Origin of the sequence: Conexibacter sp. CPCC 206217, from assembly GCF_030646165.1 — a bacterium.
Taxonomy (GTDB): domain Bacteria; phylum Actinomycetota; class Thermoleophilia; order Solirubrobacterales; family Solirubrobacteraceae; genus Conexibacter.
Genome location: NZ_JAUTDO010000003.1, coordinates 336,760 through 564,840, shown reverse-complemented (window position 1 = coordinate 564,840; position 228,081 = coordinate 336,760). Strand labels below are relative to the sequence as shown.

The 228,081-nt window shown below is 71.9% G+C and carries 203 protein-coding genes, 4 tRNA genes and 1 riboswitch; of the genes, 124 read left to right on the top strand and 83 right to left on the bottom strand.

What is annotated here, in order from left to right; genetic code table 11:
* The first annotated feature begins 58 nt into the window (after positions 1-58).
* The 11 genes from Q7L65_RS10935 to Q7L65_RS10885 all read left to right on the top strand — a co-directional run bounded on the left by Q7L65_RS10935 (position 59) and on the right by Q7L65_RS10885 (position 11,213).
* On the top strand, positions 59-1,753 hold the full coding sequence (locus Q7L65_RS10935) for an MFS transporter (protein ID WP_304721107.1): 1,695 nt from the start codon (positions 59-61) through the stop codon (positions 1,751-1,753).
* 76 nt (positions 1,754-1,829) lie between these two features.
* Positions 1,830-2,795, top strand: coding sequence for a hypothetical protein (locus tag Q7L65_RS10930; protein ID WP_304721106.1), 966 nt, complete (start codon positions 1,830-1,832; stop codon positions 2,793-2,795).
* 33 nt (positions 2,796-2,828) lie between these two features.
* A complete protein-coding gene (locus Q7L65_RS10925; protein ID WP_304721105.1) occupies positions 2,829-4,739 on the top strand; it encodes an amino acid permease in 1,911 nt (636 codons plus the stop codon).
* 16 nt (positions 4,740-4,755) lie between these two features.
* Entirely contained in the window at positions 4,756-4,947 is a 192-nt protein-coding gene (locus Q7L65_RS10920; RefSeq protein WP_304721104.1) for a hypothetical protein, read from the top strand.
* Complete coding sequence (locus tag Q7L65_RS10915) at positions 4,947-7,004, top strand: amino acid permease (protein ID WP_304721103.1); 2,058 nt, start codon at positions 4,947-4,949, stop codon at positions 7,002-7,004. Before Q7L65_RS10920 ends, Q7L65_RS10915 begins: the two co-directional genes overlap by 1 nt.
* Positions 7,005-7,014: 10 nt before the next feature.
* Complete coding sequence (locus Q7L65_RS10910; protein ID WP_304721102.1) at positions 7,015-7,443, top strand: TrkA family potassium uptake protein; 429 nt, start codon at positions 7,015-7,017, stop codon at positions 7,441-7,443.
* A complete protein-coding gene (locus tag Q7L65_RS10905) occupies positions 7,427-8,137 on the top strand; it encodes a TrkA family potassium uptake protein (protein ID WP_304721101.1) in 711 nt (236 codons plus the stop codon). Before Q7L65_RS10910 ends, Q7L65_RS10905 begins: the two co-directional genes overlap by 17 nt.
* Positions 8,137-9,387, top strand: a complete 1,251-nt coding sequence (locus Q7L65_RS10900) for an NAD(P)/FAD-dependent oxidoreductase (protein WP_304721099.1) — start codon at positions 8,137-8,139, stop codon at positions 9,385-9,387. Before Q7L65_RS10905 ends, Q7L65_RS10900 begins: the two co-directional genes overlap by 1 nt.
* Positions 9,388-9,667: 280 nt before the next feature.
* Entirely contained in the window at positions 9,668-10,171 is a 504-nt protein-coding gene (locus Q7L65_RS10895; RefSeq protein ID WP_304721098.1) for a hypothetical protein, read from the top strand.
* A 70-nt stretch (positions 10,172-10,241) separates the two neighbouring features.
* Positions 10,242-10,312 (top strand) — tRNA-Gln (locus Q7L65_RS10890).
* Between the two features lie 193 nt (positions 10,313-10,505).
* Positions 10,506-11,213, top strand: a complete 708-nt coding sequence (locus Q7L65_RS10885) for a hypothetical protein (RefSeq protein ID WP_304721097.1) — start codon at positions 10,506-10,508, stop codon at positions 11,211-11,213.
* Between the two features lie 63 nt (positions 11,214-11,276).
* On the opposite strand, the gene Q7L65_RS10880 is transcribed toward Q7L65_RS10885, so the two are convergent.
* Positions 11,277-13,100: an adenylate/guanylate cyclase domain-containing protein gene (locus tag Q7L65_RS10880; RefSeq protein ID WP_304721096.1), complete on the bottom strand. Its 1,824-nt coding sequence runs from the start codon at positions 13,098-13,100 to the stop codon at positions 11,277-11,279.
* A gap of 114 nt (positions 13,101-13,214) precedes the next feature.
* On the opposite strand from Q7L65_RS10880, the gene Q7L65_RS10875 reads away from it, so the two are divergent.
* Positions 13,215-14,978 (top strand): hypothetical protein, encoded by a 1,764-nt coding sequence (locus Q7L65_RS10875; protein WP_304721095.1) that lies wholly within the window; start codon positions 13,215-13,217, stop codon positions 14,976-14,978.
* 69 nt (positions 14,979-15,047) lie between these two features.
* On the opposite strand, the gene Q7L65_RS10870 is transcribed toward Q7L65_RS10875, so the two are convergent.
* From Q7L65_RS10870 to Q7L65_RS10855, 4 genes are all read right to left on the bottom strand, one after another.
* A complete protein-coding gene (locus Q7L65_RS10870) occupies positions 15,048-15,758 on the bottom strand; it encodes a Crp/Fnr family transcriptional regulator (RefSeq protein ID WP_304721093.1) in 711 nt (236 codons plus the stop codon).
* 94 nt (positions 15,759-15,852) lie between these two features.
* Positions 15,853-17,073, bottom strand: a complete 1,221-nt coding sequence (gene fdhA / locus Q7L65_RS10865; protein ID WP_304721092.1) for a formaldehyde dehydrogenase, glutathione-independent — start codon at positions 17,071-17,073, stop codon at positions 15,853-15,855.
* Between the two features lie 127 nt (positions 17,074-17,200).
* The gene (locus Q7L65_RS10860; protein ID WP_304721090.1) at positions 17,201-19,099 is read right to left on the bottom strand and encodes an ABC transporter ATP-binding protein; all 1,899 of its coding nucleotides are present in this window, start codon (positions 19,097-19,099) and stop codon (positions 17,201-17,203) included.
* Complete coding sequence (locus tag Q7L65_RS10855; protein ID WP_304721088.1) at positions 19,096-20,847, bottom strand: ABC transporter ATP-binding protein; 1,752 nt, start codon at positions 20,845-20,847, stop codon at positions 19,096-19,098. The genes Q7L65_RS10860 and Q7L65_RS10855 overlap by 4 nt, the downstream gene beginning before the upstream one ends.
* Positions 20,848-20,871: 24 nt before the next feature.
* Between Q7L65_RS10855 and Q7L65_RS10850 the strand changes: the two genes are divergently transcribed.
* Positions 20,872-21,078: a hypothetical protein gene (locus Q7L65_RS10850; RefSeq protein ID WP_304721087.1), complete on the top strand. Its 207-nt coding sequence runs from the start codon at positions 20,872-20,874 to the stop codon at positions 21,076-21,078.
* A gap of 27 nt (positions 21,079-21,105) precedes the next feature.
* Here Q7L65_RS10850 and Q7L65_RS10845 read toward each other — a convergent pair whose 3' ends face one another.
* The 4 genes from Q7L65_RS10845 to lon form a co-directional block, all read right to left on the bottom strand.
* Positions 21,106-22,323, bottom strand: coding sequence for a trypsin-like serine protease (locus Q7L65_RS10845; RefSeq protein ID WP_304721085.1), 1,218 nt, complete (start codon positions 22,321-22,323; stop codon positions 21,106-21,108).
* Between the two features lie 197 nt (positions 22,324-22,520).
* The gene (locus Q7L65_RS10840) at positions 22,521-23,912 is read right to left on the bottom strand and encodes a trypsin-like serine protease (protein ID WP_304721082.1); all 1,392 of its coding nucleotides are present in this window, start codon (positions 23,910-23,912) and stop codon (positions 22,521-22,523) included.
* 104 nt (positions 23,913-24,016) lie between these two features.
* Complete coding sequence (locus Q7L65_RS10835; RefSeq protein ID WP_304721081.1) at positions 24,017-25,489, bottom strand: NAD-dependent succinate-semialdehyde dehydrogenase; 1,473 nt, start codon at positions 25,487-25,489, stop codon at positions 24,017-24,019.
* A 198-nt stretch (positions 25,490-25,687) separates the two neighbouring features.
* Positions 25,688-28,051 carry an endopeptidase La gene (lon, locus tag Q7L65_RS10830; protein WP_304721079.1) on the bottom strand — a complete coding sequence of 788 codons (2,364 nt, stop codon included), beginning with the start codon at positions 28,049-28,051 and terminating at the stop codon, positions 25,688-25,690.
* 166 nt (positions 28,052-28,217) lie between these two features.
* On the opposite strand from lon, the gene Q7L65_RS10825 reads away from it, so the two are divergent.
* Complete coding sequence (locus Q7L65_RS10825; protein ID WP_304721077.1) at positions 28,218-28,634, top strand: hypothetical protein; 417 nt, start codon at positions 28,218-28,220, stop codon at positions 28,632-28,634.
* Positions 28,631-29,917: an amidohydrolase family protein gene (locus Q7L65_RS10820; protein WP_304721076.1), complete on the top strand. Its 1,287-nt coding sequence runs from the start codon at positions 28,631-28,633 to the stop codon at positions 29,915-29,917. Before Q7L65_RS10825 ends, Q7L65_RS10820 begins: the two co-directional genes overlap by 4 nt.
* Positions 29,918-29,926: 9 nt before the next feature.
* Here Q7L65_RS10820 and Q7L65_RS10815 read toward each other — a convergent pair whose 3' ends face one another.
* The 4 genes from Q7L65_RS10815 to Q7L65_RS10800 form a co-directional block, all read right to left on the bottom strand.
* Positions 29,927-32,944: a choice-of-anchor D domain-containing protein gene (locus Q7L65_RS10815; RefSeq protein ID WP_304721074.1), complete on the bottom strand. Its 3,018-nt coding sequence runs from the start codon at positions 32,942-32,944 to the stop codon at positions 29,927-29,929.
* A 205-nt stretch (positions 32,945-33,149) separates the two neighbouring features.
* Positions 33,150-33,326, bottom strand: coding sequence for a hypothetical protein (locus tag Q7L65_RS10810; protein WP_304721072.1), 177 nt, complete (start codon positions 33,324-33,326; stop codon positions 33,150-33,152).
* 129 nt (positions 33,327-33,455) lie between these two features.
* On the bottom strand, positions 33,456-34,325 hold the full coding sequence (locus Q7L65_RS10805; protein ID WP_304721071.1) for an SGNH/GDSL hydrolase family protein: 870 nt from the start codon (positions 34,323-34,325) through the stop codon (positions 33,456-33,458).
* 115 nt (positions 34,326-34,440) lie between these two features.
* Complete coding sequence (locus Q7L65_RS10800; RefSeq protein ID WP_304721069.1) at positions 34,441-34,968, bottom strand: MarR family winged helix-turn-helix transcriptional regulator; 528 nt, start codon at positions 34,966-34,968, stop codon at positions 34,441-34,443.
* Positions 34,969-35,059: 91 nt separating this feature from the next.
* Between Q7L65_RS10800 and Q7L65_RS10795 the strand changes: the two genes are divergently transcribed.
* Positions 35,060-35,605: a YceI family protein gene (locus Q7L65_RS10795; RefSeq protein WP_304721068.1), complete on the top strand. Its 546-nt coding sequence runs from the start codon at positions 35,060-35,062 to the stop codon at positions 35,603-35,605.
* A gap of 12 nt (positions 35,606-35,617) precedes the next feature.
* Here Q7L65_RS10795 and Q7L65_RS10790 read toward each other — a convergent pair whose 3' ends face one another.
* Positions 35,618-37,666, bottom strand: a complete 2,049-nt coding sequence (locus Q7L65_RS10790) for an HD domain-containing phosphohydrolase (protein ID WP_304721066.1) — start codon at positions 37,664-37,666, stop codon at positions 35,618-35,620.
* A 176-nt stretch (positions 37,667-37,842) separates the two neighbouring features.
* Between Q7L65_RS10790 and Q7L65_RS10785 the strand changes: the two genes are divergently transcribed.
* The 5 genes from Q7L65_RS10785 to Q7L65_RS10765 all read left to right on the top strand — a co-directional run bounded on the left by Q7L65_RS10785 (position 37,843) and on the right by Q7L65_RS10765 (position 43,937).
* On the top strand, positions 37,843-39,111 hold the full coding sequence (locus Q7L65_RS10785) for an ABC transporter ATP-binding protein (RefSeq protein ID WP_304721064.1): 1,269 nt from the start codon (positions 37,843-37,845) through the stop codon (positions 39,109-39,111).
* Entirely contained in the window at positions 39,108-40,457 is a 1,350-nt protein-coding gene (locus tag Q7L65_RS10780) for an ABC transporter substrate-binding protein (RefSeq protein ID WP_304721062.1), read from the top strand. Before Q7L65_RS10785 ends, Q7L65_RS10780 begins: the two co-directional genes overlap by 4 nt.
* Positions 40,458-40,460: 3 nt before the next feature.
* Positions 40,461-41,825 carry an ABC transporter permease subunit gene (locus Q7L65_RS10775; protein WP_304721061.1) on the top strand — a complete coding sequence of 455 codons (1,365 nt, stop codon included), beginning with the start codon at positions 40,461-40,463 and terminating at the stop codon, positions 41,823-41,825.
* Positions 41,826-42,665, top strand: coding sequence for a carbohydrate ABC transporter permease (locus tag Q7L65_RS10770; protein ID WP_304721060.1), 840 nt, complete (start codon positions 41,826-41,828; stop codon positions 42,663-42,665).
* A gap of 63 nt (positions 42,666-42,728) precedes the next feature.
* Positions 42,729-43,937 carry an MFS transporter gene (locus Q7L65_RS10765; protein WP_304721058.1) on the top strand — a complete coding sequence of 403 codons (1,209 nt, stop codon included), beginning with the start codon at positions 42,729-42,731 and terminating at the stop codon, positions 43,935-43,937.
* 41 nt (positions 43,938-43,978) lie between these two features.
* On the opposite strand, the gene Q7L65_RS10760 is transcribed toward Q7L65_RS10765, so the two are convergent.
* Positions 43,979-44,323: a DUF3817 domain-containing protein gene (locus Q7L65_RS10760; RefSeq protein ID WP_304721056.1), complete on the bottom strand. Its 345-nt coding sequence runs from the start codon at positions 44,321-44,323 to the stop codon at positions 43,979-43,981.
* Positions 44,324-44,376: 53 nt separating this feature from the next.
* Between Q7L65_RS10760 and Q7L65_RS10755 the strand changes: the two genes are divergently transcribed.
* Positions 44,377-45,078: a trans-aconitate 2-methyltransferase gene (locus tag Q7L65_RS10755; protein ID WP_304721055.1), complete on the top strand. Its 702-nt coding sequence runs from the start codon at positions 44,377-44,379 to the stop codon at positions 45,076-45,078.
* A gap of 142 nt (positions 45,079-45,220) precedes the next feature.
* On the opposite strand, the gene Q7L65_RS10750 is transcribed toward Q7L65_RS10755, so the two are convergent.
* The gene (locus Q7L65_RS10750) at positions 45,221-46,123 is read right to left on the bottom strand and encodes a DMT family transporter (protein ID WP_304721054.1); all 903 of its coding nucleotides are present in this window, start codon (positions 46,121-46,123) and stop codon (positions 45,221-45,223) included.
* A gap of 28 nt (positions 46,124-46,151) precedes the next feature.
* Here Q7L65_RS10750 and Q7L65_RS10745 point away from each other — a divergent pair, with 28 nt between their 5' ends.
* Entirely contained in the window at positions 46,152-47,075 is a 924-nt protein-coding gene (locus Q7L65_RS10745) for an aldo/keto reductase (protein WP_304721053.1), read from the top strand.
* 56 nt (positions 47,076-47,131) lie between these two features.
* Here the strand turns inward: Q7L65_RS10745 and Q7L65_RS10740 are convergent, their stop codons facing one another.
* Together Q7L65_RS10740 and Q7L65_RS10735 are read right to left on the bottom strand one after the other, a co-directional pair.
* Positions 47,132-50,437, bottom strand: a complete 3,306-nt coding sequence (locus Q7L65_RS10740; protein ID WP_304721051.1) for an AAA family ATPase — start codon at positions 50,435-50,437, stop codon at positions 47,132-47,134.
* A 192-nt stretch (positions 50,438-50,629) separates the two neighbouring features.
* Positions 50,630-51,811: an exonuclease SbcCD subunit D gene (locus tag Q7L65_RS10735; protein ID WP_304721049.1), complete on the bottom strand. Its 1,182-nt coding sequence runs from the start codon at positions 51,809-51,811 to the stop codon at positions 50,630-50,632.
* A 102-nt stretch (positions 51,812-51,913) separates the two neighbouring features.
* Here Q7L65_RS10735 and Q7L65_RS10730 point away from each other — a divergent pair, with 102 nt between their 5' ends.
* On the top strand, positions 51,914-55,177 hold the full coding sequence (locus Q7L65_RS10730; protein WP_304721047.1) for a DEAD/DEAH box helicase family protein: 3,264 nt from the start codon (positions 51,914-51,916) through the stop codon (positions 55,175-55,177).
* A 67-nt stretch (positions 55,178-55,244) separates the two neighbouring features.
* Here the strand turns inward: Q7L65_RS10730 and Q7L65_RS10725 are convergent, their stop codons facing one another.
* Entirely contained in the window at positions 55,245-55,469 is a 225-nt protein-coding gene (locus Q7L65_RS10725) for a hypothetical protein (protein ID WP_304721045.1), read from the bottom strand.
* A gap of 96 nt (positions 55,470-55,565) precedes the next feature.
* Here Q7L65_RS10725 and Q7L65_RS10720 point away from each other — a divergent pair, with 96 nt between their 5' ends.
* Positions 55,566-57,602, top strand: a complete 2,037-nt coding sequence (locus tag Q7L65_RS10720; RefSeq protein WP_304721043.1) for a phage holin family protein — start codon at positions 55,566-55,568, stop codon at positions 57,600-57,602.
* A gap of 91 nt (positions 57,603-57,693) precedes the next feature.
* Here Q7L65_RS10720 and Q7L65_RS10715 read toward each other — a convergent pair whose 3' ends face one another.
* The 6 genes from Q7L65_RS10715 to Q7L65_RS10690 all read right to left on the bottom strand — a co-directional run bounded on the left by Q7L65_RS10715 (position 57,694) and on the right by Q7L65_RS10690 (position 62,596).
* Positions 57,694-58,452 (bottom strand): MBL fold metallo-hydrolase, encoded by a 759-nt coding sequence (locus Q7L65_RS10715; RefSeq protein ID WP_304721041.1) that lies wholly within the window; start codon positions 58,450-58,452, stop codon positions 57,694-57,696.
* Positions 58,449-59,465, bottom strand: a complete 1,017-nt coding sequence (locus Q7L65_RS10710) for a spermidine synthase (protein ID WP_304721039.1) — start codon at positions 59,463-59,465, stop codon at positions 58,449-58,451. Before Q7L65_RS10710 ends, Q7L65_RS10715 begins: the two co-directional genes overlap by 4 nt.
* A 190-nt stretch (positions 59,466-59,655) precedes the next feature.
* Complete coding sequence (locus Q7L65_RS10705; RefSeq protein WP_304721038.1) at positions 59,656-60,183, bottom strand: ribonuclease H; 528 nt, start codon at positions 60,181-60,183, stop codon at positions 59,656-59,658.
* A 73-nt stretch (positions 60,184-60,256) separates the two neighbouring features.
* On the bottom strand, positions 60,257-61,033 hold the full coding sequence (locus Q7L65_RS10700; RefSeq protein ID WP_304721037.1) for a hypothetical protein: 777 nt from the start codon (positions 61,031-61,033) through the stop codon (positions 60,257-60,259).
* Positions 61,034-61,118: 85 nt separating this feature from the next.
* Positions 61,119-62,087: an LLM class F420-dependent oxidoreductase gene (locus Q7L65_RS10695; RefSeq protein WP_304721035.1), complete on the bottom strand. Its 969-nt coding sequence runs from the start codon at positions 62,085-62,087 to the stop codon at positions 61,119-61,121.
* Between the two features lie 35 nt (positions 62,088-62,122).
* Complete coding sequence (locus tag Q7L65_RS10690; RefSeq protein ID WP_304721034.1) at positions 62,123-62,596, bottom strand: metal-dependent transcriptional regulator; 474 nt, start codon at positions 62,594-62,596, stop codon at positions 62,123-62,125.
* Between the two features lie 228 nt (positions 62,597-62,824).
* Here Q7L65_RS10690 and Q7L65_RS10685 point away from each other — a divergent pair, with 228 nt between their 5' ends.
* Entirely contained in the window at positions 62,825-63,253 is a 429-nt protein-coding gene (locus Q7L65_RS10685) for a cupin domain-containing protein (protein ID WP_304721032.1), read from the top strand.
* Between the two features lie 75 nt (positions 63,254-63,328).
* Here the strand turns inward: Q7L65_RS10685 and Q7L65_RS10680 are convergent, their stop codons facing one another.
* Positions 63,329-66,640 (bottom strand): Ig-like domain repeat protein, encoded by a 3,312-nt coding sequence (locus Q7L65_RS10680; RefSeq protein WP_304721030.1) that lies wholly within the window; start codon positions 66,638-66,640, stop codon positions 63,329-63,331.
* Between the two features lie 255 nt (positions 66,641-66,895).
* Here Q7L65_RS10680 and Q7L65_RS10675 point away from each other — a divergent pair, with 255 nt between their 5' ends.
* Positions 66,896-68,095 carry an MFS transporter gene (locus tag Q7L65_RS10675; protein ID WP_304721029.1) on the top strand — a complete coding sequence of 400 codons (1,200 nt, stop codon included), beginning with the start codon at positions 66,896-66,898 and terminating at the stop codon, positions 68,093-68,095.
* Between the two features lie 84 nt (positions 68,096-68,179).
* Here Q7L65_RS10675 and Q7L65_RS10670 read toward each other — a convergent pair whose 3' ends face one another.
* Positions 68,180-68,917: an acetoacetate decarboxylase family protein gene (locus Q7L65_RS10670; RefSeq protein ID WP_304721027.1), complete on the bottom strand. Its 738-nt coding sequence runs from the start codon at positions 68,915-68,917 to the stop codon at positions 68,180-68,182.
* A 121-nt stretch (positions 68,918-69,038) separates the two neighbouring features.
* On the opposite strand from Q7L65_RS10670, the gene tmk reads away from it, so the two are divergent.
* Entirely contained in the window at positions 69,039-69,698 is a 660-nt protein-coding gene (gene tmk, locus Q7L65_RS10665) for a dTMP kinase (RefSeq protein ID WP_304721025.1), read from the top strand.
* Between the two features lie 22 nt (positions 69,699-69,720).
* Positions 69,721-70,329, top strand: a complete 609-nt coding sequence (locus Q7L65_RS10660) for a TetR/AcrR family transcriptional regulator (protein ID WP_304721023.1) — start codon at positions 69,721-69,723, stop codon at positions 70,327-70,329.
* On the opposite strand, the gene Q7L65_RS10655 is transcribed toward Q7L65_RS10660, so the two are convergent.
* Both Q7L65_RS10655 and rpsR read right to left on the bottom strand, forming a co-directional pair.
* Positions 70,310-71,032 carry an RNA methyltransferase gene (locus Q7L65_RS10655; RefSeq protein WP_304721021.1) on the bottom strand — a complete coding sequence of 241 codons (723 nt, stop codon included), beginning with the start codon at positions 71,030-71,032 and terminating at the stop codon, positions 70,310-70,312. The genes Q7L65_RS10660 and Q7L65_RS10655 overlap by 20 nt on opposite strands.
* 47 nt (positions 71,033-71,079) lie before the next feature.
* Positions 71,080-71,385, bottom strand: coding sequence for a 30S ribosomal protein S18 (gene rpsR, locus Q7L65_RS10650; RefSeq protein ID WP_304721019.1), 306 nt, complete (start codon positions 71,383-71,385; stop codon positions 71,080-71,082).
* Between the two features lie 54 nt (positions 71,386-71,439).
* Between rpsR and Q7L65_RS10645 the strand changes: the two genes are divergently transcribed.
* The gene (locus tag Q7L65_RS10645; protein ID WP_304721016.1) at positions 71,440-72,918 is read left to right on the top strand and encodes an amidase; all 1,479 of its coding nucleotides are present in this window, start codon (positions 71,440-71,442) and stop codon (positions 72,916-72,918) included.
* A 61-nt stretch (positions 72,919-72,979) separates the two neighbouring features.
* Here Q7L65_RS10645 and Q7L65_RS10640 read toward each other — a convergent pair whose 3' ends face one another.
* The 3 genes from Q7L65_RS10640 to Q7L65_RS10630 form a co-directional block, all read right to left on the bottom strand.
* Positions 72,980-73,852, bottom strand: coding sequence for a hypothetical protein (locus tag Q7L65_RS10640; protein ID WP_304721015.1), 873 nt, complete (start codon positions 73,850-73,852; stop codon positions 72,980-72,982).
* An 81-nt stretch (positions 73,853-73,933) separates the two neighbouring features.
* Positions 73,934-74,530, bottom strand: coding sequence for a TetR/AcrR family transcriptional regulator (locus Q7L65_RS10635; RefSeq protein ID WP_304721013.1), 597 nt, complete (start codon positions 74,528-74,530; stop codon positions 73,934-73,936).
* Between the two features lie 101 nt (positions 74,531-74,631).
* Positions 74,632-75,621, bottom strand: a complete 990-nt coding sequence (locus Q7L65_RS10630) for an LLM class flavin-dependent oxidoreductase (protein ID WP_304721012.1) — start codon at positions 75,619-75,621, stop codon at positions 74,632-74,634.
* 45 nt (positions 75,622-75,666) lie between these two features.
* Here Q7L65_RS10630 and Q7L65_RS10625 point away from each other — a divergent pair, with 45 nt between their 5' ends.
* Entirely contained in the window at positions 75,667-76,026 is a 360-nt protein-coding gene (locus Q7L65_RS10625) for an STAS domain-containing protein (protein WP_304721010.1), read from the top strand.
* Here the strand turns inward: Q7L65_RS10625 and Q7L65_RS10620 are convergent.
* Positions 75,913-76,929 carry a sigma-70 family RNA polymerase sigma factor gene (locus tag Q7L65_RS10620; RefSeq protein ID WP_304721009.1) on the bottom strand — a complete coding sequence of 339 codons (1,017 nt, stop codon included), beginning with the start codon at positions 76,927-76,929 and terminating at the stop codon, positions 75,913-75,915. The genes Q7L65_RS10625 and Q7L65_RS10620 overlap by 114 nt on opposite strands.
* 46 nt (positions 76,930-76,975) lie before the next feature.
* Positions 76,976-78,844 (bottom strand): hypothetical protein, encoded by a 1,869-nt coding sequence (locus Q7L65_RS10615; protein ID WP_304721007.1) that lies wholly within the window; start codon positions 78,842-78,844, stop codon positions 76,976-76,978.
* Positions 78,845-78,916: 72 nt separating this feature from the next.
* Here Q7L65_RS10615 and Q7L65_RS10610 point away from each other — a divergent pair, with 72 nt between their 5' ends.
* Positions 78,917-79,759 (top strand): PhzF family phenazine biosynthesis protein, encoded by an 843-nt coding sequence (locus Q7L65_RS10610; protein WP_304721006.1) that lies wholly within the window; start codon positions 78,917-78,919, stop codon positions 79,757-79,759.
* A 9-nt stretch (positions 79,760-79,768) separates the two neighbouring features.
* Here the strand turns inward: Q7L65_RS10610 and Q7L65_RS10605 are convergent, their stop codons facing one another.
* Together Q7L65_RS10605 and Q7L65_RS10600 are read right to left on the bottom strand one after the other, a co-directional pair.
* A complete protein-coding gene (locus Q7L65_RS10605; protein ID WP_304721004.1) occupies positions 79,769-80,740 on the bottom strand; it encodes an SDR family NAD(P)-dependent oxidoreductase in 972 nt (323 codons plus the stop codon).
* Positions 80,741-80,811: 71 nt separating this feature from the next.
* Positions 80,812-83,019 carry a PAS domain-containing methyl-accepting chemotaxis protein gene (locus Q7L65_RS10600; protein WP_304721003.1) on the bottom strand — a complete coding sequence of 736 codons (2,208 nt, stop codon included), beginning with the start codon at positions 83,017-83,019 and terminating at the stop codon, positions 80,812-80,814.
* Between the two features lie 166 nt (positions 83,020-83,185).
* Here Q7L65_RS10600 and Q7L65_RS10595 point away from each other — a divergent pair.
* From Q7L65_RS10595 to Q7L65_RS10585, 3 genes are all read left to right on the top strand, one after another.
* Positions 83,186-83,259: transfer RNA gene (locus Q7L65_RS10595), tRNA-Met, on the top strand.
* Between the two features lie 235 nt (positions 83,260-83,494).
* Entirely contained in the window at positions 83,495-86,539 is a 3,045-nt protein-coding gene (locus tag Q7L65_RS10590; RefSeq protein WP_304721002.1) for a response regulator, read from the top strand.
* 74 nt (positions 86,540-86,613) lie between these two features.
* Positions 86,614-87,207, top strand: a complete 594-nt coding sequence (locus Q7L65_RS10585) for a DNA-3-methyladenine glycosylase I (protein ID WP_304721001.1) — start codon at positions 86,614-86,616, stop codon at positions 87,205-87,207.
* 57 nt (positions 87,208-87,264) lie between these two features.
* Here the strand turns inward: Q7L65_RS10585 and Q7L65_RS10580 are convergent, their stop codons facing one another.
* Together Q7L65_RS10580 and Q7L65_RS10575 are read right to left on the bottom strand one after the other, a co-directional pair.
* Complete coding sequence (locus Q7L65_RS10580) at positions 87,265-88,470, bottom strand: trans-acting enoyl reductase family protein (protein ID WP_304721000.1); 1,206 nt, start codon at positions 88,468-88,470, stop codon at positions 87,265-87,267.
* Between the two features lie 93 nt (positions 88,471-88,563).
* On the bottom strand, positions 88,564-89,418 hold the full coding sequence (locus Q7L65_RS10575) for an aldo/keto reductase (protein ID WP_304720998.1): 855 nt from the start codon (positions 89,416-89,418) through the stop codon (positions 88,564-88,566).
* A 44-nt stretch (positions 89,419-89,462) separates the two neighbouring features.
* Between Q7L65_RS10575 and Q7L65_RS10570 the strand changes: the two genes are divergently transcribed.
* The 7 genes from Q7L65_RS10570 (at position 89,463) to aspS (ending at position 96,032) form a co-directional block, all read left to right on the top strand.
* Positions 89,463-90,407 (top strand): aminopeptidase, encoded by a 945-nt coding sequence (locus Q7L65_RS10570; RefSeq protein WP_304720996.1) that lies wholly within the window; start codon positions 89,463-89,465, stop codon positions 90,405-90,407.
* Positions 90,395-91,291, top strand: a complete 897-nt coding sequence (locus Q7L65_RS10565; protein ID WP_304720995.1) for a glutamate formiminotransferase — start codon at positions 90,395-90,397, stop codon at positions 91,289-91,291. The genes Q7L65_RS10570 and Q7L65_RS10565 overlap by 13 nt, the downstream gene beginning before the upstream one ends.
* Positions 91,292-91,361: 70 nt before the next feature.
* A complete protein-coding gene (locus Q7L65_RS10560) occupies positions 91,362-91,850 on the top strand; it encodes a hypothetical protein (protein WP_304720994.1) in 489 nt (162 codons plus the stop codon).
* A gap of 72 nt (positions 91,851-91,922) precedes the next feature.
* The gene (locus Q7L65_RS10555) at positions 91,923-92,333 is read left to right on the top strand and encodes a hypothetical protein (protein WP_304720993.1); all 411 of its coding nucleotides are present in this window, start codon (positions 91,923-91,925) and stop codon (positions 92,331-92,333) included.
* Positions 92,330-92,971: an MBL fold metallo-hydrolase gene (locus tag Q7L65_RS10550; protein ID WP_304720991.1), complete on the top strand. Its 642-nt coding sequence runs from the start codon at positions 92,330-92,332 to the stop codon at positions 92,969-92,971. Before Q7L65_RS10555 ends, Q7L65_RS10550 begins: the two co-directional genes overlap by 4 nt.
* Before the next feature lie 11 nt (positions 92,972-92,982).
* A complete protein-coding gene (gene hisS / locus Q7L65_RS10545) occupies positions 92,983-94,242 on the top strand; it encodes a histidine--tRNA ligase (RefSeq protein ID WP_304720990.1) in 1,260 nt (419 codons plus the stop codon).
* Positions 94,239-96,032 carry an aspartate--tRNA ligase gene (gene aspS, locus Q7L65_RS10540; RefSeq protein ID WP_304720989.1) on the top strand — a complete coding sequence of 598 codons (1,794 nt, stop codon included), beginning with the start codon at positions 94,239-94,241 and terminating at the stop codon, positions 96,030-96,032. Before hisS ends, aspS begins: the two co-directional genes overlap by 4 nt.
* A 69-nt stretch (positions 96,033-96,101) precedes the next feature.
* Here the strand turns inward: aspS and Q7L65_RS10535 are convergent, their stop codons facing one another.
* Positions 96,102-96,503, bottom strand: coding sequence for a hypothetical protein (locus Q7L65_RS10535; RefSeq protein ID WP_304720987.1), 402 nt, complete (start codon positions 96,501-96,503; stop codon positions 96,102-96,104).
* Positions 96,504-96,622: 119 nt separating this feature from the next.
* On the opposite strand from Q7L65_RS10535, the gene mnmA reads away from it, so the two are divergent.
* A complete protein-coding gene (gene mnmA, locus Q7L65_RS10530; protein WP_304720986.1) occupies positions 96,623-98,263 on the top strand; it encodes a tRNA 2-thiouridine(34) synthase MnmA in 1,641 nt (546 codons plus the stop codon).
* Between the two features lie 17 nt (positions 98,264-98,280).
* Here mnmA and Q7L65_RS10525 read toward each other — a convergent pair whose 3' ends face one another.
* A complete protein-coding gene (locus tag Q7L65_RS10525) occupies positions 98,281-100,071 on the bottom strand; it encodes a hypothetical protein (RefSeq protein ID WP_304720985.1) in 1,791 nt (596 codons plus the stop codon).
* A gap of 232 nt (positions 100,072-100,303) precedes the next feature.
* Between Q7L65_RS10525 and Q7L65_RS10520 the strand changes: the two genes are divergently transcribed.
* Complete coding sequence (locus Q7L65_RS10520) at positions 100,304-103,855, top strand: hypothetical protein (RefSeq protein WP_304720983.1); 3,552 nt, start codon at positions 100,304-100,306, stop codon at positions 103,853-103,855.
* A 112-nt stretch (positions 103,856-103,967) separates the two neighbouring features.
* Here Q7L65_RS10520 and Q7L65_RS10515 read toward each other — a convergent pair whose 3' ends face one another.
* Positions 103,968-104,885, bottom strand: a complete 918-nt coding sequence (locus Q7L65_RS10515) for a D-isomer specific 2-hydroxyacid dehydrogenase family protein (protein ID WP_304720982.1) — start codon at positions 104,883-104,885, stop codon at positions 103,968-103,970.
* Between the two features lie 193 nt (positions 104,886-105,078).
* Between Q7L65_RS10515 and alaS the strand changes: the two genes are divergently transcribed.
* The 4 genes from alaS (at position 105,079) to Q7L65_RS10495 (ending at position 110,870) form a co-directional block, all read left to right on the top strand.
* Positions 105,079-107,742: an alanine--tRNA ligase gene (gene alaS, locus Q7L65_RS10510; protein WP_304720980.1), complete on the top strand. Its 2,664-nt coding sequence runs from the start codon at positions 105,079-105,081 to the stop codon at positions 107,740-107,742.
* On the top strand, positions 107,742-108,179 hold the full coding sequence (gene ruvX / locus Q7L65_RS10505) for a Holliday junction resolvase RuvX (RefSeq protein ID WP_304720979.1): 438 nt from the start codon (positions 107,742-107,744) through the stop codon (positions 108,177-108,179). The genes alaS and ruvX overlap by 1 nt, the downstream gene beginning before the upstream one ends.
* On the top strand, positions 108,176-109,945 hold the full coding sequence (gene mltG / locus Q7L65_RS10500) for an endolytic transglycosylase MltG (protein WP_304720978.1): 1,770 nt from the start codon (positions 108,176-108,178) through the stop codon (positions 109,943-109,945). The genes ruvX and mltG overlap by 4 nt, the downstream gene beginning before the upstream one ends.
* Before the next feature lie 67 nt (positions 109,946-110,012).
* A complete protein-coding gene (locus Q7L65_RS10495; protein WP_304720976.1) occupies positions 110,013-110,870 on the top strand; it encodes a shikimate dehydrogenase in 858 nt (285 codons plus the stop codon).
* Positions 110,871-110,896: 26 nt separating this feature from the next.
* Here Q7L65_RS10495 and Q7L65_RS10490 read toward each other — a convergent pair whose 3' ends face one another.
* Positions 110,897-111,553, bottom strand: a complete 657-nt coding sequence (locus Q7L65_RS10490) for a hypothetical protein (RefSeq protein WP_304720974.1) — start codon at positions 111,551-111,553, stop codon at positions 110,897-110,899.
* Between the two features lie 274 nt (positions 111,554-111,827).
* On the opposite strand from Q7L65_RS10490, the gene Q7L65_RS10485 reads away from it, so the two are divergent.
* The 3 genes from Q7L65_RS10485 to Q7L65_RS10475 all read left to right on the top strand — a co-directional run bounded on the left by Q7L65_RS10485 (position 111,828) and on the right by Q7L65_RS10475 (position 113,494).
* Entirely contained in the window at positions 111,828-112,022 is a 195-nt protein-coding gene (locus Q7L65_RS10485; protein ID WP_304720972.1) for a hypothetical protein, read from the top strand.
* Positions 112,023-112,114: 92 nt separating this feature from the next.
* On the top strand, positions 112,115-112,825 hold the full coding sequence (locus Q7L65_RS10480) for a hypothetical protein (RefSeq protein WP_304720970.1): 711 nt from the start codon (positions 112,115-112,117) through the stop codon (positions 112,823-112,825).
* A gap of 3 nt (positions 112,826-112,828) precedes the next feature.
* Positions 112,829-113,494: an RES family NAD+ phosphorylase gene (locus tag Q7L65_RS10475; RefSeq protein ID WP_304720969.1), complete on the top strand. Its 666-nt coding sequence runs from the start codon at positions 112,829-112,831 to the stop codon at positions 113,492-113,494.
* A gap of 6 nt (positions 113,495-113,500) precedes the next feature.
* Here Q7L65_RS10475 and Q7L65_RS10470 read toward each other — a convergent pair whose 3' ends face one another.
* From Q7L65_RS10470 to Q7L65_RS10460, 3 genes are read right to left on the bottom strand one after another with little or no spacing between them, the layout of a single operon-like run.
* On the bottom strand, positions 113,501-115,774 hold the full coding sequence (locus Q7L65_RS10470; RefSeq protein ID WP_304720967.1) for a cation-translocating P-type ATPase: 2,274 nt from the start codon (positions 115,772-115,774) through the stop codon (positions 113,501-113,503).
* Entirely contained in the window at positions 115,771-116,724 is a 954-nt protein-coding gene (locus tag Q7L65_RS10465; RefSeq protein ID WP_304720965.1) for a hypothetical protein, read from the bottom strand. The genes Q7L65_RS10470 and Q7L65_RS10465 overlap by 4 nt, the downstream gene beginning before the upstream one ends.
* On the bottom strand, positions 116,721-116,960 hold the full coding sequence (locus tag Q7L65_RS10460) for a heavy-metal-associated domain-containing protein (protein WP_304720964.1): 240 nt from the start codon (positions 116,958-116,960) through the stop codon (positions 116,721-116,723). Before Q7L65_RS10460 ends, Q7L65_RS10465 begins: the two co-directional genes overlap by 4 nt.
* Positions 116,961-117,083: 123 nt before the next feature.
* Here Q7L65_RS10460 and Q7L65_RS10455 point away from each other — a divergent pair, with 123 nt between their 5' ends.
* The 4 genes from Q7L65_RS10455 to Q7L65_RS10440 all read left to right on the top strand — a co-directional run bounded on the left by Q7L65_RS10455 (position 117,084) and on the right by Q7L65_RS10440 (position 119,325).
* Positions 117,084-117,383, top strand: a complete 300-nt coding sequence (locus tag Q7L65_RS10455) for a metal-sensitive transcriptional regulator (RefSeq protein WP_370552548.1) — start codon at positions 117,084-117,086, stop codon at positions 117,381-117,383.
* A gap of 348 nt (positions 117,384-117,731) precedes the next feature.
* Positions 117,732-118,370 (top strand): O-methyltransferase, encoded by a 639-nt coding sequence (locus tag Q7L65_RS10450; RefSeq protein WP_304720962.1) that lies wholly within the window; start codon positions 117,732-117,734, stop codon positions 118,368-118,370.
* A gap of 37 nt (positions 118,371-118,407) precedes the next feature.
* On the top strand, positions 118,408-118,611 hold the full coding sequence (locus tag Q7L65_RS10445; RefSeq protein ID WP_304720960.1) for a hypothetical protein: 204 nt from the start codon (positions 118,408-118,410) through the stop codon (positions 118,609-118,611).
* Between the two features lie 162 nt (positions 118,612-118,773).
* Entirely contained in the window at positions 118,774-119,325 is a 552-nt protein-coding gene (locus Q7L65_RS10440; RefSeq protein WP_304720959.1) for a prepilin peptidase, read from the top strand.
* An 18-nt stretch (positions 119,326-119,343) separates the two neighbouring features.
* Here Q7L65_RS10440 and Q7L65_RS10435 read toward each other — a convergent pair whose 3' ends face one another.
* On the bottom strand, positions 119,344-119,910 hold the full coding sequence (locus tag Q7L65_RS10435) for a DJ-1/PfpI family protein (protein WP_304720958.1): 567 nt from the start codon (positions 119,908-119,910) through the stop codon (positions 119,344-119,346).
* Between the two features lie 139 nt (positions 119,911-120,049).
* Here Q7L65_RS10435 and Q7L65_RS10430 point away from each other — a divergent pair, with 139 nt between their 5' ends.
* The 6 genes from Q7L65_RS10430 (at position 120,050) to Q7L65_RS10405 (ending at position 126,667) form a co-directional block, all read left to right on the top strand.
* Positions 120,050-120,907: a FadR/GntR family transcriptional regulator gene (locus Q7L65_RS10430; protein WP_304720957.1), complete on the top strand. Its 858-nt coding sequence runs from the start codon at positions 120,050-120,052 to the stop codon at positions 120,905-120,907.
* Positions 120,904-122,277 (top strand): FAD-binding oxidoreductase, encoded by a 1,374-nt coding sequence (locus Q7L65_RS10425; RefSeq protein WP_304720956.1) that lies wholly within the window; start codon positions 120,904-120,906, stop codon positions 122,275-122,277. Before Q7L65_RS10430 ends, Q7L65_RS10425 begins: the two co-directional genes overlap by 4 nt.
* 112 nt (positions 122,278-122,389) lie before the next feature.
* On the top strand, positions 122,390-123,556 hold the full coding sequence (gene aroC / locus Q7L65_RS10420) for a chorismate synthase (RefSeq protein WP_304720955.1): 1,167 nt from the start codon (positions 122,390-122,392) through the stop codon (positions 123,554-123,556).
* The gene (locus tag Q7L65_RS10415) at positions 123,544-125,136 is read left to right on the top strand and encodes a bifunctional shikimate kinase/3-dehydroquinate synthase (protein ID WP_304720954.1); all 1,593 of its coding nucleotides are present in this window, start codon (positions 123,544-123,546) and stop codon (positions 125,134-125,136) included. Before aroC ends, Q7L65_RS10415 begins: the two co-directional genes overlap by 13 nt.
* Entirely contained in the window at positions 125,133-125,573 is a 441-nt protein-coding gene (locus Q7L65_RS10410) for a type II 3-dehydroquinate dehydratase (protein WP_304720953.1), read from the top strand. Before Q7L65_RS10415 ends, Q7L65_RS10410 begins: the two co-directional genes overlap by 4 nt.
* Complete coding sequence (locus tag Q7L65_RS10405) at positions 125,570-126,667, top strand: Xaa-Pro peptidase family protein (RefSeq protein ID WP_304720952.1); 1,098 nt, start codon at positions 125,570-125,572, stop codon at positions 126,665-126,667. The genes Q7L65_RS10410 and Q7L65_RS10405 overlap by 4 nt, the downstream gene beginning before the upstream one ends.
* Here Q7L65_RS10405 and Q7L65_RS10400 read toward each other — a convergent pair.
* The 3 genes from Q7L65_RS10400 to Q7L65_RS10390 all read right to left on the bottom strand — a co-directional run bounded on the left by Q7L65_RS10400 (position 126,657) and on the right by Q7L65_RS10390 (position 129,611).
* Entirely contained in the window at positions 126,657-127,898 is a 1,242-nt protein-coding gene (locus Q7L65_RS10400; protein ID WP_304720950.1) for an MFS transporter, read from the bottom strand. The genes Q7L65_RS10405 and Q7L65_RS10400 overlap by 11 nt on opposite strands.
* Before the next feature lie 118 nt (positions 127,899-128,016).
* Positions 128,017-128,913 (bottom strand): phosphatase PAP2 family protein, encoded by an 897-nt coding sequence (locus Q7L65_RS10395; RefSeq protein WP_304720948.1) that lies wholly within the window; start codon positions 128,911-128,913, stop codon positions 128,017-128,019.
* Positions 128,914-128,945: 32 nt separating this feature from the next.
* A complete protein-coding gene (locus Q7L65_RS10390) occupies positions 128,946-129,611 on the bottom strand; it encodes a trimeric intracellular cation channel family protein (RefSeq protein WP_304720946.1) in 666 nt (221 codons plus the stop codon).
* An 80-nt stretch (positions 129,612-129,691) separates the two neighbouring features.
* Between Q7L65_RS10390 and Q7L65_RS10385 the strand changes: the two genes are divergently transcribed.
* Genes Q7L65_RS10385 through dxs form a run of 6 tightly spaced genes read left to right on the top strand, consistent with a single transcriptional unit; the run spans position 129,692 to position 134,691 of the window.
* Positions 129,692-130,567, top strand: a complete 876-nt coding sequence (locus Q7L65_RS10385) for a formylglycine-generating enzyme family protein (protein ID WP_370552547.1) — start codon at positions 129,692-129,694, stop codon at positions 130,565-130,567.
* Between the two features lie 56 nt (positions 130,568-130,623).
* Positions 130,624-131,184 (top strand): elongation factor P, encoded by a 561-nt coding sequence (gene efp, locus Q7L65_RS10380; protein ID WP_304720943.1) that lies wholly within the window; start codon positions 130,624-130,626, stop codon positions 131,182-131,184.
* A 9-nt stretch (positions 131,185-131,193) separates the two neighbouring features.
* Positions 131,194-131,640 carry a transcription antitermination factor NusB gene (locus tag Q7L65_RS10375; protein ID WP_304720941.1) on the top strand — a complete coding sequence of 149 codons (447 nt, stop codon included), beginning with the start codon at positions 131,194-131,196 and terminating at the stop codon, positions 131,638-131,640.
* Positions 131,637-131,855, top strand: a complete 219-nt coding sequence (locus Q7L65_RS10370) for a hypothetical protein (protein ID WP_304720939.1) — start codon at positions 131,637-131,639, stop codon at positions 131,853-131,855. The genes Q7L65_RS10375 and Q7L65_RS10370 overlap by 4 nt, the downstream gene beginning before the upstream one ends.
* Positions 131,852-132,742, top strand: a complete 891-nt coding sequence (locus Q7L65_RS10365) for a polyprenyl synthetase family protein (protein WP_304720937.1) — start codon at positions 131,852-131,854, stop codon at positions 132,740-132,742. The genes Q7L65_RS10370 and Q7L65_RS10365 overlap by 4 nt, the downstream gene beginning before the upstream one ends.
* The gene (gene dxs / locus Q7L65_RS10360) at positions 132,739-134,691 is read left to right on the top strand and encodes a 1-deoxy-D-xylulose-5-phosphate synthase (RefSeq protein WP_304720935.1); all 1,953 of its coding nucleotides are present in this window, start codon (positions 132,739-132,741) and stop codon (positions 134,689-134,691) included. Before Q7L65_RS10365 ends, dxs begins: the two co-directional genes overlap by 4 nt.
* Here the strand turns inward: dxs and Q7L65_RS10355 are convergent, their stop codons facing one another.
* The 3 genes from Q7L65_RS10355 to Q7L65_RS10345 all read right to left on the bottom strand — a co-directional run bounded on the left by Q7L65_RS10355 (position 134,692) and on the right by Q7L65_RS10345 (position 138,214).
* A complete protein-coding gene (locus Q7L65_RS10355) occupies positions 134,692-136,089 on the bottom strand; it encodes a glycoside hydrolase family 6 protein (RefSeq protein ID WP_304720933.1) in 1,398 nt (465 codons plus the stop codon).
* Between the two features lie 198 nt (positions 136,090-136,287).
* A complete protein-coding gene (locus Q7L65_RS10350) occupies positions 136,288-137,703 on the bottom strand; it encodes a glycoside hydrolase family 6 protein (protein ID WP_304720932.1) in 1,416 nt (471 codons plus the stop codon).
* 166 nt (positions 137,704-137,869) lie between these two features.
* Entirely contained in the window at positions 137,870-138,214 is a 345-nt protein-coding gene (locus Q7L65_RS10345) for a hypothetical protein (protein ID WP_304720931.1), read from the bottom strand.
* Positions 138,215-138,352: 138 nt separating this feature from the next.
* On the opposite strand from Q7L65_RS10345, the gene Q7L65_RS10340 reads away from it, so the two are divergent.
* The 12 genes from Q7L65_RS10340 (at position 138,353) to Q7L65_RS10285 (ending at position 151,566) form a co-directional block, all read left to right on the top strand.
* Complete coding sequence (locus Q7L65_RS10340; RefSeq protein ID WP_304720930.1) at positions 138,353-139,150, top strand: TlyA family RNA methyltransferase; 798 nt, start codon at positions 138,353-138,355, stop codon at positions 139,148-139,150.
* Entirely contained in the window at positions 139,143-140,009 is an 867-nt protein-coding gene (locus Q7L65_RS10335) for an NAD(+)/NADH kinase (RefSeq protein ID WP_304720929.1), read from the top strand. Before Q7L65_RS10340 ends, Q7L65_RS10335 begins: the two co-directional genes overlap by 8 nt.
* A 92-nt stretch (positions 140,010-140,101) precedes the next feature.
* Positions 140,102-141,772 carry a DNA repair protein RecN gene (gene recN / locus Q7L65_RS10330; protein ID WP_304720928.1) on the top strand — a complete coding sequence of 557 codons (1,671 nt, stop codon included), beginning with the start codon at positions 140,102-140,104 and terminating at the stop codon, positions 141,770-141,772.
* Between the two features lie 79 nt (positions 141,773-141,851).
* A complete protein-coding gene (gene steA, locus Q7L65_RS10325; RefSeq protein ID WP_304720926.1) occupies positions 141,852-143,024 on the top strand; it encodes a putative cytokinetic ring protein SteA in 1,173 nt (390 codons plus the stop codon).
* 129 nt (positions 143,025-143,153) lie between these two features.
* Entirely contained in the window at positions 143,154-144,011 is an 858-nt protein-coding gene (locus Q7L65_RS10320; protein ID WP_304720925.1) for a copper transporter, read from the top strand.
* A gap of 38 nt (positions 144,012-144,049) precedes the next feature.
* On the top strand, positions 144,050-144,883 hold the full coding sequence (locus tag Q7L65_RS10315) for a hypothetical protein (protein WP_304720923.1): 834 nt from the start codon (positions 144,050-144,052) through the stop codon (positions 144,881-144,883).
* The gene (locus tag Q7L65_RS10310) at positions 144,876-146,615 is read left to right on the top strand and encodes a CTP synthase (protein ID WP_304720921.1); all 1,740 of its coding nucleotides are present in this window, start codon (positions 144,876-144,878) and stop codon (positions 146,613-146,615) included. Before Q7L65_RS10315 ends, Q7L65_RS10310 begins: the two co-directional genes overlap by 8 nt.
* The gene (locus tag Q7L65_RS10305; protein WP_304720918.1) at positions 146,612-147,766 is read left to right on the top strand and encodes a M20/M25/M40 family metallo-hydrolase; all 1,155 of its coding nucleotides are present in this window, start codon (positions 146,612-146,614) and stop codon (positions 147,764-147,766) included. The genes Q7L65_RS10310 and Q7L65_RS10305 overlap by 4 nt, the downstream gene beginning before the upstream one ends.
* Complete coding sequence (locus Q7L65_RS10300; RefSeq protein WP_304720916.1) at positions 147,760-148,779, top strand: DUF3866 family protein; 1,020 nt, start codon at positions 147,760-147,762, stop codon at positions 148,777-148,779. Before Q7L65_RS10305 ends, Q7L65_RS10300 begins: the two co-directional genes overlap by 7 nt.
* Positions 148,776-149,312, top strand: coding sequence for an NUDIX domain-containing protein (locus Q7L65_RS10295; RefSeq protein WP_304720914.1), 537 nt, complete (start codon positions 148,776-148,778; stop codon positions 149,310-149,312). The genes Q7L65_RS10300 and Q7L65_RS10295 overlap by 4 nt, the downstream gene beginning before the upstream one ends.
* A 137-nt stretch (positions 149,313-149,449) precedes the next feature.
* Positions 149,450-150,412 (top strand): site-specific tyrosine recombinase XerD, encoded by a 963-nt coding sequence (gene xerD, locus Q7L65_RS10290; protein ID WP_304720913.1) that lies wholly within the window; start codon positions 149,450-149,452, stop codon positions 150,410-150,412.
* On the top strand, positions 150,412-151,566 hold the full coding sequence (locus Q7L65_RS10285; protein ID WP_304720912.1) for a phosphopentomutase: 1,155 nt from the start codon (positions 150,412-150,414) through the stop codon (positions 151,564-151,566). Before xerD ends, Q7L65_RS10285 begins: the two co-directional genes overlap by 1 nt.
* A 1-nt stretch (position 151,567) precedes the next feature.
* Here Q7L65_RS10285 and Q7L65_RS10280 read toward each other — a convergent pair whose 3' ends face one another.
* Positions 151,568-151,924, bottom strand: a complete 357-nt coding sequence (locus Q7L65_RS10280) for an MmcQ/YjbR family DNA-binding protein (RefSeq protein ID WP_304720910.1) — start codon at positions 151,922-151,924, stop codon at positions 151,568-151,570.
* A 41-nt stretch (positions 151,925-151,965) separates the two neighbouring features.
* Here Q7L65_RS10280 and Q7L65_RS10275 point away from each other — a divergent pair, with 41 nt between their 5' ends.
* The 5 genes from Q7L65_RS10275 (at position 151,966) to Q7L65_RS10255 (ending at position 156,070) form a co-directional block, all read left to right on the top strand.
* Complete coding sequence (locus tag Q7L65_RS10275) at positions 151,966-152,463, top strand: hypothetical protein (protein WP_304720909.1); 498 nt, start codon at positions 151,966-151,968, stop codon at positions 152,461-152,463.
* 28 nt (positions 152,464-152,491) lie between these two features.
* Entirely contained in the window at positions 152,492-153,346 is an 855-nt protein-coding gene (gene mutM, locus Q7L65_RS10270; protein ID WP_304720907.1) for a bifunctional DNA-formamidopyrimidine glycosylase/DNA-(apurinic or apyrimidinic site) lyase, read from the top strand.
* Between the two features lie 115 nt (positions 153,347-153,461).
* A complete protein-coding gene (locus Q7L65_RS10265; RefSeq protein WP_304720906.1) occupies positions 153,462-154,355 on the top strand; it encodes an ABC transporter substrate-binding protein in 894 nt (297 codons plus the stop codon).
* Positions 154,356-154,439: 84 nt separating this feature from the next.
* Positions 154,440-155,303 carry an amino acid ABC transporter permease gene (locus Q7L65_RS10260; protein WP_304720904.1) on the top strand — a complete coding sequence of 288 codons (864 nt, stop codon included), beginning with the start codon at positions 154,440-154,442 and terminating at the stop codon, positions 155,301-155,303.
* Entirely contained in the window at positions 155,300-156,070 is a 771-nt protein-coding gene (locus Q7L65_RS10255) for an amino acid ABC transporter ATP-binding protein (RefSeq protein ID WP_304720903.1), read from the top strand. The genes Q7L65_RS10260 and Q7L65_RS10255 overlap by 4 nt, the downstream gene beginning before the upstream one ends.
* 27 nt (positions 156,071-156,097) lie before the next feature.
* Here the strand turns inward: Q7L65_RS10255 and Q7L65_RS10250 are convergent, their stop codons facing one another.
* On the bottom strand, positions 156,098-156,355 hold the full coding sequence (locus Q7L65_RS10250) for a glutaredoxin domain-containing protein (RefSeq protein WP_304720901.1): 258 nt from the start codon (positions 156,353-156,355) through the stop codon (positions 156,098-156,100).
* Positions 156,356-156,392: 37 nt separating this feature from the next.
* On the opposite strand from Q7L65_RS10250, the gene recO reads away from it, so the two are divergent.
* The 5 genes from recO (at position 156,393) to Q7L65_RS10225 (ending at position 163,015) form a co-directional block, all read left to right on the top strand.
* Positions 156,393-157,157 carry a DNA repair protein RecO gene (recO, locus tag Q7L65_RS10245; protein ID WP_304720899.1) on the top strand — a complete coding sequence of 255 codons (765 nt, stop codon included), beginning with the start codon at positions 156,393-156,395 and terminating at the stop codon, positions 157,155-157,157.
* Positions 157,154-159,853 (top strand): pyruvate, phosphate dikinase, encoded by a 2,700-nt coding sequence (gene ppdK, locus Q7L65_RS10240; protein WP_304720897.1) that lies wholly within the window; start codon positions 157,154-157,156, stop codon positions 159,851-159,853. Before recO ends, ppdK begins: the two co-directional genes overlap by 4 nt.
* A gap of 83 nt (positions 159,854-159,936) precedes the next feature.
* Positions 159,937-161,001, top strand: a complete 1,065-nt coding sequence (locus tag Q7L65_RS10235) for a deoxyguanosinetriphosphate triphosphohydrolase (protein WP_304720895.1) — start codon at positions 159,937-159,939, stop codon at positions 160,999-161,001.
* A complete protein-coding gene (dnaG, locus tag Q7L65_RS10230; RefSeq protein ID WP_304720894.1) occupies positions 160,998-162,890 on the top strand; it encodes a DNA primase in 1,893 nt (630 codons plus the stop codon). Before Q7L65_RS10235 ends, dnaG begins: the two co-directional genes overlap by 4 nt.
* A 52-nt stretch (positions 162,891-162,942) precedes the next feature.
* Positions 162,943-163,015: transfer RNA gene (locus Q7L65_RS10225), tRNA-Asn, on the top strand.
* A 201-nt stretch (positions 163,016-163,216) separates the two neighbouring features.
* On the opposite strand, the gene Q7L65_RS10220 is transcribed toward Q7L65_RS10225, so the two are convergent.
* Positions 163,217-163,711: a hypothetical protein gene (locus Q7L65_RS10220; protein ID WP_304720892.1), complete on the bottom strand. Its 495-nt coding sequence runs from the start codon at positions 163,709-163,711 to the stop codon at positions 163,217-163,219.
* A 63-nt stretch (positions 163,712-163,774) separates the two neighbouring features.
* On the opposite strand from Q7L65_RS10220, the gene Q7L65_RS10215 reads away from it, so the two are divergent.
* Positions 163,775-164,260: a hypothetical protein gene (locus tag Q7L65_RS10215; protein WP_304720891.1), complete on the top strand. Its 486-nt coding sequence runs from the start codon at positions 163,775-163,777 to the stop codon at positions 164,258-164,260.
* 43 nt (positions 164,261-164,303) lie between these two features.
* Here the strand turns inward: Q7L65_RS10215 and Q7L65_RS10210 are convergent, their stop codons facing one another.
* The gene (locus tag Q7L65_RS10210) at positions 164,304-164,957 is read right to left on the bottom strand and encodes a GntR family transcriptional regulator (protein ID WP_304720889.1); all 654 of its coding nucleotides are present in this window, start codon (positions 164,955-164,957) and stop codon (positions 164,304-164,306) included.
* Between the two features lie 31 nt (positions 164,958-164,988).
* Here Q7L65_RS10210 and Q7L65_RS10205 point away from each other — a divergent pair, with 31 nt between their 5' ends.
* Genes Q7L65_RS10205 through Q7L65_RS10190 form a run of 4 tightly spaced genes read left to right on the top strand, consistent with a single transcriptional unit; the run spans position 164,989 to position 167,292 of the window.
* The gene (locus Q7L65_RS10205; protein ID WP_304720888.1) at positions 164,989-166,302 is read left to right on the top strand and encodes an MFS transporter; all 1,314 of its coding nucleotides are present in this window, start codon (positions 164,989-164,991) and stop codon (positions 166,300-166,302) included.
* A 37-nt stretch (positions 166,303-166,339) separates the two neighbouring features.
* Positions 166,340-166,579, top strand: a complete 240-nt coding sequence (locus Q7L65_RS10200; protein WP_304720886.1) for a type II toxin-antitoxin system HicA family toxin — start codon at positions 166,340-166,342, stop codon at positions 166,577-166,579.
* Positions 166,579-166,872, top strand: a complete 294-nt coding sequence (locus Q7L65_RS10195; protein WP_304720885.1) for a type II toxin-antitoxin system HicB family antitoxin — start codon at positions 166,579-166,581, stop codon at positions 166,870-166,872. The genes Q7L65_RS10200 and Q7L65_RS10195 overlap by 1 nt, the downstream gene beginning before the upstream one ends.
* 3 nt (positions 166,873-166,875) lie before the next feature.
* The gene (locus tag Q7L65_RS10190) at positions 166,876-167,292 is read left to right on the top strand and encodes a hypothetical protein (RefSeq protein WP_304720883.1); all 417 of its coding nucleotides are present in this window, start codon (positions 166,876-166,878) and stop codon (positions 167,290-167,292) included.
* A gap of 6 nt (positions 167,293-167,298) precedes the next feature.
* Here the strand turns inward: Q7L65_RS10190 and Q7L65_RS10185 are convergent, their stop codons facing one another.
* On the bottom strand, positions 167,299-168,438 hold the full coding sequence (locus tag Q7L65_RS10185; protein WP_304720881.1) for a glycosyltransferase: 1,140 nt from the start codon (positions 168,436-168,438) through the stop codon (positions 167,299-167,301).
* 196 nt (positions 168,439-168,634) lie between these two features.
* Between Q7L65_RS10185 and Q7L65_RS10180 the strand changes: the two genes are divergently transcribed.
* Positions 168,635-170,587 (top strand): diguanylate cyclase, encoded by a 1,953-nt coding sequence (locus tag Q7L65_RS10180; protein WP_304720880.1) that lies wholly within the window; start codon positions 168,635-168,637, stop codon positions 170,585-170,587.
* A 65-nt stretch (positions 170,588-170,652) separates the two neighbouring features.
* Here the strand turns inward: Q7L65_RS10180 and Q7L65_RS10175 are convergent, their stop codons facing one another.
* Both Q7L65_RS10175 and Q7L65_RS10170 read right to left on the bottom strand, forming a co-directional pair.
* On the bottom strand, positions 170,653-171,687 hold the full coding sequence (locus Q7L65_RS10175; protein ID WP_304720878.1) for an LLM class F420-dependent oxidoreductase: 1,035 nt from the start codon (positions 171,685-171,687) through the stop codon (positions 170,653-170,655).
* Entirely contained in the window at positions 171,687-172,409 is a 723-nt protein-coding gene (locus Q7L65_RS10170; RefSeq protein ID WP_304720876.1) for an SDR family oxidoreductase, read from the bottom strand. Before Q7L65_RS10170 ends, Q7L65_RS10175 begins: the two co-directional genes overlap by 1 nt.
* A gap of 111 nt (positions 172,410-172,520) precedes the next feature.
* On the opposite strand from Q7L65_RS10170, the gene Q7L65_RS10165 reads away from it, so the two are divergent.
* Positions 172,521-173,912 carry a hypothetical protein gene (locus tag Q7L65_RS10165; protein WP_304720875.1) on the top strand — a complete coding sequence of 464 codons (1,392 nt, stop codon included), beginning with the start codon at positions 172,521-172,523 and terminating at the stop codon, positions 173,910-173,912.
* On the opposite strand, the gene Q7L65_RS10160 is transcribed toward Q7L65_RS10165, so the two are convergent.
* From Q7L65_RS10160 to Q7L65_RS10140, 5 genes are all read right to left on the bottom strand, one after another.
* Positions 173,836-175,218 (bottom strand): hypothetical protein, encoded by a 1,383-nt coding sequence (locus tag Q7L65_RS10160; RefSeq protein WP_304720873.1) that lies wholly within the window; start codon positions 175,216-175,218, stop codon positions 173,836-173,838. The genes Q7L65_RS10165 and Q7L65_RS10160 overlap by 77 nt on opposite strands.
* Positions 175,219-175,248: 30 nt before the next feature.
* Positions 175,249-176,658 carry an FAD/NAD(P)-binding protein gene (locus tag Q7L65_RS10155; RefSeq protein ID WP_304720871.1) on the bottom strand — a complete coding sequence of 470 codons (1,410 nt, stop codon included), beginning with the start codon at positions 176,656-176,658 and terminating at the stop codon, positions 175,249-175,251.
* 246 nt (positions 176,659-176,904) lie between these two features.
* Positions 176,905-178,593, bottom strand: coding sequence for an ABC-F family ATP-binding cassette domain-containing protein (locus Q7L65_RS10150; RefSeq protein ID WP_304720869.1), 1,689 nt, complete (start codon positions 178,591-178,593; stop codon positions 176,905-176,907).
* 350 nt (positions 178,594-178,943) lie between these two features.
* Positions 178,944-179,603, bottom strand: a complete 660-nt coding sequence (locus Q7L65_RS10145; RefSeq protein WP_304720867.1) for a response regulator transcription factor — start codon at positions 179,601-179,603, stop codon at positions 178,944-178,946.
* Positions 179,600-180,568 carry a sensor histidine kinase gene (locus tag Q7L65_RS10140; protein WP_304720866.1) on the bottom strand — a complete coding sequence of 323 codons (969 nt, stop codon included), beginning with the start codon at positions 180,566-180,568 and terminating at the stop codon, positions 179,600-179,602. Before Q7L65_RS10140 ends, Q7L65_RS10145 begins: the two co-directional genes overlap by 4 nt.
* Before the next feature lie 173 nt (positions 180,569-180,741).
* On the opposite strand from Q7L65_RS10140, the gene Q7L65_RS10135 reads away from it, so the two are divergent.
* The 5 genes from Q7L65_RS10135 (at position 180,742) to Q7L65_RS27715 (ending at position 188,406) form a co-directional block, all read left to right on the top strand.
* The gene (locus tag Q7L65_RS10135) at positions 180,742-181,989 is read left to right on the top strand and encodes an SLC13 family permease (protein WP_370552539.1); all 1,248 of its coding nucleotides are present in this window, start codon (positions 180,742-180,744) and stop codon (positions 181,987-181,989) included.
* A complete protein-coding gene (locus Q7L65_RS10130) occupies positions 181,989-182,426 on the top strand; it encodes an HPP family protein (protein ID WP_304720863.1) in 438 nt (145 codons plus the stop codon). The genes Q7L65_RS10135 and Q7L65_RS10130 overlap by 1 nt, the downstream gene beginning before the upstream one ends.
* A 551-nt stretch (positions 182,427-182,977) precedes the next feature.
* Positions 182,978-187,057: a hypothetical protein gene (locus tag Q7L65_RS10125; protein WP_304720862.1), complete on the top strand. Its 4,080-nt coding sequence runs from the start codon at positions 182,978-182,980 to the stop codon at positions 187,055-187,057.
* Between the two features lie 8 nt (positions 187,058-187,065).
* Positions 187,066-187,602, top strand: coding sequence for a hypothetical protein (locus Q7L65_RS10120; protein ID WP_304720860.1), 537 nt, complete (start codon positions 187,066-187,068; stop codon positions 187,600-187,602).
* A gap of 402 nt (positions 187,603-188,004) precedes the next feature.
* On the top strand, positions 188,005-188,406 hold the full coding sequence (locus tag Q7L65_RS27715; RefSeq protein ID WP_370552538.1) for an IS3 family transposase: 402 nt from the start codon (positions 188,005-188,007) through the stop codon (positions 188,404-188,406).
* A gap of 791 nt (positions 188,407-189,197) precedes the next feature.
* Here the strand turns inward: Q7L65_RS27715 and Q7L65_RS10110 are convergent.
* The 5 genes from Q7L65_RS10110 to Q7L65_RS10090 all read right to left on the bottom strand — a co-directional run bounded on the left by Q7L65_RS10110 (position 189,198) and on the right by Q7L65_RS10090 (position 192,739).
* A tRNA-Ile gene (locus tag Q7L65_RS10110) sits at positions 189,198-189,271 on the bottom strand.
* A 43-nt stretch (positions 189,272-189,314) separates the two neighbouring features.
* Positions 189,315-190,013 (bottom strand): TetR/AcrR family transcriptional regulator, encoded by a 699-nt coding sequence (locus tag Q7L65_RS10105; RefSeq protein ID WP_304720859.1) that lies wholly within the window; start codon positions 190,011-190,013, stop codon positions 189,315-189,317.
* A 30-nt stretch (positions 190,014-190,043) separates the two neighbouring features.
* Positions 190,044-190,760, bottom strand: a complete 717-nt coding sequence (locus Q7L65_RS10100; RefSeq protein WP_304720857.1) for a TetR/AcrR family transcriptional regulator — start codon at positions 190,758-190,760, stop codon at positions 190,044-190,046.
* Between the two features lie 267 nt (positions 190,761-191,027).
* Positions 191,028-191,441 carry a cyclic nucleotide-binding/CBS domain-containing protein gene (locus tag Q7L65_RS10095; protein ID WP_304720856.1) on the bottom strand — a complete coding sequence of 138 codons (414 nt, stop codon included), beginning with the start codon at positions 191,439-191,441 and terminating at the stop codon, positions 191,028-191,030.
* Positions 191,442-191,689: 248 nt separating this feature from the next.
* Positions 191,690-192,739: a discoidin domain-containing protein gene (locus Q7L65_RS10090; protein WP_304720855.1), complete on the bottom strand. Its 1,050-nt coding sequence runs from the start codon at positions 192,737-192,739 to the stop codon at positions 191,690-191,692.
* 112 nt (positions 192,740-192,851) lie between these two features.
* Between Q7L65_RS10090 and Q7L65_RS10085 the strand changes: the two genes are divergently transcribed.
* The gene (locus Q7L65_RS10085; RefSeq protein WP_304720853.1) at positions 192,852-193,004 is read left to right on the top strand and encodes a hypothetical protein; all 153 of its coding nucleotides are present in this window, start codon (positions 192,852-192,854) and stop codon (positions 193,002-193,004) included.
* A gap of 52 nt (positions 193,005-193,056) precedes the next feature.
* Here Q7L65_RS10085 and rfbC read toward each other — a convergent pair whose 3' ends face one another.
* On the bottom strand, positions 193,057-193,605 hold the full coding sequence (gene rfbC, locus Q7L65_RS10080) for a dTDP-4-dehydrorhamnose 3,5-epimerase (protein WP_304720852.1): 549 nt from the start codon (positions 193,603-193,605) through the stop codon (positions 193,057-193,059).
* 108 nt (positions 193,606-193,713) lie between these two features.
* Here rfbC and Q7L65_RS10075 point away from each other — a divergent pair, with 108 nt between their 5' ends.
* From Q7L65_RS10075 to pdxT, 3 genes are all read left to right on the top strand, one after another.
* Positions 193,714-194,601: a MurR/RpiR family transcriptional regulator gene (locus Q7L65_RS10075; RefSeq protein ID WP_304720851.1), complete on the top strand. Its 888-nt coding sequence runs from the start codon at positions 193,714-193,716 to the stop codon at positions 194,599-194,601.
* 124 nt (positions 194,602-194,725) lie between these two features.
* Positions 194,726-195,610, top strand: a complete 885-nt coding sequence (gene pdxS, locus Q7L65_RS10070) for a pyridoxal 5'-phosphate synthase lyase subunit PdxS (protein WP_304720850.1) — start codon at positions 194,726-194,728, stop codon at positions 195,608-195,610.
* 7 nt (positions 195,611-195,617) lie between these two features.
* Entirely contained in the window at positions 195,618-196,193 is a 576-nt protein-coding gene (gene pdxT, locus Q7L65_RS10065) for a pyridoxal 5'-phosphate synthase glutaminase subunit PdxT (protein ID WP_304720849.1), read from the top strand.
* 47 nt (positions 196,194-196,240) lie between these two features.
* On the opposite strand, the gene Q7L65_RS10060 is transcribed toward pdxT, so the two are convergent.
* The 4 genes from Q7L65_RS10060 to Q7L65_RS10045 all read right to left on the bottom strand — a co-directional run bounded on the left by Q7L65_RS10060 (position 196,241) and on the right by Q7L65_RS10045 (position 199,244).
* On the bottom strand, positions 196,241-196,633 hold the full coding sequence (locus Q7L65_RS10060; RefSeq protein WP_304720848.1) for a hypothetical protein: 393 nt from the start codon (positions 196,631-196,633) through the stop codon (positions 196,241-196,243).
* A 67-nt stretch (positions 196,634-196,700) separates the two neighbouring features.
* Positions 196,701-197,861, bottom strand: a complete 1,161-nt coding sequence (locus Q7L65_RS10055; protein WP_304720847.1) for a hypothetical protein — start codon at positions 197,859-197,861, stop codon at positions 196,701-196,703.
* Positions 197,862-197,942: 81 nt separating this feature from the next.
* A complete protein-coding gene (locus Q7L65_RS10050; protein WP_304720846.1) occupies positions 197,943-198,602 on the bottom strand; it encodes a TetR/AcrR family transcriptional regulator in 660 nt (219 codons plus the stop codon).
* A 99-nt stretch (positions 198,603-198,701) separates the two neighbouring features.
* Complete coding sequence (locus tag Q7L65_RS10045) at positions 198,702-199,244, bottom strand: TetR/AcrR family transcriptional regulator (RefSeq protein ID WP_304720844.1); 543 nt, start codon at positions 199,242-199,244, stop codon at positions 198,702-198,704.
* Between Q7L65_RS10045 and Q7L65_RS10040 the strand changes: the two genes are divergently transcribed.
* The 4 genes from Q7L65_RS10040 to Q7L65_RS10025 all read left to right on the top strand — a co-directional run bounded on the left by Q7L65_RS10040 (position 199,243) and on the right by Q7L65_RS10025 (position 201,917).
* Entirely contained in the window at positions 199,243-199,644 is a 402-nt protein-coding gene (locus Q7L65_RS10040; protein ID WP_304720842.1) for a hypothetical protein, read from the top strand. The genes Q7L65_RS10045 and Q7L65_RS10040 overlap by 2 nt on opposite strands.
* Complete coding sequence (locus Q7L65_RS10035; protein ID WP_370552537.1) at positions 199,574-200,338, top strand: winged helix-turn-helix transcriptional regulator; 765 nt, start codon at positions 199,574-199,576, stop codon at positions 200,336-200,338. The genes Q7L65_RS10040 and Q7L65_RS10035 overlap by 71 nt, the downstream gene beginning before the upstream one ends.
* Before the next feature lie 92 nt (positions 200,339-200,430).
* Complete coding sequence (locus tag Q7L65_RS10030) at positions 200,431-201,225, top strand: ATP-binding protein (RefSeq protein ID WP_304720841.1); 795 nt, start codon at positions 200,431-200,433, stop codon at positions 201,223-201,225.
* Entirely contained in the window at positions 201,213-201,917 is a 705-nt protein-coding gene (locus Q7L65_RS10025) for a TIGR00730 family Rossman fold protein (protein ID WP_304720839.1), read from the top strand. The genes Q7L65_RS10030 and Q7L65_RS10025 overlap by 13 nt, the downstream gene beginning before the upstream one ends.
* A gap of 79 nt (positions 201,918-201,996) precedes the next feature.
* Here the strand turns inward: Q7L65_RS10025 and Q7L65_RS10020 are convergent, their stop codons facing one another.
* From Q7L65_RS10020 to Q7L65_RS10010, 3 genes are read right to left on the bottom strand one after another with little or no spacing between them, the layout of a single operon-like run.
* Positions 201,997-202,740 carry a class I SAM-dependent methyltransferase gene (locus tag Q7L65_RS10020; protein WP_304720838.1) on the bottom strand — a complete coding sequence of 248 codons (744 nt, stop codon included), beginning with the start codon at positions 202,738-202,740 and terminating at the stop codon, positions 201,997-201,999.
* Positions 202,741-202,750: 10 nt separating this feature from the next.
* Positions 202,751-203,824: an MBL fold metallo-hydrolase gene (locus Q7L65_RS10015; RefSeq protein ID WP_304720837.1), complete on the bottom strand. Its 1,074-nt coding sequence runs from the start codon at positions 203,822-203,824 to the stop codon at positions 202,751-202,753.
* Between the two features lie 8 nt (positions 203,825-203,832).
* Positions 203,833-205,203, bottom strand: a complete 1,371-nt coding sequence (locus Q7L65_RS10010; RefSeq protein WP_304720836.1) for a phosphomannomutase/phosphoglucomutase — start codon at positions 205,201-205,203, stop codon at positions 203,833-203,835.
* Positions 205,204-205,260: 57 nt separating this feature from the next.
* Between Q7L65_RS10010 and Q7L65_RS10005 the strand changes: the two genes are divergently transcribed.
* On the top strand, positions 205,261-206,013 hold the full coding sequence (locus Q7L65_RS10005) for a sugar phosphate nucleotidyltransferase (RefSeq protein ID WP_304720835.1): 753 nt from the start codon (positions 205,261-205,263) through the stop codon (positions 206,011-206,013).
* Complete coding sequence (locus Q7L65_RS10000) at positions 205,986-206,981, top strand: NAD-dependent epimerase/dehydratase family protein (protein WP_304720834.1); 996 nt, start codon at positions 205,986-205,988, stop codon at positions 206,979-206,981. The genes Q7L65_RS10005 and Q7L65_RS10000 overlap by 28 nt, the downstream gene beginning before the upstream one ends.
* Here Q7L65_RS10000 and Q7L65_RS09995 read toward each other — a convergent pair.
* Positions 206,974-207,369, bottom strand: a complete 396-nt coding sequence (locus tag Q7L65_RS09995; protein ID WP_304720832.1) for a plastocyanin/azurin family copper-binding protein — start codon at positions 207,367-207,369, stop codon at positions 206,974-206,976. The two genes, Q7L65_RS10000 and Q7L65_RS09995, sit on opposite strands and share 8 nt — an antisense overlap.
* 40 nt (positions 207,370-207,409) lie before the next feature.
* On the opposite strand from Q7L65_RS09995, the gene Q7L65_RS09990 reads away from it, so the two are divergent.
* The 7 genes from Q7L65_RS09990 to Q7L65_RS09960 all read left to right on the top strand — a co-directional run bounded on the left by Q7L65_RS09990 (position 207,410) and on the right by Q7L65_RS09960 (position 214,182).
* On the top strand, positions 207,410-208,159 hold the full coding sequence (locus tag Q7L65_RS09990; RefSeq protein ID WP_304720830.1) for a YebC/PmpR family DNA-binding transcriptional regulator: 750 nt from the start codon (positions 207,410-207,412) through the stop codon (positions 208,157-208,159).
* 65 nt (positions 208,160-208,224) lie between these two features.
* The gene (gene ruvC / locus Q7L65_RS09985) at positions 208,225-208,719 is read left to right on the top strand and encodes a crossover junction endodeoxyribonuclease RuvC (protein WP_304720829.1); all 495 of its coding nucleotides are present in this window, start codon (positions 208,225-208,227) and stop codon (positions 208,717-208,719) included.
* Complete coding sequence (ruvA, locus tag Q7L65_RS09980; RefSeq protein ID WP_304720827.1) at positions 208,716-209,309, top strand: Holliday junction branch migration protein RuvA; 594 nt, start codon at positions 208,716-208,718, stop codon at positions 209,307-209,309. Before ruvC ends, ruvA begins: the two co-directional genes overlap by 4 nt.
* Positions 209,306-210,328, top strand: a complete 1,023-nt coding sequence (gene ruvB, locus Q7L65_RS09975) for a Holliday junction branch migration DNA helicase RuvB (protein ID WP_304720824.1) — start codon at positions 209,306-209,308, stop codon at positions 210,326-210,328. The genes ruvA and ruvB overlap by 4 nt, the downstream gene beginning before the upstream one ends.
* Positions 210,329-210,467: 139 nt before the next feature.
* Positions 210,468-210,917: a PAS domain-containing protein gene (locus tag Q7L65_RS09970; protein WP_304720822.1), complete on the top strand. Its 450-nt coding sequence runs from the start codon at positions 210,468-210,470 to the stop codon at positions 210,915-210,917.
* A gap of 12 nt (positions 210,918-210,929) precedes the next feature.
* Positions 210,930-213,896, top strand: coding sequence for a protein translocase subunit SecD (gene secD / locus Q7L65_RS09965; RefSeq protein WP_304720820.1), 2,967 nt, complete (start codon positions 210,930-210,932; stop codon positions 213,894-213,896).
* A 22-nt stretch (positions 213,897-213,918) separates the two neighbouring features.
* Positions 213,919-214,182, top strand: a complete 264-nt coding sequence (locus Q7L65_RS09960; protein WP_304720818.1) for a hypothetical protein — start codon at positions 213,919-213,921, stop codon at positions 214,180-214,182.
* 55 nt (positions 214,183-214,237) lie between these two features.
* Here the strand turns inward: Q7L65_RS09960 and Q7L65_RS09955 are convergent, their stop codons facing one another.
* Positions 214,238-215,569, bottom strand: a complete 1,332-nt coding sequence (locus tag Q7L65_RS09955; RefSeq protein WP_304720816.1) for a GNAT family N-acetyltransferase — start codon at positions 215,567-215,569, stop codon at positions 214,238-214,240.
* A gap of 166 nt (positions 215,570-215,735) precedes the next feature.
* On the opposite strand from Q7L65_RS09955, the gene recJ reads away from it, so the two are divergent.
* Positions 215,736-218,363 carry a single-stranded-DNA-specific exonuclease RecJ gene (gene recJ / locus Q7L65_RS09950; RefSeq protein WP_304720814.1) on the top strand — a complete coding sequence of 876 codons (2,628 nt, stop codon included), beginning with the start codon at positions 215,736-215,738 and terminating at the stop codon, positions 218,361-218,363.
* Positions 218,364-218,401: 38 nt separating this feature from the next.
* Complete coding sequence (locus Q7L65_RS09945) at positions 218,402-220,708, top strand: bifunctional (p)ppGpp synthetase/guanosine-3',5'-bis(diphosphate) 3'-pyrophosphohydrolase (protein WP_304720812.1); 2,307 nt, start codon at positions 218,402-218,404, stop codon at positions 220,706-220,708.
* On the opposite strand, the gene Q7L65_RS09940 is transcribed toward Q7L65_RS09945, so the two are convergent.
* The 3 genes from Q7L65_RS09940 to corA all read right to left on the bottom strand — a co-directional run bounded on the left by Q7L65_RS09940 (position 220,678) and on the right by corA (position 223,766).
* Positions 220,678-221,622, bottom strand: coding sequence for a hypothetical protein (locus Q7L65_RS09940; protein ID WP_304720810.1), 945 nt, complete (start codon positions 221,620-221,622; stop codon positions 220,678-220,680). The genes Q7L65_RS09945 and Q7L65_RS09940 overlap by 31 nt on opposite strands.
* Before the next feature lie 86 nt (positions 221,623-221,708).
* The gene (locus Q7L65_RS09935) at positions 221,709-222,695 is read right to left on the bottom strand and encodes a diacylglycerol kinase family protein (protein WP_304720809.1); all 987 of its coding nucleotides are present in this window, start codon (positions 222,693-222,695) and stop codon (positions 221,709-221,711) included.
* A gap of 72 nt (positions 222,696-222,767) precedes the next feature.
* Positions 222,768-223,766, bottom strand: a complete 999-nt coding sequence (corA, locus tag Q7L65_RS09930; RefSeq protein WP_304720808.1) for a magnesium/cobalt transporter CorA — start codon at positions 223,764-223,766, stop codon at positions 222,768-222,770.
* A 139-nt stretch (positions 223,767-223,905) separates the two neighbouring features.
* Positions 223,906-224,013, top strand: a riboswitch (SAM riboswitch).
* 53 nt (positions 224,014-224,066) lie between these two features.
* Here corA and thrC point away from each other — a divergent pair.
* The 4 genes from thrC (at position 224,067) to Q7L65_RS09910 (ending at position 227,629) form a co-directional block, all read left to right on the top strand.
* Positions 224,067-225,311: a threonine synthase gene (gene thrC / locus Q7L65_RS09925; RefSeq protein WP_304720807.1), complete on the top strand. Its 1,245-nt coding sequence runs from the start codon at positions 224,067-224,069 to the stop codon at positions 225,309-225,311.
* Positions 225,311-225,583 (top strand): ubiquitin-like small modifier protein 1, encoded by a 273-nt coding sequence (locus Q7L65_RS09920; protein WP_304720805.1) that lies wholly within the window; start codon positions 225,311-225,313, stop codon positions 225,581-225,583. The genes thrC and Q7L65_RS09920 overlap by 1 nt, the downstream gene beginning before the upstream one ends.
* A gap of 260 nt (positions 225,584-225,843) precedes the next feature.
* Positions 225,844-227,106 carry a hypothetical protein gene (locus tag Q7L65_RS09915; RefSeq protein ID WP_304720804.1) on the top strand — a complete coding sequence of 421 codons (1,263 nt, stop codon included), beginning with the start codon at positions 225,844-225,846 and terminating at the stop codon, positions 227,104-227,106.
* A 148-nt stretch (positions 227,107-227,254) separates the two neighbouring features.
* Positions 227,255-227,629 carry a hypothetical protein gene (locus Q7L65_RS09910; RefSeq protein ID WP_304720803.1) on the top strand — a complete coding sequence of 125 codons (375 nt, stop codon included), beginning with the start codon at positions 227,255-227,257 and terminating at the stop codon, positions 227,627-227,629.
* An 89-nt stretch (positions 227,630-227,718) separates the two neighbouring features.
* On the opposite strand, the gene Q7L65_RS09905 is transcribed toward Q7L65_RS09910, so the two are convergent.
* Complete coding sequence (locus tag Q7L65_RS09905; protein WP_304720801.1) at positions 227,719-227,943, bottom strand: hypothetical protein; 225 nt, start codon at positions 227,941-227,943, stop codon at positions 227,719-227,721.
* Positions 227,944-228,081: the final 138 nt, after the last annotated feature.

Genomic DNA, 228,081 nt, shown 5'->3' with positions numbered 1-228,081 from the left:
GCGTTTCGGGGGCTACCAGGGGTAGGCGCCGGAGCGCTCTTCGAGTAGACATCACGTCATGAAGCTGCGTCTCTGGTTGGTGACCGCTGCGGCGGGGCTCGTGCTCGCGGACGCGTCGATCGTGACGCTCGCACTGCCCGAGCTGCTGAACGCGCTCGACACGACGGTCGAGGGCGTCGCGGCCGTGATCGCGGTCTACACGCTCGTGCTCGCGGTCGCGCTGCTGCCGGCGGAGCGCCTGATGCGCCGCGTCGGGCCGCGCGCGCTGGGGACGGTCGGCTTCGTCGTCTTCGGGCTGGCGTCGGCGGTCTGCGCGAGCGCGGACTCGCTCACCCCGCTGCTGATCGCGCGCGGCGTGCAGGCGATCGGCGGAGCGGCGGGCCTCGTCGCGGCCTTTGCGCTGATCGACGGCGGCGCCGCCGCGGGCCGTCGCCACTGGCTCGGCGCCGCGGTGCTCTCCAGCGCGGTCGGCCCGGCCCTGGGCGGCGCGCTGACGGAGGCGTTCGACTGGCGCGCGATCTTCATCGTGCAGGTGCCGCTGGCGGCCGTGGCGGCGCTGGCGGCGCTGAGCGGGCGGGCGAGGGTTGCCGTCGGCCCGCACGGGACCGTCGTGCACGAGACCGTCGTCGACGACGCGCATGTGACAGCGCCGATCCGCGTGCTCCCCGCGATCGCGCTGGCGCTGCTGTCGGCGGCGCTGACGGCGGTGCTGTTCCTGCTCGTGCTGCTGCTCGTCGCGGGCTGGGCGATCTCGCCGCTGGCCGCCGCCGCGACGGTGACGGTGCTGCCGTTGGCGGCGATCGCGGGAAGCCGGCTCGGCGGGCCGCCGCGGTTGCGGGCGGCCGCGGGCTCGGTCCTCGTCGGCGGAGGCGTGTTGGCGCTCGCCTGGCTGCCGGACGCAAACGTCGCCTGGACGTTCGTCCCGCAGGCGCTCGCCGGCATCGGCATGGGGATGGCGCTGCCGGCGTTCGCCGGGGAGCTGCTGCCCGAGCGCACCCCGCATGACGCCGCCTGGCTGCTGACGATCCGCCACGCGGGCATCGCGATCGTGCTGATCGCGGTGGCGCCGCTGATCGCCCACCAGCTCGACACGACGACGGAGCGCGCGCAGGAGCGCGGCGTCGCGCTCGTGCTGGACGCGAAGCTGCCGCCGCAGGACAAGCTGGAGCTGGCGCCGAAGCTGCTCTCGGGCGTCGATGCGGAGCAGCCGCGCGCCGGGCTCGACAAGGCCCTGGACGAGAACCGCGACCAGTTCGAAGGCGACGACGCGGCCGTCTACGACCAGCTCGCGGAGCGCGCCGACGAGACGATCGTGACCGCCGTCGGCGAAGCGTTCCGCCCCGCCTTCATCATCGCGGGGGCACTGGCTCTGCTCGCCGCCGTCGCGCTGTTGTTCACGCGTGTGCCATCCACCCAAGGGAAGCGAGGGGGGAGCCCCGCGCTCCTGCTCGCCGTGCTCGCGCTCGTCGCCCCGCCCGTCTACGCGCTCCTGCACGCCAGCATCGCGCCGGAGCCGGTGACGATCGCCGACCCGTGCAAGGACCGCGACCTGCCGAACTCCGGCGGGATCACCGGGTTCCTGCAGGACCGCGTGCTGGAGGCGGTCGACGCGGGCGCATGCCGGCTCAAGGTCAGCCGCGAGGAGCTGGTGCTGGCGCTCGCCGACGAAGCGTCGGCGAGACGGTTCAAGGAGCGCCACGGCGTCGACCCGCGCTCGGTCACGAGCCTGCTGGGCGGCCTGCTGAACCCGTGAGCAGCGGCGCGACGCGCGCGCAGCGGGCACCGCACGCCCACGGCGCCGCGCGCAGCGCTACGCTGCCCAGCCGCCCGTGAGCCTCTCCGTACAACTCGGCCTCCTGCTCTCGCTCGCCACCGCGCTGGCGAGCGTGCTCGGCTTCCTCTACAAGCACCGCGGCGCGCAGCTGGCGCCGGAGGTCGACTGGAGGCGGCCGCTGCACAGCACGTTCGTGCTGTTCCGCTCCGGCTGGTACACGATCGGGATCCTCGTCGCGCTCGGCGGCTGGTTCTTCCACGTCGGCGCGCTCGCGCTGGCGCCGATCACGCTCGTGCAGTCCGTGATCGCAGGCGGGCTCGTCTTCCTGACGGTGCTCGCCGACAAGCTGTTCGGTCAGCGCGTCTCGCGCCGCGAGTGGATCGGCGTCGCGCTGATGGCGGCCGGCCTCGCGTTCCTCGCCGCGACGATGGAGGGCGCCGGCGACGAAGCCCACTCCGACTACACGACCGCCACGCTGCTGATCTACGTCGGCGGGCTGTCGGTCGCGGCGACGCTGGCGGCGGTCGTCGCGGGCTGGGGCGGCGACGACGCGCCGAGCGAGCCCGCGGCGGATCCGCTTCCCGCGATCGCGCCACGGCTGAAGCCGCGGCGCGCCAGCGGCTACGCCCTCTCCGCCGGCCTCTTCTGGGCCGCCTCCGACACCTCGATCAAGGCGCTCAGCAGCCATCTCGACGGCGACGGCTTCCTCGCGACGGTCTTCCATCCGCTCTCGCTGGTGATCCTGATCGCGTCGCTGGTCGGGCTGCTGGTGTCGGCGAAGTCGCTGCAGCTCGGCGACGCGGTGCCCGTGATCGCGGTCACCAGCGCGGCCGCCAACCTGACCACGATCGCCGCCGGCCCGATCGTCTTCGGCGAGCCGATGCCCGACAGCGCCGCGGGCGTCGCGATCCGCCTGCTGGCGTTCGCGCTCGTGATCGCCGCCGCCGCGCTGACGCCGCCTCCCGCGATGCCCGAGGAGTCTTCACAGGGGACCGCCACGGAGTCCCGCGCCCGCGTCTAACCTCACCCGGGCAGGGAACGCACACCAACGCGAATGGCACAACGTCGCCTCCACGGCCTCGAGCGGGTGCTCGGGGTCAACGCTCTCTTCTCGACCGCCTACGGCAACGTCGGTTCGTCGATCTACTACGCGCTGGGCCTCGTCGCGTCGTTCGCGCTCGGCCTGACGCCGGTCGTGTTCGTGATCGCGGGCGTGATCTTCTTCCTGACCGCCTCGACCTACGCCGAGGCGACCGCGATGTACCCGGAGGCGGGCGGCTCCTCCAGCTTCGCGCGCCGTGCCTTCAACGAGTTCTGGTCCTTCTTCGCGGCATGGGGCCAGATGCTCAACTACACGATCACGATCTCGATCTCGGCGTTCTTCGTGCCGCACTACGTCGGCTCGCTGTTCTGGGAGCCGCTGCGCCACGCGCCGGGCGACGTGATCGGCGGCTGCATCGTCGTCGCGCTGCTGGCGGCGCTGAACGTCTTCGGCGCGAAGGAGACCGCCGGCCTCAACATCACGCTCGCGGTCGTCGACTTCGCGACGCAGCTGCTGCTGGTCGCGCTCGGCCTCGTGCTCGTCTTCAGCCCCGACACGCTGATCGACAACGTGCAGTGGGGGATCGCCCCGACGTGGAGCAACTTCATCGTCGCGATCCCGGTCGCGATGATCGCCTACACCGGCATCGAGACGATCTCGAACATGGCCGAGGAGGCGAAGGACGAGACCAGATCGATCCCGAAGGCGATCAACCGCGTCGTGATCGCGGTCTTCGCGATCTACGCGCTGCTGCCGGCGATCGCGCTGTCGGCGCTGCCGGTCGAATGCGACGCGGCGGGGGAGTGCAAGACGCTGCTGGGCCTGCCCGAGGACCAGGGCGGCTTCGCGGGCGACCCGGTGCTCGGCATCGTCGAGCACCTCCACCTCGGGCCCCTGCAGCATGCGGGCGAGATCTACGTCGGCCTGCTGGCCGCGACGATCCTGCTGCTGGCGACCAATGCCGGCATCATCGGCGTCTCGCGCCTGACCTACTCGATGGGCGTGCACCGCCAGCTGCCAGACAAGCTGCGCGAGCTGCACCCGAAGTTCCGCACGCCGTGGATCGGGATCATCCTCTTCTCGATCGTCGCCTGCCTGGCGATGATCCCCGGCCAGGCCGGCTTCCTCGGCAACCTGTACGCGTTCGGCGCGATGCTGTCGTTCACGATCGCGCACGCGTCCGTGGTGCGATTGCGGTTGAAGCATCCCGACGCCAGACGGCCCTATCGCGGCCCCTTCAACCTCAGATGGCGCGGCAAGGACCTGCCGCTGTTCGCGATCGTCGGCGGCATCTTCACGGCGCTGTCGTGGTGCGTCGTGACCGCGCTCTACATCGGCGTCGCGATCACCGGCATCACGTGGCTGGTGATCGGCATCGGCGTCTTCGTCCTCTTCCGCCGCCACCAGGGGCTCGACCTCACGACGACGACGCGCGTCGCGGTCCCGAAGCCGGTGATCGACCACGAGGCCGAGTACGAGTCCGTGCTGGTCGCCTTCGACGAGCGCGAGTACGTGCCCGACGTGCTGGCGACCGCGATCAAGCTGGCCGCCCGCCGTCACCGCGGCATCCATGTGATCGTCACGATCACGGTCCCGTCGATGAGCCCGATCCACGCCTCGATGCCCGAGCAGGAGCTGGCCGCGCAGACGATCATCGAGCAGGCCAAGCTGCAGGGCGGCCGGCGCGTGACCGGGCATTGGGAGAAGGTCCGCCCGGGTCAGGCCGGGCGCCGGATCGTCGACGAGGCGAAGGTGATCCAGGCGCGCGCGATCGTGATGCCGCTGCCCGTCCGCACCGGCGGCGGGTCGATCTTCGGACGGACGCTGGAGACCGTGCTGGCGGAACGCCCCTGCCGCGTCATCATCGAGTCAGGCCGCGGCAAGCGGCGCGCGGCGCCGCGCGCGGCTGCCGAGGTCGCCTGACCCCCAGAGCCCGCCCATGCCCGCCCCGCGCGACATCCACAACTCCACGACCCAGCTGCTGTCGGTCGTGATGTTCGTGATCGGGATCGCGCTGCTGGTGCGCACCTTCACGGCGGGCGGCGGTGTGCTGTCGCTCGGCGTGCTGCTGGGCGTGCTGTTCCTCGCCGCCGGCGCCGGGCGCTTCATGATCGCGCGGAGGCGGCGCTGATGCCGCTGCTGGGCGACCACTCGCGCGCGCCGGACGCCGTGCCGCGCCCGCTCAGCTCGCGCGCGCTGTTCGCGCTCGTCTACACGACCTCGGTCAGCTCCGTCTACTTCGCGCTCGGCGTCGTCGCGCACCGCGCGCTGGGGCTGACGCCCGTCGTCTTCCTCGTCGCCGGCCTCTTCTTCGCGCTCTCGTCGATGACGTACGTCGAAGGGGCCGCGCTGCACCGCGAGCGCGGCGGCTCGTCCGTCTTCGCGCGCTACGCCTTCAACGAGCTGGTCAGCTTCGTCGCCGGCTGGTCGATCCTGCTCGACTACTCGATCCTGATCGCCGTCACCGCGTTCACGACGACGAACTACATGGCGCAGTTCTGGGATCCGATCGGCTCCGGCGTCCCCGAGGTGCTGGTCGCGATCTCGATCATCGTCGCGGTCGCGATCTGGAACATCCGCGGCGTCACGATCCGCCAGCTGCAGCGGCAGGTCGCGATCGCCGTCGCCGACCTCGGCGTGCAGGTGATCGTGATCGTGCTCGGCCTGATCATCGTGTTCGACCCGACCGCCGCGATCGACTCGATCCACTTCGGCAGCTCGCCCGCCTGGGACGACGTCGTCTTCGCCCTCACGATCGCGACGATCGCCTTCACGGGCCTGGAGGCCGCCTCCAGCCTCGCCGGCGAGGCGAGCGCCAGCCGCAGGGCGCTGAAGCAGCTGGTCGGGCCCGGTTCGGCCTCGATCGTGATCGTCTACTTCGGGATCTCGATCGTCGCTGTCAGCGCGCTGCCGGTGTCCGAGGGCGCGGGCGCGTTCACGACGCAGGACGTCGAGGCGCCGCTGCTGGGGATCGCCGACGCGTTCGATCCCGTCTGGCTCGTCGACGTGCTGAAGCCGATCGTCGCGCTCGCCGCAGTCACCGCCCTGGTCGCCGCCTGCAACGGCGCGATGCTCGGTACCTCGCGGCTCTCCTACGCGCTCGCGACCAACCGCCAGATCCCCAGCCGGCTGGGACGGCTGCACTCGAGGTTCGGCACGCCGTACGTGCTGATCGCGCTCGCCGCGCTCGTCGCCGCGGCGCTCGTCGTGCCCGCCGACCTCGACTTCCTCGTCGGGATCTACGCGGTCGGCGCGCTGCTCGCGTTCACGATCGCGCACCTGTCGATCATCGCGCTGCGCTTCAGAGAGCCCGACCGGCCGCGGCCGTACAGCGTCCCGCTCAACTTCCGCTGGGCCGGGCGGCCGGTGCCGCTGCCGGCGGTGATCGGCGCGCTGCTGTCGGCCGCCGGCTGGGTCAGCGTGCTGATCCTGCACACGGGCGCCCGCTACGTCGGGCTGGCATGGCTGATCGGCGGGATGCTGCTGTACGTGATCTACCGCCGCATCGACGGCAATCCGCTGCTGAAGCGGGTGATGGTGCCGGAGAAGGCGCTGATGCACGAGCGCCGCGACCAGGAGAGCTTCGGCTCGATCCTCGTGCCGATCTTCGGCAAGCCGCTCGACGACGACATCGTCCAGACGGCCGGGCGGCTCGCCGGCACCGTCAGCGACGACGTCGACGAGGAGGGTGCCGTGATCGAGGCGATCTGGGTCTTCGAGATCCCGATGGCGCTGCCGATCGACGCGCGCCTGCCGGACGCGCAGATCAAGCGCGCGCAGGAGGCGCTGCGGCGCGCGAAGGCGGTCGGCGAGGAGTACGAGGGCGTGATCGTGCAGACCGCGATGATCCGCGCGCGGCGCGCCGGGCAGGGGATCGTCAACGAGGCGAAGCGACGCGGGGTGGAGGCGATCGTGCTCGCCGCCGAGGAGCCCTCGCGCGTGCGCGGCGGCGCCCTGATGGGCGGCTCCGGCGGGCCGCTCGACAACTTCGTCGGCGAGGCGACCAAGTACGTGCTGCGCAAGGCCGACTGCCGCGTGATCCTGACCGCGCCCGCGGCCGAGCAGCCGCTGAAGCTGCCGCCGGCGCCGGCGGTGCCGCCGGTCGACCCCGCGCCCGCGGCCGGTGGTGGCGACAGCGCAGACGGCGCATCCGCGACGGCGGACCAGCCGGGCGAGGCGCAGCGCTAATGTTCCGCTCATGCTGATCCTGATCGTCGGAGCGGGGCGCGTCGGCTCCGCCGTCGCCAAACAGGCACTGGAGGCGGGTCACGAGGTCTCGGTGCTCGACCAGGACCCGCTGTCGCACGAGCAGCTCGACAAGGACCTCGTCGACACGTGGGAGGACGCCGGTGGGCGCTTCACGGTCGGCACGGCACTCGAGGTCGACGCGCTCGTGGAGGCCGGGATCGAGCAGGCGGACGTCTTCATCGCCTCCACCCGCGGCGACAACACCAACCTCGTCGTCGCCCAGATCGCGCAGAAGCGCTTCAACGTCCCGCGCGTCGTCGTGCGCGTCGCGGACCCGGCCCGCGCGGCCTGGTACGCCGAGCAGGGACTGCACACGATCTGCCCGACGCAGCAGGCGATCGACCTCGTGAAGGAGGCAGCTCTTGCCCCGGTGGCCTGAGCACGGCAGCGCCCGCACCGGCATGTACGTGATCATCGCCGGAGCCGGCAAGGTCGGCTGGAACCTCGCGCGCGAGCTGCTCGCGAAGGACCACGAGGTGACGCTGATCGAGGACGATCGCCGCCGCTACCTCGTCGTCGAGCAGGAGCTCGAGCACGCCGTCCAGTACGGCGACGCGACTGAGCTGTGGGTGCTCGAGCGGGCCGGGATCCAGCGCGCCGACCTCGTGATCGCCGTCACCGGCGACGACGAGGACAACATGCTGATCTGCCAGGTCGCGAAGGAGAAGTACCTGACGCAGCGGATCGTCGCGCGCGTCAACAACCCTCGCAACCTGCAGCACTTCAAGCTGCTCGGGATCCAGCCGGCGGTCTCCGCGACCGACCTGATCCTGCGCCTGATCGAGCACGAGGTGCCGCAGTACGGCCTTGTGCAGTTGCTGGCGCTCGAGGGCGAGCGGCTGGAGATCATCGAACTGGAGGTCGTGCAGGGGGCACCGGCCGCGGGCATGCGCGTGGAAGAGGTCCCGCTGCCCGAGGGCGCGCTGATCATCTCGGTGCTGCGCGACGGGGGCGGCTTCGTGCCGAAGTCGGACACTGTCATCGAAGCGGGAGACGAAGTGCTGTTGATCCTCGACCCGGGCCTCGAGTCCGCGATCACGCCCCAGTTCACGCAGAGCGCAGCGGCCGCCTGATGGCCGACCGTCACGTGGCGCACCTGCTGATCGGCGGCGGTCTGGCGAGCGCCTCGTGCGCGCGCTGGCTGCGCGAAGGCGGCGCCGAGGGCGACATCCTGCTGGTCGGCCGCGAGCCGGACCTGCCGTACGAGCGCCCGCCGCTGTCGAAGGAGTACCTCGCCGGCTCCTCGGCTCGCGAGGACGCCTTCTACAGACCGCTCTCGTGGTACGAGGAGCAGCGGATCGAGGTGCTGCAGCGCACGTCGGTCATGAAGCTCGATGTCGAAGCGCGCGAGGCGAGACTGTCGACGAAGGAGGTCGTCTCGTTCGACACCGCCCTGGTGGCCACGGGCGCGAACGTGCGCCGGCTGCCGGTCGACGGCGCCCAGTTGGAGGGGATCTCCTACCTGCGCGCGTTCGGCAACGCCGAGCAGATCCGCGCCGAGGCGGCCGGCAGACGCGTCGTGCTGATCGGCGGCTCCTACATCGGCTGCGAGGTCGCGGCGACGCTGACGCAGCTCGGCGCGCAGTGCACGATCGTGATGCAGGAGGACGTCGCGCTGTCGCGTACGTTCGGTCTCGATGCCGGGCGCTTCTTCCAGTCGCGCCTGGAGGAGCACGGGATCCGTCTTGTCGCCGGCGTCTCGTTGGAGCGCTTCGAGGGCGACGGCGAGCAGGTGCAACGGGTCGTCACGTCGTCCGGCGAGGTGCTCGACGCCGACGCCGTCGTGATCGGCGCGGGCGTGGCGCCGGATGTGATGCTGGCGCGCTCGGCCGGGCTCGCGTTGGACGAGGAGCTGGGCGGGATCGCCTGCGACGAGCGTCTGCGGACCTCCGCGCGCGGGATATGGGCGGCCGGCGACGTGGCCGCGTACGACAGCGTCGTCAACGGCCGTCGCGTGCGCGCCGAGCACTGGGACGTCGCGCTGCAGCACGGCAAGACCGTCGCGCGCTCGATGCTCGGCGAGGACGTCGTGCACGACGTCGTGCCGTACTTCTTCTCCGACCTCGCCGACTGGGCGTCGCTGGAGTACGTCGGGCCGGCGCGCAGATGGGACCGCGAGGTCGTGCGCGGCTCGTTCGAGTCGGGCGAGTTCAGCGTCTGGTACGTCGACGAGGGCCGCGTCGAGGGCGCGCTGTCGGTCGGCCGCTCCGACGACCTCGACCATGCCCGCCGCCTGATCGCCTCTCGCGAGGCGCTCGACGACGTATCCGTCGCGAGACTCGGAGATGCGGCGACGGATCTCGCCCAGATCGGCGCGCGGTAAGGCCGCGCGGCGGGGGTTCGGTGAAGGCGCCCGCCGCCTTCACCGACCCGGCCACCACGGGCCCGGCGCCTGGCCTCCGTCCGGAGGCGGCGACGATCGCTGGTCGGCGCTGCTGGGAGACGTCGACGACCGCCGCTGGACGGCACGGCCGGCGGGGGAGGGGCCGCGGGGCGCTGGCGAGGCCGGCGCCGCGGGCGACGGTCCGCGCGTTGGACCGGGGAGCGGCTTTCGCCGCCTGCCGACGACCGCGGCCGACCTCGCCCGCTCGCGGATAGCGACGATGGCGGTGACGCTGCGCGCGTTCACGCGTGCAGCGGGGGCGGAGGCGGCGATACTGCTGCTGGACCGCGGCGACGGCGGCCAGCCGTTCGTCGTCGAGTGCCCGTTCGAGGGCCTCGCCCTGCTGGCCGAGGGCGAGCACACGGTCCACCTGGACCCGGACCGCCTCTCTGCGGATTCGCTGCCGCTGCCGCCGCTGAACGCCGCAGGCCCGTTCGAACTGGAAGCGGTTCGCGAGCAGATCGACGCGCCGCTTGGTCCCGGTGTTCGGCACGGGATCTCGTCCGAGGCTCGCGGACAAGCGGTCGCGCCCGACGAGATCGAGCAGCTCGCGCGCGCCCTGCGCCAGCTGACCTCGCGCTTCCCCGAGCGCAGCGTCCTCAGCGCGACCTTCCCGACGACAGACCCCGACGTCCCGCTCCACATCGCCGCCCGCACCGGCGACCCCCTGGTTCTCGCCCTCGGCGACGACCAGTTCGAAATGCCGCCGGATTGGCCGGCGTAGCGCGGTACGAGATACAGACGCCACGAGGCATCTCGCGCGCGAAGCGTCTATTCTCATGCCTCGCACGCGTTGCGGGATCGTCTAATGGCAAGACACTCGGCTCTGGACCGGGTAATCGGGGTTCGAATCCCTGTCCCGCAGTGAAGAAGGCCCCGTTCAGCGGGGCTTTCGTCGTTCTGGGGCGAATCGGCGGGAGTGCGCCGTCGGGCCTGTGTCGCGCACTTGACAGAAGGGGTGTCGGCGGGCGAGCGGAGGGCGGGGGCGATCCGCGGGAGTCTGGATCCATCGAAACGGCGGGCACCGGGCTCGCCTCGAAGATCCAGGAGGAAGTCCCATGCGCTCCATCGCCATCACCCGTCCCGCCGCCGCTCTCGCGATCGCCTCGATCACCTTCGCCGGCGCCGCCAGCAGCGCGCAGGCCGCCACGCCGTTCAGCGGTTCTGCCGTCAAGAAGAGCAGCCTGCCGGGCAACCGCGTCAAGGCCAACTCGCTCACCGGCGTGCAGATCAACGAGTCGCGCCTCGGCCTCGTCCCGGCCGCGAAGCTGGCGAACTTCGCCGAGTACGCGAGAGCGGCCGACGCCGCCAAGATCGCCGACGTCGCGAAGACCGCCGGCAGCGCCAACACGGCTGAGACGGCCAGAACGGCCGAGACCGCCAGAAACGCCGAGACCGCCAGAACGGCTGACGTCGCGAAGGACGCGCAGAAGCTCGACGGGCGCGACCACACCGCGTTCATGGCGAACAGCGTCCGCACCGTCTTCCTCACGAGCGCGCAGATCGGCGGCGCGGGCGGCTCTACGACGGTCACCGCATCCTGCAACCCCGACGAGAAGGCGACTGGGGGCGGCGGCGGCTGGCTCCAGGTCGCTGGGAACGCCACAACCGAACTGGACGTCCAGGTGACTGCGTCGGTGCCGTCGCCGCTGGCGCCGGGCGTCAACGCGATGACCGGCTGGACCGTCTCCGGCCGCAACAACAGCGCCTCCGGCCGGATCCTGCGCGCGTACGCGATCTGCGTCCCGAAGGTGGCGCAGCCCTGAGATCGTGGGCGCGGGCTGCCGGGTCCGGCGAATTCCCGGCCGCCCGCGCCCGCGTGGGGCTGCTCAGCGTCCGAACCAGACGGTGACCGGTTCGCGGCGTCCCTTCAGGAACACCTCACCATGCAACTCCAAGCGCTCGGCGGCCAAACGGTCGCCGAGCGCTTCGGCCGTTGCGGCGGCGACGAACAGGCGCGCCGGCGGATCGAAATCGCGCCCGAGCGCCTGCAGCCGGGCCGCGACGTTCGTCGCGTCGCCGATCGCCGCGTACTCGACCCGTCGCTCGGATCCGATCACGCCGGCCATCACCGGCCCCGTGTTGACGCCGATGCCGGCGCTCAACGCTGGTTCGGGGTCGAACGGGCTGCGCTCGGTGGCGAGGTCGGGGTGGGGAGCTGCCGCGCCGGCGAGCGGATCCCGCCCCGCGGAGTCGCCGGCGGGCGTCGCGGCGTCCCCACCCAGCAGCCCCCGCTCCGCCGCCCAGCGGTTGAAGCGCGGCAGCGCGTCGTCGAGGATCGCGCGGGCCGCCGCGAGCGCGCGGGCGGCGTGGTCGGGCTGCGGGAGCGGCGCGCCGAAGACGGCCATCACGCCGTCGCCCTGGTAGGAGAGGACGGTCCCGCCGGCGTCGAGGACCGCCTCGGAGACCAGCTCCAGGTAGCGGTTCAGCAGTCTGATCACCTGCTCCGCGTCGAGCCGCTCGGCGAGCGTCGTGAACCCGCGCAGGTCGCAGAAGAGGACGGTCGCCTCGACGCGATGGCTCTCCAGCGGCTGGTCGCGCGTCAGCAGCTCGCTCGCGACCGCCGGCGCGACGAACCGCTCCAGCTCGACCCGCATCCGCTGCCGCGCGCGCACCTCGACCGTGTACGTCAACGCGACCGCGCCCGCGGTCCCGAGCAGCAGCGCCAGCAACGGCGGCGCGACCGGCACGATCGTCCCGTTGTCGAAGCTCAGCTGCGCGACGCCGTACAGCAGCACCACGCCGGCCGCGCCGGCCGCCAGCGCCAGCAGCAGCGCGCGGCTCGGCGGTCCGCGCACGAGCGTGGCGAGCGGCGCCAGCAGCGCGAAGATCATGACGAGCAGGACCGCGGCTGCGGTCGACGCGTCGTTCAGCGGATAGCCGTCGAGGATCGTCTGGATCGCGTTCGCGTTGATCTCCGGGCCGGACATCAGGTGCCCCGCGGCGACCGCGTGGTAGTCCTGCAGGTTCTCGGCGGTTGCGCCGACGACGACGATCTTGTCGCGCACCTCGTTCCGGTCGAAGCTGTCGTTCAGCACGTCCTCGAACGGGATCTCGGGAACGGTGCCGGCGGGCCCGGCGAAGTCGATCGGGTGGGAGGAGGCGCTCTTCGCGCCGGCGCCCGACGCGAGCACGGCGAGGTGCGGGACGCCGTCGACGCGCGGGTCGAGCTGGCGCATCACGCCATCCGGGTCGACGGGGAAGAGCGCGTAGCCGACGCGGGCGGCGGCACGGCGGCGCAGCAGCGCCGGCAGTACCGCGGGCTGGCCCGTGCGCGTCAGCTCCGAGGTCCCGAGCACGACGCGCGGGTCGGCGGCCGCGACCAGCAGTGCGCGGTCCTCGGCGGGGTCGGACGGTTCGGAGAACTGCACGTCGTAGGCGACCGCTCTGGCGCCCGCGTCCAGCAGCGCGTCGATCGCCTGTGCGTGCAGACGACGGGGGAAGGGCCACTGCCGTCTCAGCTTCGCGAACGTGCTGTCGCCGATGCCGACCACGACCACGTCGCCGGGCGCTCCCTGCGAGCCGCGCACGTCGAAGCGGGCGTCGACCGAGATCCGCTCCAGGCCGTCGAGCACGCCGGTGGCGTAGACCGCTCCCGTCAGCGCGCAGGCGAGCAGGCCGACGATCAGGACGCGCACCGGACGGCTGAGCATCGCGTGAGTGTCGCGCATTCGACACAAGCTCGGCCAGGTCTGCGACAGTCCGCTCTGTCGCTCCGCGCCAAGATTCGGTTCGTGACCCGCTCCCATCGCGCATCTGCTCTCTCCTTGATCGCCGCCGTCGCGCTCGGCGCCGCCGCGGCGCCCGCGTCCTCCGCCGATCGCATCGACACGGTCGCCGGCAGCGGGACCGGCGGCTTCTCCGGCGACGGCGGTTTCGCGATCAGAGCGCTGCTGACCTCGCCGTCGGACGTGTCGCCGTTCACCAGCAGCGAGGGTTATCTGATCGCCGACACCTCCAACAACCGCATCCGCCGGGTCGACGCGGCCGGCGTGATCGCGACGGTCGCGGGCGCAGGGCCGTGCTGTGGGACGATCGAGCCGTACGCCGGCAACGGCATCGCGGCGACCGATCCGACTGTGCGGCTGAACCAGCCGCGCGGGGTCGCTGCGCTGCCTGACGGGGGCTTCCTGATCGCCGACACGGGCAACAACCGCATCCGCCGCGTCAGCGCGGGCGGGATCATCACGAACGTCGCCGGCAACGGCATCGCCGGCTACGGCTCGGGCGACAATGCGACGACGGTCAGCCTCAACGCCCCGCAGGGCGTCGCGGCGCTGGCCGACGGGGGCTTCCTGATCGCCGACTCCGGCAACAACCGGATCGCGCGGGTGCTCCCCGGCGGCGGGCTGCTGGTGACCGTCGCGGGGCTCCCGTCCAACACGCTGCTCGGGGACGGCGGCCCGGCGACCGCGGCCGGGCTCAGAGCGCCGGCCCGCGTCGTGCCGCTCGACGGCGGCGGTTACCTGATCGCCGACACCGGCAACAACCGCATCCGCCGCGTCGGCGCCGACGGCGTCATCACGACCGTCGCGGGCTCGTCGGGCGTGGCTCCGTTCAGCGGCGACGACGGATCCGCGACCGCCGCGACGCTCAACCAGCCCGAGGGCGTAGCGGTGCGCCCCGACGGCTCGATCGCGATCGCCGACACCGGCAACGAGCGCATCCGCGAGGTCAGCGCCGCCGGGATCATCCGCACGATCGCGGGCACCGGGGCGCTCGGCTTCAGCGGCGACGGCGGGCTGTCGACCGTCGCGCAGCTCTCGCACCCGCGCGCGGTCGCGGCAGACGGCACGCGGCTGCGGATCGCCGACTCCTTCAACCACCGCGTGCGCGCGATCGTGCCCGTCCCCGACGCGACGACGGACCCGCCGCCGGGCACGAGCACGCCGACGCCGACGAGACAGGTGCCGCCGGGCGTCGCGCCGCCGGTGCGCGGCAGCACGACCGTCGTCGCGCCCGTCTCCGGCACGATCCTCGTGCGTCTGCCCGGCACGCGCCGCTTCGTCGCGCTCGACAGCGTCAGAGGGATCCCGCTCGGCAGCGAGCTGGACGCCCGCAACGGCCGCGTCCGGCTGCTGTTCACGACGACCAGCGCAGGCCGCAGGGCGAGCGCCGTGGTCGGCGGCGGGCGCTTCATCGTGCGCCAGACCGGCGCGCTGGACCGCGGTCAGCTGCCCGGGACGCTGGTGCTGTCGGGGCCGTTGGAGGGATGCGCTCCAGCCAGCCCCCGGCCGCGCGCGAGCGTCGCGAAGAAGCGCAAGAAGGGGCGCAAGGGACGACGGGTCGACGTCGATGCGGACGGGCGGATCCGGACGCAGGGGAGATACGGCGCGGCGATCGTGCGCGGGACGCGCTGGACGATCGTCGACCGCTGCCCGCGCGATCCACGGCCCGGCACGTTCGTGAAGGTGACGCGCGGCAAGGTCGCCGTGACCGCCTTCGTCCTGCGCCGCACCGTGCTCGTGCGCGCCGGCAGAAGCTTCCTGGCGCCGCCGAGAAGACCGGCGCGAGCGCGCAGAGCGCCGTAGCGCCGGAGCCCGCGGCCGAGCGCGACGGCCCAGCGCGACGGCCAGCGCGACTGCCGGGCGGCGCGGCCCCTAACCGAACCCGCGCGCCCGGCGCTCCAGCGCCGCCGCGTCGAGCAGCGTGGTGCGGCCGCGGGCGAGTTCGAGCGTGCCGTGCTCCTGCTCCTCGCGCAGGACCTTGTTGACGGTCGCGCGCGAGGTGCCGGCGAGGCTGGCCAGCTCCTCCTGGGTCAGCGGGACGCGGGCACCGGCGAGGTTCGCGGAGGCGTCGGACTCGGCGCTTGCGCCGCCGGCACCGTCGCCATACGCGCGCGCCACATCGAGCAGCCGCCGCCGGACACGCGTCTCGGCCGGCAGGTAGAGCGCGTCTACGAGCTGCTCGGAGAGCCTCCGGACGCGGGCGGCGAGCAGCTGGGTCAGCAGCACGTCGGTCTGCGGGCGCTCTCTGCGCAGGCGGCGGAAGTCGATCTCGTGGACGGACAGCGTCTCCGCTCTCTCGAGCGCCGCGACCGTCGCGCTGCGGGGCGCGTCCGGGGTCAGCAGCGACAGCTCGCCGAACGCGTCGCCGGGGCCGACGACGTTGAGCGTCGCGACGTCGCCGAACTCGGTCGTGATCCGCACCGCGAAGCGCCCGGCGCGCACGAAGTGGATGCAGTCGGCGGGGTCGCCCGCGTGGAAGACGACCTCGCCGGCGGAGAAGTGGCGGCGGCGGCCGTGCGACAGCAGCTCCTGCACCTGCTCCGGCGGGGCGCCCGCCAGCAGTGTGAACTCGTCGCGTGCCACGGCTGAACCGTACCGCGCGCTCGGGCGGCATCGGCGCGGCGGCCTCTGCTGACGAGGCCCGCCGCGCCTGGCCGCCCACCGCCCCTTCGACGTACTACGCGGCGATCAGCCCGTGCGGGTCGAGCACGAACTTCTCCGCGGCGCCTCTGTCGAAGTCTCTGTAGCCCTGCGGGGCGTCTTCGAGCGTGATGACCGTCGCGTTGACCGCTCTCGCGATCTGGCAGCGGTCGTTGAGGATCGCTTCCATCAGGCCGCGGTGGTAGCTCATCACCGGGCACTGGCCGGTCGAGAACGTGTGCGACTTGGCCCAGCCGAGGCCGATCCGGATCGACAGCGAGCCCTCCTGCGCGGCCGCGTCGCTGGCGCCCGGGTCGCCGGTCACGTAGAGGCCGGGGATGCCGAGCGCGCCGCCGGCGCGCGTCAGCGTCATCAGCGAGTTGAGCACCGTCGCGGGCGCTTCTCTGCCCGCGTCGGAGCCGTGGCCGTGCGCCTCGAAGCCGACCGCGTCGACACCGCAGTCGACCTCGGGCGAGCCGAGGATCTCCGCGATCTGGTCGCCCGGGTCGCCCTTGGAGACGTCGATCGTCTCGCAGCCGAAGCTGCGCGCCTGCGCGAGCCGCTCCGGCTGCAGGTCGCCGACGATCACGACGCCGGCGCCGAGCAGCTGCGCGGCGTGGGCGGCCGCGAGGCCGACCGGGCCGGCACCGGCGACGTAGACGCTCGAACCGGTCGTGACGCCCGCGGTGACGGCGCCGTGGTAGCCGGTCGGGAAGATGTCCGACAGCATCGTCAGGTCGAGGATCTTCTCCATCGCCTGTTCCTTGTCGGGGAATCTGAGCAGGTTGAAGTCCGCGTACGGGACCATCACGTACCTCGCCTGCCCGCCCGGCCAACCGCCCATGTCGACGTAGCCGTACGCCGCGCCCGGCCGCGCCGGGTTGGTGTTGAGGCAGATGCCGGTCTTGCGCTCCTTGCAGTTGACGCAGCGGCCGCAGGCGATGTTGAACGGCGTCGAGACGAGGTCGCCGACTCTGATGAACTCGACGTCCGGCCCGGCCTCGATCACCTCGCCGGTGATCTCGTGACCGAGGATCAGGCCCTCGGGCGCGGTCGTGCGACCGCGCACCATGTGCTGGTCGCTGCCGCAGATGTTCGTCGAGACGATCCTGAGGATGACACCGTGCCGGCACTCGCGGCCGATGCTGTCGGGGTGCACGCCGGGGCCGTCTCTGAGCGTGAACGTGGGGTAGGGGATCTCCTGCACCTCGACGGTGCCGGGGCCCATGTAGACCACGCCGCTATTGCTGTCCGCCATCTCTCCACTCCTCAGATCGTGCCTGGCCGTACAGGATGGAGCTGCCCGCTCCGGAGTCTCCCAACCCTCTTTAACAGACGATCGGTGAGGCAAATCCTATAGGACCTCAGAGAAGGATTGGAAGGCGCTACGCGGCGGCGTGCTCGGCCCAGTCGCGGTACAGCGACCAGTAGCGCCCGCCCGCGGCGAGCAGCTCGTCGTGCGTGCCCTGCTCGACGATGCGGCCGTGCTCCAGCACGACGATCAGGCCGGCGTGCTGGATCGTCGAGAGCCGGTGCGCGACGACGATCGCGGTGCGGCCGGCGAGCAGCCGCCGCATGCCCTGCTCGATCCGCGTCTCGGTGTGGATGTCGACGTTGGAGGTCGCCTCGTCGAGCACGAGGATGCGCGGGTCGGCGATCAGCGCGCGGGCGAACGCGATCAGCTGGCGCTGGCCGGCGGACAGCTGCGCGCCGCGCTCCCCGACCTCCGTGTCGTAGCCGTTGTCGAGCTGCTCGACGAAGACGTCGGCGCCGACCGCGTGGGCCGCCGCCTCGACCTCCTCGTCGGTCGCGTCGGGCCGGCCGAAGGCGATGTTCTCCGCAATCGTCCCGCTGAACAGGAAGCCCTCCTGCGGCACGATCCCCATCTGCGAGCGCAGCGAGTGCGCGGTCACGTCGCGCAGGTCGTTGCCGTCGACCGTCACGCGCCCCTCGGTCGGGTCGTAGAAGCGCGCGGCGAGCTTCGCGAAGGTCGACTTGCCGGCGCCGGTCTCGCCCACGAGCGCGACCGTCTGGCCCGGCGGTATCCGCAGCCGGACGTCTCTCAGCGCCCACGCGCCGTCCTCGTCGTCGGCGCCGCCGTAGCGGAACGAGACGCCGTCGAACAGCAGCTCGCCGCGGATCGGGCCCAGCTCCCTCGCGCCGGGCTTGTCGGTCAGCTCCGGCTCCTCGTCGAGCAGCTCGAAGATCTTGTCGAGCGCGGCCATGCCGGACTGGTAGGTCGTGTACAGCTGCGACAGCTGCTGGATCGGGTCGAAGAAGTTGTTCAGCGCGGCGATGAAGCCGAACACGACGCCGGTCGAGGTGTTGCCGTTGATCACCTCGATGCCGCCGATCACGAGGATCGCGACCGTCACCATCGCCGACAGCAGCTCGACCGCCGGGAAGTAGGCGGCGTTGAGGTAGACCGTCGTCATGTTCGCTCTGCGGTTGGCCTCGTTGAGGTCGGCGAAGCGGCTGAGGTGGCGCTTCTCCTGACCGAACGAGCGCACGACGCGGATCCCCGACAGCGTCTCCTGCAGGTAGCCGGTGATCGCCGCGATCCGCTCGCGCGTGCGGCGGAAGGCGTCGGCGGATGCGATCCGGAAGGCCAGCGCCCCGAGCGCCAGCAGCGGGATCGCGAGGAACGTGTAGAGCGCCAGCTCGACGTCGAAGATCAGCAGCGTGACGATCACGCCGAGCAGCATCAGCGTCGACTGGAACAACGTCGTGACGCCGTCGGTGACGAGCTGGTCGAGCGCCTGCACGTCGTTGGTCATGCGCGAGATCACGACGCCGGCGCGGTTGCGCGAGTAGAAGCCCAGCGACAGCGACTGGATGTGCTGGAACAGCTGGATCCGCAGGTCCTGCAGGGCACGCTGCCCGACCCATCCGGTCATGTACGTCTGCAGGTAGGTCGCGGCCCAGTAGATCAGCGCGGAGGCGACGAAGCCGACGACGATCCAGTCGAGCGCGGCGACGTCCTTCTGGCGGATCCCCTCGTCGATCGCGAGCTTCGCCAGCGGCGCGGGGGCGAGCGCGGCGCCGGTCGCGAGCAAGAGGCCGAGGAACATCAGCGCGACGCGGCCGCGGTAGGGCCGCAGCAGCACCAGCAGCCCGCGCAGCTTGCGCCCGCGGCCGGAGGTCTGGCGCAGGCGGCGGCGCAGGTCCGCGAGTCGGTCGGCCTCGCTGCCGGCGGTCGTCTCGGGACCGATCGCGCCGGTCGAGAGCGCGCTCGCGCCCTCGCTGAAGCGGCGCGCGTCGACTCTTCTGTCCTGATCGCTCATTGGCCGACGGCCTCCTGGGTCGGAACCAGGTCCGGCAGCCCCTTCTGCGCGATCTCGGCATACAGCTCGTCGCTCTCGACCAGCTCGTCATGGCTGCCGCGCGCGACGATGCGGCCGCGCTCCAGCACGACGATCTCGTCGGCGAGCGAGATCGTGGAGAGGCGGTGGGCGATCACGAACGTCGTGCGGCCGGCCATCACCTCGCGCAGCGCGGCCTTGATCTCGCGCTCGGTCGAGGCGTCGACCGCGGAGGTCGCGTCGTCGAGCACGAGGATGCGCGGGTTCGCGAGCAGCGCGCGGGCGATCGCGACGCGCTGGCGCTGGCCGCCGGAGAGCGTCAGGCCGCGCTCGCCGATCATCGTGTCGTAGCCGTCGGGCAGCTCCTGCACGAAGCCGTCGGCGCGGGCGCGGCGGGCGGCCAGTTCGACCTCCTCGCGGGTCGCGTCCGGCCGCGCGTAGGCGATGTTGTCGTGGACGGTGGCGGAGAACAGGAACGGGTCGTCGGTGACGACGGCGATCTCGCTGCGCAGCGCGCGCGGGTCGACCTGGCGCACGTCGGCGCCGTCGATCAGGACCTCGCCCTCGGTCACGTCGTAGAGCCGCGGCAGCAGCGACACGAGCGCGGTCTTGCCGGCGCCGGTCGCGCCGACGAGCGCGATCGTCGTGCCGGCCTCGACGACGAGGTCGACGTCGGACAGCGCGCGCTGCCGCGCGCCCTCGAAGGCGAGCGAGACGCCGCGCAGCTCGACGCGCCCGTCGCCCGGCGGCAGCGGCCCGGCGTCGTCGGGCACGCTCATCGCGGGCGCGCGGTCCAGCAGCTGGAAGATGCGCGCGCCGGAGGCGGCCGCGCGCTGGGAGGCGCCGAGCAGGTAGCCGAGCGTGCGCATCGGCGAGATCAGCAGCAGCAGGTAGGCGTAGAAGGCGGTGAACTCGCCGACGGTGAGCGTCCCGTCGATCACCTGGCGGCCGCCGACGAAGAGGATCGCGGCGAGCCCGAGGTTCGGCAGGAAGCCGATGAACGGGGCGTAGAAGGCCTGCAGACGGGTGGCGATCATCGACTGCTCGAAGACGCGCGCGACGCGGTGGTCGAAGCGCTCCTGCTGGCGCTGCTCGCGCGCGAACGCCTTCACGACGCGCACGCCTGAGACGTTCTCCTCGGCCTCGGCGGTCAGCTCCGCGATCCGCTGCTGGACCTCCTGGTTGGCCGGGCGCGAACGGTGGCCGAAGCGGAACGCGATCAGCACGACGAACGGGACCGGCGCGAGCGCGATCGCGGCCAGCCCGGGCTGCAGCAGGAACATCGCGATCCCGGCGAGGATGATCGTGAAGAGCGCCTGGCCGATGAAGATCAGGCCGTAGCCGAGGAAGAAGCGGACCGCCTGCAGGTCGACGGTCACGCGCGACATCAGCTGGCCGGTCTGCTGGTGGTCGAAGAAGCCCAGCTCGAGCGACTGCAGGTGGCCGTAGAGCTGCTCGCGCAGGTCGTACTCGACCGCGAGCGAGACGCGCCCTGCGACGAGCCGACGCGCGACGCTGAGCGCGAGCCGCAGCAGGCCGGCGACGCCGACGCCGACCGCGAGCCAGATCAGCTCGGTGCGGTCGCCGCTGTGCGTCGAGTCGATCGCGCGGCCGGTCAGCCACGGGATCGCGACGGTCGCGACCATCGCCGCGGCGGCAAAGGCGAACGACACGAAGACGGCCCGTCGATAGGGCCGCAGGAATCCGAGAAGTCGCCTGAACCTCAGCATGCTTCAGAAAGTATAGTGGCGCCCATGGGCTCGGCTCCCGCGATCGGACTGTGCGTCAAGTGCCTCCATCAGAGAGTCGTACGGAACACCCGCGGCTCCGTCTTCTCGCTCTGCAGACGCGCGAGAGACGATCCCGCCTACCCACGGTACCCGCGCCTGCCCGTGCTCGTGTGCGGCGGCTTCGAGGAGGGCGCGGAAGTGAGGGTGGACGAGCACGACGCAGAAGGCTAGGCCCTCAAGCGTGCTTGAAGTCAAGCGCTAGCGGCGCGCGGAGTACTTCACGACGCCGCTGTCGCAGCGGACGCCGCCGCGCTCGCGCCAGTTGACGCGAACCGTGCCGCTGAGGCGGCCCCTGCGGGTGAAGGCGCCGCGCACGCGGACCTGGCGGCCGTGGCCGTCGGCGCGCAGCGTCGTGAAGGCGCCGCCGCTGGAGCGCGTCGCGATCGGCAGGCGCGTGCCGGCCGCGGAGCGGAACGTGCCGGCGCGCCAGCTGCGGCCGCAGCGCGCGCGGTAGCCGAACTCGACCGCCGCGACCCTGCGTCCGCCGGCGGCGACGCGCAGCGCGATCGCGCGGTGCTGGCGCGTGCTGCCGCGGTAGCGGGCGGCGGCGATCGCGACGGACGATCCGCGCCCCCCGACCGCGCCGCCCCCGGCCACGACGGTGTCGCGTGCGGGCGTGGCCGCGCTGCTCACCGTCGGCGGGATCGCCGGCGCCGCCGCGACGCCCTCCGCGATCCAGCCGCCGACTGCGCTGACGCGCGTGAACGCCTGCGGCACGCGCGGGTCGCAGCCGAGGCTGCCCCAACTCGTGATGCCGGCCTGCACCCAGCTGCCGTCGGCGCGCCGCAGCAGCAGCGGGCCGCCGGAGTCGCCGTGGCAGGTGGAGCTGGCGAAGCTGCCCGCGTCGACCGCGCAGAGCGTCACCGCGGGGTCGAAGTCGTCGCCCAGCAGGCGCCCGCAGGCGGTGTCCTCCAGCAGCGTCGTCGTGGTGCTCAGCAGTTGCGGCGAGGGTTGGTCGGAGCTGCCGATCGTCGCCCCCCAACCGGCGAACGCGACGCGCGTGCCGGGGGCGGCGAGCGCGGCCTCGCCAGCGCTCAGCAGCGGCATCGGCGCGACGGCGGCCGGGGCGGTGAGGAAGATCAGCGCGGCGTCGTTGCGGATCGTGGCCGGGTCGAACAGCGGGTCGACGAGCACGCGCGTGGCGCCGAGATCCTGCCCGCTGCCCGCCTGCGCGGTCACGAGCCGCCCGCTCGTGACCGCGATCCCGCGCGCCGGGCGCGGGCTGCCGGTGCGGGCGTCGACGACGCAGTGCGCCGCGGTCAGCACGACGGTCGGGGCGATCACGGTGCCGCCGCAGGCCATCGCCGAGTCGGCGCTGGTCTGCGAGGTGACGAAGACGATCGAGGAGAGCACGCCCGGCTGAGCCTGCGTGCCGCCGACGACGCTGACGCCGGCCTTCGGACCATTCGATGCCAAGACCGGTGCGCTCGTGCCGACGACGAGGAGGAGAAGCGCGGTCGCGAGCGCGGCGGCGACGCGGTAGGCAGGGCTGCGAGGTCGGGTACCGGAGGCCGGCATGACCTGTTCAATCGGCAGCTGTGCGAAAAACCGCTAAATCTTCTGCACTCCTGTCACGTTCGAGCGGATCGGTCGGCCCACGTGCGCCGAGCGCGTCAGCGCCGCACGCTGTACCGGACCGCGCCGGTGTCGCAGCCCGCGCGGCGGGCGACGACGCGCAGCGTCCCGGCCACGCGTCTGGGGGCGGTGAGGCGGCCGCTCAGGCGCAGGCGGGCGGTGCCGCTCGTGCGTCTGGCCGAGAACGCGCCGCGGGCGTCCACGCGCGCCGCGAGGTTGGTGACGCGCAGGCGGGCGACGCGCGTGCTCTCGCTGCCGCAGCGCAGGCGGTAGCGCAGGTCGAGCGCGCCGATCGCGCTGCCGTCGCGGGCGACGCGCAGGACGATCGCGCGGTGCTGCGCGGTCGTGCCGTGCAGACGCGCGCCGGCCAGCGCGGCGAGCGGGGCGCGGGCGGTCGGCCTGCCGCGGTCGTCCGCCGCAGGCGCGTCGTCGTCGAGGACACCGTCGTCGATCGCGTCGTCGTCGGGCAGCCCGTCGTCGCCGTCAGCGTCGTCGGTGCCGAGATCGGCGTCGGGCCCGTCGGCCCCGTCAGGCGCGTCGGCGCCGTCATCGCCCGTGCTCGGATCCGGCACGACCGGATCGGGGACTGCCGGCGGGGGCGGCGTCAGCGACGGCAGCAGCCGCGCGACCCAGTCCGAGATCGCGCTGACGCGGGCGAACGCCTGCGGCTGACGCGGGCTGCAGGTGCTGCTGCCCCAGCTGGTGATCCCGGCCTGCACCCAGCTGCCGTCGGCCGACGCGACGACGAGCGGTCCGCCGCTGTCGCCGCGGCAGACGGAGCTGGTCGTGCGCGTGTCGGTCGCGCACAGCATCGTCGCCGCGTCGAAGCCGGTGAGGCGACGGCGGCAGGTCGTGTCGCTCTGCAGCGTCGTCGTCGCGGTCTGCAGCATGGACGGCGTCTGCGTGCCGCTGCCGGACGTCGTTCCCCAGCCGGCGAACGCGGCCGCGGTGCCGGCGCCGGTCAACGCGTCGTCGGCGGGCGCGACGAGCGCGATGGACGGGGCGGGGGAGGCGGTCGCGAGCGCCAGCAGCGCGGCGTCGTCGCGGCGGCTCTCCACGTCGTAGCCGGGATGGACGTGCACCGCGAGCACGTCGTGGATCGTCCCGCTGGAGGCGTCGCCGAGGTCGCGACGGCCGGTTACCGCCATCACGGCATCCGGCGCGACGACCGCGCCGCTGTCCTGGTCCACGACGCAGTGCGCGGCGGTCAGGATCGCGCCCGGCCCGACGACGGAGCCGGTGCAGGCGTGCGCGCCGTCGGAGAAGTCCGCGAGGACGTATGCGGCGAACGGCCAGCTGCCCGGGGCGGCGTCGGTGCCGCCGACGACGTTCGGGCTGGGCGTGGCCGCTCGCTCACCCGCCGCGCCCGCACTCGAGGAGAGGGTGAGTGCGAGCGCGACGAGCAGCGAGAGGAAGGCGGCGGGACGCATACAGCGGTATCGACCCGCTCGCCGGGTTTCGTAAGCGCGAACTTCGGCCGCTCGTCAGCCGCCGAAGACAGGAACCGGCGGAGATGACGAGCTCTGATCAGCCTTTAGAGGTTGATCGCGACGTACTTCGTGTCGAGGTACTCCTCGATCCCCTCGCGCCCGCCCTCGCGGCCGAAGCCCGAGTGCTTGACGCCGCCGAACGGCGCCGCGGCGTTGGAGACGATGCCCTGGTTGAGACCGACCATGCCGGTCTCCAGGCCCTCGACGACGCGCAGCGCGCGTCTCAGGTCCTTCGTGAAGACGTAGGCGACGAGGCCGTACTGCGTGTTGTTGGCGGCGGCGACGGCCGCCTCCTCCTCGTCGAACGAGATCACCGGCGCGACCGGGCCGAAGATCTCGTCTCTCAGCAGCTGCGCGTCGGCAGTCACGCCAGAGAGGACCGTCGGCTTGTAGAAGTAGCCGGCGCCGTCGACGTCGGTGCCGCCGACCACCGCGGTCGCGCCCTTGGAGATCGCGTCGTCGACGAGCCCGCGGACGGTGTCGCGCTGGCCGCCGTCGACGAGCGGGCCGACCTGGACGCCGTCGCCGGTGCCGCGGCCGATCTTCAGCGCGCCGATCCGCTCGGCGAGCTTGGTCGTGAACTCGTCGGAGACCTTCTCGCTGATGTGGAAGCGGTTGGCGGCCGTGCAGGCCTCGCCCATGTTGCGCATCTTGGCGAGCATCGCGCCCTCGACGGCCTCGTCCACGTCGGCGTCGTCGAAGACGAGGAACGGCGCGTTGCCGCCCAGCTCCATCGAGACGCGCAGCAACTGCTCGGAGGCCTGCTGCATCAGCTTCTGGCCGACCTCGGTCGAGCCGGTGAAGGAGAGCTTGCGGGAGCGCGGGTCGGAGATCAGCGGCGCCATCAGCGAGCCCGATCTCGACGAGGTGACGACGTTCAGCACGCCGGCCGGCAGCCCGGCCTCCTCGAGGATCTGCGCCAGCGCCAGCATCGACAGCGGCGTCTGCTGCGCGGGCTTGACGACCATCGTGCAGCCGGCGGCGATCGCGGGGCCGATCTTGCGCGTGCCCATCGCGAGCGGGAAGTTCCACGGCGTGATGAAGAGGCACGGGCCGACCGGCGACTTCATCGTCAGCATCCGGCCTCTGCCGGTCGGAGAGATGCCGTAGCGGCCGTCGATCCGCACGGCCTCCTCGGAGTACCAGCGGAAGAACTCGTTGGCGTAGCCGATCTCGGCCTTCGCCTCGACGATCGGCTTGCCCATCTCGAGCGTCATCAGGATCGCCAGCTCGTCGGTGCGCTGCTGGATCAGCTCGAAGGCGCGGCGCAGGATCTCGCCCCGCTCGCGCGGCGGGTGCGCGGCCCACGACGCCTGCGTGTCGTGCGCGGCGGTCAGCGCGGCGAGCGCGTCGTCCGGCGTGCCGTCGGCGATCTCGGTCAGCGTCGTTCTGTTCGACGGGTCCTCGACGCCGAGCGTCTTGCCGCCGGTGGCGTCGCGCCACTCGCCGCCGATGTAGAGGCCCTTGCGGACCTGATCGATGACGGCCTGCTCCTGCGAGGGGGTGATCGTGCTCACGGCTGCTCCAGCTGGTCGCGGTCTGCCTGTCAAGTGGGACTCGACGCTGGAAGCTATCGCGAGCGGCCCCGACGAAACGTCCAGGGTCCCCCGCCAGCGGTGCGCCAGGACGGCGAACGAGGGGCGCGGAACCGGAAGCTCCCCCCTTCCGCCGCGCGGCTGAGCGCGACGGAGGGGAGCTTCCAAGCCGAAGGCCGCTTACGCAGCCGCTCCGGCGCGGCTCGGCTCGAGCGCGACGGCGAGCACTTCGTCGACGGTCATCGCGAAGTGGAACGTCATCTGCTCGCGCACGTCCTCGGGCACGTCGTCGAGGTCGCCGCGGTTGCGCTCCGGAAGGATCACGTCGGTCAGGCCGGCCGCGTGGGCCGCGAGCACCTTCTGCTTGACGCCGCCGATCGGCAGCACCCGGCCCTGCAGCGTGACCTCGCCGGTCATCGCGACCGTGTGCTTCACCGGGCGGCCGGTCAGCAGCGAGGTGAACGCGGTCACCATCGTCACGCCGGCGCTCGGGCCGTCCTTCGGGATCGCGCCAGCGGGCACGTGCACGTGGAACTCGCCGTGCTCGTCGAACGTGTGCTCGTCGATCCCCAGCTCGCTCGTGTGGCCGCGCACGTAGGAGAGCGCGATTCGCGCCGACTCCTTCATCACGTCACCGAGCTGGCCGGTCAGCACGAGTCCGTTTCTGCCGGGCATCTTGACCGCCTCGACGAACAGCACGTCGCCGCCGGTGCCGGTCACGGCGAGGCCGGTCGCGACGCCGGGGACGGCGGTGCGGATCGCCGCCTCCTGGAAGAAGCGCTGGCGGCCGAGCGCGTCGCGCACGGTGTCCAGCTCGATCTTCACGGGCGCGGTCGCGGTGCCGGAGGCGATCCGCGTCGCGGTCTTGCGCAGGACCGTGCCGAGCGTGCGCTCGAGCTGGCGGACGCCGGCCTCACGCGTGTACTCGGTCGCGATCTGCTGCAGCAGCGCGTCGTCGATCTCGACCTCGTCGGGCCGCAGGCCATTGCGCTCGAGCTGTCGCTTCCACAGGTAGCCACGTGCGATCGCGGTCTTCTCCGCGGTTGTGTAGCCGTCGAAGCGGATCACCTCCATGCGGTCCAGCAGCGGGCCGGGGATCGTGTCCGCGACGTTCGCGGTCGCGAGGAACAGCACGCCGGAGAGGTCCAGCTCGAGGTCGAGGTAGTGGTCGCGGAACGAGTGGTTCTGCGCCGGGTCGAGGACCTCCAGCAGCGCTGCGCTGGGATCGCCGCGCCAGTCGGCGCCGACCTTGTCGACCTCGTCGAGCATGATCACCGGGTTCATCGTGCCGGCGTCGCGCAGGGCGCGCACGAGGCGGCCCGGGAGCGCGCCGACATACGTGCGGCGGTGACCGCGGATCTCGGCCTCGTCGCGCACGCCGCCGAGCGACATGCGCACGAACTCGCGGCCGGTCGCTCTCGCGATCGACTCGCCGATCGAGGTCTTGCCGGTGCCGGGGGGACCGATCAGCGTGAGGATCGCGCCCGCTGCGGCGACGTCGCGCGTAGGCCGGCGCTCGCCGACCGCGTCGCCGTCGGCGTCGGCGGTGTCGGAAGCGCGACGGCCGGAGCGCGAAACGTCCATCCCGCGCTCCTGCCGCAGCTTGCGCACGGCGAGGTACTCGGTGATCCGCTCCTTGACGTCGTCGAGGCCCTCGTGGTCGGCGTCGAGCACGGCGCGCGCGGCGACCGGATCGAGCTTCTCCTCGGATCTCTTGCTCCACGGGATCGCGACGAGCCAGTCGAGGTAGCTGCGGATCGTGCCGGCCTCACCGGACTGCTCGCCCATGCGCTCCAGGCGGCCCAGCTCCTTCTCGGCCTGCTCGCGCGCGTGGTCGGGCATGCCGGCCTCGGCGATCTTTCTGCGGTACTCGTCGACGACGTTGGCGTCGTCCTCGCCGAGCTCCTTGCGGATCGACTCCATCTGTCTGCGCAGGAAGTACTCGCGCTGCTGTCTCTCGGCGCCGTTCTGGACGTCGTCGCGGATGCGCGTGCGCACCTGCAGCTCGGCGAGGCGCTCCTTCTGCAGCGCGACGCCCAGCTCGAGCCGCTCGGTCACGTCGAGCGTTTCCAGCAGCCTGACCTTCTGCTCGAAGGAGATGTCGGGCGAGTAGCCGGAGGTGTCGGCGAGCGTGCCGGGGTCGGTGATCGCGCGCACGAAGGCCTGGATGCGGCCGTCGTCTCCGCGCAGCTCCAGCAGCTCCTCCACGACGGCGCGGTACTCGCGCTCGAGCGTGCGGGTGCGGCCGTCGACGGGCTCGGCGTCGGGGCGCTCTTCGACCTCGACGTAGAGCTTGCCGTCGGGGGCGGTCTGGGCGGCGCCGGCGACGCCGCGGTAGAGGCCGTTGAGGGTGACGGCGCGGGCGCCGCCGGGCAGTCGGACGTGCTCGACGACGTCGGCGACGGTGCCGACGCTCGCGAACTCGTTCTCGTGCTTGGGAACGAGCAGGACGCGCTCCTCGTCGCCGACGTCGACGGCGAGGGACAGCGTCATGTTGGGGAAGACGACGGCGTCTTCCAATGGGACGAGCAGAAGTCGGCTCATGTCGCTGCGTCACTTCCTGTCGAAGGACTTACCATGGGTAAGCGAGTATAGCCACACGTTGATGATGTGAGTCCCTGCCGCTCAAGTTTTGCACGAACGGCCGTGTAGGGGCGAATTTGCGAGAACCCATGGTTCCCGGGTCAGATATCTGGAAAGATTGGTCAGGATGAGCGACAGCGAGCCGAACAAGAGACCCGCGAAGCCGGCGAAGAGACCGGTCGAGCCGGCGACGCCCGCGAAGCCGGGCGCGCGTGAGGAGCCGCACGACGTGCTGGCGGCCGACGAGTTCCCCGGGCCCTCGCCCGAGGCCGCGATCCACGAGCAGGGCCCCGTCGAGCTGCCCGCCGACCCGCAGGGCGAGCAGCCGCACGACGTGCTCGCCGCGGAGGAGTTCGCGATGCCCGCGCCGCGCCATCACGCCGACACGAGCGTCGAGATCGCCGCGCCCGAGCCGTCGTCGAAGAAGACGCCTCTGCTGGTGGGATTGGCCGCGACCGCGCTCGGTGCCGTCGCGTTCGCGTTGAAGCGACGCTCCCGCAGGCGCAGCAAGGCCGCGCAGCTGCGCGACCGCCTGCCGCTGTGAGCGCGCAGGATGCGGACGGCGGCGCCGCGGCCGAGGCGCTCGCGGGCGGACCGGTCGCGTCCGATGGTGGCGTCGCTGCCGGCGCGCGGATGGCTGAGGTCGCTGCGACGTTCGGCCGCCCCGATCTCGACGTCGCCACCGGGGTGCTCGACTGGTACACCGCTGAGCGCGCGGCGCTCGGAGGCGGCGACCCGTCCTCGGTCGCGATCGTCGACGCGCACACGCACGTCGGCGAGCACGACCCGGACACGATGCGCTGCTCGCCCGACGAGCTGATCGCTCACCTCGTCCAGGCCGACGCGCACGGCGTCGTCTTCCCGCTCAGAGAGCCGGGCGGCTACCCGGGCCCCAACGACGCCGTGATCGCCGCCGCGGCCGCCTCCGGCGGACGGCTGACCGCGTTCGGCCGCGTCGATCCGGCGGTCGAGCCCGCGCACGAGGCGCGCCGCACGCTCGACGCCGGCGCGCGCGGCCTCAAGCTGCACCCGCGCGGCGAGGAGTTCCAGCTCGACGACGCGCGCCTGGAGGACACCTGGGCGCTCGCGCACGAGCGCCGCGTGCCCGTGCTCGTGCACGCCGGCCGCGGGATCCCGTCGCTCGGCGCGCACGCCGTCCAGGTCGCGACGCGCTACCCCGGCGTGCGGCTGATCCTCGCGCACGCGGGCATCAGCGACCTCGCCTGGATCGGCCGCCAGGCGCAGGAGCTGCCGAACCTCTACTTCGACACCTCGTGGTGGGCGCCGGCCGATCTGCTGACGCTGTTCGCGACGGTGCCCGCCGGCCAGATCCTGTTCGCCAGCGACGCGCCGTACGGCCGCACGCCGATAACGGCGCTGGAGATCATCCGGATCGCGCGCCAGTCGGGGATCGACGACGAGCGGATCAAGATGGTGCTCGGCGCGCAGATGCAGCGGCTGCTCGCGGGCGAGGAGCCGCTCGACGGCGGCCAGCCGTCGGGCGCGACGAAGGTCGACGTGGACGTGCTGCTGGATCGCGTCGCGACCTATCTGACGGCCGGCTTCGGCCAGCTCGTCGCAAGGATCCCGAGCACCGAGATGTTCGCGCTCGCACGGCTCTCCTGCGCCGTCCCCGCCGACTCCCCGCAGGCCGCCCACTGCCGCGTGATCGTCGACCTGCTCGACGCCTACGAGCGCTCGCTCGCGCTGGAGATGGCGAAGGAGGTCCCGGGCGTCCTGCCCGGCGCCGTCCACCTGCTGGCCCTCGCCCTCAACGTCGCCCGCACCCCGGACGTGCCGGTGCCGACGGAGCTCGAGTTGGAATAGGGCGGCCGCCTACTTGGGCGGCAGCAGCGTCAGCGCGGCGTGCACGGCTCTGTGCGCGCCGCGCGGGAGCAGTTGCGCGGTCCCACGCAGGGCGCGGCCGTTCGCGAGCTGTCTGCGCGCCGCGCGCGTGAGCCTGACCGTGATCGACTGCGTCCGCCCCGCCGGGATCGCGTAGCTCGCGCTGCCGAGCGCGGCGGAGTGTGCGCCGTGGGCGCTCGTGCGGCCGAGCAGGCTCAGTCTGCCACGGCAGGTCGTGGGGCTCGCCCGCGGGCAGCTCACTCTCACCCGGACGCTCGATCGCGCGCGGATGCGCAGCGATCTGATCGCGAAGACGGGGGAGAGCGCGTTTCTACCGGCGATCTCGCCTCTGGGTCTCGGCGCCGGCGCTGGTGGAATCGGGGTCGGTGGGACTGGCTCGGGCCCAGCCGGCGGACCGTTGGGAGGTGTCTGGCCGCCGCCTCCGCCTCCACCGTCATCCGGCGGCGTCGGCGTCACGCCTGTCCCGCTGATGCCGACCTCGCGCACCCCGCCACCGTCGTCGGTCGCGTTCAGCACCCACGTGTCGCTCAGCGCGCCGACCGCGGTCGGCGAGAAGCGGACGGAGACCGTGATCGAGCCGTCGCCGGGGATCACGGTGCCCTCGGGGATCGGGTTGCCGTCGGGGGCGCCCGGGGTTGCGGGGACGAAGCGGTCGAGCGTCGGCGGCTTGGACTTCGTCAGCGTCAGCGCCGCGCCGCCGCTGTTGTGCAGCACGAAGCTGCGCGTCTGCTGCGTGCCGACGGCGACCGCGCCGAAGTCGAGCGCCGGCGGCGTGATCTGCAGGTGTGCGGCCGTCACCGACGTGCCGGTCAGGCCGAGGACGAGGGGAGCCGCGGCCGCGCCCTGGTCGATCACCAGCTCCGTCTCGTAGGATCCCGTCGTCGTCGGCGCGAACGTGAACGTGATCGTCACCTTGCCGCCGTGGGGCAGCGACAGCGGCAGCGGCTCGTCGAGGCTGAACGGCGCCTGCGGCAGCGTCGTCGCTCTGAGCACGACCGGTGTCGCGCCGACGTTCGTGAGCGTCGCGGCGCTGGTCGATCTGCCGCCCGGCAGGACGCCGCCGAAGCGCACGACCGGCGTGCTGGCGACCAGCAGCCCTTCGGCCGCCTCGGCCGTGCCGGCGAGCCCGACGTCGACCGGGCCCTCGCTCGTCTCCAGCGACAGCGTCCCGCCGGTGGCGCCCCACGTCGTCGGTCTGAATCTGACCGGGATCGTGACCTGGTCGCCGACCGCGAGTCTCTGCGGGAAGCTGCCGAACGTCGCCGCGAACGGGCCGCCGACGGTCCCTCTAGTGATCGTCAGCGCTCTCGTCGCCGTCAGCGTCACGTTGATCGGCGCGCTGGTGGTGTCGACGATCGTCGTCGGGAAGGTCGCGCTGCTGCCGACCAGCGGCGCGTTCGCCGGCACGCCGTAGCCCTGCACGAAGCCGTCGCGGGTGCCGACGAAGACGCGCCCGTCGGCGATCCCCGGCGACGCGAACTTCGACGAGCGGCCGAGCGGGAAGCTGCGACGCAGCTGCAGGATGCCGCCGACGGGGATCGGGTCGTAGGCGCGCAGCTCGGCGCCGTAGCCCTCGCCGTTGGGGGCGTAGACGATCCACAGCAGCGCGCTGCCGGAGAGATCGTCGACCGATGTGACGACCGGCGCGCCGGAGCCGAAGCCGAACGGGTCATCCGATCTGCCCGAGAGGCTGAAGCGCGGGTTGCCGTCGGCGTCGGTGCCGAATTCGAGTGCCTGCAGCTTGCCCTCGCTGCCGCTCGCCGAGCTGCCGTTGGAGGCGGTCGGATAGTAGATCCAGCCGCCGTCGCCGGGCCAGACCGCGAAGCGCGACCACGTCCCGCCGAGCGAGCTGAGCTCCTGCAGCACGTCGTCGCCGCCGGCTTGCCCCTGCATCATGCCGCCGAGGCGATCGGCGTCGAAGAGGTAGAAGTTGCCCGCCTTGCCGCCGGCGACCGCGAGTCTTCTGTTGCCGAACCACGGCCGCGGCAGCACCGTCGGCGCGGTCGAGCCGAAGTCGGCGTCCCAGGTGTCGAGGTCCTCCGCGTCGTAGGGGGCGAAGAAGTCGACGGGTCTGAGACTGCCGTCGTCGCGCACGTCGAGCCGCACGATCGCCTCGCCGAGCCCGTCGGGCGGGGACGTGCCCGGCAGCGGTCTCGTCGGCGCCTGCCCGTTGCCGGTCGTGACCAGGATTCTGCCGGGTCCGTCTGAGACGAGCCCGCCGCCGGACTGCCAGATGCCGGCGCCGTCGACGCCGTTGGAGTTGGCGATCCAGCGGGCCGTGATCGCGCCGGTGTCGGCTCTGACGCCGAAGATCCAGCCCTTCCACGGGTTTCTGTCGCAGTGCCCGGCGAAGCCCGCGTAGACGACCCCGTCGAGCAGCAGCAGGCCGGGTCGTTGCAGCTGGTATCTCGCGTTGAACGGGATCTGGGTGTTGTTGTCGGCGTGGCCCGTCAGCGGCACCGGGAAGCCGGGCGCCTCGACGCCGGTCGCGACGTTGATCGCGTGCAGGTCGTAGCGCGGCGCGCCGGTGCCGCCGTCGTAGGACTTCGCGGTGAAGTACGCGCGGCCGGTGTCGGGGTCGATCGTCGGCGTGCCGGTGATCCCGACGTGCGGCGAGAGGTCCGCGCAGCCGACGTCGTCGGCGTTGAACGGCACGCCGTAGTTTCTCGGCGTCCAGCGCTGCGCGCCGGTGGCGGGATCGAGCCCGTAGACGTTGTTGTCCTCGGTCGCGATCAGCAGCGTGTTCTGGAAGACGAGCGGCTGGGCGTAGACCTGGCCGTCGACCGGGACCTTGAAGAGGCGGCCGAACTGCGAGCTGCTGACGGTCGCAGGGGCGAGACCGGGCTGGTTCGGATACCAGCCGGTGCGCAGCGCGTCGGCGGCGTTCGTCGGCAGCGGCGCGGGCGCGGTGAGCGCAGTCGCGGCGGACGCGGTGCAGAGCGCCAGCCCGAGGCACGCGATCCCTACCAAGAGCTGACGAAAGCTCACAAACTTGACGGTAGTGAGCCGACGGCGCGATCACAAGCGGCAACCGCTGTGACGTGCGGTCGTCGTCGGACCGCCGCACCGCGGGCGACGCGCGACGACCGGGGATGCAGAAGAGAAGCGTCCCCGGCGACCCCGCCGCTCCGACCGAGGGTGTGCGGAGCGGCGCGGACGCCGGGGAACGCGGTGTACCGCGGTGAGTCTGGGGCTACGCGGCGCGGGCAGCCTGCGGCTGCGGCTGCGGCGCTGTCACCGGCGCGGCCGGCGTCTCGCGCTGGGCGGAAGCGACACGCTCCATGCTCCAGCGGGAGGACGCCGTGCCGTGATCGCGATGACGAACGATCACGTAGCGGCGGATGGGTGAAGTGGTCTGCATGGAGAGCATGATGCGCTCACGGGGGCGAATTTCCGTGGGCCACGAGTCCAACGTTCTGTACAGGCTCTTTCGCCGTATGGAACAACAGTACGGCGGCCCCCGGCCGAGGCCGCCGCACCGATTCCTGGTAGCCGGCTTCTAGTATCCGGCTCTGAGGATCGCGGCGAGCACGACCGCGCCGGTGTTTCTCATCCCGTTCGCGTTCGGGTGCACGGGGGCGGCGGTGTTGACCGGTATCAGCCCCTCGACCCACTTGACGCTCGCGCTCTTGCAGACGTCATGGCCGACGCTGGAGGTCGCCGTGTCGACGAAGATCGCTCTCGCGGCGGCCGCCGCGGAGGCGAGCATCGCGTTCAGCTCGGCGGTCTTCGCGCGCAGGTAGGCGGTGTCGGTCGGGCCGATCGGGACGGTCGGCCAGCAGCCGGAGCCGGTCGCGGGCAGGATCGTCGGGTAGCCGACGACGAACACCTTCGCGCTCGGCCCGCGTCTGTGGATCTCGGCGATGACGGCCTCGACATCCGGCCGCGTCGCGGCGATTCTGTCGGAGATCTGGTCTCTGCCGCCGGAGACGTAGTCGTCGCGGCACGGGTCGAACGGGTTCAGCCGCGCGCAGTTCGTGACGATGTCGGTGAAGCCGATGTCGTTGCCGCCGATCCCGAGCGTGACGACGCGCGCGTCGCTGCCGACGCTGTCGAGCTGCGGCGGGTTCGGGCCGGGCGTGACGCCCTGCGTGTTGAACATGTCGTCGGTCGTCGCGCCCGAGCAGCTCGGGTCGGCGAAGGTGGCGACGTCGGTCAGACCGGGCCTGACGACGTGGGGATAGTTGCTGTCGGAGCGCAGGCAGCCGAGCGGCGACAGGCTCTGGTTCGGGATCAGCGGACCGGCGGTGTACGAGTCGCCGAGCGAGACGTATGCGCCCGAGGCGGCGAGTGACGGCGCGGCGGCGCAGGCGAGCGCGACGAGCAGCGTCGCGAACGCGGCGACGAGCGCGGACAGGCGTGACGGCATTGACTTCTCTCCCCTTGAACAGATGCGGTGAATCCGGCCCCGCATCCATCAGAACGGAAAGAGGTGCCGGTTGTCAACCGACAACCGGCTGGCTGGCCAGCCTGGCCGCCCTGGCTCAACCGGCGAGGCGGCCGAACTGCTCGGCCAGGACCTGCAGCTCCGCGGGGGAGAAGCGCTCGAGGAAGCGCCGGCGCACGCCCGCGAGGTGGGTCGCGGAGGCCGCGTGGACGAGCAGGCGCCCGGCGTCGGTGATGCGCGCCTCGGTGCCGCGCGCGTCGTCCTCGCAGGGGCGGCGCTCGATCAGCCCGATCCGTTCGAGCCGTTCGACGAGCCGCGTCAGCCCGCTGCGCGTCAGCCGCACGGGCTTGGCGAGGTCGTGCATCCGCAGTTGGCCGCCGGGCGCCTTCTCGAGCGCGAGCAGCGCGAAGTAGTCGCTGAAGGAGAGCTGGTGGGCGGTCTGCAGCTCGTGCTCGAGCTCGACCTGGATCTCCGCATGCGCCTGCAGGAAGCCGTGCCAGGCGTTGGTCTCATGCTCGGACAGGCGGGCCCAGTCGTCCGCGCCGCAGGTCGATCCGCCGTGCTCGTCCAGCCCGACGTCCGCCGGGGCGGGGAGAGGGGAGATGGGTGAGAGGTGGATTGCCATGTGAAAGAGGATAACAGTTGCGTGCGCAATCACTTGGTGCTACCTTGTTGCTCACGCAATCAGTTCACCCGTCCTTGGAAGGAAAGCATCAATGTCCGCCACTGTCACCTCCGTCCCCACCGGTACCTGGAACGTCGATCCTGCGCACTCGGAAGTCGGCTTCCAGGTCAAGCACATGGGCATCGCCACGGTGAAGGGGAAGTTCAAGGAATTCGCCGGCAGCCTCACGATCGCCGAGGACGGCACGGCGACCGCCAGCGGCACCGTCCAGGTCGCCTCGGTCGACACCAACGAGGCGCAGCGCGACGAGCACCTGCGCTCGCCCGACTTCTTCGACGCCGCCACGCACGAGCAGATCACGTTCACCTCGACCGCGATAACGCCCGTCGACGACGAGACGTTCAAGATCACCGGGGACATCACGATCCACGGCATCACGAAGTCGATCACGCTCGAGGCCGTCTTCGAGGGCTCCGACACCGATCCGTGGGGCAACGACCGCGTCGGCCTCTCGGTCACCGGTCAGATCAACCGCAGCGACTTCGAGATGAAGTTCAACCAGGCGCTCGGCTCCGGCAACATGCTGGTCAGCGACAAGGTCAAGCTCACGCTCGACATCTCCGCCGTCAAGGCGTAGCGCCCGCCTGGATCAGGAACTGCTGACGCCGTCGGCGGCCTGCTCGGCCGCCGACGGCGTTTGTGCGTCCGGGGCCCGCTCCGCCTCCGCCGCGACCGCGCAGAACGCCTCGACGACGACCGGGTCGAACTGCGAGCCGGCACAGCGGCGCAGCTCCGCGAGCGCGTCGGCGCGCAGCACTCTGCCCTTGTAGGGACGCTCGCTCGTCATCGCGTCGAACGCGTCGCAGACCGCGACGATCCGCGCGCCGAGCGGAATCCGCTCGCCGACCAGCCCGTCCGGGTAGCCGCCGCCGTCGTAGCGCTCGTGGCTGGAGCGGACGATCGCCGCGACCGGCCGCATCGCCGGCGCCGCGCCGAGGATCCGGTCGCCGACGACGGTGTGCTCGCGCATCAGCCGCCACTCGTCGGCGTCGAGCGGGCCCGGCTTGTGCAGGATCGCGTCGGGGATCGCGATCTTGCCGATGTCGTGCAGCTCGGCCGCGCGCGCGACCTCGTCGACCTGCTCGGCGCTGAGGCCCATCCGTCGCGCGACGCCGACGACGAGCGCCGCGACGCCCTCGAGGTGGTCGCGCAGCTCCGGCTCGCGCTCGCGCAGCACCTGCAGCAGCACGTCGCTGGTCTGGCGCCGGCTCGACTGGCGCGAGTCGTCCTTGGCCGCGTACATGCGCTGGTCGGCGAGCTGCAGCGCGTGCGTGGCCGACTCGGCCTCGGCCGGTATCTCGACGAGCCCGTAGGAGGCGCCGACGCGGAAGCCCTCGCCCTGCTCGCGCAGTGCGTCGACGGCCGCCTGCACGATCGCGTCGTCGGGTCTGGCGGCCTCGTCGAGCAGGATGCAGAACTCGTCGCCGCCGAGCCGGTAGGCGCGGCCGTGGCCGACGACGACCTCGGCGAGGCGGCCCGCGAGGCGGTCCAGCAGCATGTCGCCGGCGGCGTGGCCGAAGCCGTCGTTGTAGCCCTTGAAGCCGTCGAGGTCGAAGAACGCGAGCGTCTGGCGGTGGCGCCCGCGCGCGTCGGCGAGGCACAGCGCGACGGCACGCTCGAGGTCGTGCATCAGGCGGCGGCGGTTGGGCAGGCCGGTGAGCCCGTCGGTCATCGCCTCCGCGCGCGTCGTGCGCAGCAGCCGCGTGTACTCCATGAAGGTCCAGCCGGCGCGCAGCGTCGCGACGACGAGCGCGCCGGTCGCCAGCAGCACCGCGGCGGTCGCGACGTCGGCGAACTGGCCGTAGCAGAGCAGCGCGACCGCAAAGCCGGCGAAGACCGACGGCATCACGAACGCCTGGAAGCCGAAGCTGCTGTCGGCGCGGCGCGGGCGCCACGGCTGCCACGCCGCCCAGCCCCACAGCACCAGCGCGGTCGGCCACAGCGCCGAGACGATCGAGTCGTCGTCGAAGATGCCGGCGGAGGTCTGGTAGGCGAACAGCGTGTCGGCGACGGTGAAGATCGTCATCCCGAGCCCGAGCAGCACCCACACGCCGCCGGGCCGCCACGCCTGCGACGCGAACGCGGTCAGCACGATTCCGACCAGCACGAGGTCCGCAAGCGGGTAGGCGAGGTGCAGCGCCGTCTGCGTCGAGCTCGTCGTGCTGGCGGTGACGATCGGCTCGTAGGCGAACGCGACCGCGTAGGCGCCGACCACCAGGCCGCCGATCAGGCCGTCGATCCAGAGGCGCGTGGCGACGCGGTCGCGTCCGTCGGCCAGCAGCAGCGCCAGTCCAGCGAGGCAGAGCGGGTAGAAGAGCAGGTAGGCCGCGTCCGCTCCCCACGGCGTCGCGCCGCGGCCGGTCGCGATCCCCCAGACGGCGTCGCCGAGCGCGTAGACGAGGATCGCGAGGCCGATGCAGATCCACGCGGGACGGCGGTCGCGCACGAGCACGGCGCGCACCAGGCAGGCGATCGCGCCTCCGAGCTCCAGCGCGAGGTAGATCCCGTCGTCGATCAACGCGTCGGAGACGCGCCCGCCGACGTCGATCAGCGCGTACGCGAGCAGAAGCCCTATGCCGATCGTCGTCAGCGCCGCCAACATCCGCCGCAGCGGCGCCCCCGAGATGATTTGCTGCAAATCAGTCCTTCCTCGATGGTCGCTGAGCGGGTCATCGGCCAAAGCGGGCTGGTGCTTGAGTTTGGCCGTCCGTCTGTGCGGGGTAGCTGAATGGTCAAGGAGGAGGAGGGGGTGTTGCTGGCGCGAGCCGCCCGTCTCGAGCGTTTCCCTGTGCGAGCGGAAAGGGACGGTTCACCGTGGCCGAGGTGCGGTTCGATCGCGTCAGCAAGATCTATCCCGACGGGACCCGCGCGGTCTCCTCGGTCGAGCTGGAGATCGGCGACCAGGAGTTCATGGTGCTGGTCGGGCCGTCGGGCTGCGGCAAGACGACGGCGCTGCGGATGGTCGCGGGGCTGGAGGAGATCAGCGAGGGCGAGCTGCTGATCGGCGACCGCGTCGTCAACGACGTGCCCTCGCGCGATCGCGACATCGCGATGGTGTTCCAGAGCTACGCGCTCTACCCGCACCTGTCGGTCTACGAGAACATCGCGTTCGGGCTGCGCCTGAAGAAGGTCCCCAAGGACGAGATCGACCGGCGTGTGAGAGAGGCCGCTCACGTGCTCGACCTGACCGAGTGGCTCAAGCGCAAGCCGCGCAACCTCTCCGGCGGCCAGCGCCAGCGCGTCGCGATGGGCCGCGCGATCGTGCGCGAGCCGCAGGCGTTCCTGATGGACGAGCCGCTGTCCAACCTCGACGCGAAGCTGCGCGTGCAGATGCGCGCGGAGATCGCGCGGCTGCAGGACTCGCTCGGCGTCACGACGATCTACGTCACGCACGACCAGGTCGAGGCGATGACGATGGGCGACCGCGTCGCGGTGATGCGGCGCGGCGAGCTGCAGCAGGTCGCCACGCCGCAGGAGCTGTACGACCACCCGGTCAACGTCTTCGTCGGCGGCTTCATCGGGTCGCCCGCGATGAACCTGGTCGAGGCGCGGCTGGAGCGCGACGACGGCGGTGACGATGGCGATGGCGCGCGGACGCGCGCGGGCGGCAGCGAATACGTCGTCCAACTCGGCGAGCAGCGGCTGACGCTGCCCGAGGAGCTGGTCGCGGCGCGGCCGGCGCTGGCGCAGTGGGTCGGGCGCCAGCTGGTGCTCGGGATCCGGCCCGAGGCGCTGGAGGACGCGAGCGTCGGCGGCGACGCGCCGGCCGAGCGCCGGCTGCGCGCGCAGGTCACGCTGCGCGAGGCGCTCGGCTCCGAGGTCGACGTCCACGCCACGATCGCGGCACGCGCCGCACAGACCGACGAGGTGCGCGAGCTGGCCGAGGACAAGGGCCTCGAATCGCTCGACGCCAGAGCGGACCAGGCGACGGTCGTCGGTCGCCTCTCACCGAAGTCGCGCGTCGCCGAGGGCGACGCGGTCGAGCTGGCCGTCGACACGAGCGGCCTGCACTTCTTCGATCCCGACACCGGGCTCGGCATCTACGACGCCGTGCCCCAGACGGAAGGAGCGATCACCTCATGACACGGCACCGCATCGCGACGGCGGCAGCGCTGCTCGCGCTCGCGCCCGTACTGCTCGCGGCAGGCTGCGGCAGCGACGACGACAGCGGCAGCACCAGCGGCTCCAGCACGTCCGGCGGCGGCGCCACGACGACCGCCGCCGACGTCAGAGGGTCGGTCTCCGTGATCGGCATCTGGACCGGCGACGAGCAGAGATCGTTCCAGGCCGTCATCGACAAGTTCAACGAGCAGTATCCGGACGTCACCGTCAGATACACCTCCGCGGGTGACAACCTGCCGACGGTCGTCGGCACCGCGGTGCAGGGCGGCAACCCGCCGGACATCGCGACGATCGCCCAGCCCGGCCTGATCAGAGAGTTCCAGAGACAGGGCGCGCTGAGACCGATCGACTACGCGAAGGACACCGTCAGCGCCAATTATGCGCCGGACTTCGTCAAGCTCGGCACGATCGGCGGGAGACTGTTCAGCTTCGTCTACAAGGGCGCCAACAAGTCGACCGTCTGGTACAACGTCGCAGCGGCCAGAAACGCAGGTGTGACGGACCCGGCGACGTGGGACGACTTCCTCGCGAACGCGAGAACGTACAGAGCCTCCGGCGTGCCGGCCTACTCGATCGGCGGGGCCGACGGCTGGACCCTCACCGACCTGTTCGAGAACATCTACCTGCGCGAGGCCGGTCCCGACAAGTACGACCAGCTGAGCGAGCACAGAATCCCCTGGACCGACCCGTCGGTCAGATCCGCGCTGAGAACGATGGCGCAGGTGCTGGGCGACAGATCGAACATCGTCGGCGGCACGCAGGGCGCGCTGCAGACGGAGTTCCCGGCCTCGGTCGAGAACGTCTTCCAGGATCCGCCCAGAGGCGCCCAGGTCATAGAGGGCGACTTCGTCCCCGGCGTCGTCGCGGAGTCGACGAGATTGAGAGCGGAGAGCGGCTACAACGTCTATCCGTTCCCGAACATCGGCGACAGCGAGGACGCGGTCGTCGGCGGCGGCGACTCGATCGCGACCTTCCGCGACACGCCGGCGGTGAGAGCGTTCGTCGAGTTCCTCGCCTCGCCCGACGGCGCCAGCACGTGGGCCGAGCGCGGCGGCTTCTCCTCGCCGAACAGAAGCGTCGGCGAGGACGTCTACCCGGACGAGATCACGAAGACGGTCGCGACCGCGATCGCCAACGCGAGAACGTTCCGCTTCGACATGTCCGACCTCGCGCCGGCCGCGTTCGGTGGCACGCCGGGCCAGGGCGAGTGGAAGATCCTGCAGGACTTCCTCGCGAACCCCAGCGACATAGACGGCACCGCGCAGGCGCTGGAGACGTCGGCGGCGAGAGCGTTCAGAGCGGGCTGAGGCGTGGGCGCGTCGGCGACAGTCGGGGGAAGAGGGGCGGGCCGCGCGGCGGGCGGCGCCCCCGGCGGGCGGCGCGGCGGCGGCGGGCGCGGGCGTGCGGCGCTCGTGCCGCTGCTGTTCCTCGCGCCGGCGCTGATCTTCCTCGTCGTCTGGATCGTCTATCCGACGATCTGGACCATCGTGCGCAGCTTCTTCGACCGCGACGGCGGCAACTTCGTCGCGTTCGACAACTACAAGGACATCTTCACGACCGACACGCTCCAGACGGCGATCAAGAACAACGTCATCTGGGTCGCCGTCGTGCCGGCGCTGGTGACCGCGATCGGGCTCGTCTTCGCCGTCCTGACCGAGCGGATCCGCTGGTCGACCGGTTTCAAGACCGCCGTCTTCATGCCGATGGCGATCTCGCTCTTCGCGGCCGGCGTGATCTGGCACATCATGGACCAGAAGGACCCGTCGCAGGGCACGATAAACGCGGCGCTGAAGGTCGTCCACGACACGTTCGGAGAGAGCGGGGTGCTGACGACGGGGCAGGGCTCGTCGCCGACGATCGCGGGCTCTCCGGCGACCGGGTTCGTGCTGAGAGCACCGGTGAGAGCGGGCGACACCGCGGTGCTCGGGCTGACCGCGATCCCGCCGGCCGACATGCCGGCCGGCGCCAGACAGGCGGTCGCGCCGAGAGCGGCCGACGGTGAGATCACCGGCACCGTCTGGCGCGACTTCAAGCCCGGCGGCGGCAGAGCGGGCGTCGTCGAGCCCGGCGAGCTGGGGCTCCCCGGCGCGACGGTCGAGCTGCGTGACTCCAGCGGCGGCGTCGTGCAGACCGCGACGAGCGCCGACGACGGTGCGTTCGTCTTCAGAGACGTCGGTGCGGGTGCGACCTACAGAGTCGCGGTCGGCTCGCAGACGTTCGCGGCGCCGTTTCAGGGCGTCTCGTGGCTGGGGCCGAAGCTGATCACGCCCGCGGTGATGATCGCCTACATCTGGGTCTGGGCGGGCTTCGCGATGGTGATCATCGCCGCCGGCCTGGCTTCGATCTCGCGCGAGGTGCTGGAGGCCGCGCGGACCGACGGCGCGACCGAGTGGCAGGTCTTCCGGCGCGTCACCGTGCCGATGCTGGCGCCGGTCCTGTCGGTCGTCTTCATCACGATGATCATCAACGTCCTGAAGGTCTTCGACATCATCCTGTCAGTCGCGCCGCAGTCCTCGCAGGACGACGCGAACGTGATCGCGCTGGCGATGTGGCGCACCTCGTTCGGCGGCGTCAACGACTTCGGGCTCGGCTCGGCGATCGCCGTCTTCCTCTTCATCCTGGTGATCCCCGTGCTGGCGCTCAACATCCGGCGCTTCAAGCGAGAGGAGGCGTAGATGGCTGCGCGAATCGGGCGCGCCGTCGCGCGCGGACCGCTGAACCTGCTGCTGATCGTCGTCGCGGCGATGTGGCTGGTGCCGACGTTCGGGCTGTTCCTGACCTCGCTGCTGCCGGCGAGCGAGATCAGCGCGACGGGCTGGTGGAAGGTCGTCGCGCAGCCGAGCATCGCGACGTTCGACAACTACAGCGCGCTGTTCGACAACAGAGACATCATGAGCGCGCTGTGGGTGACGGTGCAGATCGCCGTCGGCAACACGATCCTGCTCGTGATCGTCGCCTCGCTGGCCGGCTACGCGTTCGCGTGGCTGAGATTCCCCGCCCGCGACTGGCTGTTCGTCGTCGTGATCGGGCTGCTGGTGGTGCCGCTGCAGGTCGCGCTGATCCCGATCTTCTCGCTCTACAACGACACCGGCCTGTTCGACACCGTGCTCGGCCTCGTGCTGTTCCACGTCGCGTTCGGCCTGCCGTTCGGGATCTTCCTGATGCGCAACTTCTTCGCCGGGATCCCGAGAGACATCCTCGAGTCGGCGCGGATCGACGGTGCGTCGGAGCTGAAGATCTTCGTGCGCCTGATCCTCCCGCTGGGTCTGCCGGCGATCGCATCGCTTGCGATCTTCCAGTTCCTGTGGACCTGGAACGACCTGATCGTCGCGCTGACGTTCGGCCGCGACACCCAGCCGCTGACGGTCGCGATCTTCTCCCAGACGCGCCAGTTCGGCTCCAACATCGACCTGATCGCCCCGGCCTCGTTCCTCTCCCTGGCGATCCCGCTGTGCGTCTTCCTCGCGTTCCAGCGCTACTTCGTGCAGGGGATGCTGGCGGGGTCTGTGAAGTAGGCGGGCGGTGCATGACGCCGGGTGGGCGGGCCGGCGCCGGGCGGGTGTGCCAGGCTGAGTGCGATGGCCCTCCAGCGCCCCCGCTTTGCGACGGCGGCGATGTTCTTCGTCAGCGGCGCCGCGATCGGCACGTGGGCGGCGAACGTGCCGTTCGTGCGCGACCGGCTCGACATCTCGACGACGACGATCGGCCTCTGCCTGCTCGCGATGGCGGCGGGATCTGTGCTGGCGATGCCGCTCACGGGTCGCGAGCTGCAGCGGCGCCCGAGCGCTCAGCTGACGCGCCTGGGCGCGCTGATCGTGCCGCTCGGGGGGGTGCTGCCGCTGCTGGCGCCGTCGGTCGCGACGCTCGCGCTGGCGTTGTTCGCGCTGGGCATCGTGATCGGCGTGCTCGACGTCTCGATGAACGCCCACGGCGTCGCGGTCGAAAGGGCCTCCTCGCGCCCGGTCATGTCGTCGCTGCATGCGGGCTGGAGCCTCGGAGGCCTGGCCGGCGCCGGCGGCGTCGCGCTCGGCCACGCTGTGGGAGCGGATCCGCGTGCGGCGGCAGCCGTCGCGATGGCGTTGATGCTGGTTCTCGGACTCGTGGCCGGGCCGCACCTGGGGGATGTGTCGGCGGACAGGCATGGGGTGGAGGAGGACGACGACGGGCACGAGCGTGCGGCCGATGCGGACCAGCGCCGTGGCCGTGGGGTGGGCGCAGGCGAGCGGCGCGGCGCGCGGTTCGTGCGTCCCTCGCGCACCGCGACGCTGATCGGCGCGCTCGTGTTCGCGCTGTTCATGGCCGAGGGGGCGATGACCGACTGGTCGGCGCTCTACCTCGACCGTGACCTCGCGACGGGCGCGTCGCTGGCGGCGATCGGCTACGGCGTCTTCTCGGGCGGGATGGCGCTGGGGCGGATCTTCGGCGACCGGCTCAACCGCATCCTCGGCGCCGAGCGGCTGCTGCGCGGCGGCGCGCTGCTGGCGGCCGCGGCGGCGCTGGCGATGGTGATCGTCGGCGAGCCGCTCGTCGCGATCCCGTGCCTGCTGCTGTTCGGCCTCGGCGTCGCCAACGGCGTCCCGCTGCTGTTCAGCGCCGCCGGCCGCGTGCGCGACATGGCGCCCGGCCCCGCGATCGCCGCGGTCTCGACGATGGGCTACTTCGGCCTGCTGGCCGGCCCGCCGCTGCTCGGCTTCGTCGCCGACGCCACCTCACTCGCCCTCGCCCTGGCGATCACGGCGCTGCTGACCGCAACGGTCGCGGCCTTCGCGCGGCGGGCGGAGAGCTAGGCGCGAAGGGCCACCGGGGCTGGTGGCCTGGTGGCGCTTGCTCAGGCGGCCTGCGGGTGGTCGGCGAGCTGCTTGCGGAGGATCAGGTCGCCGATGATCGAGCCGGGAGGGCCGGTCGTTATCAGCGTGATGGCCGGGAACCACCAGCCCCAGCGGCCGTCGACGGCACCCTTGGCGGTGAGGCCGAGGAGGGCGAGGAAGCCGATGCCGTGGATCGGGCCGATGATGCTGACGAGCGAGTCGTTGCGGTCCACGACCGCGACGTACATCAGGACGATGAAGAGCACGAGATCGACGATGCCGATCGCGAGCACGATGTTCAGCAGCCTTCTCGTGGTGGCGAGGTCCGGCGCTGCGGCGGTGGCGGAAGGGGAGGCAGGAGGCATGCGCGGACGATATCCCTTGGCGATCCGTTTGTGATCCTGTACGATTGTACGCTATGCAAGACAACGCCAGCGCCGTGTTCGAGGCGCACGCCACCCGTTACGCCGACGACCTCCGGCGTCAGCTGATCCCGCCCTTCGACGCCTTCTACGGCACGGCGGTCGCCGCGCTCGCCGACGCCGGCGCGCCGTTGGCCCGGGTCCTGGATCTGGGCGCCGGCACCGGCCTGCTCGCGGGCACGGTCGCCGCCGCGTACCCGGCCGCACACGTCGTCTTGGTCGACGGCGCGCCCGCGATGCTGGAGCAGGCGCGGCAGCGGTTGGGCGGGGCGGTCGGATCGGCCGAGTTTCACGTCGCCGACCTGCGCGATCCCTTCCCGACCGCTCCCGACGGCACCCCGTACGACGCGATCGTCTCCGCATTGGCGATTCACCATCTCGACGACGGCGGCAAGCGCGACCTGTTCGCACGCGCGTTCGCGGCGTTGCGGCCGGGCGGCGTGTTCGTCAACGCGGAGCAGGTGATCGGCCGCACGGACGCGATCACCGCCCGCTACCGCGCCTGGCACGAGTCGACGAGCAAATCGCTCGGCGTCACCGACGAGCAGTGGGAGGCGGCCGAGGAGCGGATGAGCCACGACCGCTGCGCGACCGTCGAGGACCAGTTGGAGTGGCTGGCGCGCGCAGGCTTCGACGACCCCGACGCCCCGATGCGCGACCACCGCTTCGCCGTCATCGTCGCACGCAAGCCGACCTGACAGCCGAGGAGCGGTCCGTTGCTGGTCCATACGACCAGCGATCGACCGCTCCTCGGCGGCGGCGCTGGTCGAGGCCGGCGACGAGGTCGTCGGGCCGCACGTCCGCCGACGATCTCGCGCACCCGCACGCCGGCAGCGCGCGCTACCGCTCTGCCGCCGCCAACCGCCGCTCGACCACCCGCGGCAAGCGCCCGTCGGTCGACAGCCACGAGCCGATCAGGATCAGGATCAGGCCGAGCAGCGCGCCCGCGCCCGGTTGCTCGCCCAGCAGCGCGACGCCGAGCGCGAGCGCGACGACCGGGTTGACGTAGGTGATGATCACCGAGCGGCTCGGGCCGGCGAGTCGGATCAGCTCGGCGAAGGCGACGAACGCGGCCGCGGTGCAGACGAGGCCGAGCACGACGATCGCCGCGATCGCGCCCACCGGCGGGACCTCCGTCGGCGGGTCGAGCGCCGCGACCGGGGTCAGCACGACCGTCGCGAGCAGCAGGCTGACGCCCATCGTCGCGCGGCCGTCGAGGCCGTTCAGCCCGCGCGAGACGATCAGCGGGCCGCATGCGTAGCCGGCCGCCGCGATCACGATCGCACCGATCCCGAGCAGCTCGTCGGCGCTGCCGGCCACGTCGATCCCGACCAGTGCTGCGACGCCCGCGAAGCCGAGCAGCATCCCGATCAGCCGGCGGCCCGTCAGCCGTTCACCGGGGGCGAAGCGCAGCGCCAGCAGCGACGCGATCAGCGGCACCGTCGCGATCGCGATCGCTGTCGTGGAGGAGGAGACGTGCGTCTCGCCAAACGCGATCAGCGGGAACGGGATCGAGATCTCGATCACCGCGTAGGCGAGCAGCCAGCGCCCGCGGCCGCGCAGCGCGCCGAGCGTTCTCGCGTGCCAGGCGAGCGGCAGCAGGACGCACGCGGCCATCAGCACGCGCACCCAGGCGACGAACGCGGGCGGCACGCCGTCGTCGACCGCGACCTTGATGAACAGGTACGGGATCCCCCACAGGATCGACATCGTGGCGAATGCCGCCCATGCGCGAGAGCTCATTGTGTCCAGGGTATGCAAGTGTGCAGGGATGCCGCAGATCGGTCTCGGCCTCGCCGCCATCGGGCGGCCGGCCTACATCAACCTTGGACGTGACGAGGACCTCGGAGCGGACCGCTCCGTCGAGACCTTGCGCGCAGAAGCGCACACCGTGCTCGACGCCGCGCGCGACGCCGGCGTCGGCTGGATCGACACCGCCCGCTCCTACGGCCGCGCCGAGGAGTTCCTCGGCGACTGGCTGCACGAGCGCGAGATCACGCCCGACGCGCTGACGATCTCGTCGAAGTGGGGCTACGCCTACGTCGGGCAGTGGCGGATGGACGCCGAGGTGCACGAGCGCAAGCAGCTCGACGCCAACCAGCTGCGCAGACAGCTCGCGCAGACGCGCTCGCTGCTCGGCGACCAGCTCGACGTCTACGCGATCCACTCCGCGACGATCGAGAGCGGCGTGCTGGAGGACGCGGAGGTGCTCGGCCTGCTGGCGGAGCTGAGACGCAGCGGCGTGCGCGTCGGGCTCTCCACGACCGGTCCCGCGCAGGCCGCGACGATCGACCGCGCCGTCGAGCTGGAGCGCTTCGACGTCGTGCAGGCGACCTGGAACCTCTACGAACGCAGCGCCGGCGACGCGCTCGCGCGCGCCAAGGAGGCCGGTCTGACGGTGATGGTGAAGGAGGGCGTCGCGAACGGCCGCCTGACCGCGCACGCCGCGCCGCCGGAACTGGCCGCCGCCGCGCAGGAGCTCGACACGACCCCGGACGCGATCGCGCTCGCCGCGATCCTCGCGCGGCCGTGGGTCGACGTCGTGCTCAGCGGCGCGGTCACCCCCGCGATGCTGCGCAGCAACCTCGCCGCCACCGACGTCGTCTGGACCGACGCGCTCGAGGGCCGCCTGGCGCCGCTGGCGCGCGATCCCGAGACGTATTGGGGGGAGCGCTCGGCGCTGCCCTGGGGGTGAGGGAGCGCGCCGTCAGGTATGGGACGGCGATCGCGGACGTGGTGGCGGGTTGAAGATCAGCCGGCCGGCGTGCCGGCGGACTGCTCGACATGGGAGCCGTTGCGGCCCTTGATCACGTGCAGCTTGGCCGGGACGCGCTGGCGCAGTTCGGCGACGTGGGAGACGATCCCGACGGCGCGACCGCCCTCGCGCAGGGTGTCGAGCACGTCGAGCACCTCGTCGAGCGTGCGCTCGTCGAGCGAGCCGAAGCCCTCGTCGATGAAGAGCGTCTCCAGGCGGCTGCCGCCGGCGTCGGCGGCGACGACGTCGGCGAGCCCGAGCGCGAGCGCGAGGCTGGCGAGGAAGGTCTCGCCGCCCGACAGCGTCGAGGGCGGGCGCTCGCGGCCGGTCCAGCCGTCGACGATCCTCAGGTCGAGCCCGCCGCGGCGACGGCCGCGCGCGCCGTCGTCGGCGTGGATCAGCGCGTACCGCCCGTTCGACATCCGCTCCAACCGGATCGTCGCAGCCGCCGCGACCTCCTCCAGTCGCGCCGCGAGCACGTACGCCGAGAGCCGCATTCTGAGCCTGTTCGCGGCCGATCCGCCGTCCACGAGCGCCGCCAGCTCACGGATCGTGCGCTCGCGCTCGGCGACCGGCGCGAGCGCGGTGAGCGCGTCGTCGAGCGCGCCCGTCAGGCTCGTCACCTCCGCGAGACGGCGCTGCTGCACCGTGTGCCGTCCTTGACTCGCCTCGTCCTGCGCTGCCACCTGCCGGGCCGCCGCGGTCAGTGCCGGAAGATCGGGCGCGTCGGCCGCCGCGGCCGCCTTCAGGGTCGGGTCCTGCACGAGCGCGGTTCGGCTCGCGACGCCTTCGTCGTAGGCGCGCAGGCGCTGCTCCAGTTGGGCGAGCGCGGTGGCGTCGCGGACGGCGGCTGCGGCGCGTTCGATCGCGATGCGGGCGCGGGCGGCGGCGAGCAGCTCCTCATCGCTCGGGGCGAAGCCGGCGTTGATCGCGGCGGTCGCTGCGGCCGCGTGCGCCTCGGCGCGGGCGGCTGTGGCGCGGGCGGCCCGTTCCAGCGCTACGGCGGCGTGCTCGGCCGCGTCGGTGCGCGCGTGCAGGGTCTCGATCCGCTGCGCGATCGTCGCCGCGCCGCCGCGCGCGTCCCGGACGCGGGTGCGGTCGGCGTCGAGCGCGGTCGAGCGCTCGGCGTGGGCGGAGCGGGCGGCGGCGGCGACCTGCTCGGCGTCACGGCGCTGCTGCTCGTGCGCGGCGGTCGCGGTGGCGAGCGCGCGCAACGCCCGCTCCGCGCCCGCGAGCCCGCCGGCCTCCGCGCGCACACCCGTGACCTGTTCGGCGAGCTGCGCTGCAAGCCCCCGCAGTTCCTCGGCGGATGCGTCGCCCGCGACCGCACGCGCGGCCGCCAGCGCCGTCGCGTTCGCGGCCGCCTCGCGCTCCAGCGCGGCGCGCTCCTCGGCGCATGCGGCGTGTGCTTCCTGCGCGGTCTCTTCTCGTTCGGCGAGGGGGATGTCGGGAGGGCGCGCTGCTTTGGCGGCAGCGGCACGGTCGATCGCCGAGGGCTCGTCGGCCGCCGCAGTGGTGATGTCGGTCGCGAGGTGGGCCGGCGCCGGATGCTCGGTCGAGCCGCAGACGGTGCACGGCTCGCCGGGCGCCAGGTTCGCGGCCAGTTCGGCGGCCATTCCGGCGAGGCGGCGCTCGCGGAGGTCGAGCCAGACGGTGCGGGCGGACTGCTCGGCGTCGACGGCGGCGCGGACGCGATCGTCGAAGCTCGTCTGCGCGGCGGACAGCCGGTCGCGGTCCGCGGCGCGCTCGGCGCGCTCCTGTGCGGTGCTCGCCTCCGCCGCCAGCGCTTCGAGCCGGTCGGCGGCGCGGCGGGCCGACTGCGCGACGCCGTCGAGCCGGACGCGCTCCTGCTCGGCGTCGGCGAGCGCCTGGGTGGCGGTCGCCGCCCTTGCGGTGGCGGCATCGGCCTGGCCGAGCAGCTCCGTGAGTGACCGCTCGTCCTGCTCCAACCGCTCCTCGACCGCGACGAGCGCGCCCAGCGCGCCGGCACGCGTGCGCAGCTCGGCGGCGTGAGCGCGCAGCGGGGCGGCGGCGGGGGCTACGGGCGGGTCGGGCTGCGGCTCGGAAGCCGGCTCCGCCCCGAACAACGGCGCATCGAAGAGCGTCGGAGCCGCCGGCGGATCGAAAAGCGTCGGTTCTTCGGGAGGAACGACAGTTTGCTGCTGCTCTACCGCAGTGATCCTTCGATCCTCGGGCTCCGGCGCTCGGGCGGCCGCTTCCGACGCGCGCTCGCCCTGCAGCGCGGCGGCGCGCGCCTCTTCGTCGAGTCGGTTCCAGGCCTCATCCGCCGCCTGCTGCGCCTCCTCGGCCTCGATCGCGCGGGCTTCGGCGGCGGCGAGGAGCGGGGCGATCGGGGCGGCGGCGCGGGCGCTCAGCAGCTCGCGCTCGGCATCGTCGCGGGTCGTCTGGCGTGAGCGCCAGCTTTCCAGCTCGGCGGCTGCGGTGGCGTGGCGGGTGCGGCGTTCGGCAAGCTCGGTCGCTTCGGTGAGCGCGCGCTCGGCGCTTGCACGCGCGCTGCGGGCGCCGACCGCGGCCTCCTGTGCCGTGACCGCGTTGGCCTGCGCGGTGACGTTGAGGCCGCCGGCCCACTCGCGCACGCTCGCGGGATCGAGCTCCCATTGCTCGGGGGCCGGCTCGTCCGCGGCCTGCGACAGGCGCGAGACGACGTCGCGCACGGTGCCGAGCTGGTCGTACAGCTCACCGCGTGCCATCCGCGCGCGATCTCTCAGCCACCACTCGACCTGGGCGAAGCGCTCGGTGCCGAAGAGCCGCTCCAGCAGCACGCGGCGGTCGTCGCTGCCGGCGCGCAGGAAGGCGGCGAACTCGCCCTGGGGCAGCAGCACCACTTGACAGAACTGGTCGACCGACATCCCGAGCGGGTCAGCCAGCTCGCTTCTCGCCTCCTCGGGGCGGGCGGCGAGCGTCGTCCACTCGCCGTCACGCAACTCCTGGACCGTGCAGGCGTGACCTTCCTCGGTGACGCCGTCGCCGCGCAGCTTCGGTCGCTCCTGCTTCGGCCGCCGCACGATTCTGAAACGGCGGTCGCGCAGGGTGACCTCCAGCTCGACCTCGGTTCTGACGTCGGCCGCGGCGTGATCGGAGCGCAGGCGGGCGTCGCGGGCGCGCGCGCCGGGGACCTCGCCGTAGAGGGCGAAGCAGACCGCGTCGAGCAACGTCGTCTTGCCGGCGCCGGTGTCGCCGTGAAAGAGGAAGAGGCCGGCCGCGCCGAGCGCGTCGAAGTCGACCTGCTCGGTGCCCGCGAACGCCTGGAAGGCGGTCACACGAAGGCGGTGCAGGCGCATCCGCTCAGCCTAGTGCCGTTTCAGGCGACGTTCGCTCCGTCGGGCTCGTCCTCGCCGCGCCTGGCGGCGTCCTCGACCACTCGAAAGACCTCCGGTCTTCCTTCGGGTCTGCGTCCTTGCCAGCCACGACGATCACTTCGCCGGACAGGGCACACGTCACCAGACACGGCACCGGTCGCAGGACACCGCCGCCTATGCGACGGCCTCGGCGACGCGGCGGGCCGTCAGCGCGTCGCGCAGGAGGCTCAGCTCGTCGTCGTCGGCGCCGCTGCCGCGCACGTCGGCGACGAAGCGGCGCAGCAGCTCGTCGTCGTCGAGCCCGCGCAGGCGCTGGTACGAGTCGCGGGCCGAGCCGGCGTCGCCCTGCGGATCGAACGCGAGCACGACGGCATGCGGGAAGCGCGCCCGCAGCCGCTCCATCGCGTCGCTGGGACGGACCGGATCGGTCAGCGTCGCCTGGACCCAGTCGGCCTCGCGGTCGCGCAACCGCGGATCGGCCAGCAGCTCGTCGAGCGTGCCGCGCAGCGAGGCGAGCTTGCGGGGGACCGGGACGGGGAGCAGCTCGACGCCGACAGCGCCCTCACCGACCTCCACGATCGCGACCGACTTCCTCTGCGTCGCCTCGCTGAACGAGAACGCGAGCGGGGAGCCGGCGTAGCGTCCGGTGCCGGCGCCGACCGTCTGCGGTCCGTGCAGATGACCGAGCGCGACGTAGTCGGCACCCGCGAACGCGCCAGGCGGCACGTGCGCCGCGCCGCCGACCGCCAGGTCGCGCTCGCTCTCGGAGCCAGCCGCACCGGAGACGAAGGCGTGGGCCATCACGATCACCGGCGTCGCACCCGTGTCACCGGGCGCGCGCGTCGTGGTCGCCGCGTCGGCGTGCAAGCCGCGCGCCGCCAGATCCCCCCGCACGCGCGCCATCGCGGCGCCGATCACGGCGGCGTGGGAGCGCTCCTCGACGCCGAGCGGCGCGCGCACGAGGTCGGGCTCGAGATAGGGAAGGGGGTAGACGAGCGTGCCGGCGATGCTGACCGGCATCCCGATCGCGGCCGGATCGGTCGCGACGTGGACGCGGGCGCGCGCGAACAGTTCGGCGCCGAAGCCGAGCCGCGCGGCCGAGTCGTGGTTGCCTGAGATCACGACGACCGGCGCAACCTCGGACAGCCGCGCGAGCGCCTCGGAGGCGAGCCGGACGGCATCGACCGGCGGCAGCGCGCGGTCGTACACGTCGCCCGCCAGCAGGATCCCGTCCACCGCTTGCGCGCGGGCGACATCGACGACGAAGTCGACGAACGCCGCCTGCTCCCGCAGCAGGTCCTCGCCGTGGAAGGCGCGGCCGAGATGCCAGTCAGCGGTGTGGAGGAAACGCGCCATCGGCCGACCAACGATGGCGCTCGTGCCGGACGGAACCGCGGCGGCGGGCCTGGCGGCTTCCCGCCTATCCGGATCGCCTCCCGCCGGTTACCGTCCACCGCCATGCAGCAGACCGACGACGGCTGGGCCGGGCTTGCGTTCACGCCGGAGTGGCGGCACTACCAGCGGCTCGCGCTCGCTGCCTTCGACGCCGATCGGGCCGCGAGGCGGCGCAACACGCACATCGTCGCACCGCCCGGCTCGGGCAAGACCGTGATCGGGCTGGAGATCGCGCGGCAGCTCGGCCGGCCCGCGCTGGTCCTGTGCCCGACCGCCGCGATCCAGCAGCAGTGGGGCGGCGCGCTGCGGCTGTTCGGAGGGGACGACACGACGCCGCTGCACGCCCTCACCTACCAGGCGATCTGCCAGACGGCCGATCCCGGCGGCGTGCTGGAAGAGGCCGCGCTGCAGCGGCTCGCGGTCGAGCGGGCGCGGGACACGGCGACCACGGTCGAGGTCGCCCGCGCGGAGCAGGACGGGTACGAGGGCACCGCGCGCAGACGACTGCAGCGCGACGCCGCGACCGTCGTCGCGACGCTCAAGCGGGAGATCGCGCGCGGGGAGCGTCTGGACCTGGCGGCGCACGACCTGCTCGGGCCGGGCGCGGCCGCGCGACTCGCTGAGCTGCAGGCGAGCGGCGTGCGGACCGTCCTGCTCGACGAATGCCACCATCTCGTCTCGACCTGGGGCTACCTCGTGCGGGCGGTGATCGCCGCGCTCGGCGACGACGTCCACGTCGTCGGGCTGACCGCGACCAGCCCGCTCGACCTCAGCGGCGAGGAGGCGGCGCTGTACGCGGACCTGCTCGGCGAGGTCGACTTCGAGATCGCGACGCCGGCGGTCGTGAAGGAGGGGTATCTCGCGCCCTACCAGGAGCTGGCGCTGTTCACGACGCCGCTCGACTCCGAGCGCGCCTGGCTCGACGAGCACCACGCGCGCTTCCAGGAACTGCTCGCCCGCATCCACGAACCAGCGCCGCCCGGCTCCGACGAGGAGGAGCTGTCGTTCGGCAGCTGGGTGATCGGGCGGATCCGCCATCGGGATGCGCAGACAGGTGAGGGAACGCTCTCCTTCGCCGCCTTCGCGAAGCGCCAGCCGAGGCTCGCGCGCGCCGGGATCCGCTACCTCCGCAGCGCCGGGCTGGAGCTGCCGCCGGACGCGCCGCGCGGGGAGGGGGCGAGCGCGCCGCTGGACGTCGACGACTGGCTCGTGCTGCTGGACGACTGGGCGCTGCGCTGCCTGCGGGCGCATCCCGGTGCTGCGGCGGAGCGGTTGTGGGAGCAGCTCGCGGGCGGGCTCGCCGACATCGGCTACACGCTCACCCGCCGCGGGATCCGCCCCGGCCGCGACGACCTCGACCGCGTCCTGGTCCACTCCGCCGCGAAGGCGCTGCTGGTCGCCGACGCGCTCGACGCCGAGCATGCGATTCGCGGCGCCCGGCTGCGCGGCGTCGTGCTGTGCGACAGCGAGCGCCCCGCCCGCGCGCCCGAGGACACCGCCCTGACGCTCGGTGGCGGCCTCGCGTTGCTGCGTGCGCTCGTCGCCGACGACCGCACGGCGATGCTGCGCCCGCTGCTGCTGACCGGCACGACCGTCGCGTGTGCGCCGGACGACGCCGACGCCTGGCGGGCGGCGATCGCGGCAGAACTGCCGGCGGAGCTGGCGAGCACGCTGCGATGCGAGCCGCTGGAGGGCAGCGTCGGCGACGGGTCGCTGACCCGGATCACCGCCGACCACCCCGGCTGGACGACCGCGGCGTACGTCGGGGCGGTGACGCGGGCATTTGCGGCTGCCACGGGCGCGGCGGCGCCCGCTGGCGCCGCCACTGCGACCAGCGCGTTCGCCGCCACCGGCGCGGCGAACGAGAGCCCCACCGAGCACCGACAGTTCTTGGTCGCTGAGCGACCAAGAACTGTCGGTGCTCCGGCGGCGAGCGTCGGCGCGCGGCCGACCGGCTGCGTCCTGATCGGCACCCGCGCGCTGCTCGGCGAGGGGTGGGACTGTCCTGCGGTCAACGTGCTCGTCGACTGCACCTCGGTCGCGGCTTCGGTGTCGGTGCGGCAGATGCGGGGGCGGTCGCTGCGGCTGGATCCGGGGGACGGCGAGAAGATCGCGTCGAACTGGGACGTCGTCTGCGTCGTGCCGGAACTGGAGCGCGGCAGCGCCGACTACGCCCGCTTCGTGCGCCGCCACACGCACCTGCACGCGCCCTGCGAGGACGGGTCGATCGAGTCCGGCGTCTCGCACGTCCACCCGGAGCTGTCTCCGTACGCTCCGCCGCCCGCGGATCGCTTCACCGCCCTCAACATCGCCGCGCTCGACCGCGCCGCGGACCTCGCTGCGGCACAGGAGCGCTGGCGCGTCGGCGAGCCGTACCGCGGGCAGGAGCTGCCGGTGCTGCTGGTGCGGCGCGCGGGGGCCGGCGGCGCGTGGGACGGAGCCGCGGGTCCGGCTGGCTCAGCTCTGGCCGGACCCGCCGGCGCGGCTCTCGCCGGCGCGGCTGGACCCGCCGGCGCGGCCGGACCGGCCGGCGCGGCCGGACCCGCCGGCCCGGCCCTCGCCGGCGCGGCCGGACCCGCCGGCCCGGCCGGACCGGCACGAGCCGGGAGCACCGCTGACCTCCCGCTCCCGTACCACCTCGTCACCTCCGCAAGACCGCTCCCGACAACCGGCCGCATCGCCGCAACCGCCGCGCTCGCAGCCCTGCTCGCAGCAGCCGCCGCCGCAGCCGCGGGCTCGCTCGCGGTCGGCGTCATCGCCTTTGCGGCAGCGCTCGCGCTGATTGCGACGGGACTGTTCCAAGCGCATGCCCGCGGGCGCACACCCTTCGCCCCGGTCGCGCTCGAACGCGCGGCGCGCGCAGTGCTCGACGCGTATGGGGAGCTGGGGGAGATCCGACCGCAAGCTGTCGTCAGCCTGCAGTTCGCGCCACGGCTGGGCGGGCGGATCCGCTGTGCGCTCGCGGACGGCAGCGCGGCGGAGAACCGGATCTTCGCGAACGCGCTGGAGGAGGCGCTCGGCGCCGCCGCCGGGCACCGCTACCTCGTCAGCCGCGCGCTCGTGCAGCCCGGCGTGAATCCGGTGACGCGGCTGGCCCGCGCCACGCTCGGCAAGGAGCGGCCGCAGCTCGCCTGGCATCCGGTCCCGAGCGACCTCGGGCGCAACCGCAGACGCGCGGACGCGTACCTGCGCGCGTGGCAGCGCTCGGTCTCACCGGAGGCGACGCTCACGTACACCGTCGGCAGCGAGCACGGTCAGCGCCTCCTGCTGCAGGCGTCGAGTGACGCGGCCGGCTACGTCGCCAGCCACCGCACGCTCTGGGTCTGAGCAAGCGGGCGCAGCAAGAGGAGCGCCGCTCAGCCGAGCGGACGCCACGGGTCGAGCGCGCCGCGACTCAGGCCGTCCGCGGCCCGGGCGGGTCCGTCGGGCGCAGGCGGCGGCGGGCCTCGTCGGCGGCGAGCCGCGCGACGCGGCGCTGTGCGAGCTCGTCGACCGGCGCGGCCTTCGGCGCCTTTCCCGCGCGCACCTCGCGCGCCCGCTCGATCGCCGCGGTGATCTCGGCCGAGCGTCCGCGAGCGTTCTTGTCCCAGCTCTCCGGCATGTCGCTGTCCGTGGGCATGGGGCTGAGATCGGCAGCAACGGCCAATTCCTTGAATCTGGGCATTTCATCCGGAACGGAGGTCGACCACGCCGCCGGATGCGAGATGCTTGCGCGATGACCATCCATCGTCTCGGCCGGCTCGCCTGCGTCGTCGTGCTCGACGCGGTGCTGCTGCTCCTGCTCGCCGCGATCCTGCCCGGCTTCAGCACGGACGACTTCGCCGCCGCGCTCGCGCTCGCGATCCTGCTCGGGCTCGCGAACGCGCTCGTGTGGCCGCTGATGATCCGCTTCGCGCTGCCGTTCACGGTCGCGACGCTCGGCCTCGGCGCGCTGCTGCTCAACGGCGTGGTGCTGCTGGCGATCGCCGAGATCGACCAGGGTGTCCACGTCAGAGGGATCTGGACCGCCGTCATCGTCACGCTCGCCCTGACGGTCCTGTCCGCCGTCTCCAACGCCGTCCTCGCGCTCGACTCCGGCGACCTCTGGTACCGCCACGTCGTGCGCAGACAGCTGAAGCGGACGAAGCTCGCGGTCGAGAGCGAGGTGCCGGGGATCCTCTTCCTCGAGATCGACGGGCTCGCGCACGAGATCCTCCAGCGCGCCCTGCGCGACGGCAACGCGCCGACGCTCGCGCGCTGGATCCATCGCGGCGATCACAGGCTGGAGCGGTGGGAGACCGACTGGTCGTCGCAGACCGGCGCCTGCCAGGCGGGCATCCTGCACGGCGACAACCACGACATGCCGGCGTTCCGCTGGTGGGAGAAGGATCGCGGCAAGGCGATCGTCACCAACCACCCGCGCGACGCGGAGGAACTGGAGCGGCGCCACTCCGACGGCCGCGGCCTGCTGCACGCCGACGGCGCCAGCCGCGCGAACATCCTCTCCGGCGACGCGCCGCACTCGATGCTGACGATGAGCACGGTGCTGGACCGCAGACGCCAGGGCCGCATCGGGCAGGACTACTTCGCCTACTTCGCGAGCCCGTACGGGGTCGCGCTCACGTTCATGCGCTGTCTCGGCGAGATCGTCATCGAACGCGCCGCGGCGATCCAGCAGAAGCGGCGCGACGTGCTGCCGCGGATCCACCGCGGCGGCTCCTACCCGCTCGTGCGGGCGTTCGGCACGGTGATCCAGCTCGACCTGCAGGTCGCGGCCGTGACCGCCGACGTGCTCGCCGGACGCCCCGTCGTCTACACGACCTTCCTCGCCTACGACGAGGTCGCGCACCACTCGGGCGTCGAGCGTCCGGACACGCTTGCTGTGCTGCGCCGCGTCGACCGCGCGATCGCGAGGATCGCCAGCGCCGTCGAGCACGCCCCGCGCCGGTACGAGCTGGTCGTGCTCGCCGACCACGGCCAGAGCCAGGGCGCGACCTTCCTGCAGCGCTACGGCGAGTCGCTGGAGCAGCTCGTCAGACGCGTCGTCGAGGGCGGCGAGGGCAAGGTCGAGGCGTCGACCGCGGAGTCCGACGAAGGCCGCGGCCAGCTCAAGGCGGGCATCACGGAGCTGGGGACCCGACCCGGCGTGACCGGTCGCGCGGCGAAGGCGATCTCCGACAGACAGGAGCAGAAGCAGGCGCTCCCGGCCGGCGAGCAGCCGCCGGAGATCGCCGTGATGGCGTCCGGCAACCTCGGGTTGATCTCGTTCCCGCGCGAGGAGGGTCGCGTCACGCTGGAGCAGATCGAGCAGCGCCGCCCCGGCCTGCTCGACGCGCTGCGCGCGCACGAGGGGATCGGCTTCGTGCTCGTCAGGTCCGAGCGCGACGGAGCGGTCGCGCTGGGGGCGAACGGCCACCACCTGCTCGACACCGGCGTCGTCGAGGGGGAGGATCCGCTGGCGCCGTTCGGGCCCAACGCGGCCGACCACGTGCGCCGCACCGACGCCTTCCCGCACTGCCCGGACATCCTCGTCAACAGCCGCTACTGGAGCGATGTCGACGAGGTCGCCGCGTTCGAGGAGCTGGTCGGCTCGCACGGCGGGCTCGGCGGCGCGCAGGCGCTGCCGTTCGTGCTGCGGCCGACGCGGCTGCCGTGGCCCGAGGGAGACCAGGTCGTCGGTTCCGGCACGATCCACCGGATCTTCTGCGGCTGGCTGCACGAGCTGGGCCAGGACGGCTACGACCCGTTCGTGCCGGAGGCCGCGCGCGCCTGAGCGGCAACCCGCTCGCCGCGGGCTGGGCGCGGAGCGATCAAGAGCGTGCTCGACCGAGGGAGCGCGCGTCGGGCGCCGCGGCGCGCCCGTGCTAGTCGTCGATCTCGACCGACCCGCCGGGCGCCAGCAGCTCCACCCGCACGCCGGGAGCGAACTCCGCGACGTGGCGCGCGAACTGCGGGCCCGGGTCGTGCAGGACGTGGCCGTAGCGCCGCAGCATGCCGATCGGCAGGTAGGTGCCCCAGTGGATCGGTACGACGACGCGCGGCTGGACCATCGCGATCGCTCTCGCCGCGCTCTCCGGGTCGACGTGGCCGGGGCCGAGCGACGGTCCCCAGCCCCAGATCGGCATCAGCGCGACGTCGACCGTGCCGCGCAGCTGCGCCATCTGGTCGTCGACGTCGGTGTCGCCAGCGAACCAGACGCCGTCGACGACGTAGCCGACCGCCTCGACCTCGTGCGAGAACGGCAGCGGGCTGCGCTTCGCGGCGTGCCAGGCGGGGACGGCGAGCACGTCGGTCCCGGCGAGGTCCGCGTGCGCGCCGCTCGTCAGCTCGCGCACACCGCCGAACGACAGTCCGTTGACGATCCCGCCCGCTCCCGGCGGCACGACGATCGTCGTGCGCGGTCCCGCGAGCCCTCTCAGCGTCGGGCGGTCGAGGTGGTCCTGGTGAACGTGCGAGATCAGCACCGCGTCGAGCCCGTCGAGCGCGCCGGGCGGCGCCGTCGGCACATGCCGCCGCAGATGCGCCACGCGCGTGCGCAGGATCGGGTCGGTCAGCAGCCGCGCCCCGTCACGGGTCTCGATCAGAACGGTGGCGTGCCCATACCAGGTGATCCGTCGCATCATCCGGGGAGCTTGTCAGGCGGCGGGACGGGAGCGGCGGGCGGCCGCGCTGTCGACGCGGCCGGCGGTCCGTCCGCGGGCGGAGCCTCTTGCGCGGGCGCCACCGGATCCCGCAGCGCCCGCGCGCCGCCCAGCCAGCGCGTCAGCTCCTCGCCGCTCACCACCAGCTCGGGCACGCCGCCGCGCAGCGCGCGGCGGCTCAGCTCGGCGAGCGGGAGCGGGCCGCCGGCGCTCGCCAGCACGACGATGTTGCCGCCCTGGCGGCCTCTGATCACTTTGCGCGTCGCCACCACCGCGACCGCGTCGAACAGCTCCTGCGCGCCGGCCGCCAGCGCCCGCGCCAGCTGCGGCGGCGGGCTGTCGATCACGTTCGCGGCGAACGCGCCGCCGGGGCGCAGGCCGCGCCGCGCCGCGCGCAGGAACTCGACCGTCGTCAGATGCTCCGGCACCGACGTGCCGTGGAACGCGTCGAGCACGACGAGGTCCGCCGAGGCCGGTGCGCGGCGCTCCATCACCGCGCGCGCGTCGGCGACGCGCACCCGCAGCGCGCGGTCCGTTCTGAGCCCCAGCTGTTCGCGCGCCAGCTCGACCAGCTCCGGATCGATCTCCGCGATCTCGCTGCGTGAGCCGGGGCGCGTCGCGGCGACGTAGCGCGGCAGCGTGAAGCCGCCGCCGCCGAGGTGGACGACGTCCAGCGGCGCGCCGGGCGGGGCCACCACGTCGGCGAGGTCGGCGAAGCGGCGCACGTAGGCGAAGTCGATCGCGGTCGGGTCGCGCAGGTCGACGTGCGAGCAGTCCTCGCCGTCGAGCCGCAGCAGCCGTCGCCACGGCCGCTCCGGCTCCGGGACGACCTCCGCCAGCGCGAACGGCGTCTGGCGCTCGACCCGCTCGCTGGACCAGCGCGCGTCGTCGCGGCGGCCGACGGCACGGCCGCCCGCGCGGGACCCGCCGCCGCGTCTGCCGCTGCCGCCACCGCCACCGCGCGAGCGCGACCCCGATCCAGAGCGAGAAGCCATCCGCCACAGCATGCCCGACCACCCCGACGCACGGTCGCGCCGCTCCCCGGCGGCACGGCGTCGAGGGGCGGGGCGGGCACCCCGAGGGGTCGGTGCTGCCGGCCGCGGCGATCGACGCCTGGGTCGCGCATGCCGGTCCCGGCTCCGGCTCGCCGCTGGTCGTCCGCGAGCTGCGCCGGCTGGGCGGGCGCTACGCGACGGCTGCCGCCGCGGCGACGGCGAGGCGGTCGGCGCGGTCGTTCAGCGCCTTGTGGGCGTGGTCGGCACCGGTCTCGTGACCGCGGACCCAGTGCCAGCGGACGCTCTCGTGGCGGGCGATCTCGGCCTCGAGCGCCTGCACGAGGTCCTGGTTCTTGACCGGGTCGCCGCTGGCCGTCTTCCAGCCCTTGCGCTTCCAGCCCGCGAGCCATCTCGTCATCGAGTTCAGCATCAGCTGCGAGTCGGTGACGATGCAGGCGCGGCTGCCGCCCGGCAATGAGCGCAGGCCTTCGAGCGCGGCCGTGTACTCCATCCGGTTGTTCGTCGTCGCACGATCGCCGCCCGAGTACTCCAGCGGCGCGCCGCCGTCGGCGGGCACGACGACCGCGGCCCAGCCACCCGGGCCCGGATTGCCCTTGCAGGCACCGTCGGTCCACACGAGCGCCTCCCCGAGCAGCTGCTCGACGGGGGTCTCGACGATTCTGGCGCGTCTGGCGCGGCGGCGGGGAGCTGGTGACATCGGCGCGGAAGGGTAGCCGGACCGGCGGCGGCAACGCCGCGCGGTCCGGCTCCCGTCCCCGTGCCGGTCCTCCTCAGCTCCAGGTGGAGCCGACGGTTGCGCCGTCCCAGCTGCCCGGCTGGGTCGAGGAGCCCTGCTCGCCGTCTCCGCCGTCTCGGTCCGGGGCGGGGGCGGGTCTGGCGGGAGCCGCTCTGTCCGGGGCGGCGGCTCTGCCCGTTCTGTCGCCCGGCGCCGGCGGTCTGCAGTCGCCGCCGCGCGGGCCGCCCGGCCCGAAGGAGCGCCGCTCGAATCTGCCCGCTCTGCCGGCCGCCGGCGGGGGCGGCGGCGTTCTCGCGACAAGGTCGGCGACATGCTCTCTGAGCCGCGTCAGGATCTCGTCGCGCGCTCTGGCGCCGAGCCAGCCGTCGTCGACCGCTCTGTCGAGCTGCGTCTTCGTCGCCGCGACGATCGCGTCCTCCAGGCCGTCGACCGTCTTGCCCTGCGCTCTGGCGACGTCGGCGAGCGATCTGCCGTCGGCGAGCTGGTCTCTGAGCGCTCTCTCGGTCAGGCCGAGGTAGTCGGCGACCGCTCTGCCGACCTCGCCGCCGCCTGGGCCGAAGCCGAGACCGAAGCCGGCGATGCCGGGTCCGCCGCCAGGGCCGCCGTGGTGGAACCCGAAGCGCGGCCCGCCGGGCCCGCCCGGCCCGAAGCCATCTCTGCCGGGACCAGCTCTGCCGGTGCCGTCACGCGTCGTCGTTCTGCTCTGCGTCGTGGTGGTGTCGCCGCTGGCCGCGTAGGCGACCCCACCGCCCGCGAGCGCGAGGACCGTCGCGGCGCCGGCGATCGTGCGACTGGTGAGACGTGGATTCACTGCGGACTCCTCCGTTGCTTGGAGTCCATGGCACCAACGCCACCTGAGAGACGACTAAGAACCGGCTCGGGGCGGGGCGCGGCTGTCAGCCGCGGCCGCCGAGCGCCAGCACCGGCGCCAGCTCGCTCAGCTGGACAAGCTGACCGTCGAGCGTCGTCGACAGCGGCTGGATCGCGACATGGTCCGCGCCCGCCTGATGGTGGGCGCGGATCTTCTGCGCGACCGTCTCGGCGTCGCCCCAGGCGATGAGCGCGTCGACCAGCCTGTCGCTGCCGCCGTCGGCGACGTCCTGCTCGTCGAAGCCGAGCTTCAGCAGGTTGCGCGTGTAGTTCGGCAGCGCGAGGTACGCGGCGAGGAACGCACGCCCGGCGGCGCGCGCCCGCTCCGGCTCCGGATCGACGACGACGGTCTGCTCCGGTGCCAGCAGCGGCTGCGGCCCGAGCAGCTCGCGCGCCTGCGCGGTGTGCTCCGGGGTCGTCAGGTAGGGATGCGCGCCGGCGCTGCGGTCGCGCGACAGCTCCAGCATCTTCGGCCGCAGCGCGGCCAGCACGCGCGGGACCGCCGGATCGGGGCGCGGCGCCGCGTAGGGCGCGGCGTCGAGCCCGTCGAGGTAGGCGCGCATCGCGCTCAGCGGTCTGCCGTAGTCGTGGCCGCGCACGTCGACGAGCGGCGCGTGGCTGACGCCGAGGCCGAGCAGGAAGCGCCCGGGATGGTCCTCGCCGAGCGCCTCCGCCGCGGCGTTGGCGGCGTACGCGTCACGCGCCCAGATGTTCGCGATCCCGGTCGCGACGACGATCGCCTCGGTCGCGGCCAGCAACTGCCCGGCGTGCACGAACGCCTCCTTGCCGACGGGCGTTTCGCCGAACCACAGCGCGCCGTAGCCGAGCCGCTCGATCTCGACGGCCGCGGCAGCACCGTCGCGCGCGGAGGCGATCGCGAGCGATCCCAGCCAGACGCCGGCGGCGCCGATCCGCTCACGCGTCGGCGCGGCGAGGCTCGTCGGGTCGACGGTCGAGGCCGTACCGGTCCATCTGGTGTTGTCGGAGTCGCTCATGCGACCCAGTGTAATTCGACTGTGGTCGAACTACATCAGCGCGCCGCGCGCGGGCGGCGCGGGGCGGCGGGGCGCGTCGGCGTGGTGCGGACGCGGTCGCCCACGGGGCTGGCGTCGCACGGGCGCTCGCCTGTCCAACTGGCGAGGCGAAGGTGCTGCTCCAGCTTCGGGGAGATCGCGGCCAGCAGGTGGTCGGCCTCCTCGGCGATCTCCTCGCTGGGGATCGTCGTCTGCGTGCGCAGGAAGCGCTCCACGACGGAGCGGCGGCGTCGCACCGCGGCGGCCTCATGGCGTCCGGTGGCGGTCAGCTGCCAGCCGCGCGCTGCGGCTCTCTCGATATAGCCGTCGCGCGAGAGACGACGGAGCATCTCGTGGACGGTCGGGGCCGACAGGTCCAGCGAACGAGCGACCGCGGCGGCGGCGACGCTGTGCCGATCGCCGCCAAGCGTGGCGATCGTCTCGAGGTAACGCGCCTCTGCGCGGCTGGGGGAGGTCATCGGCTCCGTCATGGGCTGAAAGGATAACGCAAGGCGCTAAAGATAGCCAGCCGCTAAAAAGACCGAGTCACGGGGTCGGAATTGGCGGCGACGTGCTCCTTCTGCGAGAGGGATGAACCGGCATGCGCCGATCCCCCCGCCGCACCGTCCCCCGGACCATCGGGGGAAACCCCATCCGGCTCCGGGAAGCCCCGCAACGGCGCGGGATACGGCGTGCCGAAGCGCCGCTACGCTGCGGCGATGAGCTACAGAGTCCTGCCGGCCGCGGAGGCGTTCTGGCGGCCCTCGAACATGATGGGCGTTGACAACACAGACCTCGCCAAGCAGCTCGGCTCGACCGTGTTCGGCGCGCGGCTGTGGCGCTTGAAGCCCGGCGAGGCGTCGACCTGGCACCGCCACGCGACGCAGCACGAACTGTACGTCGTGCTGGAGGGAACCGGCCGCGTGCGGATCGGCGAGGAGGAGCGCCTGACGCTGGCGCCGCTGTCGACGTTGCTGGTCGAGCCGCGCACCCTGCGCCAGCTCTTCAACGACACCGACGCGGACGCCCTCTGGCTCGTCGTCGGCGCCCCGCTGGAGGCGGCGAACACGCTGGAGATGACCCCCGAGACCCTCGCCGACCTCTACCCGGACGGCCCGAGAGCGCTGCCGCCGGAGGTGGGTGGCTGAAGCCTTTGCGCGGGCGCGACATGGCGGCCGCGGGTGGGAATCCGTTCCCGTCCGCGGCCGCCGGGCGCATCGCCTCTACTTCACGAGGAACGAGCTGCGGCTGGCCAGCTTGGTGCCGAACGCGCGGGTGCGCAGGATCAGCTTGCCGGTGCCGGTCGGCGCTCTCACGCGCATCGTGTAGACGCCGGTGCGGCGGTTCACGAGCGGCGTGGCGACCGGTCTCAGCTGCGCCGATCTTCTGCAGGCCGCCGCGCCGGCGCCGCCATAGGCGCGCAGGCGCTTCAGCCTGCCGAGGCGCGTCACGTCGACGCGGCCGCGGATCGTGAGCGTCGTGCCGCGCACGGTCACGTCGGTCAGCACGTTCGCGCGTCGCACCTTCACGACGCGCGAACGGGCTCCGCCGACGACCGCGCGGTAGCCGCCCGCCAGCCGCGCTCTCGCTGCGCGCGGCGCGGTGACGGCGGCGCTGAAGCGGCCGCTGGCGTCGGTGACAGCGCTGCCGGCTCTTTGGCCGGCGAGATCGACGATCGTGACCGTCGTGCCCGGCGCGTAGCGCGTCAGGCCTGCGACGCTCACACGTGCCCCGCGCAGCGTCACGTCGGTCAGCACGACATCGCCGCCGAAGCACTGACTCAGGGCCGTCCCGAACTGGCCGGGATCGGTGATCGGCAGGGCGCCGGCGCCGGCGCCGCCCGTTCCGCCACCGCCTCCGCCACCTGCGCCGCCGCCCGTGCCGCCGGTCCCGCCTCTGCCGCCCCCGTCGCCGCCACCGTCATCTCCTCTGGTCGGCGGTATCGCCGCAGCGCGCCTGACAGTCGCGATCGGCGTCGTCGCGCTGTTGCCCGCGGCATCGGTCTGCACGACGCGGATCGTGTAGTCGCCCGCCACGTCGGGCAGGTCGACGGTGCCGGTGTCACCCGTCGGGACGGGGATCGTCACGATCGCTCTGCCGCTGGCGTCGAGCACCTCGATCGTCGCGGTCGCCGCGTCCGGTGCGCGTCTGAACGTGACCGTCAGCGCGTCGGGCGCGCCGGTGACGACCGGCGCGGGGCCGGCGTCGGGCGGTGCGGTGTCGAGCGTGACGGTCGTCAGCGGGGTCACCGAGGCGATCCCGAATCTGTTCTCCTGCCGCACACGGACGCGGTAGTCGCCGTCGAGCGCGGGCAGCGTCACACCGGCGTCGTCGCCGCTGGGGACCTGCACCGTCGCGACGACGTCGCCGCTGGCGTCGAGCACCTCGATCGTCGCCTGCGTCGTCTCCGGGGCGCGCGTGAACGCGACGGTCCGGTCGCGGCTGCTGACGGGGCCGGTGACGGTGGGCGCCGGGCCGGGCACCGGGGCGCCGCGATCGAGCGTCACCGTCGTCGCGGGCGTTACCGCGCTGTTGCCGGTCGCGTCGGTCTGTCTGACCCGCACGCTGTAGCTGCCGTCGGTGTCCGGCAAACTGACCGTCGCGCTGCCGCCGGAGGCGACCGGGATGCTCAGGACGAGGATTCCGTTCGCGTCGAACACCTCGATCACGGCCGTCGCGGCGTCGCCGGCACGCGTGAACGTGACGTCGCGGTCGAGCGACGGATCGAGCCCTCTCACGGTCGGCGCCGGGCCGGGATCCGGAGCCGCGCGGTCGAGCACGATCGCAGTCGGCGGCGTCGTCGCCGCGTTGCCGCTCGCGTCGGTCTGCACGACGACGACGGTGTAGTCGCCGTCGAGGTCGGGCAGCGTGATTCTGCCGTCGCCGAGCCCGACCGCAACCGCCGCGTCGACGACGACTCTGCCGTCTCTGTCGAGGACCTCGATCGTCGCGACCAAGGTGGTCAGGTCGCGGTCGAATCTGACGTCGCGGTCGCGGCTGTTGCCGGGGCCGGTGACGGTCGGGGCGCCGCCGGCGGTGGGCGCGGTCGCGTCGAGCGTGACCGGGTCGCTGACCACGATCGCGGCGTTGCCGGCCGCGTCGAGCAGCGTCAGCCGCACTCGGTAGTCGCCGTCGGCCGTGCCGAGCTGGACGACCGCGGTGCCGCCGATCGCGGCGACCGGCGCGCCGACGTCTCTGCCGCCGGCGTCGATCACCTGGGCGGTCGCGGACATCGCGTCGCCGGGCATCACGAAGCTGCCCGTGCGCCGCCTGTCGGAGGAGACGGCCGGCGTGACTCTGAGGTCGACGAGGGCGGTGCTCGGCGCGATGCGATCGAGCGCCGCGGGGACCGTCGCGCTCGTCGATCTGACGCCGCTGGCGTTCTCGCGCACGACACGCACGCCGTAGGTGCCATCGGCGTCCGGCAGCACGATCGCGACGGAGCCGTCGGCGTCCGCGTCGTCGATCGTGTCGATCACGCTGCCGTCTCTGTCGAGCACCTCGACGCTTGCGGAGGTCACGTCACCGGGGTAGCCGAACGTCGCCGTGCGGTTGCGGCTGTTGCCGGAGCCGGTCACCAACGGCGGTGAATTCGTCGGCGACGTGGGGGCGAGGAAGGTCGCGTCCGTCGTCTGGGCCGTGCCGTCCGCGTTGGTCGCGGTGACGCGGTAGTGATAGGTCGCGCCGGGCGTGAGACCGCCGAGCCCGACGGAGAACGGCTGCGCGCCACTGCCGCTGACGACGACCGGCGAACTGGTCGTGCCGTAGGCGGCGGTGAGGCCGTAGTCGACGGTCACCGACGTGCTCTGGCCAACGGGATCGACGAAGCCGTCGATGCTCGGGCCGCTGCTCTGGAAGGAGGCGGCGAGGCCGGTCGGCGGCTCGAGGTCGGTCAGTCTGAGGACGACGTCGTCGAGGTCGACCGTGCCGCTGGTGACGGCCGAGACCGACGTCGTGAGCGCGGTGTCGAGCTGCACTCTGTACGTGCGCCCGGCGACGACGGCGCTTGGCGGCACCGTCACCTGGACGGGCCCGAAGCTGGACGACGCGGTCGTGATCGGGACGCTCGCGACGAGCGTCGATCTGGTGCCGTCGGCGACGTCGACGATGCGCATGTCGAGTCTGGCCGAGCCGATCGCCAGGAGGCTCGCGATCTGCGGTCGCACGTTGACCGACAGCGTCGCCGCATCGGTCCCCGTGGGGGCGACGAAGCTGGGCGAGGACCACGCGATCGTCGTCGTGGAGAGCACGCCGAGCAACGTGGCGAAGCTGTTGCGCAGGTAGCCGTCTCTGGCGCCGCCGGTGCCGTTGGCGGCCTGGTGGCTGGGCGTCGCCGACGGGCAGGTGACGCCCGGTATGCAGACGAGGCCGTTGTAGTCGACGGCGCTGCTCCAGCCGCCGTCGGTGGTGCTGAACGTGCGCGCTTCAGCCGGCGACGGCTGAACCGTCACCTGCGCGGCGGGGGCCGCGCTGGCGTAGATGGCGATCAGCGCAAGCGCGAGCAGCGCGACGCGGACCGCATGCCTCCCGGACATCGGTTCTCCTCGAAGTGGTGGTACCCCTGTCGAGCGCGGCTCCGTGCACACGCTCCGAACCCAACATCGACCGGATTCCCACCTGCATGAACCGAAAACAAGTTCCTGTGCGCCAGTTTTACTAATCAATGAAACCCTGGAAGACCAACCATGCCGAAAGCTCGTTAAACCTCCCGCTGCGCCTCGGACGTGATGACGGAAAACGGACGAATGGTCGGGCGGGGCCGCGCGACGGCGCGGCGCTAGGTTTGAACGGTGCCGAAACAACACCTCGACCGCCGCCTCGTGCTGCTGCTGGCGTTCGCGACCGGCACGACGGTCGCGAACCTCTACTACGCGCAGCCGCTGCTGGACGTGATCGCCGACAAGCTCGGCACCAGCGTCGGCCTTGCCGGGCTGATCGTCACGTTCTCGCAGGTCGGCTACGCCGCCGGACTGCTGCTGCTGGTCCCGCTCGGCGACCTCGTCGAGCGGCGCACGCTGATCGTGCGGATGCTGCTGATCTGCGCCGCCGCGCTCGCCGCGGCAGCGCTGGCACCGGGGATCGGCCCGCTGCTGCTGGCGATAACGGTCGTCGGCGTGACCTCCGTCGTGACGCAGATCTTCGTGCCGTTCGCCGGCGACCTCGCCGCCGACGAGGAGCGCGGCAAGGTCGTCGGCACCGTCATGAGCGGCCTGCTGATCGGCATCCTGCTCGCCCGCACCGTCAGCGGCTTCGTCGCCGAACTGGCTGGCTGGCGCTCGATCTACGCGCTCGCCGCGGTCCTGATGGTCGTGCTGGCGGGAGCGCTGTGGCGGGCGCTGCCCGTGCTCGGCCCACGCGCCGACACGCCCTACAGGGAGCTGCTGCGCTCGCTCGTCACGCTCGTGCGCGAGGAGCCGGCGCTGCGGCTGCGGATGGGCTACGGCGCGCTCGGGATGCTGACGTTCACGCTGCTGTGGACCTCGTTGACGTTCCTGCTGAGCGGCGATCCCTACAACTACTCGGAGGGGACGATCGGCCTGTTCGGGCTCGCGGGCCTGGTGGGAGCGCTGACCGCCCAGGGCGCCGGCCGGCTCGCCGACCGCGGCCTCGCGCGCGCGGCGACCGCCTGCTTCTGGCTCGCGATCTGCGCGGGATGGATCCTCTTGGACCTCGGCGGCAGCTCGGTCGTGCCGCTGATCGCCGGCCTGCTCGTGCTCGACCTCGGCGTCCAGGGCCAGCACATCACCAACCAGTCGGTCATCTATGCGCTGCGCCCGGAGGCGCGCAGCCGCCTGACGACGGCGTACATGACCGGCAACTTCATCGCCGCCGCGCTCGGCTCCGGCCTCGCGTCCGCGCTGTGGGACTTCGGCGGCTGGGACGCCGTCAGCGCGGTCGGCGTCGCAACGACCGTGATCGCGCTCGGCCTGTGGCTGCTGGAGCGGCGCCTGAGCGCCCGGCGCAGCGCGGTGGTCGCCGCGGAGGGGTGAGGGGACGCAGCAGCGCACGTTCGCTGCTGCTGCACGACAGCAATCCTTCGGTCCTCGGTCGGAACGAGGCGCTGGCCGCCCGCTTCAGCGCGGCGCGCCGAAGGTCATGCGGGCCTGCGGCAGGACGATCGCCCGGTGTCGGCCGGCGAGCAGCCAGGATGGGAGCGACGGGCCGTCGCTGCGGATCGCGACGGTCGCGAGCTGCCCGCGGCCGGCGACTGCGATCGGGATGTCCAGCTCGCGCCCGTCCGGCGTCAGCTGCACGTCGCGCAGGGGGAAGCGGACCGGCAGCCGCCGGCGGCGAGGGGAGACCGCGGCGTCGACCGACCACGCGAGCGAGCCGTGCGTGCCCTTGCCGTGGACCGAGAAGGCGGTCCGGCCGAGCTGGTCGGGCGTGGCGGTCCATTCGAACGCCGCGAGCGTCTTCGGCAGCGCCCAGTTCGCGCGGCCGCCGTGGATCGAGGCGAGCGAGTCGACCGCGATGAACGGCACGACGGCGGCCGGCAGCGGGGCGCGCGCCAGCAGCAGCGGCGACGCCAGCACCTCGCTGTAGGCGCCGACGGGCGTGTCGAGGTAGCGGATGAACGCGCCGATCGTCAGCGGCACCGTCCGCTCCCCGCGCAAACGCGGCGGCAGCTGGTCCAGCGCGGCCGTCCCGGCTGGGTGAAACCACATCACGGCCTGCACCCGCGTCTGCCATGGCGCCGCCGCCGAGCGATCCGGCAGCCGCGCGGCGAGCGCATCGCTCAGCGCGCACTCCGGCACGCCGTCCACGCGTTGCAGCGGATGGGTCGTCGGCGGGCTGCTCGGGGCTGCGGCCATGATGCAGTGTCGCACGAGCGGGAGACGCGGCGGGGCGGTTGGGGCGCGCGGCGGACGGAGCCGGGTCCGCTCGCGCCGTCGCCACGCGCGCACGTCCCACCTCGCCGCTAGGGTCCCGCGCATGTCGGAGTCCGACGCCAGCACGCCCCCCGCACCGCCGCCGGGCCGCTTCATCGTGATCGAGGGGCTCGACGGGGCTGGGACGACGACGCAGGCGGAGCTGCTCGCCGCGGCGCTGCGCGAACGGCGCGCGGTCGCGGTGGAGCTGACGCGGGAGCCGACCAACGGGCCGCTGGGAGCGGTCCTGCGGCAGGCGATCGAGGGGCGGCTGCGGCTCGACCCGGTCGCGCTCGCGCTCGCCTTCGCGGCCGACCGCGCGGACCATCTCTTCAACCCGGTCAACGGCGTCGCCGCGGCGTTGGCGACCGGTGGCTGGGTCGTCAGCGATCGCTACGTGCTGTCCTCGCTCGCCTACAACGGCGGCGACGGCGAGATCTCGCGCGAGTGGGTCGCGCAGCTGAACCGCCACGCGCTCGCGCCGGATCTGACGATCTTCCTCGACGTCGACCCGGAGACCTGCCTGCAGCGGATCGGCGCGCGCAGCTCCGCCGACGAGCTGTTCCACTCGCGTGCGCAGCTCGCCGCGGTCGACCGCGGCTACCGCGAGACGATCGCCGCGGGCCTCGTCGAAGGACCGCTCGCGCGGGTCGACGGCAGCGGCGCGATCGACCAGGTCGCGGACGCGATCTGGGCCGCGATCGAGCAGTCACCGGCTCGCTAGGCGCGCAAGTACACTCGCGCGGATGAGCGTCCAGACCAGCACCGGGACGGCGGCCGCGGCCGGCGCGACCGCGCCGTCGAGACCCAGACGCGCGCCCCGCGGTCCCAACGATCCCGGCCGGCGCGACCGGATCGCTGCGGCCGCGCTGAGAGTCGCGCTGGAGCAGGGCGTCGGCTCGGTCTCGCACCGCAACGTCGCGGCGGCCGCGGGCGTTCCGCTCGGCTCGACGACGTACCACTTCAGAGGTCTCGACGACCTGCTCGGCGCCGCGATGGAGTTGTGCGCCGCGTCGTACGCGGAGCTGCTCGTCGTCTGGTCGGAGAGCGTGCCGCAGGGCGCCGACATCGCGGACGCGCTCTGCGACCTGCTCGTCGCTCGGCTCGACGGCGATCGCGAGCGTGTCGTGGCGGAGTACGAACTGCAGCTCGTCGCGCTGCGCCGGCCCGACCTGCAGTCGGTCAGCCGCGCCTGGTCGGAGCTGCTGACGCTGGTGCTGGCGCAGCACGTCGACCAGGTCACCGCGCGCGAGCTGACGACCGTCGCCGACGGCGTGATGGTCAACGCCCTCGCAGGCGGATCGACCCCGCGCCGCCCCGACCTCTACGAACTGCTCAGCCGCCTGACCCGCTGAGCCGCTCCGCGAACAGCACCGCGGCGACCGCGGTCGCGAGGTTCAGGCTCGACACACCCGCGCGCATCGGGATCCGCAGGCGCTGGTCGGCGCGTGCGCGCAGCGCGTCGCTGAGGCCATGCCGCTCGCTGCCGAACGCCAGCACCGCGCCGGGCGGCAGCGCGCCGGCGCGCAGCGGCTCGCCGTCAGGGTCGAGCGCGATCAACGGCCGCGGGCCAGGATCGAACACGCCGTCGCCGGCATGGCCGACCGGAAGTGCGAAGTGCAGCCCGGCTGAGCCGCGCAGCGCGGCGGGATCCCACGGGTCGCGCTCGCCGGTCGTCACGACCGCTGCCGCATCGGCTCCGGCCGCCACGCGCACGACGGCGCCGACGTTCCCGAGGTGTCGCGGATCTTCGAGCAGGACGACGGGACGGCGCGCGGCGTCGACGCGGTCCGCCGCGGCACGATCCAACACCTGCTCCAACGAGAACTCCGGCCGCCGGGCGATCGCGACGACGCCGGTGTGCGGCGGCTGCGTGAAGCCGAGTGCGCGAAGTTGCTTGCGCGAAACCGGCTGGACGAGTGAATTCAGCGACGCGGCGAGGTCCGGGGCCAGCGCAGCCGCAAGCGAGGCGAGCACGTCGGGATCGCTCGTCAGCGCAAGGTCGATCTCAGCCCCGAAGCGGAGCGCGTGCTTCAGCGCGTGGAAGCCTTCGAGCACGGCTCGCGACGGGTCGTCGCGAGCCGATGCGAAAGCTGCGGTGCTGCTCAGCGCTCGCGCGGGCCGCCGCGGCCGCGGCGCTCGCTGCGCTCACCGGCGCCGGCCGGCGCGACGTACGGCAGCAGCGCCAGCTCACGGGCGCGCTTGACCTGTCTGGCGAGCAGTGACTGGTCGCGGCGCGAGAGGCCGGTCATGCGACGGCCCTTGATCTTGCCGCGCTCCGTCAGGAACTGTCTGAGGCTCTCCGGGTTCTTGTAGTCGATCGCCGCAGCGACGTCCTTGTGGACGGAGCGGCGCTTGCGGGAGGCGTCCGCAGGCGGCTTGCGGCGGCGGCTCTTCTGTGGCGCGGGCATCCCCAGATGATCGCATGCGGCGTGAAAACCCGCACGTTGCGCGAGGATGGTGGCATGGATCCTGCCGACTACGCGACCCGCGACGGCCTCGAACTGGCCGCGCTCGTCGCATCCAGAGAGGTCACGCCGGCCGAGCTGCTCGCCGCCGCGCAGACCCGTTCGCGCGCCGTCAACCCAAGAATCAACGCGATCGTCCGCACGCTCGACGGGATCGCCGACGAGCGCGCCGCACAGCCGCTCGACGGCCCCTTCGCCGGCGTCCCGTTCCTGCTGAAGGACCTCGGACAGGAGTACGCCGGCCTCGCCTCGGCCGGCGGCTGCCGCGCGCTCGCCTGGACGCCCGCCGCCCAGCACGCGACCGTCGTGCAGCGCTGGCTCGACGCCGGCCTGGTGATCTTCGGCAAGACCAACACGCCGGAGTTCGGTGCCAAGGGGGTGACGGAGGCGGAGCTGTACGGGCCCGCGCGCAACCCGTGGGACCTCGGCCGCACGCCCGGCGGCTCGTCCGGCGGCGCGGCGGCCGCGGTCGCAGCGGGGATCCTGCCGGTCGCCGGCGCCAGCGACGGCGGCGGCTCGATCCGCATCCCGGCCGCCTGCTGCGGCCTCTTCGGTCTCAAGGCCGGCCGCGGGCTGGTGCCGTCCGGCCCTGAGGCGAGCGAGCGGCTCGGCGGCGCCTCGACCGACGGCGTGATCTCGCGCAGCGTGCGCGACAGCGCGGCGATGCTCGACCTGCTCGCCGGCGCCGACCCGACGAGCGCCTACGCACCCGCGGCGCTGGAGCGGCCGCTGCTGGAGGAGGTCGGGCGGGAGCCCGGCAGACTGCGGATCGGCTTCGTCAGCAGCTCCGTCGTCAACCCGAGCCCGCATCCCGAGGCGATCGCCGCGGTCGCCGACGCGGCGCGGCTGCTGGAGCAGCTCGGGCACGAGGTCGAGCCGGTCGCAACCCCGTACGACGACGCCGCGCTCGCGCGCGACTTCCTCACGATCTGGTTCGTCAACGTCGCCTACATGGTGCGCGAGGTCAAGCGGCAGACCGGCAGCGGCGACGACGGCTTCGAGCAGGACACGCTGATCATGGCCGCGCTCGGGCGCAGAATCAGCGGCGTCGAGCACTGCGCGGCGATGGAGCGCCGGCACGAGCAGATCGCCGCGATGGCCCGCTTCCACGAGCGCTTCGACCTGCTGCTGACGCCGACGCTCGCGACCCCGCCGCCGAGAATCGGCCAGTTCGACCCCCCGCGCGCGCTGCGTCCGCTCGCGGCGGGGCTGTTGAAGACCGGCACGGCGAGCGTGCTGTCACGCGTCGGCGTGGTCGACAGAATGATCTCCGAGAACCTCGGCTGGGTCCCGTTCACGCAGCTTGCGAACCTGACCGGCCGCCCGGCGATGAGCGTCCCGCTGCACTGGACGGCGGCGAACCTCCCGCTCGGCGTTCAGTTCGTCGCCCCGCTCGGCGGCGAGGCGACGCTCGTGCGGCTCGCCGCCCAGCTGGAGCAGGCGCGGCCGTGGGCGCAGCGGCGGCCGCTGTTGTAGGCGGCTGCGGCGGTCGCGGTCGCGTGGTCCGGCGCGCCGCGACTCGCGCGCGCCCCCGCGCTCAGCGCCGTCTCCCTCTCGCTCTGCCGCTGCGCGGTCTTCTCGGCGTGTTGCCCTCGCGCTGCTGTCGCTCGTATCTCTCGTAGTCCGCCGCATCCATCAGCGTCAGCGTCCAGGTGACTCTCGCGGAGGTCGTCAGCTGGCTGCTGCCCTGCGGGATCGAGTCGCTGGAGCTGTCGGTGCCGGTGATTCTGACCGTGCCGCGTCCGCTCAGCAGCCGCTCGCGTGCCGCGGTCGCGGGCGGCTGCTTGAAGCTGCCGGGGACGTAGCGCGGCGGGGTGTTCAGCAGACACGACTGGTAGGTCGTCTGCCCGTTCTCCTTGTGGGTGCTGAACTCGAGTCTGCTGCCCTCGTGGATGAAGGAGACGCCGTAGGCGGGCAGGCGAGCGCCGCAGTCGCGCTCCGGCGGATCGTCGACGACGGCCTCGCCGCCGCATCTGCCGGGATTCGAACCGGAGCTGCTGAACGACGAGCGCTGGATCATGCTGCCGGCGTCGATCCCCATTCTGGTCTGCTCGAGCATCGACCAGGTGCCGTAGCGGAACGTCAGCGGGCTGTCGGGCGCGCCGATCACGTACATCTTCGTGGGCGCGCGCGAGCTGATCTGCCAGACCTCCTGGCCGTTGCCCTCCAGCCAGCGAACGTGGTAGCAATCGGTCAGCGTGACGGAGCGCGGCAGCTTCCAGGCGACCGTCTGTCTCGCCTCGAAGACCGCCATCCATCTGGCGCCCTTGACGCCTCTCGCGAGCGGCGGATCCGGCAGCGGCGGGCGTCTGGCGGCGGAGGCGATGCCGGTTGTGAGCAAGGTTGCGGCGAGGGCGAGCAGGACGAGCGTCTGCGGCATGGTCACGGCACGGGCGAGCAGCATTCTCATGCCCGCGAAGGTAGGTCGGCCAAGGCCTCGCGCACCTCTCCCGATCGGCCCGCCGGCCTCCGACGAAAGGCAGAAGCCGGCCTAGTGGTGGTGGCGCAGGACGCTCTTGAAGACGTCGCTGGCGACGGGCAGCAGCCGGGCCTGGTCGCCTCCGCTCTCGACGACGTAGACGAGCAGCTCGCGCAGGCCGCCGACGAGCATCAGCGCCGTCTCCAGCGTGACCGGCTCGACGCCGCCGCGCCGCATCTCGCCGGTGTCCACGAGCCGCATCACGAGCACCGCGAAGCTCTCCAGCACCGCGCGCTGGCGGGCGCTGCCGACCTCGCCGAGCGCCGGCAGTTCGCGCACGAAGCTGACGGTCAGCTGCGGCTCGGCGGCGATCGCGTCGAGGTAGGCGCCGAGCGCGCGGTCGACCTGCTCCTCCCACGGCGCGGACGGGTCGACGGTCGCGGCGACGTGCGCGATCAGCAGCTCGTGGAGCGCGTCGAAGAGCGCGAGGAAGCAGGCGTCGCGGTCCTCGAACTGCTCGTAGAAGGAGCGCCGCGACGTGCGGGCGTGCCGCACGACGTCGGTGATCGTCGTCGCGCGATAGCCGCGCTCGCGGATCGACGCGGCGAGACCCGCGATCAAGCGGTCGCGGTGGCTGGGCCCGTCGGGGAGTCTGGGGGCAGCGGTCATGTCGGCGCCGCCGTCAACCCGGCGTGGTCGGCGACCGACGCCGGCGCGCGCGCCTGAACTGCCCGAATCGCTCCCCGGCTCGCTCATCCGAGCCGCGAACGCTACTGGCTGGCCCAGACCTCCGAGGTGATCTCGTAGGAGCGCTTGCGCGCTTCGTGGTCGTAGATCGCGGCGACGACCATCAGCTCGTCGGCATCGGTCTGCTCGACGACCTGCGCGATCCCGTCGCGGACGGTCTCGGGACCACCGACGACGGAGTACGCGAGCATCCGTGACGCCTGCGCCTTTTCGGCCGGCGTCCAAAACGCCTCGATGTCGTCGATCGGCGGCTGGTACAGACCGGGCGTGCCGCGGAAGAGGTTCGCGAATGCCTGCTGCTGGCTGGTGAAGAGCCGCCGCGCCTCGGCGTCGGTGTCGGCCGCGACGACGTTGAGGCCGATCATCGCGCGCGGTCTGTCGAGCTGCGCCGACGGTCGGAACGTGTTGCGGTAGGTGTCGAGCGCGGGCATCAGGTCGTCGGGCGCGAAGTGCGAGGCGAACGCGTACGGGAGGCCCAGCAGCGCCGCCAGCTGCGCGCCGAACGTGCTCGAGCCGAGGATCCACAGCGGCACCTCGGTGCCGGTCCCGGGCACCGCCTGGACGCGCTGGCCGGGCTGCAGCGGACCGAGCAGCGCCTGCAGCTCCTGGACGTCCTGCGGGAACTCGGCGGCGCGCGCGGGATCGCGGCGCAGCGCGCGGACGGTCAGCTGGTCGGTGCCGGGGGCGCGGCCGAGGCCGAGGTCGATGCGGCCCGGGTACAGCTCCGCGAGCGTGCCGAACTGCTCGGCGATCACCAGCGGCGAGTGGTTGGGCAGCATGATCCCGCCGGAGCCGACGCGGATCCTCTCCGTGCCGCCGGCGATGTGCCCGATCACGACGGCGGTCGCGGCGCTCGCGATCCCGGCCATGTTGTGGTGCTCGGCGACCCAGTAGCGCAGGTAGCCCAGCTTTTCGGCGTGGCGCGCGAGGTCGAGGCTGTTGAGCAGTGCCTCGCGCGGCGTCGAGCCGGCTGTGACGGGGGCGAGGTCGAGTACGGAGAGCGGGGGCGTCATCGCTGCCTTGGTTCGATGGGGATCGAAGCTCAGCGTAGCCGACCGATGAGTTTCGCCGCGCTGGTGCGTCTTGGCTGCATTCGAAGTGAGAGGCCCGTGCCCGGAGCGAACGACAAGCGGACGACGATCGTGATGGTCGTCGAGGGAGGGATCGAGGTCGTCGTGGCGCGCGTGGACGCGTCCGGCCCCGACCTCGCGCTCGTCGACACGCTGATGCGGCTGCGGTTGGAGGCGCGCCGCCGCGGGTGGCGGCTGGAGCTGCGCGACGCGCCGGCGCAGCTGTTCGCGCTGTTACGCCTGGTCGGACTGGCCGACGCCATGGCGTTCGAGCTGCGGCGGCAGCCCGAACTCGGCGAACAGCTCGGTGAAGAGGAAGTGGTGCAGCGCGGAGATCCGCCCGCCTGACATCTCGACCACGACGATCGCCCACGGCTCGAAGTGGCCCTCGGGCGTCGGGTGGTAGATCCCGACGGCCGGTCCGCCGTTGGCCTGCGTGACGAGCAGTCTGGAGCCGCGGCAGTGGGCGCCGGGGCCGAGCATGAAGGGGCCGACCTGCTCGCGGTCGTGCAGCCACAGCGGCAGCGGCGGCATCGAGAAGGTCGCGTCCTCCTGCAGCAGCGCGACGAGCGAGCCGATGTCGTAGCGCTCGAACGCGTCGACGTAGCGGCTCAGCAGCTCCTGCTGCTCGGCGTCGATGTCCGCGGACGGGGCGGCCGCGGTCCCGTCGCGGTCGAGGTCGAGCGACTGCAGCGTCGTGCGCGCCCGCTGCAACGCGCTGTTGACCGACGCGACGGAGGTGTCGAGCAGCTCGGCGACCTCGGTCGCCTGCCAGCGCAGCACCTCGCGCAGGATCAGCACGGCGCGCTGTCTGGCCGGCAGGTGCTGCAGCGCGGCGACGAACGCGAGGCGCAGCGTCTCGCGCGCGTCGGCGACGTCGGCGGGGTCGGCCTCGACCGGGAGGATCCGCGCGTCCGCGATCGGCTGCACCCAGGCGGTCTCGGGCAGCGGCGCGCCGAGCGGGCCGTCGGCGGTCGACGAGGGGCCGAGGTCCATCGGCTGCGCGCGCCGCTGCGCGCTCTGCAGGATGTCGAAGCAGACGTTGCTCGCGATCCGGTACAGCCACGACTTCAGCGCCGCGCGCGCCTCGAGTCGGTCGGCGGCCTTCCAGGCGCGCACCATCGTCTCCTGCACCGCGTCCTCGGCCTCCGAGCCCGAGCCGAGCATCCGGTAGCAATAGCCGGTGAGGGCGCGGCGGTGAGACTCGAGCTCGCGCTCGATCGGGGCGCTTGCGTCAGGGCTGCTCAGCACAGGAGTGGATCGTACCCCGCCCGCCCGGACGCTGACACGTATCCGGCTAGCCGAGCTTGACCGCCACCTTCGCGCCGCCCGCAACCGCGCCCGCGGCGGTCAGTCTCGCCGACAGCGTCGCGCTCACCGGTCTGCTCAGCCTGGCGATCCGCGTCAGCGTTCTGCTCGCCGGCTTCAGCGTCACCGTGACGCCCTTCGCCTTCGTGCAGCGGCCGCCGGCGCGCGTCACGGCCGGGTCTTTGCCGCTCAATCCGAGCTGTCTGCCGATCGCTCTCGTCACGGTGAACGTCACCGTCGCGGTCGCGTCCTGGGAGCAGGCGAGTCTCACCTTCACGCCGGCTCTGAGCGCTCTCACCGTGAAGCGGGTGTTGCGCTTGAGCTTCAGCGCCGCGACGAGTTGGGGTCTGGGCGTGGGCGCCGGGCCGCCTCTGGGCGGGATCGGCGTCGGGCCGGGTGACGGTGGGACGACGGGCGGGGACGGGGTTGCGCTGTCTCCGGGCGGCGGCGTGCCGCCGTCGGTCGGCGGGGCCGTCCCGCCGCCTCCGAGCGGGCAGCCGTCGATCATGCCGGGCGCGGCCGCGGCCGGGCATCTGTCCTGATCGCCGAAGACGCCGTCGCCGTCGGGATCGGGCGGCGCGGAGGGCAGGCAGCCGTCGGCGCCGGTCCCTCTCACCGCCGGGCAGGCGTCCCTGATGTCGGCGACTCCGTCGGCATCGCTGTCCGGTCCCGCGAGCGTGCGGAACGACTGGCTGCCGGTCACCGGGCTGCCGCTCGTCGGCGCGAATCTCCACGTGATCGTCATCGGCGTGTCCCACTCGCCGTTGGGGAACGGGTTGCCGTTCTGGCCCGGCTTGTCCCACGCGAACGGGGCGTAGCCGCCATTCGGTCCTCTCGCGTCCGCGGCGGGAACGATCTGGATCAGGTCCTGCCCCGCCGCGACGGTGCCGTTGAAGCCGGCGGCTGGGCTGCTGCTGTCGATCACCGGCGTCGGCGACGGCGTGTCGGTGCGGTTGATCTGGAACGAGACCGTGCCGGGTCTGCCCGCGACGTAGAAGTTGGCGAAGAACTCGGTGCGATTGCGCAGGTCCAGCGGCGCCGACGGCGCGTCGTCCTTCCAGAACGGGATCGCCGACTGCTCGCGCGCGAAGTAGACGAACGGCTGGTCGCCGCTGCTGTTGAAGACGTTCGCGAAGACGCGGCTGAGGCCCGGGTTGGCGTACACGCCGGTCGCGTCGGTGAGCCAGCTGAAGAGATCCGGTCCACCGGCGCCGAGCAGCGTCGAGGTCGATCTGACCGGCACGAAGATCTCCAGCATCGCGCCGCTGGCGAGCGGACGGAAGCCGACGTTGAACGCGCCCTGGTGGTAGGCGGACGGACTTGCCTGCGCCGGGCAGATCTGCCCGCTGGAGCCGAACGCGCTCCACGTCTGCCCGGTCACCTCGACGAACGCGTCGGTGTTCGCGTTGCGTGGCAGGTAAAAGCAGCGGATCTGCCGCGAGCCGTCGATCTCCGTGTTGCGCGGCAGGATCAGATCGGTCGAGATCCCCGACGAGCCGACCCCGCACGGGTTGCCGGGCACCGCGACGAGCAGCGAGGTCCAGTACTGGTCGCCGACCTTGATCACGCCCTGGCGCCCGCCGTAGGAGCCGATCCCGCTGACCATGATCTCCGTCCCCGGGCTGCCGAGCACGATGCAGTTCTGCCCCGGCTGCTGGATCAGCGACCCCGAGAACCATCTCGACCCGACCCCGCCCACCGCGTTCTGCGGCACGATCGCGCCGGCCGGGGCGGCAACCACTGCGCCGCAGGCGCCGGCCAGCGCGACGACCGCCACCGCCGCACCGACCGCCCGCCGCACGCAACCCCGCCACAGCCCACGCCGCGACTCGCCACCATCTCCCCGCACGAAGTCCATCGGGCGATCGTCGCGCGGCGCCGCTGGACGCGCATCAGGGAAAGCACGGAACCGAGGGCATACGATCCCTCGATGGCGAAGACACGCAGGTTCGTGCAGGTCGACGTGTTCGGGACGGGGCCGCAGAGTGGCAATCCGGTTGCCGTGGTGCTCGACGCCGAGGGGCTCGACACGGCGCAGATGCAGCGCTTCGCGCACTGGACGAACCTGTCGGAGACGACGTTCGTGCTGCCGCCGACGACCGACGCCACCGCCGACTACCGCGTACGGATCTTCACGCCGGTGGCGGAGTTGCCGTTCGCCGGGCATCCGACGCTGGGGACGTGCCATGCGTGGCTGGAGGCGGCGACTGCCGCCGTCCGCGACGAGCGGATCGTCCAGGAGTGCGGCGCCGGCCTCGTCGAGATCCGGCGCACGCCCGACGGGCTCGCCTTCGCCGGGCCCCCGCTGCTCCGCTCCGGTCCGCTCGACGACGCGGCGCTGCTCTCCGACGTGGTCGCGGCGCTTGGGATCGAGCGCGGCGACGTGCTTGCGGCCGAATGGGTCGACAACGGCCCCGGCTGGATCGCGATCCTGCTCGGCTCGGCGCAGCAGGTGCTGGATCTGAAGCCGTCCTTCATCGACCTCGACGTCGGCGTCGTCGGCCCGCACGCGCCGGGCGCGCCCGCCGCGATCGAGGTCCGCGCCTTCTTCCCAAAGGACGGCAGCCTCGTCGAGGACCCGGTGACCGGCAGCCTCAACGCCTCGCTCGCCGACTGGCTGCTGCGCACCGATCGCCTCCAGGCCCCCTACGCCGCCCGCCAGGGCACCGCCCTCGGCCGCGCCGGCCGCGTCCACATCACCCAGGACGAGGCCGGGACCGTCTGGGTCGCGGGGCAGACGGTGTCGGTGGTCGAGGGGGTCGTGCGGCTCTGACGCGGCGCCCTACGCCCCCGCGAACGCGTTGACGCCCGTCAGCTCCGCCGACACGGCCCACAGTCTCGCCGCCGCGTCGGGGTCGATCGCGTGGGGGTCGACGCCCTCTATGCGGGCTGTGGGGGAGTCGGGGTCGGTGGGGGCGGCGATGTTGCAGTTCTCGCAGTAGACGCCGCCCATGCCGTCGAGCGTGGGGGAGGTCGCGGCCCAGGTCGCCGTGGAGGCGCCCTGCTCAGGGGTCTTGAAGCGCTCGTTGACGTTGCCCTCCTCGTCCACCCAGCCGGAGGCGATCATCTCCTCGCGCGGGAGGTGGCGCTGCAGCGGGGTCATGATGCCGCCCGGGTGCGCCGCGAAGGCGCGCACGCCGGCATCCTTGCCGAGCAGGTCGAGCTGAACGGCGAAGAGGCTGTCGGCGGTCTTCGACTGGCCGTAGGCCTGCCACTTGTCGTAGCCGGTCTCGAACTGGAGGTCGTCCCAGCGGATGCCCGACAGCTTGTGGCCGGTCGAGGAGAGCGCCACGACGCGCGCGCCGCGGCCGTCCGCCAGCGCCGGCCAGATGCGGTTCGCGAGCGCGAAGTGGCCGAGGTGGTTGGTCGCGAACTGCGCCTCCCAGCCCGGGCCGACGCGCGTCTCCGGGGACGCCATCACGGCGGCGTTGTCGATCAGGATGTCGACGCTGCGACCGGAGTCGAGCACCCGCTGCGCGAACGCTTGCACGCTGTCGAGGTCGCCGAGGTCCAGTTCGTCGACGTCGACGCGCGCGATCCCGGCGAGCTCCTCGCGCGCGTGCACCGGCCGGCGGGCCGGGACGATCACCTGCGCGCCGGCGCCGCTCAGCGCCTTCACCGTCTCGATGCCGAGCCCGGAGTAGCCGCCGGTGACGATCGCGAGTCTGCCGGCGAGGTCGATGCCGTCGACCACTTCCGCGGCCGTGCTGCGGTAGCCGAAGCCTGAGTCGAGCGGCTGCTGTGGAGTCGTCATGCCATCCAGGCTAGTGGCGTGTCACCGGTGCCGCGCAAAGCGACGGCACAGGACACGGGATGCACCCCCGCTCAGCCGGCGACCGCCGCCTCGCTTCTGCTGAGATCGCCGACGAGTCCGACGATCACCTGCTGGGAGCCGTCGATCGCGCTGATCACGCGCTGGATCTCGGCCGCGGCGGAGATCGCCTGCTGGACGTCTTGGCGGCTCGCGGCGACGCGGGCGGAGACGTCCTTGGTCGAGGCGGCGGTGCGGGTCGCCAACTCGCCGACCTCCTTCGCGACCACGTCGAAGCCGCGTCCGGCGTCGCCTGCCCGCGCGGCCTCGATCGTCGCGTTCAGCGCCAGCAGATTCGTCTGCCCGGCGACGTCGGCGATCAGGCCGACGACCGTCTCGATCTGTCTGTAGCCGGCCTCGAGCCGCTCCATCGTCTCGACCGTCTCGGCCGACGCGCCGACGGCGTCGCGGGTCGTCTTCTGCATGTCGTTGCCGACCTCGCTGAGCGAGTCGGCAGCGCTGCGCAGGCGGATCGCGTCCGCGTCGATGCGCTGCTGCGCCTCCTTCTCCGCGTGTATGTCGTTGAGGCCGCCGACGACGCGCAGCGGGGTGCCGTCGTCGGAGCGCAGGGTCTCCCCGGTCGCGCGGAACCAGCGGTAGGAGCCGTCCTTCAACATCACCTGGTAGTCGACGTCGTACGGCGTGCGGCCGCTTCTGTCGACGAGGTGCGCGGCAAACGCTTCCAGCACCGCGTCCTTCTGGTCCGGGTGCAGCCGCGACGCCCACGCGTCGAGCACGTTCGGGAAGTCGTTCTCGTCCGTGAAGCCGAGCATCGCCCGAAATTCCGGCGACCAGCGGAACGCGTTCGCGGGATTGACGGGGTCGCCGGCGACGACCTCCATGTCCCACAGCGCCATCCCGGACGCCGCCAGCACGAGGTCGAGGCGCATCTGCGCGTCGCGTGTGCGCTCGCGCGCCTCCTTCTCAGCGTGGATCGCGTGCAGGCCGCCGACGACACGCAGCGGGGTGCCGTCGTCGGAGCGCAGCGTCTCGCCCGTGGCGCGGAACCAGCGGTACGTGCCGTCCTTCAACGCGAGCAGGTACTCGATGTCGTAGGGCGTGCGGCCCGATCTGTCGACGAGGTGCGCGGCGAACGCGGCCAGCACGTCGTCCTTGTGGTCGGGGTGCAGCCGCGACGCCCAGGCGTCCAGCACGTCGGGGAAGTCGTTTTCGTCGCGGAAGCCGAGCATCGCCCGAAACTCCGGCGACCAACGGAACGCGTTGTCCGGGTTGACCGGATCGCCCGCGACCACGTCCATGTCCCACAGCGCCATGCCGGAGGCGGCCAACGTCAGGTCGAGGCGCATCTGCGCGTCGGCCATCCTGCCGTCGGCCTCCTTTCTCGCATGGATGTCGTTGAGCCCGCCGACCACGCGCAGGGGCGTGCCGTCGTCGGAGCGCAGCGTCTCCCCGGTCGCGCGGAACCAGCGGTACGAGCCGTCCTTCAACGCGAGCTGGTACTCGACGTCGTAGGGCGTGCGGCCCGATCTGTCGGTCAGATGAGCGGCGAACGCGGCCAGCACGTCGTCCTTGTGGTCGGGATGCAGCCGCGACGCCCAGGCGTCCAGCACGTCGGGGAAGTCGTTCTCGTCCGTGAAGCCGAGCATCGCCCGAAACTCCGGCGACCAGCGGAACGCGTTCGCGGGATTGACGGGGTCGCCGGCGACGACCTCCATGTCCCACAACGCCATGCCGGAGGCCGCCAGCATCAACTCCAGGCGCATCTGCGCGTCGGCCATCTGGCCGCCGGCCTCCTTCTCAGCCTGGATGTCGTGCAGGCCGCCGACGACGCGCAGCGGCGTGCCGTCGTCGGAGCGCAGCGTCTCGCCCGTGGCGCGGAACCAGCGGTACGAGCCGTCCTTGAGCGCAAGCTGGTACTCGACGTCGTAGGGCGTGCGGCCCGATCTGTCGGTCAGATGAGCGGCGAACGCGGCCAGCACGTCGTCCTTGTGATCCGGGTGCAGCCGCGAAGCCCACGCGTCGAGCACGTCAGGAAAGTCGCGCTCGTCCGTGAAGCCGAGCATCGCCCGAAACTCCGGCGACCAACGGAACGCGTTGTCCGGGTTGACCGGATCGCCCGCGACGACCTCCATGTCCCACAACGCCATCCCGGACGCCGCCAGCACGAGCTCGAGGCGCATCTGCGCATCGACGCTCGCCGCATCGGGCTTCACCTGCGTTGTCTCGCCGACCTGCTCGTGGCGTCTCGCGCGACCCAGCATCACATCCTCGTCCACTCGTCTCGTGCAGAGCCTCCTAGGCATCGGTGATCGGCACCCACATGACGCACTTGACGAGGCGGCGACGCCGCACTGACGTGCTTGGCACATAGCCGTTGCAGCGGCGCCCTGGCTCGCGCTGCGCCGTTCGCTATCCTTCGCCGCCCGCGCCTGGGTAGCTCAGCTGGTTAGAGCGCAGCACTCATAATGCTGAGGTCGGGAGTTCGAGTCTCCCCCCAGGTATCTAGCGCCAGCTCCGAACGGGCTGGCGCTTTTTCGTCCAGCACGCGGCGCAGCACCTCGCGCGGCGGAACCTGCACGAAAATGGAGGTTTGGTGCCGACTCCGGCCCGCGAGCATCCAACCTTTGCCGACTTCCGTTTGACGGATCAATGGAAGCGGGAGACAACGTGCACTTGCCCGTGCGGGCGGGCGAGAACGCCGCGACGACCACGTCGGGAGGCAGGGTGACGTCAGAGGTGCCGGACGACAATGTCGCGCGCAGGGCGCCTCGCGGTCGATTCCGCTTCGGCTTCGACCCGACGGTTGCCGGAATCCTGCTGCTCGGCGCCGTCACGCTCGCGATCGTCCTGTTCGTGTTCGGCTCGACGCTCGCCGCCGAGCGCGACCACACCCGTTCCGTGCTCGTCGCCCAGCACGTCGGGCGCGAGCTGTCGGGCGCCTCGATGGCGCTGCACGCCGCGGCCGACGGTTCGCCGGCGGCCCTCGACGCGAACGCGACCGCCGAGCGCATCGCGAGCGCGCAGGCGCAACTGCGCGGCGCGCTCGGCCGGCGCGGCGGCGACAACACCTTCGGCCAGATCGAGGACGCGTCGGTGCGGCGGGAGATGGCGCAGGTCGCCGACGAGGTCGCCGCCTTCCGCGATCGGCTCGGCCCGGCGCTCTCGTCCGCGACGACCACCGCGCAGCTCGCGGCCGTCGCCGCCTCCGCCGACAGACTGCGCACGCGCAACGCCGAGGTCGTCGACCTCGTCAGCCGACGCGCCGCCGACGACAGGCAGCGCGCGGACCTGCTGAAGCTCGGGATCGCCGCGATATTCCTGCTGCTGTTCGGCGGCCTCGCATGGTCGGTCGCGCACAACCGCCGCTCGCTGCGGCGCTCCAACGAGCTGCTGCGCGAGCGCGTCGAGGAGCGCACCGCGCAGCTCGCCGCCAGCGAGGCGCGCATCCGCGTCGTGATCGAGTCGTCGCTGGACGCGCTCGTCGTGATGGACGGCGACGGGATCGTGCGCGAGTGGAACCCACGCGCGGAGCAGCTGCTGGGAATCTCCAGCGCCGCGACGGTCGGCGCCGTCTCGCCGCAGGATCGCGTGCCGCCGAAGGTGTGGGAGGCGCAGGAGGCGGCGTTCGCGCGCTACCGCGAGAGCGGCGATCCGTCCGTCTTCCACGCGCGGATCGAGGACGTCGCGACCCATCCCGACGGGCGGCGGATACCGGTCGAGGTGACCGTCTCGGCGGCGCTGATCGGCGACGAGCTGATGATCAGCCGCGTGATCCGCGACATCACCGAGCATCAGCGCGCGCAGGCGGAGATCGAGCACGCGCGCGACGAGGCGCAGCGCGCGGCGCACGCCAAGTCGGCGTTCCTGGCGACGATGAGCCACGAGATCCGCACCCCGATGAACGCGATCGTCGGCATGACGAGCCTGCTGCGCGACAGTCCGCTCGACGCCGAGCAGCGCCGCTTCGTCGAGACGGTGCGGATGAGCGGCGACCAGCTGCTGGCGATCATCAACGACATCCTCGACTTCTCCAAGATCGAAGCAGGCATGCTGGAGCTGGAATCGCATCCGTTCGCGCTGCGCGAGGTGATCGAGTCGTCGCTGGACCTGCTCGCGCCGCAGGCCGCGGCGAAGGAACTGGACCTCGGCTACCTGCTCGAGACCGACGGCTCCACGCGCCTGGTCGGCGACTCCACGCGCCTGCGCCAGATCCTCATCAACTTCCTCTCCAACGCGGTCAAATTCACCAGCCGCGGGTCGGTCACCATCCACGGCCGCCTGAACTTCGCCGGGATCGACGGCGAGGAGCGGGCGCGACTGCGGCTGGAGGTGCGCGACACCGGCATCGGGATCCCGCCCGACAGGCTCGGCTCGCTGTTCCAGTCGTTCACCCAGGTCGACGCGTCGATCACGCGCAAGTACGGCGGGACCGGCCTCGGACTCGCGATCACGAAGCGGCTGACCGAGGCGATGGGCGGTGAGATCACCGTCCACAGCACGCCCGGCAAGGGGTCGACGTTCGCGATCGAGCTGATGTTGCCGCGCCTGCCCGGCCCCGATCCGGTCGACGCCGACGTGCCCGAGCTGCTGCACGGCTGCCGCGCGCTGGTGGTCGACGACAACGCCGTCAACCGCGAGCTGCTGCAGGCGCAACTGGCCGGCTGGGGCATCGAGGTGACGAGCTTCGAGCGGCCGACCGACGCGCTCTCGCTCGTGCGCGCGGGCGACTGGTTCGACATCGCGGTCCTCGACATGGCGATGCCGGAGATGGACGGCCTGCGCCTCGCCGACGCGCTCGCCGAGGCGACCGGCTACACGCTCCCGATCGTCCTCCTCAGCTCGATCGGAGGCGTCGACCCCGCGCTCGCGCGCGGCCGGCTCGCCGCGACGCTGTCCAAGCCCGTCAAGCCGGCGATCCTGCGCCACGCGCTCGCGACCGCGATCGCCGGCGACGCCGTCTCGCCCGCCGCGGTCGACGCCACGACGCATCCGCCTGCGCTCAGCGCTCCGCTGCACATCCTCGTCGCGGAGGACAACCTCGTGAACCAGCAGGTCGCGGTCGCGACGCTGGAGCGGCTGGGCCACCGCGTCGACGTCGCGGGGGACGGGGTGGAGGCGGTGGACGCGGTCCATCGCCAGGACTACGACCTCGTGCTGATGGACGTGCAGATGCCGAACCTCGACGGGCTGGAGGCGACGCGGCAGATCCGGCGCGAACTGGACGCCGAGCACCAGCCGCGGATCGTCGCGATGACGGCGAACGCGGCGACCGACGACCGCGACGCCTGCCTCGCCGCGGGGATGGACGACTTCCTCACCAAGCCGGTCGCGCGCGAGGACATGGTGCGCGTGCTCGACAGCACCCCGGGGGGTGCCGGGCGGCGCGTCGTCGGGCAGCACGGCGGGCCCGACGGCAGCGGCGGCGGCCACGAGCCCGACGCGCCGATCGTGGACGCTCAGCGGCTCGTCGAGGCGACCCATGGCGACGACCAGCTCGCGGAGCTGCTGATCGACCTGCACGAGGAGGAGGGGACGACGCTGCTCGCGAGGCTGCGACTGGCCGTCGAGACCGCGGACCTGGAGCTACTGCGCGGCACCGCGCACACGCTCAAGAGCGCCAGCGCGAGCATCGGCGCGATGCGGCTGGCGCAGGCGAGCGCGGACCTGGAGCAGGAGGCGCGCGACGGCGGCGTCGAGGATCCGGGTGGGCGCGTCGACGAGATCGTCGACCTGTTCGGCCACACGCAGGTCGTGCTGGACCGGTTCCGTTCGCAGCACTGAGGACGGCTCGCTCACCCGATCGCGCCCCGTCCGCGACGCGGCGTCGGTCATGCCGAGCTGCCACGATCTTCGCCATGCGCTGCTTCGGTGACGGGAACGAGCTGTACGAGCACTACCACGACGAGGAGTGGGGCTTCCCCGTCGTGCAGGAGCGCGCCGTCTACGAGCGGATCTGCCTGGAGGCGTTCCAGTCCGGCCTTGCCTGGATCACGATCCTGCGCAAGCGCGACAACTTCCGCGCGGCGTTCGCCGGCTTCGATCCCGAGCAGGTCGCGCAGTTCGGCGACGACGACGTCGCGCGCCTGATGCAGGACGCCGGGATCGTCCGCAACCGCGCGAAGATCGAGGCGACGATCGCGAACGCCCGTGCGGTATTGGAACTGCGAGACGCCGGCACCGACGTCGCCAGACTGCTGTGGTCCTTCGCACCGGCCGCTCCAGCGCCCGCCGCTGAGTCGCTGAGCGGCCTCCCCGCGACGACGCCGGAGTCCAGAGCGCTCGCGAAGGCCCTGAAGAGACGCGGCTTCCGCTTCGTCGGCCCGACGACCGCCTACGCCGCGATGCAGGCCTGCGGCATCGTCAACGACCACGTCGATGGCTGCGACACCCGCCCGCTGGTGGCAAGAGCGCGCGCTGGCGCGCTCGCGTCGATGAGCGCAACCAGCTGAGTCAGCGCTTCAACGACGGGGCATGCGTGATCGGGCAGCGCGGCAGGACGCCAAGCGCTAGCCGACGACGCTGAACGTGATCCCGGCGCGCTGCAGCCGTTGCCGCAGCGCGCCGCCCATCGCGACCGCGGTCGTCAACTGCCCGCTCAGCTGCGGGAGGTCGTCATGGGCGAGGCAGAGGGCCGACTCGCCGAGCATCTTGGCCGTCTCGGTGTAGCCGGGATCGCCGCCGGCGACCTCGGTCACGACGCGGACCGGGCCGCCGCCGTCGCCAGCGCCGGGCGCGCCCGCGCCGTCGCCGCCCGCGACGCCCTCGAAGCGCACCTTGAACCAGCTCTTCTGGCGCCGCTGCTCGTCCGGGCCGGTGCCGGGTTTGGCGACGCGGTCGACGAGCGCCTTGCGCAGCGGCGGCACCTGCGCGGCGAGCACGAGCGACGGGAGCGCGATGCCCGAGGCGACCGCGACCGGCAGCTTCTTGATCGCCGCCCAGTGGCCGTAGGTGAAGTCCGGGCCGTAGCGCTCCAGCGCGCGGGCGGAGCGCAGCACGATCTGCGGGTCGATCGTCGGCAGCGGCAGCGCCCAGCCGACCGCGCCGCCGACGCGCCTGGGGACGCCGCGGGCGCCGTGGACGCGGCGGCCGTCGGGGCGGCCCTCCAGCTTGCGCCGCTGCGAGGCGACCTGGGCCGAGCCGCGCATCCGCGAGAACGCCGTCAGCGCGGAGTCGAGCGTGCCGCCGGAGAACTGCGCGCCGGCGCGCACGTAGCCGTCGATCGTCAGCGGCACGCCCTCGGGCAGCTGCTCGACGGTGAACTGCGCGCCGAGGTCGTGCGGGATCGAGTCGAAGCCGCAGCAGTGCACCAGCCGCGCGCCGTGCTCGACCGCGGTCGCGTGGTGGCGGACGTACATCTCGTCGACGAACTCGGGCTCGCCGGTGATGTCGGCGTAGTCGGTCCCGGCCGCCGCGCACGCGGCGACGAGCGGCTCACCGTGGCGGATGAACGGGCCGACGGTCGAGGCGACGACGCGCGTCGACTCGGCCAGCGCGCGCAGCGACGACGGATCGTCCAGGTCGGCGTGCAGCAGCGGCACCTCCGCCCCGATCCGCTCGGTGACCGCCGCGAGCTTGTCGCGATTGCGACCGGCGAGCGCGATCCGGGCCGCGCCGCCGTTGTCGACCAGATACTGGGCCGTCAGCGCGCCCGTGAACCCCGTCGCACCGATCAGGACGACGTCGTATGGGCGCTCCGATGTGGTGTTGGCCATGCAGCCAACCCTACGCCGCGGACATCCCCGCGCGCGCCGGCTCGGCGGGCGCGCGAAGCCGCAAGGCCGCGCGCCGTGCCGCGCCGTCGCTCCCTATGCAGCCGCCTGCAGCCGCGCCACCTCGTCCTCGCTCAGTCTCAGCTCGGCCGCGGCGACGTTCTCGTCCAGGTGCTGCACCGTGCTGGTGCCCGGGATCGGCAGCATCACGGGGCTGCGCGCGAGCAGCCACGCGAGCGCGACCTGGCCGGTCGTGGCGCCGTGCGCGGCGGCGATCTCAGCGGCGGCGCCACCCGGCTTCGCGAGGTCGCCGGCGGCGAGCGGGAACCACGGGATGAAGCCGATCCCCTCGCGCGTGCAGTAGTCGAGCACGTCCTCGGAGGTGCGATCGGCGAGGTTGAATCTGTTCTGCACGGTCGTGACCGCGAACACGCTGCGCGCCGCCTCGATCTCCTCGACGGTGACCTCGGAGAGGCCGAGGTGGCGGACGAGCCCCTCGTCCTGGAACGTCTTCAGCTCGGCGAACTGCGCCTCGCGGTCCTCGTTGGGATCGATGCGGTGCAGCTGGTAGAGGTCGATCGTCTCGACGCCGAGCCGCCGCCGGCTCATCTCGACGCTCTGGCGCAGGTACGCCGGCCGCCCGACCGGCGACCACTGGTTCGGTCCCTGGCGCGTGAAGCCGCCCTTGGTCGCGACGACGGTCTTGCCGTACGGATGCAGCGCCTCGCGGATCAGGTCCTCGGAGATGAACGGGCCGTAGGCGTCCGCGGTGTCGATCAGGTCGACGCCCAGCTCGGGCAGGCGGCGCAGCACGCGCAGCACCTCGTCGCGGTCCTTCGGCTCGCCCCAGACGCCGGCGCCGAGGATCCGCATCGCGCCGTAGCCGAGGCGTGTGACCTCGAGGTCTCCGCCGATCTTGAACGTTCCTGAGGCAGCCGCAGTCGTGGTCATGAGCTCGAACATACCCATCCCCGGACGAGTGCTAGTTTGCGGCCATGTCCGACGACCTTGAACGCGCGCTGATCACCGTCATGGAGCGCTGCCTCGACATCAGACACGGTGAGAACGTGCTCGTGATCGGCGACCCCAGATCGCGTGAGCTGGCCGAGGCGATGCGCGACATGGCGGCGCGCCACGGCGCGGACGCGGTACTGGCGCTGATGGACGAGCGCGAGAACGACGGCACCGAGCCGCCGCCGCCGATCGCCGCGGCGCTGCTGGCGTGCGACGTCTACCTCGCGCCGACCTCGCGCTCGCTGTCGCACACGAGAGCGCGCAAGGCCTCCAACGACAACGGCTCGCGCGGCGCGACGCTGCCGGGCGCGACGCTCGACATGATCGCCCGCGTGATGTCGGTCGACTTCGCGAAGATGAAGGAGCGCACGCTCGCGGTCACCGAGCTGCTGAGCGCCGCCGACGAGGCGCACGTCACCTGCCCGCGCGGGTCGGACCTGCGGGTCGACCTCAGAGGCCGCCGCGGCATGGCCGACATCGGCGAGATGACGAAGCCCGGCACGTTCGGCAACCTGCCGGCCGGCGAGGGCTTCATCGCGCCGCTGAGCGGCGGCGGCGAGCTGGTCGCCTCCTCGCTGGCGCCGATGGGGATCTCGCCCGAGCCGGTCATCCTGACCGTCGAGAACGGTCACCTGACGGCCGCCAACGGTCCGTTCGGCCCAGAGTTCTTCGAGCGCCTGGCAAAGCACGGCCCCAACGGCACGAACGTCGCGGAGCTGGGGATCGGCACCAACGACGCGGCGACGCTGACCGGCAACATCCTCGAGGACGAGAAGATCCTCGGCACGATCCACGTCGCGTTCGGCGCGAGCATGGGCATCGGCGGAACCGTCTCCGTCCCGATCCACCTCGACGTGGTCGTGCTGGAGCCGACGCTGGAGATCGGCGGCACGCGCGTGCTCGACGCCGGCCGATGGGTGCTCTGAGCGAGGAGGGGCCAACCCTCCTCGCGGTCCCCAACGTCTCCGAGGGCCGCGACGACGCGGCGATCGACGCGATCGCGGCGGCGTTCGCGGGCGGCGGCGGGAGCGGCGTGCGGCTGCTCGACGTCCACCGCGACCCCGACCACAACCGCACCGTCGTCACGCTCGCCGGCACGCCCGGGACGCTCGCGCCCGCGCTGGCGGCCGGCGCGCGCGAGGCGCTGGAGCGGATCGACCTGCGCGCCAACGACGGCGTCCACCCGCACGTCGGCGCGCTCGACGTCGCGCCGGTCGTCTTCCTGCGCGACGAGGATCGCGGCGCCGCCTGCGCGGAGGCGCTCGTCGCAGCGGACCTGATCGGCCGCCTCGGCGTGCCGGTGCTGATGTACGGCGCGCTCGCCGACCACCGCACGCGCGCGCAGATCCGCCGCGGCGGGCCGGTGAAGCTGGCGCGGCGGTTGCGCGAGGGCGACCTGAGAACTGACTTCGGCCCGACGGCCCCGCACCCGACCGCCGGCACGACGCTCGTCGCCGCGCGCCCGCCGCTGGTCGCCTTCAACGTCACGCTGCGCCCGCCCGCGACGGTCGCGCGGGCACGCGAGATCGCCGCCGCGATCCGCGAGGGCGGCACGCACGGCCTGCCGGGCCTGCGCGCGATCGGCCTCCCGCTGGAGCGCGCCGACGAGGTCCAGATCTCGATGAACGTCGAGCGCCCCGACCTGACCCCGCTGCGCGTCGTGATCGCCGCAATCGCCGCCCACGCCCCGCTGCAAGCCGCCGAACTGGTCGCGCTCGCGCCGGAGGCCGCCTTCGAGGGCTTCCCGCCAGACCTCCCGATCCCCGGCTTCGACCCCGAACGGCACCTGATCGAGCGGGCGCTGGGCTGAGCACCGATCGGGCGGATCGGAACCCGCGTTCTGATCCAGCGCCTTGCCCACGGGCGTAGCGTCTCGTGAGATGACGAAGCGGATCGTTCACATCGCCGGGCTGGTGGTCGCGACGTTCGTGGCCGTCCTGGCGGTGACCGGGTGCGGGTCCTCCGGCACCAGCAAACCGCCGCCGAGACGGATGGCGACGCAGGAGGCGTACGACGCGATCAAGGCGGACATGGGGGAGCAGCGGATCGACATCCAGTTTCTGCTGCTGCACGCGCGGCTCAACACGCCCGCCGAGTTGTCGCAGCAGCTCGGCAGGCTGGCGGACGCGAGTCGGGAGCAGGAGGCGGTGCTGGCCGCGATCGATCCGCCCACGTCGATCGCCTTGCTGGTCGGCACGCTGCACAGCGCCGTCGCCGCGCAGACCGCCACGCTGCGCCAGGTCGCGCGCGCCTCGCGCAGCGAGGGACCGCCGGCCGCGAGAGCTGCCGCAGCGCGACTGCTGCGGCAGTCCGCGCGGATCGTCGCGGCGCGCCAGCGGCTGGAGAACTCGTTCCTGATCGGCTTCTGAACGCCGCCCGCGAACCCCGGCGCGCGTGAGCGGGCGCAAACGTGCCTGCAGGCACTAATCTCCTTGAGACCGATGGCACAGACCAAGAAGAAGCGGCAGACCAAGCACCGCGGCAACGCCGCCGGCCAAGTCGAGGCGCGCGGCCGCACGGGTCGCAGACTGAGCGAGGACGAGCGCGGCGCCAAGGGCGGCGGCAGACTCGACGCGCGCGCCAGACGCCTGCAGCGGCTCGACACGCCGCCGACGTGGAGAGGTGCACTGCAGCGCGCGGGCATCGCGACGGTCTTCTTCCTGCTGCTGCTGATCGTCTTCTTCAGAGACCAGCCGATCGCCGGCAAACTGTTCATCGCCGTCTTCATGCTGGTCGTGTACGTGCCGATGGGCTACTACACCGACCTCTTCATCTACAGACGGCGTCAGGCGAAGAAGCTGCAGGCGCGCGCCGACGCCGCGAAGCCGGCGAAGAGAGAAGCGGCGGAGTGATCGAAGTCGCCGCCTTCACGGTCGGTCCGGTCCAGGAGAACAGCTACCTGGTGCGGGCGCAGGGTGCCGACAGCGCGGTGATCTTCGATCCGGGCGACGAGCCGGAGCGGCTGCTGGCGGGGATCGAGCAGCTCGGCGTCAGACTCGACGCGATCCTGCTGACGCACACGCACTTCGACCACATCGGCGCGGTCGCCCCGCTTGCACGCGCGACCGGCGCACCGGTCTGGTGCCCGGCGATCGAGCGCGACGTGCTGCTCGACGTCAACAGATACGTGCCGTGGCCCGGCTTCGGACCGTTCGAGAACCACACGCCCGAGCACCTCGTCGAGGGCGGTGAGCAGATCAGCGTCGCCGGCCTCGACTTCGACGTGATCTTCACGCCCGGCCACAGCCCCGGCCACATGACGTGGTCGCTGCCTGCCGAGCAGGCGCTGTTCTCCGGCGACGTGCTGTTCCAGGGCTCGATCGGCCGCACCGACCTGCCGTTCGGCGATCACCAGACGCTGCTGCGCTCGATCGCTGGCCTGCTCGACGCGTTCCCCGACGAGACGGTCGTCCATCCCGGGCACATGGGGATCACGACGCTCGGCGCCGAGCGGGCCACGAACCCGTTCCTCCAAGACCTCGTCGCGTAGTCTCCGCGCCGATGGCCCAGAAGCTCCAAGCCCCCCGCGGCACGTACGACGTGCTGCCCGACGACGCCGCCCGCCGCGACGAGGTCGAGCGCACCGCTCGCCGCGTCCTCGGCGCCGCCGGCTACCGTCGCATCGAGACCCCGACGTTCGAGGCGACCGAGCTGTTCGCGCGCGGCGTCGGCGCCTCCACCGACATCGTCCAGAAGGAGATGTACACCTTCAAGGACGGCGGCGACCGCTCCGTCACGCTGCGCCCCGAGGGCACCGCGCCGGTCGCGCGCGCCTACCTCGAGCACGGGATGCAGAAGCTCCCGCAGCCCGTGAAGCTGTGGTACCTGTCGAGCTTCTTCCGCTACGAGCGCGCGCAGGCCGGCCGCTTCCGCCAGTTCTGGCAGGTCGGCGCCGAGGCGATCGGCTCGGCCGACCCGGCCGTCGACGCCGAGTGCATCCTGCTGCTGGCCGAACTGCTCGACGCGCTCGGCGTGCAGGGCGTGCGCCTGCGGCTCGGCTCGCTCGGCACGCCGCAGACGCGCGCGGCCTACAGAGAAGAGCTGCAGGCCTACCTGCGCGCGCACGAGGACCAGCTGTCGGACGAGGTCCGCGGCCGGATCGAGCTCAACCCGCTGCGCGCGTTCGACGCCGACCACCCCGGGACGCGCGAGGTCATGAGAGGCGCCCCGCTGCTGCTGGACCGCCTCACCGGCGAGGACGCCGAGCACTTCGCGGAGGTCCGCTCGCTGCTCGCCGCCGCCGACCTCGAGTACGAGGTCGATCCGACGCTCGTGCGCGGCCTCGACTACTACGCGCGGACGCTGTTCGAGTTCACCAGCGACGCGCTCGGCGCGCAGTCCGGCGTCGCCGGCGGCGGCCGCTACGACGGCCTGATCGAGCAGCTCGGCGGCGCGCCGACGCCCGGGATCGGCTGGGCGGCCGGGATCGAGCGGATCCTGCTGGCAGGCCACGAGCACCCGACCCCGCCGCCGCTCGTCGACCTGTTCGTCGCCTACACCGACGCCGCGGGCCGCAAGGCCGCCTTCGAGCTGGCGTTGGAGGCGCGTCGCGCCGGGCTCTCGGCCCAGCTGGAGCTGGCGGGGCGCTCGCTCAAGGGCCAGCTCAAGCAGGCGTCGCGGATCGGCGCGCGGTCGCTGGCGATCGTCGGCGAGCACGGCGTCGGCGCGACGGTGAAGGACCTCGAGACCGGTGACCAAGAAGAGATCGAACTCGGCCGGGTGATCCCGGTCGTGCTGAAGAGGGGAAAGACGCTGGCATGAAGACTCCGCGCTCCAACGGCTATCGCGATGCCTGGGCCGGTGAGCTGACGGCCGCCCGCGCGGACCAGCCAGCGCGGGTCGCCGGCTGGGTCCACCGCCGCCGCGACCACGGCGGGCTGATCTTCATCGACCTGCGCGACCGCTCCGGGATCGTGCAGCTGACGTTCCACCCGGACCGCTCGCCGGAGGCGCACAAGCTCGCGCACGGGCTGCGCTCCGAGCACGTCCTCAGCGCCGTCGGCACGCTCACGCGCCGCGACCCCGAGAACGTCAACCCGAACATCCCGACGGGCGAGGTCGAGCTGACCGTCGACGAGCTGACCGTGCTCGCATCGGCCGACACGCCTCCGTTCCCGATCGACGAGGACGGCCCCGTCGACGAGCTGCTGCGCCTGCGCCACCGCACGCTGGACCTGCGCCGCACGCCGCTGCAGGAGGCGCTGAAGCTGCGCCACCAGGTCGTGCACACGATGCGCAACGTGCTGACCGAGCGCGACTTCCTCGAGATCGAGACGCCGGTGCTGACGCGCTCCACGCCCGAGGGCGCGCGCGACTACCTCGTGCCCGCGCGGATAGAGCCCGGCGCGTTCTACGCGCTGCCGCAGTCGCCGCAGCTGTTCAAGCAGCTGCTGATGATCGGCGGCTACGAGCGCTACTACCAGATCGCGCGCTGCTTCCGCGACGAGGACACGCGCTCGGACCGCCAGCCGGAGTTCACGCAGCTCGACCTCGAGCTGTCGTTCGTCGAAGAGGACGACGTGATCGAGACGATGGAGGCCGTGATGGGCGCGATCTTCGCGTCGACCGACTTCCAGGTCGCGCCGCCCGCCTGGCCGCGGATGACCTACGCCGAGGCGATGCTGCGGTTCGGCTCCGACCGTCCGGACACGCGCTTCGGCCTTGAGATCAGCGAGCTGGGCGCGCTCTTCGAGGGGACCGAGTTCAAGGTCTTCGCGGGCGCGCTGGCCGGCGGCGGCGTGATCCGCGGACTGAACGCGGGCGCGCGCGAACTGCCGCGCAGAGAGCTGGACATCCTCACCGAGCTGGCGAGACAGAACGGCGCCAAGGGCCTCGTGTGGGCGTTCGTGCAGGAGGACGGCACGTGGCGCTCGCCGGTCGCGAAGGCGTTGAGCGCGGACGAGATCGCCGCCGTCACGGGCGCGCTCGACGGCAAGCCCGGCGACCTGCTGCTGATCGTCGCCGACAGAGCGTCGGTCGCCGCGCAGTCGCTCGGCGCGCTGCGGCTCGACCTGGCCGCGCGCTTCTCGCTCGTCCCCGAGGGCCGCCACGACATCCTCTGGATCGTCGACTTCCCGATGTTCGAGGAGGTCGAGCCCGGCGTCTGGACCGCGCTGCACCATCCCTTCACGGCGCCGACCGGCGACCTCGACGGCGACCCCGGCGCGCTGAAGTCGCGCGCGTACGACCTCGTGCTCGACGGCTCCGAGATCGGCGGCGGCTCGATCCGCATCAACACGCCCGAGGTCCAGCAGAAGGTGCTCGACCTGCTCGGGATCGACGCCGAGCAGGCGCAGGTGCGCTTCGGCTTCCTGCTCGACGCGCTCAGATTCGGCGCCCCGCCGCACGGCGGCATCGCGATGGGCGTCGACCGGATCGTCACCCTGCTCGCCGGCCGCGACTCGATCCGCGACGTGATCGCCTTCCCGAAGGCCGCCAGCGGCAGCGACCCGCTGACCGGCGCGCCGGCCCCGGTCGACGACGGCCAGCTGAGAGATCTCGGGCTGAGAGTGACGGCGTTCAGAGCGCCGACGGCGGCGCCGGCGAGCTAGACGGCGTGTCCGGTGGACGTTGCCTGACACGCCATGGGGCGCTCGCGCCAGACCGGCAGTGCCGACGGGTCAGGCGACCGCGCCGGGCCGCTGCGCCCGTGCACGTCGGTCGTCGCGGTCGACCTCCGCCAGCAGCGCGAGCGAGATCGCCATCAATGGCAAGGCGACGATCCACTGCGGGAGCGGCACGATCGTGATCGCGATCGAGCTGACGCAGGACGGCATCACGACCGCGCCGGCGACGTCGCCGCGGCGGTGGGTGCGCACGAGCGCGTAGAGCACGAGCAGCACCGGCACGACGAAGCCGGCGATCTGCGCCGCCGCCGTCCCACCGATCGCGCCGGCGATCACGACGGCGGCGATGCCGGCGCAGTAGAGCGGCAGCGCCGGCAGCCGCCGCACGCGGCAGACGGCCGGCAGCCTGCCCGCGCGGTCGAGCGCGAACGCGAGCTCCTGCTGGACTCGTTCCATGCCGCGGATCGTTCCCGATCGCGGCGCGGCGGGCGCTAAGGAGACGTGAACGCGGACGAAGGGCCGGCCGCTGGCGCGCAGCGGCGGCACGCGGATGGCGCGCTCTACACTCGACTGCCGTGGATCCCGAGCTGTTCGAGCACCACCTCTCCTCCGCGCACGGCCGCGGGCGCGAGCCCGTGGGCGGCGCGGTCGGCGTCGCCGGGACGAGACTGTGCGGCGACGTCGTGCGCATCACGCTCGCGCTCGACGCGAGCGGCGCGCGGGTGGGGCAGGTCGGCTGGGACGCGGACGCGTGCGGCGCGACGATCGCGTCGCTGAGCGCCGTCGCCGAACTGGTCAGCGGGATGGCGGTGCTGGACGTCGCGCGGATCGGCGCGCACGACGTCGCCGACGCGCTCGGCGGCCTCTCCGCCGGCAAGTTCCACGCCGCCGAGCTGGTCGCCGACGCACTCGCACGGGCACTGGGGCTGGCGGTGCGCGAGCGCGGAGCGGTGCCGGCGCCGGGCCCGACGGTCGCGCGCGACGGCGACCGTGCCGCGGCCGGGGCGAGCGATGGCGCCGCTCCGCCGGCCGGGGGGCGCGACGACGACGCTGCGCAGGACGGTGCGGCCGGCGCCAGAACCCGCACCCTCGTCGCGATGTCCGGCGGCGTCGACAGCGCCGTCGTCGCGCTGCTCGCCGGGCGTGACGGCGGCGACGCGGTCGCGGTCACGCTGGAGCTGTGGGCCGACGAGGCCAACGACGGCGAGCGCTCCTGCTGCTCCGCCCAGGCGGTCCGTTTCGCGCGCGCGCTGGCGCACCGGATGGGAATGCCGCACCTGACGCTCGACCTGCGCGACGAGTTCCGCGCCGGCGTCGTGACGCCGTTCCTGGAGGACCACAGAGCCGGCCTGACGCCGAACCCGTGCGTCCGCTGCAACGGCGACGTCCGCCTCGACGCGATGCTCGACTTCGCCGACCGCCTCGGGGCCGAGACGCTCGCGACGGGGCACTATGCGCGGGTGGAGTGGGAGGGAGGCGATCCGCTCCTGCGCGTCGCCCGCGACGCCTGGAAGGACCAGACCTACATGCTCGCGGCGCTCGCTCCCGCCTCGCTCGCGCGGCTGTGCTTTCCGCTGGGCGAGCTGACGAAGCCCGAGGTGCGCGCGCTCGCGGCCGAGGCCGAGCTGCCCGTCGCGTCCAAGCCGGAGTCGCAGGACCTCTGCTTCATGGCCGGCACCAGCCGCTCCGCCTTCCTCGCGCGCCACGCCGGGATCGAGGAGCAGACGGGGGAGATCGTTGACAGCGGCGGCCGCGTGCTCGGCCGCCATCGCGGACATCACGCCTTCACGGTCGGCCAGCGCAGAGGGCTCGGCGTCGCCGCCGAGGAGCCGCTCTACGTGCTGCGAACCGAGCCCGCCCGCAACCGCGTCGTCGCCGGCCCGCGCGAGGAGCTGCAGACGACCTCCGTCGCGCTGCGCGGTGCGCGCCTGCACCGCGACGGCGCGCGCGTCGACCGCGTCAAGCTGCGCTACCGCGCCAAGCCGCTCGCCGCGAGACTCGTCGGCGAGCCAGCGGCGGGTTCTCACCGCCGCCTGGAGGTCGCACTGCAGCAGCCGGTCGACGGCGCCGCCCCCGGCCAGCTGGCCTGCCTCATGGACGGCGACGTCGTGATCGGCTGGGCGACGATCGACCGACCGCGCGCCGAGCGCGACACGGCGGTGGCCGCCGCCGAGCGGTCTGCGACCGCAGCGGCCGGCGAGCCCGCCGCGGTCTAGCCCTGCCGCGCCGTCGCTCAGTCGTCGTCCTCCCTGTAGAAGTTCGTCTCGCCGACCACGAGGCCCTCGTTGACCGGGTCGTCGACGCCGTTTCTGTCGTGGACGACGCCGATCGACTTCACCTTCACGGTCCCGTCGAGGTAGCTGAAGCGGATCTGGCCGTTGGCGAGGACCTCGTACGTGCCGGTCTGGTTGGGCGGGTAGTTGCCGGCGTAGACGAACGGGGTGCTGGAGCCGTCGCCGAGCGTGGAAGCCGAGCTGTGGCCGTCGACGAAGTGGCCGTCGGCCGTCAGCGTGAGGTAGTCGACCCAGGTCGTGCAGCCGGTGATCAGGCCGCAGAGGCCGCTGAAGCCGCGGTTGAGCAGCTCGACGGCATAGCGCGAGCCGGCTCTGGGAATCGTCAGCGACTCCATCGAGATCTGATTCAGCGTCAGCGACCCGTCTCTGTACGTGCCGCTCAGGTCCCCGACCGTCAGCGCCCCGGTGGCGGGATCGTAGGTGTACGGTCTGCAGCCGTCGTCGGTCGGTCTGCCCTTGTCGTCGAGCACCGTCGTCGGCGCCGTGCAGGTCGGTCTGCCGCTCGGCGGGAAGCCGTAGTACGCCCATCTGCCGTCGACGAACCAGACGGCGTAGTTGTCCCAGGCGTACGTCGCGCTGTTCTTGAAGCCCCAGAAGTAGCGGTCGGCGAGCGGGCCGAGGTCGGGCGCTCTGGCGGTCGGTCTTCTCGCTCTGGCGGCGGGTCTTCTGGCTCTCCCCGCGGGTCGTCTTGCTCTGGCTCTCGGCTTCCCGCTTCTCGCGGCGCCGGCGAGCTTCAGCGTGACGGTCGCGCGGGCGCTCAATCTGCCGGCACCGCTCGCGACGAACGTGACCGTGCCGGCGCGCGTCGCGCGGACCCGCACCGTCACCGTGCTCGCCGCGCCGGGCTTCAGCGTCTTCAACGACCGCTCGCCCGGGTGTCTGCGCCTCGCCCCGGCGACCTTCACGCTGAGGCCGCGCCCGGGGCGAACCGTCAGCTTCGCTGCGCGCGCCCGCGCGCTCCCGGCGTTCGCGACCCGCACCTTCAGCGTCGTCCAGCGCCCGCGCGCGACCGTGCGCGTGGCCGCGCCGGAGACGCGTGCGCTCAGCACCGCTCTCTTCGCCGGCGCTCTCGTCGATCTCGATCTCGATCTCGGCGTCGCCGTCGGCGCGTTGCCGGGCGGCGCGGGCGCCGGGACTGACGGCGCGGGCGGCGCCGGAGTCGCCGGCGGCGCCTCGGGCGGCGGGGGCGCAGCCGACGCGCTGAGCACGAAGCCGGGCACGGTCTCGACCGTCGAGCCGCCGGGCGTGGCGATCCGCACCGACTCGACGCAGTCGAGGCCCTGCGCCGCAAAGCCGGGCTTGGCGACGACGTAGGTGACGGCCGCGCCGTTCTGCGCCCGCGTTCCGTCTCTGCCCTCGTCGACCTGGGCGCCGCCGGCGTCGAAGCGAGTCCAGGCGGCCCACGTGACGGAACCCCCCGTCGCGCCGCCGACGATCCCCGCCGGAAAGTTGCACTGGCCCGCGCTGTCGCGCTTGCCGATCGCCGCCACGAGCACGTCGGCATCGATCGGCGCCTCGCGGAAGGTCACCTGCAGCACGAGCGCCCCGACCGCGTCCTCGTATCCCGCCTCGACGTGGACGACGTCCTGCCCGCCGGGAAGCGCCATATTCGCGGGATCGTCGGCGGCGCCCGTGAACTGCGTCGCGCCCGCTGAGGACGCCAACGCCGCGAGCAGCAGCGCGACGAGCGCGAGCGTGCGAGCGCCCGCCGGCGCGATGGACAGCGGCACCCGCCGACCGCGGCTGCGGCGGCTCGGGACGGACGTGGGAACGGGGCGCAAGGCTGGACCTCCGGGGGACGACGAATGCCAGGAAGGCGCGTTGCCCGGTGTGTATCGCATCGGAGCGCCGCGATGACGTGACGCGTCGGCGCTTTGTCAGCACACCCACATGCGTCAGATCTACGCGTTTCGCCCACCAAGAAGATGGACATCGGCGCCCCGCTATGGCAGGGTCGCGACCATGCGGACCTGGGCCCCGACATTCCTCACCGCGCTCGCCTGCGCGCTCCTCCTGCTGCCCGCGGCGGCAGACGCGAAGCTCCCGACCTATCGCACGCCCGGCTACAGAGGCGTGACGCGGGTACCGAGAACGAGACCGACGCCAGGCCTGGCCGCCGCCCCGGTCGCGCTGTCGCCGGCCGGGATCTTCCCCGACGTGCACGTCGACGCGGCCGGCACCTCGCACATCGTCTGGAACGAGGACGACGGCGGCAACGCCGACGTGCTGCGCTACTGCCGCCTCAGACGCGGTGCCACCACCTGCGACAACCCCGCGGCAACGCAGCGGCTCGTGCCGGCGAAGGAGTACGGACCGGGCGACGATCCGGCGTTCAACGTCGATCAGAGCGGTCCGAGAGTGCTCGCGATCGGCAACCAGCTGATTCTGCTCAGCTACCGCTACCCGACCGGCTGGGAGAAGCCCGACGGCTCCGATCCCTCCAGAACGCTGCTCGCCTGGGTCAGCGACGACGGCGGCAACAGCTTCACCGGGCCGGCGATCGTCGGCGACGCCGAGATCAACGGCGGCGTCGTCGCGTTCGGGGCGGAGAACGACCCGACGATCCTCGCGATCGACCAGACGAGCGCGTGCGGCTCCTGCGTTCAGGCGATCCGCCCCGGCGCCTTCACGAGCGCGAAGGCGGCGCTCGGCGCGCCCAGCGCCAACCAGGCCTACTACGGCTCGCTCGCCGTCGACGGCGGTCTGCCCGTCGCGGCCTTCGCGGACCTCAACCGCACGTCGGTCGTGCGGCGCTGGAGCGGCACCGGCTCGCCCGGCGACGCCGCGACGTGGGGCCCGCCGCAGACGATCCCCGGCGACGAGCCGAAGCTCGCGAGCGGCCCGTCCGGCCTGTTCATGCTGAACCAGCCGAGATTCGCGGGCGCGTGGTCGGTCCGCAGACTCGCGGGCAGCGCCGTCGGCAGCCCGACGACGATCTCCGACACCGACGACGCCGTCCTGCCGGACCTGTTCCAGGATCCGGGCGGGCGCTTGTTCGCGGCGTGGGAGTCGCGCGGCGGCGACGAGCCCGGCGTGCGCCTGCGCAGCTCCGTCGGCGGCGGCAGCTGGACGCCCGCGGCGCTGCTGGCCAGAGGCACCGGCAACGGACAGCTGGCGCTCGGCGCGACCACCGACGGCGGCGGCGTGCTCGCCTTCAACAGCAGCGGCGGGATCAACCAGATCGGCCCGATCGCGGCGATCCCGCTCGGCCCGCGCACGCCGACCGGCCTGCCCGGCCTCGGCAACATCCCCGGCGGCGGCGACCCGAACGCCAGAAGCGGCTGCAGAGAGATCACGTTCGGCGCCGTGAAGATCAAGACCGCCGACGAGTTCAGCTGCTTCTTCAAGGGCACCGGCAGAGACGCGAACGTCAGCGTCAGCAACGGCGAGGTCGACTTCAACGGACTGAAGATCGCTCCCGACGAGGGTACGCGGATCCTCATAGACGCCGCCAGACACACGCTCGACACGACCGGGCCGGTGCGCGCGCTGGTGCGCGGGGCGAGCGTCGGCGAGATAGTGCTGTGGCACGGGCCGCTGCACGTCGAGCTGCCGACGGCCGCCTCCGGCGTCCCGTTCTCGTTCCCGATGAACCAGTTCCACGCCGACCTCAAGGGCTTCGGGATCGTCGGCAAGATCGACGTCTTCCTGACGCCGCAGGGCGTGCGGATACCGGTCTCGCTGAAGCTGCCGCCATACCTCGGCGGCGTCACCGGCAGCGCCGAGCTGGTCGCCGACAGCAAGACCGGGCTGCATCTCAATTCACTCGTGATCGACGTCAAGGAGGCGCCGATCGGGCCGCTGCTGATCCGCGGGCTGCACATCGAGTACAGAGGTGACGCCGAGCGCTGGGACGGCGCCGCCTCGCTGCTGTTCCCGCCGCCCGGCGCAGGCGCGCAGATAGACGCGAAAGTCGTCTTCGTCGGCGGCGACTTCGAGTCCGGGGAGGTCGTCGTGACGCCGCCGTTCCCGCCCGGGATCGCGGTCGGGCCTGGCGTCTTCCTGTCGAAGATCGGCGGCGCCGTGAGACTGAACCCGCTCGAGCTGTCGCTGATCGGGCAGTTCGGCGCCGTGCCGTTGACGCCGAGAGGGCCGTTCACCGCGACCGTCGACGGCCGAGCGACCGTCAGCTTCGGTGACCCGATCACGTTCACGTTCGACGGCACCGGCTCGATCCTCGACATCGCGCTCGCCCAGGAGCACTTCGTCGTCAACACCGACGGCTACGCGAGCCTCACCGCGGGCACCAGATTCGACCTCGGGATCGTCAGCGGCGAGGGCAACGGCGAAGCGACGATCGACGGGCCCAGAGGGCAGTTCCTGGTGGACATCAACGGGAACATCGAGATCGCCGGGCAGTCGTTCGGCGGCGTCGAGGCGCTCGCGTCGAGCGAGGGCCTGGCCGGCTGCTACGAGCTGCTGATCGCCTCGCTCGGCTTCGGCTACCGCTGGGGCGACTCGCTGCCGAGCGTGATGTTCCCCTCGTGCGACCTGTCGTCGTACAAGCCGGTCCCCGGGGCTCCGCCGGCCGGCAGCCCCGCGCTGACCGCCGGCTCGTCGTTCGACGTCAGAGCGGGCACCCCGGCGGTCAGCATCCAGGTCGACGGCGACGGCGGGCTGCCGCAGGTCGTGCTGGTCGACCCCGACGGCGAGCGGATCTCGCCGCTGCTGCTGCAGGGCGCCGGCTCGCTGCCGACCGACCCGGAGATCATCAGCCTGCTGAGAGTGATGGCGCTGCCGGTCTCGCCGACGCGGGTCACGATCGGGATCGTCAAGCCGAAGGCCGGCACGTGGAAGATCGAGCCGGCGGCGGGGGCGGCGCGGGCGAGCGGCGCGGGCGGCGGCGCCAGAGGCAGCGGCTCGCGGCCGGTTGCGCGCGCCGCCGCGATCAGCGGCCTGCAGATCGCGACCGGGCTGCCGGCGCCGACCGTCTCGGCGAGACTGAGCGGCAGAGGCCGGCAGCGGACGCTCACGTACAACGCGACGCAGCGCGCCGGCCTGACGGTCACGTTCGTCGAGCGCGGCCGCGGCGGGACGCGCACGCTGGTCGCCTCACGCGCCGGCGGGAGAGGGAGAGTGACCTTCTCGACCGGCAACCTGCCCGGCGGCAGACGGACCGTGATCGCCGTCGTGCAGCAGGACGACGCACCGCGGCTGCAGAGAGTCGTCGCCTCCTACGTCGCTCCGGCGCCCCCGCGCCCGGCGCGCGTGAGCGGCGTCACGGTGAAGCGCGCCGGCGGCGCGGTCGTCGTGCGCTGGAGACGCGCGAGCGCCGCGACCGGCTACCTCGTGCGCGTGACGATCGGCGACGGCCGCAGACTCGCGCGCGTGCTCGGCGCCGGCGCGCGCTCCCTGCGGATCCCGAGAGTGGCGGCGAGATACGCGGCCAGCGCAACGGTCGCCGGCCGCACGAACGCGGGCAAACTCGGCCCAGCGGGCAGAGCGGTGAGCAGAGCCGCCGCGCAGAGAAGAGCGGCGAGAGCGAGAAAGACGAGAGGGAGAAGGGGGCGCTGAGCAGGCGGCGTCGAGGCGCCCGCGCTGCTGTCGAGCGGGCCGACGTGCGGAGCACCGGCAGTTTCTGCCCCGCTATTGGGCAGAAACTGCCGGTGCTCCTGGCCGACGAGGCTCAGTACCCGCGCTCCCGCTCGACCACCCCGAGCAGCTCGTCGCCCGCGATCCGGCGGGCGACGTTGTCGCGGACGCGGTCGGCGAGCGCGGCGCTGCGCGGGCCGATCGGGTTGGCGGAATGCGGCGTGATCAGCGCGCGCGGCTCGTGCCAGAGAGGGTGGTCGTCGGGCAGCGGCTCGGGGTCGGTCACGTCGAGCGCGGCGCCGCCGATCTGCTCGGCCGCAAGCGCGTGCACGAGCGCGTCGGTGTCGATCAGCGAGCCGCGTCCGACGTTGACGATCCAGGCGTCGGTGGGCAGCGCGGCGAGCACAGCTCTGTCGACGAGCTGTTGGGTGGCGCCGGTCGCGGGCGCGGCGAGGACGACGGCGTCGGCGCGCGGCCAGACCTCGGCGACGCGTGACGCCGGCAGCGTCTCGTCCGCGCCGGGCACCGGCTCGCCGCGCCGCGTGACCGCCAGCACGTGCGCGCCGAACGGCTGCAGCATCGCGATCAGCGCCCGCCCGATCCCGCCCGCGCCGACGATCGCGACCGTCGCGCCGCGCAGCGTGCGGCCGGAGACCGTGTGATCCCACGTGGCCGCCCGTGCCGACTGCGGCAGCCGCCGGAAGCCGGCCAGCAGCAGTGCGAGCGCGTGCTCGGCGACGATGCCGGAGTAGGCGCCGGTCGCGGAGGTCCAGACCCGCTGCGGGTCGGCATCCATCAGCCCGCTCGCGAGCCACCGCTCGACCCCGGCGCTGGGCAGCTGCACCCAGCGCACGCGCTCGCTCAGCAGCGGCGCGAGCTGCTGCGGATCGCCACGCCAGACGATCGCGTCGGCGACGGCGGGATCGCCGACGACCGTCCCGCCGCCGTCGCGCACGGCGGCCTCCATCTGCGGACGCGGATCCGGCCCGACAAACACGTTGAGCTTCGACATCAACCGAACGGTACCCACCGTCGCGCACCGCCCACGGCGAGGACCGCAGGATTACTACCGCTCAACAGCAGTAATCCTTCGGTCCTCGGGGATTCAGGGGTCCGGGAGGGGGTCGACGCCGGCCGGCAGGGCGGTGCGGGCGGCGGCCAGGAAGTCGCGGCTCGGCGGCGTGGCGCTCTAGACTCATCGGCCCATGCCGATGACCTCCGACGAGATCCGCGAGACGTACCTGTCGTTCTTCGAGCAGCGCGGGCACCAGCGCCTGCGCTCGGCGCCGCTGGTGCCGACGACGCACGACCCGTCCGTGCTGCTGACGACGGCGGGGATGCATCCGCTGAAGCCGTATTTCCAGGGCATCGAGCAGCCGCCGCACACGCGGCTGACGAGCTGTCAGAAGTGCTTCCGCGCGACCGACATCGAGAACGTCGGCAACACGCTGCGCCACCTGACGTTCTTCGAGATGCTCGGTAACTTCTCGATCGGCGACTACTTCAAGGAAGAGGTCATCGGCTTCGCCTGGGAGCTCGCCACGAGCGGGTTCGGCTTCAGGGAGGACGACGTCTGGGTGACCGTCTTCGGCGGCGACGAGGAGCTGGGTCTCGGCGCCGACGAGGAGGCGATCGAACTGTGGTTGAAGGCCGGCGTCCCGCGTGAGCGGATCGTCGAGTGCCCGCGCTCGGAGAACTTCTGGCAGGCCGGGCCGACCGGTCCCTGCGGCCCGTGCTCGGAGCTCTACCTCGACCGCGGCCTCGACTTCGGCAAGGCCGACGACCTGCCCGGCGGCGAGAACGAGCGCTTCCTCGAGTTCTGGAACCTCGTCTTCATGCAGTTCGACCAGAACCCGGTCAACACGCTCACGCCGCTGCCCGCGAAGAACATCGACACCGGCCTCGGGCTGAACCGTTTCGCGGCGATCCTGCAGGGCAAGGAGTCGGTCTTCGAGACGGACCAGTTCTGGCCGCTGATCGAGCTGGGCCAGCAGCTGTCAGGCCGCAGCTACGGCCAGGACGAGGAGACCACGCGCGCGCTGCGGATCCTCGCCGACCACTCGCGCGCGATGACGTTCCTCGTCGCCGACGGCGTCGTGCCGTCCAACGAGGACCGCGGCTACATCCTGCGCCGCGTGATGCGCCGCGCGATCCAGCACGGCCGCCGGATCGGCATCGAGCCCGGCTTCCTGCCGAGGTTCGCGGCCGTCGTCGAGCAGCTGATGGGCGCCGCCTACCCCGAGATCGTCGAGCACAGAGCGTCGATCCAGAAGTGGCTCGTGGCGGAGGAGGAGGGCTTCGGCCGCACGCTCGAGCAGGGCACGAGAATGCTCGACGAGCTGATCGCGCAGGCGAAGGCCAACGGCGAGGAGGGCCTCGGCGCCGACGACGTCTTCAGGCTGCACGACACGTTCGGCTTCCCGATCGACATCACGCGCGAGATCGCGGCCGAGCACGACCTCGGCGTCGACGAGTCCGGCTTCGAGGCGCTGATGGACCAGCAGCGCGCGAACTCGCGCGCCGGCGGCGGCCGCTCGACCGGCGCCCAGGACCACCTGCGCGCCCGCGCCCAGGAGCTGGCCGGCACGGCCGCCTTCACCAGTGAATTCACCGGCTACGTCACGACGGAGCAGTCGACGACCGTCGGCGCGCTGGAGGCGGAGACCGACGGTCACGTGCTCGTCAAGCTCGTCGAGTCGCCGTTCTACGCGGCCGGCGGCGGCCAGGTCTCCGACCACGGCTGGCTGACGTGTGAGGACGGCGACTGCAGAGCGCGCGTCGTCGACGTGCTGCGCGTCGCCGGCGGCGCCGACCAGGTCGTCGTCGTCGAGAACGAGAAGGGCACGCTGAAGCCCGGCGAGCACGTCCACGCGGTCGTCGACCGCGGCGCGCGCCACGCGACCGAGGCCAACCACACCGCGACGCACCTGCTGCACGCGGCGCTGCGCAGACGCCTCGGCGACCACGTCCGCCAGGCCGGCTCCGCCGTCCAGCCCGACAAGCTGCGCTTCGACTTCACGCACGGCGCCGCGCTCTCGTCCGACGAACTGCGCGACGTCGAGGACGAGGTCAACGAGCGGATCCTCGCGAACCTGCCGGTGCGCGCGCTGACGACGACCCTGGACGAGGCGAAGAAGCTCGGGGCGATGGCGCTGTTCGGCGAGAAGTACGGCGACGTCGTGCGGATGGTCGAGGTCGGCGACGGCTCCTTCTCGCGCGAGCTGTGCGGCGGCACGCACGTCCGCTCGACCGCCGAGATCGGCCTCTTCCGCGTGCTCGCGGAGACCTCCAGCGCCGCCAACGTGCGCCGCATCGAGGCGATCACCGGGCCGGTCGCGGTCACGCTGCTGCGGGAGCACGACACGGCGCTGCGCGAGGCGGCGGTGGAGCTGCGCGCCACCCCCGAGCAGGTCCCGGCCGAGGTCGGCAAGCTGCGCGGGCGGATCAAGCAGCTGGAGAAGGCCGCCAAGAGCGGCGGCCGCCCCGACGGCGCGCTCGACGTCGAGGCGCTCGTCGCCTCCGCGACCGAGCACGACGGCGGCGCGCGCGTGCTGACCGCAGTGATCGAGTCGAGCGATCCGAAGGCGCTCCCGGACGTGGCGGACAGGCTCAAGGGCCGGCTCGGCGACGCCGCGATCGTGCTCGGCGCGGTCGCCGACGGGAGAGTCCACCTCGTCGCGAGCGTCGCGCCGGCGCTCGTCGCACGCGGCGTGAGAGCGGGCGCGATCGTCAAGGTCGCGGCCGAGGTGACCGGCGGCGGCGGGGGCGGCCGCGACACGATGGCGCGCGCGGGAGGCCGCGACCCAGAGAAGCTGCCCGAGGCGATCGACGCCGCCCGCGCGGCGATCGAGACCGCTCTCGCAGGTTGATGGCGGCGGGCTCTAAGCTGATGCGCGTGCTCGCGCTCGACTACGGCAGCGCCCGCTGCGGCTGCGCACTCAGCGATCCGACGGGCACGCTCGCGACCCCGATCGCCCACGTGGAGCGGCCCGGGACGCGCAAGGGCATGGCGCGCCTGGCCGCGGTCGTGCGCCAGCGCGAGGTCGATCGGATCGTCGTCGGGCTGCCGCTCGGCCTCTCCGGCAGCGACACGGCGCAGACGCGGGAGGTCCGCGAGTTCGTCGTCAGACTCCGCGAGCTGCTGGGTGAGAAGCTCCCGATCGACCTCTACGACGAGCGTTTCACGACCGTCATCGCGGCCAGCGTCGGCGGGCGCGAGAGCGAGGACTCGCGCGCCGCGGCCGTGCTGCTCGAAGGCTGGCTGACGCGCAACCGCGCGCTGTTCGAGAACGGAGCCGAGGCATGAGCCCGCGCGGCGGCGGCGAGCGCACCCCCGAGGAGCGCGAGGCGGCGCGACGCGCACGCGAGCGGCGCCGCTACGAGCGCTCCGGCGAGCCGATACCGGACGAGCTGCTGGAGCCGCACGAGCGGGCCGCGACCGCGCCTGAGCCGGCTGCGCCCGAGCCCGAGCCGTTCGTGCCGCTCGAGCCGCAGCCGCGGGCGCCGCAACCGAGGGCCGGCGAGCCGGAGCCGCCCGCGCAGAGCACGCAGCCGCCCGCGCGCGAGCCGGAGCCGCCCGCTTCCAGACCGGCCGCTCCCGCGCCGCAGGAGTCTGCCGATTCCTCACAGGAGACCCAGCAGTGGGACGTCAACGAGGCATGGGTCGACGAGCAGCACCAGGCGCACCCTGCAGCTGAGCCGACGCCCGCGGCGCATGACCCGCAGGCCACCCAGCTGCACGACGTGACGAGCGACTGGACCGACGAGCATCCCGTCGCCGACGGGCCGCCGCTCGATCCCGCCGCGTCGACGCCTCCGCCCGCGTCGCCGTCGCCGGCCGATCCCGGGACCGGGGAGCACGAGGAGCCGCTCGGCACCAGAAGAGTCAGCCGCGCGCACCTGCCGAACATCCACCGGCCGACGGGCAGCGGCAATCGCCGCAGCGACATCCCGCGCAGAGGCCGCCGGGTGCGTGTCAAGCGGCCCGGCGAGGTCGCCGCGGGCGGCGCGCGCAAGCGCCGCAGCGCCGGCCCGCGGATCGCCGCGTTCGTCGTCGTGCTGCTGGTGCTGATCTTCCTCTGGTTCGTCAACTCGACCTTCCAGCCGTTCGGCGGCGGCGACGGATCGGGCCAGATCGTCGTGACGATCCCGAGAGGGGCGAGCGCGGGCGACATCGGCGACCTGTTGGCCGACAGAGGCGTGATTTCGTCGAGCTTCTTCTTCGGGCTGCGCGCGTCGGTCTCCGGCAAGCGCTCCGACCTCAAGTCCGGCACGTACAGACTCAGAAGAGACATGGGCTACGGCGCCGCGCTCGACGCGCTGACGGAAATCAGAGAGGCGCCGCAGGTGCCGGTCGTCAAGGTCGCGATCCCGGAGGGGCGCAGCCGCAAGGAGACGGTCGCGATCGCCAGAAGAGCGGGGCTCAGAGGCGACTATCTGACCGCCTCGCGCAGATCTGCGCGCCTGAACCCGGCCAGATACGGCGCGCCCAGAGACGCGACGCTGGAGGGCTTCCTGTTCCCGGCGACGTATGACGTGAAGAAGGGCGGCAGCGTCAGAACGCTCGTCGACGACCAGCTGAGAGCGTTCCAGCAGAACTTCGCGACGGTCAACCTCGGCTACGCCAAGAGCAAGAGACTGACGGCGTTCGACGTGTTGACGATCGCCGCGATGGTCGAGCGCGAGGTCAGCATCCCGCGCGAGCGCCCGCTTGTCGCCGCGGTCATCTACAACCGCCTGCGCGACGGGATCCCGCTCGGCATCGACGCGACGTTGCGGTTCGAGCAGAACGACTGGGTCAACCCGCTGAAGCAGTCGGTCCTCGACGCCGACACGCCGTACAACACGCGCACGAAGCAGGGCCTGCCACCGGGCCCGATCGGCAGCCCGGGTCTCGCGTCGATCAGAGCCGCCGCGCACCCCGCCAACAGCAGAGCGCTCTACTACGTCGTCAAGCCGGGCGTCTGCGGCGAGCACGCCTTCTCCGACACGTTCGAGAGATTCCAGGCCGACGTGGCGACGTACAACCAGGCACGCGCGGCAGCCGGCGGCAAGTCGCCGCAGAGATGCTGAGCAGGGCGGGGGCGGCGCGCGGCGGCCACTGCGGCCGCGGCAGCCGCGGGCGCGCCGGAGGCCGCTGATGGGCGGCCGCTGCGGAGTGCTCGGCTGGCCGGTGCGTCACAGCCGCTCGCCGGCGATGCACGAGGCGGCCTACGCGGCGCTCGGCCTGGAGGGGTGGACCTATCAGCTGCTGCCGGTCCCGCCGGAGCTGCTGGAGGAGACGGTGCGCGGCCTGGAGGGCGCGGGCTTCACCGGCGCCAACGCGACGATCCCGCACAAGCACGCGGTGCTCGCACTGGCCGACTCGGCGACCGACCGCGCCCGTGCGATCGGCGCCGCGAACACGCTGACGTTCGACGGCGGCCGCATCCATGCCGACAACACCGACGCGCCCGCGGTCGTCGAGGCGCTCCCGTTCGACGTCGCCGGTGCGACGGCGCTCGTGCTCGGCGCGGGCGGCACGGCCCGATCGGCGGTGTGGGCGCTGCTCGACGCGGGCGCCGCGGACGTGCTCGTCTGGAACCGCACGCGCGAGCGCGCCGAGCGGCTGACGGCGGAGCTGGGAGGACGGGTCGTGGACGGCGAGGCCGTCACCGCGTTGCTGGGCCCGATCGACGATGTCGCGCCGCGCGGCGGCGGAGCCGATCGTGTCGCTCCGATCGACCTGCTCCTCAACACGACCGCCGTCGGCCTCGCCACGGAGCAGACCCAGTTCGACCACCTCCCGCTCAGCGCCGCCGACGTCAGCGCGTTCCGCTGCGTCGTCGACTTCGTCTACGGCGCGCAGCCGACCGACCTGATCGCCGCCGCCCGCGCGGCCGGCGTGGAGACCGTCGACGGCCTCGAGATCCTCGTCCGCCAGGGCGCGATCGGCTTCGAGCACTGGACCGGCAAGCCTGCTCCGCTCGACGTGATGCGCACCGCCGCGCGCGGCTGAAGCTCGTCGCCGCGCCGCGCCGCCGCTCAGCCGGTCGCGCGCCGGTCCGTCGCGTCGTCGCCCCGCGGCAGCGCCCGCTCGGCCTCGTCGAGTGCGCGCTCCGCGACCGCCAGCTCGGCCAGCACGCGCTCGCGCTCGGCGCGGTCGCTCGACTGCTCGGCGAGGCGTGCGTGGAGCCGGTCGAGGCGGGCGCGCAGCTGCGCGGGGGCGTCGAGGTCCAGCTCGTAGACCCCGGAGACCGTCGTGCGGCGCACGACCGGTGAGCGCGAGATCTGCGTGAGGAAGACCGCGAGCGGGTCCTTGCCGGCGACGCGGTGCCCGGCCGCCTCCAGCTCGCGGAACCAGTCCTTGTAGTGGATCGGCTCGGCCGGACCGGCCGGACGTGCGAGCAGCACGCCGATCGCGGCACGCCGGATCGCCGAGCCCTTCAGCCCGTCGCCTGCCCCACCGCCGCCACCCCGCGCCGGCAGCGGATGGACGTTGGCGGCCTCCGGCACGAGCCTGTCGATCAGCTCCAGCCGCTCCTCGACGTCGGACAGCTGGTCCTCTATCCCCGCCAACTGGGCGGCTGCGGCGTCGCGCCTGCGCGTCAGCTTGTCGCGCTCGCGCAGCAGCGCCATGCGCTCCGCACCGGCGGCACGGGCGAGTCGGGAGGAGCTGCTGCGAGAGGCGTTGGTCGGCACCGCCAGATTCCTATCGCGTCCGGCCCGACCCGCGCGTGGCGGCCCTGTTCACAACTCCTACAGCGATCGCTTCTACATGCCGAACCGTGTGCGTCGCCGCACCCGGCGCTGTGCACAAGCTGTGGAAAACTTTCGCGCTTTCCCCAAATAGCGGGGAAAACGCGGCGACGCGATCTGTTGACAAGCGATACGCCGATCGTCGGACCGCGGTTCCGTCCGACGCCCGCGAGATCCTGCACGTCCTACATTGCCGCCTGAAGGAGCGCTACAGCCCATGTTGTATGAGAACAACCCGCGGTTCCCGAGCCAGCGCAACGACGATTCAGCGCTCGACCTGAGCCAACTCGCAGACGACATCGAGGCGCTCGTGGAGGCCGGGCTCGTGGTCCGACTGCTCGGGCGCGACGGCGAGGTCCGGGTCACGCCCGCGGTCGCGCTCGCTCGCGATATCGAGGCGCCCGCGTCCTGATCGGCGCGAGCCCGCCGTCCGGGTGAGACGTCGACCCCACGGGTCCGCTAGACTTCGCACTCGATTAGAAGTCCCGTGAACCAGAGGTCCGGATGAGCGCGCTGGCAGACACACCCCAGCTGGGAATGCTCCGCCACAAGGCGGAGCATGTGCGTGAGCTGATCGGACCCGTTCGCACGCCGCCCGCGCCGGTCTTCGTCGAGGACGACCGCGAAACGCTGCGGGCCTGGCGGCAGGATTGCTACAAGCGCTTGGAAGATGCCGTCCTCGGCCTCTCGGTCGCGCTGCCGCAGGGCACCGAGGACTACGACGCGCGCAAGCTGTTCGAGTTCCTCGTCGGCCTGCGCCGCGCGATCGACGCGGACCCGGACGTGCGCGACGCCGACGGCGAGATCGAGCTGCACGAGATGATGATGCGCGACGTGCTCGCGCGGATCGAGCGGCGGCTGCTGCACGACCAGCTCGACGACCCGCGCGCCGCCGTCGACTACGTGCTCGCGACGCTGGAGCGGATCCCGGCCGGCGACCTGGCGCGCCTCTTCGGCGTCTCGACGAAGACGATCGGCGCCTGGCGCGCCGGCCGCCCCGTGACGCGCAACGGCGAGCGCGCCGTCGTGCTGGCCCAGCTGATCAGCTACCTGCAGCCGTCGCTGACGCCGCTCGGGATCGTGCTGTGGTTCGACGCCGAACGCGACCAGCTCGACGGCCGCACGCCGCTGCAACTGCTGGAGCGCGACGTCGCCAGCGCCCACGCGCCGCTGGTCGCGCTGGCGCGCGGCTCGCGCGGGCAGCTCGCGGGCTGAGGCGTGAGCCCCAGCTGGAAGCTCGCGCCGGAGCGGATCTCGGGCGGCTGGCACTGCTTCCGCCAGGTCGCGCCCGACTGGCCGCCGCTCTACCACGCGGCCGGAGAGCCGACGCCGTCGCAGCGTTCGGCACGTTGGCACCGGCTCGGCGAGGGCTACGCGCAGTACCTGGCGCTGGAGCCGATGGGCGCGTGGGCGGAGCTGGTCCGCTTCGAGCGGATCCGCGGCGGCACGCGCGCGGCGCAGTACCGGCGGCGGCTGTGGCTCGCGTTCGTGCGCGAGACGGAGATCGCGGACCTGTCGACGTTCGACCGCTGGGCCGCGTGCGGCCTGAACCCGCGCACGGCGGTCGGCGACCACGGCGCCTGCCAGAAGATCGGCGACGACCTGCGCGCCGCCGGCTACCGCGGCGTCCTCTCGCCGAGCGCCGCGCTCGACGGCGCGACCAACCTGACGCTCTTCGGCGCCCGCTACGAGAAGGTCCTGCTCGGCGGTCTGGAACGGTGGGAGAACCCCAACCCGGAGCTGCGCCTGCCCTGCAGCTTCGTCGCCGAGGGCACGCCGCCGGAGGAGCTGATCGTCGAGACGACCTTCGCCGACCTGCCCCACGACGGCTACCGCGCCTGGCTGCGCCGCGAAGGGCTGCGCACGCCGCGCGGGGCGCCGTGACGCGGCTCAGCCCGCTCTGAAGCGCCGCAACCGCAGGGCGTTGGCGACGACCGAGACGCTCGACAGCGCCATCGCGGCGCCGGCGACGAGGGGGTTGAGCAGGCCGGCGGCGGCGAGGGGGAGGGCGGCGACGTTGTAGCCGAACGCCCACGCGAGGTTCTGCTTGATCGTGCGCAGCGTCGCGCGCGAGAGGCGGATCGCGTCGGCGGCGGCGCGCAGGTCGCCGCTCACGAGCGTCAGGTCCGACGCCTCGATCGCCACGTCGGTGCCGGTTCCGATCGCCAGGCCGAGATCCGCCTGGGCGAGGGCGGGCGCGTCGTTGACGCCGTCTCCGACCATCGCCACGACGCGGCCTTGCGCCTGCAACCGCCGCACGACGCTCGCCTTGTCCGACGGCAGCACCTCCGCGATCACGTCGTCGCGCGCGATCCCCACCTCGGCCGCGACGGCGGCGGCGGTCGCGGCGTTGTCGCCGGTCAGCAGCAGCGGTCGCAGACCGAGCGCCTTCAGTCGCGCGATCGCCGCTGCGGACGTGGGCTTGACCGTGTCGGCGACCACCAGCAGCGCCCGCACCTCGCCGTCCCACGCGGCGACGACGGCGGTGCGGCCCTGCGCTTCGGCCGCCTCGCGCGCGCGCTCCAGTTCCGGCGGCAGCGTCAGGCTCCATTCGCGCATCAGCGCCGGGCGCCCGACCAGCGCCGCATGCCCATCGACGACCCCCTCGACGCCGAGCCCCTCGCGGTTGGCGAACGACTCGACGGGTGGGAGGGCGTCGAGCTGCTCGCGTGCCGCCGTCACGATCGCCTGGGCGATCGGATGCTCGGACGCATCTTCGAGCGCTCCCGCGATCAGGAGCGCGTCGGGCTCGCCGATCACCTCCACCAAGCTCATCCGCCCGCTCGTCACCGTCCCGGTCTTGTCGAGCACGATCGTGTCGACGGTGCGGGTCGACTCCAGCACCTGCGGGCCCTTGATCAGCAGGCCGAGCTGGACGCCCCGGCCGGTCCCGACGAGCAGCGCCGTCGGGGTCGCGAGACCGAGCGCGCAGGGGCAGGCGATGATCAGGACCGCGACCGCGGCGGTGAACGCGAACGTCGCGCTCTCGCCCGCGCCGAGCCAGAAGCCGAGCGTCGCGACCGACAGCGCGATCACGATCGGCACGAAGACGCCGGAGATCCGGTCCGCGAGCCGTTGCACCGGCGCCTTGCCCGACTGCGCGTCGCTGACCAGGCGCGCGATCTGCGCCAGCGCGGTGTCTGCACCGACGCGCGTCGCGCGCACGACCAGCCGACCGCCGGCGTTGACGGTCGCGCCGGCGACCTCGTCGCCGGGGCGCTTCTCGACCGGCACCGATTCGCCGGTCAGCAGCGCCTGGTCGACCGCGGAGCTGCCGTCCTCGACGACGCCGTCGGTCGCGACCTTCTCGCCGGGTCGCACGACGAAGCGGTCGCCGGGCGCGAGCTGCTCGATCGGCACGCGGCGCTCGACGCCGTCGTCACCGAGCAGGGCGACGTCCTTCGCGCCCAGCTCCAGCAGCGCTCTCAGCGCCGCCCCGGCGCGCCGCTTCGCGCGCGCCTCGAAGTAGCGGCCGGCGAGGATGAAGACGGTCACCACGGCCGCGGTCTCGAGGTAGATGTGCTCAGCGCTGTCGCCGGAGGAGCTCGGCAGCAGCTGGAAGGTCATTCTCATCCCGGTCATGCCGGCCTCGCCGATGAACAGCGCGTAGAGCGACCACAGCCAGGCGGCGAGCACGCCGACCGAGACGAGCGTGTCCATCGTCGCGGCGCCGTGCTTCAGGTTCACCCACGCCGCGCGGTGAAACGGCCACGCGCCCCACACGACGACCGGCGAGGCGAGCGTCAGCGCCGCCCACTGCCAGTCGTCGAACTGCAGCGCCGGGATCATCGACAGCAGCAGGACCGGCAGCGCGAGGACGGCGGAGATCAGCAGGCGGTTGCGCAGCTCGACGGTCTCGTCCAGCTCCGCGTCCTCGGCGGCGCCGTGGCGGGGGGAGGACCGCAGGTCTGCTGCCGGCCCGCGCGGCGCCGGGGGCAGTCTCGCCTTGTAGCCGGCCGCCGCCACCGTGTCGAGCAGGTCCTGCGGCGCGACGGTCGCGGGGTCGTAGTCGACCGTCGCCTTCTCCGTCGCATAATTCACCGTGGCGGCGACGCCGTCGAGCTTGTTCAGCTTGCGCTCGATCCGGTTGGCGCACGAGGCGCACGTCATCCCGCTGATCGGCAGCTCGACGTGGTGGCTCGGGGTGGTCGGCGTCGTGCTCATCCCGTCACCTCCTGGGTGAACGCGGCGGTCTCGACGCGACCGGCAACCTTGTACTGCAAGAACAGCCGGTAGCGACCGGGCGTCGGGAAGGTCGTCTCGAACGCCGGCCCGTCGCCGCTCGGATGGACGTGCAGGAACGCGAGATCGCCCTCGCGCAGCGCGACGAGATGCCCGTCGGCGCCGAGGTACGGCTCCAACTCGGCCGGCGCGCCGTCGCGGGTGATCGCGAAGCGGAGGATCTGCTCCACACCGGCATCGGCGGGTTCGTCGTTGGCAGCGAGTGTGACCGCGTCGCCGCCGTCGCTGGTCGTCTCGGTCACCGGCGCGGGCAGGTCGCGCAGGTCGGCGTCGCCGTCGACGCGCAGATCGCTCGCGAGCGTGATCGGCTCGCCGTCACGGGAAAAGTCGGCGAAGAGGCGGTAGGAACCGGCTTCGGGCAGCGTCAGCGCGGTGGACCACGTGCCGTCCGCGGCGAGCGTGGGGTGGAGGTGCTGGAAGCCGCTCAGGTCGCGCCGCACGACGATCAGGTGCAGCTTGCGCTCGTGCGTCACGTCGTAGTCGCGCAGCGGCGCGCCATCGGTCCCGACGATCCGGAACGCGACCCGCTCGCGCGCGCCGCGCCGCAGCGCGGGCGTGTCGAGGACCAGGCGCAGCCCGTCCTGGGCGGCCGCCAGGCCGCGGACGGCGGTGGCGGCGCCGTGCCCGCCGCCGCTCTCGGCGCCGTGCCCGCCGCCGCTCGCGCCGACCTCGTCGCCATGCGCGTCGCTGTCAGCGGCGCCGACTCGATCGCCCATCGCGCCGCCTTCCTCGTCCTCCGCCGCCGCACCCGCGTGCGCAGCCACCGGCGGATCGCCGCGGTCGGGATCCACCGCCGCGCCGGCGAACGTGGCGACGCCGAAGATCGCGGCGAGGGCGGCGGCGAAGGCGGCGAGCTTCAGCGCGGCGCTCATGACGACACCACCGTGTAGCCGGCCGCCTCGACCGCAGCGCGGATCGCGTCCTGCGAATCGGCCGCCGGACCGCCGACGCGCAGCCGACCGCTCGCCAGGTCGACCTCCACCAGCTCGACGCCCTCCAGCTCCGAGACCTCTTCGCGCACCGACAGGACGCAGTGCTCACAGGTCATGCCGCCGACGGTGTAGATGCGCTCTCGCGGGCTGGTGGCGATGTCGCTGGAGGTGCTCATGACGGTCCTTCCCGGGTTCCAAGATACGGTAGGGGGGTATGGCAACAGACCGTACCATACATACCCCAGGGGGGTAAGCTAGACTTGTCAGCGACCCGACCACAGGAGAGCCCGATGGCGTCGATCGAGACGACGAGAACCACGCCGACGCGCGGCTACAGCGCGACGAAGGACCAGCTCACGAAGCGGCTGCGCCGGATCGAGGGACAGGTCCGCGGCGTGCAGTCGATGGTCGAGGAGGAGCGCTACTGCATCGACGTGCTGACGCAGATCTCGGCGGTCCAAGCGGCGCTCGACAAGGTCGCGCTCGGTCTGCTCGACGAGCACGCGAACCACTGCGTGATGGGCGCCGAGGGCGACGCCAAGGCGGAGAAGACCGACGAGTTGATGGGCGCCGTCGCGCGGTTGATGCGGCGGGGCTGACGGCGCCGCACGACGCCGCCAGCCAGCGCTTCGAGGTCCTTCGGGCGTCCGCACGCACGGCCCTCCAGCGCGCACGACGAAACACCCGTGGAACGGCTCATTTCATGCGCCAGACCACAGTGACTCCCTGCCTTCACCTGCTCTCAGGGTCCCGCTCCCGTGGAACCTCTCCCATTGGTCAAAACTAGTCATCCATTCGCAGGGAGACAAGCCGCGCGGTCAGTTCGCTGCCAACCGGTGAGTCGGTTGCTGCGGACGCTCGATCGGTGAAGATCTCGTCGCGGCGCGCTACATGAACCGGATCTCGGGGAAGGAAGGTGGCACGATGCCACTTGGAGGCCCGCCCGCATGATCGTGACCGACGCCGTCCGCTCGTATCTCGACCAGACACGGCCAGAACCCGACGCGCTGCTCGCCGAGATGCAGGAGCGCGGCGCGCGCGACAGCGTCCCGATCCTCGATGCGCAGGCCGCGACGCTCCTGCAGGTGCTCGCGCGGGCGGTGGGCGCGCGGCGGATCGTGGAGGTCGGGACCGCGATCGGCGTCTCGACGCTGCATCTCGCGCGGGCGCTGCCCGCGGACGGTGAGCTGATCTCGTTCGAGATCGACCGCGAGCGCCACACGCAGGCGCTGAGCTACTTCGCGCGGGCACGGCTGCCGGCGCGCGTCGACCTGCGCCTGCAGGACGCCGCCGAGGGGCTGACGCAGGTCGAAGGACCGTTCGACTTCGCCTTCCTCGACGGCCTGAAGGCCGAGTACGCAGGCCATCTCGACCTGATCGTGCCGCTGATGCGGCCCGGCGGGCTGCTCGCGGTCGACAACGTGCTGATGTCGGGTGCGGTCGCCGAAGGCCGCCCGATCGACGGCTGGAGCGGGGATCGCGTCGCGACCGCGCGCTCGTTCAACGACCACTTCCTCGGCCATCCGCAGCTCGACGGGCTGATCACGCCGATCGGCGACGGACTGGCGCTCGCGGTCCGACGTTGAGGCGCCGCCGCCCAGATGCCGCTACCCTGGCGCGCCCATGTCCTCAGACGAACCGATCCCCGACGACCAGTGCCGCGCCTGCCGCGGCAGTGGCAGAGTGATCTCCGGCCTCGGCGGCACGCCGAACGAGATCACCTGCCCCTGGTGCGAAGGCAGCGGCACCTACATCCCTGAGCACAACGCCCAGGAAGCGGGGGTCGTCCTGCGCGGCGACGCCCCGCCGCCAGCGGCGGCGGACTGAGCGAGCGGGCTGCCGCGCGGGGCTCGATTCACGCGCCGGGCCCCGTGGGCCGGCGACGCAGGCGGGCATCCGGGCCTCGCTCGCGGGGACGCGGCCGGGCATCCGTCCGCTCTGGCGCGGCGCCGCTCAACACGGTGACGCCGCCCGCCGATCCAGCGGCGGATGGCGCATCGACACTCACTCCGACTGCAGATCGCGCTGGCCTGTGCCGGCGCGACGCTGCTCGCGCTCGTCGTCCTCGTCGCCGACGGCACGCGTGAGCGGCTGATCGGCGCGACGCTCGTCGCGCTGCTGGTGCCGGTCACCTGGATCGACCTCGACCGGCGCCTGATCCCCAACCGGCTGACCGCGGCCGGGGCGCTCGCGGCGCTCGCGATCGGGCTGGTCGCGGATCCCGCGCGGCTGCCGGCGCAGTTGCTGTGGGGAACGGCGGCGGGTGGCTTCCTGCTCGCCGCGGCACTGATCCGGCCCGACGGCATGGGGATGGGCGACGTCAAGCTCGCCGCCGTCCTCGGCCTGCTGCTGGAGAGCACCGTCGTCGTCGCGCTGCTCGTCGCGTTGGTGACCGCTGCGCTCGCCGGCGCGGCGCTGGCGATCCGCCGCGGCATCCGCAGCGCCCGCGAGGCGACGCTCCCGCTCGGTCCGTTCCTCGCGCTCGGCGCCTGCGTCGCGTTCGCCGCCGGCGCCGAGCTGAGCGAGTGGTGGCTGGGGTAGGGGGCGCCGCGCCGCGCGTCAGGCGGTCGCCGGCTCGCGCTCGTGCAGGATCGCCATGAACGCGCGCATCCACGCCGGGTGGTCGGGCCAGGCGCGGCCGGAGACCATCGACCCGTCGACGACCGCCTCGTCGTCGACGAACGTGCCGCCGGCCGCTTCGACGTCGGGCGCCAGTGCCGGGTAAGCCGCTGAGCGGCGGCCGCTCAGCACGCCCGCGCTGGCAAGGCAGAGCGGGCCGTGGCAGAGATGCGCGAGCGGCTTGTCGGCCTCGGCGAAGTGGCGCACGATCCGCTTCACGTCGGCGTCGTTGCGGATGTACTCGGGCGCGCGGCCACCGGGGATCACGAGCGCGTCGTAGTCCGCGGGGTCGACGTCGGCGAACGCGACGTCGGCCGGCCACGTGTAGCCGAGCTTCTCGGTGTAGGTGTCGAAGCCGTCGACGAAGTCGTGCACGACGAACTGGAGCTTCTTCACCGTCGGCGCGGCGATGTCGACCGTGTGGCCGTCCTCCAGCAGTCGCTGGTACGGGTACATCACCTCGAGCGACTCGGCAGCGTCACCCGTCAGCAGCAGGACCTTCGCCATGGGGAACTCCCTCTCTAGAGCGGTCGTCGACCGGACCGGTTCGCAGGCGAAGCGGCAGTGCGCTCCTGCTGGCGAGCGGACCGACACCTTTATCGTACCCGCTTGTCAGACCAGCAGTCAAAGAGATATGGTCCGACCAATGGCGTTCAGCGAAGTCATCCGCAATCCGGCCTACGAGCAGGTCGCGCATCAGCTGCGCGAGGCGATCCTCGACGGTGCGCTGGCGCCGGGGGAGGAGCTGCCTGCCGAGCGCGAGCTGTGCGCGCAGTTCGGCGTCAGCCGCACGACGGTGCGCGAGGCGCTGCGCGCGCTCCAGGCCCAGGGCCTCGCCGTCGCGAGCGGACCGACCGCCCCGCTGCGCGTCCCGCCGGCCGAGTCGCTGTCGACCGGCCCGTTGCGCGAGAGCCTCGTCCACCTCATGCGCCTCGGCCGCGTCCCGCTCGCCGACCTCGTGGAGCTGCGCTGCGCGTTGGAGGCGGCCGCGGTCGCGGGTGCGGCGACGCGGCTGCACGCCACCGACGCTCGCGCCGAGGCGTCCCGCCACCGTGCCGCCTGCCTCGCCGATGCGCACCGGGAGGTGGAGGAGATGCGGGCCGTCGGAGACGACGTGGCCGCATTCGAGCGCGCCGACGTGCGCTTCCACGTCGCGCTCGTCGCCGCCTCCGGCAACGAGGCGCTTCAACTCGTGATGCTCGCCGTGCGCGACTCCGTCTCCGCGCACCTGCTCGACGCGCTGCGCGCGCTGCCGGCGCCGCAGCGGACGCTGAACAGACTGACGCGCCAGCACGAGGCGATCCTCGCCGCCGTCGAGGCCGGCGACGGTCGCGACGCCGAACTGCTGCTGCGCGACCACGTGATGGGCTTCTACCGCTCCGCCGAGCGCGCGACAGCTGCCGCCGAGCCGCGCGCAGCGGCCCGCGCAGGCGACCCGCTCGCCAGCCGACCATCAGACCAACGGACCAGCGGCAGCTCGCCGCTCGGAGGAACCTCCGCATGACCGCCACCGCCGACCGCCTGCTCGACGACCTCGCCGGCTCCGGCGACGTCGTCACCGATCCGGAGGTGCTCGCCTCCTACCGGCACGATCAGGCCGCGCCCGGGCTGGTCGCCGCCGGCACGCCCGCCGCCGTCGTGCGGCCGCGCACCACCCAGGAGGTGCAGCACGCCGTGCGCGCCGCCGCGACCCACGGCGTTCCCGTCGTGCCGCGCGGCGCCGGCTCCGGACTGTCCGGCGGCGCCAACGCGATCGACGGCTGCGTCGTGATCAGCACCGAGCGGATGACCGACGTCGTCGAACTGGACGGGCCGTCGCTGCTGGCGACCGTGCAGCCCGGCCTCGTCAACGCACAGCTGCGCGCGGCCGCCGAGCGCGAGGGGCTCTTCTACGCGCCCGATCCCGCCAGCTTCGAGTTCTCCACGATCGGCGGCAACATCGCGACGAACGCCGGCGGGCTCTGCTGCGTCAAGTACGGCGTCACGCGCGACGCGCTGCTCGGACTCGAGCTGGTGCTCGCCGACGGCAGAGCGGTGCGGATCGGGCGGCGCGCGCGCAAGGGGGTCGCCGGCTACGACCTCGCGTCGCTGATCTGCGGCTCGGAGGGCACGCTCGGGATCGTCACCGAGGCGACGATGCGCCTGCTCCCGCCGCCGCGCAGCTCCGCGACGCTCGCCGCCAGCTTCGCGACGCTCGGCGCCGCCGGCGCGGCGATCGCGAAGATCAGCCGCAGCAGCACCCCCTCGGTGCTGGAGCTGATGGACCGCACGACGATCCAGGCCGTCGAGCAGATGGCGCCGCAGGACCTCGATCAGGGCGTCGCAGCGCTCGTCTTCGCGCGCAGCGACCTCGGCGGCGAGCAGGCGCTGAAAGCCGTCGACGAGATGGCCGCGTGGTGCGAGCAGGCCGGCGCGACCCTCGCGCTCACGACCGACGAGGAGGCCGAGGGGCGGATGCTGATGGCCGCGCGCCGGCTCGCGTATCCGGCGCTGGAGCGCCAGGGCGCGACGCTGCTGGACGACGTCGGCGTCCCGCTCGGCAAGATCCCCGCGCTGCTGGAGGGGATCGAGCAGATCGCCGCGGCGCACGGCGTCGTGATCGGCACCTTCGGCCACGCCGGCGACGGCAACATGCATCCGACGATCGTCTACGACCACCGCGATCCCGACGCGGTCGCGCACGCGCGGGAGGCGTTCGCCGCGCTCGTCAGACTCGCGCTGCAGCTCGGCGGCACCGTCACGGGCGAGCACGGCGTCGGCCTGCTCAAGCGCGACTTTCTCGCGCAGGAGCTGGGCGCGGCGCACGAGCTGCACCGCGCGATCAAGCGCACGTTCGACCCGCACGGGCTGTTCAACCCCGGCAAGGCGATCTGAGCGCGCCGCAGCGGAACACGGGCGGGCGGCGCGAGCGCGCGCGGCGTCCAACGAAGCCGCGCGGAGGCGACGCAGCGTCCACGCCCGCCCGCCAACTAACCTTCAACGCCTCATGGCGCTCCGTCTCATCACTGCCGGCGAGTCGCACGGTCCCGGCCTCACATGCATCGTCGAAGGACTCCCCGCCGGGCTCGAGCTCGAGCAGGACGCGATCAACGCCGACATGGCGCGCCGCCAGCTCGGCTTCGGCCGCGGCGGCCGGATGAAGATCGAGAGAGATCGCGCCGATGTCACCGCCGGCGTGCGTCACGGCCGCACGATGGGCGGCCCGGTCGCGCTGCAGATCCCCAACAGAGACTTCGCCAACTGGGAAGAGCGGATGAACCCGTGGCCGGTCGAGAGATCGATCCCCGAGGTCCATCTTCCGCGCCCCGGCCACGCCGACCTCGTCGGCACCTGGAAGTACCGCACCGGCGACGTGCGCAACATCCTCGAGCGCGCCAGCGCGCGTGAGACCGCGGCCCGCGTCGCCGGCGGCGCGCTCGCGAAGGCGTTCCTGAAGGCGGTCGGCGTCGAGATCCGCTCGCACGTCACGCAGATCACCTCCGTCAGAGCGCCGGTCCTCGACCGCGCCCTCACCGTCGCGGACTTCGAGCACGTCGACGAGTCGCCGGTCCGCTGCCTCGACGCGGACGCCAGCAGAGCGATGGTCCAGGAGATCACGACGCTGCGCAAGAACAACGAGTCGCTCGGCGGCACGTTCGAGGTGATCGCGTTCGGCGTCGTTCCGGGCCTCGGCAGCCACATCTCGTGGGAGGAGCGGCTCGACGGCCGCATCGCGATGGCGATGATGTCGATCCAGGCGATGAAGGGGGTCGGCATCGGCGAGGGCTTCGACATCGCAGGCGTGCCCGGCTCGCAGGCGCACGACGAGATCTTCTTCGACGAGACGCGCGGATACTTTCGCGCGACCAACCACGCCGGTGGGCTCGAAGGCGGCATGACGACCGGCGAGCCGATCCTCGTGAAGGTCGCGATGAAGCCGATCCCGACGCTGACCAAGCCGCTGCGCTCGGTCGACATCGACACGCACGAGCCGGCGCAGGCGCTGCGCGAGCGGACCGACTCCTGCACGGTGCCGGCGGCCGGCGTCGTCGGCGAGGCGATGCTCGCCCATGTCGTCGCGGACGCGTACCGCAGAAAGTTCGGCGGCGACCACATCGACGACGTGCGCGAGGCCGTCAGCGCCTATGAGGAGCGGATCGGATGGCGCCGCTGAGCCGCACGCAGCCGCAGCCGAAGCTGCCCGACGACGGCGCGCTCGTCTTCGTCGGCTTCATGGGCGCCGGCAAGACGACGGCCGCCCGCCGCCTCGCCAGACGCTTCGGCGTCGAGGTGCAGGACGCCGACGCCGCGATCGCCGAGCACCTCGGCATGCCGATCGACCGCTGCTTCGCGGAGCAGGGCGAGGCCGCCTTCCGCGAGCTCGAGGAGCGGCTCGTCGGCGACATGCTGGAGCAGGCGCGCGGAGGGATCTTCTCGCTCGGCGGCGGCGCCCTGCACTCGGCGCGGATCCGTGCCGCGCTCAGACGCCACACGACGATCCTGCTCGACGTCGACGTCAACGCCGCCTGGGAGCGCGCCGCCGGCCGCGGCCGCCCGCTCGCACGCGACCCGCAGGACTTCCGCGACCTCTACATCCGCCGCCGGCCGATGTACATGGCCGCCGCCGACGCGGTGCTGCCGGCCGACCACAGGGACCGGATCGACGACGCGCTGCCGTCGATCCTCGCGCTACGCGACGCGCCCGCCGGCACGCGCCTGCTGTGGGCGACGAGCGACTCCGGCGACTACCCCGTCTTCGTCGGCCGCGGCCTGCTCGGCTCGGCGCTCTCGCCGGTGCAGGGCGACGGCTACCTCGTGACCGACGACCAGGTCGGGCCGCGCTACGCGTCAAGCCTCGGCGACGGTCTCAAGGCCACGATCACGATCCCCGCGGGCGAGACGCACAAGACGCTGCAGACGGCCGAGACCGTCTGGGTCGCGCTCGGCGAGCACGGGATGACGCAGAGCGACCATCTCGTCGCGCTCGGCGGCGGCGTCGTCGGCGACCTCGCGGGCTTCGTCGCGGCGACCTACCAGCGCGGCGTGCCGATCGTGCAGGTCCCGACGACGATCGTCTCGCAGGTCGACTCCGCCTACGGCGGCAAGACCGGCGTCGACCTCCCGAGCGCGAAGAACTACGTCGGCGCATACCACCAGCCGTCGTCGGTCGTCGTCGACGTCGACACGCTCGAGACGCTTCCGCGCGAGGAGGCGGCCGCCGGCTACGCGGAGGTCGTCAAGACCGCGCTGATCGCCGGCGGACACCTGTGGGAGCGCGTCCGCGCCGGCGACCCACCCGACGAGGACACGATCTTCGAGTGCGCCCGCACGAAGCTCGCGGTCGTCGCGCTGGACGAGCGCGACGGCGGCGTGCGGCAGGTGCTGAACCTCGGCCACACCGTCGGCCACGCGATCGAGACGGTCACCTCCTACGCGATGTTCCGCCACGGCGAGGCGGTCGGCCTCGGCCTGCTGGCGGCGCTGCGGCTCTCCGGCCAGGACGACCTGCGCGACGAGGTCGCCGGGCTGCTGGCGGCCCAGGGCCTGCCGACGCAGCTGACCCCCGGCGCGGTCGACCTCGACGCGGTCATAGCCGCGACCGCGCGCGACAAGAAGCGCCGCAGCGGCGCGCCCGTCCCGTTCGTGCTGCTCGACGGACCCGGCGCGGCGCGGCCGGGCTGCCAGGTCGGCGACGAGGATCTGCGCGCAGCCGTCGTCGAGCTTGCGCAGGCAAAGGGAGCCGCACCCGCATGAGCAGCCGCATCGCAGTCCTGCACGGCGTCAACCTCGACCAGCTCGGGCGCCGCGACGCGAGCCACTACGGGACCCTCACGCTCGACCAGCTGGAGCGCACGATCACCGGCTTCGCCGACGAGCTCGGCCTGCGCGTGCAGTTCTTCCAGAGCAACTTCGAAGGCGCGTTCGTCGAGCAGCTGCACCGCGCGGGGGAGATGGCCGACGGCCTCGTGCTCAACCCGGGCGCCTGGACGCACTACTCGTGGGCGATCCGCGACGCGCTGGAGATCGCGAGGCTGCCGAGCGTCGAGGTGCACCTGTCCGACGTGCACCAACGGGAGGAGTGGCGCCGTGTCTCGGTGATCCGCGACCTCTGCATCGAGACCGTCGCCGGCAGAGGGCCCGACGGCTACCGCGACGCGCTCGCGCGCCTGCAGAAGGAGCTGAACGGATGAGCCGGACCAGCAGCACCGACAGCGCAGCCCGCGCCGACCGCCTCGCCGCCGCACTGCCCGCGCGCGAACTGGACGCGCTGCTGGTCACCAACCTCGTCAACGTCCGCTACCTGACCGGCTACACCGGCTCCAACGGCCTCGCGGTCGTCGGCGGCGGCGACCTGCGCCGCTTCGTCACCGACTTCCGCTACGAGCAGCAGATCCAGGAGCAGGTCCACGGCTACGAGCGCGTGATCGGCGAGACCGACCTGCTGGAGCAGATCCTCCCGGGGCTGCCCAGCGGCGACGTGCGGCTCGGCTTCGACGACCAGACGGTCTCCGTCAAGACGCACGCGCGGCTGCGCGAGCTGCTGCCCGAGCGCGTCGAGCTGGTCGCCGCCGGCGGCGCGGTCGAGCAGCTGCGGCTCGTCAAGGACGCGCACGAGATCGAGCGGATCCGCGCGGCGACGCTGCTCGCCGACGGCGCGCTGGAGCACGTGCTGCAGGACGGCCTCGCCGGTCGCACCGAGCGCGAGGTCGCGCTCGCGCTGGAGCACGAGATGCAGGCGCTCGGCGCGCAGCGCCCCAGCTTCGACACGATCGTCGCCCACGGCGCGCACGGCGCGCTGCCGCACGCCACGCCGCGCGACGTGACGATCGCCTCCGGCAGCCTCGTCGTGATCGACTGGGGCGCCGAGCTCGACGGCTACTGCTCCGACTGCACGCGCACCTACGCCGCCGGCCCGGTCAGCGACGACGCGCGCGCGATCTACGAGACCGTGCTGACGGCGCAGCTGGCCGGCCTCGCCGCCGTCGGGCCGGGCGTGACCGGCAGGGACGCTGACGCCGCCGCGCGCGACGTGATCGCGGCCGCCGGCCACGGCGAGCACTTCGGCCACAGCCTCGGCCACGGCGTCGGGATCGAGGTGCACGAGGCGCCGCGGCTGTCGAGAGCGTCGACGGCGACGCTCGCGCCCGGCAACGTCGTCACGGTCGAGCCGGGGATCTACCTGCCGGGCGTGCTCGGCGTGCGGATCGAGGACCTCGTCGTCGTCACCGCCGACGGCCAGGACGTCCTCACGACGCTGCCGAAGGGCCTGACGGTCATCCCCTGACGGGCGGCGCGCCGACGCGCGCGCCGGCCTGACCCAGCTCGCGCGTCGCGCGCGGGATCAGCCCAAGCAGCAGCACCGACGCTGCCAGCACGCCGCCGCCGGCCATCACCTCTATCGCGCCGATGTGGTCGGCGAGCACGCCGATCACGACATAGCCGACCGGCAGCAGCGCGAGCGATCCGAGCCAGTCGTAGGAGGTCACGCGCGAGAGCGCCTGCGGCGGGATCCGCTCGGCCAGCGCCGTCTGCCACCAGATCCCGAACAGCGCGATGCCGACCCCGGTCGTCGTCCCGAGCACGAGCGCCAGCGCGAGCGGGATCCCGAGCGCGTACGCGCTCAGCAGCAGGCAGAACGGCAGCACCAGGAGGATCCCCGCCACCAGGGGCCGGCGCGGGCGCCAGTGCAGCGCCAGCAGCGAGCCGATCGCGGTGCCGAAGCCGACCGCCGCCGCCAGCCAGCCGTACAGCGCCGGATCGCCGTAGCGGTCCTCCGCGACGGTCGGCCCGAGCACGACGTAGGGCGCGTAGGTGCCGAACAGCTGAAACGAGAAGACGACGATCGTGACCCACACCCAGGTGCGCGAGCGGACCTCCTCGAAGCCCTCGCGCAGCTCCGTGCGGACCGAGCGGCGCGGCGCCGGCTCCCCACGCGGCCGCGGATGCACGAGCGCGAGCAGGCAGGCGCTGACGAAGAACGTCCCGGCGTCGACGGCGAACGCGGTGCCGGTCCCCAGCGTCAGCACGAGCGCCGTCGCGATCGCCGGGCCGGCGAACTCGGCGATCGTCTGCGTCAGGTTGTTGAGCGCGTTCGCCTCCTGGATCAGCTCCTCGGGCACCGTCTGCGGCACGAGGCCGCTGAAGGCGGGCCTGAAGAACGCCTCGGCGGTCCCGAACAGCGCCTCGATCGCGACCAGCTCCCAGATCGTGATGTGGTCGGTCAGGATCAGCACCGCCAGCAGCGCGTGCAGCGAGCCGCGCATCAGATCGGTCGACAGCATGATGCGATGGCGCGGCAGCCGATCGGCCCAGACGCCGCCGAACAGCACGAAGACGAGATGGGCGGCGGTGTAGACGCCCATCACCAGCCCGAGGTCCGCGGTCGAGCCGGTTCGCTCGGTCACCAGCAGCGCCAGCGCGACAAGAACGATCCGGTCGCCGGTCGTGGAGATCGTCTGGCTCAGGAAGAGCCAGCGAAAGTCCTTGTGCCCCCACAGACGGTGAAAACGGCGCATCGGGCTGGGGAGCGTACGTCAGTCCGCCGACGGCGGCGACAGTAACTTTTCCTGCTCGGAGTGCGGCCTGCGCCGCCTCGCGGGTCTCAGCGCGCGCCGGGCGCCGCCTGGGCGGTTCTCAGCGCGTCGCGCGCCGTCTTGCCGCTCTCGCGGGCGCCGCGCGTCTGCGGGCCGGCGCGCGGGCGGGAAGCGCGGCGCGCAGAGCTGCCAGCAGGGCCGCCATCAGCACGGCGGCGACGCCGGCGACGGTCACGCAGGCGCCCGCGAAGGCGCCGTTGACCGCGGTCCAGTCGATCGCTCCGGCGCGGCCGGCGCCGACGATCGCGAGCGTGACGGCGTACCCGGCCGCCAGCAGCACGCCGCCGAGCACAAGGTAGCTGCGCGCGACCGCCGGCTGCGGCCAGCTCGCGGCGCCGGCGCGGCGCCGCTCCAGCAGCGTGTCCGCAAGGCCGGCCAGCGCCGCCCACGCGGTCACGACGAAGAGCGCGCCGGCGACGTCGCTGGGCCGGTGCCAGCCGGCGGCGATCACGGCGATCCCGACCGCCGAGCCGTACGCGACCGCCAGCACCGACACGAGCCGGCGCACGCGCGGCGGGGCGACGAGCGTCGCCGCGACGCCGATCGCGAACGCGACCGTCACGTGCCCGCTGGGGAAGCTGTTCTCGTAGAGGCGCCCGTCGATCAGCAGGTCCGGCCGCGTCAGCGTGCGCTGCAGCAGCTCCGTCGTCAGGACGGCGCCGCCGATCACGGTCCCGGCGACGAGCGCGAGCGCGAGCCGGCGCCGCAGCAGCGCCTGCGCGACCAGCACCGCGGTCGCGAGCGCGAGCGTGCCGACGCTGATCGTCGTCAGCAGCTGCTGCGCGGCGTCGTGCGCGGAGGCGGTCGCGAGCGCGCGGCCGTCGAAGGCGCCCTGGTCGATCCGCTGCCCGCGGTGCGTGCGCACGAGTACGGCGTAGGTCGCGACGACCGCGCCCGCGCAGCCGAACGCGAGCGCGAGCAGGGGGAGGGGGTTCACTCTGCGCACTGCGTCTCAGGCTAGTGGTGTGCTCAGAAGCCCACGTTCGGCAGGTTCCAGTGCTGCCAGTAGGCGATCATCCGCAGCGCGAAGCAGACGGCGCCGCCGAGCAGCATGGTCTTCCCAGCCGGGTGGCCGCGCTGTATGCCGATCACCGCGATCGCAGCGCCGACCAGCGCGGCGCTCGCATAGACGTCGGTGTTGAGCACGCGCGGCGGGATGCCGAGCAGCAGGTCGCGCATGACGCCGCCGCCGACGCCGGTGACGACGCCCAGCAGCACCGCCGTCAGGCCGTTTGTGCCGAAGTCGAGCGCCTTGCGCGCGCCGGCGACCGCGAACAGCCCGAGTCCGCCGGCGTCGAGCGTCACGAGCACGGCTGAGGGCAGCTCGTCGACGTAGTCCTCGAACAGGAAGACGACGACGCCGGCCGCGAACGCGGTCAGCGGGTAGCGCTTGAACGACAGCGACGCGGGCGGGACCGAGCCGATCAGCACGTCGCGCACGATCCCGCCGCCGAGCGCGGTCACGAACGCCAGCACGAGCACGCCGAAGAGGTCGAAGCGGGCCTCTGCCGCGTTCAGCGCCCCTTCGAGCGCGAACAGCGCCGTCGCGGCGAGGTCGAACGCCAGCACGAGCCGGTCGGGCCGGCGCCACGGCGGCGCCGTGGGGCGGAGCGCTTCTGTCTGGTCCGCAGTCATTGCGGGGGCGAATCTAGTGACCAGTTGACACGAGCGCGATCCTGGAGGGCGTGGCCACGACGACCACCGCTCCCCGCAACATGGTCCGCATCGACGCCGCGCGCGTGCGGATGGGCTCCGAGCGCTTCTATCCGGAGGAGGCCCCGCTGCGCGAGGTCGACGTCGACGGCTTCTGGATCGACAGCCGGCTCGTGACCGTGCGCGACTTCCGGCGCTTCGCGGAGGAGACCGGCTACGTCACGCTCGCCGAGCAGCAGCCCGCGGCGGACGAGTACCCCGACGCTCTTCCGGAGCTGCTGGTCCCAGGCTCGCTCGTCTTCCGCAAGGCGCCGCAGCGCGTCTCGCTGAACGACTGGCGGCAGTGGTGGGCGTACGTGCCGGGCGCGGACTGGCGCCACCCGGGCGGCCCGGGAACGAGCATCCGCGGCCGCGACCGCCATCCGGTCGTCCACGTCGCGCACCAGGACGCGGCCGCCTATGCCGCCTGGGCTGGCAAGGCGCTGCCGACGGAGGCGGAGTGGGAACTGGCCGCCCGCGGCGGCCTCGACGGCGCGACGTTCGCCTGGGGCGACGAGGAGCGGCCGGACGGGCGCCTGATGGCCAACCACTGGCAGGGCGAGTTCCCGTGGCAGAACCTGAAGGCGAAGGGCTGGGAGGGCACCTCGCCGGTCGCGACCTTCCCGCCCAACGGCCACGGCCTCTACGACATGACCGGCAACGTCTGGGAGTGGACGGCCGACGCGTGGACCGAGTCGCACGCGACCGAGCGCGCTTGCTGCGCCCCGCCGCCGGCGCCGACCTCAGAGCCCGGCGCCCACATCCCGCGCAGAGTGATCAAGGGCGGCTCCCACCTGTGCGCCCCCAACTACTGCCTGCGCTACCGCCCCGCCGCCCGTCAGGGCGAGCCGATCGACACCTCCACAAGCCACATCGGCTTCCGCTGCGTGGTGCGCTGAGCGGCTGCGCCGCCCCGGTTTCGCCCCACGCCTCCCGCCGCCCTACAATCCTCACCGTGATCAGCACGAACCAGCTCAAGAACGGCAACCACATCGAAGTGGACGGGACGATCTTCAAAGTCGTCGAGTTCCAGCACGTCAAGCCGGGCAAGGGCCCCGCGTTCGTGCGGACGAAGCTGCGCCGATCCAGCGACGGCAACGTGATCGACAAGACGTTCCGCGCGGGCGAGAAGTTCCGCTCGGTGCGGACCGAGGTGCGCAAGATGCAGTACCTCTACTCCGACGAGTCCGACGCGCACTTCATGGACGTCGAGAGCTTCGAGCAGTCGGCGATCCCCGCAGCCGCGCTGAGAGACGCGCTGCGCTGGACGAAGGCGAGCGACAACGTCGACCTGCTGTCGATCGACGGCGTCCCGGCCGACATCCAGCTGCCCAGCGCCGTCGACCTCGAGGTCACCGAGACCGAGCCCGGCCTGCGCGGCGACACCGCCTCCGGCGGCGGCACGAAGCCCGCGACGCTGGAGACCGGCGCGCAGATCAACGTCCCGCTGTTCGTCAACATCGGCGACAAGGTGCGGGTCGACACGCGCTCCGGCGAATACATGTCCCGCGCGTAGCGCGACCTCGTGTCTCGCCGAAGCGACCAACGACGCGAAGCGGTCTTCGCGCTGTACCAGCACGACCTCACCGGCCGGCCCCTCGACGACACGCTGCCGAAGGACGCCGCGACGTTCACGCAGGCGCTTGCCCGCGCGGCGCTCGCCCGTCAGCCGGAGTTCGACGACCTGATCAGCCGCCACGCCGAGGGCTGGACGCTGTCGCGGATCGCCCCGCTGGAGCGCTCGATCATGCGCGTCAGCCTGCTGGAGATGCTGCACCCCGGCGACGTCCCGGCGGAGCGCTCGATCCCGCCGGAGGGCGCGATCGACGAGGCGATCGAGACCGCCAAGGCCTATTGCGGCGCCGAGGCGCCCGGTTTCCTCAACGGCGTGCTGGCGGCGATCCTGCGCGAGCACCGCGCCGCCGACGGCGCGACGAGCGGCAACGGCAGCGAGAACGGAGGCGGCCGATGAGCGGCGTCGATCAGTTGGAGTACTTCAGCCGTCAGCTCGAGGACGCGGCCGCGCAGCTGCGCGGCGGCGACCTGGAGCCCGAGCAGGCCGCGCGCCTGGTGGAGGAGTGCGCCCGCCTCGCCGGCGACGCCGCCAACGAGCTCGATCGCCGCGTGCGCGTCGCCGCGGAGCCGCCCGCGCCGGGTCAGACGTCGCTCCCGACGCAGCCCGCATGAGCGCGGGCGAGTATCCCGACGCCCTCCGCCGCACGGTGGAGGAGTACCTCGCGCAGCTCACCTTCATCGACGCCGAGACGACCGGCGCGGACGGCCTCGAAGAGGCGATGCGCTACTCGCTGCTGGCCGGCGGCAAGCGCATACGCCCCGTGCTCGCGCTGGCGACGGCGCGCGCGATCGGCCAGCCGGCCGAGGCGGTCCTGCCGATAGCGGCGGCGCTGGAGCTGATCCACACCTACTCGCTGATCCACGACGACCTGCCGGCGATGGACGACGACGACCTGCGTCGCGGCAGACCGACCTGCCACAAGGCGTTCGGCGAGAACGTCGCGATCCTCGCGGGCGACGGCCTCTACGCGGAGGCCTTCCGCCACGTGCTGGAGCGCCAGCCGGGCGAGCCGGCCGCGATCCTCGCCGCCGTGCGCGAGCTCGCGTCCGCGACGGGAGTCAACGGGATGGTCGGCGGGCAGTACCTGGACGTGGCCGCTTCCGCCCCCAAGGACCCGGCAGGCCTGCGTCATCTGCACGCGCTGAAGACCGGCAGGCTGATCGGCGCGTCGATCATGTGCCCGCTGCTGCTCGCTCCGACCCAGCCACCTGCGACAATCGACGCCTTCCGCAACTTCGCAAGCGAGCTTGGCGTGCTCTTCCAGATCGTCGACGACATCCTCGACGTCGTCGGCACCGACGACGCACTCGGCAAGACCCAGGGCAGCGACGAGCGGCTCGGCAAGCGCACGTACGTGAGCGAGTTCGGCCTCGAACGGGCGCGCGAGCTGGCCGCCGAATCGCACGCCAACGCCCGCGCAGCGCTGCAGAGCGCCGCCCCGGGTGGCGCAGGGGAGCTGACGCAGATCACCGACTTCATCTACACGCGGACCTCATGAGCGAACCGATCCTTCCCGGCGTCGACGGTCCCGAGGACCTCAAGGGCCTCTCCGACGAACAGCTGCAGCAGCTCGCGCAGGAGGTGCGCGAGCACATCATCGACACGGTCGGAGAGATCGGCGGGCACTTCGGCGCCAACCTCGGCACCTGCGAGCTGGCCGTCGCGCTGCACTCGCTGCTGGAGTCGCCGCGCGACAAGATCCTCTGGGACGTCGGCCACCAGGCCTACCCGCACAAGATCCTGACCGGCCGCCGCGACCAGCTCGAGACGATCCGCAAGTACGGCGGCCTGTCGCCGTTCTGCTCGATCGACGAGTCCGAGCACGACATCATGGGCGCCGGCCACGCCTCCACCTCGATCGGCTACGCCGTCGGGCTGAAGGAGGCGATGCGCCACGGACAGGGCGAGGACGGCGCGGTCGTCGCGGTGATCGGCGACGGCTCGATGACCGGCGGCGTCGCGTTCGAGGCGGTCCACCAGGCCGGCGGCCTCGGCACCCCGATGGTCGTCGTGCTGAACGACAACGGCATGTCGATCTCGCCGAACGTCGGCGCGCTGTCGCGCTACTTCAACCGCGTGCGGCTGAACCCGAAGCTGTGGAAGGCGCGCGAGGGCGTCGAGGACGGCCTGACGAAGCTGCCGGCCGGGATCGGCAACCGCTTCGCCCACCTCGGCCCGCAGCTGAAGGAGTCGATCAAGGCGTTCTGGGCGCCCGGCCTCTTCTGGGAGGAGCTCGACTGGGCCTACATGGGCGTCGTCGACGGCCACGACGTGCACGCCCTGCGCGCGGCGCTGAGAGAGGCGATCGCGGCCGAGCGGCCGGTCGTCGTGCATGTCTCGACGGTGAAGGGCAAGGGCTTCGCGCCGGCCGAGGACGGCGGCCTGGAGGGCATGGAGAAGTGGCATGCCGCCAAGCCGAAGTCGATCGCCAACGGCGCGCCCGCGCCGGCCCCGGCGGCGATCCCGGGCGCCGCGAAGGCGAAGCCGAAGCCGCCGCAGTACACGCAGGTGTTCGGCGACGCGCTCGTCGACGAGTGCCGCCGCGACGAGCGCGTGATCGGCATCACCGCTGCGATGAACTCCGGCACCGGCCTCAACATCCTCCAGAGAGAGCTGCCGGAGCGCTACTTCGACGTCGGCATCGCCGAGCAGCAGGCGCTGCTGTTCGCCTGCGGCCTGGCGCTGCAGGGCTGCAAGCCGGTCGCGGCGATCTACTCGACCTTCCTGCAGCGCGCGTTCGACCAGATCGTCCATGACGTCTGCCTGCAGAGACTCGACGTCGTGCTCGCGATGGACCGCGCCGGCCTCGTCGGTGACGACGGCCCGACGCACCACGGCGTCTTCGACATCTCCTACCTGCGCCCGCTGCCGCACATCGTGCTGATGGCGCCGCGCGACGAGGCGCAGCTGGTCCACATGCTGCACACCGCGCTCGCGTACGACGGCCCGGTCGCGCTGCGCTACCCACGCGGCGAGGCGACCGGCGTGCCGCTGCCGCTGGAGCCCAGACTGCTGGAGATCGGCAGCGGCGAGATCCTGCGCGAGGGCGACGGCAAGGTCGCGCTGCTGGGCTACGGCAGCGGCGTCGCCAAGGCGCTGGAGGCCGCGACGCTGCTGGCCGAGCACGGGATCGCCGCGACGGTCGCCGACGCGCGCTTCGCGAAGCCGATCGACGCCGGTCTCGTCGCCCAACTGCAGGCCGAGCACGACCTGCTCGTGACCGTCGAGGAGGGCGTCCTGGCCGGCGGCTTCGGCTCGGCCGTGTGGGAGACGCTGTCCGACAGCGGCATCGCCTCGCGGATCCTGCGCGTCGGCATCCCCGACCGCTACGTCACGCACGGCTCCCCGGCGCTGCTGCACGAGGAGGTCGGCTTCACCGGCCCCGCGATCGCGGAGCGCGTGCTGGCGGCGGTGGGCAGCGGCCACCGCACGCCAGCGACGTCCTGACTACCGGATCCGGTAGTCCGCGTTCTTGATCAGCATGAGCGCGTAGTCGAGCCAGAACGTGCCCGTCGGTGGCGCGTTTCTCGACGTGCCGCAGTTGCCGGCGGAGCGGCCGGGGTTGCCGATCCAGAAGAGGCCGTCGAGCCGCGGGTACTGCGGCGGCACGTTCGACGTCGGCTTGGGACCGAGGCCGCGGCCTCTCGGGTTGCAACGGATCGAGTTGCCGAACTCGACCTTGTTCTTCGGCCGCAGCGCGCCCTTGCCGTTGACGGCGGTGTTGACGACGTAGTGCTTGCCGCCGGTCGCGCGGGAGAGGCCGTCGGCGTAGCGGATCTCCTTCGTCGTGCGGTTGTGGTGCGTGGAGTTGGTGAAGAAGCCCTGGATCTTGTTGACGCCGACCTTGCGCAGCAGTGAGCCGATGAATCTCGGGTGGTGCGCGTCGCTGGCGCCGGCATCGACGTACACGACCGCGTGCGGCAGCCTCGCGAGCGAATCGATCGCGGAGCGCATCTCGTCGATGCGCACCTGCAGGCCTCTGCCGGACAGGCACGGCGCGGTGATCAGCGCGTCGATCTCGTAGAAGAGCACGACTCTCTGGTTGCCGATCCCGTTCGCGAAGTCGCTGTACCAGCGCTTGTAGGCTGCGGCCTCTCTGGCAGAGTCGCTGACGCGGTGGCAGGTGAGGTGCTTGAGCCGGTAGGTCGCCAGCAGCGGGATCGCGCCCGGGTCGTCGTTGTACGCCTGCGCGAGGTACTTCGCGACGACGTAGCCGGGGCGGTCGTTCCAACTGCCGAAGCGCTTGGACTCGGGCTGGGAGCTGATCGCCGAGAGCATTCTCGCCGCGCCCGGCTTGCTGCGCTTGATGCGGTTCGCGTAGACGCCCGCGATCGTCTGCGACGGGTTGTCGTAGAAGCGCGCGCCGGACAGCGGGTTGCCGTCGGTCGGCGCCGGGTTGAGTCCGAGCGGGTTGACGCTGTCGCGCGGATCGGTCGAGATCGCGTCGTTGTCCTCGATCGTGAGGATCGCGCGGTCCGGTCTGCCGACTCTCTCGGGATAGGTGCCGAAGATGCCGACTGCGATCGTCTCTCTGCCCTCGACGAGCGGATCGTCGACGATCGGGACGGAGAACGAGCCCTCGGTCTGACCGGGCGCGAGGTCGACGCGGCCCTTCACGGGCTTGTAGTCCTGGAACTGCTGCGCCGTTCTGTGCCAGGCGCCGTAGCGGACCTCGCCGCGCGTGGAGGCGGTGGAGCGCGTGAAGGTGATGACGGCGTTGCCGGCCCCTTCGTTGACCGTGTACGAGGTCGACGTGAGGCTGACGGTGCCCGCGGCCGAAGCGGCGCGCGGAGCGAGCAGAAGCATGAGCAGCAGCGCCAGACAGGCGAGCACGACCACTCGCATGGGGGAATGCGTGAAACGGAACATCGGTCGACGGCCTCCCAGGCGTCGGTTTTAGCTCTCTCGAAACTACCCGCCGCCAAGGGCTTCAATAGGGCATGAACGCCGACCGCCCCACCGCTGGTCAGCGATGGGGCGGTTTGGTGAGCTATTGGAGCCTTGGAGCGGACGAACGGCGGACCTGGGTCCGCGAATTCCGGATCAGGTGATGCGGAAGTCGGCGTTCTTGATCAGCGAGAGCGCGTACTGCAGCCAGAAGGTGCCGGTCGCGGGGATCGTCTGGCCCGGGTACAGCTCCTGCGCGCAGGGGCCGGCGGAGCGGCCGGGGTTGCCGATCCAGAAGAGGCCGTCGAGCCCGCGGTACTTCGCCGGCACGTTCGACGTCGGCTTGGGGCCGAGGCCGCGGCCGGGCGCGTTGCAGCGGAACGAGTTGCCGTCCCTGACGCGGTCCTTCGGGACCAGCGGGCCCCTGCCGTTGCCGGACGTGTTGATCACGTAGTGGGCGGTGCCGCCCGTGCGCTTGACGAGGTCACGCGCGTACTTGATCTCCTTCAGCGTTCTGTCCTGGTGCGTCGCGTTGGTGAAGAAGCCCTGGATCTTGTTGACGCCGACCTGGCGCAGCTTCGCCGCTATGTAGGGCGCGCCGTGCGCGAGACCGCTGCCGGCGTCGACGTAGACGACCGCGCGCGGCAGCTTCGACAGCACGTCGATCGCGTACTTGACCTCCTCGATGCGGCGCGCGCGGCCCGGGCCGGAGAGGCACTTCATCGTGATCAGCGCGTCGATCTCGTAGAAGAGGACGACGGGCTGGTTGCCGATCCCGAGCGCGAACTCGTCGTACCAGCGCTTGTACGCGGCGACGTCGGCCGGCGAGTCGGCCACGCCACCGCACTGCAGGTGCTTGAGGCGGTAGGTGGCCAGCAGCGGGACGGCACCCGGATCCTCGGTCTGGACACGCTGCAGCAGCGTCGCGACCTCGTGCCGCGGCGCCTTCGTCCAGGTGCCGAAGCGCTTCGTCTCCGGCTGGTCGGCGATCACTCTGAGCTGCTGGACGCCCTTCGCGCGGCGGTACTTCTGCATCGCGACGCGGGCGAGGTTCCACTTGGTGTCGACGAAGAAGCGCGCGCCGAAGAGCGGGTTGCCGTTGGTCGGCGCGACCGGGAGCGCGAGCGGGTTGGCGTCGTCGCGCAGGTCGGGCGTCCCGATCGCGTCGTTGTCGACGATCGTCAGGATCGCGCGGTTGGGCTCGCCGAGCTTGGCGTTGTAGGGCCCGTAGATGCCGACCTTGACGGTCTCGGGACCCTCGACGATCGTGTCGTCGATGATCGGGATCGTGAAGGAGGCCTCGGCGACGCCCGGATCGATTCTGATCGTGCCCTGGACCGGCTTCCAGTCCTGGTTGGCCTCCGCGCTGCGGTCGTAGTAGGCGTCGTAGCGGATCTCGCCACGTTCGCGGACGTCGTCGCGGACGATCGTGATGACGGCGTTGCCGTCACCTTCGTTGACGCTGAAGTGGTCGGAGGTGAGACGGATCGTGCCGGCCGCGGATGCCGCCGCCGGGATCAGCAGCAGTGCGAGCAGCGCAAGCAGGACGAGACGAAGGGGGGTCTTGGACATGACACGCCTGAAGGGGAGGGGACGATGGACGGGATCGGTGCGACCCTCCCTTTGATCGGCGCGGCTTGGAAGCTGTGCGATGCGATTCGTCCCAACACGGACGAATCTTCTACGCGACGCTGCGCGCGGCCGCGCCGCGCCGCGGCGCGCCGCGAGAACCCCGCGGTCAACCCCGGACGGTGTAGCGCGTGCCCGCGCTGAGCGTCAGCTGCGCGAGCCCGAGGCCGCCGAGCACCAGCGCCGCGGCGCCGTCGCCGGCGATCGCCAGTGCGAGCGCGACGAGGACCGCGCCGAACGCCAGCCCGTGGTCGAACGCGCGGTGGGCGATCACGTCGCGGGGGCTCGTCGCATCGAGCGCGAGGCCGATCGCGAGCACGCCGATCAGTCCGGCCAGGACGGTCCCGGCGGCGGTGAAGCCGAATGCGAAGGGCGCGATCAGGGCGAGCACCCCGAACAGCAACTCGACGGCTCCGTGGAGCGAGAGTGGAAGTGGTCGAAGCGCCGTCATCATGCAGCGATTGTGTGACTTCGCACGAGACCGTTGTGTGAATCTCCTCACATGCACGTTGGCGTCTATCTGGTCGTCGCGGCGTGCTTTCGAGGGGCTGCAGGTGGCAACGGGCGCCCGTGCCGGTACCGTGTCTGCGCGGTGACGACGAAGATGCGACTCGACACGCTGCTCGCGGAGCGAGGCGTCTTCGCCTCTCGCTCGCGCGCGGCCGCGTCCGTGCTGGCGGGCGAGGTGCTGATCGGCGCCGACCGCAGACGTGCGCTGAAGCCCGGCCAGATGGTGGCCGACGACGTCGAGCTGGACGTCGACGCCGCGCCGGCGTTCGTCTCGCGCGGCGGCAGAAAGCTCGCGAACGCGCTCGACGCGGTCGGACTCGACGTCAGCGGACGCCATGCGCTCGACGTCGGCGCCTCGACCGGCGGCTTCACCGACTGCCTGCTGCAGCGCGGCGCCGTCCACGTCGTCGCGCTCGACGTCGCCTACGGCGAACTGCATTGGCAGGTCCGCACCGACGAGCGCGTGACCGTGATGGAGCGCCGCAACGCCCGCGCGCTCACGCGCGAGCAGCTCCCGTACGCGCCGGACCTGTTCGTCGCCGACGTCTCGTTCATCTCCCTGACGAAGGTCCTGCCGGCCGTCCTGGCGACGCTGGCGGAGCGCTACGACGGCCTCGCGATGATCAAGCCGCAGTTCGAGGTCGGTCGCGAGAAGGTCGGCAAGGGCGTCGTGCACGACCCGGCCGACCGCCGCGCGGCGCTCGTCGCGGTCGCCGCCGCGGCGCAGCAGCTCGGCGCCGCGGTGCTCGGCTTCGTATCCTCTGGCCTGCCTGGCCCGAAGGGCAACCGGGAGACGTTCGTGCGACTGGCCGAGGGCGGCCGCGCGGGCGCGCTCGACGATCTGGAGTCTGCGGCCCTGGAGGTCGAGCCACATGAGTGAGCGCAGGGTTGCGACGGTCTTCACCCACCGCCGCCCGACGGAGACGAGCGCGGCGCTCGGCGAGCTGGTCGCGGCCGCTCGCGCGGCCGGCTACACGCTGCGCTTCTCACCGGAGGAGACGATCAAGCACGGCCTCAAGGCGGAGCCGGGGATCGAGGTCGACGCGCCGCCGGCGCCGGACGCCGACCTCTGCGTCGTGCTGGGCGGCGACGGCACGATCCTGCACGGGCTGCGCTGCTATGCGCGGACGGGCGTCCCGGTCTTCGGCGTCAACTTCGGCGAGGTCGGCTTCCTCGCGACCGTCGACCCCGACCACGACGTCGGCGTCGGGCTGAAGATGGCGTTCGACGGCAACTTCGAGATGCTCTCGCTGCCGGGCATCGAGGCGCAGAGCGGCGGCGGCGAGTGGCTCGCGATGAACGACGTCTCGTTTCACCGCCAGCAGGGCCTGCGCGTCGCGGACCTGGCGGTCGAGGTCGGCGACGAGGAGGTCGGCCGCGTGCGCTGCGACGGCCTCGTGGTCGCCACGCCCGCCGGCTCGACCGGCTACAACCTCGCCAACGGCGGACCCGTGATGGCGTGGGGCGTGGAGGGGCTCGCGGTCTCCTACATCGCGCCGCACTCGCTGACGGCGCGCGCGCTCGTGGTCGCGCCGGCCGACCCGATCACGATCCGCAACCGCTCGCGCGAGGAACCGGTCGACGTCTCGATCGACGGGCGGCCGATCTGCGAGCTGCTGCCGGGCGGCGCGCTGTCGGCGCGCTTCAGACACGACGTCGGCACGCTCGCGCAGGCACACGACGCGAGCTTCTACCACCGCCTGCGCGAGAAGTTCGGGCGGCTCGCCCGGGGGGCCTAGGCGGGGATTCGCACGGGTGTTCGCGTGCAGCCCTGCTCGCATGCGAACCTCTGTTCGCTTTTCCGTCCGGCGAAGGTGATGGACTTGCGCGCATGCTTCACGAGCTGCGTGTCGAGAATCTTCTCCTGATCGAGCGGGCCGAGCTGCGCCTCGGGCCCGGGCTCAACGTGCTGACGGGCGAGACGGGCGCCGGCAAGACGATGCTGGCGCACGCGCTCGACCTGCTGCTGGGTGGCAAGGCGCGCAGCGGGATCGTCCGCCCGGGCGCCTCGGAGGCGTACGTCGAGGGCGTCTTCGACTTCCCGCAGCGATTGCGCGAGCAGCTCGGGGAACGGCTGCCCGACGACGCCGACGAGCTGGTGCTGGCACGGCGCGTCTGGCCGGACGGGCGCACGCGCGCCTACCTCAACGGCCGCTCCGCGACGGTCGCGGACCTGCGCGAGCTGGGCGGCGAGCTGCTCGCCTTCTACGGCCAGCACGAGCACCGCAAGCTGATGCTCGCCTCTGCGCAGCTAGAGATCGTCGACTCGTTCTGCGGCCCGCAGCAGCGCGAGCGGCGCGCGCAGGCGGCTGCCGCTCATGCGGAGCTGCGCACGTTGACACGGCGGGCGCAGGAGCTGGGGGCGATTGGCGGCGCGCGCGAGCGCGAGCTGGACCTGCTCGAGTTCGAGCTGCGCGAGATCGAGGAGGTCGATCCGAGCGCGGCGGAGCAGACCGAGCTGGAGCGCGAGGCGGCGCGGCTGCGGCACCTCGAGGGGCTGCGCGGGGCCGCCCTTGCGGGAGCGGAGGCGATCATGCCCGACAGCGGTGAGAGCGGCGCCAGCGCGCTGCTGGCGGCAGCTGCGGGCGCGCTCGACGCGATGGCCGGGGTCGATCCGGAGCTGGAGCCGCTGATCGAGCGATACCGCGCGCTCGTGTTGGAGGCTGACGACCTCGCGACGGAGCTGCGCGGCTACGAGCAGGGCGTCGAGGGGGAGCCCGGCCGGCTCGACGAGGTCGAGGAGCGGTTGACGGCGCTCCAGCGGCTGGAGCGCAAGCACGGCGGCACGATCGCGGCGGTGCTCGCCCACGCGGAGCAGTGCCGCGCGCGGCGCGACGAGCTGACCGGCGCGGAGGCGGCGCTGGAGCAGACGCGGGCGGAGCTGGCGGAGGCGAGGGAGCGGCTGCAGGCGGTCGCGGTGGAGCTGCGCGCGGCGCGCGCGGAGGCGGCGCCCGGCCTGGCGGAGGCGGTGCGCGCGCGGCTCGCGGAGCTGGCGATGGCGGGCGCGACGTTCGAGGTCGCGCTGTCGGAGCGCGAGGAGCCGACCGCGAGCGGCGGCGACACGGTCGAGCTGCTGATCGCCGCCAACCCCGGCGTGCCGGCCGGTCCTCTGCGCGACGTGGCGTCCGGCGGCGAGACGTCGCGCGTGATGCTGGCGCTGCTCGGCGTCGCGAACGCCGACGTCGAGGACGGCGCCGGCCTGCTCGTCTTCGACGAGATCGACGCCGGCATCGGCGGTCACACCGCGCGGGCGGTCGGCTCGCAGCTGCGCGCGCTGGCTGAGGGCCGCCAGGTGCTCTGCATCACCCATCTGCCGCAGGTCGCGGCCCACGCCCAGCGCCACTTCCGGATCGAGAAGGACGGGACGGCCTCCACTGCTGTCACGACGATCACGGACCTGCGCAGAGACGGCGTCGTCGGCGAGCTGGTGCGGATGCTGGGCGCGGACGAGACCGACAGAGCGGCGCGGAAACACGCAAGAGAACTCTTGAAGGCCGCCTGACAAACGTCAGAAGCGTTTCGGCATTCCGGAATCCGGTTAGGGCGATGTCGGGCGCCATCATTAGACTGAGGGGTCAACCGTGGCCGTTTTCCCCCCTACCGCGTCGAAGAACGGCGCGGCCACCACCGAGGTGTCCGGCATCGCCCGGATCGGAAAGCGCACCAAGCATCTCGTCAAGAGACTGCGCCCCGGCGACGTCGCGATCATCGATCATCGCGATCTCGATCGCGTCTCCGGTGAAGACCTCGTTGCCTGCGGCGTCGCGGGCGTCGTCAACTGCTCGCCGTCGTCCAGCGGCCGCTACCCGAACATGGGTCCGCTGCTGCTGGTGCAGGCAGGCATCGCGCTGATCGACGCGCCCGGAGCCGACCTGATGAGCAGTCTGAGCGACGGCGACCCGATCGTCCTCAGGGGCGGTCAGGTCTGGCGCCGCGACGAGCTGATGGCGGAGGGCGAGCGGCAGGAGCCCGAGCGCGTGCAGGCGCTGACCGACAAGCGCCGCCGCGAGATCGGCGACGCGCTGGAGGCGTTCGCCGCCAACACCGTCCAGTACATGATCGAAGAGCGCGACCTGCTCTCCGGCAAGCTGGAGCTGCCGCACTTCGACACCGACTTCCGCGACCGCCCCGTCCTGATCGTCGTGCGCGGCGTCGACCACAAGCGCGACCTGAAGGCGCTGCGCGCCTACATCCGCGACGTGCGCCCGGTGCTCGTCGGCGTCGACGGCGGCGCCGACGCGATCATCGAGGAGGGCTTCAAGCCCGACATGATCGTCGGCGACATGGACTCGGCCACCGAGCCGACGCTGCGCGCCGGCGCCGAGCTGGTCGTGCACGCCTACTCCGACGGCCGCGCCCCGGGCCGCAACTACCTCGAGTCGCTCGGGCTCGACTACAAGATCGTCCCGGCGCCCGGCACCAGCCAGGACATCGCGATGCTGATCGCGTCCGAGAAGGGCGCCGAGCTGATCGTCTCCGTCGGCTCCCACTTCAACCTCGTCGAGTTCCTCGACAAGAACCGCCAGGGGATGGCGTCGACTTTCCTGACGCGCCTGCGCGTCGGCGAGATCCTCGTCGACGCCAAGGGCGTGAGTCGCCTCTACCGGCCGCAGCCGGGCATCGGACCCGTGCTGCTGCTGGCCGGCACCGGCGTGATCGCGCTGATCGTCGTCGTCCTGCTGACCCCGGCGCTGCACGACGTCGCCGACCTGCTGTGGCTCAAGCTGCAGGTGCTGCTGGGGATCGACGCCTAGATGGCTGCCGCCCCGCCGCCGATGCCGCCGGCCACGCCGCGCGCTGCCGCCGCCCCGACGCCGGCGCGGTCGGCCGCCGCCTAGCGCCCGCCGACCGCCTCGCCACACCTACCCACCACACGTCTCCGCATGCTCAGCTTCCGCTACCACGCCCTTTCGCTCGTCGCCGTCATACTCGCGCTCGTCATCGGGCTGCTGCTCGGCGTCGCGGTCGGCGACAGAGGCCTCGTCTCCAGCGCCGAGAGAGAGGTGCGCGACTCGCTGCGCAAGGACGTGCGCGAGGCGCAGCAGGAGCGCGACGACGCACGCGACACGCTCGAGCAGCGGCGCGTCTTCGAGGAGGACGCCTACCCGGCGCTCGTCGACGGCCGGCTGGAGGGGATGAGAGTCGCGTTGATCGAACTGGGCGGCTCCTCGGACAAGATGTGGGACCTGACGCGCAGCGCGCTGCAGGGCTCCGGCGCGAGACTGTCGTCGGTCTCCGTCATCAAGGAGCCGCTCGACCTCGAGCAGATCGGCAAGGCCGCGAGAGGCACGCGCTACGAGAGGCTGGCCGAGCAGCCGTCGCTCGTGCATCCGTTCGGGACGCGCATCGGCATACAGTTCACGCAGGGCGGCGAGCTGCTGCAGAACGTTCGCGGCGACCTGCTGGACCAGGGCAGCGGCACGCTCGAGGGTGCCGACGCAGTCGTGATCGTGCGCGACGAGCGCAGATTCGACGATCCCGAGGAGGAGAAGGTCGTCGAGGACTTCGAGCACGGCCTGATGCGCGGGCTGCGCGTCAACAACGTGCCGGTCGTCGGCGTCGAGACGATCGACGCCGATCCGTCGCAGATCGGCTGGTTCAAGGACCAGGACCTGTCCAGCGTCGACGACCTCGACGATCCGCTCGGCCGCGCCGCGCTCGTCTTCGCGCTCGCCGGCGAGCGCGGCCACTTCGGCGTCAAGTCGACGGCCGATGGCGGCAGGCTGCCGCCGGTCCTGTAAGCGCTCGCCGTCCGATCGTCCCGCTACCTTCTCTCCACGTGCAGGCCCTTCCGACCCTCGTCGCATTGGCGGCGGCGATCATCTTGACGCCGCCGATCCTGCGGCACCTGACGGAGGAAGGGCTGACGCGCGAGAACTACCGCGGAGCGCAGCTGCCGTTCCCAGGCGGCATCGCGATCGTCGCCGCGGCGGTCGTCGCGCTCGCCCCGCTCGCGCTCGTGCAACAGCTGTTCGACACCGTCGTCTTGCGCCCGGAGGCCGGCCTCGTCGCCACATATGCGCTCGGCGTCGCGCTGCTGGGCCTGATCGACGACCTGCTCGCCGGCAGACCGCGCGGCTGGCGCGGTCACGGCAAGGCGGTGCTCGGCGGCGGCTTCAGCACCGGAGCGCTGAAGGCCGTCGGCTCGCTCGGGCTCGCTCTGTTCGTCCTCAGCGGCGAGGGGTACGACAACGGGCAGTACATCCTCGCGGTGGCATTGCTCGTGCTGACCACCAATCTCTTCAACCTGCTCGACCTGCGCCCTGGCCGCTCCGCCAAGGGTTTCGTGCTGCTCGGCGCCGCGCTGACGCTGGCAACCTGGGACGCACGGCCGCTGGAAGCGCTCGGCCTGTTCGCCGCGCCGGTGCTCGTCGCCGGCTTCTACGACCTGCGCGAGCGCGCCATGTTGGGCGACACGGGCGCCAACCTGATCGGCGGACTCGCCGGACTCTGGTTGATTCTCAGCTTCGACACGCTCGGCCAGACGATCGCGCTCGCCGTCGTCCTGGCGCTGACCGTCTACGGTGAATTCCGCTCGCTCTCGGCGCTGATCGAGCGAACCCCACTCCTGCGCAATCTAGACTCGATCGGAAGGAACGCTCCGCATGCCTGAGGCCCCGACAAGCGGCTCGACTCGCTTCATCTTCGTCACCGGGGGCGTCGTGTCCTCGCTCGGCAAGGGAATCGCGGCCGCTTCGATCGGTCGCCTGCTCGTCGCGCGCGGCTTCACCGTCCAGCTGCAGAAGCTCGACCCGTACATCAACGTCGACCCCGGCACGATGTCGCCGTACCAGCACGGCGAGGTGTTCGTGACCGAGGACGGCGCGGAGACCGACCTCGACCTCGGCCACTACGAGCGCTTCACCGACGTCAACGCCCGCCGCGGCTCCAACGTGACCGCCGGCGGCATCTACAACTCGGTGATCCGGCGCGAGCGCCGCGGCGACTACCTCGGCGGCACCGTCCAGGTGATCCCGCACATCACCGACGAGATCAAGTCACGCGTCAAGCTGATGGCCGACGCCAGCGACGTCGACTTCGTCATCACCGAGATCGGCGGCACGGTCGGCGACATCGAGTCGCTGCCGTTCCTGGAGGCGATCCGCCAGTTCCCGTCCGACGTCGGGCGCCGCAACTGCATGTACATCCACCTCACGCTCGTGCCGTACATCGGCCACGCGGGTGAGCTGAAGACGAAGCCGACGCAGCACTCCGTCAACGAGCTGCGCCGCATCGGCATCGGCGCCGACATGCTGCTGTGCCGCTCGGAGTCGCTGCTGAGCAAGGACATCCGCAGAAAGATCGCGCTGTTCGCCGGCCTCCCGATCGAGGCGATCGGCTCCGCGGTCGACGTCGACCACATCTACCGCGTGCCGCTCGTCTACCGCGAGCAGGGCATCGACGACTTCGTGCTCGACCACTTCCGCATGGAGGCGCCCGCGCCGGACCTGAGCGGCTGGGAGCAGATGACCGCGCGCGCCGTCGAGGCGTCGCAGCGCGTCAGAATCGCGCTCGTCGGCAAGTACATCAAGCTCGAGGACGCGTATCTGTCCGTCGTCGAGTCGCTCAAGCACGCCGGCATCGAGTACGGCACGCAGATCGACGTCGACTGGATCGACTCCGAGCAGCTGGAGACCGACGAGGCGCACGAGCGGCTCGCCGAGGCCGACGGCGTGCTCGTCCCCGGCGGCTTCGGCGGCCGCGGGATCGAGGGCAAGATCTGCGCCGCGCAGGTCGCGCGCGAGGACAACATCCCGTACCTCGGGATCTGCCTCGGCATGCAGGTGGCAGTCGCGGAGTTCGCCCGCAACGTCGCGAACATGCCGGGCGCCAACTCGACCGAGTTCGATCCCGAGACGCCGTACCCGGTGATCGACCTGCTGCCCGAGCAGAAGGAGATCTCCGACCTCGGCGGCACGATGCGCCTCGGCGCCGACCCGGTCAAGCTGCACGAGGGCACGCGCACGCGCGAGCTGTACGGCGAAGCGGTCATCTACGAGCGCCACCGCCACCGCTACGAGGTCAACAACCATCTGCGCCGCCGGCTCGAGTCGGCCGGGCTGATCTGCTCCGGCACCTCGCCCGACGAGCAGCTCGTCGAGGCGATCGAGCTGCCGGCCGATCAGCACCCGTTCTTCGTCGCGTCGCAGTACCACCCCGAGTTCAAGTCGCGCCCGCAGCGCGCGGCGCCGCTGTTCAGCGGCTTCGTGCGCGCGGCGCTGGACCGGGCGCTGGAGCGCGGCACGGCCGGCGGCGACGACGACGGCGCGCGTTCGGCACGCAGCTCCGCGCCGATGTCGGCCGACGACACGCTCGCGCGCGAGACCGGTCTGCCGACCGCGTGAGGCGGGCCGACGAGCAGGAGCGCCGGCGGCTCGGCGAGCTGTTCGCCGAGCTGTGCGCGATCGAGAGCCCCTACGGGCGCGAGCGGGCGTGCGCGGACCGCGTCGCCATGGAGCTGCGCACGCTCGGCCTGGATGTGGTCGAGGACGACGCCGGCGCAGCCGTCGGCGCTGACGCCGGCAACCTGCTCGCGCGGGTCCCGTCGCGCGACGAGCTCGCCGGCGCCCCCGCCGGTCCGTCGATCCTGCTCTGCGCCCACCTCGACACCGTCCCGCTGACGGGTCCGGTCGAGCCGGTGCTCGTCGACGACGGCTGGGAGAACAGACACGACGCGATCCTCGGCGCCGACAACAAGGCGGCGATCGCCGTGATCCTCGAGGTCGCGCGGCGCGCAGTCGCGGAGCCTCCGCCCGTCGGGCTGGAACTGCTCTTCACCGTCTCGGAGGAGTACGCGCTCGCGGGCGCGAAGGCGTTCGACGCCGCGCGGCTGCGCAGCGCGTTCGGCTTCGTCTTCGACCACGCGACGCCGATCGGCGAGGTGATCGTCGCCTCGCCGACCTACCACCGCATCACCGCCGACTTCATGGGCGTCGCCGCGCACGCCGGCATCCGCCCCGAGGACGGCCGCAGCGCGATCCTCGCGGCCGCGCGGGCGGTCGCCGCGATGCCGCTCGGCCGCCTCGACGACGAGACGACGACGAACGTCGGCACGATCCGCGGCGGCTCCGGCATCAACGTCGTGCCGGACGCCTGCCGGATCGAGGCCGAGGCGCGCTCGCTGGACGAGACGAAGGTCGAGGCGGTCGTCGCGGAGATCGTCGACCACCTGCACGACGGCGCCAACGCCGCCGAGTGCGACGTCGACGTGACGATCGAGGCGCTCTTCCGCGGCTACCGCGTCAGACCGTCGGCGCCGCAGCTCGCCGCCGCCGAGGCCGCGCTGCACGGCTGCGGCTACGTGCCCAAGCGGATCGCCTCCGGCGGCGGCTCCGACGCCAACGCCCTCATCGCTGCCGGCTTCCCCTGCCTCAACCTCGCCAACGGCACCGAGCGCGCCCACCAGATCGACGAGCGCGTCTCCGTCGTCGCGCTGGAGGGGATGTTGGACGTGGCGCTGGCGCTGGTGAGCGAGAGCGCGGCGCTGCTGTGCTGACGCTGCGGCGGGGCGTCGTCGTCCAGGCGGGTGCTTCCGAAGGCAGCTGGCAGCAGCTCAGCACCGAGATCGCCGGCGAGCGGCGCACGGCCGTCGCCGACATCGGCCTCGTCGGCGTCTGCGAGGAAGGCGACGACGTCGTCGTCAACGTCGCCGCGATCGACCTGGCCCTCGGCTCGGGCGGCGCGGACATCGTCCACGTGAACCTCACCCGCGGCCTCGGCGCGACCGTCGACCACGACGAGAACGTGATGAAGCTGAACTACACCTCGCTGCAGCACACGGTGCGGCCGGTGGAGGGACGTGAACTGAATACCCCGTTGGAGGGCGTCGCCGCCGCCTTCCCGCTGCACGGCCACCTCGCACCGGTTGCGTGGGCGCTGGCGCAGGCGCGGCCGGGCACGCGCGTCGGCTACGTGCAGACGGCGGGCGGCGCGCTGCCCGGCGCGATCTCGGCGACCGTGCGGGAACTGCGCGAGCGCGGTCTGCTCGCCGGCCACACGACCGCCGGGGCGACCTACGGCGGCGAGCGCGAGGCGATCACGACGCCGGGCGCGATCCACGACGGGATCGTTGGGCAGGGCTGGGACGTCGTGCTCGTCGGCCCCGGTCCGGGGATTCTCGGGTCCGGCTCCGCCCTCGGCCACGGCGGCATCTTCGCGCTCGACAGCGCGCACGCGGCGCTGGCGCTCGGCTGCCGCACCGTGCTCGTCGCGCGGATGTCCTCGGGCGATCCGCGGCCCCGTCACCAGGGCCTCTCGCACCACACCCGCACGGTGCTGGAGCTGCTGCTGGCCCCGGTGACGCTGCCGGTTCCGCTCGGCGCGACCGATCCGGCGTTCGCCGCAGCCCGCGCCCGCGGCCACGTCGTGCACGAGGCGCACGCGGATCTGTCCGGCTACAGCGCCAGCGGCCTGCCGGCCCGCACGATGGGCCGCACGCTGGAAGCGGATCAGCCGTTCTTCGCCGCCGCGCTCGCGGCTGGCACAACACTCGGAGGCATGCTGTCGTGACGCAGTTCGAGAAGCTCGGCCAGGAGACGATCTGGAAGGGCCACGTCGTCGAGGTGCGCGTGGAGAGATTCCGCCATGCCGACGGCGCCGTCGTCGAGCGCGACAACATGCACCACCCGGGCGCGGTCGGGATCGTCGCGACCGATGACCAGCACGTCTGGCTCGTGCGCCAGCCGCGCGAGATCTGCGGCGTCGGCGACCTGCTGGAGATCCCCGCAGGCAAGCTCGACGTCGACGGCGAAGCCCCGCTGGAGACCGCCAAGCGCGAGCTGGCCGAGGAGATCGGCAAGGCCGCGACGACCTGGATGCCGCTGCACGACTTCTTCACCAGCTGCGGCTTCAGCGACGAGCAGCTGCACCTCTTCCGCGCCACCGGCCTCAGCGACGTCCCGCGCCCGCCGGTCGACGAGGACGAGCGGATCGAGATCATCCCCTGGCCGCTCACCCGCCTCGACGACGCGATCGCGTCGTGCCACGACGCGAAGTCGCTGATCGGCCTGCTGCTGCTCCAGCGCAGCGTGCGCGGCGCCTAGCGACAGCAGCCTCCGCCCGATGGCGGGATCTTCACCACCAGGTGGTGGTCTTGTCCGCCCTCGGTCGAGCGCCACCTGTCTGGGCGCTTCGTTGCGGCCTGGAGGAGTCGGGCGGTGGGGGCGGAACCACGGTGTCGATGACGACGACGCCGCTGATCGAACCGCTGCGCACCGGGGCCTACGAGGACCTCGTGCTCGACTTCATCGCGTATCTGGAACTGGAGCGCGGGCTGAGTCGCAACACGCTGGAGGCGTACCGCTCTGACCTGCTGCAGTACGGCGCCTACCTGCAACGGGCGGGCAAGAACGCGCTCGAGGTCGACCACAGCGACCTGTCGGCGTTCGTCGGGGCGCTCGCGACCGGTGGCGACGGGCGTGCGCCCGCGGCGGCGACGACCGTCCAGCGCAAGGTCGCCTGCCTGCGCTCGTTCTACCGTCACCTGCGCCGCGAGGAGATCCTCGATCGCGACCCGACGGCCGAGCTGAAGGGCCCGCCGCGCGGCAAGAGACTTCCGAAGGTGCTCTCGCGTGACGAGGTCCAGCACCTGCTGTCGCAGCCGAGCGGCACCGGCCCGGCGGCGCTGCGCGACCGCGCGCTGCTGGAGTTGATGTACGCCTGCGGGCTGCGCGCCTCCGAGGCCGTCGACATGCGCCTGGACGAGATCGACGTCGAGGACGGCGTCCTGCGCGCCAACGGCAAGGGCAACAAGGAGCGGCTCGTCCCGATCGGCTCCAAGGCGCTCGAGGCGCTGCGCTACTACCTGATGCGCGGGCGCCCCGTGCTCGTCGGCGACGGCGAGGAGAAGCGCCTGTTCGTCAACCAGCGCGGCCAGGGGCTGACGCGGCAGGGGCTGTACAAGATCGTCCAGCGCCACGCGAGAACCGCCGGGCTGAGCGAGAAGATGAGCCCGCACACGCTGCGCCACACCTTCGCGACGCACCTGCTCGCCGGCGGCTGCGACCTGCGCTCGCTGCAGGAGATGCTCGGCCACGCCGACATCGCCACGACGCAGATCTACACGCACCTGTCCGCGGACCGGCTGCGCGACGTCTACTTCGACGCGCACCCGCGCGCACAGCTCGGCTCAGACGACGGTTGATGCGGCGACGGGCGGTCGTCGTCGTGCTCGACGCGGTCGGGGCGGGGGCGCTCCCCGACGCGGCTGACTACGGCGACGCGGGGACGAACACGCTCGCGCACGTCGCCGAGCTGGCCCGCGGCCTGCGGCTGCCGAACCTTCAGCGCCTCGGCCTCGGCTCGATCCTGCCGCTGCAGGGCGTCGCGCCGGCGGAGGCGCCGGCCGTCCACGGTCGGCTGCACCCGCTCGGCCCCGGCAAGGACTCGACGACCGGGCACTGGGAGCTGATGGGGGTCGCGGCGCGCACGCCGCGCCCGACCTATCCGAACGGCTTCCCGCCGAGCGTGATCGACGCGATCGAGCAGGCCAGCGGTCGCCGCGTCGTCTGCAACGCGCCGACGGACGGGATCGCCGTGATCGAGCAGTACGGCGAGCGGGCGCTGCGCGACGGCGCGCTGATCGTCTACACGTCGCAGGACTCGGTCCTGCAGATCGCTGCGCACACCGACGCGCTGCCTGCCACGGAACTGCACGGACTCTGCGCACGCGTGCGCAAGCTGATGGTCGGCGAGCACGCGGTCGGACGCGTGATCGCGCGGCCGTTCGACGGAGCGCCCGGGGCGTTCGAGCGCACCCGCGAGCGGCGCGACTTCGCGCTCGCGCCGACCAGCCGCAGCCATCTCGACGAGCTGCGCGAGGCCGGCGTGCAGACGCACGCGGTCGGCAAGGTCGGGCAGTTGTTCGGTGGTCGCGGCTTCGCCCGCCAGCACCCCGGCGCGACGAACGCCGAGGCGATCGCCTCCACGACGCGCCTCATGGACGAACTGGACGAGGGCTTCGTCTTCACCAACCTGATCGAGACCGACCAGGTCTACGGCCATCGCAACGACGTCGCCGGCTTCCACGGCGCGCTGCGCGAGATCGACGCGGCGGTGGGGGAGTGGGAGCGCCTCCTGCGCCCCGGCGACCTGTTCGTGCTGACCGCCGACCACGGCTGCGACCCCGCGCACCCGGGCACCGATCACACGCGCGAGTACGCCCCGCTGCTGGCGCTCTTCGACGGCCACGACGGCCGCCGCCACGATGGCCCGCTCGCCGACGTCGGCGCCAGCGTCCTGCGCTGGCTCGCCGGCCGCGACGCGCCCGCGGTGCCCGGCGCGCCGTTCGTACCCTGAGTCACTCCTGCGACGGCAGCAGATCCGCCGCGTGCGCCGCGAGCACCCGTTTCGGCGCGCGCGCCAGCCAGCCCTCGATCAGCAGCTCGCGCAGCTCGGTCCGATCGACCTTCGAGAGCCACACGAGCACCGCCGGGTAGCCGTCGTAGTGCGGCGTCGTGAAGAACTTGTCCGGCTCGGAGGCGATCAGCGCGCCCTTCTCGAACTCGCTCGCGCACCAGACGACGAGCACGTCCTCGGTCCGCATCCGCGCGAACAGTCTGTTCTTGACGCGGAAGCCGACGTTCCCGTACGACGTTCTCTCGATCGTCTCGGGCAGGGACAGCGCGATCGTGCGCAGCTCGTCCACGGTGCTCATGCCGGAATGTGTACCACCGGCGCAGGCGCGATACTCCCGCCATGTTCTGGCCCTGGCTGCGTCATCACGTCACGGAAGGCCACGCGGCCAACGTCGTCTACGGCTCGATCGTCGTGCTGGCGCTCGTGCTCGTGCTCTCGCACGAGCACGCCTCGGCCGGCACGGCGATCGTCTCGATCGTCGGCGCCTCGCTGGTCGTCTCGATCGCCGAGGCGTACTCGGAGTTCCTGCAGGAGATGATCCAGCTGCACCGCCCGCTGAGAGGGCGCGAGCGGCGCCAGATCCTCGCCGGGATCGCCGTCCACGGCGTCGCCGCGCTGGCGCCGATCGTCTTCTTCGTGCTCGCCGCGCTCGACGCGATCAGCCTCGACGGCGCCTACACGACCGCCAAGTGGGTCGGCGTCGGCGTGCTCGGCCTGTACGCCTTCGGCGCCTACCGCGCGGCCGGCGGCAGCATCCAGCGCAGCCTCTTCGCGGGCGGCGCGATGACGCTGATCGGCGTCGTGCTGGTGCTGCTGAAGTCGATCCTCGGTCACTGACGCCGACCCGATATCTTCGACCGCAGCGATGCCCGAGCTGCCCGAAGTCGAGACCGTCCGCCGTCAGCTCGAGCCGCGGCTGGTCGGCCGCACGCTCGTCGCCTACGCCGTCCGCGACGCGCGCTGGACCGCGCCGCGCGCGCCCAGCGAGGTCGTCGCGCCGCTGGTCGGGCGCCGCATCGAGGGCTTCCGTCGGCGCGGGAAGTACTTGATCTGGGAGGCGGAGGAGGAGCTGTTCCTGCTGATCCACCTGCGGATGACGGGCAACCTGCTCTACGACGCGCCGGCGAGAACACCGTACACGCGCGCGCACTTCGGCTTCGACGACGGTCACGACCTGCGCTTCGTCGACCCGCGCCGCTTCGGCACCGGCTGGCTGCTGGCCGGTCAGGACGAGCTGGACGCGTACCTCGACGCGCGCCTGGGCGTCGAGCCGTTCTCCGACGACTTCACCGCCGAGCACCTGAGAGCGCTCGCGAGAGGGTCGCGCTCGCCGATCAAGGCGTTCCTGCTGGACCAGAAGCGGATCGCCGGCGTCGGCAACATCTACGCCGACGAGGCGCTGTTTCGCGCCGGTCTGCACCCGCTGCGTCCGGCCGGGAGAGTCACGACCGCGCAGTGGGCGCTGCTGCGCGACGGGATCCTCGACGCGCTCAACGCCGGCATCGACGCAAGAGGCGCCTCGATCGACGACTTCCGCGATCTCGACGGCGCCCGCGGCTCGTTCCAGGATCGCTTCCTGATCCACCGTCGCGCCGACGACGGCTGCATCACCTGCGGGGGCCCGATCCGCAAGATCCTCGCCGCCGGCCGCGGCACCTACGTCTGCGAGAACTGCCAGCCCCGCCCGCGCGGCGCGAGAATCGTGCCGATGACGCGGTGAGGCAGCTGGCGGACGCCGCTGCCGCCCCCGCTACGATGATGAATCCCGGAAAGCCGACCGGCTTTGCGGAGAAACGCCGAAACGTCATCCCCCACCAGGAAGCGAAGCTCTCCTCATGCGTCCGACACGTCGCCACGCCGTCGCCCTGCTCACGGCCGCCGCGCTGCCGCTGACCCTGGCCGCCTGCGGCTCCGACGACGAGTCGGACTCGACGCAGGCCGCCACCTCCGCCGCCGCGTCAACCACGACGACGGCCGCTGCCGCCTGCGAGAAGGGCAGCCTCGACCTCGTCACCGACGGGACGCTCACCGTCGCGACCGACAAGCCGGCCTACCCGCCGTACTTCGAGGACGACAAGCCGGAGAACGGCAGAGGGTTCGAGAGCGCCGTCGCGTACGCGATCGCGAGACAGCTCGGCTTCGCCGACGGCGAGGTCAGATGGGTCGTGGAGCCGTTCAACTCCTCCTACGCGCCGGGCCCGAAGAACTTCGACTTCGACGTCAACCAGATCTCGATCACGCCCAAGCGCGCGAGACAGGTCGACTTCTCCTCGCCGTACTACACCGCCCCGCAGGCGGTCGTCGCGCTGAAGAGATCCGACGCCGCCAGAGCGACCACGCTCGCGGAGCTGAAGGAAGCGCAGCTCGGCGTCCAGATCGGCACGACCAGCCTCGACGCGGTCTCCGACACGATCCAGCCGTCGCGGCAGCCGAAGGTCTTCAACGACTCCAACGACGTCGTGCGCGCGCTCAAGCAGGGCCAGGTCGACGCCGCCGTGGTCGACCTTCCGACCGCGTTCTACCTGACCGCCGCGCAGGTGCCGGAGGCGAAGATCGTCGGCCAGTTCGAGGCGCCGGGCGGCGACTCGTGGGGCGCGCTCTTGGCGAGAGGCTCGTCGCTGACCGCCTGTGTCTCCAGAGCCGTCGACGCGCTCAGAGCGGACGGGACGCTCGAAAGACTCGAGCAGCAGTGGATGGGCGAGGCCGCCGGCGCGCCTGAGCTGCAGTAGCGACCGCCCCACAGCGGACACTTCAGCAACCGCCGCACCCGCAGCCAGCCGCATCGCGTCTCACCGCACCGCATCCGCACCCGCGTGTCCGCACTCGACCAGATAGACCCGACCGACCGCCGCGCCGTGCGCGCCGCCGCCCGCCGGCGGCGCGATCGCCGCGGCCTGCTGATCGCGCTTGCCTCCTCGGTCGTCGTGATCGGCGGCCTCGCGCTGCTCGTCGTCACCAGCCCCGGCTGGCCCGACGTGCGCGAGACGTTCTTCTCCTGGAGCGCGTTCAAGACGAGCTTCCCGGACGTCCTCAGAGGCTTCTGGCTCGACGTCAAGCTGTTCCTGATCGTCGAGGCGGTCGTGCTCGTGATCGGCCTGCTGATCGCGCTCGCGCGCACGACACAGGCGCCGGCGCTGTTCCCGATCCGGCTGCTGCTGTCGATCTACACCGACGTGATGCGCGGCGTGCCGACGATCCTGCTCGTCTACCTCGTCGGCTTCGGCATCCCCGCGCTCGCCTTCAGCGGGCTGCCGACCGACCCGCTCGTGCTCGGCGGGATCGCGCTGACGCTGTCGTACTCCGCCTACGTCGCGGAGGTCTACCGCGCCGGCCTGGACTCGGTCCACCCGAGCCAGCAGGCGGCGGCGCTCGCGGTCGGGCTCAATCGCGTGCAGGCGATGCGCTTCGTCGTGCTGCCGCAGGCTGTGCGGCGCGTGATCCCGCCGCTGCTGAACGACTTCATCTCGTTGCAGAAGGACGTCGCGCTGGTCTCGACGCTCGGCCCGCTGGAGGCCTTTCGCGTCGCCCAGATCCAGGCCTCCTCGGACTTCAACTACACGCCGCTGATCGCCGCCGCGCTGCTGTACATCTGCGTGACGGTCCCGCTCGCGCGTTTCGTCGACCACCTGCAGCGCCGCAGACGCCGCGCGCAGTCGGCCGAGGGGGTCACGGCATGAGCATGAACGCGAGCGCCACCGCCAGACCCGTGATCGAGGTGCGCGGGGTGACGAAGGCCTACGGCGAGCTGCAGGTGCTGCGCGGCATCGACCTGACCGTGCGCGAGCACCAGGCGATCGCGCTGATCGGCGCGTCGGGCTCGGGCAAGTCGACGCTGCTGCGCTGCATCGACCTGCTCGACGAGATCGACGACGGCGACGTGCTGATCGACGGTGAGGTCGTGACGGATCCGAGCGTGCGCGCCGCCGCCGTGCGCCGCAGACTCGGGATGGTCTTCCAGGCGTTCAACCTGTTCCCGCACCTGACGGTGCTGGAGAACGTGACGCTCGCGCCGCGCCGCGCGCACGGGAAGCAGCGCAAGGCGGCGGAGGAGCGGGCACGTGAACTGCTCGCGCGCTTCGGCCTCGACGGCCGCGAGGACGCCTACCCGGACCGCCTCTCGGGCGGTCAGCAGCAGCGCGTCGCGATCGTGCGGGCGCTGGCGCCGAACCCGCGTGCCCTGCTGCTCGACGAGGTCACGAGCGCGCTCGACCCAGAGCTGGTGGGGGAGGTGCTGGAGGCGGTGCGCGAGCTGAAGGCGGACGGGATCACGATGCTGATCACGACCCACGAGATGGGCTTCGCGCGCGAGGTCGCCGACGAGGTCTGCTTCCTGCACGAGGGCCTGATCCTCGAACGCGGCGCGCCTGAGGAGATCTTCACCGCCCCGCAGCAGCCGGAGACGCAGCGGTTCCTCAGACGGCTGCTCGACGCGAAGCGGGTCTGACGCTGCGCGGCAGCCGTCGGGACGACGCTACGCGGCGGCGGCCAGCTCGGCGAGCTTGCCGCTCTTGTCGGCCGCTGCGAGCTGGTCGTAGCCGCCGATCGGGACGCCGTCGATGACGATCTGCGGGAAGGTCATCATGCCGGTCAGCTCGACCAGCTGCGCGCGTCCGTCGGGGTCACGTGCCAGATTGATCTCTTCGAATGCGAGCTCGCGCTTCTCGAGCAGCTGCTTCGCCCGCACGCAGTACGGGCAGACATCGGTGGTGTAGAGCGTGATCTTGGCCATTACTTCAGTGAATATAGCGACAGCGGGCTGACGACAGATGGCATCCCGCTCCCTGCGCACAGAGGCGATCGTGCTGCGCTCAATACGCTTCGGCGAGGCCGATCGGATCCTGCATCTGTACACGCCCGAGCACGGCCGCCTCGGCGCGATCGCGAAGGGCGCGCGCAAGACCCGCAGCCGCTTCGGCGCGCGGCTGGAGCCGTTCTTCCACCTCAGCATGAACCTGCACCTCAGCCGCGGCGACCTGCACACGGTCACGAGCGCGGACACGATCGCCGCGCACGGCCCGCTGCGCGAGCGCGCCGACTCGCTCGACGCCGCCGCGCGCGCCTGCGACGCCGTCTCGCGCCTGTTCGAGACCGACGACCCGAGCCCCGCGGTCTTCCACCTGCTCGCCAACAACCTGACGCTGCTCGACGGCGACCCGCGCCACGCCGCGACCGCCGCGCAGCTCGCGTTCCGCCTCAAGCTGCTGGTCGCCGGCGGCTTCACGCCGCAGCTCGCCTCGTGCGCGTCGTGCGGCGAGAGCGACCACCTCGCCGGCTTCTCCGGGGCGGCCGGCGGCGTCGTCTGCACCGCCTGCGAGGCATCCGCGTTCCCGCTCTCGCAGGAGGCGCACGGCTTTCTCGTCGCCGCGCTCGGCCGTCCGCTCGCCGACGCGCCGGCTGCGAGCCAGCGGTCGCTGCGCCAGGCGGAGCGGGCGATCAGCGAGACGGCGGAGCATCACGCGCACGTCCATCTGCGAGCGCTCGCGCGTCCTGACCACCGTCCAAGTGGTCAGACCATTAGAGTGCCGGGATGACCGAGAGAGCTGTGTCCGACACCACGTTCGTCTACGACTTCGCCCAGGGCTCGCGCGAGATGCGCGCACTGCTCGGCGGCAAGGGCGCCAACGTCGCTGAGATGACCCGCATTCTGGGCGCCGAGCGAGTACCCGCGGGCTTCACGATCACGACCGAGGCCTGCGTCGCCTACATGGACGCCGACCGCACCGAGCCCGAGGGTCTCGCCGACGAAGTCGCCGAGGCCCTCTCGCGTCTGGAGGCCCACGTCGGCAAGCGCCTCGGCGACGACGCCGATCCGCTGCTGGTCTCCGTTCGCTCCGGCGCACGCGAGTCGATGCCGGGCATGATGGACACGGTCCTCAACCTCGGCCTCAACGACCGCTCCGTCGAGGGCCTCGCGGCGAAGACCGGCAACCCCCGCTTCGCGTGGGACTCCTACCGCCGCTTCGTGCAGATGTTCGGCAACGTCGTGCGCGGCGTGCCGGGCGAGCGGATCGAGGCCGCGATCAGAGCGCTGAAGCAGGAGCAGGGCGTCACGCTCGACACCGAGCTGGACGTCGACGCGCTGCGCGAGCTGACCGGTCGCTTCAAGGCGCTGTTTCAGGAGCACACGGGGGAGGCGTTCCCGCAGGAGCCGGGCGAGCAGCTGCGCCAGTCGATCCGCGCCGTGTTCGACTCGTGGATGGGCGACCGCGCGATCCACTACCGCCGCATCAACCGCATCCCCGACGCCTGGGGCACGGCGGTCAACGTCCAGCAGATGGTGTTCGGCAACAAGGGCGACACGTCGGGCTCCGGCGTCGCGTTCAGCCGCGACGAGGTCACGGGCGCGCCCGAGCCGTCCGGGGACTTCCTCCAGAACGCGCAGGGCGAGGACGTGGTGAGCGGCGTGCGCAACACGCGCGACATCGCCGAGCTGGCGGAGATCATGCCCGCCGCGCACGCCGAGCTGATGGAGATCCTCGGCACGCTGGAGCGCCACTACGGCGACATGCAGGACACCGAGTTCACAGTCGAGGAGGGGCACCTCTACATGCTCCAGACGCGCAACGCGAAGCGGCCCGCGCAGGCCGCCGTGCGGTTCGCCGTCGACGCGGTGCAGGAGGGCCTGCTGAGCAAGGACCAGGCCTTGCTGACGATCGACGCCGACAAGCTCGACGCGCTCCTGCACCCGACTTTCGACCCCGCGGCGCAGGTCCACCAGCTCGCGCGCGGCGTCGCGGCCTCGCCGGGCGCCGCGAAGGGCGAGGTCGTCTTCACCGCCGACGAGGCCGTCGCGGCCGCGGCGGAGGGTCGCGCGGTGATCCTCGTGCGGCCGTTCACCGAGGCGGAGGACGTCGCCGGCTTCGACGCCGCGAAGGGGATCCTCACCAGCGAGGGCGGCAAGGCCTCGCACGCCGCGCTCGTCGCACGCGGGATGGGGCGGCCGTGCGTCTGCGGCGCCTCGACGCTGGAGATCGACGTCGAGGCGGGCGAGATACGCGCGCCGGGCGGCGTCGTCATACACGGCGGCGAGCGGATCGCGATCAACGGCTCGACCGGCCTGATCACGACCGACGACGTGCCGCTCGTCGAGGCGGAGTGGAGCGAGCAGTTCGAGACGATCCTGACGTGGTGCGACGAGCTGCGCCGGCTCGGCGTGCGCGCCAACGCCGACACCCCGCAGGACGCCGCGCGGGCGCGTGAGTACGGCGCCGAGGGGATCGGCCTCTGCCGCACCGAGCACATGTTCATGGCGGCCGACCGTCAGCCGAAGATGCGCGCGATGATCATGGCCGAGACCGAGGAGGACCGCCGCGCCGCGCTGGCGGAGCTGCTGCCGCTGCAGCAGGAGGACTTCGAGGGGTTGTTCGAGGCGATGGCGGGCGCGCCCGTCTGCATCCGCCTGCTCGACCCGCCGCTGCACGAGTTCCTGCCGCAGCGTCACGAGATCGAGCAGGAGCTGGAGACGCAGCGCGACGCCGGCGCGGAGCTGGGCGGCGCGGGCGGCGGCAAGGTCGCCGAGCTGGAGCGCACGCTCGTGCGCGTCAAGACGCTGGAGGAGGTCAACCCGATGCTCGGCACGCGCGGCTGCCGGCTGGGGATCCTCTATCCGGAGATCTACGAGATGCAGGCGGTCGCGATCTTCGCCGCCGCCACCGCGGTGCGCGACCGCACCGGCAAGACGCCGCTGCTGGAGGTGATGATCCCGCTCGTCGACTACGAGACGGAGCTGGAGATCCTGCGCCAGCTCGTGATCGACGCCGCGCAGGAGCGCGGCCTTGCGGTCGGCGAGGACTTCCTCGTCGGCACGATGATCGAGCTGCCGCGCGCGTGCTTCCAGGCCGACAACATCGCCGAGCACGCCGACTTCTTCTCGTTCGGCACCAACGACCTGACGCAGACGGCGCTGGGCTTCTCGCGCGACGACGTCGAGAGCAAGTTCATGGGCGTCTACCTCGACCGCAAGATCATCGACCGCTCGCCGTTCGAGACGCTCGACACGCCCGGCGTCGGGCAGATGGTGCGGATGGCGGCGTGGCTGGGACGCAAGACGAAGAACCAGCTCAAGCTCGGCGTCTGCGGCGAGCACGGCGGCGACCCCGACTCGATCGACTTCTTCCACCACTCCGGCATCGACTACGTGTCGTGCTCCCCGTTCCGCGTCCCGATCGCCCGCGTCGCCGCGGCGCGCGCGGCGGCGGCGGAGCGGCTGGCGGCGCAGCCCGGCTGACGCCGGCCCGAGCGGTCTCGGTTCGACGCCGAACCGAGACCGCGGGCGTTCCGCTGGCCAGCGCTGCCAGAATCAGGGGTGCGATGTCCGCGACCTCTCCCCGTCACCCGTCAGGCCCCGTCGCCGACGCGTTCGCCGCGCGCGTGCGTGCGAACGAGGAGCTGACGCTGGCGCCGCACGCGACGCGCTCCTACCCGGCGCTGCGGGAGCGGGCGGAGCAGGAGTGCGGTGTGCGCACGCCGTTCCAGCGCGACCGCGACCGGATCGTCTACAGCAAGGCGTTCCGGCGGCTCAAGCACAAGACGCAGGTGTTCGTCGCGCCTGAGGGCGACCACTACCGCACGCGGCTCACGCACACGCTCGAGGTGACGCAGGTGTCGCGCACGGTCGCGCGCGCGCTCGGGCTCAACGAGGACCTGACGGAGGCGATAGGGCTCGGGCACGACCTCGGGCACCCGCCGTTCGGCCACATCGGCGAGGACGTGATCGACCGCTGCCTGCAGCAGCGCTTCGGCCGCCGCTTCAAGCACCACGAGCACTCGCTGCGGATCGTCGACCGGCTGGAGCGCGACGGCGCCGGCCTCAACCTCACCGCGCCCGTCCGGGACGGGATCGCGAGCCATTCCGGCCGCGCGCCGATGCCGAGCACGCTGGAGGGCCGGATCGTGCGGCTGCTGGACCGCGTCGCCTACATCAACCACGACATCGACGACGCCGTCCGCGCCGGCGTGCTCGACGAGCGCGATCTGCCGAGTGACGCGATCGCCGCGCTCGGCGAGACCGGGCCGCGACGGATCGACGCGCTGGTCCATGACGTCGTCGAGCACTCCGCGCGCGCGGGCGACGACATCGTGCAGGGGGAGGAGGCCGGCGCCGCGATGGCCGCCCTGCGCACGTTCATGTTCGAGCAGGTCTACCTCGGGCCCGTCGCGCGCGCCGAGCACGGCAAGATCGAGCACGTGCTGAGAACGCTCTTCCACCACTACGCCGACCATCCCGAGCAGATCCCGCGCTCCGGTCCGAACGCCGCCGCGGCCGCCGGCGCCGATCTCGCCGATCGCGTGACCGACTACCTCGCCGGGATGACCGACCGCTTCTGCATCCGCCAGTTCACCGAGCTGACGGTCCCCGACGCCTTCGCACCGTGAGCCGCTACTCGCCCGACTCGAAGGAGCGCGTCCGCGACGCGGTCGACATGCTCACGCTCGTCGGGGGCAAGACCGAGCTGCGGCGCGCCGGCGTCAACTCCTACTTCGGCCGCTGCCCGTTCCACGAGGAGCGCACCGGCTCCTTCCACGTGCGCCCTGAGGAGAAGCACTACCACTGCTTCGGCTGCCAGGAGTCCGGCGATCCGTTCGACTTCGTGATGCAGACCGAGGGGCTCGACTTCAGAGGTGCGCTGGAGTCGCTGGCGGAGCGCTTCGGGATCACGCTGGAGGTCGAGGACGAGGACCCGCTGGCGAAGGCGCGGCGCGACCGGCGCGACCGCCTGCACGCGCTGCTGGACCGCGCCGCGGGCTACTACGCGCGGTATCTGTGGGAGTCGGCCGAGGCGGCAGGCGCGCGCGACTACCTGGCCAGACGCGGTCTGGAAGAGGAGGCGCTGAGAACGTTCCGCGTCGGCTACGCGCCGAGCGCGTGGGACAAGATGCTGATGGGCTCGCGGCAGGCGGGCTTCAGCGAGGAGGAGCTGCTGGCGACGGGCCTGGCGCAGCGCAGCAGGCAGCGCCCGGGCTCCTACTACGATCGCTTCCGCGAGCGGATCATGTTCCCGCTCTCCAACGCGCGCGGGAAGGTCGTCGGCTTCGGCGCGCGCGCGATGCGCGACAACCAGCCGCCGAAGTACCTCAACACGAGCGAGGGCGAGGTCTTCCACAAGGGCAGCCAGCTGTTCGGGATCGACGTCGCGCGCAGACCGGCCGCGCGCGCCGGCACGATCGTGCTGGCGGAGGGCTACACCGACGTCATCGCGCTGCATCAGGCGGGCGTGCAGAACGCGGTCGGCGTGATGGGCACGTCGCTGACCGAGGAGCAGGTGCGCGAGCTGGAGCGGACAGCCCGGACGCTCGTGCTGGCCCTGGACGCCGACGGCGCCGGTCAGGAGGCGATGGTGCGCGCGTCGCGGATCGCCGCCGGGCGCAGACTGGAGCTGCGCGTCGCACGCCTCGCCGACGGGATGGACCCGGCGGACATCGTGCAGCAACAGGGTGCGGCGGCGGTGCGAGAGCTGGTCGCCAGATCGGTCCCGTTCGTCTCCTTCCACGTCGACAAGATCCTCGCGGGCGCCTCGCTCAGCGACGCGGAGGACAAGGACCGCGCGCTTGCCGAGCTGGGCCCGGTGCTGGCCGCGCAGCCCCCGAGCGTGCTGCGCGAGGACCTGATCGGGCGGATCGCGGGGAGATTGGGGATCGCGGTGCCGCTGGCGACGCAGCTGCTGGAGCGGGCGGCGGAGGAGGCTCCCGAGCCGTCGGCCACGCCAGCTTCCAGAGAGAGAGAACCTGCCGCAGAGGTCGAGGACTACTACGACCCCGGCCCCGACCCGGCGTGGCAGCCGCCGCCGGACGACTACGCCCATGAGCCGGAGCCGATGGGACCGCCACTGACCACGGTCACGACGACTCGCGTCGTGGCGGCAAGAGAACGGATGTTCCTGACGCTTTGCATCGCACTCCCACGAGAGGGTGCCGAGGCGATCAGAAGACTCGACCACGACAGACACCTGACAAGCGACGTCACACGCCGCGCCGCAACACATCTCTCGGCGGACGGCCGGTTGGAGTCGCCGACGACCGATCTTCCCGCGAGTGGTCCGCTGCGGGACTTCGTCGTCGAACTGGAGCAAGAGAGCCTCCAACGCGAAGTCTCACCGGACAGTCTTGAACTCGCCTGGACCTCGCTCGAACTCGATCGACTGAGACGTGAGATCGCGCACGAGCGCGCGCTGGGACAAGGCGGCGTCGAACAACTCGGTCGCGAGTGGAATCGCGTGGTCAGCGAGTCGAAGCGCCTGTACGAGCGGATCCAGTCGCGCGGATGACGGGGTGAGGACGCCTTCCGCGCCCAGTCCCGCTACCATGCTCTCCGCGCGGTCCCTGGTAGCTCAATTGGCAGAGCATTCGGCTGTTAACCGAAGGGTTGTTGGTTCGAGTCCAACCCAGGGAGCTTATTGTCAGCAAAAGCCCTGCAAATGCGGGGCTTTTGTCGTTCTCGGCCGGATTTCGCGAAACGATCTGGCGGCGTTTTGCGATTCCGCCGGGGGGAACCGCGGGCGTCTGCTCGACGGGTTGATGCAGGGGTGTGTGTCCCGGCACCCGGCCCCGGCGTTCCGCTTATCCCCCGGGCGGACGCCGGGGCCGCTGCCAGTCAGTGGATCAGCGTCTTGAGGACGACGATCACGACGCCGAAGGCTCCGTTGACGACGCCGGAGAGGAGCGCTGAGGGCCAGCGTTCGAACGTGCGGCGGCCGACGAGCAGGCCCCAGCCGAACAACTGGACGATCGTGATCGCGAGGGCGACGTCGATCGCCGTCTCCTCGGAGTAGACGTCGAACGCGGCGAGCAACAGGGCGAGCACGGGAAGGGTCGCGCTCTGAACCATCGACCATTCATGGCGCGCGATCGTCGCGAACCGGGCCCAGGTGAAGTCCTGGGGATCGCGCAGGCGCTCGGACATCGTCTGCGCCCACACGTGCGCGAGCCAGAAGACGCCCGAGGTCGCCAGCACCGAGGCGATCACCGCGCCGATGCTGACGTCGGCTTGGCCGAGCGAGCCGACGACGCCGGCGACCACGATCGTGCCGTAGATCGCCGCCGTGAAGTCCCGGTCGACCGCCTTTCCTGCCTGCCCTGTCGCGCTCATCCGCTCAGCGTACGTCGCAGCGCCGACGGCGAGTCGCGCGGTTCGTCACCATGGGCGGCTCTGATGACCCTCTTCAAGAAGCGCGAGCCGGAGCTGGGCGACCTCGCCGCCTACATCGTCGAGTCCGCCCGCGGGCGCGGGATCGCGGTCAACCGCGGGAGACTCGTCAAGCTGCTCTACCTGGTCGACGTCGAGCGCGTGCGCACGCGTCGCCAGCCGGTCACCGGCGTCGCGTGGATCCTCGGCAGATCGGGTCCGACGGCGAGCGGCCTCGAAGCGACGCTGAGAGACCTCGCCACACGTGAGAAGGAGTCCGGTCAGTGGGGGCGCAGCGTCGTCCACGAGAGCTTCCGCGACCCCTCGCGCGGCGACGACTGGATCGCCGGCACGAAGATGCTCGTCGACGGCGTGATCCGCGCCTACGCCGGCCTCGACACCGAAGCGCTCGACGACTACGTCGCCAACCAGACCAGCCCGATGCTCGACGCCACCCCCGGCGACCCGCTCCAGCTCGAGCTGGCCCGCGACGACCGCAGACTGCGCAGATAGCTGCCCCGGACGACAGAACGCCCCGGCGGGGACGGCCGGGGCGTCAGCGCACGACGCCCGCTCGGCGCGTCAGCGGGAGGGGGAGACCTCCGCTGTGGGTGCGGGCAACGTCGAGGTGGTCGACGAGTGCGCGCTCGGCCGCGGTGACGTCGCCGGCGCGCAGGGCGATCACGATCCGCAGGTGCTCGGCGAGGATGTCGCCGGCGCGGGAGCTGTCGGCGCTGATCGTCGCGGCGACGACGCGATGCTGGCGGTCGCGCAGGCCGTCGTAGAGGTCGAGCAGGATCTCGTTGCCGGCCGCGGCGACCCACGTGCGGTGGAAGTCGCGGTCGGCACGGGCGAAGGCGGCACGGGCGTCGGCCGCGAGCAGTTCGCGCTGGCGTGCGATCACCTGCTCCAGCGCGGGGACGACCGCGTCGGGATCGACGAGCTGCAACGCGTGGCGCTCGACCAGCAGCCGCACGTCGAACAGGTCCGCGATCTCGCGCGCCGACAGCGGCGTCACGAGCGCGCCGCGCTTTGGGTAGAGCGTCAGCAGGCGCTCGGACTGCAGTTGCAGCAACGCCTCTCGCACGGGCGTGCGGCTGACGCCGAGCTGCTCGGCGATCACCCCCTCGCTCAGCAGCTCGCCGTCGGCGTAGGCGCCGTCGAGCAGTTGCTGCTTGACGTGGTCGTAGGCACGCGTGGAGGCGGACATCGGCGCACAGCATGGTATAGATTCGGCTTAGATGCAAGCCGTCGACAATCTGCGTCCAAGCCGTCGCGCCTGGTGGATCTGGGGTATCGGTGCAAGCTTCTACTTCGCCGCGGTCTTCCACCGGATGGCACTCGGCGTCGCCGGGCTGCGCGCGGAGCAGCGGCTGCACTTCGACCACGAGGTGCTCGCCAGCTTCACCGCCCTGCAGTTCCTGATCTACCTCGGCATGCAGATCCCGGCCGGCCTCGCCGCCGACCGCATCGGCCCGCGCAAGACGCTCGCCGGCGGCCTGCTGGCGATCGCCGCGGGGGAGCTGATCTTCGGCCTGGCGCAGAGCGTCCCGCCCGCGATCGCCGGGCGCGCGCTGATCGGCTTCGGCGACGCGCTGATCCTGATCAACGTGCTGCGCTTGACGCAGAGCTGGTTCCCCGCGCGGATGGGCTCGCTGCTGGCGGCACTGACCGGCGTCGTCGGCGCGCTCGGCCAGCTGCTCGGCACGATCCCGCTGCGCGCGGCGCTCGAAGGTATCGGCTGGACCGCCACCTTCGTCGGCAGCAGCGCCGTCACGCTGCTGCTGTTCGCGCTCGCACTGGTCGCGATCCGCGACCGCCCGCCCGGCGTCCCCGCACCGACGCGCGCCGACCACGCACCGATCGGCGCGACGCTGAAGGCCGCCTGGGCGCGCCCCGGCACGCGCCACGGCTTCTGGGCGCACATGGCGATGATGGGCCCGTTCCAGGTCGTCAGCTCGCTGTGGGGCGCGCCGTTCCTGATCGAGGGCCAGCACTTCGACGAGGCGAGCGCGGCGACCTACCTGCTGATCACCTCCGCGGGCTTCGCCGTCGCCGGCCCGCTGCTGGGCGCGCTCGCCGACCGCGGCATCCGCGCGCAGAACCGCACGCTGCTGGTGATGAACGCGCTCGTCGTGCTGCTGTGGGCGGCGATCCTCTGCTGGCCCGACGGCGACGGCGTGCCGAGAGCGCTGCTGATGGCCGGCTTCGCGATCGTCGGGGCGGGCGCCGCCGGCGGCATGGTCGCGTTCGCACTCGGTCGCCGCGAGACCCCGTCCGAGGCCGGCGGCGCGGCGACGGCGATCGTCAACTGCGGCGGCTTCAGCGCGGCGATCGTCGCGCTCGAGCTGGCCGGCCTCCTGCTCGGCGGCGACACGGCGCCGGACGCCGAGCGCTTCCGCATCGCGCTCGCCCCGATGCTGGTGCTGTCGAGCTTCGCGTTCGTGCGCTGCCTGCGGCTCTCGCGCCAGCGCGAGCGCGCCGCCGATGCAGCGGATGCGGCCGCGAACGCCGCGGCTGCCGCTTCCCGGCAGCCGGACCCCGCGGCCGCATAGGATTGGAAGCTATGAGACCTTGCGGGGGAGGCAACTCGTGGCGCACCAGTTCCCGGCCCTCAAACCGGCGCAGCTGATGGCCATCCTGCAACGAGAGCCGCTGGCGTACGAGATCCTTCGTCAGCGCGGCTCGCACCGGCGGCTGCGCTCGCGCAACGGCCATCCTGACATCGGCTTCTCCTTCCATGGCCCGATCACGCTCCCCGGCGGACTCGTGCGAAAGGTCCTTGTGGGAGACGTCGGACTGAGCGAAGATATGGCAAGGAGCCTGCTCTGATGAGAACCGCACAGCTGATCTACCACGACGCCCCCGAGGGCTGGTGGGCCGCCTCGCCGGACCTGCCGGGCTACTCCGCGGCCGGCACGAGCTTCGAGGAAGTTCGCGACCTCGCGCGCGACGGCGCGCCCTGGTACGCCGACGAGGCGCTCGACCTGCACCACCTGATACCCGGTCCGCACACGTGGTGGACGGTCCCGAGCGTCGGCCAGCGCGCGCGCTTGGAGCTGGCGCCGCAGGGCCCGAACCCCGGTCTCTCGATCCGCACCAGCGGCCTTCAGACGGCGGCCTGAGGAATGGAAGCTGACCTGCTCCTCTGCGACCACGCAGAGGCGATCAACGGCAAGCTGTACATCATGGGCGCGGCGTGGAACCTGCTGCAGGCGCCCGGCCAGGCGATCACGATCGCGCTGGCGATCGTCGTCAAGGTCGCCTGGGACGAGGCCGACGCTCCGCACGAGCTGGTCGCGGAGCTGCTCGACGCCGACGGCGAGCGGATCATCGTCAACGGCGAGGCGGTCGCGCCGAGCGGTCGCTTCGAGCTCGGGAGGCCCGCTGGCCTGAAGCCGGGCTCGACGCTGAACATGCCGCTCGCGTTCAACCTCACCGGGCTCGTGCTCGGCACCGGCCAGTACGAGTGGCGCCTGACGATCGACGGCGACACCGTCGCGCGCGCGCCGTTCGCGGTCGTCGAGCCGCTCGGCGTCGCGTAGCTCGCCTCACACCGTCCCGCGCGCGAGCCGCTCGACCAGGTCGGCGGCTCGCGCCGCGGCGTCGTTGCGCGCGCTCCAGGCCGCCAGCTCGCCGGCGCGACGGGTCAGCGACGGCTCGTCGAGCGCCCGCTGCACCGCCAGCCGCACACCGCGAGGCGTCGTGAAGCGCCACGGCAGCCGCACGCCGGCCCCGGCCCAGTCCAGTCGCGCCGCGTTCTCGCCCATGTCGCCCGCCACCGGGCAGGCGACGACCGCCGCGCCCGACGCCAGCGCGCGCACCATCGTGCCGTGGCCGACGTGGCACAGCACGAGCGCGCACTGCGGCATCGTCTGCGCGTAGGAGACCCACTCGACCAGCCGCGTGTTGTCGGGCACCTCGACCGGCTCGCCGAGCGGCCGGCGGTTCCACGTCGCCAGCACGCGGATCGGCAGCTCGCCGAGGCCGGCCAGCGCCGCGCGCAGCAGTCTGTGGTCTCTGTCCTGCGCGGTCGACGGCGCCACCAGCACGAGCGGCAGGTCCCCGGGCGGCAGCTGCACCGGATCGGTCGGCGGCTCCCACAGCAGTGGCCCGACGACATGCGTGTGCGTCGGCCACGTGCGCGGGTACTCCAGCTGCGGATAGGTCCCGACGATGCAGAGCTGCTCGCTGAGCCCGCCGTGCAGGCGTGTCACCGGCGGCAGCCCGAGCTGCGCGCGTGTGTCGTTCAGCTCCTGCTGGCCCCAGCGCAGGCCGCGCTCGACGAGCGGGTCCAACCGCCGCCACAGCTGCTGCCCGAGCGCCGTCCGCGGCCAGCGCGCGCCGAACGAGTACGGCGGCGCGCCGGGCGGCGGGGCGGGGTGGACGTGTGGGATCAGCGTCGCCGCCGGGATCCCCTCCAGCTCCCCCGCCAGCGCGGGGGCGAGCGTGAGGATGTCCGCCACGACCGCGTCCGGGCGCGCCGCGGCGACCGCCGGCCGTGTCTGACCGACCGCTTTCACGACCGCCTCGTACATCGTCATCGGGCGTTCCTGGGTTGGAAAGACCGGGTATTCGGGCGCCGCGACGAACGTCATCCCGGCCGCCTCGACGTGCTCGCGCCAGCGCGACCACGTCTCCAGCGTGACGGCGTGCCCGCGCGCAGCCAGTTCGGTTCCGAGCGCGAGCATCGGGAAGGCGTGTCCAGGGTCGCCGAACGCTCCCAGGAACAGCCTCAGGCTCGGACTAGACGAATGACCGACAAGCGGTGCAGGAAGCCGAGAGGTTTGATGAGCTTTAATGACCTGTGGCACGGATGACCTGCAATGACGTAGGGGGCCGATGGACGAAGGCGCCACCACTGAGCGGCCGCGAGGATACGACGGGATGACGACCGCTGGCGCCAGCCTGCTCGCGGACGCGTCGCCGCCCGCGCCGGCCCGCGGCGCGATCGTCCGCGCCGCCGCGATCGTATGCGCACTCGCGGTCGCAGCGCTCGTGCTGCTCGCGCTGCTGGACGTCTCGACGTTCGCGAGGTCGCTCGGCGCCGCGGTCGCGGGGGCTGCAGGTTTCGCGGCAGCTTTCGTGCTCGTGCGCGCGCTGAGCGGCCTGCACGCCGCGCATGCGCAGCTCGCCAGACGCGAGGCGGACGCGCTGCGGATGGCCGACCTCGACGAGCTGACCGGCCTGGGCAACTACCGCATGTTCACGCGCCAGCTCGCCGCCGAGGTCGCGCGCTCGCGCCGTCACGACGACCCCTTCTCGCTCGTGCTGCTCGACCTCGACGGCTTCAAGGCGATCAACGACGAACTCGGCCACCTCGCCGGCGACGACGCGCTGCGCCACGTCGCTGCCGCGCTGCGCGAGACGCTGCGCGAGGAGGACGTCTGCTGCCGCCAGGGCGGCGACGAGTTCGCCGTCATCGCTGTGCGCGCCGCCGCGGAGGAGGCTGCCGACCTGGCCGAGCGCCTGACGAGCGCGATCGAGCAGATCCCGTTCGGCGTCAACGGCGAACGGCGGCTCGGCGCGTGCGCCGGCTGGGCGACGTTCGGCGAGCAGGCGCGCAGCGTCGACGAGCTGATCCTGCGCGCCGACACGGCGCTGCGCGCGGCCAAGCGCGCCACCACCGCCGGCAGAGGCGCGACGACTCGCCCCCGCGCAGCGGCGCCCGCAACACGCCGCGCGGCCGGCCGCCTCGGCCGCGGCGAGACCGCCCGGCTGGCGCTGCTGTCCGGCCTCGCCCGCGCGCTCGCGGGCGCCCGCGACGAGCGCACGCTCGCGGAGACGACCGTCGCGTTCCTGACGGGCGCGTTCGACACCATAGGCTCCGCCGCGATCGCGACCTGGCCGCACGCCGACGCGAACGCGACCACGGTCGTCGCGCCGCGGCTCGTCGCGCTCGGCTCCGGCGGCGACCCACACGTGCTCGGCAGCGAACTGGCGGCGCGCTCGACGGTCCGCCGTGCGCTCGCGGCCGCCGGCCCCGCCGTCGTCGAGGACGACCAGAGCACGCTCTGGATCGACGACACGACCGTGCGCAGCGAGCTTGCCGTCGCCGTCCCCGACGGCACCTCGACCTGGGGCTGCCTGCTGATCGCGTGCGACCGCCCGCGCGCGTACGGGATCGTCGAACGGGCGCTGGCGGAGGCAATCGCGCAGCAACTCGGACGCGCGCTCTCCTGCCGCCGGCTGCTCGACAAGCTGAGCGTCTCCGGCTTCGGCGAGCTGTACCGGATCGCCGCCGACGCGGAGGCGGAGACGATCCGCGGCTTCTCGCCCGGCCAGCAGGTCGAGGACGCCGAGCAGTGGCGCCTGGCCGACCTCGCATGGCAGGTCGGGCGCGCGCTCGAGCTCGCCGGCGAGGAGCGCAGAGCGCTGTACCTCGCGGCGCTGTTCCACAACGTCGGGACCGTCGGCGTGCCGGCCGCGCTGCTGGCGCACCCCGGCGAGCTGCACGAGGAGGAGCGCGCGATCCTGCGCGAGCACCCGCTGATCGGCGAGCGGATGCTGAGGGCGCTGCCGCTGCTGCGCGACGCCGCGCCGATCGTCCGCCACGAGCACGAGCGCTGGGACGGTCGCGGCTACCCTGACGGGCTCGCCGGCGACCAGATACCGCTGGAGGCGCGGATCCTGCTCGCGTGCGACGTCTACGTCTCGATGACCTCGCCACGGCCCTGGCGCCCGGCCCGCCCCGTCGAGGCCGCGCGCGCGGAGCTGCGCCGCGTCGCCGGCGCGCAGCTCGACGGGCGCGTCGTCGAAAGACTGCTGGCGCTGCTCGACGAGCCGCTGGCGGACCTGGACGACGACGATCGCAGCGCGCGCGAGCCGGCCGGGGTCTGAGCGGTCGCGGCGCCGGGCGCGCCCACGCCCGCGCGCCGGCCCGCGCCCCGTCGCGAGCGGGCCCGCTACGCCGCCAGCTCCGCGATCCGCCGCAACTGGTCCAGCCGCTCCTCCAGCGTCCACGCCATCGGCGAGATCATCAGCGTGCCGACGCCGGCCTCGCGGAAGATCTGCATTCGCTCGCGCACCACGTCGGCGGGACCGCACAGCGAGACGAGGTCGATCAGCTCGGCCGGCAGTGCAGCGGCCGCTTCCTCGCGCTTGCCGGCGAGGTACAGCTCCTGCACGGCGCGCGCGGCGTCCTCGAAGCCGTAGCGCTGCACGAGCGCGTTGTAGAAGTTCTGTCTGCGCGAGCCCATCCCGCCGACGTAGAGCGCCAGGTACGGCCGCATCGCGTCGCGCGCGCCGTCGAGGTCGTCGGTCACGAACGCGTTGACGGTCGGCGCGACGTCGAAGCCGTCGAGCGTGCGCCCGGCGCGCGTGGCGCCCTCCTCGAGGTGGCCGCGGAACTCCGCGACGTGCTCGGGGCTGAACAGCGTCGGGATCCAGCCGTCGGCGATCTCGCCCGCCAGCGCCGTGTTCTTCGGCCCGATCGCGGCGAGGTAGATCGGGATGCGCTCCTGCACCGGCGCGATCGTCAGCTTCAGCGCCTTGCCGGGCCCGTCCGGCAGCGGCAGCTCCAGCGTCTCGCCTCTGAAGACGACCCGCTCGCGCGCAAGCGCCATCCGCACGACCGCGACGTACTCGCGCGTGCGCTGCAGCATCTTGCCGTAGCGCTGGCCGTGCCAGCCCTCGGCGACCTGCGGACCCGACGCGCCGAGGCCGAGCAGCATCCGCCCGCCGGACAGCTGGTCGATCGTCGCGGCGGTCATCGCCGTCATCGCGGCGCTGCGGGCGGGGATCTGGAAGATCGCGGAGCCGAGCTTGATCGTGCTGGTGCCGGCGGCGAGCCAGGCGAGGATCGTCGCCGTGTCGGAGCCGTACGCCTCCGCCGCCCAGACGGAGTCGTAGCCGAGCCGCTCCGCCTCCTGCACGATCGCGAGCTGCTGCTGCGAGGTGAGCCCGAGGCCCCAGTAGCCGACGTGGACGCCGAGGCGCATCAGAGCTCGTCCCCGCGGCGCTCGAAGACGATCTCGGGAACGATGCAGGCGGGCGAGAGCCTCAGCAGCATCCGCACCGACTCGGCGATGTCCTCAGGGCGGATCATGTCGCTCGCGGGGACGTGGCCCTTGACGAAGTCCGTCATCGCGGTGTCGACGAACGCGGGGCAGAGCGCGGTCGACTTGATCCCGTCGGCGCTCAGCTCCTTGTTCATCGCCTCCGTGAAGCCGATCACCGCCGCCTTCGTCGCGGAGTAGACCGACAGCCACGCCTGGCCGCGCTTGCCGGAGATCGAGGAGGTGTTGACGACGAGCGCGTTGCCGTGCTCGCTGCCGGCCGCGCGCAACAGCCCCGCGCACTCGCGGTAGAACAGCACGACCGCGCCGACGTTGACGCTCAGCTGCATGTCGAGCTTCTTCGACTCGATGTCGGCGACCGCCGCGCCGATCCCGACGCCGGCGTTGTTGACGAGCACGTCGAGGCGGCCGTAGCGCTGCTCGTGCGCGGCGACGACGGCTTTCACGACCTCCTCGTCCGACAGCGGGCCGGGGACGTCCTGCACCTCCATGCCGGCGTCGCGCAGCTCCTGCGCGGCTGTCGCGAGCTTGTCCGGCCGTCGCGCGGCGAGCGTCAAGCCGTATCCCTCCTCGCCGAGCATCCGCGCGATCGCCAACCCGATCCCGCTCGATGCGCCGGTCACGATCGCCGCACGCTGTGCCATCTCCACCATTCCTTGCTCGTCGCGAAGCGCGGATCCTGCGACCCGTCGCGCGGTATCCAATCACTCCCTCGCGCACGACTCGCCGATTACCGCGGGCACTACGCTTCTGGGGTGTCCGACCGCACTCCCGAGCTTGCAGTCCTCGCTGTGCTGGTCGTCTTGACGGCGGGCGTGCTGCTGTTCGGCGGATCGTCCTCGGACGGTGACGCGAGCGGTGCGGACGCGACCGCGCAGGTCTCCTCGGCACGGCTGGCGCGCGTCGAGCGGCGTGTGGAGCAGCTGCGCGGGCTGCGCTTCAAGCGGCCGGTCAGCGTCACGGTCATGAGCCCCGACGAGGTGCGCGCGTTCGGCGTCGCCGAGGAGGACGCGGCCAGCTCGGCGCGCGAGCGAGCGGCCTCGCAGGAGTTGCTGAAAGTGCTCGGCCTGATCGATCCCGACGTCCAGATGGACGCGGTCACCGCCTCGATCTACGGCGAGCAGGTGGCGGGCTTCTACGACCCCAGAAGCGAGCGGCTCGCGCTCGTGAGAGGCGTCGGGATCGACGACGTGACGCTCGCGCACGAGCTGACGCACGCGCTGGAGGACCAGCACTTCGACCTGTCGAGGTTGGGGGAAGGCGGAGAAGCTGACACGGGCGACACGGGCGCGGGCGCCTCCGGCGACGACGACGCGGCCAGTGCGGAGTCGGCGCTCGTCGAGGGGACCGCGACGGTCGTGATGACGAGATACCTGCAGCGCTATCCCGAAGCGCTCGGCTTCGACGACGCGCTCGGCCAGCTGTGGGGCGCCAGCGGCTCGACGCCGCTGCCGCCGTACGTGATGCGCTCGCTGCTGTTCCCGTACGAGGCGGGTCAGCGGTTCGTCGGCCAGCTGCTGGCGACCAGCGGCGACTGGAGACTCGTCGACGAGGCGCTGCGCGACCGCCCGCCGACGTCCGCCGCGGAGGTGCTCGACGTCGACCGCTGGCTCGACAAGCAGCGACCGGCGAAGCTCGCCCTGCCGCCGGCCGACGCCCCCGGTCCTGCCTGGAGACGGATCGCGGCCTCGACGTTCGGCGAGGTCGACCTGCGCGAGCTGCTGCGCGACGGCGTCGGCGAGGACGCGGCCGAGCAGCTCGCCGCGACCTGGACCGGCGGCCGCTACGCGCTCTGGCGCCGCGGCCCGCTGCCCGCGCCAGGCTGCGACGAGCCTTGCCTGGGGCGCGACGCGCTCGTGCTGCGCCTGCGCTTCGATTCGCCGGCGGCAGCCGGTGCCGTCAGCGCCGCGCTCGGCACCTGGCTGCAGACCGACCGCAGAGCGACTGCCACCGGCCCCGGCGCCTGGAGCCTCCCCGGCGCCACCGCCGCGACGATCACGACCAGCGGCCCGCAGACGACCGTCACGCTCGCGCCGACGCGCACGCTCGCCGCGCGGCTGGCCCGATGGGTCAGCCCGGACAGCGCGGCTGGTCGGCGTCCGCCTCGGCTTGGAAGCGCGCAAGGACCGCGGCGTGAGCGAGGATGAACTGGTCCGGCTGATCGCCGGCGATGCGCCGCCCGGCGGCGAAGGCGAGGAACGGCGGACCGCTCGTCGCTCGCTGCGGCGGACACGCGCGGATCGCCGCGACGGCGACGTCGACCTCGCTCGGCGTCAGCTGGCGCTGCGGTCCCGAGGCTGCGAGCGGCCGCGTGAAGATCCCACGGTCGTCGGGCGCGACCAGCAGCGAGCCGACCTGGAGCACACCGAAGAGGATCGCGACGGCGGCGAGGGCCGCGAGCGGAGCTGAGCCGAAGCGCGCCGCGTCACCACCGCCCGCGGCCGGCGGCGACGAGCCGACTTGCTGAGCGTCCGCGACCGGGCGGACCGCCGCGACGACGCCCGCCGCCGCGAGGCACAGCAGCAGCGGTTCGACGACGACCACGAGCGTCAGATAGCTGCCGGTCTTCAAGAGCGTCAGGAACAGCAGCAGCGCGCCGAGCGCGCCGGCCGCGAGCGTCCGCTGCAGGTCAGGGTCGCCGATCCGCGCGCGCAGCGGCCAGGCGAGCGCGGCGCAGACGAGCAGCGGCAGCAGGTTCCACGCGCCCTGCGCCCACAGCCCGCCGACGTACGAAAGCCCCGCCAGCCCGCTCTCCCGCTGAGCCCGCACGGCGCCGTCGAGCACGCTGTCGCCGAACAGCGCGAGCGACAGCGCGACCAGCACGATGCCGGTTGCGACGAAGGCGAGGAGGGCGCGCAGGCGAACGGCTCGGGAAGCCGCCGCCAGCAGGAGCGCCAGCGCCGGCAGCCCGAACGCGAGCTTGAACGCGGTCGCGAGCGCCGCAAGAACGCCCGCGAGGAGGGCGGTGCGGGCGCGGCTGGCGGCGAGTGCGGCGCCGAGCAGCAGCGGGGCGGCGAACGTCTCGGGCAGCAGTTGAGCGTGCTCGCGCAGCGCCCACGGCGTCACGAGCGCGAGCAGCGCCGCGACGACAGCGGCCCAGCGCGCGCCGGTGAGACGCCAGACGGCGACGAGCACGAGCCCGGAGGTGACCAGCTCGACTGCGGCCATCGCGATCCGCAGCGCCGTCAGCGTGTCGCTGACGCTCAGCACCGCGGCGCCGGCGAGATAGAGCGGCGGCGGCTGCGCGGCGGCGATCTCGCCGTAGAGGTCGCCGCCGTCGGCGACCAGCCGCGCGGTCAGCGCGTAGACGCCGTCGGAGTACTCCCAGTAGCCGTTGTCCTGCCACAGGCCGAGCAGCACGAGCACGACCGCCGCCGCAAGCGCCCAGACGGCGACCGCGACGGTTCCGAGCGCGTCCTCACCGCGGACGCGCGCGCTTGGGGCGGCGGGCACGGCGGGGGAGGATAGACCGCACCGGGGGTGCTACGCCGCCGCGGCCCGCTCCGCGCACAGCGCGGCGCCGCGTGCCGCCAGCAGGTTGGCCAGGTCGGCCGCCTGCAGTCTGATCTCCGGCACCGCGGTCGTCTCCCACAGCTGGCCGCGGCGCAGCGCGCCGAGCGTGAAGAGGTTGCCGGACGGGTGGCCGTCGCAGTCGCACAGTTGGCCGTCGGCGTCGGTGTCGAGACCGAGGCCGAGCGGGCCGGCGCGGCCGAGGCGGTCCGCGATCAGGTTCGACAGCAGCGGGTCGCCGTCGGCGCCGGGGCTGGGATCCGGGCCGGTGCAGTTGACGACCGCGTCGACGTGCAGCGCTTCGACGCCGTCGGCGGTCTTGTAGAGCGCGTCGATCCCGCCGTCGGCCGCGGGGTCGAGCCGCTGCAGCGAACCCGCGCGCAGCGACAGGCGCCCCTCGTCGCGCAGCGTGCGCAGCCGCTCGGCGACGCCGGGCGCCATCCGATGGCGGTGGATCTCCCAGCGGCGCGCGTGACGGGCGAGGAAGCGCGCCTGCTCGCCGAGCGGGAGCGACTGCCACAGCTGCTGCGTGTAGGGCCGCACGCCGTCGACGACCGAGCGCCAGTCGCCGCCGGCCGCGACCTCCGCCAGCGCGGCGTTCTCGACGTGCGCCGCGAGGCGGTCTGCGGTGAGCGGACCGGTCGGCGGCCGGAACGGGCGCACGTGCGCGGGCGGCTCGGCGTGGTGGGCGCGCGGCAGCACGCCGCGGCGCGAGAGCGCGATCAGCTCAGGGCCGCCGTCGCCGGGGCAGAGGCTCATCGCGACGTCGATCATCGTCAGGCCGCTGCCGACGATCAGGACGCGGTCTCGGTCGGCGAGCGCGGCGATGCGGTCGTGGTCCCACGGATCGGCGACGTAGCCGGGATGGTCGAGCAGCTCGGGACCGGCGCCGGGCGGCGTGCGCGGCCGGTTGACGCCGACCGCGAGGACGACGGCGTCTGCGGGCAGCGCGGCGCCGGAGCGGGTGAGCACCGTCGCGCCCCCGTCGACGATCCGCACGGCCTCGTCGCGCGAGCGCGTGAAGACGACCTCGCCGGCCGCGTTCGCCGCCGTCTGCGCGAGCAGCTCCTGCAGGTAGGCGCCGTACGCGACGCGCGGCGCGAAGGTGCCCGCGTGGGCGTAGGTGTCGCGCGCGTGCAGCCAGTCGAGGAAGTCGCGCGGGGCGTCGGGCAGCGCGCTCATGCCGGCGGCGTTGACGTTCAGCAGGTGCTGGGCGTCGGGCGTCGAGAACGCGACGCCGGGGCCGAAGCGGCCGCTGCGCTCCAGCAGCGTCAGCTCCAGCGGGCCGCCGCGCCAGGCGCGCAGCAGCTGCACCGCCGTGGCCGTCCCCGCGAAGCCGGCGCCGACGACGACGACGCGAAACGGGTCGGTTGGCGAGGTCACGAGGCAAAGTAGATCAAATGGATCGGCTTCGGGCACTCTCAGGCACGACCGGCCCGGAGATTGTGTGCTGCACGGTCCGCGCTGAACGGGCCCAACGACGTGATCGTCCGCTCCGACGGCACGATCTACTTCAGCGACCCGTGGAGCACCCGCGTCAGGCCGCCGTGGGGCGTCGACCGACCGGCTCAGCGCAGCAGGCGGCGGCGATGTCCGCTCCCAGCGGCCGGCCTCGCTCGTCGCGGTCCGTTAGCTGGGGTCGGCCGGGCGGGGAGCGCGGACGGTCATCGTCGGCCAGTCGCTGACGGCAGCGAGCAGGGTGCGGTCGTGCGTCACGAGCACGACCGCGGCCGGCGTCTCGACGAGCGCCTCCGTCAGCTCGTCGACGAGCGTGACCGAGAGGTGGTTGGTCGGCTCGTCGAGCAGCAGGACCGAAGGTCTCGCGAGCAGCACCTGCGCAAGCGCCACGCGCCGGCGCTGACCGACGGAGAGCACGCCGACGGGACGGTCGAGATCGGCGTCGGTGAGCAGGCCGGTGGCGCGGGCGGCGTCGCGCAGAGCGTCGGGCTGCTCCTCGTCGTCGTCGGGATCGGAGTCGAGGTCCGCCTCCAACAGCTCCAGCGGCGTTCTCGACGGATCGAGGTCGTCCTCCTGCGCGAACAGGCCCACGCGGACGCCGTCCAGTCGCGCGATCGTCCCGCCGTCGGGTTCGAGCCGGCCGGCGAGCAGCGCCAGCAGCGTCGACTTGCCCGCGCCGTTGGGGCCGCGCAGCAGCAGGCGGCCGCCGGGCATCAGCTCCAGCCCCGGCCCGGCCGGCAGCAGCGCACGATCGCGGAAGCGGATCCGATCAGCCTTCAACAGCGGCTCGTCGCCGTCGCCCTCCAGCTGCGGCAGCCCGAACCTCAGCGGCTCGGGCGGACCGGGACCGCGTCTCGCGCGTGCGTCGTCGAGCCGCCGTCGCAGCGCCGCGACCGTGTTGCCCGCGCGGCTGGCGCGCCCGTGCCCGGCCGCCTCGCTGCCCGGCCGCCACCGCTCCCGAGCGTGCGCCTGCGCGCTGGAGAGCTGTTCGGCCAATCTTCTCTCCGCTTCGACGGCGCGCTGGTGATGCTCGCGCCAGCGCCGCCACGTCGCCGCGCGCGTCGCGCGGAACTCGGGGTAGGTGCCGCCGAACAGGACGCCGCTGCCGTCGGCGGTCGGATCGAGGTCGAGCATCGCGGTCGCGACGGCGTCGAGCAGCCAGCGGTCGTGCGTGACGAGCACGACGATCCCCGGGTGCGCCTGCAGCCGCGCGCCGAGCCGGTCGAGCGCGTCGTCGTCGAGATGGTTGCTCGGCTCGTCCAGCAAGACCGCTCCGGCCGGATCGTGCAGCGCGCACGCCAGCCGCAGCCGATAGCGCTGCCCGGGGGAGAGCGCACGCAGCAGCGTGTCGGCCGCGAACCCGCATCCGAACGCCTCCAACGCGTCGTCCAGCCGCCGCGGCGCGTCCCAGGCGCCGAGGTTCTCGGCGGCTTGGAGCGCCGCCGCATACCGCTCTGCCGCGCCGGGTCCTCCAGCCAACCCCTCCACCGCCGCATCCAGCTCCGCGAGCGCCTCACGGCTCCCGCGCAGCGCATCCTCCAGCACCGTCGCGACAGTCGCGTCGTCGGCGACGAGCAGCTCCTGCTCGACCAGCTTCCGCCCGGTCGTGCAGACGACCGTGCCGCTGTCCGCTTCGAGCGTCCCGGCGAGCAGCCGCAGCAGCGTGCTCTTGCCCGTCCCGTTGTCGCCGACGATCGCCAGCCGCTGCCCCGCGCCGACGGTCAGCGAGATCCCGTCGAGCACGATCCCCTCGCCGTACCCCTTGCGCAGCTCCCGCGCGGCGAGGTGCGCAGACCTCCGCTCGACCCGATCGAGCAACGGCACTCCCGCCTGGCTGTACGATTCGCGGTCGGCGGGCATCGCAGAGCGGCAACGATAGCCGCGCACGCGCCGGGGCACCGTTTCGCCCACCGCCGCCGCGCACGGCAGCGTCTCCCGTCGGCCTCTGCAAGCCCGACCGCCGGCCGGATACACGCTCGGATGCATTCCACCGCATCGGACCCGGTGCGATGGTGGGTCGATGGGACGCTCCGCGCGACAGCTCGCCGGACTCGCGACCGCGCTGCTCGTGTTCGGTGCCGGCGTCGCGCTGGCGCTGGCCGAGCGGGCGCCCGGGGTGGCGTGGACGTTGATCGTGTGGTCGCTCGTGCTCGTCGTGGCGTTCGCCGGCAGGCCGCGGACCCGTACGCGCCCGCCCCCGAGCCGGCGGTCTAAGGCTCGACGAGCCCGCGGCGGATCGCGTAGCGGGTGAGGTCGACGCGATCGCGCATCCCGAGCTTCTCGAGGATGTTCGCGCGATGGCGGTCGACGGTCTTCTCGCTGATCACGAGCAGGGCGGCGATCTCACGGCTCGTGTTCCCCTCTGCGATCAGCTTCACGATCTCCGACTCGCGCGGCGTGAGCGGGTCCAGCTCGGCCTCGTCGCCGGCCGCCGCGCGCTCGACGTGGTCGCGGATCAGCGCGCTCACGGCCGCGGGGTAGAGGAACGGCTCGTTGCGCATCACCGCGCGGCAGGCCCCGACGAGGTCTCTGTCGACGACCGACTTCAGCACGTAGCCCGACGCGCCTGCCCGCAGCGCCTCGAACAGGTAGCGCTCGTTGTCGTGCATCGAGAGGATCAGCGTGCGCAGCTCCGGCCGCCGGCGCGACAGCTCGCGCGCGACCTGGATCCCCGTCAGCCGCGGCATCGTGACGTCGAGCACCGCGAGGTCGACGTCTTCGCGCAGCCCCAACTCGACCGCCTCGTGGCCGTCGCCGGCCTCGGCGACGACCTCCAGGTCCGGCTCCGCCTCCAGCACCAGCCTCAGTCCGTGCCGCACGACGGCGTGGTCGTCGGCGAGCAGGATGCGCGTCTTCAGCGGCGTCGTCATGCGGCCACCTCCGCGATCGGCAGCCGCAGCCGCACCTCGGTCCCGCCGTCGGGCAGCGTCTGCAGCTGGCAGGTGCCGCCGAGCAGCAGCGCGCGCTCGTGCATGCCCTGGATCCCGCCGCCGGGGACGCTGTCGCCCAGTCCGGCGCCGTCGTCGCGCGCGAGCAGCGTGACGTCGCCGTCGCCGCCGCCCTCGAGCGTCAGCGCGGCCGTGGCGGCGCCGGCGTGCCGCAGCGTGTTCGTGAGCGCCTCCTGCGCGACGCGGAAGACGACCAGCTCCGCTTCCGGCGCCAGCGGCGGCAGGTCGGGCGCCACGGACAGTCGCACGGAGACCTCGCTCTGCTCGTCGATGCGGCGGCAGAGCGCCTCCAGCGCGTTCTCCAGCCCGAGGTCGTCGAGCGCCTCCGGGCGCAGCCGGATCGCGACGTCGCGCACCTCGCGCAGCAGCGTGCGGGTCGTCTCGCGGGCGTCGGCGAGCTCGCTCTGCAGCGGCTCGGGCGCGTCACGCGCGGCGCGGTCGATCTGCAGCATCAGCGCCGTCAGGCTCTGCCCGATGCCGTCGTGCAGCTCCTGCGCGACGCGCAGCCGCTCCGCCTCCTGCGCCGTCAGCGACCGTGCGACGCTGCCGCGACGCTCGTCCTCCAGGCGTTCGAGCATCCCGTTGAACGCGATCGTCAGGCGCCGGATCTCCTCGTGCGACTCGTCGAGCGGCAGGCGCCGGCCCGGGTGCAGCGGCTCGACCGTCTCCATCAGCGTCGCGAGCCGCCGCAGCGGCGCGAGCGCGCGCCGCAGCAGCACGAAGTCGATCGCCGAGATCGTCAGCAGCACCGCGACGAGCACCGCTGCCTCGCGACGGGCGATCTCGGCGCTGACGGTCGCGGGCGTCAGCGCGAGCACGAGCCCCGCCAGTGCGAAGACCGCGACGTTGAGAGCGAAGATGCGCTGCAGCAGCGAGGTGCGGCCCACCCGACCAGTGTGACGCAGCGACGCCTCTGGCGGGCGGATCTGCACGTTCGCCGCACGGCCGGATGCACGCTCGCACCCATGTCGGCGGCTCCGCGGCGCTCGTACTGTCTCCAGGGGCCCGTGCCGACCGCTCCGATCCGTCCCACAGCCTCCCGAGCGCCACGCTGATGGTTGTGTCGGTCGGCATCTTCGCCGGCGCGCTGGCGCTGATCGTCGCGGAGAAGTTCGACCGCACGAAGATCGCGCTCGTCGGCGCCGCGCTGCTGCTGCTGTCGCAGACGATCGACCAGGAGCTGGCGCTGGAGGCGATCCATTTCGACACGCTCGGCCTGCTCGCCGGCATGATGATCGTCGTCCGTCTGACCGAGGCGACGGGGCTCTACACCTACATCGCGATCCGCGCCGGACAGCTCTCGCGCGGGCGGCCGTTCCTGCTCGTCGTCGCGCTCGCGATCCCGACCGCCGTGCTGTCGGCGTTTCTCGACAACCTCACGACGATCCTGCTGATGGTCCCGATCACGTTCCTGCTCGCGGACGCGTTCGACATAGACCCGATCCCGCTGATCCTGATCGAGGTGATGGCGTGCAACATCGGCGGCACGGCGACGTTGATCGGCGACCCGCCGAACATCATGATCGCGAGCGCGACCGGCCTCTCGTTCATGGACTTCGTCCTCAACGTCGCGCCGATCGCGTACTTCACCGCAGCCGTCGTCGTCTGCCTGCTCTACCTCGTCTTCAGACGCAGGCTGCAGATCGAGCCGGCGGCGCGCGACAAGGTGATGGAGCTGGACGCGTCGCGCTCGATCGAGCAGCCGGACGAGCTGAGACGGCTGCTGCCGGTCCTGCTGATCACGATCCTCGCGTTCTTCGTCCACAAGCCGCTCGGGCTGGAGCCCGCGACCGTGGCGCTGTGCGGCGCGACGGCGATGCTCGCCCTCAGCCGCCAGTCGCTGCGGGAGACGCTCGGCGGGATCGAGTGGCCGACGCTGTTCTTCTTCGTCGGGCTGTTCGTGATGGTCGGAGCGCTGGAGCACACCGGCGCGATCGACAAGCTGGCGAGCGCGCTCGTCGCGATCACCGACGGCGACCGCACGGCGGAGCTGCTCGCGATCGCGTGGTCGGCCTCGATCGTCGGCGGGATCGTCGACAACATCCCGCTGACGGCGACGATGATCCCCGTCGTCGAGTCGATCGCGGGCGACTCCGGCGACAACGCCTACTGGTGGGCGCTGTCGCTCGGCGCCTGCTTCGGCGGCAACCTGACGATCATCTCGGCCGCGGCGAACGTCGCGGCGGCCGGGATGGCGTCCCGCGCCGGTCAGCCGATCGGCTTCGTACAGTTCCTCAAGGTCGGCGTTCCTGTCACGCTGCTGTCGATGGTCCTCGTCACGATCTACCTCTACCTGCGCTACATCTGATGGGCATCCTGAGCCACGTCGCGCTGCTGCGCTCCGACCGCCCGATGCGGGAGGCCGTCGAGGCGCTGCAGCAGGCGGAAGTCCCGGCGCTGCCGGTCGAGGACCACGACGGCCACTTCTTCGGCATCTTCGGCGAGCGCGAGTTCATCGAGGCGATCTTCCCCGGCTACATCAAGGAGCTGAGATACGCCGGCTTCGTGCCGCACTCGCTCGACGCCGCGATCGCCCGCCGCTCCGGCTGCCTGGACCAGCCCGTCGGCAACTTCGCCAACCGCGAGCCGATCGCCGTCAGAGAGGGCTTCTCCGACGCCGAGCTGGCGGAGACGTTCCTGCACCACCGCGTCCTGATCGTCCCCGTCGTCGACGCCGAGCGCCGCGTGATGGGCGTCGTCACGCGCAGAACGTTCTTCGACATCGTCTCCGGCCGGATGCCCTGAGACGCCTCCCGAGGCCGGCGGTGCGTCAGGCCAGTTCCATGTCGTTACGTTCGACGGCCGGAGAAAACACCGAGAAAAGCCGTCCCGCAATCGGGCTCGCGCGCCCGCCCTGTCGTCCTCTTCCGACGGGATAGCCGTCGAGCGGCCGCTGATCAACAGCGACTCGCCCAACATCTTGATGAACACCGTGTTCCGAGGAGGCCAACACCCAATTCAGTCCGCGGCCGATGGGACGGTGACACTTGGCCATTGGCCAGATGGCCAACGATGGACGTTCAAGTTCGGCCATACGGAGAGCATGGCGTTGCGCCATCCGCCTTAAGTTTTGCGAGCTCGCGGCGACCAGGCCTCGACATTCTGTAAGACCTCCGGGGGGCCAGATGAGATGGCGCGTGTTGGCGACGGCTGCTGCTGTCGCTGCGGGTACAGCGTTGGCGGCAACGCCAACGATGGCAGCGGATGCGACGACCCGACCGCGGGATGCGGTCCGGGAACTGACGTCAAAGCGGACGGCTGTCTCGACGACTTGGGAGACCCGTGATCGAGGCCAGGTGACGCGGATCGCGACCGGGCCGGTTCGATGGAAGGACGGCGCCGGAAGGTGGCGTGACTTTGACTTGATGCTGCGCCTCGGGGACGAGCAGCCAGGCTACGAGGTCTCGGCGGGTCCCGCGCAGGTGATGCTGCCGTCCTCTCTTGGTGATGGAGCGGCCGGCGGAGCGTCGATCTCGACGGCCGACGGCTCAGTTCGCACGTGGGTTGAGGGCGCGAACGCCCCGGCGACGGCGCGAGACGAAGTCGCAACCTATGACGAGGCGCTTCCGGGCGTTGCCGTCAAGATGCGTGCCGTGCCGGAGGGCTTGAAAGAAGACCTGATCCTTGCAGACAGGTTTGCTTCGAGCGCCTTCTCATACCGCGTACGACTTTCCGACGGTTTGGGCGCGCGACTCGCTAGAGGTGGTGAGATCGAGATCCTGCGTGGCGCCAGAGTCGCATTCGTGATCCCGGCGCCGGTCGCGGTCGATGCAGCGGCCGCTCCAGCGACTGCGCCCGCGCCCCAGTATGCGCTCAGACGGCTCGACGGCGGCGACTATCGGCTTTCATTTGCGCTGGATCGCGAGTGGCTGAGGGCCGACGAGCGCGTTTGGCCGGTCACGGTCGACCCCACGATCCTGCCGTACTCAAGCACGACCGGGTGGTCGTGTTCGCAGTCGCTGACTGCGGTACTCGTAGGAAACCTGGCGCAGAACTACGTCAGATCGTCACCGGACTGCAACAACCCGAACGTCCCATTGCATGAGGTCGGCGGGTGGGTCGGCTCAGAGGGATCGGAGTACCAAGAGGCCGGCGCGAGCATCGACTTCGGTGATGTAACCGAGTTGCTCTCGCCGACAAAGAGAGTCACGAGCGCGCGCGCGATCTTCTACAAGGACTCCGAGCTGCCCGGCCAGACCAGCGGTCTGCGGCTGACCGCCGGTGACAGCTACGACGATGTTTGGAAGACGGCCACAGTCGATGATCCCGCAGCGAGAGCAAGCTTCGAGTTCGACGTTACCGAAATTGCTTGGTCTTGGCACGAGCACATCTACGATGTGCGCAAGGGCTATCCGCAGGGACCGCTGACGCTCACCGAGGATGCGCCGGCGAGCCTGCTGCTGCAGAGTCAGGCGATGGGCGAGACACAAAGTTACGAGTGCATGTACGGAGGGGAGGACATCCTCTGCGCCAGAGGGTGGACTACGATCGCATCTTCCAGCAATCCGGACTTCTCGAAGCGACCCGTTCTCGAGATCGCGCAGGGGACGATCAGCCCGAGACTCGAGGTCGACGACTGGGCATCCTGGCGCGCCGGCCGTGTGACGATCGTGAATCGCGGCGAGTACAGAGCCGACCTGGTCAGAGCCGAAATCCTCGACGGCGACCTCGCCTGGGCCGATATGCCGGATGCCGACAAATGCTCAGGCAACTCGCTCCCGGCGCAGAGTGGCTCATGCGAGCTGGCACTCATCGGCAATAGCGGGACGGTGCGCCTGTGGGATGGCGACGAGATCACCGACGTCGACGTCAGACTGACCGCGTACCCACCGACGCCTCCCGAACTTCCGAGCCGCGCAGACAGACCGTTCCTGCAGCCGGACATCGCAGCAGGCGACTTCCCCCTCGTGATCAAGAACGTCGGTGCGCAAACAGCTGAAATCGAGGGCGTCGAGATCGTCCACGGCAACTTGCAATGGGCCGGAAGCGAGTCGGACAACTGCACGCTCGCGACCGTCGTAGTCAGAGACTCCGGCTGCGAACTGAGACTCAGCGGTGACATCGGGATCCTCCGGTTCGAACTCGCCGACGGCCACACGCAGGACGTGCTGATCGACCTCGCGGCGCTCGCGCCAGAGGAACCCGCTGAGACACCTGTCGATGACTGGCCGCTGGTCTCGACCTACCACAGACTCTCCAACCCGACGACGTGGAACGATCTCGTGTGGGCGCCGGCGCCGGTCATCGCGACAGGCATCTTCGACTTCACCGTCATGGCCTGGGATCGACAGGGCGTGAAGTCGATCTCAGCGACGATCGACGGAAGACCGCTCGGCACCTACACCAACGCGCTCTACAGAGGCTGCACCAGAACGGACGGCTCGAACTGCCTGGACGACTGCGCGACCATCCTCTACCTCGACCCATCCAGAACCTGTGTCGGATGGTGGTACTCGCTCTACCCGTCCGACGCTGCCTACCGCCCCAACGGCGCCGACGCCCGCTTCCGGTTCGACTCCTCTGGCTTCAGAGACGGCCTTCACACGATCAGAACGGTCGTCACTGACCACCCGCCGGGGCTCCCGGCCGTCAACGGCCATGTGGTGACGCAAGAGTGGAAGTTCGTGATCGACAACAACCCGCCGTTCATGGCAATCTCAGGCGGACTCTACGAAAGCCGCGACCAAGACCGAATCACGACAGGAAGACTGACCGTCGTCGCCGGAGACGACGGGAGCGGCGTCACAGCAATCGACTTGCTCGACACGACGACCGGAGCAGATTCGAGACTTGGCAGTAGATCACGGACCTGCGACGTGTACTGCGAGAGACGCGACTTCACCGGCGAGTTCGAAATCGACCCGCTCGACCCTACACTGAGATGGGGCAACGACGAAACTCGAAGACTGCGCGTCGACGTGCACGACGCCGCCGGCTTCGTCGCGAGAATGAACTGGAACGTCACCTTCTACAAGGCCGCCTGGATGTACGGCAACCTCGACGAGCAATCAGACTTCGACACGCTGCGCAACGACTTGTGGACCAAGCCGAACTACGACGAGATCTGGAACTTGCTGCGCCAAGCGGACAAGAACAAGATTCTCGCCGACAGCTACAACAGCCTGATCCGCGAAAGAAGCACTGCGGCGGTCTATTACATCGGCAGAGGCGCTCGCTACTGGGTCCAATCGCTGGAACATTTCGGAATCAACCCGGCGACCGTGCACGTGCTGCCTGACGGAGCGTTGGGGTCCCTGTCGAGAGGTGCCGACATCACGACGGCGGCGAGACTGTTTCGCATGGACGGCGATGCGGGGGTGTACTACGTCAGTCGGGGGCAGCGCTTTCTTGTGGCCTCTGTGGAGGTCGCGACGACCTACGGCCTCGACCTTTCAAGAACGCAGATCGTCCCGCAAGGCTTTTTGGATCTTGTTCCTCGAGGCAACGACATCACGGCGACCGACCCAGGAGTTCTTGTCCTGGATGGTGTCGTCGGCGCGCCAGTGATCACGCTTTCCGGTGACCTTGTCAATCACGCCGGTGACGGTCAGATGCCCGCGAGACCGACGCTGTTCCTGAGCGCATCCCAACCCGTCGGCGTCAAGAGAATGCGCCTGTTGTTCGACGGTACTGAAATTCAGACATATCTGTATTCCGCATCGCCTTGCAGCACGCCAAGTTGCGTGAGACGGGACGAAGTGTGGGTTGCTGACCGGAGCAAGTTCGTCGGCGACGATGTGGTCCGCGTCGAAGCTTGGGACTACCTCGATCGCTACTCGGTACAAAACCTTCGGGTCATCACCGCCGCCCCCGAGTCAACCGACGATGGCTGGACCGAGCCCCCAGAATGGGCAGACCATCAGCCACCCGGGTGGTACTGGAAGGATTGGGGAAGAGGCTCACCGCTGCCGCCAGCACAAGCGTCCGGAGGGGTATCTCCCTATTGTCCTAAGAACTCCGATATCACCCTCCTCAGCCAATATGGGACGTTTCAGACTCACTTTCATATTCATCTGAAACAAGTCGGTTACAACAGAGCCGGACAGCTGTTCTATCAGTATTTTGTGCACTACCAGGTGCGTCGCCCTTGGCGTACGAACGTCGCCTGGACGAGATTGCAACTCAGATGGAAGGCGCCAGATGGCTCCAACAGAAAGCACACCGACAACTCGTATGACAAGCGCGACCGGCCTGATTGGCGGCCGTATTACGCACACCAGACAGTCATGACACAGCCAAATTCGCTCTTGCGATGGGACGGAAAATACATCTTCAACACACCCTTCGAAACAGTCATAGCTCCAGGCGTAACGGAATTGGATTATGGTGGCGGCATGGGAGATTCCTGTCGTACCAACGCCTTTCTCGGGATGTGACGCCTGCTATGTATCAGTCTGCCGCCGATGCATTGACACTCTCACCGCCGCGCTTCGGCGCGACGGTTGGCGACCCTGCTGCAGGCGAGCGACTCTATGGTCGCGACGTAGCAGGCGACTACGGCGTTGTTGCGACTATTCGAAGACGCGGCACCAATCGGTACGAGTGGACCTGCACCGTGCACCAGCGGGTCAGGGGAATCTGGGATGAAGAAGCCGATCACGAAAACTCACATCCATGGCCGTCTTATCCTGGCCCGTACCGATCTCAAGGATCCGGGTTCGGGTTCCTTGGTCATGTCGGCTGGACATCGAATACTGACACCGGCGAGGGATACGTCGTCCAGGGGGGGTTCGTCGGGCAGGATGTCGCCGAATTGGAGGTAGTCTCATCGCAGCAGCGGCACTTGGTTCGTTTCGACATCACGACCGGCGCGTTCGTCGCCATTGCGCTGGTTATCGAACCATCACACGTTGCGCTCATCGCACGTGACAAGAATGGTGAAGTCGTCGATCGCTCCGAGTACGAGGCGCGCGATGAATAGAATGACGGCGTAACCTCGTAGGCACGAATCCCTCGGCGATGGATGCATGCATCACTTCGTAAAGAGTCTCGGAAGGTCCAGCGCAGCCCGTCAAGCTTGCCGCGGCTCCGATCGGAGATTGCTCGGGCGCGACTTGTCAGATACTTCAATCATCGCAGAGTTTCTCGCACCGCAGAGCAGAATGCGGTGACCTTGGGCCGCGGGGCAACTGCGTCGGTAGCGCCTAGCATGGTCGCCGACGGTCAACCACCGGATCAGCGACGCTTCCCGGTGTCGCGGCTTGCTGTCCCTCCGCGACCGCCTGGTCATACACGCGCGATGCCACGTCGAGATCGATGCGACGGTTGGCGTGGAAGGCCCACCAAACGAGCCGCGGCCTTCTTCGCGGCGGACCGAGATTCGGTGAGCTTCCACCGGCTGATCTCGGCCGAGAAGGCCCGCACCCCGATCTCCGTCATCTGCGACCTGCTCGACGTCTCGCGCTCGGCCGACTACGCGTGGGCGACCGCGCCCTCAGACCGGCAGCTGACCAACGCCTGGCTGACCGAGCAGATCAAGGAGATCCATGCCGCCAACCGCGGCGTCTACGGCGCTCCGCGCATCCACGCCGAGCTGCGCATGCGGCACGGCGTCCGGGTCGGCCGAAAGCGCGTGGCGCGGCTGATGGCCCAAACCGGGATCTCCGGGCTGATCGAGAAGCGCTGCCCCGTGTTGGTGGAGTCGGGGTTCTGGAGTCAGGCTGCTTGGGTGGTGGTGTGGAGGGTTTCGTATTCAGCTGGGGTGCGCATGCCGAGGGCGCTGTGACGTGGGCGGGTGTCGTGCCAGTGCTCGATGTGGTCCAGCGGCGGCGGTTGAAGAGCTCGACCTACATGCGGCCCCAGAACGATTCGACCATGGTGTTGTCGTAGGGCTGCCGACCGCTCCCATCGACGGCGCCAGGCCGGCGTTGCGAACGTTGTTGCTAAAGGCCCAGGAGGTGAATTGCACGCCGCGGTCGGAGTGTATGACGAGGCCGTCCCGTCCGTTGCGGTGTCGGATCGCCATCCCGAGCGCGCGTCGGTCACCCCGAACGTCGAAGCGAACTGCTTGACGCACGTGCCGGCATGCGCGAGTTCAATGACCTGGCGACGAATGTCAGGGGGATACCTACGGGACATGAGAGTCCTTTCTCAGCCAAGGACTCTAGAACCCGAACTCCATGAAACCGGGGGCAGATCAGACTGTCCGAGAAAACGGGACAACTGCAGCGCCCGTCAAGCTAGTGTCAGCGCCCACCGTCGAACGCCTCGTAGCCGGCCACCGTCGGAACACGATGCAGAGGCCGGCGCGAGCGCCATCTCCGTTCGCAGGCGACGAAGCGGTGACGGCAGCGCTCCCGCCGCCGACGAGAAGCCGTTGGCGTCCCGCCGGGCATGGCGGCACGCCCGGCCTTTCGAGCGCCCATGGCTGGCGCGACACCTGACCCGACGGAGGGTTGCTGGTCGACGCTACGACCGCGCTACGGGGCGCTGGGGAAATCCGGGGAGAATCCCCGGTCGTCGCCGACGCACCCGAGAGCGCGAGAGGCCCCCGCTTGGGCGGGGCTCTCTGTCGAATGGCCCAGCGAGGACTCGAACCTCGGACCAACGGATTATGAGTCCGCTGCTCTAACCAACTGAGCTACTGGGCCTTGCCACGTGCGACGCTACCAGAGCTGGCGCGTTTCGGCAGCATCAAGCTTCGGATGCTTCCGCCGCCTTGCGCGCCTCGTTCTCGCGCACCGCTCTCTCCGCGCCTCTGTGCCCGACGAACGGGACGAGGGCGCAGTAGAGCAGCTGGGGGAGGAGATCGATCAGCTCCTCCGCGGAGTTGCGCAGCAGGCGCGTGTAGATGATCTCGTAGATCCCGCCGACGACTATGTCGGCCGCCAGCTCGGGCACGACGACGCCTCTCGGCGCCTGCTCGCGGCCGGGGGCGAGGAAGTCGACGAAGACGCGCATCGCGGCGTCGCGACGGCCGCGCGCCTCCGGACCGGCCGCGACGACCTCGACGATGCACATGCGCGCGAAGGCAGGCTCGTCGACGAGGTAGTGGACGAACGCCTCCAAGCCGTCGTGGACGCGGTGGGTCCACTCTCTGCCCGCCTGCTCGTAGGAGTGCCCGACGCCCGCGAGCATCTGTTCGACGACGGTGTCGTAGGCGGCGAGGAAGCACTCCTCCTTGTCGGTGAAGTGCTCGTAGAAGGTGCGGCGCGAGAGGCGGGCGCGGGCGATGATGTCCGCGACGGTCGTCGTCGCGTAGCCCTGCTCGGCGACGGCCTCGGCGACGGCGAGCAGCATCCGCTCGCGCTGGTTGTGCACGATGAAGCGACGCGGGAGGCCGTGCCGGCCGCGCGGGAGGCGCTGAGGGGATCGATCTGATGCCGCGGCCACCTCGCGACCATAGACACGCTCTGAAAACATCTATGTCCTGCCCGTTCTTCCGTGGACCGGTGCGACTTGCAGCAGGCGCCCGCCGTCATAGCCGAGACGGCGCGCCGTTTCAGCGCGCACGGCCGTCGCGCGGGTGGTACCCACGAACGGCGCCAGCCAGACGTACATCACGTCCGGCAGCAACTCCGGCAGCGTCGCGGTGCGGCGGTTGAGGACCCGCGCGTAGATCACCTCGTAGATGCCGCCGACGACGACCTCCGTCAGCACCGGCGCGACCGCCGGGCCGCCGCGGCCCCGCGTCTCTTCGAGGAACAGCGCGAAGCGGCGCATCGCCTCGTCGCGGCGCGCGAGCGCCCGCGGGCCGGCCGCCAGCACCTCGACGACGCACAGCCATGCCAGTTCGGGCTCCTCGGCCGCGAACCCGAGGAACGCGGCGAAGCCGGCCTCCAGCGCCGCCCGCCGCGATCTCGTCGCCGCGGTCGCGACGGAGACGCGCGCGAGCACCTGCTCGACGGTCGCGTCATACGCCGCCAGGAAGCAGTCCTCCTTGTTGGCGAAGTGCTCGTAGAAGCTGTTGCGCGAGATCCCGGCCGCGGTCACGACCTTGCTGACCGAGGCGGCGCCGTAGCCGTCCTCGGCGACGACCTGCGCCATCGCCGTCAGCAGCCGCTCGCGGCGTGAGCGCACCGTGAAGCTGCGCGACTCGGAGAGCGCCGACGGCGGCAGTGGCTCTGTCTGTGGTCCCACGCGGCGACAGTAGCCGCTGTGAAGCCCGTTGACAACAGAAGACGCAGACGTTTATAGTTTTTGGTGCATGGGGAGCACGACCCGATGCAGGCGGGGTTCGTGCGGGCGCTACGCGGGGCGGTCGATCGGGGCCGCGCATGCCGTACGCCCGCAGGGTTCCCTCCCCGGGAACACCCGGTGTGGGGCTACGTGCCAGCCTCATGCTCGACGCGGCCGGGGCGTGCGGATGGGATCCGCCCCGGCCGCGTCATTTGATTCATACGCTTCTCAGACCGTGGCGACCGCGGGAACGGTGCCCGTGGCTGCCCACGCATCGACCTGCGCGCGCAGATCGGTGCGGCGCAGCATGCCGATCAGCCGACCCTCGTCAGTCACCGGCGCACTGTCGAGATCGTCCTCGACCATCGTCGTGAACGCGTCGGCGACCGATGCGTTCGCGTCGACGACCCAGACGCGATGTGCCAGCAGCCCGATCCGTATCGAATCGGGATCCCGCCGTTCGGCCACGATCCGCACCACGTCGCGCTCGGACAGCACTCCGACCACGCTGCGATCCTCGCCGCAGACCGGAAGTGCATCGACCCCGAACGCGGCGAGCTTGCGCGCGCCCTCGAGCACCGTCTCGTACTCACTGACGCACTCACCGATACCGGTGACGAACTCCCGTGCCGTCTTCCTCATGCTGCTCCTCCTGTGTTGCGCCCCCCATCACACCTGCACGAGCCCGGCGATCAATCGGCACGACCAGCGGCGAAGGTCCCCACCTTCGCATGAGCCATACCGCCGAGCGGAATGGTTGGTAGACGCGACCTCCTCAAGATCGGCGCGGATCGGAATCACATCAGCTTCCCAGTCAAGACGCCCACGTTCAAGTGACAACCGTCGCGAGCGTCCCGCAGACGGGGGCGACGAGGCGCCCGCGCGACCGCCTACTGCGGCTGCTTGGAGTAGATCTCCAGCTCGGAGATCGCGGCGTGATCTCTGTCCTGCGGCAGGCCGGTGACCCAGATCAGCACGTAGCGCGCCTTCGAGCCGTCGGGCAATTCGATCGTCGTCTTGCCCGGCGAGTTCTCCTTCGTCGCCACGTGCGACCAGCCGGCGGCGGTGATCGACTTCGGCGGCCCGCTCGTCGCGGTGTAGGCCTCGAACGACATCCCGGGCGTCGGCGTCGTCAGCACGAGCTTCGTCAGTCTCTCGGCCGTCGCCAAGTCGACGTAGATGCCGAGCTGCGGGTGGGCCGTGGGATCGTCGAACGGCGGCGTCTGCCAGGCCGTCGACTTGTTGCCGTCGACAGCCGCGCCCGCGTCGCCGAGATCCTCGTCGCCGGTCGCGTACGGGGCGTAGGGCACCGCCACCGCGCCGAGCGCGATGTTCGTGTCGACGAGCTTCGGCGGCGCCGTTCTTCTCTCGGTTCTCGCGCCGTCGCCGGAGTTCTCGTCCTCGACGCTGCCGTCACCGCCGTCCACGTCGCCCGCGTCGTCGTCGGGCGGCGGCGGATTGGGCGTCGAGGTGTCGACGTCGTCGGACAGGTCCGGCACGTCGGCCGGGGGCGGGGTGGAGGTCCCCGGGCTGCTGGTGCCGCCGCCCGAGGAGCTGCTGCCGCCGCCGCTGGAGCTGCCACCGCCACCGCTACCGCCACCGGTTCTCGGCAGCGGGGTGTCCGCGGAGGTGTCGGGAAGCGTCGTGTCGGCCGGCGGGGCGGTCGCGGTCGTGTCGACCGGCGGCGTCGTCACCGGCGGCGGCTGCTGCGCGATCGTCGCGGCGGGTGGTGGCGGCTGCGTGCCGTCCTGCAGCAGCGTGAAGCCGGCCGCGGAGGCCGCGCCGACGAGCACCGTCAGCGTCGTCGCGATGCCGACGACGGGCCGGATCGTCGAACGTCGCTTGTGCGGCAGTTCGGCGCCGCACTCCAGGCACCAGTGCTGGTTCTCGTCGGCGGCCGCCGAGCAGCTTGGGCAGACGTGCCCGGGCGAGGACTCCATGCGCCAAAGGTACCCGATCGCTCCCGCGGCCTCGCCGGCAACCGGCTGGCGTCCGCCGCGGCGCACGCGCGCCGAATCCTGAGATAAGCTCCTGCACGTGCTTACGTTCGGGTTGTCCACAGCCGCCAGCTTCACGATCTGCCTGCTGATCACGTTCCTCGGGATCGGCGTCGTCGCGAACGTCCTGATCGCCTACGCCGTCGCGGGCGTCGCGGGCGAGCGCGCCGAGAACGCAGAGCTGCGCAACGGCTCGCTCGAGGGCTGACCGCCCCCGAGTCCGTACCGGGGCCCCTGAGGACCCCCTCGCTGCCCTTCGCTCAGAAGGGCAGCGTCGCAGCGACGTCTGAGAGCCGCGGCGCGTCCGCGTCGCGCTCGGAGACGATCGGCTCGACGTCCTGCGGCCAGACGATCCCGACCTCCGGGTCGTCGTAGGCGATCCCGGCCTCGGTCGCGCCGTCGTAGTAGCTGGAGCACTTGTAGGCGACGTCGGCGACCTCGCTGGTCACGCAGAAGCCGTGCGCGAAGCCGACCGGCACGAACAGCTGGCGCATCGTCTCGTCGTTCAGCTCGAACGCCTCCCACTGCCCGAACGTCGGCGACGTTCTGCGCAGGTCGACGACGACGTCGACGATCGCGCCGCGCGCGCAGCGCACGAGCTTCGCCTGCCCGGGGGCGGTCTGGAAGTGCATCCCGCGCAGCGTCCCGCGGTGCGAGCGCGAGTGGTTGTCCTGCACGAACTCGACATCGACGCCGGCCTCCGTCCAGGTGTCGGCGCGGTACGTCTCGGCGAAGAAGCCGCGGTGGTCTCCGAAGACGCGCGGCTCCAGCAGCCGCAGGCCCGAGAGGTTGGTGGGGATCGTCTGCATCGCGCCCGGAGACTAGAGGTTGAGACGGGCGCTCGGCGCCTGCGCGACGACGATCCGCAAGCGCATCGTGCAGGAGCGGCCGCGGTCGCGTCGAAACCTTCGCTGCCTATGAAGCGAGCCACCGCCACGACTCCCACTGCGCCGCCGCCGCCGCACGGCCACCAGGCGCTGTCCGACTACATCACCGCCCGCTTCGACGAGTTCTCGCGCTCCCAGAAGGACGTCGCGCAGTACATCGTCGACCACCTCGACGAGGCCGCCTTCCAGACGGCCGAGGAGCTCGCCCGCCGCGCTTCGACGTCCTCGAGCACGGTCGTGCGCTTCTCGCAGGCGCTCGGCTTCGAGGGCTTCCCGGAGCTGCAGCAGGCGGCGCGCGACGAATACCGGCGGCGGCCGGCGGGAGGCGCCGCGGCAACGCCCGATGCGGTCGCTGCGACACCGCTCTTCTCGCTCGACCAGACCGAGTACGAGACGGCCCTCGCGACCGACCACGTCAACGTCGAGGAGACCGCTCGCAAGCTGTCGCGCAGCGAGGTCGAGGCGGCGATCGAGGCGATCGCGACGGCCGGCAAGGTGCTGATCGCCGGCACCGACCAGATGGCCTTCTTCGCCAGCTACCTGCGCCACCTGCTGTCGCTGCTCGACATCCGCGCGGAGGTCGTCGCGAGTCCCTCGCAGGAGGCGCTCGGCCGGCTCTCGCGGATCGACGAGACGACGCTCGTGATCGGCCTCTCGGCCGGTCGCCCGCATCCGCTGATCGCGCGCACGATGAAGCTCGCGCGCCACCGCAGATCGCCGACGATCGCGATCACCGACGCGACCCTCTCCGAGGTCGCCCGGCTCGCGCGCATCCGCCTGTACTACTCCTCCAACAGCCCCGCCTACGTGCGCTCGCACACGGCGCTGCTGTCGTTGATCCAGGCGCTCGCGTACGGCGTCTACTCGCGCGACGCGCAGCAGTACGACATGCGCATCAAGGCCTACCGCCTGAAGTAGGACCCGCCGGGCGCCCCGTCAGCGCTCGGCGCCGCCGCGATGCTCCATCGCGGTGCGTCCCGCTCAGCAGCGTTGGACGCCGCCAGGCCGCGTTCACAGCCGTGTCACAGCTATATTCCGACCAATGCGCGACGAAGCAACTTTCACTGTCAAGGCCGGTCTTGCCGAGATGCTCAAGGGCGGCGTGATCATGGACGTGGTCACCCCCGAGCAGGCGAGAGTCGCCGAGGCGGCGGGAGCCGTCGCCGTCATGGCGCTCGAGCGCGTGCCGTCCGACATCCGCCGCGACGGCGGCGTCGCGCGCATGTCCGATCCCGAGATGATCAAGGGCATCCAGGAGGCCGTCACGATCCCCGTGATGGCGAAGGCGCGGATCGGCCACTTCGCCGAGGCGCAGGTGCTCGAGGCGCTCGAGGTCGACTACATCGACGAGTCCGAGGTGCTGACGCCCGCCGACGAGGCGCATCACATCGACAAGTGGAGCTTCAAGGTCCCGTTCGTCTGCGGCGCGACGAACCTCGGCGAGGCGCTGCGGCGGATCGGCGAGGGCGCGGCGATGATCCGCTCCAAGGGCGAGGCCGGCACCGGCGACATCGTCGAGGCCGTCCGTCACATGCGCAAGATCAAGGGCGAGATCAAGCGCCTGCAGGGTCTCGACGACGCCGAGCTGGCGACCGCCGCGAAGGATCTGCAGTCGCCGCTGGACCTCGTGCGCAAGGTCGCCGCGGACGGCAAGCTGCCGGTCGTGCTGTTCTGTGCCGGCGGGATCGCGACGCCGGCCGACGCCTCGCTGATGATGCAGCTCGGCGCCGAGGGCACGTTCGTCGGCTCGGGCATCTTCAAGTCCGAGAACCCCGAGCACCGCGCCCGCGCGATCGTCGAGGCGACGACGCACTTCGCCGACGCCGAGCGCGTCGCGGCCGCCTCGACCGGCCTCGGCCAGGCGATGTTCAGCCTCGAGACGTCGAAGCTGGAGACCGAGCAGCTCCTCTCGCAGCGCGGCTGGTAGCGCGCGGATGAGCGCCCTGGTCGGCGTCCTTGCGCTGCAAGGCGACTTCGCCGCGCACGGGAAGATGCTGCGGGAGCTGGGCGCCGAGGTGCGCGAGGTCCGCGTGCCCGCGGACCTCCACGGGCTCGACGGCCTCGTGATCCCCGGCGGCGAGTCGACGACGATGACGCTCGGCATCGAGCGCGAGGGGCTCGGCGAGCCGCTGCGCGCCTACGCGCGCGCCGGCCACCCGGTCTTCGGCACCTGCGCCGGGCTGATCATGCTCGACCGCGACCACCTCGGGATCATGGACGTGCTGGCGACGCGCAACGCGTTCGGCCGTCAGGTCCATTCGTTCGAGGAGGACCTGCGGATCGAGGGAATCGACGGCCCGCCGGTGCGCGCCGTCTTCATCCGCGCGCCGTGGGTCGCCGAGCACGGCGACGACGTCGAGGTGCTGGCGGCGGTCGACGGCCATCCGATCGCGGTCCAGCAGGGCAATCTGCTGGCGATCTCGTTCCACCCCGAGCTGGGCGGCGAACCGCGGCTGCACGAGCGCTTCCTGGGGCTGATCGCGAGCGCGTCAGCCGCGCGGGCGGGTTAGCCGGCGCGCGCAGACGGCGCCCGCGCGGCCGCCGCGCGACCACGGAGTCAGATCGGCTGGCGGTCGCGCTCGCGCGCGTAGCGCCGGAACGACTGCTCGAACGCGTCCCAGTCCCAGTCGAGCGGGGGAGGCTTGGGGCCGCGGCCTCCGCCTCCGCCACCGCCACCGCCTTCGTCCTCGTCGGTCCCCGGCGAGTCGCCGCGGCCGAGCCAGCCGGCCGCGCAGACCAGCTCGCTGGCGACCATCAGCGACAACACGCCGGCCAGGACCGAGCCGGTCGTGAGCGCCATCGCCGCGACGCCATAGCAGAGCAGTCCGAGCCCGACGAGCAGCCCGCGCACGCGCATGTCCACCTGTCTCGCGGGCGGCGGAGCCAGGTAGGCGACCAGCAGCGACCCGATCAACAAGAGAACGAGGGTCAGCTTCAGCGCCGTTGCCATGATCTATGTGTACCCGTTTCCGAAACCACATGCACAGCCCGACGGGGTCCGTTTGGCGCGTGGCCACTCACAGGAAGTCGAGCGGGATCGGGGGCATCGTGTCCCTGTCATCGACCGCGACGCGGCAACGTTCAACGAGGTCGCGCTCCAGCTCCAGGTCGCAGCTGCGGCGGTGAAAGCGCGGCAACTCCTCCTCCGCGAGGTCGAGCAGCCGCTCCGCGAGCGCGCCCTCCGCGCTCAGCGCCGCGAGCGCGAACGTCCGCAGCCGCAGCCAGGGATGCTCCGCCAGCAGCAGCCGGTGGCGCACCTCGTCCAGGCGCGCCGCGATCTCGCGCGCGTCGTCGCCGCGCTCGCGCGCCAGCTCGGCGAGGCTCAGCTGCGCGTGGATCCAGCCGACGACGTGCCCGTGCCGCAGCGCGACCGCGCTGGCGCGTTCCAGGTGCTCCTGCGCACGCGCCAGCTTCGACTGGCGCCGCAGCGCCTCGCCAATGCCGAGGTCGCAGGCGATGCCGCCGTCGGCGTGGTGATGGTCCGGATGCTCGGCCATCGCCTGGAAGCGCACGAGCGCCGCGTCGCTGTCGCCGAGCGCCAGCAGCGCCCGCGCGGCCGCGCGGTTGGCGGTCACGCCGACCCACGGGTGCTCGGCGCGTCCGCGCGCCCGCTGCGCCGCCAGCTGCGCGACCTCGTAGGCGCCCTCGCAGTCGCCCGCCAGCCGCAGCGACTCCGACAGGATCACGCGCCCCCACAGCGGCAGCGCATGCGCCGGGCGCTGGTCCGCGCGGCGGCTCGCCTCGTCCAGCTCCTCCAGCGCGCCGGCGTAGTCGCCCGCCCGGCGCAGCTGCTCGGCCCGCAGCCGGTGCAAGCCGCTGACGGAGAACCAGGCGCCGCCCCAGCCGTGGATCGTGCGCAGCGCCAGCGGCGGGGGCGCGAACGCTCCGGGCTCGTGCTCGTGCTCCAGCTGCGCCAGCTCCTCCAGCAGCTGCTCGCAGAGGATGCCGGCGCCCGACAGCGCGCCCATCCACGTCAACGTCAGCGAGCGCTCGGCCGCCGCCTGGATCGCGAGGTGCTCCTCGCCGGAGGCGCGCGCCGCCCGTTCCAGCTCTGCCCACGCCGCGCACGCGCCGACGGCCCTTCCACGGGCGCGGTCGCGCAACGCCCTGCCGAATGTCGCGGCGACGTCACCGCTGTCCAACGCCCCGTCTGCTGCCGTCAACTGCGCCGTCGACATGACCTTCCCCTGTGCTGCTTCGCCGCCCCTTGTATGAATCCTGACCGCGCGCGCTCCAGATGTCCAGTGCGCGGACCTTCGCTACCTCGTGCCAGCGGCCTCCGCCTGCTCGACGGCCGCGACAGGGCCGATGAACGGCGCCAGCGTGCAGAACATCAGCTGCCCCAGCAACTGCGGCAGCTCGGCCGTGCGCTCCTGCAGCACGCGCGCGTAGACGATCTCGTAGACCGCGCCGACGATCGCCTCCGGCATCAGCGGCGGTATCGGCACGCCGTCCGGCGCCGCCTCGTAGCCGGGGGAGAGGAACTGCATGAACGCCTGCATCGCCGCGTCGCGGCGCTGCAGCGCCCGCGGGCCCGCGGCGAGCACCTCGACGAAGCCGAGTCTCGTCTCGTGCGGGTGCGCGGCGAGCGCGGCGAGGCCGTCGGCCAGCACCCGCTGCAGCCGCTCGGGCCACGTGCCGCCCTCGTCGTAGGCGGCGCGGGCGCCCGCGAGCGCCTGTTCCAGGAGCTGGTCGAAGGCCGCGAGGAAGATGTCCTCACGGTCCTGGAAGAACTCGTAGAAGGTCTTGCGCGAGACGCCGGCCTTGCCGATCACCGCGCTGACGGTCATGCCGGCGTAGCCCTCTGCGCCCGCGATCAGCACCGCCGCGCCGAGCAGGCGCGACCGCTGTGAGTTGACCACGTACTCCCGTGGCAGTCCATGACGCCCGCTGGGGAGCTGGGCCGGTGTCCAGTCCATCCTTGTTCTTTCACCTGACCCGATGCACGTGCAGAGGGTGCAAGCTAACACAACGTTGGCGTGATCCGGACCTGGCGCAGCGGCGCTCTCCGTCGCGCCTCAGAGCTGGTGGCGCGGCGTGCCCAGCAGCATGAAGGCGAAGTGCAGCATCTCGTCGCTGAGCTGGGGCAGGCGCTCGGCCTCGCCTCTGACGATGTGCGAGTAGAGCAGCTCGTAGATGCCGCCGACGATCGCCTGCGCGACCAGCTCAGAGGGCGGCGCGGGCGCGTCGGGCGCCTGTGCGCGCGCGACCTGCACGAACGTCGCGAAGCGCTGCATCGTCGTGTCGCGGCGCGTCAGCCCGCGCGGCCCCGCCGCCAGCACCTCGACGACGGCCAAGCGGGCGAACTCGGGCTCGCGCGCGAGCACGCGCAGCAGCGCCGCCAGCCCGTCCTCGATCCCCTCGCGCCAGCTGTCGGCGGCGTGAAAGGCCCCGACGACGTGCGCGTCGCAGCGCGCGACGATCGCGTCGTAGGCGGCGAGGAAGCAGTCCTCCTTGTCCGCGAATCTCTCGTAGAACGTGCGCCGCGAGATGCGCGCCTCGCGCAGCACGTCGGCGACGGACGTGGCCGCGTAGCCCTGCGCCGAGACGGTCTTCGCCATGCCGACGAGCAGCCGCTCCCGCTGCGAGAGAGGGATGGCTTGGCGCGGCGACCGCTCGCCGTCGCCGTTCGCGGTTTCGGCGTTCCCGTTCATCATCGATCAGAGCCCGGAATACGAGCACGTTTACAATAGCCAATCGATTCCGGTCGACGCACGCTTGATTGAACAGGAGTTCTTGAGCAAACACCCGGCCGGGGCACCGTTGCACGCCGTGCTGATCGCGATTTTCGCCTGTACGGGGTTCCCCGCACCGGCTGGACATCGCGAAAATAGTCATGTAAGTTTCCAGTTGAAGCTGGTGTTCGCCACCGGTCTCGGCAAGCTTGGGGGTGCAAGCTGCGAAGACCGTCTCGAACCGCCGCGCTCGCGACCAGCGAGGCCAGCATTCGCGAACAGCTGACGAGAGGGGATCAGCCGTGCAGCCATGCGATCTGTCGGGCATCAGACGTCGTCGACAGTGGTCGCCCGACGCCCGCGCCCTGGGCGTGATCGGTGACCGTTGGATGTTGTTGATCGTGCGCGAGCTCGCATTCGGGCCGAAGCGCCTGTCCGAGCTCCAGCGCGCGTTTCCGGGCCTGTCGACCGGGGCGCTGGAGCAGCGCCTCAACAGAATGGCCGCGGAGGAGTTGATCACGCGCGAGCGCTTCGCCGAGGTCCCGCCGCGCGTCGAGTTCGACCTGACCGACGCCGGCCGCGACCTGCTCGCGATCCTGGCGCCCGTCGTGCGCTGGGCGCTGCGGTGGGCCTGGACGCCGCCGAGCCCGGACGAGTGGGTCGACGTGACGGCCCTGTTCCGACTCGCCGGCTGCGTCGTCGACGCGCCCGACGGCGTCGACGGGGAGGTCGAGCTGATCGTCGAGGACGAGCTAGAGGTCGCGCTCGACCTCTACACGCTCGCGCTCAACGCGGGCGAGGCCGCCGTCTCGCACAGACCCGCGCGACATGCGGACGCCGTCATCAAGGCGACCCCGGGCGGCTGGGCGCGCGCGTTCGGGCCCGACCAGACCAGCGCGGGCCTGCGGATCAGCGGCGACCCGCAACTGGCACGCGTCTTCCTGACGAGCTTCCAGGCTCCGAGCGCAGAGTTGCAGTAACGGTCGTGGGGGCGGCCGTGCCCGGGGGAAGGGCGGCGGCGCGGAGGCCTTTGGGGCGTCCTCCGCGCCGCGCGTCGCCCTACACTGGGCGGGTGGCGTTCGAACCTGCCCACGGCGCGAGCAGCGCCGCCGCAAAACCCCTGAAGCCGTGCGCGTACGACCTCTGCGACGGCAGCGGCATGATCGTCGACGACGCGGCCAACGAGACCTACCGCTGCCGCTGCTGGCCTGAGCAGCTGCAGCGCCGGCGCGCGAGACGGCTCTCGCGCGAGGTGCCCAAGCGCTTCCGCAACGTCGGCTTCGAGCGCGAGCCGATCCCGTCGATCGCGCGCACCGCGCCGGACGTCGTGCGCGCGGTCAGACGCTACTGCGACCGCGTCGGCGAGATGCTCGACAGAGGCGAGGGGATGTGGTTCCTCGGCAGCCCCGGCACCGGCAAGAGCCACCTCGCCTACCTGATCTCCCAGCACGCGCTGGCCGCCGGGCGCTCGACCGCGATCTACACCGGTCCGCGCCTGCTCGACGAGATCCGCCGCACGTACGGCGACGACGAGTCCGGCAGCACACTGGACCTGATCGACCGGCTCACGAACGTCGAGCTGCTGCACATCGAGGACCTCGCCGTCGCGCGGCCGACCGACTGGGTGCTGGAGCAGCTCTACAACATCATCAACGGGCGCTACGAGAACGAGAAGTCGATCGTCTTCACGTGCGACCTGACCGGCGACGCCGAGGAGGGGTCGGACAAGTTCGACCCGTCGTGGCTGGCGAGACACATCACGATGCGCAACTTCTCGCGGCTCGTCGAGATGTGCGGCGACCCGCAGCTGCTGATGGGGGCAGACGCGCGCCGGGTCGAGTACCGCGCCCACGCGTGGGAGTCGTGAAGGACCGCCGCAGGCAGCGCCCGCACGACTGGACGCCCGACCAGGACCTGCTCGACCAGCAGCTCGAGGCCGCGACCGATCCCTCGCGCGTCGAGCGGATGCGGCGCGAGCTGGAGATGGGCTTCGCCGCGCTCTCCGACATACACGACGGGGTCGCGGTCTTCGGCTCGGCCCGCACGCCGGAGGACGATCCCGAGTACGCGCTCGCGCGCGAGCTGGGCCGGCGCCTCGGCGAGGTCGGCTTCGCCGTCATCACGGGCGGCGGACCCGGTGCGATGGAGGCGGCCAACCGCGGTGCACAAGAAGGCGGTGCGATGTCGATCGGGCTGACGATCGACCTGCCGTTCGAGACCGGGCAGAACCCGCACCTCGACCTGCCGCTCAACTTCCACTACTTCTTCACGCGCAAGGTGATGTTCGTGCGCTACTCCCGCGCGTTCGTCGTCCTGCCCGGCGGGTTCGGCACGCTCGACGAGCTGTTCGAGGCGCTGACGCTGATCCAGACGCGCAAGATCCGCAGCTTCCCGGTCGTGCTCGTCGGCGCGGATTTCTGGGCGCCGCTGATCGACTGGCTGCGCGACCGCGTGCTCGCCAGCGGCAAGATCTCGCCGGAGGACATGGAGCGGTTCGTGCTGGTCGACAGCGCGGCCGCCGCGGTCGAGATCGTCGAAGCGGCCTGCGGGCCGTCGTAGCCGCGCCGCGCGAGCGACCGCCAACGGTCGTCGCGCCGGCTGTGGCGCGTGCGCGGCCGCGCAGGCCGCGCGCGTCGCGCTAACGCCGCGCCTCGACCGACACGACGCCGCCCAACAGCGTCGCGGTCCAGCCGCCGGCGCCACCGGCACGGTCGGCGTGCAGCACTTCGAGGCCGAGCGCGTTCAGCCGCTCGACCAGCGCCCGCTGCGGGATCCGCACGCGCTGCGCACGCGTGGCCTCGGAGCCGCTCATGCCGCGCAGCCGCTCCGTCAGGGTCGGCAACCCGGCCGCGGGCTGGGCGACGGTCAAGAGGCCCTCGGGCTTCAGCAGCGCGGCGGCGTGCTCCAGGGCGGCGCGCGGGGCCGGCACGCGGCCGAGCGACTGCCAGAAGACGATCGCGGCGTAGCGGCCGCCGAGCTCGGTGATGTCGACGTCGTCGACGTCGGTGCGCGTCGAGGTGCGACCGATCCCCGTCGCGACGCGGCCGGACTCGCGCAGCGCGTCGAGCAGCGTGCCGTCGCCGCTGCCGACGTCGAGCACGGGGCCGGGCGGCGCCATCCGCGCGACGCGGTGCGCCATCCGCCGCCGCGCGCGCCGGCGCAGCTGCTCCGCGACCGTGCAGCGACGCGTCGTGGAGGCGTCGCCGCAGGCGGGGGAGAGCAGCGTCGCAAGCTCCTCGGGCGCGGGCCAGGCGTCCGTCCGCGAGCCGCAGTCCGGGCAGCGCCGGACCGTGCTCGGCGTGGCAACGGCGACATGCAGCGGCCGCTCGCACCAGGCGCAGGCGAGCACGCCGTGCATCGCGTCGGGGGAGTCCGCGATCACGTGGTTGACGCTACAGCGGGGCGGTGGTGCGTGCGCCGGTTTGGGAGCTTCCGGACGCCTCGAAGCGCACGACGCCGTCGGACTCGAGCTCGTGCACGCTGCCGGCGTGGCGCAGCAGGTCGAGATGACCGAGCACCTCGGAGAGCGTCAGGAACGCCTGCGTCACCGCGACGTTGCCCCACATCCGCTGCGCGATCTCGTACGCGGTCAGCGGCCGCTCCTGCAGCAGGCCGAGGATCTTGCGCTCGCGGCGGGTCGTCATCGCGGCGCGCTCGTCGATCAGCGCGACGTGCTCGGTGACCGGGTCGCCGTGACCGGCGAGCACGATCCGCGCCGGCAGCGCCCGCGTGCGCTCCAGCGACGCCATGTAGTCGCGCAGCGCCTCGGGCCGCTCCAGGCTCGGCTGCTCGCCGGGCAGCGGCAGCGGGCGCGAGACGAGCGGGTTGGAGGAGATCCGCTTGATCAGGTGGTCGCCGCCGAGCAGCAGCGCGCGCTCGGCGTCCCAGAAGAGCGTGTCCGACGGGCTGTGGCCGGGGCGGTGCTGCACCTGCAGCGTGCGGTCGCGCAGTCTCAGCGCCGAGCCGTCGGCGAGCGGCCGCGTCACCGTCACGGCGCTGCCCCAGCCGCGGAAGGCCGCGGACACGGCCCGCAGCGCCTGCACGACGTCGGCGGGGATCCCGTGGCGGTTCATCAGCGCGACGGCGAACTCGTCGTCCAACTCGGCGGCACCGCGATAGTCGGCGAGGTAGCCGGCCAGCCGGTCCAGCGCGGCGACGTCGGCGCCGGAGCGGCGCACGAGCACGTCGACGAGCCCGATGTGGTCGAGGTGCTGGTGCGTCAGCACGATCAGCTCGAGATCCTCGACGCGGTGGCCGCGCTGCGCCAGCGCCTGCTCCAGCTCGTCAAGCGCCTTGCCGGAGTTCGGGCCGACGTCGACGAGCGTGAGCGGGTCGTCCTCGATCAGGTAGCAGTTGACCCGCCCGACCGCGAACGGCGTCGGGATCGGCAGCTCGTGGATGCCGGCGCGCACCGCCTCGGCGCGCGCCTGCTCCGGCGTCAGCTGCTGATCTTCGCCGTCGGCCATGGCGCCGCTCAACCGCGAATCAGTCCGAGCACCTCGTCGCGGCGGCGTTCCATGTCCGCCTCCGACACGAGCGACTCGAGGTTGAGCCGCAGCAGCGGCTCGGTGTTCGACGCGCGCACGTTGAAGTGCCAGTCTCTGTAGTCGACCGAGAGCCCGTCGAGCTTCTGGATGCGGCCGTCGGAGTAGCGGCGCTCGATCGCGTTCATGATCGAGTCCGCGTTGGAGACGGTCGAGTTGATCTCGCCGGAGATGAAGTATCTGCTCTGCAGCGGCTCCAGCAGCTCGCTCATTCTCTTGCCGGTCTTCGACAGCAGTTCCAGCACCAGCAGCGCCGGGATCGTGCCCGAGTCGGCGCAGTAGAAGTCCTGGAAGTAGTAGTGGCCGGAGACCTCGCCGCCGAAGATCGCGGCCGTCTCGCGCATGCGCGTCTTGAAGAACGCGTGGCCGACGCGGTTCATCAGCGCCGAGCCGTGATGGGTGCGCACGACGTCGCGCACGGCGCGGCTGGCACGCACGTCGTAGAGGACGGTCGCGCCCGGCGCTCTGGCCAGCAGCGACTCCGCCAGCAGCGCGGTCAGGAAGTCGCCGTCGACGAAGCGGCCCGTGTCGTCGATGAAGAAGCAGCGGTCGGCGTCGCCGTCCCAGGCGATCCCGAGGTCGGCTCTCTCGTCGATCACGCGTCTGATGATGAACTCGCGGTTCTCCGGCAGCAGCGGGTTCGGCTCGTGGTCGGGGAAGTTCCCGTCCGGTCTCCAGTACGACGTGATCAGGTCGAGCCCGAGCTGCTCCAGCAGCGGGCCGACCATCGGGCCGGCCATGCCGTTGCCGCCGTCTACGACGACCTTCAGCGGCTTGACCGCCTTCGGGTCGATGAACTGCAGCGCCGCCTGCTGGAACTCGTCGTAGATCTTCACGGTCTCCGCGCGGCCGCCGCCGAGCGAGTCGGGGATGCCCGTCTCGACCAGTCGCCGGATGTCCTGGATCCCGCTGTCACCGGACAGCGCCAACGCGCCCTTTCGCACGAGCTTGGCGCCCGTGTACGCCTTCGGGTTGTGCGAGGCGGTGCACATCAGGCCGCCGTCGAGGTCACGCGAACCGACGAGCCAGTAGAGCATCTCGGTCCCGACCTGGCCCGCGTTCATCACGGTGACGCCCTCGGAGACGAGGCCGTCGCGGTAGCGGGCGGCCAGCTCGGGGGCGGTCAGGCGCATGTCGCGCCCGAGTGCGACGGTCAGCGAGGTCACCTTTCTCCCGCTGAGATCGGCGAGAACGTGGGCGAACGCGCGGCCGATCAGCTCGGCCACGTCGCCATCGATGTCCTGCTCGTAGAGGCCACGGATGTCGTAGGCCTTGAAGATGTCCGGAGAGACTTCGCGCATTTGCAGGTCATCCTATGGTGCGCGGCGGGGGAAGCGCTCTGACATCATGCCCGCCCCATGGAGCCGGGCGAACTTACCGTCGTGATCCTCTGCGGAGGGCGCGGTACACGACTTCAGGAGCACACGCAGTCGATCCCGAAGCCGCTCGTGGAGATCGGCGGGCGGCCGATCGTCTGGCACGTGATCGAGCTGTACCTCGCGCACGGGTTCCGCCGCTTCGTGCTCTGCACCGGCTACAAGGGCGAGCTGATCGAGCGCTTCGTCGGCGCCACCGCCTGGCCCGCGGGCGTCGAGGTGGCCTGCCTCGACACTGGCCTCGAAACCCCGACGGGCGGGCGATTGCAGCGCGCGCTGCTGGCGTCCGACGGCGTCCCGGCGGGCGCCTCCTTCTGCGCGACCTACGCCGACGGCGTCGCCGACATCGACCTGCGCGCGCTGGTGGCGGCACACGCCGCGCACGCGGCCGACGGCGCCGTCGCGACGATGACCGTGGTCCGCCCGGAGCTGCAGTTCGGTGTCGCCGAACTGGACGCCGACGGGCGCGTGCGGGGCTTCCGCGAGAAGCCGCGCACCGAGCACTGGGTCAACGGCGGCTTCTTCTGCTGCGAACCCTCGCTGGCCGAATGTCTGAGGGACGACAGCGTTTTGGAACGCGAGCCGCTGCAGGCGCTCGCGGCGGACGGCCGCCTGCGCGCGTTCAGACACGAGGGGTTCTGGGACTGCATGGACACGTACAAGGACGCGATCCTGTTGAACGACCTGTGGGCGAGCGGAAATCCCCCATGGGTCCGCGCTGGGGTCCGGGCATGACGCGCTCGGTCTTCGTCACCGGCGGCTACGGGCTGCTCGGCGCCTGGCTCGTGCGTGCGCTGGTCGCGCGCGGCGACCGCGTCGTGCTGCTGCAGCGCGACCGCACGCCGCGCAGCACGCTGCTGCTGGGCGATCTGGAGCAGCGCGTCGACGTCGTCCACGGCGACCTCACCGATCCCGGCCTGGTCGCCCGCGCGCTGGGCGAGTACGAGGTCGACACGGTCTTCCACCTCGCCGCCCAGACGATCGTCGGGACCGCGAACCGCTCGCCGCTGGCGACGTTCGAGACGAACGTGCGCGGGACCTGGCTGCTGCTGGAGGCGTGCCGGCTCCACGGTGCCGGGCGGGTCCTCGTCGCCGCCTCCGACAAGGCCTACGGCGCCAGCGCGACGCTGCCCTACCGCGAGGACCATCCGCTCGACGCGCGCTTCCCCTACGACGTCAGCAAGGCCGCGACCGACCTGATCGCGCGCTCCTACTGGCACACGTACGGGCTGCCGGTCGCCGTCACGCGCTTCGCCAACCTCTACGGCGGCGGCGACCTCAACCGCTCACGGCTGGTGCCGGAGGCGATCGGCGCGGCGCTCGCCGGCCGCGCGCCCGTGATCCGCTCCGACGGCACCCCCGAGCGCGACTTCCTCTACGTCGAGGACGCGGTCGCCGCCTACCTGCTGCTCGCCGACGCGCTCGACGCGGATCCCGAGCGCAGTCGCGGCGAGGCGTTCAACGCCGGCGGCGGCGAGCCCCACGCCGTCCGCGACGTGGTCGCACGAATCTGCGCGATCGCCGGAACCGACGTGAAGCCCGACATCCGCGGGAGAGGAACTCCGGACGGCGAGATCGATCGGCAGTACGTCGATCCCTCCAAGCTCAGCGCGCTCACCGGCTGGGCGCCGGCGGTCGGCCTCGACGAGGGCTTGGAGCGGACGGTCGCGTGGTACCGCGACCATCCGACCGCGCTCATCTGACGTCGATGTTCCCTTCCATCCCCGGGTGGATCGTGCAGACGTAGTGGATCAGGCCGGCTCTGGTCGGCGTGAACGAGAACGTTCTGCCCTTCGCGAACAGCTCCGATCTGATGCTCTCGCCCTCGGTCGAGACGACGTCGTGCAGCACGTCGTCGTCGTTGACCCAGGTGATCTGCTGACCCGGTCTGACGGAGATCGTGGCGGGGTTGTAGGCGATCCCCTCCATCTTCACCTCGACGCCGCCGTCGGCGCTGGTGCTGGGCTGCGACGCGTCGGAGGCGGCGGTCGATGAGCCGCCGGATCCGGCGTCAGAGCCGCCGTCGCCGCAGCCGCCGAGCGCGAGAGCGCCGGCGCAGAGGACGAGCAGGAAGGGGCGGAGAGGCTGCATGGGGATCACTTTCGTCGGTCGGCCACATACAATCACGGCCATGGCCGGACATTCGAAGTGGGCGGGAATCAAGCACAAGAAGGCGATCGTCGACGCGAGACGCGGCGCGGCCTTCACGAAGCTCGCGCGCGCGATCACGGTCGCAGCGCGGGAGGGCGGCGGCGATCCGGAGCTGAACGCCACGCTCGCCAACGCGGTGCAGAAGGCGAAGGACGCCTCGATGCCGAAGGACAACATCGAGCGCGCGATCGCCAAGGGCACCGGCGAGGGCTCCGACGCGGACGCGATCCAGGCGATCCTCTACGAAGGCTACGGCCCCGGCGGCGTCGCGCTGCTGATCGAGGCGCTGTCGGACAACCGCAACCGCACCGGCGCCGACGTGCGCCACATGCTCTCCAAGCACGGCGGCAGCCTCGGCGAGCCGGGCTCCGTCGCGTACCTGTTCGACAGACAGGGCGTCGTCGTCGTCGACGCGGACAGATACAGCGAGGACGACCTGATGGTCGCGATCGACGCCGGCGCGCTCGACATCCAGCAGGACGACGAGGTCTTCGAGATCCTCACCGAGCCGTCCGACCTGTCCGCCGTGCGCAAGGCGCTCGACGAGGCCTCGATCGAGATCCAGAACGCCGAGGTCACGCAGCGTCCGAAGACGCGCGTCAACCTCGACGAGGATGCGGCCGTCAAGCTGCTGAGACTGATCGACGCGCTCGACGACAACGACGACGTCAGCGAAGTGCACGCGAACTTCGACGTGGACGCCGACGTGCTCGAGCGCATCGCTGGCTGATCGGCCGATAGCCGGAGCCGCCTCCCGCGAGGAGGCGTCCGAGGCCGCGCGCAGAATACGAACACATGATCGTCCTCGGCATCGACCCCGGCACGGCGAACACGGGCTACGGCGTGGTCGCGCTGCGCCGCGGTCGCACGATCGCGCTCGACGGCGGGGTGATCGAGACCGCCGCGGGCCTGCCGCTGGAGCGGCGGCTCGCGACGATCCACGCCCGCGTCAGCGACCTGATCTCGGAGCACGAACCGGCCGCGATCGCGATCGAAGACCTCTACTTCGGCGCCAACGCGAGGTCGGCGATGGCCGTCGGCCAGGCGCGCGGCGTCGTGCTGCTGGCCGCCGGCCAGCACGGCCTGTCGTGCAGCTCCTACACGCCGCAGCAGATCAAGAACGCCGTCTGCGGCAGCGGGCGGGCGGAGAAGCTGCAGGTGCAGCAGATGGTCCAGCGGCTGCTGTCGCTGGCCGAGCTGCCGCGCCCCGACCACGCCGCCGACGCGCTCGCGGTCGCGATCTGCCACACGAATCGGGCGCCGCTGGCGGCTGCACTGGTGACGGCGTGATCGCGCTCGTGCGCGGCGAGGTCGTCGGCCGTCGCCCGGCGCCGCCGAGCGGGGGAGACGTCGTCGTCGACTCCAACGGCGTCGGCTATCGCCTGTCGGTCTCGGCCGAGACGCTGAAGCAGGTCCCCGCCGCCGGCAAGCCGGTCACGCTGCACAGCCACCTGATCGTGCGCGACGACGCGCTGCAGCTGTACGGCTTCGCGACCGAGGAGGAGCGCGACCTCTTCCTGATGCTGCTGGGCGTCCAGTCGGTCGGGCCGAAGGTGGCGCTCGCGGTGCTGTCCGGCGGCTCTCCGCGCGAGCTGCTCGGAGCGCTCGCCGCCGGCGACTCCAGACGATTCCAGGCCGTCCCCGGCATCGGTAGACGGACGGCCGAGCGGATCATCGTCGAGCTGCGCGAGAAGGCCGGCGTGTCGCTGCCGAACGACGCGATCTCGGTGTCCGCCCCCGACGATCCGCGCGCGCTCGCCCGCGAAGGCCTCCTCGGCCTCGGCTTCTCGCTGGAGGAGGCCGAGAGGCTGCTCGCCAGAGCCCCCGGTGAGACCGCCGAAGAGCTGATCGCGCACGCGCTGCGGACGTCGCGGCGATGACGAGCGGGCGGATTCAGACACCGGGCGCGCTGCCGGAGGAGGACGACGCCGTCGAGCGCTCGCTGCGCCCGCGCCGGCTCGACGACTTCGTCGGCCAGGAGGCGGTCCGCGAGCAGCTCGCCGTCTCGATCGAGGCGGCCGCCGCGCGCGGCGACGCGCTCGACCACGTCCTGCTCGCCGGCCCGCCCGGGCTCGGCAAGACCTCGCTGGCGCAGATCGTCGCCGAGGAGCTGGGCGTCCCGTTCATACAGACCGCCGGGCCCGCGCTGGAGCGCAAGGGCGACGTCGCCGCGTTCCTGACGGCGCTGGAGCCGCGCGCGGTCTTCTTCGTCGACGAGATCCACCGCCTGCCGCGCGCGCTGGAGGAGACCTTCTACCCGGCGATGGAGGACGGCCAGCTGCCGATCACCGTCGGCCAGGGGGCCGGGGCGCGCGTCGTGACGCTCGACCTGCCGCCGTTCACGCTCGTCGGCGCGACCACCCGCGCCGGCCTGCTGACGACTCCGCTGCGCGACCGCTTCGGGATCCAGCACCGCCTGGAGCACTACGGTCCCGACGACCTCGGCAAGATCGTGACGCGCTCCGCAGCGCTGCTCGGGATCGAGATCGAGGCGGCCGGCGCGCACGCGATCGCCGCCCGCAGCCGCGGCACGCCGCGCGTCGCCAACCGCCTGCTCAAGCGCGTGCGCGACTACGCGGAGGTGCGCGGCGACGGCATCGTGAGCGAATCGATCGCCGCCCACGCGCTCGACCTGCTGCAGGTCGACCACGAGGGCCTGGATCGGCTCGACCGCGAACTGCTGCGCGCGATCTGCGAGATGTTCGGCGGCGGCCCCGTGGGGCTCTCGACGCTCGCCGTCGCCGTCGGCGAGGAACAGGACACGGTCGAGGACGTGTACGAGCCGTACCTGCTCCAGCGGGGCCTGATCGAGCGCACTCCGCGTGGGCGCGTCGCCACTCGCCGCGCCTGGTCGCACCTGGGGATCGAGCCGCCCGCAGACGGCGTCAAGCTTTTCTGACACGCCGGCCGATGGACGCTTCTCGACGCGCGATCAGCGCCGCTCCGCTGAACTTCGGATTCCTGCCACATGCGCTTTAGGTTCCGTTGAACGGTTCGCAACCCGCGCTTCAGTCCGACCTCCGTATCCTAGGCGTCCGATGGCCCATCTCTTCATCTGCCCGAACTGCGGCAACCGCACGTCGGAGACCGATCGCACCGCCGGCTTCAGCCGCGTCCCGAAGGGCTGTGCGAAATGTGGATTCGGCTTCCTGTTCGAACTGCTCGACGACTACTACCCGGCTCCGAACGCGGCGTTCTTCGTCTGCGATCGGGAAGGCCGCGTGATCGGCTGCGGCCGCGGTTCGTTCGAACTGACCGGGCTCGACGACGAGCGGGTCATCGGCCGTTCTGTCCGCGAGGTGCTCGGACTCGACTTCCCGGGCGGTGACGACCCCGTCGGAACCGTGCTCGAATGGGGCGTCCGCGCTCTAGGGAGACCGGTCACGGTCAACGCGGAGGGCGACCTTCCCGCGCAAGCTGTTGCCGACTTGTTTCCAGCCTACGACGACGACGGCGGCCTGCTGCTCGTGCTCACTCCCTCCAAGTAGCATCCCCACTAAATGACCCAACGTCGCCGCACCGGCCTCATCCTTCTGATCGTCCTCGGACTGCTCGCAGCGTCCGCGATCGTCATCTCGACAAAGGACACCAAGCTCGGCCTCGACCTGGAGGGCGGCGTCGAGCTCGTCTACCAGGGTGAGCCGACGCCGCAGGTCCCGACGGTCACGCCTGAGGCGATCGATCGCGCTGTCGACATCATTCGCGACCGCGTCGACCAGCTCGGCGTCGCCGAACCGGAGATCCAGCGCGCAGGCAGCGATCAGATCTCCGTCGGCCTCCCGAGCGTCCAGGACATCGAACGCGCGAAGAACCAGGTCGGCACGCCGGCCCAGCTGTACTTCTACGACTGGGAGACGAGCGTTCTCACTCCCGAAGGCAGATTCGTCGCGCCGCTGCTCTCCGCCCAAGACACGACGGCGGTCGGCATCAGCCAGGCCGGCGGCAGCTCCGCGCGCGGGCAGACGCTCTACGACGCGACGAAGCTGGCGGCGAGACAGACACCGAACACGGACGCGAGAGCGGGCTCCCGCTCCGGCACGGCGTACTACCTCTTCGACAGAGACCACAGATATCTGGCTGGTCCGGAGAAGTCCGAGAGAGACCTCCTGTCGGCGATCGACAGAACGTCGATGCCGGCCGGCTCCGAGGTCGTCGAGGTGCCGCAGGGCTGGGTCGTGCTGCAGTCGGTGACGAGCGACGCGGGCGAGAGAATCGAGACCGGCGACCCGGCCGCGCGCTTCTACGTCCTCAGAGACGACGTGGCGCTGTCGGGCTCCGACATCAAGGACCCTGCCCAGGGCTTCAACCAGTCGCAGCAGCCCGACGTCGAGTTCAGATTCACCAACAGAGGCAAGGACGCGTTCCAGAGAGTCACGCGCGAGATCTCGCAGCGCGGCCAGGGGCTCGCACTGCCGGGCACGACGCCCGACGCGGTCGCCCAGCACTTCGCCGTCGCGCTCGACGGCAAGCTGATCTCGGTCGCCTCGATCGACCCGAACCGCCTGCCTGACGGCATCGACGGCGAGAACGGCGCGATCATCGAGGGCGGCTTCACGATCCAGAGCGCCCAGGACCTCGCGAACCTGCTGAAGCTCGGCGCGCTCCCGATCGGGCTCGACCTCGTCTCGCAGTCGCAGGTCTCCGCGACGCTCGGCAAGCAGGCGCTGCACGAGGGCCTGATCGCCGGCATCGTCGGCCTCGCGCTCGTCGCGCTCTTCCTGATCGCCTTCTACCGGATCCTCGGCCTGATCGCGACGGTCGCGCTGGTCATCTACGGCATCTACTTCTTCGCGCTGATCAAGCTGGTCCCGATCACGCTCACGCTGCCCGGCCTCGCCGGCTTGATCCTCACGATCGGCGTCGCGGCAGACGCGAACATCGTGATCTTCGAACGTGTGAAAGAGGAGGCGCGAGCCGGGCGATCCATCCCGGTCGCGATCTCGACCGGCTACCGCAAGGGCCTGACGGCGATCATCGACGCCAACGTCGTGACCGTGATGGTGGCGTTCATCCTCTTCATGCTGGCAACCGCCGGCGTCAAGGGCTTCGCCTTCACGCTCGGCGTCGGCACGCTGGTCTCGCTCTTCACCGCGGTCGTCGCGACGCAGGCGATATTGACGACGATGGGACGCACGAGAGTGCTCGCGCGCCCGTCAGCGCTCGGCGCCAGCGGCGAGGGCCGCAGATGGTCCGCCGACTTCATGGGCCTGTCGCGCTGGTTCTTCTCGATGTCCGGCCTGATCCTCCTGATCTGCGCGCTCGCGATCGGCGGCAAGGGCCTCAACTTCGGCATCGACTTCACCTCCGGCACGCGCATCACGACGAACCTCGTCAGACCGTTCACCGAGAACGAGGTGCGTGACACGCTGGCGGCCGTCGGCGCGTCCGACGCGACGATCCAGAGAGTCTCGAACAGAGAGCTCGGCCCGAACGTCGTGCAGATCTCGACCGAGCAGTTGAAGCCGGACCAGGTCACGCAGGTCCAGGACGCGCTGACGAGAGACTTCGGCGGCGTGACGAACTTCTCCAGCTCGTCGGTCGGGCCGACGTTCGGCTCGACGGTCGCCAACAACGCGATCGTCGCGATCATCGCCTCGCTGCTGGTGATCTCCGCCTACATCGCGCTCCGCTTCCAGTGGAGATTCGCGGTGCCGGTCTTGATCGCCGTGGCACACGACATCCTGATCGTGTCCGGCATCTACGCGTTGACGGGCCGGGAGGTGACAGCGTCGACCGTCGCGGCGCTCCTCACCGTCTTGGGCTATTCGCTCTACGACACGATCATCGTGTTCGACCGAATCCGAGAAAACATGCCGCGAATGCCGCGGGCCGCCTTCTCGCAGATCGTCAACCGCTCGATGTCCGAGGTGCTGACGCGTTCGCTGGCGACCTCGCTGTGCACCGGCCTGCCGATCCTCGCGCTGATGCTGTTCGGCGGCGAGACGCTGCGCGACTTCGCCTTCGCCCTGCTCGTCGGCGTGCTGTCCGGCGCGTACTCGTCGGTCTTCATCGCCGGCCCGGTGCTGTGGCACTGGAAGGAGCGCGAGCCGGTCTACGTCGCGCGCCGTCGCCGCATCAAGGAGGAGAACGGCGGGATCGTGCCGCCATACGCGATCGCGACGGCCGGTGCCCCGATCGACGTCGAGCCGGAGCGCAAGGTCCGCAGACGCGGTCGCCTGACGCAGCCGGACGATCCCGAAAGAGGCGTCTCGGCGGACGAGTTCGAGCAGATGAAGCGCGACCTCGACATCGAGACGGGTCCGAGCGCGGTCACGGCACCGCCGCGCCGCGCGCGCAGCGCGACGGCCACGCCGACGCCGCCTGCGCCCACACCGCCAGCGCCGGCGACACCGCCGGCGACCGATTCCGACGGGCGTGCGCCCGACGAAGCTGAGAACGACGGGATGCTGAAGGAGCCGAGAAGAACCGGCCCCACCCGCCGTCGCCGCCATGGGAGGCCGCGCTGATATGGGCATGTTGACGTGGGTCATGATCGGACTTGCGATCTGGCACTTCACCATCTTCCTGCCGGACCATTACTGGGGTGGCATCGTCGGCGCGTTCCTGGCCGCGATGTTCGGCGCGATCATCTTCGGGCTGATCGTCAATGGCTTCACGATCCCCGGCAACGACGACGTGTCGGTGCTGACGGCCGCTGAGGGCGTTCCCGGTGCCGTGCTGGCACTCGTGGCCTGCTACTACGAGGGCCTTCGGCGCGAGAGAAAGGCCGGCTTCAGCCCGGTCGACGCCTGAATCTCGGCGACAGTTCTGCAGTTCGAAGCGCCCCGAATCGGGGCGCTTCGTCGTTCTAGAAGAACTCCGGCGTCCAGGGAGCGCGCGGGGTGCGCAGCGCGGTGTCGAACGCTTCGACCGCGCCGTCCGTGCGCTCGGCGATGCGGCCGGCGTCAGCGAGCTGCGCGATCGGCGTGCCGCCGAGGTAGGCGGCGCCGAGCGCGGCCGCGTCGAGCACCAGGTCCGCCGGCTTGTCCGTTCGCGCGCACCGCGCCTCGCCGTCGGCCGTCGCCTGCAGCCGCCAGCGACCGGCGTTGTCGGGCAGCCGCACGTCGGCGACGTCGAGCGTCAGGTCGAGCGGGCCGCGCCAGCTGCGGCCCTGCAACGCCGCCGGCAGGTCGACCAGGCGCAGCCACAGCGCGTCGCCCAGCTCCACGACGCGCGGCTGGCGGAAGTCGGCGAACCGATACGGAGCGGCGTCGTCGAGCGGCCGCATCGGCGCATCGACCATGCCGACGAGGTCGACGCTGCAGAGGTACTCCCACAGCAACGCCTCGGCCTCCGGGTCGGGCGCGACCAGCTCCAGCAGCTCCAAGGTCGTGTCCGGCTCGATCCCTCTCGCGCGGTAGAGCGCGTAGCCGAGCGGCTCGCTGGTGTCCTCGCTCGCCGGATCGGCGCCGGCAGCGCCCGACCCGCCCGGTGGTCCCGCGCCGCGCACGACGACGAGCCGCTTCTCCAGCGCTCCGTCGCGGTCGTCCTCGGGGTCGGCGAGGATCCGCTCGCTCCACCAGAGCTGCGTGCGCGCCGGGATCCCGGCCCGCCGTGCACGCATCCGATCCCAGATCGGGTCGAGCAGCGGACCGGCTCCGTCGGGGTCGATCAGGTCAAGCGTCAGGTGGCCGTCACGTGGTGCGGCGCTCGTGCGAGCGTCGCCAGCTGCGGTGCCGCGTTTCGCGACATCGGCGGCCAGCGACGGCCGCGGCGCTCTGCTGCCGCCCGGCAGCACGATGTGCGCGTGGCGTGACGCGACGCCGTAGCCGAAGCGCTCGTAGATCGACCCCTCGGCCGCCCACAGGCCCGCGAGCGGCTCGCGTGCGGCGCGCGCCTGTTCGATCAAGCCGGCCATCATCTGCGTCAGCAGCCCGCGACGGCGGTGCGTGGGGCGAACGGTGATGACGGTGACGCCGGCGCATGGCAGCTCGCCCCCCGGCACCGACAGCCGTTGCGGGAAGGCAGCCGAGGTCCCGACCAGCAGGGGCCCGTCGAACGCGGCGACAGTCCGTTCGAGCGGGATCAGCGCCAGCAACTGCGCGCGCTTCGCCGGCGTCGAGCGCTCGTGGAAGGCGAGATCGAGGTTGTCGAAGAAGGCGTCGAACTCGTTCGGCGCGAGTGGGCGGTAGTCGATCACGAAGTCCAGGCTAGCCGCGGTCGTGTCCGTACGGCTGGGTCGCGGCGGCGCGTGCGGGTCCACCGACGAGCGCCGCCCGAGTTCGTGCGGTCGTCGGTCGGCCGTGTCGGCGGCGTCGGCCGCGGCGCACCCTATCCGTCGGCCCCTCGCCGTAGCCTCAGTGTTCGTGTCCGCGACGATTCCGCCACCTGCCGACCTCGCCGCCTCCGTCGGCGCGGCTGCGGCCACGGTCTCGGTCGCGGCGCCGCCGCGCCCACAGCGGCGGATCGCGCTGGCGCCGTGTGACCCGGCGGCGGTCGAGCGGCTGCGACGGGAGCTGCGCTGCAGCCGCACGCTCGCGCAGGTGCTCGTGCGCCGCGGCCACGACGATCCACCGGCCGCGCGCGCGTTTCTCGCCGCTGACGAGACGCACGCGCCGAGCGCCTTCGCGGGGATCGACGTCGCCGTCGAGACGATCCTGCGCCACGTCCGCGCCGGCACGCGCATCACCGTCCACGGCGACTACGACGTCGACGGCGTCGCCTCGACCGCGATCCTGCTGCGAGCGCTGCGCCAGCTCGGCGCCGACGCTGACTGGTTCCTGCCGAGCCGGATCGACGACGGCTACGGCCTCGCCGCGACGACCGTCGAGCGGCTGGCCGCGCGCGGGACGCGACTGCTGATCACCGTCGACTGCGCGATCACCGCCGTCGAGGAGGTCGCCGCCGCGCGCGCCCAGGGCCTCGACGTCGTCGTCACCGACCACCATCAGCCGCGCGCGGACGGCCGTCTGCCGGACGCACCGATCGTGCATCCGTCGCTGAGCGGCTATCCCTGCCCGGACCTGTGCGCCGGCGGCGTCGCCTACAAGCTCGCGCAGGCGCTGCACAGCGCCGCGGGCGGCGACCCCGCGCGCGCCGACGAGGACCTCGACCTCGTCGCGCTGGCGACGGTCGCCGACCTCGTCCCGCTGCGCGGCGAGAACCGCCGGCTCGTGCGCGAGGGCCTGCGCGCGCTCGCCTCGACCGGCAAGGTCGGCCTGCGCGCGTTGATGCGCGTCGCCAGAGTCGACCCCAGCGGGCTCGACGCCAGCGCCGTCGGCTTCCGGCTCGCCCCGCGCATCAACGCGGCCGGGCGGCTCTACCGCGCCGACGCAGGCGTCGAGCTGCTGCTGACCGAGGACGAGGACCGCGCCCGCCTGATCGCCGAGGAGCTCGACACCGCCAACGGCGAGCGGCGGATGACCGAGCAGCGGATCCTGTGGGAGGCCGAGGAGCAGCTGCGCGAGCTGGGGGAGCGCCCGGCGTACGTGCTCGCCGGCGAAGGCTGGCACCCCGGTGTGATCGGGATCGTCGCCTCCAGAGTCGTCGAGCGCACCAACCGCCCGGCGCTGCTGATCGCGCTTGACGCGGACACCGGCACCGGCACGGGCTCCGGCCGTTCGATCCCGCGTTTCGACCTGCTCGGCGCGCTGCACGCCGCCGCGCCGCTGCTGGAGCGTTACGGCGGCCACCGCGCCGCCGCGGGCGTGACGATCGACGCCGGCAACCTCGATGCGCTGCGCGCGGCGTTCGAGGCGCACGCCGCCGCGCACCTGACCGCCGAGGACGTGATCCCGGTCGAGCGCGTCGACGCCGTCGTCGACGGCAAGGCGCTCGGCCTCGCGCTCGCCGACGAGCTGCAGCAGCTGCAGCCGTGCGGGATGGGCAACCCGAACCCCAACCTGCTGGTGCCCGCCGCCGAGTTCGACGACCTGCGCACGATGGGGCAGGAGGGCAAGCACGCCCGCTTCACCGTCGCCGCCGGCGGCGTGCGCTGCCGCGCCGTCGCGTTCGGCTGCGACGGCAGGCTCGCGGTCGACGAGCGGACCCCTGCCGACGCGACCTTCCGGCTGGAGCGCAACGAGTGGAACGGCGCCGTCGAGCCGCGCCTGCTGCTGCGCCACGCGGTCGCCTCGAGCCCGGCGTCGATCGAACTGCTGGGCATGGCGCCGAGCGATCCGGGCGCGTTCCTCACGGCCGTGCTCGCCGACGTCGACCGGTCGCGCGGGCGCGGCGTGCTCGCCGACATGACGCCGCCGGCGACCGCGACGCGTCCCGGTCCGGCGGCGGCCGCGCCGCACGACGAGCGTCCGGCACCGTCCCCGCGCGACTACGGCCCGCTTGCCGACCGCCGCGGCGACGGCGGCGTCGCGCTGCTGCACGAGCTGGTCGCGGGCGGCGCGAGGGTGCTCGCGCTGTGCGCCGACACGCCGCGGCGCGAGGTCGCGCTGAGCGGGCGCGTCGGCGGCTTCGCGCTCTGCTCGCACACCGCGCTGGAGCTGGATCCGAGCCTCGCCGACGGCTTCGACCACGTCGTCGCGCTCGACCCTCCGGCCAGCCGGCGGCAGGATGCGCGCATGCGTGCCGGCGGCGCCGAAGACACGAAAACCTGGACGCATCTGACTTGGGGCGACGCTGAGCTACGATTTGCACAGCAGATCCATGAGTCGGAGTACGGCATCCGTGCTGCGCTCGTGCCGCTCTACCGGGCCCTTCGGGACCGCGGCGGGGTGGCCGGCGAGGAGCTCGGGCGCTTGCTGCGCGGGGATGGACACGGTCGTTCGGTGCAGGCAGCCGCTCGGCTGGTGGCGATTCTCGAGGAGCTTGAGCTCGTCAGCCTCGATCGGGAGCTGCAGGCCCTGACGGTCCTGGAGACCGAGCGCACCGCGCTCGAGCGCTCAGCGACCTACCGGACCGCCATCGCACGATACGAGGACGGCCAGCGATTCCTGCTCGAGACGGCAACGACACAAACGGACGCACCACCCGCCTGACGCAGTCCGGCAACGGACGCGGCGTCGAGACGGCCGTCGTGCACGCCGAGAGAGAGGTCGGCAACGGACGCGTGCCGGTCGACGGCGCCGATCACCCGATCGTGACGAATCCGGTCGGGTCTGTGGACCTGAGCGCGTCCGAGCGCGAACTGCTCGGCGACCTCTTCGCGATCGTCGAGGAGCACGCCGCCGAGAGCCCGCTGCAGATCGACCGCGAGCAGGTCGAGCGGGCGTTCGTCTACGCCTGCGAGCACCACGCCGACCAGCGCCGCAAGTCGGGTGAGGAGTTCATCATCCACCCGGTCGGGGTGGCGAAGATCTGCGCCGGCATGCGGCTCGACACCGAGACGCTCGTCGCCGCGCTGCTGCACGACACCGTCGAGGACACGAGCGCGTCACTGGAGGAAGTCAGCGAGAAGTTCGGCGAGGAGGTCGCCGGGCTCGTCGACGGCGTCACGAAGCTGACCGGCCTGACGTTCTCCTCGCGCGACGAGGCGCAGGCCGAGAACTACCGCAAGATGATGGTCGCGATGGCCTCGGACATCCGGGTCATCCTGATCAAGCTCGCCGATCGCCTGCACAACATGCGCACGATCGAGGCGATGTCGAAGCAGAAGCAGCTGGAGAAGGCGAAGGAGACGCTCGACATCTACGCGCCGATCGCGCATCGGCTCGGCATCCACGCGATCAAGTGGGAGCTGGAGGACCTCGCCTTCGCGACCCTGCACCCGCGCAAGTACAACGAGATCAAGGGTCTCGTCAACCAGCAGCGCGCCGAGCGCGAGCGCTACGTCAACGAGGCCGGCGCGTTCGTCTCGCGCGAGCTCGACGCGCTCGGGATCGCGGCCGAGATCAACGGCCGCGCGAAGCACTTCTACTCGATTTACTCGAAGATGACGAGAAAGGGCCGCGAGTTCAACGAGATCTACGACCTCACGGCCATGCGCGTGATCGTCGACTCGGTGAAGGACTGCTACGGGGCCGTCGGCGTCATCCACTCGCTCTGGAAGCCGCTGCCCGGCCGCTTCAAGGACTTCGTCGCGATGCCGAAGTTCAACATGTACCAGTCGCTGCACACGACCGTGATCGGGCCCGAGGGGCGCCCGCTGGAGATCCAGATCCGCACGCGCGAGATGCACGACATGGCCGAGTTCGGCATCGCCGCGCACTGGATCTACAAGCAGGACCCGACCTCCAACGAGGGCGACGGCAAGCTCAAGTGGCTGCGCCGCCTGCTCGACTGGCAGCAGGAGATGTCGGACCCCAAGGAGTTCATGGACACCTTGAAGGTCGACCTCTTCGAGGACGAGGTGTTCGTCTTCACGCCGAAGGGCGAGGTCAAGTCGCTGGCCGCGGGCGCGACCCCGCTCGACTTCGCCTACGAGGTCCATACCGACGTCGGCCACCGCTGCGTCGGCGCGAAGGTCAACGGCAAGATCGTGCCGCTCTCCTACACGCTGCAGTCCGGTGACATCGTCGAGGTGCTGACGTCCAAGCGCGAGCGCGGCCCGTCGCGCGACTGGCTGGCGCTGGTCAAGACGACGCGCGCGCGCAACAAGATCAAGCAGTGGTTCAAGAGCGAGTCGCGCAAGGACACCGAGCACGCCGGCCGCGAGCTGCTGCAGGACCACCTCAAGAAGCAGGGCCTGCCGGCCCAGCGGATCGTCGGCTCGCCGCTGCTGGCGGACATCATCCGCGAGATGGGCTTCCGCAAGGGCGACGAGTTCTACATCGCGCTCGGCGCCGCCAAGGTCTCGCCCAGAACCGTCGTCAACAAGGTGATGCAGCGGCTGAAGCAGGGCGAGGCCGCCGAGGGCACGCCGACCGCCGCCGACGACCTGCTGAAGACCAACCCGCAGCGCGAGCGCCGCCCGACGACCTCCTCGACGAAGTTCGGCATCTCCGTCGACGGCATCGGCGACGTGATGCTGCGGCTGGCGAAGTGCTGCCGCCCGGTCCCCGGCGACCCGATCGTCGGCTACGTCTCGCTCGGGCGCGGGATCACGATCCACCGCGAGGACTGTCCCAACGTCCAGGTCCTGCGCAAGGATCCCGACCGCTTCACGCCCGTCTCCTGGGACGGCGAGGCGGCGACGTCGTTCAAGGTGGAGATCCACATCGACGGCTGGGACCGGCACCGCCTCCTGGAAGACCTCGCGCGCACGTTCAGCGAGGCGGGCATCAACATCGCCGATGCGCGCTGCACGTCGAACCCGCCGATGATCCGCAACCGCTTCGTGATCGAAGTCGCCGACACCAAGACGCTCGACACGACGATCACGAAGCTGCGCAACATCGAGGCGGTCTTCGACGCCTACCGGGTCACGCCGGGCGCGGGCGCCTGAACCACTTCGAAGTCTCGGCCGCTGAGGCGGTCGAGACTGTGCAGCTGGTCGTTGTCCCAGCGCGGACTCGGCGCGCCGCTGACGTACCACGGTGAGCCGTTGTCGGCCAGCAGGAGGCCATAGGTCTTCATCGCCTGCGCGATGACGCGGGCTTGGGGCGGAAGCCCCTTGAGGCTGGTCTTGTGCTTCAAGCGCACCCGCAGGCCCATCGGGGGCAGCTTCGCGTCGTTGCTGCTGGAGGCGAAGTGGCGGGCGGGTGCGATGAAGCTCGCGCGGGTGCGCGGGGCCGTGAAGCGGAGGGCGTGGTCGATGGCGCCGGCGGCGACTTCCTCGTAGCGGGCGAGGCCGGGGAGGATCGGGAGGCCGGCGGCGTCTGCGGAGGTCCAGCCCCGCTTGCGCTGTGCGTCACCGCCGTGCAGATCGAAGACGGCTCCAGATCCAGCACGCCATGAACTGCCTGCTGCGAGGGGGTGGGCGTCGAACAGTTCGTAGAGCTTGCAGGAGGATCTGTCGAGGACGATGACGTGGCGGTCTCCGTCGGCGTTGGAGCCGCCCTCGATCGCGGCTCTCGGCGGGATGGGGTATGGGCCTCGGTCCGACTCGTCGCTGTAGTCGAAGGTGACCTTGACCTTCGGCTGGTTGCCGGTGACGGTCGTGAAGGGGATCCCGATCGGGCCTCCGTCCCAGAGGCCGGAGCCGAAGTCGGCGTGGAAGTTGGCGGTGAGGCCGATGGAGCGGATGAGGGTCGCGGAGTTTCTGGCGACTGGGGCTCTGGTGATTGGCTGGTTCCAGGCGCTCGTGGCGGGGAGGATCTGGCAGCCGGCGATCTGGGGCGTCGGCGCGCTCAGTGCAGGCGCGGCGGTGGCGCCGGCCGCGCAGACGACGGCCGCGATGAGGGAGGAGAGGGCTCGCACATGGGCGATCCTACATACGTCTCACACCGGAATCTGAGGAGCGCCAAGCTACTGTCGCTCTGCGACAGCACGTTGTCGCTCCTCGGTCAGGCGACGATCTGGACGGCGTGGTGGTCGACGCCGAAGACCGCCTCGGGGACGGTGCCCAGGTAGTCGCCGTCGACCTGCAGGGGGAGTTCGCGGTCGTCGCGGGAGCGGACCGTGACGGCCTCGGAGCCGGAGAAGGCCGCGACGCGGCGGTGGCCGACGATGCGGGCGCTGCCGGAGAGGGCGCGCCATGTGACGGTCGGCATGTCGAGCGGGCTCGCGCGCTTCAGGACGACGCCGGCGAGCGTGCCGTCGTCGAGTGCGACGCCCTCGGCGAGGTCGATCGGGCGGGTGCCGAAGTAGGTGTAGGGCATCGTGTTCTGGACCATCGCGGTGACGCCCTCGATCGTCTCGCCGCCGGGCAGCTCCGCCACCAGCTTCGGCGGCTTCACGACGTAGTCGCGGTTGAACGCCGAGACCGCCGCCCAGCTGTAGAACCAGGGGCCGAAGCGGGCCTTCAGCCTCGGCCGCGCGTCCACCCGGCGGGTGACGCTGGCGTCGAGGCCCATGCCGGCGGTGAAGAGGAAGCGGCGGTCGTTGACGATCCCGAGGTCGATCGGCCGCGGTCTCCAGTCGTCGGCCATCCGCAGCATGTGCTCGGTCGCGTCGACGACGTCGTTGGGGATCCCGAGGATCCGCGCGAAGACGTTCGTCGAGCCGCCCGGCAGGCAGGTCAGCGGCGTGCCCGAGCCGGCGAGGCCGTTGGCGGCCTCGTTGACCGTGCCGTCGCCGCCGAAGGCGCAGACGACGTCGTAGCCCTCCTGCGCCGCCTCGCGGCACAGCTCCGTCGCGTGGCCGCGCGCCTCGGTCTCGACCGAGTCGACCTGGTAGCGACCCTGCAGGGCGTAGACGACGAGGTGCTTGAGACGGTCCGAGACGGTCGTCGCGTACGGGTTGACGATCACCAGCATGCGCTTGCTCGGCTGCTTGGACCCGAACGTCTCCGCGAGGCGCTCGAGCGAGTCGAAAGTGGTGGCGGCGGTCACGACTTCTTGGTACCCCGGGGCCGAAGGCCTGTTACGCCCGCGGACGCGCCGCTGCCGGGCACGCCTGGCCACCTACAGCCAGTGGCGCTTCTTGAAGAACGCGATCATCCCGCCGCCGACCGCGAGCATCACGCCGATCACGACCCAGAACGGCTCGATCGCGCCCTCGCCTGGCACGTGCACGTTCATGCCGAAGACCGACGCGATCAGCGTCAGCGGCAGGAACACGACGCTCAGCACAGTCAGCACGCGCAGGACGTCGTTGAGCTGGTGCGAGAGGACCGATTCGTTGGTCGCCTCCAGCGCCTCGACCGTCTCCTTGTACGTCTCCAGCATCTGCCAGACGCGCTCGGAGGCGTCGTTGATGTCGTCGAAGTAGACGTCCATGTCCTCGGCCAGGTAGCGCTGCTTGGTGCGCTCCATGTCGCCGAAGACCGCGCGCTGCGGCCGCACGACCTTGCGGAAGTTGATGATCTCCTGCTTCACGTTTGAGATGTCGCGCACGACCTCGGCCGAATTGCCGGCGAAGATCTCGTCCTCGACTCTCTCCAGCTTGTTGCCCATCTTCGCCAGCATCGGGAAGGAGGCGTCGACGCACGCGTCGATGATCTTGTAGAGCAGGTAGCCGGTGCCCTTGGAGAACCAGTTCTCGCGCAGCTCGTCGTTCGTGCGCAGGCGCTCGAACAGGTACTCGACCGGCTGCAGCGGCTGGTTGGGCAGCGTGATCAGGAAGTCGGGCCCGACGAACAGGTCCAGCTCGGCGGCGTTCAGTCGTCCGACCTGCTTGTCGAAGCGCGGGAAGTACAGGACGATGAAGAGGTAGTCGTCGTACTCGTCGATCTTCGGCCGCTGGTTGCGCGAGTAGACGTCCTCGTAGTCGAGCGGGTGGAAGTCGAAGCGCTCCTCCAGCCACGAGCGGTGGCTGGACTGCGGCTCCTCGATGTTGATCCAGCGGACGCCGTGGTCCTCGATGACCTCCGGCTGCGTGCTCTCCGGCTCAGCAGGCGGGAGCGACGCGGAGCCGCGACCACGGGACGCGCGAGCGAAGCGGGGCTTGGGCAAGCTCGGCATGACTTCGCGGCTCGTCGCTCATCGGATCGGTGGTCGTCTCGTACGGCACGCGTCCCATTCTACCCGGCTGCAGGCGATTTCCGGAATAGCGCGTTGCAGCTCCGTCACAACGATGCGTATACTGCCTGGCACATAGCAGTACGCATCCAGAGGGGTGGAGGGTTATGGCCCGACGAAGCCCCGGCAACCCCCCGTAAGGGGAAGGTGCCAATTCCATCAGGCAAGCAACAAGCCTGGGAGATGTGGTTCGGCGGTTCTTCTCGACCTCTGCCACGGACACCCGGCGGAGGTTTTTTTCGTATGCCGCCAGTGACACTGACATGCAAGGAATGCAAGGCCGAGTACCCGCTCGAGGCGAAGTACGTCTGCGAGCGCTGCTTCGGTCCCCTCGAGGTCGCGTACGCGCCTCATGACGGCACCGACGCCGAAGAGCTGCGCCGCCGCATACAGGCCGGCCCGCATTCGCTGTGGCGCTACCGCGACTTCCTGCCGCTGACGCAGGCGCCGCCGCGCGACACGCTGCCCGCGGGCTGGACCCCGCTGCTGCGCGCCGAGCGGCTCGCGAAGAAGCTCGGCCTGCGCGAGCTGTGGATCAAGAACGACGCGGCGAACCCGACGCACTCGTTCAAGGACCGCGTCGTCGCCGTCGCGCTCGCACGCGCGAAGGAGCTCGGCTTCCAGACGATCGCGTGCGCCTCGACCGGCAACCTCGCCAACGCCGTCGCCGCGCACGCCGCGGCTGCCGGCCTCGAGTCCTACGTGCTGATCCCGTCGAACCTCGAGGAGCAGAAGATCCTCGCGACGGGCGTCTACGGCACCCACCTGGTCGCCGTCAGAGGCAACTACGACGACGTCAACCGGCTCTGCACCGAGATCGCGGGCGAGCACGAGTGGGCGTTCGTGAACATCAACATGCGCCCGTACTACGCCGAGGGCTCCAAGACGATCGCGTACGAGATCGCCGAGCAGCTCGGCTGGGCGGTCCCCGACCGGATCGTCGCGCCGATCGCCTCCGGCTCCCTCTTCACGAAGGTCGCGAAGGGCTTCGAGGAGTGGATCGAGCTGGGCCTCGTCAACGGCACCGTGCCGATCATGAACGGCGCCCAGGCGGCCGGCTGCTCACCGGTCGCGACCGCGTACGCGGAGGGCACCGACGTCTGCCGCCCGGTCAAGCCGGACACGATCGCCAAGTCGCTCGCGATCGGCAACCCCGCCGACGGGCCGTACGCCGTCGAACTGGCGCGCCGCACCGGCGGCGGGATCGACGCCGTCACCGACGACGAGATCCGCGCCGGCATCAAGCTGCTGGCCGAGACGACCGGCATCTTCACCGAGACCGCCGGCGGCGTCACGACGGCGGTGCTCGCGAAGCTCGCCGAGCGCGGCGACATCGACCCGGACGAGAGAGTCGTCGCCGTCATCACCGGAGAGGGCCTCAAGACGCTCGACGTCGTGCGCGGCACGTTCGAGACGTACGAGATCGACGCGACCTACGAGGCGTTCGAGGCGACCGTGACGATCCCGCCCACCCCGGTTACCGTCTGATGGCCGTCACGGTCAAGATCCCGACGCAGTTGCGCGCCGCCACCGACGGCGCGTCGACCGCGTCGGTCGAGGGCGGCACCGTCGGCGAGGTGCTCGACGCGCTGTACGACCAGTTCGGCGAGCTGCGCGAGCGGATCGCCGACGACGGCGGCCTGCGGCGTTTCGTCAACGTCTACATCGGCGGGGAGGACATCCGCTTCCTCGACGGCCTCGAGACGTCGGTCTCCGACGGCGACGAGGTCACGATCCTGCCAGCCGTGGCAGGCGGATGATCGAGTTTCAAAAACGCTGAAACATGAACGGCGACCATTGGTCGCCGTTTTTGTTCAGCAAACCTCCATGATCGTGCGCAGTTTCAGGCGCAATAGGCGGCGAAGGGCATATTCGGGTCAGTCGGCAAACACTGACATTTATGCAACTGCATTCCTGGTCGATGAACGACGGGTAAGCAGTCCATACGATCATCCGCTGGCCCTCGGGCTGGGGATTGGGAGGTTCCCGGATGTTACGTTTCCCACGCTCGGCTGCGGGCGTGTCCATTGCCGTGCTCGCCACATCGGCGATCGCACCACCGGCGATCGCGGCCGCGCAGGCGCCGTCATCGTCGGAGTATCAGACGCAGGGCCTGTTGGACGATCTGCTCGGCAACCTCGGGGGCATCCTCGGCGGGCTGCTCGGCGGCAGTCAGCAGGATCAGCTGACGCAGTTGCTCGGACTGCTGCAGGGCGGCAGAGATCCGACCAGCGAGCTGCTCGCGCCGCTGACCGACATCCTCGGCCAGCTCGGCGCGGCGCCGGGCGTTCCCGGCCAGACGAGAGACCTGCTCTCGCAGCTGACCTCGCTGCTGAACTCCGGCAGAGCGGGCGTTCCGCTCGATCCGAGCCTGCTCGCGCCGGTCGCCGACCTGCTGCGCCAGCTCGCCGCGCTCGAGGGTCTTCCGGCCCCGGCCGCGCAACTGCTGGAGCAGCTCGCCGACATCCTCTCGTCTGACAATCCGACGACGGCGTTGCCGATCGACGGGCTGCTGAGACTGCCGATCGACGTGATCGACGGGCTCACCAGAGCGCTCGACGGGCTCACCAGATCCGACGGGCAGCCGACCGGCGAGCTGCTCGCGCCGCTGATCCCGCTGCTGAGAGAGGTCGCCGGGACCGCTGGCCTTCCGCCGGCGCTGAGAGACCTGATCAACCAGCTGATCGACCTGCTGTCGAGCACGACCGGCGCGCTCGATCCGCTGCTGACGACCACGCTGAGCACGGTCCTCACCATGGTCGGCAACACGCCGGGCGTGGACAGCGACACGAGAACGATCATCGAGAGAACGGTCACGATCCTCGACAGATCGGTCACCCCGGGCGCCGGCGGAGCCGGCGGTGCGGGCGGCGCAGGCGGGACCGGCACGACGAGCCCCGGGCCCGGCACGGGCGCCGGAACAGGCGCGGGTGGCACCGGCCTCAGAATCAGACGACTGGCGACGGCGAGAGATCGCGCCGTGATCAAGCGCGTGACCGTCAACAGAAAGAAGACGATCGCCTCCGTGCGGATCGCCTGCCCGAAGTCCGCTCCGGCGGTCTGCTCGACGACGCTGCGAGCGGCGGTCTCCGGCAAGTCGTCGAAGGTGAAGAGAATCCGCATCGGCCAGAACAAGTCGAAGGTCGCGAAGCTGAAGCTGACCAAGCGCGCGACGAGACAGCTGAAGAGAAGAGGCGGCAAGGTCGCCGTCAGCCTGACGACCGCGTTCGGGACGCAGAAGTTCGCCTCGAAGGCGACGTTGAGAGTGCGCCGCACGCGCTGATCCCGCGCGGTCGGCCACCGTCGCGACCCGGGCCGTCCCGCCATCCGTGGGGCGGCCCGGCGCGTTTGCGCGCTTGCACGACTCGCGCGAATCGCACGGCGCGCCTACGATGCCGAGCGGCACGGAGCACCAACCTGAGGAGCAGTGGATGCGCTGGAGGATCGTGGTCGCAGTCGTTCTCGCCGCAGTCGCCTGCACGGCGGCGGTCGCGGTTGCCGCACCGGCCGCGCGCCGGGCGCAGGCACCCACGCTGGAGGTGAGACCGCGAGCGGCGACACCGGGCGGAAGAGTCGTCTTCTACGGCAGCGGCTTCGCGCCGCTGGCACGCGTCGTGCTGCTGGCCGGTCCGTCAGCGAGCGCGACGGTGAAGATCGGCGCCGCGAGAACCGACGCCGACGGCGCCTTCGTCGCGCCGATCGCGATCCAGCGCGACGTCACGCCAGGCCGCTACGTCGCCTCCGCCTGCCGGCAGAGATGCCGCGTGAAGGCGACCGCGATGTTCCGGGTGCTGACGCCGCGCTAGCGTCGTGAGTCAGAGATTCGGCGGCAGCACCGGGCGCCTCGCGACACTAGGGGAGCGTCGCCGCGGGGGGCGGCGACGCGTGGGGTCCCTCAGCCAGGAAGGTCGTCGGAGAGCGCGTGCGTGTGCGCGCTCGCCGTCATCGCCGCGCGCGCGGCGGTGCGCGCCTCGCGGGCGGCCTCGCGCAGGGCGATGCGCTCTTCGCGCGCGTGAACGATCAGCTGCTCGGCCGCGTCGCTGAGCGCGAGGTTCGCGCTGCTGAGGCGCTCCAGCTGCTCGGCGAGACGGGCGAGGGGATCTTCCGTGATGGCGTCCATGGCTCATGAGTCTGGCACGCGTCGCAGCCGGCAGCCAGCATTTCACGCGGCGAACAGCGCGAACGCGCCGACGCAGCCCCTAGAAACAAGGGCCAATCCCCGTCATAGAGGGTACAGTCCCCTGCATAACGAGTGGAA

Coding starts and splice junctions, on each gene's coding strand:
- Q7L65_RS10935 (WP_304721107.1), top strand. CDS start 59: ATGAAGCTGCGTCTCTGGTTGGTGACCGCTGCGGCGGGGCTCGTGCTC.
- Q7L65_RS10925 (WP_304721105.1), top strand. CDS start 2,829: ATGGCACAACGTCGCCTCCACGGCCTCGAGCGGGTGCTCGGGGTCAAC.
- Q7L65_RS10920 (WP_304721104.1), top strand. CDS start 4,756: ATGCCCGCCCCGCGCGACATCCACAACTCCACGACCCAGCTGCTGTCG.
- Q7L65_RS10915 (WP_304721103.1), top strand. CDS start 4,947: ATGCCGCTGCTGGGCGACCACTCGCGCGCGCCGGACGCCGTGCCGCGC.
- Q7L65_RS10910 (WP_304721102.1), top strand. CDS start 7,015: ATGCTGATCCTGATCGTCGGAGCGGGGCGCGTCGGCTCCGCCGTCGCC.
- Q7L65_RS10900 (WP_304721099.1), top strand. CDS start 8,137: ATGGCCGACCGTCACGTGGCGCACCTGCTGATCGGCGGCGGTCTGGCG.
- Q7L65_RS10895 (WP_304721098.1), top strand. CDS start 9,668: ATGGCGGTGACGCTGCGCGCGTTCACGCGTGCAGCGGGGGCGGAGGCG.
- Q7L65_RS10885 (WP_304721097.1), top strand. CDS start 10,506: ATGCGCTCCATCGCCATCACCCGTCCCGCCGCCGCTCTCGCGATCGCC.
- Q7L65_RS10880 (WP_304721096.1), bottom strand. CDS start 13,100: ATGCTCAGCCGTCCGGTGCGCGTCCTGATCGTCGGCCTGCTCGCCTGC.
- fdhA (WP_304721092.1), bottom strand. CDS start 17,073: ATGGCGGACAGCAATAGCGGCGTGGTCTACATGGGCCCCGGCACCGTC.
- Q7L65_RS10860 (WP_304721090.1), bottom strand. CDS start 19,099: ATGAGCGATCAGGACAGAAGAGTCGACGCGCGCCGCTTCAGCGAGGGC.
- Q7L65_RS10855 (WP_304721088.1), bottom strand. CDS start 20,847: ATGCTGAGGTTCAGGCGACTTCTCGGATTCCTGCGGCCCTATCGACGG.
- Q7L65_RS10850 (WP_304721087.1), top strand. CDS start 20,872: ATGGGCTCGGCTCCCGCGATCGGACTGTGCGTCAAGTGCCTCCATCAG.
- Q7L65_RS10840 (WP_304721082.1), bottom strand. CDS start 23,912: ATGCGTCCCGCCGCCTTCCTCTCGCTGCTCGTCGCGCTCGCACTCACC.
- lon (WP_304721079.1), bottom strand. CDS start 28,051: ATGAGCCGACTTCTGCTCGTCCCATTGGAAGACGCCGTCGTCTTCCCC.
- Q7L65_RS10825 (WP_304721077.1), top strand. CDS start 28,218: ATGAGCGACAGCGAGCCGAACAAGAGACCCGCGAAGCCGGCGAAGAGA.
- Q7L65_RS10810 (WP_304721072.1), bottom strand. CDS start 33,326: ATGCTCTCCATGCAGACCACTTCACCCATCCGCCGCTACGTGATCGTT.
- Q7L65_RS10805 (WP_304721071.1), bottom strand. CDS start 34,325: ATGCCGTCACGCCTGTCCGCGCTCGTCGCCGCGTTCGCGACGCTGCTC.
- Q7L65_RS10800 (WP_304721069.1), bottom strand. CDS start 34,968: ATGGCAATCCACCTCTCACCCATCTCCCCTCTCCCCGCCCCGGCGGAC.
- Q7L65_RS10795 (WP_304721068.1), top strand. CDS start 35,060: ATGTCCGCCACTGTCACCTCCGTCCCCACCGGTACCTGGAACGTCGAT.
- Q7L65_RS10780 (WP_304721062.1), top strand. CDS start 39,108: ATGACACGGCACCGCATCGCGACGGCGGCAGCGCTGCTCGCGCTCGCG.
- Q7L65_RS10770 (WP_304721060.1), top strand. CDS start 41,826: ATGGCTGCGCGAATCGGGCGCGCCGTCGCGCGCGGACCGCTGAACCTG.
- Q7L65_RS10765 (WP_304721058.1), top strand. CDS start 42,729: ATGGCCCTCCAGCGCCCCCGCTTTGCGACGGCGGCGATGTTCTTCGTC.
- Q7L65_RS10760 (WP_304721056.1), bottom strand. CDS start 44,323: ATGCCTCCTGCCTCCCCTTCCGCCACCGCCGCAGCGCCGGACCTCGCC.
- Q7L65_RS10755 (WP_304721055.1), top strand. CDS start 44,377: ATGCAAGACAACGCCAGCGCCGTGTTCGAGGCGCACGCCACCCGTTAC.
- Q7L65_RS10750 (WP_304721054.1), bottom strand. CDS start 46,123: ATGAGCTCTCGCGCATGGGCGGCATTCGCCACGATGTCGATCCTGTGG.
- Q7L65_RS10745 (WP_304721053.1), top strand. CDS start 46,152: ATGCCGCAGATCGGTCTCGGCCTCGCCGCCATCGGGCGGCCGGCCTAC.
- Q7L65_RS10740 (WP_304721051.1), bottom strand. CDS start 50,437: ATGCGCCTGCACCGCCTTCGTGTGACCGCCTTCCAGGCGTTCGCGGGC.
- Q7L65_RS10735 (WP_304721049.1), bottom strand. CDS start 51,811: ATGGCGCGTTTCCTCCACACCGCTGACTGGCATCTCGGCCGCGCCTTC.
- Q7L65_RS10730 (WP_304721047.1), top strand. CDS start 51,914: ATGCAGCAGACCGACGACGGCTGGGCCGGGCTTGCGTTCACGCCGGAG.
- Q7L65_RS10725 (WP_304721045.1), bottom strand. CDS start 55,469: ATGCCCACGGACAGCGACATGCCGGAGAGCTGGGACAAGAACGCTCGC.
- Q7L65_RS10720 (WP_304721043.1), top strand. CDS start 55,566: ATGACCATCCATCGTCTCGGCCGGCTCGCCTGCGTCGTCGTGCTCGAC.
- Q7L65_RS10715 (WP_304721041.1), bottom strand. CDS start 58,452: ATGATGCGACGGATCACCTGGTATGGGCACGCCACCGTTCTGATCGAG.
- Q7L65_RS10710 (WP_304721039.1), bottom strand. CDS start 59,465: ATGGCTTCTCGCTCTGGATCGGGGTCGCGCTCGCGCGGTGGCGGTGGC.
- Q7L65_RS10705 (WP_304721038.1), bottom strand. CDS start 60,183: ATGTCACCAGCTCCCCGCCGCCGCGCCAGACGCGCCAGAATCGTCGAG.
- Q7L65_RS10695 (WP_304721035.1), bottom strand. CDS start 62,087: ATGAGCGACTCCGACAACACCAGATGGACCGGTACGGCCTCGACCGTC.
- Q7L65_RS10690 (WP_304721034.1), bottom strand. CDS start 62,596: ATGACGGAGCCGATGACCTCCCCCAGCCGCGCAGAGGCGCGTTACCTC.
- Q7L65_RS10685 (WP_304721032.1), top strand. CDS start 62,825: ATGAGCTACAGAGTCCTGCCGGCCGCGGAGGCGTTCTGGCGGCCCTCG.
- Q7L65_RS10680 (WP_304721030.1), bottom strand. CDS start 66,640: ATGTCCGGGAGGCATGCGGTCCGCGTCGCGCTGCTCGCGCTTGCGCTG.
- Q7L65_RS10670 (WP_304721027.1), bottom strand. CDS start 68,917: ATGGCCGCAGCCCCGAGCAGCCCGCCGACGACCCATCCGCTGCAACGC.
- tmk (WP_304721025.1), top strand. CDS start 69,039: ATGTCGGAGTCCGACGCCAGCACGCCCCCCGCACCGCCGCCGGGCCGC.
- Q7L65_RS10660 (WP_304721023.1), top strand. CDS start 69,721: ATGAGCGTCCAGACCAGCACCGGGACGGCGGCCGCGGCCGGCGCGACC.
- rpsR (WP_304721019.1), bottom strand. CDS start 71,385: ATGCCCGCGCCACAGAAGAGCCGCCGCCGCAAGCCGCCTGCGGACGCC.
- Q7L65_RS10645 (WP_304721016.1), top strand. CDS start 71,440: ATGGATCCTGCCGACTACGCGACCCGCGACGGCCTCGAACTGGCCGCG.
- Q7L65_RS10640 (WP_304721015.1), bottom strand. CDS start 73,852: ATGAGAATGCTGCTCGCCCGTGCCGTGACCATGCCGCAGACGCTCGTC.
- Q7L65_RS10635 (WP_304721013.1), bottom strand. CDS start 74,530: ATGACCGCTGCCCCCAGACTCCCCGACGGGCCCAGCCACCGCGACCGC.
- Q7L65_RS10630 (WP_304721012.1), bottom strand. CDS start 75,621: ATGACGCCCCCGCTCTCCGTACTCGACCTCGCCCCCGTCACAGCCGGC.
- Q7L65_RS10625 (WP_304721010.1), top strand. CDS start 75,667: ATGAGTTTCGCCGCGCTGGTGCGTCTTGGCTGCATTCGAAGTGAGAGG.
- Q7L65_RS10615 (WP_304721007.1), bottom strand. CDS start 78,844: ATGGACTTCGTGCGGGGAGATGGTGGCGAGTCGCGGCGTGGGCTGTGG.
- Q7L65_RS10610 (WP_304721006.1), top strand. CDS start 78,917: ATGGCGAAGACACGCAGGTTCGTGCAGGTCGACGTGTTCGGGACGGGG.
- Q7L65_RS10605 (WP_304721004.1), bottom strand. CDS start 80,740: ATGACGACTCCACAGCAGCCGCTCGACTCAGGCTTCGGCTACCGCAGC.
- Q7L65_RS10600 (WP_304721003.1), bottom strand. CDS start 83,019: ATGCTGGGTCGCGCGAGACGCCACGAGCAGGTCGGCGAGACAACGCAG.
- Q7L65_RS10585 (WP_304721001.1), top strand. CDS start 86,614: ATGCGCTGCTTCGGTGACGGGAACGAGCTGTACGAGCACTACCACGAC.
- Q7L65_RS10580 (WP_304721000.1), bottom strand. CDS start 88,470: ATGGCCAACACCACATCGGAGCGCCCATACGACGTCGTCCTGATCGGT.
- Q7L65_RS10575 (WP_304720998.1), bottom strand. CDS start 89,418: ATGACCACGACTGCGGCTGCCTCAGGAACGTTCAAGATCGGCGGAGAC.
- Q7L65_RS10570 (WP_304720996.1), top strand. CDS start 89,463: ATGTCCGACGACCTTGAACGCGCGCTGATCACCGTCATGGAGCGCTGC.
- Q7L65_RS10565 (WP_304720995.1), top strand. CDS start 90,395: ATGGGTGCTCTGAGCGAGGAGGGGCCAACCCTCCTCGCGGTCCCCAAC.
- Q7L65_RS10560 (WP_304720994.1), top strand. CDS start 91,362: ATGACGAAGCGGATCGTTCACATCGCCGGGCTGGTGGTCGCGACGTTC.
- Q7L65_RS10555 (WP_304720993.1), top strand. CDS start 91,923: ATGGCACAGACCAAGAAGAAGCGGCAGACCAAGCACCGCGGCAACGCC.
- hisS (WP_304720990.1), top strand. CDS start 92,983: ATGGCCCAGAAGCTCCAAGCCCCCCGCGGCACGTACGACGTGCTGCCC.
- aspS (WP_304720989.1), top strand. CDS start 94,239: ATGAAGACTCCGCGCTCCAACGGCTATCGCGATGCCTGGGCCGGTGAG.
- Q7L65_RS10535 (WP_304720987.1), bottom strand. CDS start 96,503: ATGGAACGAGTCCAGCAGGAGCTCGCGTTCGCGCTCGACCGCGCGGGC.
- Q7L65_RS10520 (WP_304720983.1), top strand. CDS start 100,304: ATGCGGACCTGGGCCCCGACATTCCTCACCGCGCTCGCCTGCGCGCTC.
- Q7L65_RS10515 (WP_304720982.1), bottom strand. CDS start 104,885: ATGTCGAAGCTCAACGTGTTTGTCGGGCCGGATCCGCGTCCGCAGATG.
- alaS (WP_304720980.1), top strand. CDS start 105,079: ATGCCGATGACCTCCGACGAGATCCGCGAGACGTACCTGTCGTTCTTC.
- ruvX (WP_304720979.1), top strand. CDS start 107,742: ATGGCGGCGGGCTCTAAGCTGATGCGCGTGCTCGCGCTCGACTACGGC.
- mltG (WP_304720978.1), top strand. CDS start 108,176: ATGAGCCCGCGCGGCGGCGGCGAGCGCACCCCCGAGGAGCGCGAGGCG.
- Q7L65_RS10495 (WP_304720976.1), top strand. CDS start 110,013: ATGGGCGGCCGCTGCGGAGTGCTCGGCTGGCCGGTGCGTCACAGCCGC.
- Q7L65_RS10485 (WP_304720972.1), top strand. CDS start 111,828: ATGTTGTATGAGAACAACCCGCGGTTCCCGAGCCAGCGCAACGACGAT.
- Q7L65_RS10480 (WP_304720970.1), top strand. CDS start 112,115: ATGAGCGCGCTGGCAGACACACCCCAGCTGGGAATGCTCCGCCACAAG.
- Q7L65_RS10470 (WP_304720967.1), bottom strand. CDS start 115,774: ATGAGCACGACGCCGACCACCCCGAGCCACCACGTCGAGCTGCCGATC.
- Q7L65_RS10465 (WP_304720965.1), bottom strand. CDS start 116,724: ATGAGCGCCGCGCTGAAGCTCGCCGCCTTCGCCGCCGCCCTCGCCGCG.
- Q7L65_RS10460 (WP_304720964.1), bottom strand. CDS start 116,960: ATGAGCACCTCCAGCGACATCGCCACCAGCCCGCGAGAGCGCATCTAC.
- Q7L65_RS10450 (WP_304720962.1), top strand. CDS start 117,732: ATGATCGTGACCGACGCCGTCCGCTCGTATCTCGACCAGACACGGCCA.
- Q7L65_RS10445 (WP_304720960.1), top strand. CDS start 118,408: ATGTCCTCAGACGAACCGATCCCCGACGACCAGTGCCGCGCCTGCCGC.
- Q7L65_RS10440 (WP_304720959.1), top strand. CDS start 118,774: ATGGCGCATCGACACTCACTCCGACTGCAGATCGCGCTGGCCTGTGCC.
- Q7L65_RS10435 (WP_304720958.1), bottom strand. CDS start 119,910: ATGGCGAAGGTCCTGCTGCTGACGGGTGACGCTGCCGAGTCGCTCGAG.
- Q7L65_RS10430 (WP_304720957.1), top strand. CDS start 120,050: ATGGCGTTCAGCGAAGTCATCCGCAATCCGGCCTACGAGCAGGTCGCG.
- Q7L65_RS10425 (WP_304720956.1), top strand. CDS start 120,904: ATGACCGCCACCGCCGACCGCCTGCTCGACGACCTCGCCGGCTCCGGC.
- aroC (WP_304720955.1), top strand. CDS start 122,390: ATGGCGCTCCGTCTCATCACTGCCGGCGAGTCGCACGGTCCCGGCCTC.
- Q7L65_RS10415 (WP_304720954.1), top strand. CDS start 123,544: ATGGCGCCGCTGAGCCGCACGCAGCCGCAGCCGAAGCTGCCCGACGAC.
- Q7L65_RS10410 (WP_304720953.1), top strand. CDS start 125,133: ATGAGCAGCCGCATCGCAGTCCTGCACGGCGTCAACCTCGACCAGCTC.
- Q7L65_RS10405 (WP_304720952.1), top strand. CDS start 125,570: ATGAGCCGGACCAGCAGCACCGACAGCGCAGCCCGCGCCGACCGCCTC.
- Q7L65_RS10400 (WP_304720950.1), bottom strand. CDS start 127,898: ATGCGCCGTTTTCACCGTCTGTGGGGGCACAAGGACTTTCGCTGGCTC.
- Q7L65_RS10390 (WP_304720946.1), bottom strand. CDS start 129,611: ATGACTGCGGACCAGACAGAAGCGCTCCGCCCCACGGCGCCGCCGTGG.
- Q7L65_RS10385 (WP_370552547.1), top strand. CDS start 129,692: ATGGTCCGCATCGACGCCGCGCGCGTGCGGATGGGCTCCGAGCGCTTC.
- Q7L65_RS10370 (WP_304720939.1), top strand. CDS start 131,637: ATGAGCGGCGTCGATCAGTTGGAGTACTTCAGCCGTCAGCTCGAGGAC.
- Q7L65_RS10365 (WP_304720937.1), top strand. CDS start 131,852: ATGAGCGCGGGCGAGTATCCCGACGCCCTCCGCCGCACGGTGGAGGAG.
- dxs (WP_304720935.1), top strand. CDS start 132,739: ATGAGCGAACCGATCCTTCCCGGCGTCGACGGTCCCGAGGACCTCAAG.
- Q7L65_RS10355 (WP_304720933.1), bottom strand. CDS start 136,089: ATGCGAGTGGTCGTGCTCGCCTGTCTGGCGCTGCTGCTCATGCTTCTG.
- Q7L65_RS10350 (WP_304720932.1), bottom strand. CDS start 137,703: ATGTCCAAGACCCCCCTTCGTCTCGTCCTGCTTGCGCTGCTCGCACTG.
- Q7L65_RS10345 (WP_304720931.1), bottom strand. CDS start 138,214: ATGATGACGGCGCTTCGACCACTTCCACTCTCGCTCCACGGAGCCGTC.
- Q7L65_RS10335 (WP_304720929.1), top strand. CDS start 139,143: ATGAGTGAGCGCAGGGTTGCGACGGTCTTCACCCACCGCCGCCCGACG.
- recN (WP_304720928.1), top strand. CDS start 140,102: ATGCTTCACGAGCTGCGTGTCGAGAATCTTCTCCTGATCGAGCGGGCC.
- Q7L65_RS10320 (WP_304720925.1), top strand. CDS start 143,154: ATGCTCAGCTTCCGCTACCACGCCCTTTCGCTCGTCGCCGTCATACTC.
- Q7L65_RS10310 (WP_304720921.1), top strand. CDS start 144,876: ATGCCTGAGGCCCCGACAAGCGGCTCGACTCGCTTCATCTTCGTCACC.
- xerD (WP_304720913.1), top strand. CDS start 149,450: ATGACGACGACGCCGCTGATCGAACCGCTGCGCACCGGGGCCTACGAG.
- Q7L65_RS10285 (WP_304720912.1), top strand. CDS start 150,412: ATGCGGCGACGGGCGGTCGTCGTCGTGCTCGACGCGGTCGGGGCGGGG.
- Q7L65_RS10280 (WP_304720910.1), bottom strand. CDS start 151,924: ATGAGCACCGTGGACGAGCTGCGCACGATCGCGCTGTCCCTGCCCGAG.
- Q7L65_RS10275 (WP_304720909.1), top strand. CDS start 151,966: ATGTTCTGGCCCTGGCTGCGTCATCACGTCACGGAAGGCCACGCGGCC.
- mutM (WP_304720907.1), top strand. CDS start 152,492: ATGCCCGAGCTGCCCGAAGTCGAGACCGTCCGCCGTCAGCTCGAGCCG.
- Q7L65_RS10265 (WP_304720906.1), top strand. CDS start 153,462: ATGCGTCCGACACGTCGCCACGCCGTCGCCCTGCTCACGGCCGCCGCG.
- Q7L65_RS10255 (WP_304720903.1), top strand. CDS start 155,300: ATGAGCATGAACGCGAGCGCCACCGCCAGACCCGTGATCGAGGTGCGC.
- Q7L65_RS10250 (WP_304720901.1), bottom strand. CDS start 156,355: ATGGCCAAGATCACGCTCTACACCACCGATGTCTGCCCGTACTGCGTG.
- recO (WP_304720899.1), top strand. CDS start 156,393: ATGGCATCCCGCTCCCTGCGCACAGAGGCGATCGTGCTGCGCTCAATA.
- ppdK (WP_304720897.1), top strand. CDS start 157,154: ATGACCGAGAGAGCTGTGTCCGACACCACGTTCGTCTACGACTTCGCC.
- Q7L65_RS10235 (WP_304720895.1), top strand. CDS start 159,937: ATGTCCGCGACCTCTCCCCGTCACCCGTCAGGCCCCGTCGCCGACGCG.
- Q7L65_RS10220 (WP_304720892.1), bottom strand. CDS start 163,711: ATGAGCGCGACAGGGCAGGCAGGAAAGGCGGTCGACCGGGACTTCACG.
- Q7L65_RS10215 (WP_304720891.1), top strand. CDS start 163,775: ATGACCCTCTTCAAGAAGCGCGAGCCGGAGCTGGGCGACCTCGCCGCC.
- Q7L65_RS10210 (WP_304720889.1), bottom strand. CDS start 164,957: ATGTCCGCCTCCACGCGTGCCTACGACCACGTCAAGCAGCAACTGCTC.
- Q7L65_RS10205 (WP_304720888.1), top strand. CDS start 164,989: ATGCAAGCCGTCGACAATCTGCGTCCAAGCCGTCGCGCCTGGTGGATC.
- Q7L65_RS10195 (WP_304720885.1), top strand. CDS start 166,579: ATGAGAACCGCACAGCTGATCTACCACGACGCCCCCGAGGGCTGGTGG.
- Q7L65_RS10190 (WP_304720883.1), top strand. CDS start 166,876: ATGGAAGCTGACCTGCTCCTCTGCGACCACGCAGAGGCGATCAACGGC.
- Q7L65_RS10185 (WP_304720881.1), bottom strand. CDS start 168,438: ATGCTCGCGCTCGGAACCGAACTGGCTGCGCGCGGGCACGCCGTCACG.
- Q7L65_RS10180 (WP_304720880.1), top strand. CDS start 168,635: ATGACGACCGCTGGCGCCAGCCTGCTCGCGGACGCGTCGCCGCCCGCG.
- Q7L65_RS10175 (WP_304720878.1), bottom strand. CDS start 171,687: ATGCGCCTCGGCGTCCACGTCGGCTACTGGGGCCTCGGGCTCACCTCG.
- Q7L65_RS10170 (WP_304720876.1), bottom strand. CDS start 172,409: ATGGCACAGCGTGCGGCGATCGTGACCGGCGCATCGAGCGGGATCGGG.
- Q7L65_RS10150 (WP_304720869.1), bottom strand. CDS start 178,593: ATGCCCGCCGACCGCGAATCGTACAGCCAGGCGGGAGTGCCGTTGCTC.
- Q7L65_RS10145 (WP_304720867.1), bottom strand. CDS start 179,603: ATGACGACGCCGCTGAAGACGCGCATCCTGCTCGCCGACGACCACGCC.
- Q7L65_RS10130 (WP_304720863.1), top strand. CDS start 181,989: ATGGGCATCCTGAGCCACGTCGCGCTGCTGCGCTCCGACCGCCCGATG.
- Q7L65_RS10120 (WP_304720860.1), top strand. CDS start 187,066: ATGTATCAGTCTGCCGCCGATGCATTGACACTCTCACCGCCGCGCTTC.
- Q7L65_RS10095 (WP_304720856.1), bottom strand. CDS start 191,441: ATGAGGAAGACGGCACGGGAGTTCGTCACCGGTATCGGTGAGTGCGTC.
- Q7L65_RS10090 (WP_304720855.1), bottom strand. CDS start 192,739: ATGGAGTCCTCGCCCGGGCACGTCTGCCCAAGCTGCTCGGCGGCCGCC.
- rfbC (WP_304720852.1), bottom strand. CDS start 193,605: ATGCAGACGATCCCCACCAACCTCTCGGGCCTGCGGCTGCTGGAGCCG.
- Q7L65_RS10075 (WP_304720851.1), top strand. CDS start 193,714: ATGAAGCGAGCCACCGCCACGACTCCCACTGCGCCGCCGCCGCCGCAC.
- pdxS (WP_304720850.1), top strand. CDS start 194,726: ATGCGCGACGAAGCAACTTTCACTGTCAAGGCCGGTCTTGCCGAGATG.
- pdxT (WP_304720849.1), top strand. CDS start 195,618: ATGAGCGCCCTGGTCGGCGTCCTTGCGCTGCAAGGCGACTTCGCCGCG.
- Q7L65_RS10060 (WP_304720848.1), bottom strand. CDS start 196,633: ATGGCAACGGCGCTGAAGCTGACCCTCGTTCTCTTGTTGATCGGGTCG.
- Q7L65_RS10055 (WP_304720847.1), bottom strand. CDS start 197,861: ATGTCGACGGCGCAGTTGACGGCAGCAGACGGGGCGTTGGACAGCGGT.
- Q7L65_RS10050 (WP_304720846.1), bottom strand. CDS start 198,602: ATGGACTGGACACCGGCCCAGCTCCCCAGCGGGCGTCATGGACTGCCA.
- Q7L65_RS10040 (WP_304720842.1), top strand. CDS start 199,243: ATGCCGACGAGCAGCCGCTCCCGCTGCGAGAGAGGGATGGCTTGGCGC.
- Q7L65_RS10045 (WP_304720844.1), bottom strand. CDS start 199,244: ATGGCGAAGACCGTCTCGGCGCAGGGCTACGCGGCCACGTCCGTCGCC.
- Q7L65_RS10015 (WP_304720837.1), bottom strand. CDS start 203,824: ATGGCCGACGGCGAAGATCAGCAGCTGACGCCGGAGCAGGCGCGCGCC.
- Q7L65_RS10010 (WP_304720836.1), bottom strand. CDS start 205,203: ATGCGCGAAGTCTCTCCGGACATCTTCAAGGCCTACGACATCCGTGGC.
- Q7L65_RS10005 (WP_304720835.1), top strand. CDS start 205,261: ATGGAGCCGGGCGAACTTACCGTCGTGATCCTCTGCGGAGGGCGCGGT.
- Q7L65_RS10000 (WP_304720834.1), top strand. CDS start 205,986: ATGGGTCCGCGCTGGGGTCCGGGCATGACGCGCTCGGTCTTCGTCACC.
- Q7L65_RS09995 (WP_304720832.1), bottom strand. CDS start 207,369: ATGCAGCCTCTCCGCCCCTTCCTGCTCGTCCTCTGCGCCGGCGCTCTC.
- Q7L65_RS09990 (WP_304720830.1), top strand. CDS start 207,410: ATGGCCGGACATTCGAAGTGGGCGGGAATCAAGCACAAGAAGGCGATC.
- ruvC (WP_304720829.1), top strand. CDS start 208,225: ATGATCGTCCTCGGCATCGACCCCGGCACGGCGAACACGGGCTACGGC.
- ruvB (WP_304720824.1), top strand. CDS start 209,306: ATGACGAGCGGGCGGATTCAGACACCGGGCGCGCTGCCGGAGGAGGAC.
- Q7L65_RS09970 (WP_304720822.1), top strand. CDS start 210,468: ATGGCCCATCTCTTCATCTGCCCGAACTGCGGCAACCGCACGTCGGAG.
- secD (WP_304720820.1), top strand. CDS start 210,930: ATGACCCAACGTCGCCGCACCGGCCTCATCCTTCTGATCGTCCTCGGA.
- Q7L65_RS09960 (WP_304720818.1), top strand. CDS start 213,919: ATGATCGGACTTGCGATCTGGCACTTCACCATCTTCCTGCCGGACCAT.
- corA (WP_304720808.1), bottom strand. CDS start 223,766: ATGCCGAGCTTGCCCAAGCCCCGCTTCGCTCGCGCGTCCCGTGGTCGC.
- thrC (WP_304720807.1), top strand. CDS start 224,067: ATGCCGCCAGTGACACTGACATGCAAGGAATGCAAGGCCGAGTACCCG.
- Q7L65_RS09920 (WP_304720805.1), top strand. CDS start 225,311: ATGGCCGTCACGGTCAAGATCCCGACGCAGTTGCGCGCCGCCACCGAC.
- Q7L65_RS09910 (WP_304720803.1), top strand. CDS start 227,255: ATGCGCTGGAGGATCGTGGTCGCAGTCGTTCTCGCCGCAGTCGCCTGC.
- Q7L65_RS09905 (WP_304720801.1), bottom strand. CDS start 227,943: ATGGACGCCATCACGGAAGATCCCCTCGCCCGTCTCGCCGAGCAGCTG.